The following is a 223,491-nucleotide window of genomic DNA, read 5'->3' on the forward strand; positions in this document are numbered from 1 at the left end:
GGACCGGGAGGCGTGCTGTAAATGCGCAATGCTCCTGAAAACATAGCTGTCAGCGCCAACGGGATCAGCGCCAGCATCGGAAAACACCCCATATTGCACGGCATCACGCTGCACCTGGCGGCGGGCCGCTGGACCAGCATCGTCGGCCCCAACGGCGCGGGCAAGTCCACGCTGCTGCGGGCCCTGGCGGGCCTGCTGCCTTGCACGGGCAGCGTGCAGTTGCTGGGCCGCCCGCTGGCCGCCTGGCACCGCAGCGACCGGGCGCGGGCCCTGTCGTGGCTGGGGCAGAACGAGGTGGCCGCCGACGACCTGCTGGTGTACGACGTGGCCATGCTGGGCCGCCTGCCGCACCAGCCCTGGCTGTCTCCTCCCAGCGAGGCCGACCACGCCGCCGTCGAGCAGGCCCTGCGCGCCACGCAGGCCTGGGACTGGCGCCACCGCGCGCTCTCGCAGCTCTCCGGCGGCGAGCGCCAGCGCGTGCTGCTGGCCCGCGCGCTGGCCGTGCAGGCGCAGGTGCTGTTGATGGACGAGCCTCTGGCCAACCTGGACCCGCCCCACCAGACCGACTGGCTGCTGCTGGTGCGCGAGCTGGTGGCCCAAGGCAAGACGGTGGTCAGCGTGCTGCACGAAGTCTCGTTTGCGCTGCAGGCGGATGATGTGGCTATCGTTGCAGCTGGCCGCCTGCGCCATCATGGCTCCACCCAGGACACCCACACCCACCGCGCGCTGGAGCAGGTGTTTGACGACCGCATTGCCATCCACCCGGTGGAGGGCCAGTGGCTGGCCTTGCCCCGTTTGCTGCCCCGCCGCACCCCGGCGGAGCAATGACCTCTGATTGAAAGACACGCTATGCAGATCGAAGCCGCCCCCACCGAAAAACGCTACGAGAAGGCCGAAGGCGAACGCCGGGGCCTCATCATCGTCAACACCGGCGACGGCAAGGGCAAAAGCACAGCCGCCTTTGGCCTGGCGCTGCGCGCCCATGGCCGGGGCAAGGCCGTGAAGATTTTCCAGTTCATGAAGGTGCCCACCGCGCGCTTTGGCGAGCACCGCATGTTCGAGCAGATCGGCCTGCCCATCGAGGGCCTGGGTGATGGCTTCAGCTGGAAGAGCAAGGACCTGGAGCACTCGGCCCAGCTCGCGCGCGACGGCTGGGAAAAGGCGCGCGCCGCCATCCTGTCGGGCGAGCATTTTCTGGTGGTGCTGGACGAGATCACCTATCCGCTGATCTACGGCTGGCTGCCGCTCGACGGCGTGCTGCAGACGCTGCGCGAGCGGCCCCGAGACGTGCACGTGTGCCTCACCGGCCGCCGCTGCCCGCCCGAGATCATCGAGCTGGCCGATACCGTGACCGAGATGCAGATGGTCAAGCACGCGTTCAAGGCAGGCATTCCTGCGCAGCGCGGCATTGAAGACTAGGGCCCGGCCCTCGTGTCCACCCCCTGGCTTTTCCTGCTGATGCCCACCTGGGCCTGGCCCGCTGCGGCCGTGGGCCTGGGCGTGCCGTTGCTGGCGCTGGCCATCGACTGGTGGCTGGGTGAGCCGCCAGCGCGCTGGCATCCGGTGGTGTGGATGGGCTCGGCCTTGCACCGGGGGGGCGAGTGGGTGGCCCCGCTACAGCCTGTGGCACGGGACTTTCGGCGTTTTTGGCTGGGGGCGCTAGTGTGGATTGCCCTGGCTGCTATTGTTTTGATAGTTTCCTGGTGGCTGCAGCATGCGGCCTTGATGCTGCTGGCCTGGCTGGCTGTGGTGATACTGGCGTTTTTGCTCAAGCCCCTGCTGGCCTGGCGCATGCTGCACGACGAGGTGCTGGCGGTGGAGGTAGCGCTGGGCCAGTCACTGCCCGCCGGGCGCGCGCAACTGGCGCGCTTGGTGAGCCGGGACGTGAGCGCACTCACCGCCGTGCAGGTGCGCGAGTCGGCCATCGAGTCGCTGGCCGAGAACCTCAACGACTCGGTGGTGGCGCCGCTGTTCTGGTTTGCGCTGCTGGGCCTGCCCGGCGCTGCGCTGTACCGCTTTGCAAATACGGCCGATGCCATGTGGGGCTACCCCGGCATGCGCAGCGGGCGCTACTGGCAATGGGCGGGCAAGTGGGCGGCGCGGGCGGACGATGTGCTGTCGTGGGTGCCTGCGCGCATCACCGCCTTGTTGCTGGCCGTGGTGGCCAAGGGCCTGCCGTTTTCTGCCCTGGCCCGCCAGGCGCGCAAGACGCCATCCCCCAACAGCGGCTGGCCCATGGCGGCCATGGCGCTGGCGTTGAATGTGCGCCTGGCCAAGCCCGGTGTGTACACGCTGCACAGCAAGGGCCGCAGGGCGGGGCCGCTGGATACGCGGCGCGCTGCGCGTCTGGGCACGCAGGTGGTGCTGGCCATGGTGCCGGTGGTGGCGGCCTTGCAGCTTTTGGTGTTGGTGGTGGTTGCCTGGGTGCACACATGACGTCTCCCCGTTGTTCCTCCGCACCTGTGCATGGCGGCCCCGACGCTGCGGGCGTCCCTCTGTTTGATTTCTCGACCAACAGCAATGCCTGCGGGCCATGTCCCGAGGCGCTGCACGCCGTGCAGGCGGCCGACGCGACGCGTTACCCCGACCCGGCCTACACGGCGCTGCGCGAGGCCCTGGGCGCCTTCCACGGCGTAGACCCCGGCCGCATCGTGCTGGCGGCCAGTGCCAGCGAGTTCATCCACCGCATCACCGCGCTGGCCGCGCAGCAGGGCTCCGTGAAGGTGGTCGTGCCACCTCACAGCTATGGCGACTACGCCCAGGCCGCGCAGGTGCGTGGGCTGGAGGTGCTGAGGGGCGATCGGTCGGCTGCAGGTTTGCAGTGGTCTTGCGAGCCCTCTAGTCCTTTGGGCCTGACAGATCCAGCTTTGCACGCCTGGCGGCAGGGGGACGCGGACGCTGCCTGGCGTGTGCTCGACTGCGCGTATGTCCCCCTTCGGCTGGACCCTGAGGGCACATGGACGGGCGCGCCGTCGCGGCGCACGCCCTCGGCCTGCTGGCAGCTCTGGACCCCTAACAAGGCCCTGGGGCTCACCGGCGTGCGCGCCGCCTATGCGATTGCTCCATCGGACTGCGAGGAGCAGGCGCGTGCGCTCACAGCCCTGGCGCCATCCTGGCCCGTGGGTGCCCATGGCGTGGCCCTGCTGCAGGCGTGGATGCAAGCCAGCGTGCAGCAATGGCTGGTGCACAGCCTGCGCACTCTGGGCGATTGGAAGGCGCGCCAGCAGACGCTGTGCACCGACCTGGGCTGGGCTGTGCACGCGGGCAGCCTGGCCAACTACTTCTGCGCGCAGCCCGCCACCACCACACTGCAAAGCAACCTGGCGGCGCTGCGCGCCAGCGGCATCAAGCTGCGCGATGCGGCGTCGTTCGGCCTGCCCGGCACCGTGCGCCTGGGGGTGCTGGCGCCCGCCGCACAAGATGCGCTGCGGGCTGCATGGCGGGCACTGCCGGGTCGTACCATCCCGCATTCCATCGGATCGAGGGAGACCTTGTGAGAACCATCACCGTCAACCGCTACGTCACGCCGCTGCGCGAAGGGGGCTCCATGCCCGCCATCGTCGAGGGCGACGACCTCGGCACCTACGTGCTCAAGTTTCGTGGCGCAGGGCAGGGCGTGCGCGCACTGCTGGCCGAGATCATTGGGGGCGGCATCGCCCGTGCGCTGGGCCTGCCCGTGCCCGAGATCGTGCTGGCCCAGCTCGACCCTGCCTTGGCGCAGACCGAGCCCGACCCCGAGATCCAGGACCTGGTGCGCGCCAGCGGCGGCCTGAACGTGGGGCTGGATTACCTCTCGGGCGCGCTCAATTTCGACCCGGCGGTGGATGTGGTGTCCGATGACTTTGCGTCGCGCCTGGTGTGGTTCGACGCGCTGGTGGGCAATGTGGACCGCACTGCGCGCAATACCAATCTGCTGATGTGGCACCGCCAGCCCTGGCTCATTGACCATGGCGCGGCGCTGACCTTTCACCATGCGTGGAATGGCACCGTGGCCCAGCCCGCGAAACCCTTTGCACCGATTGCCGACCATGTGCTGCTGGCCCGGGCCACGCAGCTCGCGCAGGTGGATGCGGAGCTGGCCGCACGCCTCACGCCCGAGGTAGTGGCCGGCATCCTGGCCGAGGTGCCCGACGAGTTTCTGTTGCTGGCCGGCGCCGACCACGAAGAAGGCCTGCTGACCGCCGCCGCCACCCACCGCCAGGCCTATGTGGACTACTTCTGTGCCCGCCTGGCCGGGCGCGCCACCTGGGTGAATGCACTGAAGGAGGCCGTCGATGCACGCGCCTGAGGTGTACGACTACGCCATCGTGCGCGTGGTGCCGCGCGTGGAACGCGAAGAGTTCATCAACGCGGGCGTGATCCTGTCGTGCCAGCGCACCGGCTTTTTGCAGGCTGCCATCGCGCTGGATGAAGCGCGCCTGCTGGCCATGGACCCGCACGCCGATATTGACACCGTGCGCCGCCACCTGACCGCCATCGTGGCCATCTGTGCGGGCGACGAAGCCTGTGGCCCCATTGCCCGCCTGCCGTACCGCCAGCGCTTTCACTGGCTCACCGCCAAACGCAGCGCCATCATCCAGACCTCGCCCGTGCACACCGGCCGCTGCACCGATGCGGCCGCCGCACTTGAACACATCATGGACCGCATGGTCCGCCCATTGCCTTGACTGAAAACTTTGCTCCCCAATTGGCCCGTTGTGTGATGGTGCTGGGCACCACCAGCGGCGCCGGCAAAAGCTGGCTCACCACGGCGCTGTGCCGCTACTACAGCAACCAGGGGCTGAAGGTTGCGCCGTTCAAGGCGCAGAACATGAGCAACAACGCGCGTGTGGTGTCGGGCCCTGCGGGTGTGATGGGGGAAATCGGCAGCGCCCAGTATTTCCAGGCCCTGGCTGCGCGTGCCGAGCCTGAGGTGCGCATGAACCCGCTGCTGCTCAAGCCCGAGGCCGACACGCACAGCCAGGTCGTGCTGATGGGGCAGGTGAGTGCCGAGCTCACGGCCATGCCCTGGCGCGGCCGCAGCGATAAGGTGTGGCCGCAGATCGCTGCAGCGCTGGATGCACTGCGTGCCGAGAACGACGTGGTGGTGATCGAGGGCGCCGGTTCGCCCGCCGAAATCAACCTGCACGCCAGCGACATCGTGAACATGCGCGTGGCCCGCCATGCCGATGCGCGCTGCCTGCTGGTGACCGACATCGACCGGGGCGGCGCGTTCGCCCACCTGTACGGCACCTGGGCACTGTTGCCCGAGGATGAGCGGGCGCTGATCCATGGCTTTGTGCTTAACAAGTTTCGCGGCGATGCCAGCCTGCTGTCGCCTGCGCCGCAGATGCTGCAGGACCTCACGGGTGTGCCCACCGTGGCCACCATCCCCATGCAATGGCGCCACGGCCTGCCCGAGGAGGACGGCGTGTTTGATGACCGCACGTTGTCAGCGGGCGCGGTGCACACCACCGTGGCTGTCATCGCCTACCCGCGCATCAGCAACCTCGACGAGTTCCAGCCGCTCAAGAACGTGCCCGGCGTGCGCCTGCTGTGGGCGCGCAGCCCGGCCGACCTGGCGGGCCTCAAGCCCACCGACTGGGTGGTGCTGCCGGGCTCCAAGTCCACCGCTGCCGACCTGGCCTGGCTGCGCGCGCAAGGGCTGGACCAGGCCATTGCCCATCACGCGGGGCAGGGCGGCACGGTGCTGGGCGTGTGTGGCGGCCTGCAGATGCTGGGCGAGGCGTTGATTGACATCGCAGGCATCGACGGCAATGCGCCGGGCCTGGGCCTGCTGCCGCTGGTCACCACCTTCGAGGTTGCCAAGACTGTGCAACGCACCCAGGCGCAGTTTGGTGAGGTGTTGGGGGCCTGGGCTGCGCTGGCGGGTGTGTCCGCCACGGGCTACGAAATCCACCACGGCCAGACCGCTCAGCACCCCGCCATGGCTGCCAAGGGCGATGTGGCGCGCGAGGTCATCCCTGGCATCGCCTGGCAGAACCCGGCGGGCAATGTGCTGGGCGTGTACCTGCACGGCTTGTTTGAGGATGCTGCGGTGCTGCACGCGCTGTTTGGCGCGCAGGTGCCCACGCTGGACAGTGTTTTTGACGGACTCGCAGGCTTCCTGGGCAACAGCTTCACACCGGGCGTGCTGGATGCGCTGGTAGCGCCTTAGCGTGCCGGATACCGTGGCGCCATTCAGCCCCTCACACCCGTTCGCAGTGGCAGGCGAGGGTGGTGTACGGAAAGCGCACGGTGTCCTGCCCGCGCAGCGCGGGGTGTCGGGCTATCAAAGCCTCGATCTGAGCACGCACCGCAGCGCGTTCAGCATCTGGCAGGGCCGCGATGAAACTGATCGACATGAATCGGTCCACGATGACCTGCTGGGGTGGCCCCACATGCTCGTGGGTCAGCCGGGTCTCGACCAATGGGCCGAAACCGGGGTGTGGAAAGGGTTTGCGCCAGTCGCCCTTGTAGAAGCGCGGGGCATCGCCTTCGTAGGGCGTGATGATGGTGGTGAGCTCGGCCACCCAGTCCACCGACTCATCGCGCACGTTCCACACCAGTCCCAGCTTGCCGCCCGGCCGCAGCACGCGGTGGAATTCGTCCAGGGCTTCGCGGGTGGCAAACCAGTGGAAGGCCTGTGCACAGACCACGGCATCCAGCGTGCCGGACGGCAGTGGAATGGCCTGCGCCGTGCCCGCCACGGCGCGCACCGTGGGCAGTTGCAGGGCTTCGATCTTGGCGCGCATGGCGTCCACGGGCTCCACGCCCACCACCGTGGCCCCGGTGGTCGCAAGCAGGGTGGTGAACTTGCCAGTACCCGCACCCACATCGGCCACCTCGCGGCCGGGGCCCAGGCCCAAGGCCTGGGCCAGCCAGGCCGACAGCGCCGCCGGGTAGTCCGGCCTGCCGCGCGCGTAGGCCTGTGCCTCTTTTTCAAAACCTTGCTGTGCCGCTTTGTGCACGGCGTTCTTTGTGTTTTCCATCACCATGACCTCACCTTTCGTACTTCCATCCGTTGCTGACCTGCATGATGCCGCGTTGGCCAACCGCCTGCAGCACGTCATTGACCACAAGACCAAGCCCCTGGGCTCGCTGGGCTTGCTGGAGCGCCTGGCGCTGCGCCTGGGCGTGATCCTCGGCACCGAATCCCCCGTGCTGCATGCCCCCCAGATGCTGGTGTGCGCGGGCGACCATGGCCTGGCCGCGCGGGGGGTGTCGGCCTTCCCCAGCGATGTGACCTGGCAGATGGTGGAGAACTTTCTGGCGGGTGGCGCGGCCGTGAGCGTGCTGGCCCGCCAGCATGGCCTGGGCCTCACGGTGGTGGACTGTGGCGTGGCCAAGCCCATCGCTGCGCGCGATGCGGCGCCCGGCCAGCCCCGCTTGTTGCTGCGCAAGGTGGCACCCGGCACGCAGGACGCCTCCGTCGGCCCCGCCATGAGCGCCGAGCAATGTGTCCAGGCGCTGGCCAACGGCGTGGAGGTGGTGCGTGGGCTGCCGGGTAACGCCTTGCTGCTGGGCGAGATGGGCATTGCCAACACCTCGGTGGCATCGCTGCTGCTGGCGCGCCTGGCAGGGCTGCCGCTGGCCGAGGTGACGGGCGCGGGTACCGGGCTGGACGCTGTGGGCATCGAACGCAAGCGCGCCGTGCTGCAGCAGGCGCTGGACGCCAATGCCAGTGCCACCAGCCCGCTGGATGCTCTGGCCGCCTTGGGCGGCTACGAGGTCGCCACGCTGGTGGGCGCGGTGCTGCAGGCAGCGGCTGAGCGGCGCGTGATTGTGGTGGACGGCTTCATCACCAGCGCGGCCGTGCTGGTGGCCAGCCGCATCGCGCCGCAGGTGCTGCAGCGCTGTGTGTTTGCTCACCGCTCGGGCGAACGGGGCCATCGCCTGATGCTGGAGCAGATGCAGGCCGAGCCTCTGCTGGACCTGGGCTTGCGCCTGGGCGAGGGCTCGGGCGCGGCGCTGGCCTGGCCGTTGCTGCAATCGGCCTGTGCCGTGCTGCGCGAGATGGCAAGTTTTGAATCGGCTGGCGTGGCCACGCAGACGGCCTGAGCCTCCTCCGTACTGGAAGAGGTTTCAGCCCACCACAGTGCGGTTGCGGCCTTCTTCCTTGGCTCGGTACAGCGCGGCGTCGGCGCGGGACAGCATGGCGTCCAGCGTTTCGTGCGAGCCGGTCCAGCTGGTCAGCCCAATGCTCACCTTGCAGTCCAGCGGGTGTCCGGAGGCCAGCGTGGCGTGGATGCGCTGGGCCACACCCAGGGCCGCTTGCGTGTCGGCTCCCGGCAGCAGCACCATAAATTCCTCGCCCCCATAGCGACCCAGGCGGTCGGGGCGGCGCAGCACCTGGCGGGTGCGCTCGGCAAAGTGCACCAGCACCGCATCGCCATGCTGGTGGCCGCGTGTGTCGTTCACGGCTTTGAAGTTGTCCAGGTCCACCATCATGATGGACGGCCCGTTGCCGTAGCGCTGTGCGCGCTCCAGCTCGTCCTCGCAGCGCTGCAGCAAGGCACGGCGATTCAGGGCCTGGGTCAGCGAGTCGTAGGTGGCCAGGTGTTCCAGCTCAGTGCGCAGGCGGTCCGTGGCCATCAGCACCGCGCCAATGGACAACATGAGCACGGTGAGCGCATAGGCGCCGATGTACAGGGTCTGGAACAGCGATGGCTCCATCAGGTCATTGCCTGCATGCCCAGCCAGAATAGATCCCAGCCGCATCCCCAGTACCAGCATGTGCAGGCCCAGCATCACCTCCACCAGCCGCACCGGGAAGTTGCGCCCCCCGTGGCGCAGCATGAAGCGCAGTTGCGCGGCGTACAACACGCCCATCACCACGGTGAAAAACCCCACCCGCACCGCATAGTTGGGCCACCCGTAGGTCAGCCAGGCAAACACCACCGTGGTGCCGGCCATCACCCAGTTCCAGGTGCGCCAAGTGGCGGGCTGGCCCATGAACTGCCGCGTGCCCATGTAATAGGTGACCGAGCCCAGCACCAGCAGCTGGTTGGCCAGCACCAGACCCAGCCAGTCAGGGATGGCGCCGCGCGCGCCAAACAGCACGGTGGACAGCAGCCACAGCAGCGGCGCCGCTGCCCAGCCCCCCACACCGCGAATGCTGGGCGGGTAGTGCCGCCGCATGAACAGCAGCACCATGGCCATGACGGCAGACATGAAGCCCGCCAAGGCGATCATGGAGCGCGGGTCGAGGTTCGTCATGCGGCAGGCAGGAGAAGGGGGAGGAACGCGCTGACGTAAGAAATTGTTTCAGATGCGAGGCCAGTATAGCCACGCACCTGAAAGGTAAAGCGCTGTTTCGGTGCATGGTTTGCCCGGGGTGGAGTTGGGGGCAGGACGGGTGTGGGCCGGTATGGGGCGGCAATCTGCGCCGTGTTGGTGCATTTTGTATGCAAAGTGAATAAAACATTGTGTACAAAGTTGGCATGGGCTTTGCGTAGGGCGTACCCCATGCAAAGCACCCACCCAGCGCCTACCCCCGCCGCCATCGAAATCATCGCGCTCACCAAGCGCTATGCCAGCGGCAAGCCTGCCGTGGATGCCATCAACCTGCGCATCGCCAGTGGCAGCTACTGCTGCCTGCTGGGGCCTTCGGGCTGCGGCAAGAGCACCACCTTGCGCATGATTGCGGGGCACGAGTCGGTGACCAGCGGCGACATCCTGCTGGAGAACCGCAACATCACCGACCTGCCCGCCGCCGCACGTGGCACGGCGATGATGTTCCAGAGCTTTGCGCTGTTCCCGCACCTGTCGGCACTCGATAACGTGGCCTTCAGCCTCAAGATGAAAGGCGTGGCCAAGGCCGAGCGCCAGGCCAAGGCGCGCGACCTGCTGGAGCGCGTGGCCCTGGGCCATCTGGCCGAACGCAAACCGGCAGAACTCTCAGGCGGGCAGCAGCAGCGCGTGGCGCTGGCACGGGCCCTCATCACCCAGCCGCGCGTGCTGCTGCTGGATGAGCCACTGTCCGCCCTCGACCCCTTCCTGCGCATCCAGATGCGTGCCGAGCTGCGCCGCTGGCAAAAGGAGCTGGGCCTGACCTTCATCCATGTCACCCACAGCCAGGAAGAAGCCATGGCCCTGGCCGACACCATGGTGGTGATGAACCACGGCGTGATCGAGCAGGTGGGCAGCCCACACGAGGTCTACAACCGGCCCGCCAGCGAGTTTGTGGCGCGCTTCATGGGTGGCCACAACGTGATCGACACGCCCGAGGGCAAGGTGGGTGTGCGCACCGACCACCTGCAGATCGCCCCCGCCCAGGCCGAGCTGCCGTGGGGCGCCCAGCGCATGCTGGCCGTGGTGACCGATGTGGAGTACCAGGGCACCTATGTGCTGGTGGGCCTGCAAAAGCAGGGCGTGGCCCTGTCGGCCAACGCCACGGCAGCCTATTCGGTCATGGTGTCTGAAGCCGCCTTTGCTGCGCAGCCCTACCAGGTGGGGCAGGGCGTGCAACTGCACTGGACGCCGGAGCAGGCGCATCCGCTGTCGTCCACGCAGGCCGTCGCCGCCTGATCGCACCGATCTTCCGCTTTCATTGATTCATCGTTTCCCCGTTCCCTGTCCGCAACCCAAGGAGTTTTCCCATGTCCGATGCTTCCCGTGCTGATTCCCCTGTCGTTGTCTCCGATGCCACTGGAGTGGCGCGCCGCTCGTTGCTCAAGGGCACGGCGGGCATCTTGGCCGCAGGCATGTTCCCGGCCGTGCATGCGCAAGAGAAGATCGTGCTGCGCTACCTGGGCACGGCGGTGAACCAGGACAAGGCGATTGCCGAGAAATTCAAGGCCGACACCGGCATCGAGATCCAGTACGTGGCCGTGACCACGGACGACGTGACCAAGCGCGCCGTCACCGCGCCCAACAGCTTTGATCTGATCGACACCGAGTACTTCTCGCTCAAGAAGATCGTGCCCACGGGCAACCTGAAGGGCATTGACACCAAGCGCATCAAGAACGCCGACAAGATCACCACGCTGTTCACCACCGGCATGGTGGCGGGCAAGGCCGTGGGCGACCAGGGCACCGCCCCCAAGAAGGTGATCTACCTGGAAGGCGAAAAGTCCAAGAAGTTTGCGACTGCGCCCACGCAGTTCATGAGCCTGATCCCCACGGTGTACAACGCCGACACGCTGGGCATCCGCCCCGATTTGATCAAGCGCCCCATCAACTCCTGGGCCGAGCTGCTGAACGCCGAGTTCAAGGGCAAGGCCGCCATCCTGAACATCCCCAGCATCGGCATCATGGACGCTGCGATGGTTGTGGAAGCCATGGGCATCTACAAGTACCCCGATAAGGGCAACATGACCAAGAAGGAGATCGATCTCACGATCAAGACCCTGATTGAAGCCAAGAAGCAGGGCCAGTTCCGTGCGCTTTGGAAGGACTTCAACGAGTCGGTGAACCTGATGGCCTCGGGCGAAGTGGTGATCCAGTCGATGTGGAGCCCTGCTGTGACGGCCGTGCGCACCAAGGGCATCGCCTGCAACTTCCAGCCCCTGAAGGAAGGCTACCGCGCCTGGGCTGCAGGCTTTGGCCTGCCTGCCACGCTCTCCGGCCGCAAGCTCGATGGAGCTTATGAGTTCATCAACTGGTTCCTAGACGGCTGGGCCGGTGCCTACCTGAACCGCCAGGGCTACTACAGCGCCGTGCTGGAGACAGCCAAGGCCAAGATGGAAGCCTACGAGTGGGCCTACTGGATGGAAGGCAAGCCCGCTACGCAAGACATCAAGAGCCCGAACGGCGACGTGTTGGCCAAGGCCGGTGCGGTGCGCGACGGCGGCAGCTACGAGTCGCGCATGGGCGGCATTGCCTGCTGGAACGCGATCATGGATGAGAACAACTACATGGTCCAGAAATGGAATGAGTTTGTAGCTGCATAGGGAGTGCACCCCCTGAGGCGGTTTGCGCCTTCACCCCTCTCTCGAACCGCTGCGCGATTCGGGAGGGGGACGCCCCCGGTGCGGCGGGGCGGCCCTTGCACGGGGGCACTGGTCTTCGGCCGCGCCAGTTTCGACGACCGTCGTCCGATGCGATGGATATCTGATTTGCAAACACCATGAGCACGACCACCACACCATCTCTACTCGCTGCAGCCATCCCCGGCCGCAGCATTGCCGCCTGGTGGCAGGCAGCGCCGTTCACGCTGGTGTTTGCGCTGTTCTTCATCATTCCGCTGGCGTTGATCGTGATGGTCAGCTTTTGGGATTTCAACGACTACGAGCTGCTGCCCGGGTTCACGTTCAAGAACTACGTGTCGATTTTTGCGGGCTGTGGCGACGTATCAGACGGGCTGTGCGTCACGCTCAAGACGTATTACTCCACGCTCAAGTTCAGCGTGCTGGTGTGGCTCATCACGCTGGTGATTGGCTTCACCGTGGCCTACTTTTTGGCCTTCCATGTGCGCTCGTCCGGCATGCAGACGCTGCTGTTCGTGCTGTGCACCATTCCGTTCTGGACGTCGAACGTGATCCGCATGATCTCGTGGGTGCCGCTGCTGGGTCGCAACGGTTTGGTCAACCAGACGCTGATGGGCATGAACCTGATCGAGACGCCCATCGAGTGGCTGCTTTTCTCGGACTTCTCGGTGGTGCTCGCGTTTGTGCACCTCTACACCATGTTCATGATCGTGCCCATCTTCAACAGCATGATGCGCATCGACCGCAGCCTGATCGAAGCCGCCAGCGACAGCGGCGCAAGCGGCTGGCAGACGCTGTGGAACGTGATCGTGCCGCTGTCGCGCACCGGCATCATCATCGGCTCCATCTTTGTGCTCACCATCGTGATGGGCGACTTCGTGACCATCGGCGTGATGGGCGGGCAGCAGATTGCGTCCGTGGGCAAGATCATTCAGGTGCAGACGTCGTACCTGCAGTTCCCGCTCGCGGCGGCCAATGCCGTGATCTTGCTGGCCGTGGTGCTCATGATCATCTGGGGCCTCACACGGCTCGTCGATATTCGCAAGGAGCTGTGAGATGAAAGTCCGTGAAGCCCGCCCCGCCAGCTTCTGGCCCCTGGCCATCGTCTTTGCGCTGTTCGTGCTGTTCATGTACGGGCCCATGTTCGTCATCTTCATCCTGAGCTTTCAGGGGCCGGAAGGGGGGCTCACCTTTCCGATGCGCGGCGTGTCGCTGCACTGGTTTGCCAAGCTGGCCGAAGGGTTGGGCGTGGTGGACATTGGCGCGGCGCTGTGGCGCTCGCTGGGCCTGGGCGTGGCGGTGATGCTGTGCACGGTGGTGCTGTCGGTGCTGGCCGGGCTGGCGTTTCGCAAGCGGCTGGCGGGTGGCAACACGCTGTTCTTCATCGTCGTGGCCAGCCTCATCATGCCGTCCATCATTGTGTCGTTGGGCATCGGGCTGGAGTTCCGGCTCATCGACAACGGCGTCAAAGCCGTGCTCGAATGGTTGGGTATGGAAAGCGCGCTTGAGGGCTACGGCACGTCGCTCGGCCTGTTCACCTCGGCCCTGGGCGCGCACCTCACATGGACGCTGCCCTTTGGCCTGCTCATCATGTTTGCGGTGTTCAACCGCTTCAACCCCGCCTACGAAGAAGCTGCGCGCGACCTGGGTGCCACGCCCTGGCAGGGGTTCAGGCATGTGGTGCTGCCGCTGATTGCACCCTCAGTCGTGGGTATTGGCATGTTCGGCTTCACGCTGAGCTGGGACGAAATCGCCCGCACCTCGCAAGCCATTGGCGATGTGAATACGCTGCCGCTGGAGCTGCAAGGGCTGACCAGTACCGTGACCACGCCGTCCATCTACGCGCTGGGCACCGTCACCACCGTAGTGTCGTTCGCAGTGATGGGCGTGACGCTGCTGCTGGTGTGGGCACTGGGCCGCAGGCGCAAGGGCCGTTCGGGTTAAAAACGGCACCCTTATGACGACCACCCTCCCCAAGCCCCGGCGCACGCGCGCTGCGGTTACCGAACCGCCCGTGCAGCCCGACACGACCGGCCAGCTCAGCGACAACGACATGTACGACCGCATGGTCTCGGCCATCCTCGACCACCGGCTGCCGCCCGGCACCAAGCTGGTGGAGGACAAGCTGGCGGCTGCCTTCGGTGTCTCGCGCACCCGCGTGCGCCCCGTGCTGGTGCGGCTGGCCAATGAGCAGGTCGTCACGCTCACGCCCAACCGGGGTGCCTCCATCGCCCAGCCCACACCGCAAGAGGCGCTGGAGGTGTTCGAGGCCCGCCGCCTGCTGGAGCCGCGCCTGGTGGAGCTTTTCATCGCCAACGCCACCGATGGCGACATCGCTGCCCTGCGCACCTGCATCGACGACGAGGAGGCCGCCCGCGCCAGCGGCGACATGCGCCGTGCCATCCGCCTCTCGGGCGACTTTCACCTGCACATTGCGCAGGCCGCAGGGCACCAGACCTTGGGGCGCATTCTGCGCGAGCTGGTGTCGCGCACCTCGCTCATCCTCATGACCTACAGCCCCAGCCACGCCCAAACCCGCGAAGAGGCCACGGCCTGCGGCTGCCGCGAGCACCGGGCGCTGATCGACGCCATTCGCCTGCGCGATGCGCGCGAGGCGCCCCGGCTGATGCTGGCCCACCTAGCGCGCATCGAATCGCAGCTGGAGTTCACGCCGCCTGCGGCGGAGGCTCCTGATTTGGCACAGTTGCTCGGCGGGGCCTGACTCGCTTTCCAAAGCCTTCCTTCATGCGCCAACTGCTCGTCATCAACCCCAACATGTCGGCCCATGTCAGTGCCTTGCTACAGCGGCATGTGCAAGGGGCTGCGGGCTCGCATGTGGCGGTGCGTACCGCCACGGCCCGCTTTGGCGCCCCGTACATCGCGTGTGAGGCGAGCTATGCCGTGGCAGCCCACGCCGCGCTCGATGTGTGGGCGCATGAGATCGCACAGCCGCAGCCCGCGCCCGACGCGGTGCTGATCGGCTGCTTTGGTGACCCCGGCCTGATGGCGCTGCGCGAGAGCAGCCCCGTGCCCGTCACCGGCCTGGCCGAAGCGTCATTCATCGAGGCCGCGCGCCACGGGCGTTTTGCCATCGTCACCGGCGGCGAGCGTTGGGGTCCCATGCTGCAGCGCCTGGCCCAGGCGCTGGGCCACGCCCACGCACTGGCAGGTATTCACACCGTGGCCCCCACCGGCGCGCAACTGGCGGCTGACCCCGAAGCAGCCCGTGCCTTGCTGGCCCAGGCCTGCCGCGACGTGGTGCGCCAGATGGGCGTGCAGGCCGTCATTCTGGGCGGCGCCGGTCTGGCAGGCATGGCTACCGCCGTGCAGCCCCAGGTGTCGGTACCCGTGATTGACAGCGTGGTGGCAGGCGCCACCTGGGCGCTGCGCGCGCACCCCGTGCCGCCGGAGCGCAAGGTGGCTGGGTTTGATGTGGCGTGGGCGGGGGTGTCGCGGGAGATGGCGACTTTGGGGCTGGCAGGGGTGGTTTGACTGCGCCCAGGGGGAAGTTTAATATTACGTTTGTAATTACTTGAATGCATGCCATGCACACCCTCAAACTCACCCAGGTCGGTAACTCCGTCGGCGCTATTTTTCCGAAGGAACTGTTGGCGCGATTGCAGTTGGAGAAAGGCGATGAGCTGTATGTGACGGAGTCGCCCGACGGCTTGCGCATCACGACGCATAACCCTGAATTTGAAGCCCAGATGCGCGTGGCGCGCGAGATCATGAAAGAGCGCCGCGCTGTCTTGCACGAGCTGGCCAAATGAGCCAGTGGGTCTGGCTGGACCGTGCCGTCATCGTCGCCATCCATGAAATGCAATTGGCTGAGCACGGTGGCGGTGTGGGTGTACGGGACGCTGGTTTGCTCGATTCAGCATTGGGCAAACCACTGCATCTGAGCCACTACGGAGAGCCTCCGCCAGATGTTGCGGCGCTAGCGGCCTCTTATGGATACGGCATCTCGCGCAACCATCCGTTCGTCGATGGCAACAAGCGCACGGGCTTTGTAGCCGCAGAGCTTTTTTTGCGCCTGAATGGTTGGGCGCTCACTGCCGATGACGCGTCGTGTGTGCTGACCATGCTCGCCGTTGCCGCAAGCGACATCACCGAAGAGGCGTTTGCCGCCTGGCTGCGGGAGCACGCCGTAGCCCGTTGAGTGAAATTAGAAGCTTTTTTGGGCTCTGCCGCCTATCCAGAAAGCGCTATAAGCTATAAAAATAATAGCAAAATACTGTGCCTGCTGACTCAGGGCGCCAGCGTCTTCGGCTTGTATTCGCAATACTCGCTCACCACACATTCCCAGCAGCGCGGCTTGCTCGCCTGGCACACATAGCGGCCCAGCAGGATGAGCCAATGGTGCGAATCCACCGCATAGGCGGCGGGCACGCGCTTCATCAGTTGCAGCTCCACCGCCAGCGGGTTTTTGCCGGGCGCCAGGCCCGTGCGGTTGCTCACGCGAAAGATGTGCGTGTCCACCGCCATCGTGGGCTGGCCAAAGGCCACGTTCAGCACCACATTGGCCGTCTTGCGGCCCACCCCGGGCAGGGCCTCCAGCGCTTCGCGCGTGCGGGGCACCTGGCTGCCGTGCTGCTCCACCAGGATGCGGCAGGTTTCCATCAGGTTCTTGGCCTTGGTGCGGTACAGGCCTATGGTCTTGATGTAACCCTCCAGCCCCGCCAGACCCAGGTCCAGGATGGCCTGGGGCGTGCCTGCGACTGGGAACAGCTTGCGCGTGGCCTTGTTCACGCCCACATCGGTGGCCTGGGCCGACAGCAGCACCGCGGCCAGCAGCTCGAACGGCGTGGTGTATTCCAGCTCCGTATTGGGCATGGGGTTGGCCGCTTTGAGGGTGGCGAAGAAGGGCTCGATCTGGGCGGTTTTCATCATCATCGTTGGCGGGGTGGGGCGGAGGGCTTGCTTTTTTTGGCGGGCGTGGCCGGTGGCGCATTGTCCCGCAGCTGCGCCTGCAAAAACTCCAGGAACATGCGCACGGCAGCGGGCAGGGTGCGGCCGCTCAGGGTCTGCAGCTCGGCAGCGCGGGCGCTCATGCCGGGCTCTCGGATCTGGGCGGCGTGCAGCTCGCCGCGCTGCACCCGGTCGCGCACCGTCACCTCGCCCGAGATGGACAGGCCCCCGCCATGCAGCACAAAGTGCATCAGCGTCTCGAAGTGGTTGCACACCAGGGCGGGCTCGAAGACCAGGCCCCGCTGGCTGCAGCCGATGTCGAACAGCTGGCGCACGGTGTTGTCGCGCTCGGGCAGGGCGATGGGATAGGCGTGCATCTGCGCCAGCGTGACGGAGTGCAATCGCGCCAGCGCGTGGTCGGGCCGCATGATGGCGATGACGGGTGCGGCCTGACGGTGCTGCACCGTGATGTCCCGTTCGGCCGAGCGGCTGTAGGTCAGGCCAATGTCTGCATCGCCGTTGAGCACCGCCACGGTCACAGCTGCCGGGCTGGCCACGCGCAGGTGGAACTGGATGCCGGGGTACTGCAGGCGGAACTGCGCCATCACGCGCGGCAGGAACTCGATGGCGAAACCCGCAGAGCTGCAGATGCGCACCAGCCCCGTGCGCAGGCCCTGCAGCGCCTGGATGTCGGAGACCACGCGGTCGGCCTCCAGCGCGCCCCGCCGCGCATGGGCAGCCAGCAGCTCGCCCGCTGCGCTGGGCGCCATGCCGCGCGGCCGCCGGTCAAACAGCGGCACGCCCAGCAGGTCTTCGAGGGCGGCGACTTGGCGGCTCACGGCCGAGGGCGACACATTGAGGCGCGTGGCGGCCTCGCTGACCGAGCCGCTGCGCACTACCTCCAGAAAGTAGCGCAGTGCCGTGTCCTGCAAGCGGCTGGAAAGCATGGGGGGCCTTTCGGAGTGTGGATTGCATAAAACGCAAAGATAACCCCAGAAATCGTTGATTGTCGAAACGCAGCGAGCTGCTTATGCTGACTTGCAAATGACACATTCACCGGCCTCAGCCTCCATGCCTTCCGCAAACAGCGTCACCCCGGGTGGCACCCCCAGCCACATCGTGGACTACACGGCCACCGGCCTGTCGCGCGCCATCCATGCGCGGGAGGTCTCCTGCACCGAGGTGCTGGACGCCTACCTGGCCCAGGTGGACCGGCTCAACCCCGTGGTGAATGCATTGGTGGCGATGGCGGACCGCAACGCCCTGCGCACGCAGGCGTCAGAGCGCGATGCGCAACTGGCACGCGGCGAGAGCCTGGGCCCGCTGCATGGCTTTCCGCAGGCGCCCAAGGACATCATGCCCGCTGCGGGCATGGTCACCACGCGGGGTTCACCCATCTTTGCGGGACAGGTCTCGGCCACGGATGCGGTGGTGTTCGAGCGGATGCGCGCAGGCGGTGCACTGTTCATCGGCCGCAGCAACTCTCCGGAGTTTGGCCTGGGCGGCCACACCTACAACCCGGTGTATGGCACCACACGCAATGCCCACAACCCGGCCGTGTCGGCGGGCGGCAGCAGTGGCGGCGCAGCGGTGGCCGTGGCGCTGCACATGCTGCCCGTGGCGGATGGCTCGGACATGATGGGATCGCTGCGCACGCCAGCGGCTTTCAACAACGTGTATGGGCTGCGTACCTCGTTCGGCCTGGTGCCGCACGGGCCGACGGAAGAAGTGTTCTTCCAGCAGTTCAGCGTGGCCGGGCCCATGGCCCGCAACATCCCGGACCTGGCGCTGCTGCTGTCGGTGCAGGCGGGTTTTGATGCGCGCCTGCCGCTCACGCGGCGCCATGAGGACGTGGCCCTGCTGGGCCAGCCGCTGGAGCGTGATTGGCGCGGCGCCCGCATTGGCTGGCTGGGTGACCTGGGCGGCCATTTGCCCACCGAGCCTGGCGTGTTGGCCACCTGCGAGCAGGCGCTGGAACACTTCCGCACGGTGGGTTGCACCGTGGAATCTGTGGTGCCCGCATTCAATCTGGAACAGCTGTGGAACGCATGGATCGACTTGCGCAGCTTCAGCGTGGCAGGGGCCAATGCGGCCTTGTATCGCAACCCGGCCACGCATGCGCTGCTAAAGCCCGAGGCGGTGTGGGAGATCGAGCGTGGCATGCGCCTGACGGCTCTGCAGGTGTACGACGCGGCCCGCGTGCGCAGCGCGTGGTACCAGGTACTGCGCGGCCTGTTCGAGCAGTTCGATTTTCTGGTGTTGCCCGCTGCCCAGGTGTTCCCCTTCGATGCCGGGCTGGACTGGCCCTATGAGGTGGGCGGCCGCACCATGGACACCTACCACCGCTGGATGGAGGCCGTGGTGCCCGCCACCATGGCCGGCCTGCCCGCGCTGGCAGCCCCCGCAGGCTTCGGCTCCGGCGGCCAGCCTGCGGGTCTGCAGATCATCGGCCCAGCGCAGTCTGACGCCACCGTGCTGCAGATCGGCCACGCCTACGACCAAGCCAGTGGGTATGCGCGTCAGCGCAGTCCCTTGCGGGACTGATCGGGGTCTGGCCGCTCGCCGTTCCGTCCCACACCGTTAACCCCCTCGCTTTTGTCAACGTGCTTTCTGGAGAGCTTCACCATGCTGCGTTCCCGCTTCGTATCAAGTCTTCTGCTCAGCGCCCTGGTGCTGGGCGCGCCCGGCATGTCGCAGGCACAGACTTACCCTGACCGGCCCATCAAGCTGGTCGTGCCTTTTGCCCCGGGTGGAGCCACCGACATCCTGGGGCGTTTGCTGGCCACGGCCCTGGGGGAGCGCCTGGGGCAGCCCATGGTGGTCGAGAACCGGCCCGGCGCGGGCACCGTGGTGGCGGCGTCCATGGTGGCTAAGGCGCCCGCTGACGGGTACACGCTGCTGCTCGGGTCCAACACCACGCTCACCATGAACCCGGCCATCCGCACGAACCTGCCGTACGACCCCCTCAAGAGCTTCACGCCCCTGGCCCTGGTGGCCGACATGGGGCTGCTGCTGGTGGCCCACAACGACACCCCGGGGCAGTCGCTCAAGGACATCGTGGCCCAGGCCAAGGCCGCGCCGGACAAGTTCTCGTACGGCTCCTATGGCACGGGCTCGTCGGTGCACTTTGGCGCCGAGATGCTCAAGACCACTGCAGGTTTTCCGATGATGCACGTGCCTTTCAACGGCAGCTCGCCCAGTCTCACGGCGCTGATGGGCGGGCAGGTGCAACTGGCGGTGGACACCGTGGTGGCGTCCACCCCGCTCATCAAGTCCGGCAAGATCAAGGCGATTGCCGCACTCAGCCCGCAGCGTCTGGCCCTGCTGCCCAATGTGCCCACGGTGGCCGAGAGCGGCTACCCCGGCTTTGACATGGGATCGTGGTTTGCCTTCGTAGGCCCGGCGGGCCTGCCCGCACCCGTGCAGAAAAAGCTGGAAAAGGCCCTGGCCGAGACCATGGCCTCGGCGGAGTTCAAGAAGAAGATGGTGGACATCGGCCTGACGCCGCTGGGCGGCAATGGCGATGCGCTGCGCGCACGCATTGAACGCGAGCTGCCGCTGATGCGTGCCGTGGCGGCGCGGGCGGATATCCGGGTGGATTGACGGTTGGCGCTGCTACCGACCATCTGGCCCCGCAGCGCCAACACACAAGTCTCAGCCAGCCCGCTTGATCGGAATGCACAGCCAGCACGGAAAACGCCCCGTGGCCGCGTCCACCGCAAAGTCTTCGTCGTAGATCTCCAGCGCGGCGCGGGGCTCCCACTCCCAGCCGTCGGGGATCTGGCCCGGCGCGCCCATCTGGGCCCAGGCGGCGGCGATCTCGGGTCCCGTGCCCACAAAGTGCATGCAAGCGTAGTCGCCGCCTTCGTAGTCCATCACCTGCACATCGGGTCCGGTGCGCAGGCCCACGCCAATCTGCACTGCTGCGTCATAGCGGCACCGCTCGGGTGGCGTGCAGGCCGGGTCGTCGTGGCTGAAGCCGTAGAACTTGGGGCGCGGATCATTCAAGCGGTTGGCGGCGCACCAGCTGCCAAAGCGCTCCCACAACTCGGTCAGGCCCGGGTGGCCGTAGGCGCCGGTGTGGCGCATGGTGGCAAGGCGCATGCGGGGCAGGGTGCGGATGGTCAGGGTCATGGCGGGCGGGGCTATGGCGGTGGAGGGAAAACCCAGTTTAGAGCCTGTCGGACGGACACCGCATGAATCCTGCGTCGCAATTGGCGACAATGCACGGTTTGTTGCCAACCACTTCTGTCCACGCCATGCAATTTGCCGACCGCCTGAACAACGTAGAAACCTCCGCCATCCGCGAGCTTTTCAAGCTGCTGGGCAAGCCCGGCATCATCAGCTTTGCAGGCGGATTCCCCGACAGCGCGATGTTCGACGTGGAAGGCATCCGCGCCGCCAGCAATGCCGCCCTGGCCGAAGAACCTGGCGCAGCACTGCAGTACGGCGCCACCGAGGGCTACAACCCGCTGCGCGAGCAACTGGCCGCCTTCATGACCAGCAAGGGCGCCAAGGATGTGGCTGCCGACAACCTCATCGTCACCACCGGCAGCCAGCAGGCACTGGACCTGCTGGGCAAGACGCTCATCAGCCCCGGCGACAAGGTGATCGTGGAAGGCCCCACGTTCCTTGCCACCATCCAGTGCTTTCGCCTGTACGGCGCCGAACTCATCAGCGCGCCCATCGATGGCAACGGCGTGAAGACCGACGAGCTGGAAAAGCTCATCGCTGAGCACAAGCCGAAATTCGTTTACCTGATCCCCACCTTTGGCAACCCCAGCGGCGCCATGCTGAGCCTGGAGCGCCGCAAGGCCGTGCTGGAGATGGCCGTCAAGCACAACACCTTGATCGTCGAAGACGACCCCTACGGCGACCTGTACTTTGGCGATGCGCCACCCCCCAGCCTGCTGAACCTGTCGGCCACTGTGCCCGGCAGCCGAGAGCTGCTGGTGCACTGCGGCAGCTTGAGCAAGGTGCTCTCGCCCGGCCTGCGCGTGGGCTGGATGATTGCCCCGGCCGAGTTGCTGGGCAAGGCCACCATGTGCAAGCAGTTCAGCGATGCACACACCAGCACCTTTGCGCAGGCCACGGCCGCGCAGTACCTCAAGGCCGGCCGCATGCCTGGCACGCTGGCCCATGTGCGCAAGGTGTACGCCGAGCGCGCCCAGGCCATGGGCGATGCGCTGCGCAAGGAGCTGGGCGACGCCATCGAATTTGTGCAGCCCCAGGGCGGCCTGTTCGTGTGGGCGCGCCTCACGGGTGCAGGCGGCAAGGTGGCCGACGGCAATGTGCTGGCCAAGCGCGCGATTGAAAAGGGTGTGGCCTTTGTGCCCGGCGCGCCGTTCTTCTGCGCCAACCCGGACCACGCCACCTTCCGCCTGTCGTTTGCCACGGCCGATGTGGACAAGATCCGCGAAGGCGTAGCGCGCCTGGGCCAGGCGATCTGACGCCTCCATGTCCGACACCAACGATCTCGCCAACGTTCTCCAGCGTCTCGAAAGCCTGGAGATCAAGGCCAGCTTTACCGAAGACCTGCTGGACCAGCTGAACATGACCATCTACCAGCAGCAGCAATTGATCGATCGGTTGACGCACGAGGTCATCCAGCTGCGCCAGCAGGCGCCCGAAGGTGGCTCGAACGGCCCGCGCAACCTGCGCGACGAGCTGCCGCCGCATTACTGATCGGATCGCTCGGTCTACGCCCTGACGGACCGCCACGCTGCGTCCGCCAGCTCTGCGCGGTACGTGGTGGGCGAGGGCAGGCCGCCCTGGCCTGCATTGCCTGACAGCCACGCCCTGCAATAGCTCTGCACCGGCCCCATCACCAGCGACGGCATCAGCTCGCACGGCAGGTTGCGCAGCGCGCCCGATTGGCGGTGGGGCTCGAACCAGGCCACCAGGGCCTGGTTGCGGCGCCGCGCTGCCTCGGCCAGGTCTGGCGTGCGCGGGCCGGCGGCCACGGCGCCCCGCGCTTGGAACAGAAAGCGCGCCCGCTCGGGCTGCGCCACCACCCAGTCCAGATAGCCTGTGACCAGGGCCTGTACACCCGCCTCCACGCCCTGGGCGGCATCCAGCTGCGCCTGCACGCTGCGCGACTGGTCGTGATAGATCTCGAAGAACAACGCCGCCACGATGCCGTCGCGGTTGCCAAAGTGGTGATAAATGCTGCCTACGCTGGCCCCGCAGCGCGCGCGCACGCCGTCGATGGTGACCGCGTCCACGCCGCCTTCGGCCGCGCACGCTAGGGCGGCGTTCAGGATGTCCTGGCGGCGGTCGGTAGGGGCTTCGGCAGGGGATGAAGTGGGGGGCGGGGAATTGCGGCTTGCCATGGAATGGGATTCTAGAATAAAGTTCTAGAAAAACCTTCTAGTCCACGACCCTCCCATGCATTCCTCTCCTCCCATGGCCCCTCCTGCCGCCCCTGCAGCCGCTGCCTCCATGCCCGGCGCCGCCTTGTACCCGCACCTGCTCGCCCCCCTCGACTTGGGGTTCACCACCCTCAAGAACCGCGTGCTGATGGGTTCCATGCACACGGGGCTGGAGGACGGGCGTGACCTCTCGCGCATGGCGGCGTACTTCCGCGAGCGGGCTGAGGGTGACGTGGGCTTGATCGTGACGGGTGGCTTCGCACCGAATATCGCGGGCTGGGCCAAGCCGTTTGCAGGCACGCTGGCAACGTCTGGCGCGGCCAAGCGCCACCGCGTGGTGACCGAGGCCGTGCATGCAGCGGGCGGCAAGATCGCGCTGCAGATCCTGCACACGGGCCGTTACGCCTACCACCCGCTGGCCGTGGCGCCCTCGCGGCTGCAGTCGCCGATTTCGCCGTTCACGCCGTTCGCGCTGTCGGCACGGGGGGTGGAGCGCCAGATCCGCGCGTTCGTGAACTGCGCCGTGAAGGCGCGCGAGGCCGGGTACGACGGCGTGGAGGTGATGGGCTCCGAGGGTTATTTCATCAACCAGTTTCTGTCGCAGGCCACCAACCTGCGGCGCGATGAATGGGGCGGTGACTACAGCCACCGCATGCGCCTGCCGGTCGAGATCATCGGCCGCATGCGCGAGGCCGTTGGCAAGGACTTCATCATCATCTACCGCCTGTCGATGATCGACCTGGTGCCCGGCGGCAGCGCGTGGGACGAGATCGTCACCCTGGGCAGGGCCGTGGCCACGGGCGGCGCCAACATCGTCAACACCGGCATCGGCTGGCACGAGGCGCGGGTGCCTACCATTGCCACCAGCGTGCCCCGCGCAGCGTTTGCGTGGGTCACGCAGAAGATGAAGGCCGAGTTCGCGGCCGCAGGCATCACCACACCGCTGGTCACGTCCAACCGCATCAACACGCCCGAGGTGGCCGAGCAGGTGCTGGCCGATGGCTGCGCCGACATGGTGTCCATGGCGCGGCCGCTGCTGGCCGATGCCGCGTTTGTGAAGAAGGCTGCGCAGGGCCGGGCCGACCGCATCAACACCTGCATCGCCTGCAATCAGGCCTGCCTGGATCATGTGTTCCAGAACAAGACCAGCAGTTGCCTGGTCAACCCGCGTGCTTGCCATGAGACCGAGCTGGTGTACCGCCCGGTGTCGTCGCGCAAGCGTGTGGCCGTGGTCGGCGCTGGGCCCGCAGGCCTGACGGCCGCCACCGTGGCCGCCGAGCGGGGGCACGAAGTGCATCTGTTTGACGCCGCGCCCGCCATCGGCGGCCAGCTCAACATGGCCAAGGTGATTCCGGGCAAGGAAGAGTTCCATGAAATGCTGCGTTACCTGGCCACGCGCGTGGAAGACACAGGCGTGTTGCTCCACCTGAACCGCAAGGTCGCAGCCGCCGACCTGGCGGGCTTTGACGAGGTCATCGTCGCGACTGGCGTGGAGCCGCGCGACCCGAAGATCCCCGGCCAGGACCTCCCCAAGGTGCTGAGCTACATCGACGTGTTGCGCCATGGCAAGCCGGTGGGCGAGCGCGTGGCCATCATCGGTGCGGGCGGCATTGGCTTTGACGTGGCCGAATTCTTGACGCATGGTGAGCATCCCTCTACTACGCTCGACCTGCCCGCCTGGAAGGCCGAGTGGGGCATCACCGACCCGGCCGAGGCGCGCGGTGGCCTGGCCACCAGCGGCCCGCGCGTGACGCCCCCTGCACGGCAGGTGACGCTGCTGCAGCGCAAGAAGGGCAAGCTGGGCGGCGGCCTCGGCAAGACCACAGGCTGGATCCACCGCACCGTGCTGAAGATGAAAGCGGTGGAGATGGTGGGCGGCGTGAACTACGAGCGCATTGCCGACGAAGGGCTGCTGGTGTCGTACGGCGAGAAGCGCGAAGACCCGACCTGGATTCCCTGCGACACCGTGGTGCTGTGCGCGGGCCAGGTGCCCTTGCGCAGCCTGGCGCAGGACCTGGAGGCCCAGGGCCGCAAGCCCCACCTCATCGGCGGTGCGCTGGAGGCGGGTGAGCTGGACGCCAAACGCGCCATCGACCAGGCGGCGCGGCTCGCGGCCCGGCTGTAGGTCGGTGCATGGATCGCCTGCGGGGACTCACAGGGCCTCACAGGGCCTGTCAGGCGCGTTGTTGAGGTTGTTTTGGCCGGTAGCGGTAGTGATTCATGCCTGAGTAGCTATTGTTTTGATAGTGAGTGCAAGGCATAGACTGCCGAGATAGGCCACCGCCGCTGTGCGCGCGCAGCCCCTCAGGCGGTCAGATGCAAGGCGTTGAACACCCGCAGCGCCGCCCACGCGTCGTTGGCGGCGTAGACCAGCTGGGCCTCGCTCAGCCGGGCGTTGGCCCAGTTGGAGGTGGCGGCCTTTTTAGACTTGATGAAACGCCGGTTGAACAGCACGGCCACGGCCCCTTTCACGCCCATGTCCTTGCGGTAGCCGTGTTGGCGGAACACGGTGTTCAGCTCCAGCACATCGGCGGGCTGCACGCCCAGCTTGTGCTGGATGCGCTTGGTGTCGTCGCCCAGCCCAAAGCCTGCCTTGGTCACACCGCGCAAGGCCAGCAGCTCGGCCACACGCGCGCGGCAGCCGGGGTCGTGCAGCTGGAACACCCAGGCCCGCTCCAGTGTGGCCAGTTGCACGATGTGCGGGCCGTCCGACGCCTCGCCCTGCACAAAGGTGGGTTTGGATTCGGTGTCAAAACCCCAGGCGCTCGCACCGGCCAGCGCATCGCAAGCCTGGTCGGCCTGGGCAGGTGTGGAGACGAGGGCGATGCGGTCCAGGCCCAGGCGTTCAAAGGGCTCCAGCAGCGCGATCTGGTCTTTGTCGGGTGTGGGGCGCTGGGCGGTGCGCGCAGAGGGGTGGCGGGGCGTGGAGGGCGGCTGGCGCCGCGAAGGGGGAGAGTCCGTCATGCGGGCCATTGTGCCGTGCAGATGGTCCTTCAGCGTTTGCCGGTTTTGCGCAAGCGGGGCGCCTCTGCCATCTGCGCCAGGGCCTGTACACAGGCCGCCACCGACTGGGCCTGCCGTCCTGCCAGCCAGCCCGCGCCAAACCAGGCGTTCGGCTCGCCCGACTCTGCCAGTTCGCGGTACAGCGCGGCGGCCACGCGCTCGTCGTTCAGGCGGCCCAGGGCCGACAGCGCAGGCTGCAGGCTTTCCAGAAACCGGGTGCTGTGCGCATCCAGTGCGGGCGCCACAAACTCGGTGAGGTAGCGCAGGCGTTTGAGCCGTTTGCGCAGCCGGTGCTGTGCCTGCGGGGTGCGCGTGGCAAAACCCCGTGCGCCTTTTTGCACCTGGGCATGCATTGCGCGCAGGCGCTGCTGCAGCAGGCGGCGCGTGGCACGGGCGTCCAGGCCTGCTGGAGCGCTGCCCGTGGCATCCAGCCCTGGGGTGGTAAAGGCCATCAGATGCACCAGCGTTTCTTGAAAGGCCGCATCGCGCACGATGTGTTGTGCAGCCTGGGCCTCCAGCCCGGTAGCGTCGTCCGGGTGGGTGGACAGGGGCGGCGCTCCGGCATCGCGCAGTTCGGCATCGATGCGCTGCACCACCTGGCTGCGGTCCCGCAGGTGGCCGAGCTGCTGGAACACATGGACCAGGGGCGGCTCCCAGGCGGGGTCCAGGTGGCCCGGGGCCAGCGGCGCCAGCTCGCGCAGGGCGGTGCGCAGGCGGCGGATGCCGATGCGCAACTGGTGCAGCTGCTCTTCATCGTTGGACCCTTCAGCCAGGTCGCTGGCGGGGCCCAGGATCTGCTGCAGGCACTGCGCCACCACGGCGCGCTGCAGGGCCAGCCCGGCGGGCAGTTGCTGGTACAGGGGGGAAGGGGACCGGGCCTTGCGGGGCGAACTGCTATCGGGTGCGGCCAGCAGGCGCTCGCCCCGTTCGGCCTTGGACACGGTGCTCAGATACAGTCCATGCCGTGTGGCCCACTGCGCGGCGAGCGCTGCCAGGCCCGTCACGGGCCCGGCCTTGAGCTCCAGCTCCAGCTCGCAAATGGGGGCTTCGGCCTGCCGCGCTGTGCCCCGGTGGGCCACCACCCGGCCGGTGTCCAGCGCCAGCTCGACCACGGTTCCCTGGCGGGTGATGTCGCGGGTCAGCCGGTCCATCTCGGTGCCATAGGTCTCGACGAGGGGGCTGCCTGCGGCTTGCAGCGCCTGCTGCAACCGCGCGCCCGCCACGGTGCCACTGTGCAACTGGGGTTGGGGCTCGGGCGCGGTGCCTTCGGTGGCGGGGCCGCGTGCGACGTTGTGCTCCTGCCGGTCCAGCGGGCCATCGCCCAGCGCCTTGACGGTTTGCACCCACTGGTCGCCCTCACGCCGCAGGCGAAACGCAATGCCGCGTGACGCCAGTGCACCGTCGGGTGTGTCGAAGTAGCGGGCCTCCATGCGGATAGCGGTACACCGGCCCCGGCGCAATGCCGCTTGCACAGCGGCCAGGCGCTCGGGCGGGATGCAGAACTTGAATTCGATTTCCATGATGGCAGCATTATCCTGTGATATTCCCTTCACAAAGCGATGCCGGATCAAGATGGTGCGCTGGTTATCTGTGAATAATCAATGATTCGCGTGAAAGCGGATTTATTGCGATGAGCGATTGAAAGACGATATCAAGCTCATGCCCAACGGTTTTCCCTGATTATCTCGGATGGAGGTAATGATTTTGAAAGCCGACGCCTGAACCCGGTCGGGCAGGCGGACAAAATTATTCTCTTGTACCAAGGTGTCGCCATTGAGGAACGACCACAGAATGAACCGCAGGGCCTGGGCCGTCTGGTCGGGGTTCTGCGTGACCTTGGGGAACACCACAAACGTGCCCATGGTGATGGGCCACACCGATTTGCCGGGCCGCTGCGTCAAAGTGCTGTTGAAAACCCCGGTGGCCGACCAATCGCTGTTGGCCAGTGCTGCCTTGAAGGCATCGATGGAGGGTTTGACGTAAATGCCGTCGGCATTTTTCATCTGCACGGTGGTCAGGCCGTATTCGGCCACGTAGCCGTGGTCCACATATCCGATGGCGCCCACCGTGTCGCGCACGCCCTTGGCCACTCCGTCGCTGCCTTTGAAGGCCAGCACCCCTGCAGGCCAGGCAATGCTGGTTTTGGCGCCGTAAGTTTTTTTCCATTGCGGGCTCACCTTGCCCAGGTAGTCCGCAAAGTTGTAGGTGGTGCCTGAACCATCGGCACGCACCACCACCTTGATCGGCAGGTCGGGCAGGGGCAGATCGGAGTTCAGTGCGGCGATGTCGGCCGCATTCCAGCGGGTGATCTCACCCATGAAGATGCGGCTGAGCACCTCGCCCGTCAGGCGCAGCTGGGCGTTGGGCACCTTGGGCAGGTTGACGATGGGGCTGATGCCGGTGATGGCCACGGGCAGCGCCAGCAGGCCATGCTCCAGCAGGTCCTTCTCGGCGGGGTACACGTCGGTCGCACCAAAGCCGACGGCTTGTTGCTGGATCTTTTTCATGCCCGCGCTGGACCCCACCGGGTCGTAGTCCACCACGCTGCCAGTCGCCTTGGCATAGGCCTTGGCCCAGCTGCGGTAGATGGGCGCTGCCGCCGAAGAGCCTGCGCCCGTCACGGTCTGCGCGCTGGCCAGCCCCGCCTGCACAAGGGCCATGGTTGCCAGCAGAAGAAAGTAAATATATTTCATGTGTTTTATGTAATGGTTTTTATGAATAACGATATGCCACGCACTATTTCCGGTGCAATGAAAGTCGTTGCACTTTCATGGAGCGGGTAAGCCGCTTGCGGTGCCGATCCTAGCAAAATGACAGCGATTTGAAGCATTGGCCTGCACGGTCCAGGTTTCTCGCTCCGTCATTAATCTGTCATTTGAAACAATTAGTATCTTTCGCATTCCGCCGGGAATTCGCTGCAGGCAACGGGTGGGCGTTCTCCAGCGGGCCACACGCGTTTGCTCTCACAAGGCGGCGACGCCTTGGTGGACCTTCACGAAAGATTCAGATGCTTCAAAAAATGAAAATTGGTACCCGGCTGGCGCTGGCGTTTGCCGTGCTGTTGTTGCTGATCTCGGCCCTGGCGGCGGGGGGCATCAGCGGGGCCAAGCGGTTGACCGAGCGCAGCGCAGCCCTGTACGGCGACCGCACCGTGCCGATGGGCGTGCTGGCCGAGATCAGCCACCTGACGCAGCGCAACCGCGTGCTGGTCATGGACATGCTGATGGACCCTGGCACCAGCAACCTGGAAGCCAGCCACGCGGCCCTGACCGCCAATGTCGAGCGCATCCAGACCCTGTGGAAGGACTACGCCGCCAAACCTCTGGCGGCGGAGGAACAGGCCCTGGCGCAGGCCTTTGCCGATGCCAATGCCACCTATCTGGACAAGGGCCTGATCCCGGCGTCGGCCGCGCTGGTGGCCGGCAAGTACGACGACGGTTCGGAGCTGTACATCACCCAGATCCGTCCCAACGCGCTCAAGGTGCAGGACGCCATCGAGCGGTTGGTTGCCCTGCAGATCAACGTGGCCGCGGCAGAGTTTGCCGGGGCCCGCGCCATGAGCGACACCATCCACTGGTGGATGCTGGCCGCCACGGCCCTGGCACTACTGGCGGGCGCGGCGATGGCCTGGGTCATCACCCGCTCCATCTCGCGCCCGCTGCGCCAGGCCGTGGTGCTGGCACGCACCGTGGCGGGGGGCGACCTGACGGCGCAGATTGAGGTGCGCGGCAATGACGAGACCGCCGAGCTGCTAGGTGCCCTGCGCGAGATGAACCACCAGCTGGTGCGCGTGATCACCGAGGTGCGCGCCAGCACCGAGACGGTAGCGCACGAGGCCGTGGTGATGGCGGGCGGCACCGAAGACCTGGCACGCCGCACCGAGGTGCAGGCGTCCAACCTGCAGGAGACGGCCGCGTCGATGGAGCAGCTGACCATCACGGTGCAGCACAACACCGACAATGCCCAGCGTGCCACCGCTCTGGCGCAAGAGGCGAGCAGCGTGGCCAACGAAGGCGGCAGCGTGATGCGCGACGTGATCGCCACCATGCAGGAGATCAAGACCCAGTCGCAAAAGATCACGGACATCATCAAGGTGATCGACGACATCGCCTTCCAGACCAACCTGCTCGCGTTGAATGCGGCGGTGGAGGCTGCGCGTGCTGGTGAACAAGGCCGGGGCTTTGCCGTGGTGGCGGGCGAGGTGCGGGGCCTGTCGCAACGCAGCAGCATGGCGGCCCGGGAGATTCGCGGCCTGATCTCGGCCAGCGTGCAGGGCGTGGAGCGCGGGTCCACGCTGGTGGGCCAGGCGGGTGAACGCGTGGCCAACACCGTGCACCATGTGAACCAGGTGGTCTCGCTCATCACCGCCATCAAGGAGGCGGGGCAAGAGCAGGCCCGCGGCATTGCCCAGATCGGCGAGGCCGTGCGCCAGCTGGACGCGGCCACGCAACAGAACGCGGCACTGGTGGACGACAACTCGTCCGCCTCGACGGGCATGAAGAACCAGGTCAAGCGTCTGCTGGAGGTGATTCACCAGTTCCGCCTGGCGCCCGATATGCCTCTGTCGGCTGGGGATGCGCCCCTGCTCGCAGCCTCAGGTGTGCCTGCTGCGGCGGCCTTGGAGGGCCGAGGGGGCAGCCGGGCGCAACTGGCCATTTCGGCCCGCTAGCCTGTCGGCGGCGAGGCTTCGGTGATCGCATGGCCGTGCCGTCAATGACCGAGACATTGCCACCCACTCCGCGAGGCGCCGCGCCATGAACCGCACCGACGTATTGATCGCGATTGCCGAGGTGGCGCGCAGCGGTGGCGCGACCGCGCCCGAAGACGCCATTTCGCAGCTGGCGATGATCATTGACGATCTGGAGTTGTCCTGCAGCGGCTCGGAGCAGGTGATGGAGATGCTGCTGCGCATTGCCGCCTGCCTGTGGAACCTGCAGCAGGAACGCATGCGCCTTTGAATACTGGCCTCGGGATTCGGCGGCGCCCTGATCCGTCGCCGCTCAGGGCGACTGAAGCGCTCACTCTCCCAGCGTTTCGAGCGAAGCCACCTGGTTGCGTCCCCGGTGCTTGGCCAGGTACAGCGCCTGGTCGGCGCGGTCGAGCATGTCACGCAGGCTCCGGTCGCTCTGGCGGAAGGTGCTCACACCCAGGCTGGTGGTCACACGGTAGCTGTGGCCTGCATCGTCCGTCAGCTCCAGCGCGCGAATGCTGTGCAGCATGCGCGTGGCAACCTCCAGGCCCTCAGCCAATGTAGTCACCGGCAGCAGCACGCCAAACTCTTCGCCGCCCAGCCGGCCCACGGCATCGCTGGCGCGCAACTGGCCCTTGATGGCCTGCGCAAACGCCATCAGCGCACGGTCGCCCTCCAGGTGGCCAAAACGGTCGTTGATGGTCTTGAAGTGGTCCAGGTCCAGCATCAGCAAGGTCAGGGGCTCGCCGTTGCTCCGTGAATGGGCATAGGCCGACTCAGCACATTCCAGAAACGCGCGGCGGTTGGCAATGCCCGTCAGCATGTCGGTGGTGGCCAGGCGCTGCAGTTCGCGCTCCAGGTTCTTGCGCTGCGTCACGTCGCGGTAAATGCCCTCGACCCCCGCAAAATTGCCGGCATAGTCGTACAGCGCGTGGCTGCTGATGGAGATGTCGATCACCGTGCCATCGCGCCGCACCATCTGGCCCGGAAAGTCCGACACCTCGCCGTGCTCCATGATTGCAGCCTTGAACGCGTCGCGGTCCTTGCTCTGGGGGTAGTACGACTCGGCGGTGCGGCCTTCGATTTCATGCGGTTCGTAGCCGAGCACGCGGCGCACGCCAGGGCCCACATGCTGCACGATGCCCTGCGCGTCGGTGCGGTAGTACACGTCCTGCATGTTGTCGAACAGGCGCCGGAAGTTCTGCTCGCTCTCGCGCAACTGGGCCTCGATCTCGCTCTGGTGCGTCATGTCCATGCCGCACATGAGCACGGCGGGCGCACCGTCCCATTCAATGGCCACGCTGCTGATCAGCACCATGCGCAGGTTACCCCGCTCGGTGCGGATGCGGAACTCGGACGACTTGTTGGGCCGTCCGGCCTGCTCGGGCACTGCCACCTGCTGGATGCGGTTGGTGGAGCGCACCTGGTCGAGGGGGTGCACAAAATCGCCGGACAGCCGCCCGATCAGGCTGTCGATGCTGGGCGCCTCCAGCAGCTCCATGCTGGCGGCGTTGGCAAAGCGGATGGCACCCTCTTGTGTGACAAGCACAGCCGCTGGCAACAGGTGCAGCAGGCGCAGGTCGTGGTTCATGGGCTGGTGGGTAACCAAAAGTAATGCACCATTGTGGCACCGGTAACAGGCGCCATCAAAGATCATCTGTCGCAGGCGGTACTATCGCCCATGAGAAAAACTTTCCAACTCCACGTTGAAGGCAAGAACCGCGACCGCGTTCTGGATGCCGTCAAACACGAAATCCGCAAATACATCAAGCGCGAACGGCGCCGCGACCTGCCGGAAGGTGCCGACTTCTGGGACTTTGACTGCCGGTTTGGCCGCACCAAAGAAGACGCCGCTGTGGCGCATCTGTCGGCCTTGACCGGCTTGATCAACGGCGTGGCGGCCGAGGGTGGCGCCCAGTTCTATGTGGAAATTCTGGCCAAACCCGGCAAACGCACGCCACGGCCCGCAGGGCAGGCGCCGCAGGGCGGGGCCGATGACTTGGGCGGGGACGAAGAAGACGGCGTTTAAACCCGGGCCCTGGGTGTGTACCACGCGTGCCCACTCTGTATCCCGACACTGCAGGCCCCTTCAGGGGCCTTTTTTCTGGTCGGCTGGGGTTTGAGCGGCTTGCGCTGCGGCGGCCGCGCGCAGCTTGTCCTTTTTGCTGGGGCGCTTGCCCTTGATGCCACCGGTGCCTTGAGGATCTGCGGGGGATGCGAGCTGGGGCGTTTCGGTCGGCTCAAAGCCTGCGATCTGCTCGCGCGGAATGGTGAGGTGCTGGCGCTTTTCGATCAGCCGGAAATGCGCCTCGGCATCGGCCGTCACAAAGCTCACGGCCATGCCGCTTTCGCCCGCCCGGCCGGTGCGTCCGATGCGGTGCACATAGTCCACGGCAGAGCGGGGCAGGTCGTAGTTCACCACGGCGGGCAGTTGTGCAATGTCGATGCCGCGCGCGGCCAGATCGGTGGTGACCACCACCTGCCAGCGCTCGTCCTTGAACTCCTGCAGCACCTGGTTGCGCGCGCCCTGGCTCAGCCCGCCGTGGAACGGCGTGGCGTAGATGCCCGCCTTGTACAGCTTTTCCGCCACATGCTCGGCAGCGTACTGCGTGGCCACAAACACCAGCACGCGCGACCAGTTGTGCTCCTTGACCAGATGGCGCAGCAGCTGGGTGCGGCGGCTGGCGTCCACCGCAATGGCGCGTTGTTCGATGGCGGGCTCGTTGCCCGGGGTGTGAGGCACTTCCACCCGCACGGGGTTCTGCAGAAGGCCATCGGCCAGCGCCTGCACGGCAGCGGGAAAGGTGGCCGAGAAGAACAGGTTTTGCCGCCGGGCAGGCAACAGCGCCAGCACGCACTGCAGTTCCTCGGCAAAGCCCAGGTCCAGCAGCCGGTCGGCTTCGTCCAGCACCAAGTGCGCCACGGCCGACAGGCGCAACGCGTTGTGGTCCGCCAGGTCCAGCAGGCGCCCCGGCGTGGCCACCACAATGTCGGCACCGCCGCGCAGGCCCAGCATCTGCGGGTTGATGGATACGCCGCCAAACACGATGGCGATCTTGAGTGGTTGCTGCAGGTGCTGCGCCAGGCTGCGCAGCACTTCGCCCACCTGCGCGGCCAGTTCACGCGTCGGTACCAGCACCAGGGCACGCACCCGGCGCGGCCCGCCGGTGGCGCTGAGCTGCAGATGCTGCAGCAAGGGCAGTGCGAAGGCCGCCGTTTTGCCCGACCCCGTCTGCGCCGCACCCATCAGGTCTACCCCTTGCAGGATGGCCGGAATGGCGCCCGCCTGAATGGGCGTGGGCGCCACAAAGCCCGCCTGGGTGGCAGCGTGGACAAGGGCGGGGGAGAGACCGAGGGAAGCAAAAGACATGGAAAGGCGCTGGAGAGGCGTTAAAAGGGGGCACGCAACGCAGCGCAGACAAAGCAGTGATGGCCCGCATTGTCGCCGCAGTTGCCCGATGCGCCCTACCTACGAGCTTGCAATGCATGCGTTGCACCTTCCGGGTTGCAGGGAATGCGAGTGCCCTTTCTCTGCGTTGGGCAACCGATAATCGGGCCGCCTCGTTTTTCGTTGACAGTTTTCCCGGACCCGAACCCCATGGCTTTGCCCCTAGATACCTCTGCCATCACCCACGGCATCCAGCTGGCGGTGGCGCCCGTGTTCTTGCTCACTGCGGTGTCCGGCATGATCGGTGCGGTGGCCGGCCGACTGGCCCGCATCATCGACCGGGCGCGTGTGGTGGAAGACCGCGCGCGCGTCAACACCGAACCCGAATTCCTGGCCCGTGCCTACAAAGAGCTGGGCGACTTGCGCTTGCGCGGGCGGCTGGCCAACGGCTGCATTGCGCTGCTGACGTTCTGTGCCTTCCTGATCGGCACGACCATCATCCTGCTGTTCCTGGGCGAAACCACGGACTTCCAGTCCAGCCGCCTCGCGGTGGGCGGGTTTCTGGCGGGCGTTGCCTGCTTTTTGCTGGCGCTGGTGTGTTTTCTGACCGAGACGCTGCTGGCCACGCGCCTGCTCGACTTTCACATGCTGCAGCAAGAGGTGGAGGGGAAGAAGCCATGAAGTCTTTTGCCGATCTGGGCGGCCTGGTGTATTCCACCGAGTCAGGCCGCATGTGCCCCGCCTGCCGGCAGCCGGTGGCGCAGTGCGTGTGTAAGCAGAACAAACCGCTGCCCACGGGCGACGGCATCGTGCGCGTATCGCGCGAGACCAAAGGGCGCGGCGGCAAGGCGGTCACCTTGGTCAAGGGCGTGTTGGTGGACGAGGCCACGCTGGAGCAGCTGGGCAAGCAGCTCAAGACCGCGTGTGGCAGCGGCGGCACGGTGAAGGACGGCGTGATCGAGGTGCAGGGCGATCATGTGGAGCGTGTGATGGCCGCGCTGCAGAAGCTGGGCCACAAGGTCAAGCGCGCGGGCGGCTGAGCGGGGCAGGGCAATGGACGCAGAGAAACTGCAGCGCCTGGTCACCACCGAGATGCCGTACGGCAAGCACAAAGGCACCCTGCTGGCCGACCTGCCGGGCAATTACCTCAACTGGTTTGCGCGCGAAGGGTTTCCCAAGGGCGAGCTGGGCCAGTTGCTGGCGCTGATGCACGAGATCGATCACAACGGGCTGTCGGACCTGCTGCGGCCCTTGCGTGGGCGTTGATTCTTCCCCAGTGCCTGCGCCGCATCGGGCGCTGGCCACAGGCCGCTGGAGCGCCACAGCATGGTGATGATCATGGCCAAGGCAATCAGCAGCGGGCGCATCACGCCCGCATCCAGCAGCCCGTGTGTTGCAGTCTGCAGGGGGCCCACCACATAGCGCAGCAGCTCTGGCAGCGCTGCGAGCAGCACGGATCCCAGGACCACCCCGGGGATATGCCCCATGCCGCCAAACACCACCATCGCGACGATGAGCACGGACTCCTGCAGGCTGAAGGCCTCGGGGGACACAAAGCCCTGAAAAGCCGCAAACATGGCGCCAGTCACTCCGCCAAAGCTGGCGCCCACGCCGAAGGCCAGCAGCTTGAGGTTGCGGGTATTGATGCCCATGGACCGCGCTGCGGTTTCGTCGTCGCGGATAGCCATCCATGCGCGGCCGATGCGGGAGTGCTGAAGGCGCTGGCAGACAATGATGGTGAGCGTCACGAGCGCCAGGAACAGGTAGTAGTACAGCGTGACCGACGCCACCTCATGGCCCGCCACCACCAAGGGGCGGCCCAGGTCCACCCCCAGGACGTGCACCGGGTCAATCAAGCCCAGACCCTGGGCGCCCTGGGTGATGTTGACGGGGTGGCTCATGTTGATGACCAGCAGGCGCACGATTTCGCCAAAACCCAAGGTGACCACAGCCAGGTAGTCCCCCCGCAGCTTGAGGGTAGGGGCTCCCAGCAGCATGCCGAGGAGGGCCGCGCACGCAGCGCCCAGCGGGATGGTCACCCACCATGGGGCGTGCAACCCCTCAGGGAACAGCGCAGCGATCCATGCAAAGTGATCGGTGAGGTGGGGTGAGGTCAGCAGGGCAAACAGGTAGGCCCCCAGTGCGTAGAAGGCCACATACCCCAGGTCCAGCAGGCCCGCATAACCCACCACCACATTCAGGCCCAGTGCCAGCATCACATACAGCAGGCTGATGTCGGCAACGCGCACCCAGTGGTGGCCGAAGGGTTGCAGTACCAGGGGCAGCAGGAGCACTGCGAGGACCAGGCCTGCTTGCGTGCTACGCCGTTCGAAGATCGTGCTCATGGGTGGTGCCGTGGCTGGGGCGGTGGATGGATCGCTGCATGAAGCGCCAGTGGCTGTGCAGTGCCAGCGGCACCTCGGTGCCTTCGTAGGCCGCGCAGTCGGTGTAGCCGTGGGCTTCGTACAGGCGATGTGCTGCCTGCATGAAAAGGGCGGTGTCCAGGCACATGCGGGTGTAGCCCGCCTGACAGGCATCTGCGTACAGCTTGCGCAGGGCCGACGAGCCGAGATGCAGCCCCCGGTAGGCGGGGCGCACGTACAGGCGCTTGACTTCAACGGTGCCTGCGCCCAAGGGCCGCAGCCCACACATGCCTGCGGCTTCGCCATCCACCGCGATCAGGTAGTACACGCTGCTTGGCAGGTTGTCGGTCTGGGACGCCTTCAATCCGGGCAGGTCCTCCAATGGCAGCGACAAGCCATCACGCGGGTCGAGGGCTGGAAAGCACCGGGCTATTTCGCCGTGCACCCAGCGCAGATATTCAGCCTGCAAACCCATCAGCGACTTTCGGATTTCGCATGCACTGGCGGAGTCGGCGCGAAGGAATGACGGGTTCGGCATGGCGTCGATGTGTGGAAATACAAGAAGGTTAGACTGGATCGAATCAGCCAAAAAGGGGCTTTCATTCCTTTTATTGCGGAATAAATAGATGGAATCAGCCGTACTCACGTACTCAACCGGAGAAGAACGCAGATGGACAAGCTCAGTGGCATGTTGGCCTTCGTGAAAACGGCAGAGCTGGGCAGCTTTGTGGCCGCCGGACGGGCGCTGGAGATATCGGCGTCCGCCGTGGGCAAGGGCGTGGCGCGGCTGGAGCAGGAGGTGGGTGTGCGCCTATTGCAGCGCAGCACCCGGCGCATCCAGCTCACGGCAGAGGGGCGCCTGTTCCATGAGCGCTGCCGACGCGTGCTGGACGACCTGGATGACGCGCAGGCCATGTTGTCGCTCTCGCGGGAGACGCCAAGGGGAAAGTTGCGGGTGAGTGCGCCCATCGTGGGTTATCACTTCCTGATCCCGTTGGTGCAGGAGTTTCTGGCGCTCTACCCCGAGGTGGAGCTGGACATCACGTTCAGCGACCGTGCGATCGACCTGATCGACGAAGGCATTGATGTGGCGATTCGCAGTGGCGACCTGCGCGATTCACGCCTGGTGTCGCGGCCCTTGCAGACCTTTCGGCTGCTGCTGTGTGCTGCGCCCAGCTACCTGGAGCGCCATGGCACTCCGGCTGAACTGCGTGAGCTGGCGCAGCACGCGTGCGTGCGCTTTCGCCACCCGGATTCCGGCAAGCTGCTTGACTGGCCGTGGCGTGAGGACCTGGCCGGTGACGAGCCACGCCTTCGCACGGTGCTGGCCTGCAACAACATCGAAGCCGTTCTGGGGGCTACCCTGCGGGGGATCGGTATTGCCTGCATGCCCGACTTTCTGGTGCGCGATGCCCTGGCAGAGGGGCGGCTGGTGAGCGTGCTGGAGCCGCATCTGGGCCCGGCCCGCCAGTTCCGGGCGCTGTGGCCCTCCAGCCGCCATCTGTCGCCCAAGGTGCGCGTGTGGGTGGATCACCTGGGCGCGCAGTTGTCCAGCCCGCCATAATCGCGGCCATACCAACAACCACACCGAGGGAATGCACATGAAGGGCAATATCGCTGCGATCGTTCTGGTCGTACTGGGCGTGTTTTTTCTGCTGACCAACCTGGGACTGATCAGCATCAGCCTGCGCGAGCTGCTGCGCGTGTGGTGGCCGGTGGCGCTGATTGCGGTGGGCGTAGCGCTGTTCTTCACGCCGGGCAACAAGAGCAAATAATCCGGGGAGGGCGCGGACCCTGCTGGCGCGCGAGGCGCCAGTCCTCAGCCCTGCTGGGCCCCTTCGCTGCCGCGGGCTTGGGCGCCGTGCCCGCCATGCTCCTCGCGGCGCTGCACAAAACCAGGGTCGTTGCCAAAGTAGCCCCGGAACAGGTTGCGTGCAATCCCATGGGCCGCCACCTGCAAGTCGCGCGCCACCTCGGGCGCAAACAGGCGGCTGGTGTGCTGTTGCCACAGCCCTACCCAAGCCGCAAAGTGGGCAGGGGTGACGCCCTCCAGCGCCATGTGTTTGCCGAAGACATCGCCCTTGAAGCTGCGGGTGCCCAGCGCGACGGTGCTCCAGAAGTCCACCAGCCGCTGCAGATGGGCGTCCCACTGGCCGTGCAGGGCCTTTTCAAACACCGGGCCCAACAGCGGGTCGCGCCGCACATCCCCATAAAAGCCGTGCACCAGCTGCGTGATGCTCTCCACGCTGGGGGCGATCTGGCTGGCGGGCTGTGTGCGGATGGCTTCGTCGGTCATGGCGGCAGTGTGCCCGCTCACTGGCAACTGCAGGCTGACGTGGCACAAGCCTGGGCGGGAGCAGCGCTGGCTTCGAACCGCGGAAACAGCACGTTGTTTTCCAGGTGGATGTGGTTGATGAGGTCGTCGCCCAGCTGGGCAATGCCTGCGTAGAGCGCTCGCCAGGTGTTGCATGCGCCTTGGGGGGGCGTGGCGTCATTCGTCAGCGCGTTGAGCTTGTCCAGCGCTTCGCCATGGTCCACGTGTTCGGCGCGCATCATGCCGATGGGTTGGCCCACAAAGGGGTTGCCGCCGTTCTTGAGCATGGGGAACAGCACCTGTTCTTCCTTGAGCATGTGCGACAGCAGCTCTTCGTGCATGGCCTCCAGGTGGTCGGCCAGGCCGACCGGCACCTGCGGGTGGTCGCGGTGCACAGCCTCCACGCGGCGGGCCATGCGGATCAGCTCAGGCAATTGCTGGCGGTGCACCTCGTGGTAGCGCGCCAGGATGTGGTCGATGAGCGCGCTGGGCGACGCTGCCTCGGGCACGGCGTCGCTGCGCTGCAGGGCCGCCAGTTCGGCCAGCACGGCGTCGGCGTCCAGCCCCTTGTCGGCAGCCGCCTTGGCCAGACTCACCTGGCCGCCGCAGCAAAAGTCCAGCTTGAGGCGCCGAAACACTGCCGTGGCGCCCGGCAACTGCACGGCGATCTGGCCGATCTGCTGCTCGGCGCTCAGTGGCAGCGGGGTGGTGGAGGCTGTGGCGTGCAGGGTGTCGATGCGGGCGTTCATGGTGGTCCTTTAAAGATTCATATAGTGTGAATATTTTAGCGAATAAAATTCAGGCTGTATGCATCTTTTTGATTGATCTGCGGCAAACCCATGCGACTGACCCAATGGACCGACTACACGCTGCGCGTGCTGATGTACTGCGCTGCCACCGAGGGGCGGGCGCAGCCCGTCACCATCACGGAGGTGGCCGAGGGCTACGGCATCTCGCGCAGCCACCTGATGAAGATCGTGCAGCAGCTGTCGGCCCAGGGCCTGCTGGAGACCACGCGCGGGCGGGGCGGTGGCATGCGGCTGATGGTGCCGGCCTCGTCCATCCACATTGGCGCAGTGGTGCGTGCCACCGAGACGGACTTCAACCTGGTGGAGTGTTTTGACCCCGCCTCCAACCAGTGCCGCCTGAGCAGCCACTGTCGGCTGAAAGGGGTGCTGGGCCAGGCCATGCAGGCCTATCTGGCGGTGCTGGATGGCGTGACGCTGGCGGACCTAGTGGCGCCCACGTCACCGCAGGGTGTGGCGCTGCAGGCCACGGTGGCGGCCCCGCGTCCAGGCAGTGCCCGCCGCAAGGCCGTGTTGGTGCCCGGATTGCCCGATGCACCTGGTTTTGAATAAGAACGGCGTGATGCGCTAGTGCTACATGCCTGGATAGCTATCAAATTAATAGTGTCCCGTTGCGCCCTGTAAGTATTGAGGCGCCACGCTGCTCAGCGCAGCACTTCGAGCAGGCGGTCCAGCCCGCCCTGGTTGATGGCCACCTTGGCCTGTGCACGCACGGCGGGCTTGGCGTGGTAGGCCACGGACAGGCCGGCAACGCCCATCATGGGCAGGTCGTTGGCGCCATCGCCCACGGCAATCGCCTGCTGCGGCGAAATGCCCATCAGCGAGGCCACTTCCAGCAGCGTGCGGCGCTTTTCGGCTCCGTCGCAGATGTCGCCCCAGGCCTGGTCCACCATGCGGCCCGTCAGCTGGCCGTTCTGCACTTCCAGCATGTTGGAGCGCGCAAAGTCGATGCCCAGGCCCGCCTTCACGCGGTCGGCAAAGAAGGTGAAGCCGCCCGAGACCAGCAACGTGGTCAGGCCTGCGGCCTTGGCGGCGGTGATCAGCTCTTTGGCGCCGGGATTGAAGCGCAGGCGCTCAGTGAACACCTGCTCCATGTGCTGCACCGTCACGCCCTTGAGCAGGGCCACGCGCTGGCGCAGGCTCTCCTTGTAGTCGGTGATCACGCCCTGCATGGCTGCCTCGGTGATGGCGGCCACCTCGGCCTTGCGGCCGGCGGCATCGGCGATCTCGTCCACGCACTCGATGTTGATGAGGGTGGAGTCCATGTCAAAAGCGATGAGCTTGTAGGCAGACAGGGACAGCGGAGGCTCGATGCCCTGGATGACGAGGCCAGGGGCGAATTCGGTAGCGTGGGTCATGGCAGAAAAAGGGGAACAAGTGCGGGGTAAGAACCCGCAATGGTATCCCTGGCGGGCTGCTGTTCCGGCCGTGCCCGCCGCGCTTCGCGCAAAGGCTCTCGTCAGATCCCTTGCCTCAGCGCGGATGCGGCAGGTTCTGGCTACCGCCTTTGAGCGCCTTGGCGGCCGGATTGGGCTGGGGCGGCTCGTTCATCTTGACCAGGAACATGCGCACAAAAAATGCGGCCATGCAGATCATGAACCCGATGCCGATGATGCTCATCAGGCCGTAGTCGGTAGAAAACAGATCGTTCAGCAGCTTCATGGAGACCCTCCTTGTTGTCGTGGTGTTCACCACTATCCGGCGGTCCATGCGGCGGCTGCTTGTGCTGTGTCAAAGACTGGGGCGTGCGGGCCAGATGCAGGTCAAACCATGGCGGGATAGCGGCCGGTGCCTTCGGGCCAGGGCGTGAGCACTTCAAACCCGTCGGCCGTCACGGCCACCATGTGTTCCCACTGGGCAGAGAGCGAGCGGTCGCGGGTGACTACGGTCCAGCCGTCGGCCAGCTCCTGCGTGTCGCGCTTGCCGGCGTTGATCATGGGCTCGATGGTGAAGACCATGCCTTCCTCCAGCCGCAGGCCCTGGCCGCGCTGCCCGTAGTGCAGCACCTGGGGCTCGTCGTGGTAGATCTGCCCGATGCCGTGGCCGCAGTATTCGCGCACCACGCTGAACCGCTCGCGGTGGGCCACGCTCTGTATGGCATGGCCCACATCGCCCAGCGTGGCGCCGGGACGCACCTGGGCAATGCCCGCGCACATGGCTTCGTAGGTGGTGTCCACCAGTCGGCGCGCCAGCGGGCTGGGCTCGCCCACAAAGTACATGCGGCTGGTGTCACCAAACCAGCCGTCCTTGACGATGGCCACGTCGATGTTGATGATGTCGCCCGACTTGAGCACTTGGCCGGGCGACGGAATGCCGTGGCAGATCACGTGGTTGACCGAGGTGCACACCGTTTTGGGATACCCCAGGTAGCCCACGTTGGCGGGGGTGACCTGCAGTTCGTTCACGATGTAGTCGTGGCAGAGCCGGTCCAGTGCCTCGGTGCTGACGCCGGGCTGCACGTGCGGCGTGATCATGTGCAGCACGCGGGCGGCCAGGCGGCCGGCCTCACGCGCCTGGGCGATTTCTGCGGGGGAGCGCAGGGTGACGCGGGACGACTTCATTGAACGCGCCGCCCGCTGTGGCCCGGCTTGGCGGCCACGGAGGCCGCCACCGTGTCCAGATCGAAGCCCCCGGCCTGTTCGGCGCGGATCAGCAGCTGGCAGATGTCGCTGTGGTCGAGGTTGGGATGCAGCTCGGCCAGCATGCCGATGCGCATCCAGTGTTCTGCCTGTGCGTTGATGGAGCGAGACAGGGCGTTGCTGGCAACGCGCAGGTTCTCGTGCATTTGGTCTGAAATTTTGACAATACCCATGCAGCGAATTGTATGCGAAACATATATGTTTCGTATCGCTTCGTGTCTGCAGTCCCTGTGGTGCGCGTTGGCAACACTGCGCTGATGCCCGCCAGCGCTAGTGCGGCGGCCGCTTCAGATAGAGCTGGTCCGACCAGGTGGCCAGCCACTCGGGCTTGAAGGCCACGAAGATGGCGGCGAGCATGCCCGTCACAAACCCGTCGCCCCAGGCCATGAGCCAGCGGGCCACCAGCGACAGCTCGTTGCCCACACCGGGCAACAGGTGCCCGGTCCATTGCGAGAGCACACCGGCGGCAAACACGCAGGCCACGGTGCCCAAAAACGCGCGGCCCAGCACGTACACAAATGGCTGGGTGCCCACCCAGCGCCGCAGCAGTGCGCCCAGCGCCAGCGCCAGCGTGGCGGGCACCACACCCAGCCAGATGGCGGCGCCCAGCGCGTCGGCCCAGTCCAGGGCGGGTGAAAGCAGGCCTGCAATCGCGCCCACCGCCAGCAGCACGGGGATGGCCAGCGGCCAGCCCAGTATTAGCACCACCAGGCACGCGCCCGACCACTGCAGTTGCAGCGGCATGGCGTGCAGGGTGGGCAGGGCCCACAGCCAGGGCAGAAACACCAGCGTTGCGAGCAACGGCGTCCACAGCGGGGACGCCGCACCGTGGGACTCATGCACCAGCGGCTTGCGGCTGGCCAGCAGTCGCCAGGGCCGCGTGGCCACTGCGGCCGTTAGCGCCACCAGCGCAAGGAGAGACTCCAGCCACATTGTTTGCTTCTCTTTTGATAGCTGTCAGCGCATGATTCACTAGCGCTTGCAGCCTCTTTGGCTTGTAAAACGCTATGCAGCCACCACGGGTTGCCCCAGGCTGCGCAGAATGTCCCGCACCATCTGCGCGCGGTCCTTGGGCTCTTTCAGTTCGCGCTCGATGCGCAGCTTCTCGTTGCCCGCCAGCTTGATGTGCTTGTTCTTCTGAATCAGTTCAATGATGCGCATCGGGTCGATGGGCGGCTGGGGCTTGAAGGTGATGTTGATCACGCCCGGCGCCGCGTCCACCTTCACCACACCATACGGCTGGCTCAGCACACGCAGGCGGTGCACGTCGATCAGTGTCTGCGCCTGCGGCGGCAGCTTGCCAAAGCGGTCCACGATCTCTTCGAGCAGGCCGTCGATCTGGTCGGGCGTCTTGGCCGTGGCGAGCTTTTTGTAGAACGACAGGCGCAGGTGCACGTCGCCGCAGTAGTCGTCGGGCAGCAGGGCGGGGGCGTGCAGGTTGATGTCGGTGGTGACGGACAGGGGCGAGAGCAGGTCGGGCTCCTTGCCCGCCTTGAGCGCCTTGACGGCCTCGTTCAGCATCTCGTTGTAGAGCTGGAAGCCCACTTCGAGCATGTTGCCGCTCTGGTTCTCGCCCAGCACTTCGCCCGCGCCGCGGATCTCCAGGTCGTGCATGGCCAGGTAGAAGCCGCTGCCGAGTTCCTCCATCTGCTGGATCGCTTCAAGCCGCTGCTGCGCCTGCTTGGTGAGGCCTTCCACGTCGGGCACCATCAGGTAGGCGTACGCCTGGTGGTGGCTGCGGCCCACGCGTCCGCGCAGCTGGTGCAGCTGCGCCAGACCGAACTTGTCGGCGCGGCTCATGATGATGGTGTTGGCCGTGGGCACGTCGATGCCGGTTTCGATGATGGTCGAGCACAGCAGGATGTTGAAGCGCTGGGCCACGAAGTCGCGCATCACGCGTTCGAGCTCGCGCTCGGGCATCTGGCCGTGGGCCACGGCAATGCGGGCCTCGGGCAAGATTTCTTCGAGCTTCTGGCGGCGGTTCTCGATGGTCTCCACCTCGTTGTGCAGGAAGTAGACCTGCCCGCCGCGCTTCAATTCGCGCAGCACCGCCTCGCGGATCACGCCCGTGCCCTCGTTGCGCACAAAGGTCTTGATCGCCAGGCGGCGCTGCGGGGCGGTGGCGATGACCGAGAGATCGCGCAGCCCCTCCAGCGCCATGCCCAGCGTGCGCGGGATGGGCGTGGCCGTGAGTGTCAGCACGTCCACCTCGGCGCGCAGGGCCTTCATCTGCTCCTTGTGGCGCACGCCAAAGCGGTGCTCCTCGTCGATGATGAGCAGACCCAGGTTGTGGAACTTGGTGGATTCCGACAGCAGCTTGTGTGTGCCCACCACGATGTCCACCGTGCCGTCGCCAATGCCCTTGATGGCGGCGGTGATCTCCTTGCCCGAACGGAAGCGTGAGACTTCGGCCACCTTCACCGGCCATTTGCTGAAGCGGTCCACCAACGTCTGGTAGTGCTGCTCGGCCAGTAGCGTGGTGGGCGCAAGGAAGGCCACCTGCTTGCCTCCCGTGACGGCCACGAAGGCCGCACGCAGGGCGACCTCGGTCTTGCCAAAGCCCACGTCGCCGCAGACCAGGCGGTCCATGGGGCGGGGACTGATCATGTCCTGAATGACGGCGTGGATGGCCGCGTTCTGGTCGGCCGTTTCTTCAAAGCCAAAGTCGTTGGCAAAGGTCTCGTAGTCCTGCGGGCTGTAGCGGAAGGCGTGGCCTTCGCGCGCAGCGCGGCGGGCGTAGATGTTGAGCAGCTCGGCAGCGCTGTCGCGCACCTGCTCGGCGGCCTTGCGCTTGGCTTTTTCCCACTGGCCGCTGCCCAGCTTGTGCAGCGGCGCCTCGTCGGCGCTCACACCGGTGTATCGGCTGATGAGCTGCAGCTGGCTCACCGGCACATACAGCACGGCCTTGTCGGCGTATTCGAGGTGCAAGAACTCCTGCATGGCGGGCGTGCCGTCGGGGTTCTTGTTGCCCACGTCCATGTTGATCAGGCCCCGGTAGCGGCCAATGCCGTGCTGGCTGTGCACCACGGGGTCGCCCAGGGTCAGCTCGGCCAGGTCCTTGATCAGCGCCTCGACATCGCTCACCTGCTCCTGCTTCTTGCGGCGGCGCGTGGTGGGGCCTGCGGCAAACAGCTCGGTCTCGGTGACGAAGTCGATACCGTCTTCGATCCAGCTGAAGCCCACGGTAAGGCCGGCGGTGGCAATGCCCACCTTCTCGTCGGCGGTGCCCTGGAACTCGGCCAGCGAGTCGAAAGCCGGAGGGTTCACCCCGCTGGCGCGCAGAAAGTCGAGCAGGCTCTCGCGCCGCCCATCGCTCTCAGCCAGCAGCAGCACGCGGTGTTGCGTGTTGCGGATGTGGGCGTGCAGCCGGGCCAGCGGGTCTTCGGCACCACGCACCACCGACAGGTCGCCCAGCTTCTGGAAGTGCGGGTTGTCGGCAATGTCCTCCACGCCGGGGCGGATGGACAGCTGGGCATGCTCCTTGGCGCGCGTGTAGAACTGGTCGGCCGACAGGAACAGCGCCTCGGGTGGTAGCACTGGCCGTTCGGGGTCACCCTGCACCAGGCGGAAGCGGTCCTTGGTGTCCTGCCAGAAGCGCTGGAAGGCGGGTTCCAGGTCGCCGTGCAGCACCACGGTGGCTTCACCACCCAGGTAGTCGAACACGGTGGCCGTATCGTCAAAGAACAGCGGCAGGTAGTACTCGATGCCCGCCGTGGCCACGCCTGCGCCCATGTCTTTATAGATGCGGCTCTTGGTCGGGTCGCCCTCCAGCATTTCGCGCCAGCGGCTGCGGAATTTCGCGCGCGCCTCGTCGTCCATGGGGAATTCGCGGCCGGGCAGCAGGCGCACCTCGGGCACGGGGTACAAGCTGCGCTGGCTGTCGGGGTCAAAGGTGCGGATGCTGTCGATCTCGTCGTCGAACAGATCCACGCGGAAGGGCACGAGCGAGCCCATGGGGAACAGGTCGATCAGCCCGCCGCGCACGGCATATTCGCCAGGGCTCACGACCTGAGATACATGCGAGTAACCGGCCAGCGTGAGCTGGGCCTTGAACTTGGCCTCGTCGAGCTTTTGTTTGACCTTGAAGTGGAAGGTATAGCCCGCCAGGAAGGACGGCGGGGCAAGGCGGTACAGCGCCGTGGTGGCGGGCACCAGCACCACATCGGCCTCACCCTGCGAGATGCGCCACAGCGTGGCCAGCCGCTCGCTGATCAGGTCCTGGTGCGGGCTGAACGTGTCGTAGGGCAGCGTTTCCCAGTCGGGGAACAGCGCGCAGCGCAGGCCGGGCGCAAAAAAGGCCATCTCGTCGATGAGCCGCTGCGCGTCGGTGGCATCGGCCGTGACGATGGCGGTGGTACGGTCGGCGGCCTTGTCGCGTTCGGCCAGGCGGGCCAGCAGCAGGGAGTCGGCACTGCCCACGGGGCGGGGCAGGGCAAAGCGTTTTCCGGGGGAGAGTTTGGGGAGTTCCATGCGGACGGTGTCGTCAGTGGGCCCGCCGCATCCCCAGGGGCGCGAAACACGCACGGGTTGGATCGGGGGCAACGGGAGATTTTAGAATGAGCGCTCCATGACTGCTTCCCTTCTGCACCCCTCGCTCACCCCCTTGTCGGCCCAAGGGCGTTTTTGGGCGCTGGTGCCCTGCGCAGGGGTGGGGTCACGGGCTGTGCCGGCAGGTGCAGGCAGCCCCCCTCCAGCACAGCTCGTGCAGGCATCGACCGTGGCGGCGTTCTCGCCTGCCGCAGCGCTGTCTGCCAGCGCTCCTGCGGCGGCGGGCCCGCTGCCCAAGCAATATCACCTGGTGGCAGGCCATCCGATGGTGCTGCACACACTGGCTGCCTTTGCCGGTGTCGGGCGCCTGCTGGGCACGCTGGTGGCTGTGGCACCGGGAGATCGCTTTCTGGATGCCCATGCCCACCCCGCATTTTTTGTGGTCGAGTGTGGTGGCCCCACGCGTGCCGACACGGTGCTGGGCGGCCTCAAGGCGTTGCTGGAGCGCGGCGCGCAGCCTGGCGACTGGGTGCTGGTGCATGACGCTGCGCGCTGCCTGGTGACCTCGGAGCAGATCGATGCGCTAATCGACCAGTGCGCGGGCGACAGTGTGGGCGGGCTGCTGGCGCACAAGCTGGCCGACACGCTCAAGACCTCCATCGACGGCCCGGGCGGTGTGCGCGTGGCTTCTACTGTGGACCGCAGCGACAAGTGGCTGGCGCAGACGCCCCAGATGTTCCGCATCGGCCCGCTGATGGAGGCGATTGATAAGGTGGGCTCCAACGTGACCGATGAAGCCAGCGCCATGGAGGCGATGGGGTTTCACCCCCGGCTGGTGCCCGGCGGGGCACAGAATTTCAAGGTCACCTACCCGGACGACTTTGCGCTGGCGGCTGCCGTGCTGGCCCAGCGGGCGCACGGCACCACGCTGGAGCGTTTTGGGGGCGAGCGGGGGCAGGTGAACACGGCCCCCGGCAAGAAGAATCTTTTTTAAAGCCCATCGCACAAGGGCTGCTGGCATCACCGGTCTGCTGCCAACGTTGCGCGGCTTGGGAGTCTGACGGACTGCACCGGCGACCCAACACTCAAACAATCACAAAGACAAAGGCAAGCAGATGAATTTCAGGATTGGAGAAGGCTGGGATGTGCATGCCTTGGTGCCCGGCCGCCGGTTGGTGATTGGCGGGGTGGAGATTGCCCACCCCACGGGCCTGCTGGGCCACTCGGACGCCGACGTGCTGCTGCACGCCATCACCGATGCCTTGCTGGGGGCCGCAGCGTTGGGGGACATTGGCAGTCACTTTCCCGACACCGACGCTGCGTTTCGCGGCGCCGACTCCGGCGTGCTGCTGGCCGAGGCGGCACGGCGGGTGCGCGCCGTGGGCTTTGAGATCGGCAACATCGACAGCACGGTCGTCGCCCAGGCCCCGCGCCTGGCGGCGCACATCCCCGGCATGCGGGCCGCGATCGCCCGGGCGTTGGGCGTGGCCGAGGGCCAGGTCAATGTGAAGGCCAAGACGGCCGAGCGCCTGGGCCCGGTGGGGCAGGGCTTGGCCATGGAGGCACGGGCCATCGCGCTGGTGTACCGGGCATAACCCCGCCTTTTGCCACGGGGCCTGCAGCGCTCAGCTGCTGCCGCGCTCCACGATGGAAAAGCCGATGTCCACCACGGGCTGGGCGACTGCTTTGCCTTCGGCCCGGTCGGCAATCCATCCGGCAGCCGTCTGCCCCATGCGCGTGCCGTCAATGCGCACCGTGGAAAGGGCCGGAGTGACCGTTTCGGCAAAGTCGATGTCGCCAAATCCCACCACCGCGAGTTGCTGTGGTACCAAGATGCCGCGTGCCCTGGCTTCGGTCAGCACGCCCAGGGCCAGCATGTCCGAGCTGCAGAACACGGCGTCGATATCGGGAACGTCGGCCAACAGGGCAGCCAGCCCGGCACGGCCATCTGCGTGGGTGGTGGGCGATTTACCCAGTCGAACGGCGGGCGGGCGCAGACCCAGGCGTGCAGCGGCGTCGGCAAAACCCTGAGCGCGCCGCGCGGCACGCTCATCACCACCGCTCAGCAGAGCCAGCCGTCGCCGTCCCCTGGCGAACAGGTGCTCGCACACGGCGGCGCCGAGCGCTTCATGGCGCAGGCCGACGAGCATGTCGATGGGGGTGTCGGTGAAGTCCCAGGTTTCAACCACCGGAATGCCCGAGGCCATCAGCAAGCGCCGTCCTTCGGGCGAATGCATGACCCCCGTGAGCACGATCCCATCGGGCCGCCGGCCTACGATGGCGCGCAGCAGCGCGTCTTCGCGGGAGCGTGCATAGCCCACCTGGCCCACCATGACCTGAAAGCCGCGCAGTTCCAGCGCATCGGTGAGGGCCTGCACCATTTCACCGAACAAGGGCCCTGTGAGCGTGGGCACCAGGGCCGTCACCACATGGCTTCGCGCCGAGCGCAAACCACCTGCTACCAGGTTGGGCACGTAGCCCAGGGCCGACACGGCCTCCTGAACCCGTGCTCTTGTCCGTTCAGACACCTGCTGCGGCGTGTTGATGGCGCGTGACACGGTAATCATCGACACGCCCGCCCGTTCGGCCACCTCGCGCAGCGTGACCGCCGAGCGGTCGCGACCGGAGGGCGGGGCGGGGCGGGCCGGATCAGGAGCGTGCATGGGGTGGAGTCTAAGCGCGCGTGACTTGGGGCTGACAACGCCCGCGCGCCTGTGTGACGGCACGTCTAAAAAATTCGAAGAAATAAGGGTTTTTACTGTGTTGTCTGATGATGTTAACGTTAACATTCTCGTAATTCGCAAGAATTTACAGTTATCGAGTCGAATTTTTGCGACTTGTATGACCTGTTGAGACGCCGCAACCAACGCCCGCTATTCACCATGACCCCTCAAGAACTCAAAACCATCATGGGCTCCGGCCTGCTCTCGTTCCCCATCACGGACTTCGACGAGCAAGGCAACTTCCGCCCCAAGACCTACATCGAGCGCCTGGAGTGGCTCTCCCCCTATGGCGCCAGCGCCCTGTTTGCCGCCGGTGGCACCGGCGAGTACTTCTCGCTCTCGGGCCCCGAATACAGCGAGGTCATCAAGACGGTCGTGGAGACCTGCCGGGGCAAGGTGCCGATCATTGCCGGCGCCGGTGGCCCCACCCGCACGGCCATTGCCCACGCGCAGGAGGCCGAGCGTTTGGGTGCCCACGGCATCCTGCTGCTGCCGCATTACCTGACCGAGGCGGGTCAGGAAGGCCTGATCGCCCATGTGGAGCAGGTCTGCAAGAGCGTGAAGTTCGGTGTGATCGTCTACAACCGTGATCGCACCAAGCTCACGGCCGAGTCCCTGGCCATCCTGGCCGAGCGTTGTCCGAACCTGGTGGGGTTCAAGGATGGTGTGGGCAACATCGAGACCATGTCGTCCATCTACATGAAGCTGGGGGACCGTTTCTCGTACCTGGGCGGCCTGCCCACGGCGGAGGTGTATGCGGCGGCCTACAAGGCGCTGGGCACGCCGGTGTATTCGTCGGCGGTGTTCAACTTCATCCCCAAGACGGCGATGGAGTTCTACCAGGCGGTGGCGGCGGACGACACGGCCACGCAGCACCGGCTGCTCAAGTCGTTCTTCATGCCGTACCTAGCCATCCGCAACCGGGTGGAGGGCTATGGGGTGTCGATCATCAAGGCGGGGGCACGCATCGTGGGCCATGACGGTGGGCCGGTGCGGGCGCCGCTGGTGGACCTCAAGCCCAGCGAGATGGAAGAGCTCAAGGCGCTGATTGACAAGTTGGGGCCGCAATGAGCGCGGCCTGTTGATTCCTTCCCCTCCCCATCCACACCCAAGGCCCCGCAGAGGGCCTGCCATCACTACTTTCGGAGACACCCTCATGTTCGTTGCCAAGAAACTGTTGCTTGTTGCTGCCGCTTGCGGCCTTGCCTTTGCCGCATCTGCGCAGACCGCCGCGCCAGCTGCTGCCACCTGGCCCGATAAACCCGTGACCATCGTCGTACCGTTCCCGGCCGGCGGTTCCACCGACATGGTGGCCCGCGCCATGGCCCTCCACATGGGCGACAAGTTGGGCCAGAACTTCGTGGTGGACAACCGCCCGGGTGCCACGGGCACACTGGGCGCGGGCATGGTCAAGCGCGCGCCAGCCGATGGCTACACGCTGCTGGTGTCGTCGCTGGGGGCCTTTGTCGTGGCGCCGCACTTGCTCAAGAGCGTGCCATACGACGCCCTCAAGGACTTTGACTACATCACCGTGCCGGTACAAGCGCCCAACGTGCTGGTCGCAGCCCCCGGACAGAAGGCGCGCACCGTGAAGGAGGTGATCGCCCAGCTCAAGGCCAACCCGGGCAAGGTGAGTTTTGCCAGCTCGGGCAACGGCTCGTCAGACCACCTTTCTGCCGAAGTGTTCTGGCAGCAGAGTGGCACCGAAGGCCTGCACATTCCCTACAAGGGTGGCGCACCCGCCATCAACGACCTGCTGGGCGGGCAGGTGGAGTTCTCGTTCCAGAACGTGAACGCCGTGTTGCAGCATATCCGTGCGGGCAAGCTGCACGCCATCGCTGTGACGGGCGACAAGCGCAGCCCTGTGCTGCCGGATGTACCCACGCTGGCCGAAGCGGGCGTGGCCGGTGCTGAGGTGTACTCCTGGCAGGGCATGGCCGCACCCAAGGGCCTGCCGCCTGCACTCAAGAAGAAGCTCGCTGACGCCGCCATCGCAGCCATCAACGACCCTGCCGTGAAAAAGCGCATGCTGGACCAGGGCCTGGAGATTGTCGGCAGCACGCCCGAAGCCTTCACCGCCTACCAAGCGCGCGAATTCGCCCGTTGGAAGACCGTGATCGAGACCCGAAAAATCACCGCTGATTGAGCCCTGCCACGAGGCGCCGGGCGCGCCTCATCCTCGTTTTCTGACCACCATGACCAACTCTTCCAATCCATTTGCCACCAGCACCCCCGTTATCACCGAGCTGCGCGTGGTGCCTGTGGCGGGCCACGACAGCATGCTCATGAACCTGAGCGGCGCGCACGGTCCATTCTTCACGCGCAACCTGCTCATCCTGCGTGACAGCGCGGGCAACACAGGCGTGGGCGAAGTACCCGGCGGCGAGAAGATCCGCCAGACCATCGAAGATGCGCGACCGCTCATCGTGGGCCAGCCCGTGGGTCACCACAACGCCGTGCTCAATGCCATGCGCGCCCAGTTTGCCGACCGCGATGCGGGCGGGCGCGGCCTGCAGACCTTTGACCTTCGCACCACCATCCATGCCGTGACGGCGGTGGAGTCGGCCTTTCTCGATCTGCTGGGCCAGCACCTGGGCGTGCCCGTGGCCGCGCTGCTGGGCGACGGCGTGCAGCGCACATCGGTGCAAATGCTGGGCTACCTGTTCTATGTGGGCGACCGTGCAAAGACCGATCTGGCCTACCGCACCGAGCCCGGCGCCGACAACGACTGGTTCCGCCTGCGCAACGAAAAGGCCATGACGGCTGACGGCATCGTGCGCCTGGCCGAGGCCGCTTACCAGCGTTATGGCTTTGCTGACTTCAAGCTCAAGGGCGGCGTGCTGCGTGGCGAGGAAGAGGTCGAGGCCATCCGCGCGCTGCACGAGCGCTTCCCTGAAGCGCGCGTGACGCTGGACCCCAATGGCGGCTGGCTGTTGAAAGACGCCATCCGCCTCACGCGCGACCTGCACGGTGTGATGGCTTATGCCGAAGACCCCTGCGGCGCAGAAGGCGTGTTCTCGGGCCGCGAGGTGATGGCCGAGTTCCGCCGCGCCACCGGCCTGCCCACCGCCACCAACATGGTGGCCACCGACTGGCGCGAAATGGCGCACAGCCTGGCGCTGCAGTCGGTGGATATTCCGCTGGCAGACCCGCATTTCTGGACCATGGCCGGATCAGTGCGTGTGGCGCAGATGTGCCAGGCCTTCGGCCTGACCTGGGGCTCGCACTCCAACAACCATTTCGATGTTTCTCTGGCCATGTTCACCCACGTGGGCGCCGCTGCCCCGGGCCGCGTGACCGCGATCGACACGCACTGGATCTGGCAGGACGGCGAGCGCCTGACGAAGCAGCCGTTCCAGATCAGGAATGGTTTCATTGACCTGCCCGAGAAGCCCGGTCTCGGGGTAGAGCTGGACATGGACGAGGTTGAGCGCGCCCACCGCCTGTACCTGCAGCACGGCCTGGGCGCACGCGACGACGCGATTGCGATGCAGTACCTGATCCCCGGCTGGAAGTTCAACAACAAGTCACCTTGCATGGTGCGCTGAGGCGGTTCAAAAACACAAAGCCCTCCAGTGGAGGGCTTTGTGTTGGTGGCAGGGCAGGGGATCAGGCCATCCGGTCTTCCGCCCGTCGCCGGGGCAGCTGGCGCTTGACGGATGGGCGCTGCAGGCGCTGCTTGGGGTCCACGCCCTCGGGCAAGCTGGTGGCGCGCTGCAGTTGCAGGTGGGCCACCAGGCCGCCGGTGCTGGAGTTGGCCAGCGCAAAAATGCCGCCCATGCGCTGCACCGTCTTGTCCACAATCGACAGCCCCAGGCCTGCACCTGCCGCTGCCGTGCGCGCCGAGTCGCCCCGGAAGAACGGCTTGGTGAGGTTGGACAGCTGCTCAGGCGGCACGCCAGCGCCGTGGTCGCGCAACTTGATCAGCACCCAGTTTTCGCGGCTCTTGGCGGCGATGTCCACGTTGGTGATGCCCGTGTCCTCGTTCTTGCCGTAGCGCCGGGCGTTTTCCAGCAGGTTGGAGATCACACGGGCCAATTCCACCTCGTCTGCCAGCACGTTCAGGTCCTCAGGCACCGCCATGGTGATCTGCAGCTCGCGGTGGTCCTGCACCGCGTACACACACGACGACACCACCGCATGCAGGTTCACCGGGGTCAGCGTGACGTGGTCGGGCCGTGCGTAGTCCAGAAACTTGTCGATGGTGGCGTCTAGCTGCACGATGTCGGCCACCATGTGCTCGCGGGCCACTTCGTCGGTCACGCTCATCTCGGTTTCCAGCCGCAGGCGCGCCAGCGGCGTGCGCAGGTCGTGTGAAATGCCTGCCAGCATCACGGCGCGGTCCTGTTCCAACTTGGCCAGCTTTTGGGCCATGCGGTTGAAGCCGATGTTCACCTCGCGGATTTCGCTGGTCACCACTTCTTCGTCGAGGTGGCTGGCGGCAAAGTCTCCGTCTTTGACGCGGTTGGCCGCATAGGACAGCTGCTTGAGCGGGCGGTTGATCAGCCGCGCAATGGCCGCGGCACCGGCCAGCGACAGCGCGGCGGCCGTGATCAGCCAGATCAGCCAGGTGCGTCCCCCTGCCGGGCTGAAGCGCGAGCGGTCCATCAGCAGCCAGTTGGGGTCGCCGTTGATGTTGAAGCCGACCCACAGGCCGTTTTCCCCGTTCACGCTTTGCGCCACGATGGTGTCCGGGCCCAGGCGCATGGTCAGCTCGTCGGTCAGGCGGTTGCCCAGGGCCGTCGGATCGAGCAGTGCGTACTTGTCCTTGGGCTCGCGCGGCAGGATGCGCACCCCCTCCTGGTCGGCCATGGTCTTGATCAGCGATACGCGCGCGATGGCGTCAGAGTGCACCAGCGCGGCGCGGCTCAGGTTGACCAGCGATGCAATCTGCTGTGCGGTCTGCAGCGTGCGCGGTTCAAACTCCAGCGCGCGCAGGGTTTGCAGCCACGCCAGGATGCTGCCCACCAGCAGCAGGGCCAGCAGAAAAAACGTGCGCCAGAAAAGGTTCAGACCGACGCGCGCACGCTGTTCCCGCGCCCGCCGAATGGCCTCCAGCGGGGCAGGGCTGGTGGCGTCGGAGGGGGCGGTGACAGACTTGCGGGACGAAGATCTTGGCTTGCCCTCAGTGTTGGCCATGAACTATCAGCTCGTTCCGTCCGGCACAAACACGTAGCCCACGCCCCATACGGTCTGGATGTAGCGGGGCGCTGCGGCGTCCACTTCCACCAGCTTGCGCAGGCGAGAGACCTGCACGTCCAGGCTGCGGTCGAAGGGTTCGAACTCGCGGCCGCGGGCCAGCAGAGCCAGCTTTTCGCGCGACAGAGGCTGGCGCGGGTGGCGCACCAGGGCCTTGAGCATGGCGAACTCGCCGGTGGTCAGCGGCAGTTCTTCGCCATTGCGCTGCAGTGCGCGCGTGCCCAGATCGAAGGTGAAGGGACCAAAGGTGACGACTTCGTTGTCGCCCGAGGGGGCGCCCGGGGCTTCCTGGGCGGGGCGGCGGCGCAGCACGGCGTGGATTCGGGCGAGCAACTCGCGCGGGTTGAAAGGCTTGCCCAGGTAATCGTCGGCGCCCACTTCCAGACCCACGATGCGGTCCACGTCCTCGCCTTTGGCAGTGAGCATGATGATGGGGGTGCGGTCGTTGGCGGCACGCAGGCGGCGGCAGATCGACAAACCGTCTTCGCCGGGCATCATCAGGTCCAGCACGATGATGTCCACCGTCTCGCGCAGCAGCAGGCGGTTGAGGGCCTTGCCGTCTTCGGCAACCATGACTTCAAAACCCTCTTGGGTGAGGTAGCGGCGCAGCAGGTCGCGGATGCGGGCGTCGTCGTCCACTACCAGAACTTTGTCGGTGCGATTGGGTGTTGTGGCCATGTTGATCTCAAGTCCAATTTGTAACAGAGCCAATTCTGACCAGTTGGAACGCCGAAGTTCGGGTTTGGAGGCCGGGTTTGACCAACTGTTACAAGTTTTGCCCAGCTTCGCACCTCGTGCGACATGGCTTTGTCAAGGGCGTAGCGCACTGCGGTTAAGGTGGTGCCCCGCACCCCTGGCAACTGGGGCGTGCACCAATGACAAGGACCGAGTGATTATGAAAAACACTACCAAATTGATAGCTGCCAGTGCATTGATCGCCTGCGCAAGCGCCGCTTTTGCCCAAAATACACCGGCCCCTGAGCTGCGCAATGTGGTGCAGCTGTCGGCCACGGGCACGGTGGAGGTGCAGCAAGACCTGCTGGTGCTCAACCTTGCCACCAGCAAAGAGGCCGCCGACGCCGCTACCGTGCAAACCCAACTCAAGCAGGCGCTGGATGCTGCACTGACCGAGGCCAAGCGCAATGCGCAGCCCGGTCAGCTGGACGTGCGCACCGGTCCGTTCGGGCTGATCCCGCGCTACGGCAAGGACGGCAAGATCAACGGCTGGCAGGGGCGGGCCGAACTGGTGCTGGAGGGGCGTGACTTTGCACGCATCACGGCCACTGCCGGCAAGATCCAGACCCTGGCGATCAGCCAGGTGGCGTTTGGGCTGTCGCGCGAAGCCCGCGCCAAGGTGGAATCCGAGGCACAGACCCAGGCCATCGAGCAGTTCAAGGCCCGGGCCGCCGAGCTGGCCAAGGGCTTTGGATTTGCCAACTACAGCCTGCGCGAAGTGGCCGTGAACAGCAACGAAATGTCGCCCGGCCCCCGGCCCCGCATGATGGCCGCCGAGGCCAAGGTGGCGTCGTTCTCGGACTCTGCCGTGCCGGTCGAAGCGGGCAAGGCCCAGGTCACGGTGAACGTGTCGGGCTCAGTGCAGATGCGCTGAGGGCACTCGGGCCGCTGATTTGCCCTGTTTGAGGTGAAATGGCTGCAAGCGCTAGTGAAATAAGCGCTGTCAGCTATCAAAAGCAGAGCGATTGCTCGGCACCGGCTTACTGAGCAGCCCAGCCGCCGTCCATGTTCCACGCCACGCCACGCACGTTGTTGGCAGCGGGGGAGCAGAAGAACACGGCCAGCTCGCCCAGCTCCTCGGGCGTGGTGAACTGCATCGAAGGCTCCTTCTCGCCCAGCAGCAGCTTCTTGGCTTCTTCATTGGAGATGCCGTGTTCGGCGGCCTTGGCGTCCACCTGCTTTTGCACCAGTGGCGTCAGCACCCAGCCTGGGCAGATGGCGTTGCAGGTCACGCCGGTGGTGGCGTTTTCCAGCGCAGTGACCTTGGTCAGGCCCACGATGCCGTGCTTGGCGGCCACATAGGCGGACTTCTGGGCCGATCCCACCAGGCCGTGCACCGACGCCACATTGATGATGCGGCCCCAGTTGGCGCTCTTCATCGCGGGCAGGGCCAGGCGCGAGGTGTGGAAGGCACTGGTCAGGTTGATGGCGATGATGGAGTCCCAGCGTTCGACGGGAAAGTTCTCCACATTGGCTACGTGCTGGATGCCTGCGTTGTTGATCAGGATGTCCACGCGGCCAAACTGGCTGGCGCTGTACTTCATCATGTCTTCGATGTCGGCCACACGGCTCATGTCGGCGCCGTGGTAAGCCACCTGGGCGCCCGCAGCCTCGCCGGCCGCCAGCACCTCGGCACGGGGGCCATCCACATCGCCAAAGCCGTTGAGCACGATGTTGGCACCCTGGCGCGCCAGGGCCTTGGCGATGCCAAGACCAATGCCGCTGGTGGAGCCGGTGACGAGGGCAGTTTTGCCTTTCAGCATGGGAGTCTCTCCGAATGAATTACGATGCGACGACAAGAAAAAGTCGGCACTCAGGGGCAAGCGATGGGTGCCAACGACCACAGCATTATCGAGCGCTGCCCCCCGGATTTCGCACCCATGATTGAACCTACGCTGAACTACGTACTGTGCCCAGGCCCCGCGGCCTCGCCGGAGACTCCAGACCGCGCACCCGCTCCCGCACAGCAGCACCGCATGGCGTATTGGGAGTGGAACGCCACCGGCAACCCGGCGCACCCGCACGTCATCGTCTGCGTGCACGGCCTGTCGCGCCAGGGGCGCGATTTTGATACCTTGGCCCGCGTGCTGAGCCAGCATGCACGGGTGATCTGCCCCGACGTGGTGGGCCGGGGACGCAGTGACTGGCTGGCCGACCCCATGGGCTACCAGATTCCCCAATACGCGGCGGACATGCTGGCATTGCTGGCGCAGTTGCACCAGCAAGCCCCCATCACCACGCTGGACTGGGTGGGCACGAGCATGGGCGGGCTCATCGGCATGGGCATCACCGGCCAGCCCGCTCTGCCCTTGCCGGTGCCTGTGCGCCGGCTGGTGCTGAACGATGTGGGGCCTGTCATCCAGTGGCAGGCGCTGCAGCGCATCGGACAGTATCTGGGGCAGCCCGCGCGGTTTGCATCGCTGCAGCAGGCGGCCGATGCAATGTGGGCCATCTCCACCAGCTTTGGCCCCCACACGCCCGCCCAGTGGCTGGATCTGTCGCGCGCCATGGTGCGCGAGCTGCCGCAGTCCGCCGGAGGCGGCCTCGCGCTGCACTATGACCCGGCGATTGCCGTGCCGTTCAAGACGTTGACGCAGGAGGCTGCGGCGGCGGGCGAGGCGGCGCTGTGGCAGCTGTATGACCACATCACGGCCCAGACGTTGCTGTTGCGCGGTGCGCAGTCCGACCTGCTCTCGCGCGATACGGCGCAGGCCATGGCGCAGCGCGGGCCCCATGCCCGTGTGGTGGAGTTTGAAGGCGTGGGCCACGCGCCCACGCTGGTGGCTGCTGACCAAGTCGCCGCAGTCGCGGAGTTCCTGCTGGCGGCAGAAGGTACTGTGGCCGGATGAAAACCAACCCTCCTGCGCCAGCGTCTCTCACCCCCCAGACCGACGCTGTCCCTCAGCTCATCGCCGCCACGGCGCACACCCTGCCAGAGCAGGTGAACGCACTGGCGCGTGCGCGCGCGTTTGCCGAACCGTTGATGGCGGGCGAAACGCTCGACTCCGGCGAGAACACGCTGGCCCACGCCGATGCGGTGGCCGCGATCCTCAAGGGCATTGGCGGCTCCGAAGCCATGCAGGCGGCCAGCTATCTGGTGCATGCCTGCATCCACCTGAACAAACCCGAAGAAGTCATCGCCAAGGCGTTTGGCGCCAACTTTGCCGCGTTGGCGGTGGAGACCACCAAGCTGATGCGCGTGCAGCAACAGGCCCGCGCGGCCGCGCCGCTGGACGACCCGGCCGTGCAGACAGAGAACGTGCGCAAGATGCTGCTGGCGTTCTCGCGCGACCTGCGTGTGGTGATGCTGCGGCTGGCCTCGCGCTTGCAAACGCTGCGCTTTCACGCGGCCAGCAAGCGCCCTGTGTCGCCCAGTCTGGCGCGCGAGTCGCTGCAGGTGTTTGCGCCGCTGGCCAACCGGCTGGGCATCTGGCAGGTGAAGTGGGAGTTGGAGGACCTGTCCTTCCGCTTTCTGGAGCCCGACACCTACAAGGAGGTGGCCCGCCTGCTCGACGAAAAGCGCGGCGAGCGTGAGGTCTACATGGAGCAGCTGCGCGCGCGGCTCGAATCCGATTTGCGCGCCCGCAGCATCAGCGCCACGGTCGCGGGCCGGCCCAAGCACATCTACAGCATCGTCAAGAAGATGCGTGGCAAGTCGCTCAACTTCGACCAGGTGTTCGACATCCGCGCGCTGCGCGTGGTGGTGCCCACAGTGAAGGACTGCTACGCCGCTCTGAGCTGGGTGCACGAGCAGTTCAAGCCCATCGTCGAGGAGTTTGACGACTACATCGCCAAGCCCAAGCCCAACGGCTACCAGTCACTGCACACCATCGTGCGGGACGACAACGGCAAGCCGATCGAGATCCAGATCCGCACCCAGGCCATGCACGAACACGCCGAGCATGGCGTGGCAGCGCACTGGGCCTACAAGGAGGCCGGTGCCAAAGGCTATGCGGGGGTGTCCGCGACGGGTGAGTACGACGCCAAGATCGCCGTGCTGCGCCAGCTGCTGGCGTGGGAGCGGGACTTGGCGGGCGCGTTGCCCAACCGGGGCCTGTTCGAGGACCGCATCTACGTGCTGACCCCCGATGCGGCCGTGGTGGAGCTGCCTCAGGGCGCCACCCCGGTGGACTTTGCCTACTCGGTGCACACCAGCCTGGGCCACCGTTGCCGGGGGGCCAAGGTCGATGGCGTGATGGTGCCGCTCAACACGCCGCTGCAGAACGGGCAGACGGTGGAAATCTCCACCGTCAAGGAAGGGCGCCCCTCGCGCGACTGGCTCAATGCTGAGCTGGGCTATCTCACCAGCAACCGCGCCAAGGCCAAGGTGCGCGCCTGGTTCAACGCCCAGGCCACGCACGAGACCATTGCCCGGGGGCGTGAGGCGGTCGAGAAGCTGCTGCAGCGCGAGGGCAAAACTGCCGTCAAGCTCGATGACCTGGCGGTGCAGCTGGGCTTCAAGTCGGCCGATGCACTGTTTGAAGTGGTGGGCAAGGACGAGTTTTCGCTGCGCAACATCGAAACGGTGCTGCGCCCGCCCGAGCCCGTGCTGCAGCCCGACGACTACCTGCTGCTCAAGAAAACCCGCACCAACGATTCGGCCCCCAAGGGCGGTGTGCTGGTGGTGGGCATCGACTCGTTGATGACGCAACTGGCCAAGTGCTGCAAGCCCGCGCCGCCAGACACCATCCGCGGCTTTGTCACGCGCGGCAAGGGGGTGAGCGTGCACCGTGCCGACTGCAGCAACTTCCGTGAGATGGCGGCACGCAATGCCGAACGCGTGATCGATGTGGAGTGGGGAGCGCCCAAGCCTTCGGCATCGACCGCGGTGTACCCGGTGGACGTGGCGGTGGAAGCCGCCGACCGCCAGGGCCTGTTGCGCGATATCTCGGAAGTGTTTGCGCGCGAAAAAACCAATGTGATCGGCGTGCAGACCCAGTCCGTCAAAGGCACGGCCTGGATGACTTTCACGGTGGAAGTGTCGGACTCGGGCCGCCTGAACAAGGTGCTGGGCATTGTGGCGGGGGTGCAGGGCGTCCGTTCTGCCCGCCGGCGTTGATGTGATGCGCTCGCGGGCTTGCCTGTGAGCCCGCTCCCCGCGCATTGTGTGATTTGTAGCGCGTCGAGCCCGAAAGGCTGTTTTTTATGGCTATAATCGTGGTCTTGATAACGACAGGCGCGTAGCTCAGCTGGTTAGAGCACCACCTTGACATGGTGGGGGTCGTTGGTTCGAGTCCAATCGCGCCTACCAAGTTTTCTCTGAAAGAAACCAGCTTTCAGTCTTAAAAAACTTGGAGTAGCACCGCAGCCGGTGTTCACGCAGCAAGCCACCGCAAGGTGGCTTTTTCGTTTCTGCTCCTAGCTTCTTGCGCCCTGGGCTTTTGTGGGGGCACGGAGCGCAAAAGGCTGCACGTCATACGGTGCCTTGCGCATCAGTCGCCCACGCGACACATTGGTGCCCGACATCATCAGGGTATTCCTTTGCCGCGGCCGCGCAGCAGTCTCCCTAGAATGTGCTGCACTGCAATACATGGGTTTTGAGCCCGAGGAGTTCGTTGTGTCCGAACCGAAAAGCGCTGCGTCCAAATCGACCCAGCGTGTCATCAAGAAGTACCCCAATCGCCGTCTGTACGACACAGACACCTCCACCTACATCACGCTGGCCGAGGTCCGCCAGCTGGTGATGGACCACCAGAACGTGGTGGTGCGCGACGCCAAGACGGGCGAAGACCTCACGCGCAGCATCCTGCTGCAGATCATTCTGGAAGAAGAGGCGGGCGGCGCCCCGATGTTCACCGAGGCGGTGTTGGCCAACATCATCCGCTTCTATGGCCATGCCATGCAGGGGTTCATGGGCGCGTATCTGGAGAAGAATGTCCAGGCCTTTACCGATGTGCAGGCCAAGCTGGCCGAACAGTCGCAAAGCGTGACGCCCGAAATGTGGTCGCAATTCATGAGTCTGCAGTCGCCCATGCTCAAAGGCATGATGGGCAACTATGTCGAGCAATCGCAGACCATGCTGGCCCAGATGCAGGAGCAGATGCAAAAGCAGACGGAGCAGATGCTGGGAGCATTTGGCATCAAGCGCTGACCCTCTGAGCCGCCGACCCGCAGGGGCAATCTTTCCGGGGTCGCCGCCGCGATTTCACGGGTGCCCCGCCCACGCTCCGACGGTGGCCAGCAGGGAACTGAATGGATCACCTTACCGGCCTTGCGCGGGAACTGGGACAATACGGGGCTATGAGCGAAGCAATTGCCCCCACCAAAACACCCAAAGTCGGATTCGTCAGCCTGGGCTGCCCCAAGGCTTTGACTGATTCCGAACTGATCCTCACGCAATTGAGCGCCGAGGGTTACGAAACTTCCAAGACTTTCCAGGGCGCGGACCTGGTCATCGTCAACACCTGCGGCTTCATTGACGATGCCGTGAAAGAAAGCCTGGACACCATTGGTGAAGCCCTGGCCGAGAACGGCAAGGTCATCGTGACGGGCTGCCTGGGCGCCCGCACCGGTGACGATGGCGGCAACATGGTGCGGCAGATGCACCCCAGCGTGTTGGCCGTGACGGGCCCGCATGCGACGCAAGAAGTGATGGACGCCGTCCACCTGAACCTGCCCAAGCCGCACGATCCGTTTGTGGATTTGGTGCCGGGCGGCTTTGGTGTGGCGGGCATCAAGCTCACGCCCAAGCACTACGCCTACCTCAAGATCAGCGAGGGCTGCAATCACCGCTGCACCTTCTGCATCATTCCCTCCATGCGCGGCGACCTGGTATCGCGCCCCATTGGCGATGTGCTCAGCGAGGCCAAGGCCTTGTTCGAGGGCGGCGTGAAGGAGCTGCTGGTCATCAGCCAGGACACCTCGGCCTATGGCGTGGATGTGAAGTACCGCACCGGCTTCTGGGACGGCAAGCCCGTCAAGACCCGCATGCTGGAGCTGGTGCAGACGCTGGGCGAGATTGCTGAGCCCTACGGCGCCTGGGTGCGCCTGCACTATGTGTACCCGTACCCTAGCGTGGACGAAGTGATCCCGCTCATGGCTACGGGCAAGGTGCTGCCGTACCTGGATGTGCCCTTTCAGCACAGCCACCCGGACGTGCTCAAGCGCATGAAGCGCCCCGCCAGCGGCGAGCGCAACCTGGAGCGCATCCAGCGCTGGCGCGAGGCCTGCCCCGAACTGGTCATCCGCAGCACCTTCATTGCGGGTTTTCCGGGCGAGACCGAGGAAGAGTTCCAGCACCTGCTGGACTTTGTGCGTGAGGCGCAGATCGACCGTGCCGGCTGCTTTGCCTACAGCGACGTGAACGGCGCCGCTGCCAATGAGCTGCCGGGTATGCTGCCCATGGAAGTGCGCGAAGAGCGCCGCGCCCGCTTCATGGCGGTGGCTGAAGAAGTCTCGATTGCCAAGCTGCAGCGCCGCGTTGGCGCGACCATGCAGGTGCTGGTGGACCATGCGCCTGCCATGGGCAAGAAGGGTGGCCGAGGTCGCAGCTACGCCGATGCGCCCGAGATCGATGGCGTGGTCCACCTGCTGCCGCCCGAAAAGATCAGCAAGCAGCTCAAGGTGGGCGAGTTCACCAAGGCGCGCGTCGTGGGCACGCAAGGGCACGACTTGGTCGCCGTGCCGGTGTGACGGTGCTGTAGGGGCTGAATGCTACTTTTTTGATAGCTTGAGGCGCTTGTACGTCAGGCGCCTGGATCCAAAAATGACCCATAAAAAAGGCTTCCCGAGGGAAGCCTTTTTTGTGGCTGGGGCAGAAGGAGCCTCAGACGCGCTTGCGGTATTCGCCGGTACGCGTGTCGATTTCGATCTTGTCGCCCTGGTTCACGAACAGGGGCACGGCCACTTCGAAGCCGGTAGCGATCTTGGCGGGCTTGAGCACCTTGCCGGACGTGTCGCCCTTGACGGCAGGTTCCGTCCAGGTGATTTCACGTTCGATGCTGGTAGGCAGTTCCACGGAGATGGCCTTGCCGTCGTAGAACACCACTTCCAGGGCCATGCCGTCTTCCAGGTAGTTCAGCGAGTCGCCCATGTTTTCGGCTTCCACTTCGTACTGGTTGTACTCGGTGTCCATGCACACGTACATGGGGTCGGCGAAGTAGGAGTAGGTGCACTCCTTCTTGTCCAGGATCACGTTGTCGATCTTGTCGTCGGCCTTGAACACGACTTCGGTGCCGAAGTTGCCGATCAGGCTCTTGAGCTTCATGCGCACGGTGGCTGCACCGCGGCCGCCGCGGGCGTATTCGGTCTTCAGGACCACCATGGGGTCCTTGCCGTGCATGATGACGTTGCCGGCGCGGATTTCTTGAGCGATTTTCATAGCAAGTTGCTTGGGTTGGGGCCGCTCAACGCGCGGGCTGGCAAACCGCCTGGTTTGCGCGCCGGTGCATGTTCTGCGGCGAAAGTGCGCAGGGCGTGGGCACTGACATGCCGCGCCTGATTTGCGCAAAGCCTCGGATTTTACCGTTTTTCGGCGACAAAGCCCAAAAGTTGCGCCACAAGGTTGTCCTGCGTCAGCAGGCGCACACGGGCTGCGCGGGTGCAGGCGGTCCACTCGGCCAGGGTGTCGTCATCGGGCCATTGCAGGGGCGCGGCGTCCAGCCCGTTCCAGGTGGCATGGAATCGCCGCAGCGACTCTGGTGCCTGCAGCCAGTCCAGAAACGCCCAGAGCTTGTCGTGGTGGGCGTTGTCGTGCTGCGGATAGATGTGCCACACAAAGGCCTGGCCCGCCCACAGTGCGCGCACCAGGGAGTCCTCGCCCCGCACGGCGTTGAAGTCGCAGGCCCACAGCATCTCGTCAAACGCTGGCTGGGGCCGGTGGGGCAGGTAAGACAAGGACAGCTGCCCTCGCTGTTCATGCTGGAGTGGTGCCGTCGCGCTGTTCACGGGTTCGGCCAAGGCAGCCCGCACTGCGGCGGCCGGGCGGCCGGGCGTGACCAATAGCTGGGTGGGCCGCTGCGCGCACTGCTGCAGCAGGTCGGCCAGCGCGGCAGGCTCGTAACAGAACAGCGACACCCAGCGCGTGCCCGACGCTTCGTCCCCCGCCCCGAACAGCGCCCGGTGCTCTGCACGCCAGGCGCTGCGGTCAAACGCCTCACGCTGTTCCATCAAATGGGGCTCGCGCAGCAGGCCGCCGGTGCCGGTGGTAAAGCCGGGGTAGAAAAACCAGCGCGTCCACCCCGACGCCGGGCCCGACAGGATGGGCGAAGGCAAGCGGTGGGTGCGCTCCACGTAAGCCTCTGCAGACAGGTACTCTAGGTTGATCCAGACCGGTTTGGGACGTTTTTTCCCAGAAGCGCTAGTAGAAATTGCGCTATACGCTATGAATTCAGGAGCGATATCGCAGCCGAACGCCTCCACCATCACGTCGGGGGGCGGCTCGTGCGGGCCCGGCGGAGGCGCGCCCCATGGGCGTACTTCCACGCCAGGGCTTCTTGCAGGGGCCATCCATTCCAGCGCCGAGGCGTCGTCTACCCACAAGCGCACGCGGTGCCCCAGGCCCACCAGCTGCGCCACCAGGCGCCAGCACACGCCAATGTCGCCAAAGTTGTCGATCACGCGGCAGAACACATCCCATTGCAGGGCAGGGAGGGGGCGGGGCATGGTCATGAGGCGGAATTCGGTGGTTGCGCGCGCAGGTGGTCCACCAGCAGCCGCGCCACGCTGGAGAGGGATTCTTCCGAGCGCACGCACAGCACCAGCTGCCGGTGCGCCCAGGGCTCGTTCAGCGTGACCACGCGGATGGGCTGCGAGCCCTTGTACAGCGCGGCGCTGCCACGCGGCATCACGCCCACGCCCAGGCCGGCGGCCACCATCAGGCACAGCGCGTCGTAGCTGGTGACCTGCATGCGCAGGCGCAGCGGCAAGCCGGCTTCGGAGGCCGCGCGGGTCAGCTGGTTGTTGATGGCGCTGCCCGGGTGTGCGCCCACAAAGTCGTAGGGCAGGGCGTCGGCCAGGCGGGCCGACTTGCGCCGTGCCAGCGCATGGCCCGTGGGCACCACCAGCACCAGCTCGTCGGTGCGGTAGGGCAGTTGCACCACGCGGTCGCCGTACTGGCCCTGGTTGAGGATGCCCACATCAGCCGCGTTCTCGGCCACCGACTGGGCGATGGCCGTGCTGATCTGCTCCTGCAGCCGCACGTCCACCTGCGGATGTAGCGCCATGAAACTCTGCAACTGCGCGGGCAAAAACTGGGTAATGGCCGAGATGTTGGCCACCACCCGCACATGGCCGCGCACGCCCGCGCCGTAGTCGCGCATTTGGCTGGCAATGCCGTCCAGATCGTTGAGCACACCACGCGCCAGGTTCAGCAGCGCATAGGCGGCAGCCGTGGGCTCGGTGCCCTTGTTGCTGCGGGTGAACAGCGCCACACGCAGCGCGTCTTCCAGGTCGGCCAGGCGACGGCTCACGGCCGATGCGGCGATGTGCTCGCGCGCGGCGGCGGCGGCGATGGTGCTTTCTTCCATCACGGCCACAAACAGGCGCAGGGAGACGGGGTCGAGTTTCATGGGGGCCTGATGGTAACAAGCGCAGCCACTGCCATGCCGGTTTGCGATGGCATCTTGTTGCTTGAGCGATTTACGGCCCCGCGGGCCCTGCGCATCATTCGCCCCGAGCCACCCCGGCATGGGGCTGGCCGCAGGAGACAACCCCACCCATGGATTCCATTGCTTCCCCCGCCGCACTGCAAGGCGTGCGCGTCATCGAAATGGGCCAGCTCATTGCCGGGCCGTTCTGCGGCAAGACGCTGGGCGAGTTTGGCGCCGACGTGATCAAAATCGAAGCGCCCGAGACCGGCGACCCCCTGCGCAACTGGCGCCTGATCAAGGAAGGCACCTCCGTCTGGTGGCAAGTGCAGTCGCGCAACAAGCGCTCGGTGGCGCTGGACCTGCGCCAGAAGGAAGGCCAGGACATTGCCCGCCAGCTGATTGCCGAGGCCGATGTGCTGGTCGAGAACTTCCGCCCCGGCACGCTCGAAGGCTGGGGCATGTCGCCCGAAGAACTGCACGCGCTCAACCCCGGCCTCGTGATGCTGCGCATCTCCGGCTACGGCCAGACGGGGCCCTATCGCGATCTGCCCGGTTTTGGCGCCATCGGCGAGGCCATGGGCGGCCTGCGGCACCTGACGGGCGAGCCCGGCCGCGTGCCCGTGCGGGTGGGCGTGTCGATTGGCGACACGCTGGCGGCGCTGCACGGCACCATCGGCGTGCTCACGGCGCTGTACCACCGCAAGGTCAACGGCGGCAAAGGCCAGGTGATTGATGTGGCGCTGCACGAGGCGGTGTTCAACGTGATGGAAAGCCTGATCCCCGAATACAGCGCCTTTGGCGCCGTGCGCGAGGCGGCGGGCAGTGCGCTGCCAGGCATTGCCCCCAGCAATGCCTACCCTTGCCAAGACGGCTGGGTGCTGGTGGCGGGCAATGGCGACAGCATTTTCAAGCGCCTGATGGACGCAATTGGCAGGCCCGATCTGGGCGCCGCACCCGATCTGGCCAACAACACCGGCCGCGTCGCGCGTGTGGAGGAAATCGACGCGGCGATTGGCGCCTGGAGCGTGCAGCGCACCGTGCAGCAGGTGCTGGACGCGTTGGGCGCTGCCCGCGTGCCTGCAGGCAAGGTCTACACCGCCAAGGACATTGCCGAAGACCCGCACTACCGCGCCCGCGACATGCTGCTGACCCAGCAGACGCGTGACGGCTACAGCGTGGAAGTGCCGGGCATCGTGCCCAAACTCTCGGCCACGCCGGGCACCATCCGCAGCAGCGCGCCGCACCTGGGCGATGACACCGATGCGGTGCTGGCAGAAATGGGGCTCACTGCCGAGCAGATTGCGTTGCTGCGCAGCAAAGGAGTCGTGCAATGAACGCACCCAGCACCGTTTGGCAAGGCGCAAACCGTCGCATCCACATTCAGGAGGTAGGGCTGCGCGACGGCCTGCAAATGGAAAAGGCCTTCGTGCCCACCGAAGACAAGATTGCGCTGTGCAATGCGCTGTCTGCAGCCGGGCTGTCCAAGATCGAGGTGACTTCGTTCACATCGCCTACCGCCATCCCCGCGCTGAAAGACGCCGAGATGGTGATGCGCGAGATCACGCGCCGCCCTGGCACGGTCTACACCGCGCTGGTGCCCAACCTGCGCGGGGCCGAGCGCGCCATCGAGTCGCGCACGGACGAACTGAATCTGGTCATGTCCGTCAGCGCCACCCACAACCTGGCCAATCTGCGCATGACGCAGGAACAGTCGTTCGCTGCGCTGGCGCAGGTGGTGGCCCTGGCGCAGGGCGCCAACGTGGCGGTGAATGTGTCGCTGTCGTGCGTGTTCGGTTGTCCCATGGAAGGGGATGTGGCACAGGCCGATGTGTTTGGCTGGGTGCAGCGTTTTGTGGATCTGGGCGTGCGCGGCATCACGCTGTGCGACACCACCGGCATGGCCTACCCCACGCAGGTGCACCAGCTCACGGCGGCAGCCCGCGCGCGCTGGCCGGGGGTGGAGTTCACCCTGCATTTCCACAACACGCGCGGCATGGGCCTGGCCAATGTGCTGGCGGCCATCGACGCGGGTGCTGACCGGTTTGATGCGTCGCTGGGTGGCCTGGGCGGTTGCCCCTATGCGCCGGGCGCCAGCGGCAATGTGTGCAGCGAAGAGATCGTGCATGCGCTGGCGCTGATGGGCTATGACACGGGCGTGGACTTGGCCCGGCTGGTGGCCGCTGCGCAGCAATTGCCTGCGTTCATTGGCCACGACATTCCGAGCCAGATCGCCAAGGCGGGCCCGCGTTTGACGCTGCACCCGGTGCCTGCCGATTTCGACGCCATCCGCGAAAGAGCGCTGTCCCGCTGAACGCGGGCACGCCTGCATTCCCCATCACAACAGGAGACAAAACCATGACCTTCCCCACTCTGTCGCGCCGCCTCTTCACCGCTGCTGTGTTGTGCTCTGCCGCCTTTGCGGCAGACGCGCAGGACAAATACCCCTCCAAACCCATCACCGTGGTCGTGCCCCAGGCCGCAGGCGGTGCTAACGACGCCATTGCGCGTGTGGTGGCGCAAAAGCTGGGTGAGCAACTGGGCCAGAGCGTGATCGTGGAGAACCGCCCTGGCGCGGGCGGCACGCTGGCGACCGGCGCCACGGCCCGAGCTCGCAACGACGGCTATACGCTGCTGCTCACGGCTGACAGCGCCCACGTGATTGGTCCCGCGCTCTACAAGAACCCCGGCTTTGATCCCGTGAAGGACTTTGCCCCCGTGGCACCCGTGGCGACTGCGGGCTATGTGCTGGTGGCACACCCATCCTTCCCCGCCAATACCGTGGCCGAAATGGTGGCCTTGGCCAAGGCCAACCCCGGCAAGTATTCGATTGCCTCGGCGGGCAATGGCACGCTGAACCATCTGATTGGCGAAATGCTGCAAAAGGCCGCAGGCATCCAGCTGCAGCATATTCCCTACAAGGGCTCCGCTGCTGCAGCCACCGACGTGGTGGGCGGGCAGGTGCCGCTGTCGGTGCAAAGCCTCCCGTCGGCCATTGCGTTCATCAAGGCGGGCAAGCTCAAGGTGCTGGGCGTGGTCAATGAAAAGCGCGTGGCCGCGCTGCCCGATGCCCCCACGATTGGCGAAACCATCAAGGGCTTTGGCCAGGCGCCCTGGTACGCGCTCTTTGCCCCGGCGGGCACGCCCGCGCCCATCGTCGCGCAACTGCAGGCCGAGGTGGCGCGCGCGCTGGAGCACAAGGATGTGGTCGAGAAACTGGCCACCGTGGGTTGTGAGCCCTTCAAGGGAACTGCAGCGCAACTGGCGGCGCTGGTGCAGTCCGACCTGCCCAAGTGGAGCCGCGTGGTCAAGGACACGGGTGCCACGGTCGATTGACCGCGCATTTTTCTGGGCACCCAACGGTTCCTCGCTTTTCAGATTTTTGACAACAACGACAACGGAGACATCGCTTTCATGAAAACCACCCGCAAGCAGTTCACCACCCTGGCCCTCGCCGCATTGGCCACAGGCTTTATCGGCCACGCAGCGGCGCAGGGCGCTTATCCTTCGAAAAACGTCACCCTGGTGGTGCCCACCGCCGCCGGCGGCACCACCGACCTGTCGGCCCGCATGCTGGCGCAGGCCCTGGCGCCGGTGCTGGGCCAGTCGGTCATCGCAGACAACAAGGGCGGGGGCAACGGCAACATTGCGGCCAGCGCCGTCAAGCGGGCCGAGGCCGATGGCTACACGCTGCTGATGCAGTACTCGGGCTACCACGTCATCTCGCCCCATATCACCAAACAAAAGCAGTGGGAGCAGAGCGACTTCCAGCCCGTGGCCAATGTGATCTCGGCCCCGCAGATCATTGTGGTGCGGGCCGACCTGCCGGTGAAGACGCTGCCCGAGCTGATCGCCTACGCCAAGGCCAACCCCGGCAAGCTCAACTACGCCTCGTCGGGCAATGGCTCGCTGCAACACGTCACGGGTGCCATGCTGGAGCAGCAGGGCGGCATCAAGATGGTCCACGTGCCCTACAAGGGCACGGGCCCTGCGCTGCAGGACCTGCTGGGCGGCCAGGTGGACCTGACCTTTGGGACAGCGCCGCCCTTCATGCCCCACATCGCCAGCGGCAAGCTGCGCGTGCTGGCCGTGACGGGCAAGCAGCGCCTGCCCAGCCTGCCCGATGTGCCGACCACGGCCGAAGCGGGCTACCCCAAGGTCGATGCCACCTCGTGGTTTGCGGTGTTTGCCCCGGCGGCCGTACCCAAGGCCGTGGTGGACAAGCTCACGGCCGATATCCGCACCGTGGTGCAGAACCCAGCCTTCCAGCAGAAGGCGCAAGAGCAGGGCGCCACGGCCGACTACCAGACCCCGGCACAACTGGGCGATAAGGTGAAGGCCGATCTGGCCAACTGGGCGCAGGTGGTGAAGACCTCGAAGATCGAGGCGGAGTGATCGGGGTGCAGAGGTTTTGATCAAAATGGCTTCTAGCGCTTGTTAGATAAGCGCTGGCAGCTATTTATTTGATAGTGAATGGGCAAGGCCGTGCCCGAGGCCACAATACGCGCCATGTCCCATTCCGAAGAACTCCTGGCGCAGGTGGCTGCGCTGCCCGCGCTGCCGGGCGTGTACCGCTATTTCGACGCGCAGGATGCGCTGCTGTACGTGGGCAAGGCGCTCAACCTCAAGCGCCGGGTGTCCAGCTATTTCCAGAAGAACCATGGTGGCACCCGCATCGGCCACATGGTCAGCAAGATCGTGCGCATGGAGACCACCGTGGTGCGCTCCGAGGCCGAGGCGCTGCTGCTGGAAAACAACCTCATCAAGACGTTGAACCCCAAGTTCAACATCCTGTTCCGCGACGACAAGAGCTACCCCTATCTCAAGATCACCGGCACGCCGGGCGCCCACACGCGGGGCGATGCGCCGGGGCAGGTGTTTCCGCGCATGGCGTACTACCGGGGCGCGGTCGATAAAAAGCACCGCTACTTCGGCCCGTACCCCAGCGCCTGGGCCGTCAAGGAAACCATCCAGCTGCTGCAAAAGGTCTTCCGGCTGCGCACCTGCGAAGACACCGTGTTTGCCAACCGCACGCGGCCCTGCCTGCTGTACCAGATCAAGCGCTGCACCGGGCCCTGTGTGGACCTGATTTCGCCGGAGGCCTATGCCGCCGACGTGCAGCATGCTGAGGCGCTGCTGCGCGGCGAAACGCAGGAGCTGCTGCAGGCGCTGGAGGTGCGCATGATGGCGCACTCTGACAAGCTCGAATTCGAGCAGGCGGCCGAGGTGCGCAATCAGATCCAGGCGCTGTCGCGCGTGCTGCACCAGCAGTCCATCGAGACGGTGGATGACAAGGATGTGGACATCCTGGCGGTGCGCGTGCAAGGTGGCCGCGCCTGCGTGAACCTGGCCATGGTGCGCGGTGGCCGCCACCTGGGCGACCGGCCGTACTTTCCGGTGCACGTCGAGGACGCTGCGGCGGTGTTCGAAGAAGAGGGTGGGGACGGTGCGGATGAAACGGTGGCCACCCCGTCTCGCCCGGTTCGCCCCGTGGAGGCCCTGGTACTCGAAGCCTTCATTGCCCAGCACTACATTGGCGTGCCCGTGCCACCGTTGCTGGTGACCAGTGTGCCGGTGGACAAGGCCTTGCTGGACGCGCTGACCGAACAAAGTGGCTTGCGCGTGAACGCTATCCACCAGCCACGCGAACAGCGCCGCGCGTGGCTGGACATGGCGCAGAAAAACGCCGACCTGCAACTGGCCCGCCTGCTGGCCGAGGAGGGCTCGCAGCAGGCCCGCACCCGCGCGCTGGCCGAGGCGCTCGATCTGCCCCCCGAAGACCTGGACCAGCTCACCATCGAGTGTTTCGACATCTCGCACACGGCAGGCGAATCCACCCAGGCATCGTGTGTGGTGTTTCACCACCACAAGATGCAGAGCAGCGAGTACCGCCGCTACAAGATCGAGGGCATCACCGGCGGCGATGACTACGCCGCCATGCGCCAGGTGCTCACACGCCGCTACAGCAAGGTGGTGGAGGCGCAGCGTGAGGAGGGGGGCATTGACTTTGCCGCACCCGACGCGGAAGCTGGGGCGCCCACCCGCAAAGGGGCTGCGCGTCTGCCCGACCTGGTGCTCATCGACGGTGGCAAGGGCCAGGTGGGCGTGGCGCGCGAGGTGTTCACTGCGCTGGGGCTCGACCTGACCCGCATCGTGGGCGTGGAGAAGGGCGAAGGCCGCAAGGTGGGGCTGGAAGAACTGGTCTTTGCCGATGGGCGTGAGAAGGTCTACCTGGGCAAGGACTCGGCCGCGCTCATGCTGGTGGCCCAGATCCGCGACGAGGCGCACCGCTTTGCCATCACCGGCATGCGCGCTGCGCGCGCCAAGGTGCGTGTGGGCGGTGGGCAGCTCGAAGAAATTGCGGGCGTCGGCCCCAAGAAGCGCGCGCGGCTGCTGCAGCGGTTTGGCGGGGTGCGCGGCGTGGCAGCGGCCAGTGTCGAGGACCTGGCGACCGTCGATGGCATCTCGCGCGAGTTGGCAGAAGAAATTTACAAGGCCCTGAGATAGGCACCGCACCGTTCCACGGCCGCGCCGTGACACAATCGCCGCCATGTTCTGGACTATCCCCACCTTGATGACCTGGACGCGCATCGTCGCGATACCTTTGATCGTGGGGGTGTTCTACGCGCCGCTGGAGCCCGCCACGCGCAACCTCATCGCGACGGTGATGTTCATCGTGTTTGCCGCCACGGACTGGCTGGACGGCTACCTGGCCCGCAAGCTCAACCAGACCTCGTCGTTTGGCGCGTTCCTGGACCCGGTGGCCGACAAGTTTTTGGTCTGTGCATCGCTGCTGGTGCTGGTGCATCTGCAACGTGCCGATGTGTTCGTGGCGCTCATCATCATCGGCCGTGAGATTGCGATCTCGGCCCTGCGCGAATGGATGGCGCAGATCGGCGCGAGCAAGAGCGTGGCCGTGCACATGATCGGCAAGGTGAAGACCACGGTGCAGATGCTGGCCATCCCCTTCCTGCTGTACGACGGGCGCCTGTTCGGCGTGATCGACACGGGCGTGTGGGGTACCTGGCTCATCTGGGCTTCGGCGGTGCTCACGGTCTGGTCGATGGTGTACTACCTGCAGAAGGCGTTGCCCGAGATCCGTGCGCGCGTCAAATAATTTTCAAGTCTTTGAGGCCTGAGGCGCTTGTTAGAAAAGCGCAGGCAGCTATATTTTCAGGAGCATCTGAATGGCGAAGCATCGCATTGCAGTCATTGCCGGTGATGGCATTGGCAAAGAGGTCATGCCAGAGGGGCTGCGTGTGCTGGACGAGGCTGCGCGCAAATTTGGCATCGACCTGCACTTCGACCACTTCGACTTTTCGAGCTGGGACTACTACGAAAAGCACGGCAAGATGCTGCCCGACAACTGGAAGGACCAGATCGGCGGCCACGAGGCCATCTACTTCGGCGCCGTGGGATGGCCCGAGAAGATCGCCGACCACGTCTCGCTCTGGGGTTCGCTGCTGCTATTCCGCCGCGAGTTCGACCAATACATCAACCTGCGCCCCGCGCGCCTCATGCCCGGCGTGATCGCCCCCGTGGTGCGCCGCGACGGCAGCCCGCGCCTGCCCGGCGAGATCGACATGCTGATCGTGCGTGAGAACACCGAGGGCGAATACTCCAGCATCGGCGGCCGCATGTACGAAGGCACGCCGCGCGAGATCGTGATGCAGGAGACGGTGATGTCGCGCCACGGCGTGGACCGCGTGGTCAAGTTCGCGTTTGAACTGGCCCAGTCGCGCCCCAAGAAGCACCTGACCAGCGCCACCAAGTCCAACGGCATCGCCATCACCATGCCCTACTGGGACGAGCGCGTGGCCGAGATGGCCAAGGCCTATCCCGATGTGAAGGTGGACAAGTTCCACATCGACATCCTCACGGCCCACTTCGTGCAGCGCCCCGACTTCTTTGATGTGGTGGTGGCCAGCAACCTGTTTGGCGACATCCTTTCCGACCTGGGACCGGCCTGCACAGGCACCATCGGCATCGCGCCCAGCGCCAACCTCAACCCCACACGCACCATGCCGTCGCTGTTCGAGCCCGTGCACGGCTCGGCGCCTGACATCGCAGGCAAGGGCATCGCCAACCCCATCGGGCAGATCTGGTGCGGCGCCATGATGTTGGACTTCCTGGGGTACTGCGCTGCGCACGACGCTGTGCGGGCCGCGATTGAGGCCGTTTTGCAACCCGGTAGTGGTGCTCCTCGCACCCCTGATCTGGGCGGCACGGGCAGCACGCAGGATGTGGGCAAAGCCATCGCGCAGGCGCTCGCAGCCCGTTGAGTACGGCTGGCTGCGGGGTGTCAATACGGAATGCTGCCCATACGGCGTGTTTGAGACAAAAACGCCCGCCAAGCCCTGTCGCAGCGTGAAATACGACTAGAATTCAAAACATCGCTGACGCAAAACAGCGTGTTGTATTGACACTCTGAAACTCGATGGCTTTAATCTGATGCAGCAGCCACTGCTGTGTATGCCAGTCATTCCCCCGCTTGTTCTCCACCAGCCCCCGGCTGTGCTTGCAAGCGTGTGAAGACCAGATATCCGCGAGACATTCCGTTAACTCTTTTCCGAGAGGCTTCTTGTGAACAAAACCGAATTGATTGAGCACATCGCTACCAACGCCGACATCTCCAAGGCCGCTGCTGCGCGTGCCCTGGAATCCACGATCGAGGCCGTCAAGAAGACTCTCAAGAAGGGCGGTACCGTGTCGCTCGTCGGTTTCGGTACTTTCGCCGTGGGCAAGCGTGCTGCCCGCACCGGTCGCAATCCCCGCACTGGCGCTACGATTAAAATCAAAGCTGCTAAAGTTCCAAAGTTCCGTCCTGGCAAGGCATTGAAAGACGCCTTGAACTGAGGATCAGTTTAGGTAGGGTCCTTAGCTCAGTTGGTAGAGCGGCTCCTTTACACGGAGTAGGTCGGCGGTTCGAGACCGTCAGGACCCACCACCACCGAACAAAGGCGAACGCAAGTTCGCCTTTTGTTTTTTGTCTTCTGAAAGATCGACCATGTTTGAATCCATCCGCAAGCACTCCAAGATCGTGATGATCTTCTTGTTCTTGCTGATCATTCCTTCGTTTGTGCTGGTAGGCATCGACCGCAACTATTTCTCTGAAAAGAGTCCCGTAGTGGCCCGTGTCGATGGCAACAACATCAACCAGACGGACTGGGACAATGCCCATCGCATGGAGACCGACCGCATTCGTGCCCAGTCTCCCTCGGTCGATCCCAAGTTGCTGGACTCTCCCAGTGCCCGCTATGCCACGCTGGAGCGCTTGGTGCGTGACCGAGTGCTGGCAGCTGCGGCGCAAAAGATGCACCTTGTGACCAGCGATGCCCGTCTGGCCCGCAGCCTGCAGGAAATCCCTGCGATTGCAGGGCTCAAGCGCCCGGACGGCACGCTCGATGCTGACGCCTACCGCGCCCTGGTGGCCGCGCAAGGCCTGACACCCGAAGGGTTTGAAGCTAATGTGCGCCGCGACATCTCGGTGAACCAGGTGATGGGTGGTGTGATGAGCACTGCATTTGGTACCGATGCCCAGGTCAAGCTCGCGCTCGACGCTTTGTACGAGCGCCGCGAGATCCAGGTTGCGCGCTTCAATGCCACCGACTTCGCCAGCAAGGTCACCCCCACGGATGCGGACCTGGAGGCTTACTACAAAGCCCATCCTGCCCAGTTCCAGCAACTGGAACAGGCAGCCATCGAGTACGTGGTGCTCGATCTCGACAGCGTGCGTGCTTCCATCACCCTGGGTGAAGACGACCTGCGCACCTACTACAAAGAGAACGTGGCTCGCATGACGGCGAAGGAAGAGCGCCGAGCCAGCCACGTTCTGGTGAATGCTCCCAAGGATGCATCCGCTGCAGACCGCGAGAAGGCCAAGGCCCGTGCTACCGAGTTGCTCGCCCAGGTTCGCAAGGCGCCAGGCACCTTTGCCGAAGTCGCGAAGAAGTCCTCTGACGACAAGGGCTCTGCCACTGCGGGCGGCGACCTGAATTTCTTTGCCCGGGGTGCCATGGTCAAGCCCTTCGAAGAGGCTGCTTTTGCGCTGAAGAAAGGCGAAATCAGCGACCTGGTGGAGACCGAGTTTGGGTACCACATCATCCAGCTCACCGATATCAAGACACCTCGTCAGCCCACGTTTGAAGAACTGCGCCCCACCATGGAGGCAGAGCTCAAACAGCAGCAGGCGCAGCGCAAGTTTGCCGAGGTGGCAGAAGCCTTCACCAACGGTGTGTATGAGCAGGCGGACAGCCTCCAGCCCGTGGCGGACAAGCTCAAGCTGAAGATCCAGACGGCCAAGGGCGTGACCCGGACCCCTGCCGCAGGTGCCAAGGGCCCGCTGGCCAATGCCAAGTTCCTCGAAGCGCTTTTCGCCACCGACTCGCTGCAGAACAAGCGCAACACCGAGGCGGTGGAAGTGGGCCCCAGCCAGATGGCTGCTGGCCGTGTGACCGCGTACACCCCTGCGCTGACGCTGCCGTATGACGAAGTGAAGGCCCGTGTCCGCACCTTGTATGTGGCTGAGAAATCTGCCGAACTCGCACGCAAGGAAGGCGAGGCCAAGCTTGCCGCATGGAAGGCCGCACCGTCTTCTGCCACTGGCCTGGCTGCAGCGACCGAGGTCTCTCGTGAACAAACCCAGAACCTGCCGCGCGCCCTCATCGACGCCGCGCTGCGAGCCCCCGCCGAGACACTTCCCGGCTGGACGGGCGTGGATTTGGGGACTGCCGGTTACGCCGTGGTCAAGGTCAACCGCGTGGTGCCACGCCAGGCGCCGGACGCGCAGCGTGCGCAGCAGGAGCGCCAACAATACGTGCAGTGGTTGGCCACGGCCGAAGGGCTGGCTTACTATGAATTGCTCAAGCAGCGCTTCAAGGTGCAGATCAAGGCGCCGCGCCCTGAGGCTGTGACGGCAGTCACAGCAGAAAATTAAGCAATTTGATGTCCGGGGGCAAAATCCCGGGCTATAATACAAAGCTACGGTGGCTGTAGCTCAGTTGGTAGAGTCCAGGATTGTGATTCCTGTTGTCGTGGGTTCGAGCCCCATCAGCCACCCCAAAACAGCAAAGCGCTGCAACAGAAATGTTGCAGCGCTTTTTGCTTTGGGGCTCAGGTTGTTGTCGTGCGCTTATCTATTTGCAGCCTCGCGGACTAAATAGGTTTTCTCCATCAATAACCCAGCCTTCAGCGCACCACAGTCCCGCACGGCGCATACTGCGTGCTTAACCTTTCGGGAGTTTCTGATGAGCCTTGTGATTCGCGACGCGTCGCCCAGTGAAAAACGCGGCAACGCCATGTCTGCGGCCTTGGCCAAAGAGCAACTTCAATACGCGGTGCAGATCGTGCGCGACGTGTTGCCGCAGAGCGCTGGCGATGCGGCATTGATTGGTGCCGTGGTGCAGGCCATTGCCATGAATTACGCTGCTGTGCCGCAGCCCAATCGTTAGGGTTGGGGCTGTACGCGACGAGGTGCTTGATCCACATCCGTCATCCAGCGGACGCGGGCATTGCCCGGCCGTTCCACGCTCGTCAGAACGGCTTGATTGGTACGCAAGAGAGCTTGAAAGCTGCCAGCCAAGAGGCTGGCCTGCCCGGAGGGACTCGAACCCCCGACCTATAGCTTAGAAGGCTATTGCTCTATCCAGTTGAGCTACGGGCAGATGGATGTGGTCGGTTGTGTGGCCGACCGGCTTGCGGAGTGTCCGCAACTGCTTGGCGCAGGGCGCTAATCATACCCGCCCTGACCGGTGCTCCTGGCGCTGCCGCCGGGGCGATTTTGCTGCCGGGACGGTGATGCGGTTATAACCGGGTCATCCCCCCGTTTTGCCTGCCCTCTGGAGCATTTGCCCATGCCACACAGCGTCACGCTGATCCACACCATTGCTGCCGCCTTGGGCTTAGCGCTGGTGCTGGGCTTTCTGGCCGCCCGTTTGCGGCTGCCAGCCCTGGTGGGGTATTTGCTGGCGGGGGTGGCCATCGGCCCGTTCACTCCTGGTTTTGTTGCCGATGCAGCCTTGGCCAGCCAGTTGGCGGAGATCGGCGTGATGCTGCTGATGTTTGGCGTAGGGCTGCATTTTTCTTGGGGCGACCTTCTGGCGGTGCGCAAGATTGCCGTGCCGGGCGCCGTGGTGCAGATGATGGTGGCGACGTCGCTCGGTATGGCATTGGCCCTGTGGTGGGGCTGGGGCATGGGGGGGGCTCTGGTGTTTGGTTTGGCGCTGTCGGTGGCCAGCACGGTGGTGCTGCTGCGTGCGCTGGAGACGCTGGGGATTCTGGACAGCTACACCGGACGCATTGCGGTGGGGTGGCTGGTGGTGGAGGACCTGGCCATGGTGCTGGTGCTGGTGCTGCTACCACCGCTGGGGGGGTGGCTGGGAGGCGGCACCGGGGCCGACCTGGATGCCGCGCAGCTCTGGCGCACGCTGGGGTGGACGCTGCTGCAGGTGGGCGGGTTTGTGGCGCTGATGCTATTGGTGGGGCGCAGGTTGTTTCCTTGGCTGTTATGGCAGGTGGCACGCACCGGGTCGCGTGAACTGTTCACGCTGTGTGTGGTGGCCGCGGCGGTGGGCATTGCGTTCGGCTCGGCAGCACTGTTTGGCGTGTCATTTGCGCTTGGGGCCTTCTTTGCAGGCATGGTGATGCGGGAGTCAGAGTTCAGCCACCGTGCTGCGCACGAATCACTGCCGCTGCGCGATGCATTTGCCGTGCTTTTTTTCGTGTCCGTCGGCATGCTGTTCAACCCGGCGGTCTTGTGGGAGCGTCCGCTGCAGGTGCTGGCGGTGGTTGCCATCATCATGCTGGGCAAGACCGTGGCCGCAGCGGGTCTGGTGCTGGCGTTCCGTTATCCGCTCAACACGGCGCTCACTGTGTCGGCCAGTCTGGCGCAGATCGGGGAGTTCTCATTCATTCTGGTCGCACTGGGATCTTCATTGGGCCTGCTGCCGCCGGAGGGGGCCAGTCTGGTGCTGGCGGGCGCCTTGTTCTCCATGGCGCTCAACCCGTTGTTGTTCCGTGCCATTGCACCGTTGCAAGACTGGCTGCGTGCCCGGTCCGCGTGGGCCAGACGGCTGGAGCAGCGTGATGATCCCCTGGCCGAGTTACCCACGACCACCGATTCACGCTATCTCGCGCGGCAGGTTGTGCTGGTTGGTTACGGCCGGGTGGGGCGGCGCGTGGCGGCGACTCTGGCGGCCAACGATATTCCGTTTGTGGTGGCCGAGCAGAACCGGGAACTGGTGGAGGCCTTGCGTGCCGATGGCGTGGCCGCAGTGTTTGGCGACGCGGTGGAGCCCGCAGTGCTGATCCAGGCGCACATCGCGCGGGCCGCGATGCTGGTGGTGGCCACCCCCGACGCATTGCAGGTGCGCCAGATGATCGAGACCGCGCAGACTTTGAACCCGGGTGTGGACATTGTGGTGCGCAGCCACAATGAGGACGAGGCCCAGCGGCTGGTGCAGGAATGCAGCCACGCCCAGGTGTTCCTTGCAGAAGATGCCTTGGCGCAGGCCATGACCCGCCACGTGCTGGAGCGTGCCCGGGAGCGTCAGTCCCGCGCCACGCGACCTGCGCCACTGCACGGACCGGCATGATATGAGCCAAATCTGCCGGTTGCGCTAGAAGAATATGCCTAAGCAGCTATTTGATTGATAGCAAATTGATGGCGGCACTCAAGGGGGCAGCGTAGCTTCCGGACGGCGTCTTCACGGAGTGCCCCATCTACCCCCGCCTGGGTGACAAGCCCCGGCATCACGCCGCCAGAGGCCTGCCTCACGGCGAGGGTCAATCCGTTTCTTCAAACACCAGAGAGGGCACAGCCATCACGCGTGCGCTCTGGCCCAGCTCCTGGATCAGATGGTTGGCAAAGTAGCTGTTTTGCGTGTCGGGCTCCAGCGCAGCCACGGCCAGGTTCGCACGCGGCTGATTCAGCGGCACATAGAAGCTGCCAGCGGGCGCGTCGATGGCGCTGCGCAGTGTGGACACCTGCACGCGAACGATGTCGCCGCTGCCAGCAATGGTGCCGATCACGTCCTGGCGGTTGCCGGCTTCGCGCGTGGTTTCGCGGTAGCTCTCGGCCAGCACGGAGCCAGGCTCTGCCACCCGCATGACCTGGATGCCCAGTTGGCGCAGACGTTCCACGGCCGCACTGGCGTCCGCCGACAGCCAGTAGCCGCAGGGCCGTGCACGCACCTTGGTGTTGCGCAGCGTCAGCGATGAGTTCCAGTCCACACGAATACTGCGGTCTGCGCCGGTCTCGGGGTCCAGAAAATCCAGGTCGCGCTGGGTGGGTGTGGCCTCGGCCTCGATGACCACCTGGTCACGGCAGGCCAGGGCACTCACGTCGCGGGCCACGAACGAGCGCACCTGCTCCAGGTTGGCGGCGCGTTCTGCGGTGGTGCGCAGGGCGCTGGTGATGGCGGTGACCTGCGCATGCACGCGGCGCTGGATGTGCATGCGGCCAATGCCCACACCCCGGGTCTCGATCAGCAGGCTGACCGTGTTTTTCAGGCCGTGGACGTTGCGCCCCGTGTCGGGCTGGGTGCCGCCCATGGAGATGCGCTTGTCCTGCAGGTTGGTCGAGGTGGTGTAGTACCAGTCACTCGTCAGGCCCTGGGCCTTGAGGGCGGCCACCATGGGCTGGTGAAACCACTCCTGCGACGCCTTGGTGAGGAACTCGGGGTAGTTGGCGGTGGTGGTGTATTGCAGCAGCGCGTCGTAGCGCTGGATGGCGTTGAACTTCTGCAGATAGCGGCCCACCACGGTGTATTCGTGGGCGTCCACGACGAGGATGGGGCGGTAGTCGTTGATGACCTGCGCCAAGGCGCGGGCTTCGGGGGTATTGAGCAACAGGTGGTCGCGGTTCATGTCCACGCCGTTGGCAGTAACGCGCGTGCCCACCTCGGCGCCATCCGGGTTGGCGCGGGGCACCACCACCACGTTGATGCGGTCCAGCAGCGGTTCAAGCAGGCCCTGGGCCAGCTCGCGGCTGATGACCAACAGGGCTTCACTGCCGGCGGGTTCGTCGCCATGCTGCTGCCCAATCAGTACGACGGTGGGGCGGCCGCTCTTGTCCAGGCTGGCAGGGTCTGTGCCGGCGGCACGGGTGACCAGCAGGCCCTGTATGGGCTCGCCGCGCTGCGAGGTGCCGATCTGCAGCAGCTGGGTGCGCGTGCCGCTACGGGGCGCACTGTCGCTCAGGCTGCGCAGCCATTGGCCCACCTCGGCATTGGTCGTGAAGGCCCTGCGGTCGGCCCCCAGACCGGGGGTGCTGTAGACCACTGACGGGTTGGGGAACCGCGCGGCCACTGCATCGCCATAGGGCGGCGCCATGGGCGCTTCGTCGCGCACCAGAAGCGGTGCGGATTGGGGCAGGGGGCTGGCCACCACGGCGGCGCGCGGTGGCGGCACCTGCGCGGGTGTCTGTTGTCCCAGCGGCGCGGGGACCACGGTGCCTTGCTGGACGCGCGGCAGGGGCGCAGGGGCGCTGCGCTGCTGGGCCGTTGGCGTGGAGGGCCAGGGCGGCAGCGGGGTGCTGCCGCAGGCTGTCAGCAGCAGCGCTGCCAGCGTGGCCGGAGCGGCCCAGCGCGTGATCCGTGGTTCAGGGCGTGAAAGCGGGGTGGCATCGGCGCGGCCGCGCTGGAATGTGTGCTGGGTCATGGTGTGGGCTGCCAGAGAGAGCCCCGAATCTGGGGCGAGTAGGGCGCTTTGTACGTGGATGTTACCTGCGCGCACCCGACTCTCCTTGTCAGCGTACATCCCGTTGCAAACGCATGGCGGCTTGGGCTGTCGCGGTGATCAGCGAGGGATGTTGCTGGGTGCAGTGGCGTCAGTGGGCGAAGGGGATGCGCTCTGGATCGGAGGCGAACTGGGCAGCTTCAGCCGCAACAGGGCGCGCACAAAGCCGTGGTCCGAGCGCGTGCGGTCGCGCCCTTCATGCAGGTGGTCATTGAAATAATCCACCCGGCGCACATCACCCACGCTATTGCGCCCGTTGGGCAGGAACTCCTCGCTGACAAGGATCTGATCCAGCACATAGGGGGCACCCTGGTGGATGTGGGAGTAGGCCACGTCCTTTTTCAAAGCGAAATCTCCTTGCAGGTCGTACGCATTGAACAGTGCCACATCGCGGGCCGTCCGGTCGTAGGCAATGTCGGTGGTGGCGCAGATCAGCTGCGTGGTAACGCTGTCGGGGGTGTCATTGAAGTCGCCCAGGACCACCAGGGGCACGCTGGTGCGGTGCAGCAGGTCGATCACCAGGCAACGCAGGGCCATGGCCTCGGCGCCACGCATGATCAGTGAGCGCAGTGAGGCCAGTGCGACCACCTTGCGGTCGTCCCGGTCCTCGGTGGGCTGGCCCAGGGCATCCTGCAGAAACTTGGGGCGCTTCGATTTGAGGTGGGCGGTGAGGACGTTGAGGGTCTGGCCATGCTTCATCCGCAAGGTGGCCACAAGGGGCGGACGCTCAAAGCGCGTGTGTTGGCCAATGCCGGGCACGTCCACCTGAAAACCCGGGGGGAAGTCGGCGAAGGACTGCACAGCCTCGACCTTGAGTCGGGTGGCCAGGCCCACCCGAGGTGTGCCCTGCGCACCTTGCTGGGTGTCGTTGTTCTCGGCTCCAGGTACGGCGACGAAGTCGTAGCGCATGCCGCCCCGCCCCAGTGCTCCCTTGAAAGCCGCATCGTCCCAGACCTCCTGCACGGCCAGCACGTCGGCGTTCAGTGCCCGAAAGCGCTCCCCCAGCCAAGTGATCTTGCGCTCAAACTCGGTCTGGCTGTACGGGTCCTGGTTCTCGTAGAACAGGCGACCCGGGTTGGCCAGGTTGAGCACATTGCAGGTGGCCACCATCAGGGTGTCCAGCGGTTGGGGGAATTCGGTGGGGCGCATGGAGGGCGGGCAGCGTCGTTGTGGTCACAGGGCTGCAGCCGCCTGTCAGCGAGGCTGCAGCGCACGGCCGGACAGCACTTGCAGGCCGGGCCGGCCCGACTGTACGGCATGGACCAGCGCCCGGGCCACATCGGCGCCCGGGCGGGCGCGGTAGTTGGCGGGCAGGAGGGGGTTCAGCCACTGAAACAGCTTGAGTGACAGCGATTCGGCGGGCCTGTGGGCCTGCTGCAGCGCCCGGCGCTCGCCCATGAGCAGGGAGGGGCGCGCGATGACCAATGTCTCGAAACCCAGCTGCTGCAGGTCGCGCTCTACCTCGCCTTTGACGCGGTTGTAAAAAATGCGCGACTGCGCGTTGGCACCCATGGCGGTGACAACTCCGCAACGGGTCGCGCCGGCCGCACGCGCAGCGCGGGCCGTGGCCATCACGGCGTCATAGTCCACCGCGCGGAACGCGCTTTGGCTGCCTGCTGCAGCCATGGTGGTGCCCAGGGTGATGTAGACGTCATCCGCTGGCGGCAAAGCAGGCATCGCCGCAAAATCCACCGCATGCAGTTGCAGGCGGGGATGGGCGAGCGCGGGGGCTCGCCGCCCCTTGGCATGCAGCACATGAACTGTGGTGCCCGAGGTCTCGGGCGCGCCCGCTGCGGGGGCGGAAGGCGCCTTGCGTGACTCAGCGGTTAAAAGAGCCGCGAGGACCGCCTGGCCCACGAGACCCGTTGCCCCGGCCACCACCGCCACCCGCGCCCGATCCGCCGCCATAGCCACCACCTCCAGAGTTGCGATACCCACCGCCACCACCACGGCGACCGCGTTCAGCCATGCTGTCCACGCTGGTGCGCATGGGGTCGGGCTGACCGCCCGCACCATGGCCCGAGCTGCGATGGCCTGGGTTGCTGTGACCCAGGTGGGTGCCCAGGTGCGCATTGGCGCGGGGGGGTTGTGCGTCATCGTAGCGATGGCCGCCACCGCCCTCTGGGCGTGGGCCCCGGCTGCGTGCTGGTGCCTGGGATGCGCCGTCACGCGGGCCGCCGCGACCACCGCCTTGTCCGCCACGGCCGCCGCCGGCCGGGCCCTGGGCGTTGCGGGGCGCGCCGCCGCCGGAGCGGCCACCGCCGCCATTGCCAGCACGAGGGCCGCGCTCGCCGCCGCCACCCTGGCCGCCGCCTTGGCTGGCCTTGTTGGTGCGGATGCGTTCCATCATTTCGGTACGGGCGGCCTTGGCGGCAGCCTGCATCACGTCGCGGCTCGGGGGCTTGCCTGCGCCGCCCCAGATGGTCTGGCGGCCCATGGCAATGGGCTCGGCCTTTTCGCCGGGTTCGGGCCCAAAACCTTCAATGACTTGCACGGGGATCTGCTGCTTGGTGAAGCGCTCGATGTCCATCATGAAGCCTTCTTCGTCCATGCAGACCAGGCTCACGGCCTCGCCGGTAGCGCCAGCACGGCCCGTGCGGCCAATGCGGTGCACGTAGTCTTCAGGGACGTTGGGGATTTCGTAGTTGACGACGTGCGGCAGGTCATCGATATCGATGCCGCGCGCAGCGATATCGGTGGCCACCAGGGCGCGGATCTCGCCGCTCTTGAAGCCTGCCAAGGCCTGCGTGCGGGCGCTCTGGCTCTTGTTGCCGTGCAGTGCCATCGCCTGCACACCGTTCTTGGTCAGGAACTCGGCCACGTTGTTGGCGCCGAACTTGGTGCGCGTGAACACCAGCACCTGGCTCCAGTTGTGTTGCTGGATGATGTGCAGCAGCACCTGCTTTTTCTTGCCGCGGCCCACGGGGTGAATCACCTGCGAGATGCGCTGCACCGTGGTGTTGCGCGGGGTGACCTGAATGCTCTGGGGGTTCTTGAGCAGGGTGTTGGCCAACTCGCGGATCTCATCGCTGAAAGTGGCCGAGAACAGCAGACTTTGCTTGTCCTTGGGCACCAGGGCCAACACCTTCTTCACATCGTGGATGAAACCCATGTCCAGCATGCGGTCGGCTTCGTCCAGCACCAGCACTTCTACCGTGGACAGGTCCAGAAAGCCCTGTTGCTGCAGGTCCAGCAGCCGGCCGGGGGTGGCCACCAGGATGTCCACGCCACGCTTGATGCGGTCGATCTGCGGGTTCATGCCCACGCCGCCGAAGACCACCGTGGAGTTGATGTCCAGGTACTTGCCGTATTCGCGCACAGATTCTTCGACCTGGGCGGCGAGTTCGCGGGTGGGCGTCAGCACCAGGGCGCGGATGCCCTTGCCGCCAAACTTGTTCTTGGGTGCAGTGCCTTGCGAGAGGCGGTGCAGCATGGGCAGGGTGAACGCGGCGGTCTTGCCGGTGCCAGTCTGCGCGCCGGCCAGAAGGTCGTGGCCTTCCAGAACAGCGGGAATGGCCTGGGCCTGAATGGGCGTGGGGGTTTCATAGCCCGTTTCGTGCACGGCCTTCAGGATGGCAGGAGCCAGGTTCAGTTCGTCAAATGTCATGTCATTGGATGCGCCCGTCCGGGGCGCTGGGTATCCGCCTGTCGTGCAACCGGGAGGTTGCCGAGCCAGTCTCAGGCTGATGAGGTTCAGGATTGGGAGCCCGGAAGCGTGGCTTCCTTCGTCCCCAGCAGTGTGCTGATGTGGCGGGCAACTGGAGCCCACAACGGGGGTATTGTCGCATGGACCGATAATCCAAGGTTTGAGAGCGCGTTCGGCGTCCTTTTGGATTGCTCCAAATGGTCCTCCAAACACGCTCGGATGCAGACTTCCTGCCCACTTTCGCAAGCTAGAACCCTCCATGGCCCAATACGTTTATTCGATGAATCGCGTCTCCAAGACCGTGCCGCCCAAGCGGCAGATCTTGAAGGATATCTCCCTGAGCTTTTTCCCGGGCGCCAAGATCGGCGTGCTGGGCCTGAACGGCTCGGGCAAATCCACGCTGCTGAAGATCATGGCGGGCGTGGACAAGGAGATCGAGGGCGAGGCCATCCCGATGCCGGGCATCAAGATCGGCTACCTGCCCCAGGAGCCGCAGCTCAACAACGAGCACACGGTGCGCGAAAGCGTGGAAGAGGCCATGGGCGAAGTGTTTGCCGCCAAGGCCAAGCTCGAAGAGGTGTATGCCGCCTACGCCGAGCCCGATGCCGACTTTGACGCCCTCGCTGCGGAGCAGGCGCGCCTGGAAGCCATCATCGCCACGGCCGGTACGGACTCCGAGCACCAGCTCGAAATCGCGGCCGACGCACTGCGTCTGCCCCCGTGGGATGCCAAGGTCGGCCTGCTGTCGGGGGGCGAAAAGCGCCGCATCGCACTGTGCCGCCTGCTGCTGTCCAAGCCCGACATGCTGCTGCTGGACGAGCCCACCAACCACTTGGACGCCGAGTCCGTGGACTGGCTGGAGCAGTTTCTGCACCGTTTCCCCGGCACCGTGGTGGCTATCACCCACGATCGCTACTTCCTGGACAACGCCGCCGAGTGGATTCTGGAACTGGACCGGGGCTACGGCATCCCCTACAAGGGCAACTACAGCACCTGGCTGGACCAGAAGCAGGCCCGCCTGGAGTCCGAGCAAAAGGGCGAAGAGGCCCGTGCCAAGGCCCTGAAAAAGGAACTGGAGTGGGTGCGCCAGAACGCCAAGGGCCGCCAGGCCAAGAGCAAGGCGCGTATCGCACGTTTCGAAGAACTGAGCGACTACGAATACCAAAAGCGCAACGAAACGCAGGAAATCTTCATTCCTGTGGCCGAGCGCCTGGGCACGCAGGTCATCGAGTTCAAGAACGTCACCAAGTCATTTGGCGACCGCGTGCTCATCGACAACCTGTCCATGAACATTCCGGCCGGCGCCATCGTCGGCATCATTGGCCCCAATGGCGCCGGTAAGTCGACCCTGTTCAAGCTCATCGCGGGCCGCGAACAGCCGGACAGCGGCGAGGTCGTGATCGGCTCGACCGTGAAGATGGCCTTTGTGGACCAGCACCGTGATGCCCTGTCGGACGACAAGACCGTGTGGGAAGACATCTCCGGCGGCCTGGATATGATCAATATCGGCAAGTTCACCATGGCCAGCCGTGCCTACGCTGGGCGCTTCAACTTCAACGGCGGCGACCAGCAAAAGAAGGTGGGCATGCTGTCGGGCGGTGAGCGCGGCCGACTGCACCTGGCCAAGACGCTGATCGCAGGCGGCAACGTGCTGCTGCTGGACGAACCCTCGAACGACCTGGACGTGGAAACGCTGCGCGCGCTGGAAGACGCTTTGCTTGAATACGCGGGCACAGTGTTGGTTATCAGCCACGATCGCTGGTTCCTGGACCGTATTGCCACGCACATCCTGGCCGCCGAAGGTGATAGCCAGTGGACGTTCTTTGACGGCAATTACCAGGAGTACGAGGCCGACAAGAAGAAGCGACTCGGTGAAGAGGGTGCGAAGCCCAAGCGGATGCGTTTCAAGGCCCTCAAATAAAGGCCGAGGTCAAGTAGGATTGCATCTGGAAACCTCTTGCCCGATTCCTCCCTCCCACCATGTCCCTGCCCGCATCGCGTCTGAGAACCGTTTTCCGCGCCTGCGTCGTCAACGCCGTTCGCGGGGGCGAGGCCCTGATGGGGCAGCTCGTCAAGGTCACCCAGAGTGCCTTGACCAGTGAGGAATCGGGTAGCCGCAACATCCAGCAGCGCAATTTGCTCAGCGATGCGCTGCGCCTGCTCAACGAGCATGAAGCAGCGCTGGTCAAGGGCTATCCCATGGCCCTGCTCGAAATCTTTGCCGAAGGCCCTGCGGTCGCCAAGGGGCGCAGTTCGGCCGACGATACCGGCATGGACTTTGGCGAGCTTTCGCTCATGGACGAAAGCGAGATGCAGGCCCAGGTGGAGCTATCCAAGGCCCAACAGTCTGCACTCCATGCCACGGACGCCGTGCTGGCAGAACTCAACACCCTGGTGAGCGCTGCGCAAGGTTTGCGCAGTGTGCAGCCTGAACGCAATCCGCTAAGGCCCGAGAGCTACATCCGCGCGCTGCAGCAGGTGGTGGGTGAGACCGGCGTTTCCGCAGAGGTCCGCCAGCTGTGGATGCAGCACATGCGCGACCTGCTGGGCAAACTGCTGGCCGAGGAATACAAAAAAACCGCCCAGAGCTTGCGCGAGCATGGCGTGCAGCCGGTGGGCTATGCGGTGCTCGGCACGCCTTCGGGCGGCGGACGCGGCGCAGGCCCCGGCACCGGTTACGGCGGGTCTGGCTACGGTGGCCCCGGCACGGGGTACGGGGGCGGTTATTCGGGCTACGGCCCTTCGATGAATGCGCCCATGGGCGACTATGGCAACACCGGCTACGGGCGTGGCATGGGCCCCAGCACGGGCTGGAGCGGCGAGTCGCAGCAAGGTGCCATGGTGCCCATGCCTGTGGATGCTGCCGAAGAGGCGCTGCTCACCGTCGGCATCCTGCGTCAGATGCTGGCGGGGGGCGATCCCTTTGCCCCTCCTCCGGTCTATGGAGCCGTGCCGGCTCAGGCGGTGGTGGTGCCCAGCGGTGCGGGTCAGCCGGGTTGGGTGGACCCCCGTGCGGGAGCCGTCAGCGCCCAGTCATCGCTGGCCGGGGGCTACTACCCGTCGGGTGCGGCTGCTGAAGCGATTGAAGACATGGCCCAGCTGGAGCGGCTGGTGGGCCGACTGGCCGGGGGCGGCACAGTCAGCCAGCCCGGGTCCTTGCCCGTGCCTTTGGCCGGCTGGCGGGGGCCTGGCGTGGCACCGGTGGTCTATGCCGCCGTGCCCATGGAGGCCGCAACCCAGTCCACCGCCATGGCGGTGGAGGTGGTGGGGCGCATGATGGCCAACATCGCGCAGGACGCCCGCTTGTTGCCTCCCGTGCAGCAGGCGGTCAAGAGCCTGGAGCCCGCGCTCAAGCAACTGGTGCACCACGACGGACGGTTTTTTACCGACAGCAATCACCCTGCACGCCGCCTGCTCGACGAGCTGACGCAACGCAGCCTGGCATTCACTGCAGAGACGGAGCCTGGTTTCAGTCGTTTCATGCGGCTGGTGACGGAGGCGGTGGGCCACCTGTCCGCCCATGAGGTCAAGGATGCGGGGCCCTTTGACACTGTGCTCAAGGCGCTGCAGTCGGCCTGGGACACCCAGGAACAAAAGATCAAGGCCCATCAGGAGGCCGAACAGAAAGCCAAATTGCAGGCCGAGCAGCGCGAATTGCTGGCCGAGAAGATCGCAGCCGATATTCGCAAACTGCCCGATGTGGACAAAGTGCCGTCGGACGTGCTGGATTTTGCGGCGGGCCCCTGGGCTGACGTGGTGGCGCTGGCGCAGGTGATGCGCGGTGACGATAGCCAGGACGATGACCCCAGCGGTTACCTGGCGCTGGTCCCGGTGCTGCTGTGGACGGCGCAGCCGGACCTTACCCGCCAGGAGACGGACCGCCTCAACGAGGCCATCCCTGGCCTGCTGGCCAAACTGCGCAAAGGGCTCAAGACCATCAACTACCCAGCGGTGCAGACCAGTGCTTTCTTGCAGCGGCTGGTGGCGTTGCACCAGGCTGCTTTTGAAAAGCCGGCGCCTGCTGCCCCCGCACCGGCTCCTGCGGTAGAGCCCGAAGCGGCCTCCGAGGTGGCAGAACTGGCTGAGCCGCCCGAGGCGTCCGCTGCTGCTCCTGCCCCGCAGGACAGCGCCCAGGCTCCGCTGGACACCCCTGACCCTTATGCTGACTTTGTCATCGGGGCGTGGGTGGAACTGGTGACCAATGGCCGGGTGGTGCGCACCCAGCTTACGTGGGCCAGCCCGCATGGCACCCTGTTTTTGTTCACTGCGCCCGATGCCAGCACCCAGTCCATGACCCGCCGCATGCGAGACAAGCTGGCGGCTGAAGGCTCGCTGCGCGTGGTACCGGCCCAGCTGCCCAAACCCGGCAAGCCTGCGGCCCGCGCTTCGGGCGTTGCAGAGACGGGTGGAGCAGACCGCAAGTCTTCCGAAGGCCGTACGGGCTCCAGCTCCAGAATGGCGCCCCTGTCCAAGTCCGCGCCCCTGGCCCCGGCCTCGGGTGCCAAGACCCCCAAGAATCGCTGAGCGGAAAGACACCTGCGCTGCGGGCGGCGCTTGGAGTGCTGCCAGCGGCCTCGCGCCACTGGCCAATGAAGCCTGGGTCAATGCCCAGTTCCTGCTGCGCTTCCTGTTCCCTTCATGCTGTTTTCAGTCATCCCCTCGCCCGGGGTGCTGTGGTCGGTCGATCCGCCAGCCCCCTCCGACGCGCGCAGCAGCTTTTTGCGCACCAGGTGGATGTGGTTGCGCAGGGCATACAGCTCGTCCGCATACGACAACGGCACGCTCACCTTTTCGGCCTGGGCTTCCAGGTTGTCCAGGGTGCGCAGCAGGGTTGCAGGGTCGCTCTTGCCCATCTCCAGGTCATTCTCGATTTCGCGCAGGCGGCCATACCAGCGGAACACCCGCGACCGCACCCGGAACTGGTAAAGCGGCGGGACGATGCGCGACAGCGGCAGCATGATGGCCAGCAAGATGCCCAGCACCAGCCACATGCGCTCGATCAGGTTGGCCAGCCAGAACGGCAGGTAGCGTTGCAGCATGGGCACCGGCTCGTTCATGGCCCGGTCGCCCTCCTTGGCAATCGGCAGCTCGCTACCGCGCGTGTTGGGGAACTCACGCGCACGGTTGAACCAGCCTGCGCCACTGTGCAGCTTTTGGGCGTTCTGGGCAAACAGGGTGAGCAGGGCGGGGTGTGTACCGTCGCGCGCCAGCAGGGACGTGGTGGTGGCCACAAGCCGGACATCGCGCTGGGGCACGTTGGCTGCAAGGTCCACCACGCCGCGTGGCAGCGTCACGGGGGTGAGAAACGGAAACCGCCTCGCGTAGGCCTCGTGCTGCGCAAAATCCAGCAGCTGCACGCCGGGTGTCTGCAGCAGCATCTGCACCATCAGCGATTCGGGCGCCGAGGCAAATACCAGGGCATCGAGCCGGCCGGAGAGGAACTCGACTGTGGCAGGCGTTTGCTCCAGCCTCGACAGCTTGACCGACCCTGGCTCTACCTTGTTGGCCTGCAACAGGCGCTCAATCAGCGTGGGAACGCCGCTGCCCTCCGATCCCACATTGACCCGCCAGCCGCGCAGCTGCCTCAGGCTGTCGAGCCGAGGGGCGTTGTGCATGCGCTCTGCTGCGTCGGTGCGGTAGAACAGCCACAGCGGCTCCACAAACAGGCTGCCCAGGGACACGAGGTTGTCCGGGTCATCGGGCTGCAGTTCGGCCGTACCGCCCTGCACAAAGGCCACATCAGCCTGGCCGTCCCGCAGCAGCTGCAGGTTGTGCGACGAGCCCTCGCTGGGCAGCAGTACCACATCAATCCCGTCGACAGCCAGTGCCTTCTGGTAGCGCTTGCCAAACTCTTCATAGGCACTTTGGGCGGGGCCGGTGGCCAGGGTCACCGTCTTGGGGGGATTGGGGTTGAGCCACCAATAGGCCAGCACCAGCAGCCCGACCGCCAGGAAGGCGAAGGGGCCCGCCGACACAATCAGATCGCGCAGGGTGAGAAAGGTGTTGCGAAAGGCCTGGGGCATGGGGGATGGACCAACGGAGCGAAAACAGGGCGAAAGTGGCGCTTGGGCCAACCGGGATAACCCGCCAGCGCAACAGGGTCGTTCCGGAGCTCTGTCGCGCAATCAGCAAGCCGGTGGATTATCCGGGCAGGAGCCATAGCGCCGCGTATCAGCACTTGTCTTCACGCTTCACGCCCCGGGAGTCGCTCCGGCTTGGATTGGCGGGAGCGGTGAAATCGTCGGCGCAGCCTTCTACTGCGGCAAGCGCCTGCGCTGGCGCTCGTAGGCCATGCATTCCTGCAGCGAGAGCAAATCGTTCTGGTCCACATCTGCCGCTTCGAAGTAGGCCATGCGGGCCTGCACCACCTCGGTGAACGACAGCTTTCCGTCCCCATCCTTGTCGGCTGCTGCCAGCCGCCTCAGCTGGCCTTTGCCGATGCGGGGCAACTGGCTGAGGTGGGAGAGATGGACGTAGCCCTCTGCATCGGGCCCCAGGCTGTGCCAGCCCTGCACGATGTCCTGGTGAAACTCGTCCAGCGACACGTTGCCGTCGTGGTTGAGATCAGCTGCCGAGCAGATGGCTTGCAGCCGGTGGGTGAGGGTTGAGGTCACCGGTTTGTGGGCCTTTGCTGGGCGGGGTGGCGTGGTGGGTGACGATACCGCCGTGTCGGCTGCGTTGGCTGTGTGGGCCGCCAGTGCCAGCAAGAGGGAGCAGGCGCTTGCAGAGATCCGTTGCAGATTCTTTTGCATGAGGGCTCCTTACCACCACCAGCGTTGGCTGGGGCTGCGGTTGCAGGGCCACACCATCGTGTGCGCCCCAGGGAGTATCTGGCCGGCATCCACATCCAGGCATTTGCTGGTGAGCTGGCTCACGATCTGCCCACCCCGGGTGAACCAGCTCTGGCTGCGCGAGCCCGAGCAGGACCACAGCACCACCCGGGCGCCATCCCGTGGGTCGCCACGGTCCACATCGACGCACAGGTCGCGTACGCGGATCTCGCCGCCGCGCCCCACTGCAAAACGCTGGGATGCCGTACCGTTGCATTCGTACACCTGCAGGGTGGTGCCAGGCTGGAACTTGCCACCCCGCACATCGAGGCACAGGCGGCCGTCCACGCGGATCTCGCGCCCCCAGTCGCCACCCTGGCCGGGGTAGCCCGGGTACTCGGGGCGCCGGTCGTCGTCGTGACGGTTGTGGTTGGCCAACAGGGCAATGCCTGCAATCGCGGCCACGGCCGCTACCGCCGCCCCGGCATTGGAGCCGCTGTTGTTGCCAGAGGCATAGGTCCGCGTAATCTTGAAGCGACCGCCGCAACCACCGTTGGTCCACAGCTCGCGGTTGGTCAGGTCATAGCCCCAGGTGCGGTTGAAGCGGCACGCTCCCTGGGTTTGTTCCACCAGGTCCACCTGGGTCACATCGTCCGCCAGGCGGTAGGAGGTGTAGCCGCCGCTGGACTGCAAATCCACCAGCTGGTCCTGCGCCAGTGCGGGCGGCGTGCCCACGAGCAAGGGCAGGCACAGCAGCCATGCACGGCTCTGAAACGAATGGTCTCTCATGGGTTGACTCTCCTTGTTCCGATCCGGGGCCATGGGGATAGGGTGGGGTGGCCGGGCCCAACCTTTGGGCACATCCCACCCGCTGCATCATAGGACGGCCAGCCCCCCTCATGATGGGGTGTCGGCAGCGCCACAACAACGCGAGCGGTAGAAATGCCGCTGGAGTGGCGGTACCTGTTACGGCATGATGGGGATGTGCCGGGGCAGACCGTCATCTGCCTGTGTTTTCCCCCATCCACCGCCGTGCTCGATGAAACGCTTCTATGTCGTTGCCTCCATCCCACTGCTGTTGGCGGCGCTGATCCCCATAGCAGCATCCCTGTGGGTGGCTCATCGCAAGGCCAAGGATGACCAGATCGCTTACCTGACCTCGTTGGCCGATGAGGTGCTGCGGCGCGGGGTGGCCTCGCGCCAGCAACTGGTGGCTGCGCTCAACGATCTGGACGGCGATCCGCACCCCGCGTGCAGCCAGGCCAGCCTTACCCGCATGCAGCAGCTGGTGGGTACCTCGTTCTATCTGCAAGGCATGGGGTCGGTGAAGGACGGGCTTTGGTCTGCAGCACCCTCACGGCGGGCCATGAAGTGGTGCCGCTCACCGGTAACCACATGGTCACGTCGACGGGCATCTCCAGCTGGATTGGCGCCCGCTTGCCCTTTGCCCCGGAGCAGCCTTTCAACATCTACGCGCGCAACGGCCATGCGGTGATCATTCACCCGGGCATCGTCATCGACATGCCTGTGCTGCATGCAGATGTGGCGTTGGGGCTTCTGATCAGCACGCCAAAAGCCCTGATCCGCTCCAAGGGGCCGCTGGACACCCAGTGGCTGGATCTCTACACGCCCGATGTGAACAGCGTGGTGCAAAGCGAAACCCACTACATCGTCTTCCGGGTGTCGAAGGACAACAACATCGCGGCAGTTGCGGCGGCTCCCAAGGCGTTGGCCCACGAAGGGCTGAAGACCCAGGCACTGATCCTGGCACCCTTGGGGCTGTTCGCCAGTGCCCTGTTTGCGCTGGGGGTGGCGGTGCTCACCCTGTGGCAGCTGTCGCCGCGCGTCCGGCTGCGGGCGGCCTTGCGACGGCGCGAATTTTTTGTGCTCTACCAGCCCATCGTGGACCTGCAAACAGGCCAGTGGGTGGGGGCCGAGGCGCTGCTGCGCTGGCGTCGCCGCAATGGCACCCTGGTGCCACCCGATGAATTCATTGCCGAGACCGAGAAGGCCGGGGTGATTGCGCACATCACGCGGTACGTGATCGACATGGTGCTGGCGGACCTGCCCGAGATGCTGAAGGCCCGCCCGGGTTTTCATGTGAGTCTGAACCTGTCGCCCCAGGACCTGGTGGCCGATGGGCCCGTGCAGTACCTGCAGCGGCGCTTCAGCGACATGGAGTTTCCGGCAGGCGCACTGATGCTGGAAGTCACCGAACGGGGGCTGGTGGACATCGAAGCCGCGCGCCCCGCGCTGCAGGCGGCGCGGCAGATCGGTGCGTCCATTGCGCTGGATGACTTCGGTACGGGTTACTCCAGCCTGTCCATGCTGGAGTCCATTGACATCGACACCCTCAAGATCGACCGTATCTTCATCGCCAGCATCGGTGCACAGGCCGCCATCAGCCCGGTGACCACCCACATCATCGAAATGGCCCACACCCTTCAACTGGCGCTGATTGCCGAGGGCGTCGAGACGCAGGACCAGGTGGACTTTCTGATCGCACGGGGTGTGCGCCAGGCCCAGGGCTGGAAGTTTGCCCGCGCCATGCCCCTGGGGGATCTGCTGGCCGGGCTGCGCGCAAGCGGCCGTGCCACCCCGGCGGATGCAGCGGGGATGTAGCCGGGGTACAGCCGGGATATTTCCGGGTCACAGCGCTTTGCAAGCTTGGGCTACTTGCAGAATACGGGGCATGCACATTGCACTGCTCACGTCAGCCCAGCACGAGTCCCTGGTAGACCTATTGTGCGAACTCCATGCTTACTATCGCGCGCCCGACGACCCGCAGCCAGCACCCGCGCGCGAACAAATCCGGGTCCATCTGCGGGAGCGGCTGCTGTCCGAGACCTCACCGCTGCGCCTGGTGGTGGCGGTGCGTGCAGACGGCCGGGCGGTTGGCCTGGCCGCCATCGTGCTGCAGCACTCCCTGGTGGACCCACACCCGCACAGCAGCGGGCAATGCCAGGTGAAAGAGCTCTATGTGGGTGAGCAGGCCCGCAACGCGGGTGTGGGGCACGCGCTCATGGCATGGGTCGCACGCTATGCGCTGGAGCAGGGTTGCGCCCGCATGGACTGGAATGTGAAGGCCGGTAACCACCGCGGGCGGGCGTTTTATGAGGGGCTGGGCGCGACCCGGGTGGCTGACCGACTCAGCTACCGGCTGGAGCGTGAGGGCATGGACAAGCTGGTGGACGCGACGGACACAGCCCGTTGAATCTCCCCAGGGCGTTGCTCGCGGCAGGGCGACCGCGCAGGCGTCTGGCGAACCTTATCGCATCGCCCCCATGTGGTGGGCAGCTTATCGGCCCAGTTCCGCCGCCGATGGCAGGTACAAGCCCTCCGCCGTGGTGATGGCCCGGGCCGCCCGCGCAGCGCGCGCGGTGGCGATGGCCGTGGCCTCGGCCGCCATGGTGGCCAACACCATCATGCCCAGGCTCTTGCCGCTGCGGCCTGTGCCCAGGCTGAAGAGGGTGTCGCCGTCGGACATGGTGTGCACGGGGTTGATGCTGCGTGCCAGCCCGTCGTGCGCGGCCACGGCCAGGCGGTGGGCCTGCACCTTGGTGATGACCGCATCGGTGGCCACCACGCCGATGGTGGTGTTGGTGCCCGCCAGCAGGGGCTGGGGCGGGTCGCCGCGCAGCAGGGCGCGGCGTGTGTCGCGCAGGCGCAGGCCGTCGTCGGTGCGGGCTCCGGCAATGACTTGTGCCGTGTCCGGGTCGATCACGTCGCCCAGCGCATTGCAGGCGATGAGCGCGCCCACTGTGACCCCGTCCACGGTGACCGAGGCGGTGCCGATGCCGCCCTTCATGGCGCGCTGGATGCCGAAGATCTTGCCCAGCGCCGCGCCGGTGCCCGCGCCCACGTTGCCTTCGGCCGGGTCGGCGGTGGAGGCTGCCTCGCACGCCGCGTAGCCCGCTGCCGCATCGGGGCGGATGCGCATGTCGCCCACCAGCAGATCGAACAGCACGGCGGCAGGCACGATGGGCAGGCGGCCCACGGCCACGTCAAAGCCCACGCCGCGCTCTTCGAGCCAGCGCACGGCGCCGGTGGCGGCGTCCAGCCCCCAAGCGCTGCCGCCCGCGAGCATGATGGCGTGCACTTTGTCCACCAGGTTGGAGGGGTGGAGCAAATCCGTCTCGCGCGTGCCGGGGGCGGCACCCCGCACATCCACTCCGGCCACGGCGCCCTCGCGGGTGATGATGACGGTGCAGCCCGTGGGGCGACGGGTTTCGGTGAAGTGGCCGACCTCGATGCCTGCCACGCGGGTGATGCTGCCAGCGTCGCCAGCCAGTGTGTTGGAGGAACTCATGGCCGTTGATTATGGTGCCCATGCGCCGTCCGACAGTTGTGCAGCATCAGGGCCCTGGCGCTGTGCGTGGAGCCGCTTCAGGGCGCTTTCTCGATCCGCTGAACGTGGTAGGCGCCACTGATCTGCTCGGCCCGAAAACGCACCTTGTCGCCGGGCTTCAGATCGCCCACCACGCTGGCGTCGGCCACGCGGAACACCATGGTCATGGGCGGCATCTCCAGGTTCTTGATCTCGCCGTGCTTGAGGGTGAGGCGCAGGGTGCGCGGGTCCCAGCGGGTGATTTCACCTTCGCTCAGCTCCGCCTGGGGCGCGGTCGATGCGGCGGCTGCGGGGGGGTGGCTGCTGTGGCTGTCTGCGGCGGCCGCTGCGAGGGCTTGGGCCAGGGCGGGCCCTGTGCCTAAGACGAGCAGGCTGGCAGCCAGCGGGATGCAGAAGAGGTGCTTTTTCATGTCGATGCCTTTTTGTTGTAGCTGTTGAACACGCGTGTGTTGCCGTCGTGCGCTACCAGCAGAACGTCGTACGGGTCGCGTCGGTCGCCATACACGGCGCCGTCCATGCCGGGCGATCCCACGGGCATGCCGGGCACGGCCAGGCCCAGGGCCTTGGGCTTTTGCTGCAGCAGCTTGCGCACGTCGCTGGCGGGCACATGGCCTTCCACCAGGTAGCCGCCCACCAGCGCGGTGTGGCATGAGCCCAGCTTTTGCGGCAGGCCCAGGCGGGCGCGCACGGCGTTGTTGCCGGTGGCGTGCACCTTCACCGCAAAGCCGTTGGCTTGCATGTGGTCCGCCCAGTCCTGACAGCAGCCGCAGTTGGGGTCTTTCCACACTTCCAGCGGCGTGGGTGTGCTGTTGGCGGCGCGGGACTCACCCGGCAGCAAAGCGACGGCCAAACCCGCGCCCAGCAGGGGCAGGGTGGCGGCGAGCCATTGGCGGCGGGGCGGGCTGGCGGGGGCGTGTGTGGAACGGTGGCGTGGGAGGGTCATGGTGTTTCTCCTGGCGTTAGGGGTTGCGGGGGAGCACGGTGATGGTGCCGGTCATGCCCGCCTGGTAGTGGCCGGGGATGAGGCAGGCAAAGTCAAAGCTGCCTGCGCGGTTGAAGTGCCACACGATGTCGCCCTTCTTGCCCGCCGCCACATGGGCCATGTAGGGCTCGTCGTGCTCCATCCCGGGGTGTTTTTTCATCAGCTCAGCGTGCTGGTCCAGCTCGGCCTTGGTGCCGATCACGATCTCGTGCAGCACCTTGCCTTGGTTCTCGGCACGCAGCCGCACGGTGTCGCCCTCGCGCACCTCGATGTGGCGGGGGCTGAACCGCATGTCGTCACCCATGCGCACGGTGATCGTGCGGCGCACCTGCTGGGCTTCGCCTGCAATGCCCCAGTCCTTTTGCTCTTTGACCACGGGGGCTGTGGCGGTACGGTGGGGCATGTTTTCATGCCCATAGGCAGAAAAAGTGCCGAATGCGCTAGTGCATATTGCCCAGGTAGCTATGAATTTGATAGTGTTCATGGTGATTGGTAGCGTCAATGTTGGTGGCCGCTGGCAGCTGGCTTGCGCGCATTGGCGGCGCCCGGGGCCGTACCCGGGGTGTCGGTACGTGCAGGGCGGGGCGTGGCAGCTGGCGCGCCTTGCCATTCAAAGGCCTGGGTGCCGCGTGGCTGCCTGTAGTCGCCGGGGTCGGCGTAGCTGCCTGCGGGCTGATCGGCACGCACCTTGAGGGTGGTGAACATGCCGCCCATCTCCAGCGGGCCGAAGGGCCCGGTGCCGGTCATCATCGGGAAGGTGTTGTCGGGCAGCGGCATCTCCATGGCGCCCATGTCGGCCATGCCGCGCTCGCCCATCACCATGTAGTCGGGCACGATCTTCTGGATCTTGCCGACCAGGCCCCGGTGGTCCACGCCGATCATGGTGGGCACGGCGTGCCCCATGGCGCCCATGGTGTGGTGGCTCTTGTGGCAGTGCAGGGCCCAGTCTCCCGGCTCGTCGGCAATGAACTCCACCTGCCGCATCTGGCCCACGGCCACGTCGGTGGTCACCTCCGGCCAGCGCGCGCTCTTGGGCACGGGGCCGCCGTCGGTGCCGGTCACTTCAAACTCGTGCCCGTGCAGGTGGATGGGGTGGTTGGTCATGGTGAGGTTGCCCACCCGGATGCGCACCCGGTCGCCCTGCCGCGCCACCAGCGGGCTGATGGCGGGGAACACCCGGCTGTTCCAGCACCAGATGTTGTGGTCCAGCATGGTGTTGACCTTGGGGGTCATGCTGCCGGGCTCCACGTCGAAGGCGTTGAGCAGAAAGGCGTAGTCGCGCTGGACCTTGGCGATCTGCGGGTGACTGCCCTTGGGGTGGGTGATCCACAGGCCCATCATGCCCATGGCCATCTGCACCATCTCGTCGGCATGCGGGTGGTACATGAAGGTGCCGGGGCGGCGCGCCACGAACTCATACACAAAGGTCTTGCCCGGCTGGATGGCGGGCTGGGTGAGTCCACCCACGCCGTCCATGCCATTGGGCAGGCGCTGGCCGTGCCAGTGGATGGTGGTGTGCTCGGGCAGGCGGTTGGTGACGAAGATGCGCACGCGGTCACCTTCGACCACCTCGATGGTCGGCCCGGGGCTCTGGCCGTTGTAGCCCCACATGTTGACCATGAAGCCGGGCGCTACTTCGCGCACCACGGGTTCGGCCACCAGATGGAACTCCTTGACGCCCGCATTCATGCGCCAGGGGGCGGTCCAGCCGTTCAGGGTGACCACGGGGTTGTAGGGCCGGCCCGTGGGCGGGTGCAGCGGCGGCGCGGTGTCTGCGCTGGACTGCATTGCGGGCTCGGGCAGCGCGGCCAGGGCCACGCGGCTGACGGAGGCTGCAGCCACGGCCGTGGCGGCGCCAGAAAAGAAATTGCGGCGGTTCATGTCAATGGCCTTGTGGGGTGGTGGAGGCTGCGGCGCCGGATGTGAGGCCCTGCAGGGCACCGGGCGAGGTACCCGTCAGCGCCAATTGCAGGTCGGTCTCGGCCAGCCAGAAGTCGCGCTGCGCTTCGATAGCGTTGGCCACGGCCTGCGTGCTGTTGCGTGCTTCAGCCAGCATGTCCCACACGCTGGCCAGCATGCCGTTGTAGCGCAGCGTGGTTTCGTCGCTGATGAGCTGGCGCAGGGGCACGACCTCCGCCTGCTGTTGGCGCGCCAGGTCCAGGGCGGTGCGGTAGGTGAGCCAGGCGGCACGCACCTCGCTGCGGGCGCGCACGGCGGTGTCTTGCAGCTGGGCGGCGCTTTGCTCCACCTCGGCCTGGGCGCGGGTACGGGCTGCGCCGCCCCAGTCGAACAGGGGCAGGGGCAGTTCGATCTCCCAGCCGCGCTTGATGTCGCTGCTGCCGGTGGCGCGCTCGGTTGCGGTGTTGCGGCTGTAGGCCAGTCCGATGTCGCCAAACACGGCGCTAGCGCGGCTCCAGCCCTGGCGCACTGCCTGTGTGTCGAGCTGGCGGCGCGCGGCCTGCACATCCAGCCGCTCGCGCAGGGCGGTGGCTTCGATACCGTCTGCGGGCAAGGCGGTGGCGGGCAGAGGAGGCAGCTGCGGTGCCAGCTGGTATTGCGCCTGCGCCCCCCACACACCCAGGCGGCGGTTCAGGTCCTCGCGGGCGGTGGCGGCCGCCAGCCGGGCGCGGGCGCGCTGGCTGTTGGCCTCGTGCAGCACGGCTTGCTCGCGGGCCTGCTGCAGGCGGCTCCAGTTGCCTACCTGCGCCATGCGGCGCGCCAGCTCGGCTCCTACCTCGGCGGCTTCGACCATGCGGTCGTGCGTGGCAGCCACCTGCTCGGCCGCCACGGCGCGCAGCCAGGCACGGCGGGTGTCTGCGGCCAGTTGCACCACGTCCTGCGCGGCTTGCAGCGTGGCGATCTGCAGGCGCTCGGCCTCGCGCTGGGTGCGCCAGGGCAGGGTGATGAGGTCCATCAGGCCAAAGGCCAGGGTGCGTTCGATCTCACGCTCCTGGCTGTTGGTGAAGCGCCCCAGGGTCAGGTGCGGGTTGGGCAGCGAGATGGCCTGCACCCGCTCGGCATCGGCCACGCCCAGTGCGGCCAGCCGGGCTTGCAGGCCGGGGTTGTTGAGCAGGGCAATGCGCACGGCGGCGTCTTGTGTCAGGGGCTGGGCAAGCCAGCCGTCGATGGACTGCTGGGCCTTTGCGCGGGCGCTCGGGTCCATGGCGGGCAAGGCCGCCTGCGCCACACCGGCGGTACGGCCCGCGGTGAGGGCTGCGACATCACTGCGCAGGCCGTCGGGCGACACGCTGGCACAGCCCGCCAGCAGGGTGGCGGCAGCCAGCACGGAAAGGCGGTGGGTGCTGATCATGGCTTGCCCTTCTGTTCGGGGTGGTGGGCGGGGTGGGCACTCCCTGCGCTGCCGTGGTGCATCTCATGGGGTTTGCCAGGCGGCTTTCCATGGGGCATGCCGTGTTGCATGCCCTGGTGGTGTGGCATGGGGGCCGCTGCGGAGGCTGCGGAGGCTGCGGGCGCGGGGGGCGGTGCGGAACCGCGCTGCGCCTCCCAGGCCACGATGTCCGCATGGCCGCGCGGGAACGCGCCCACGGCCTCGTGTGCCTGGCGCCAGGCCTGGGGACTGGGCAAGGCGTCCACCAGCGGGGGCTGCGGTGGCATGGCCGTGTAGGGCAAGGGGGCCGTGGGCGCATCGGCGCGGGTGGCGTCGGGTGAAGCTGGGCCCTGGGCTTGCGCCAGCAAGGGCGACAACAGGGCGAGGCAAGCCAGTCGCATGGGCCACGATGGCCCGGGCGACGGCGAGGAGAGAAAAATGGCGGGGGCGCGCATGGCGATCTCCGGACAACGAGCGAAAAAACACGGCGCTGCCGCCCGACGAGACCCGTGGTTCGGGGGCAGTCAGGCAATGGCAGACGCACTTCGGGCGTCGGAGATCAGGCGATGGGTGGTTTGATGGCCAGCGCTGCGGGGGCGCTGTCAAACTGCGCGGAGGCCAGGGGCAGCAGGGCTCCGGCGGGCAGGGGGGCGGGGGTCAGTGATGCGGGCAGGCCCAGCATGGCCGAATGGCAGATTTCGCAGGCCGAGCAACTGGCGCTGTGGTGGTCGTGGTTGCTGTGAGCCGGGCAGCCTGCGCCGTGGTCCTGGCACGCTGCAGAGGGGCTGGCTGTGTGGTCGATGGCGGGCTCGGAGGCCGGGCCATGATGGTGGGCGTGGGCATCGGCGGGTGCCAAGTCCTCGGCCTGGGCAAGGGTTGCGGAATGATCGTGGACATGGCTGTGGTCGTGGCCCATGCCTTCCGCTGTGGGCGGATGGACCACCGTGTGCTGCGCCGGGCCTGCGGGCAGCAGCGGCGCCACAATGCCCGCCGCCATGGCCGTGCCTGTCAGACCCCGAAGGACCAGCACCACCATCAGCAGGAAGAAAAAGCCGCGACGCATCCTTCAATGATACGGCGGGGCGGCCCAAGGTTCCACAGGCACGCCCATTTCTGGCCCGGCGCGCCGGGGCAACCGGTCAAGGACCGTGAGGGCAAACCCGCGCAAATCGTGCATGCCTTTTTGGAACATGGGCAGTACCATGTGATGAAACACCTCGGTTTCCGCCTGTTCATTTTTTCGCAGGTCCCGGCCAATGTGTTTCCAAGCGTCTTTCTCTTGCACAGAAAGGTCGGTATGCCCCCATGGGTCGCTGGAATGTGGAGCACCTTGTCCGCGCGGATTCGCTGGCTGGTGCTGTGGGCCACGCTGCCGGCGGTGCTGCTGGTGGTGTATCAGGCGCGGACCCACCGCACAGACGCGATCGCTGCCGCCGAAGAGCGCGCGCTGCAGACCCTGCAGTCGGTGGCCGGCACGCAGCAAAGGCTGATCCAGAACACCCGCCAGTTTCTGCAGCAGCTGGCCGCCATGCCGCAGGTGCACGACCCCGCCGCCCCCCAGTGCGGGCGCTACCTGGCCGAAGTGTTGTCGCTCAACACCACCTACGTCAACATTGGTGTGCCTCGGGCGGATGGCGAGCTGCTGTGCAATGCGCGGCCGCTGAAGGCGCCCGTCAATGTGGCCAACCGCCCGTATTTTCAGCAGACGATCTCGGGGCGGGACTTTGCGGTGGGCAGCTTCCAGGTGGACCGCGCCGCCCAGGTGGCCAGTGTCAACTTTGCCTACCCGGTGATTCCACCGGGCACGCAAGACGTGGTGGGAGCCGCCGTGGCGGTGGTGTCGCTCGAGTGGTGGAGCCTGCGGCTTACCGACCTGGGGCTGCCGGACGGCGCGGTGGCCCGCGTGTCCGACCCCGACGGCCGCGTGCTGGCGCGCTACCCGCCCGATGCCAGCGAGCTGGGGGCTCCGTTTGCCGATGGCGAGTTCCGCGCCCTGGTGCTGCAGACCCCGCAGGGCCAGCGCCAGCGCGCGCGCGCGGATGGCACCCCTGAGCTGGTGGTGTTCCAGCCACTCATCGAGGCGGGCGGGAAGCCCGTGGCCACCATGAGCCTGGCCGTGCCGCTGGACAACCTGTACGCCACAGCCAACCGCCGCATGTGGACCGAGATGGCGTTCTTGCTGGGTGGCCTGGTGCTGTCCTTTGCCGTGGCGCAGGTGGGGGTGCGGCGCGGCGTGATGCGGCCCCTGCGGCGCCTGCTGCACGCCACGGACGAGTTGGCCGAGGGGCGCTATGTGTCGCGCGTGCCCGCCACAGGCCTGCAGGAGCTGACCGAGCTGGGCCGCCGGTTTGACCGCATGGCGCTGACCCGCCAGAAAGCCGAGGCCGAACTGCGCCAGAGTGAGGAAAACCTGGCCATCACGCTGCACTCCATCGGCGATGGCGTGATCGCCACCGATGCGCAGGGCCGCATCACCCGCATGAACGCTGTGGCCGAGCGCCTGACGGGCTGGCCCCTGGCGCAGGCCACGGGGCAGCCCTTGTCCGAGGTGTTTCGCATCGTCAACACCGGCACCCGCGAGCCGCAGATAGACCCGGTGCAGCTGGTGATGGACCGGGGCCAGGTGGTGGCATTGAGCAACCACACCACCTTGCTGGCCCGGCATGGCGCCGAGTACCACATTGCCGACAGCGCCGCCCCCATTCGCAACGCGCAGGGACAGATCGTGGGCGTGGTGCTGGTGTTCAGCGACGTGAGCGAGTCCTACCGGGTGCGCCGCAAGCTGGAGGACAACGAGGCGCGGTTTCGCACCCTCACAGCGCTGTCGTCCGACTGGTACTGGGAGCAGGACGCGCAGTTTCGCCTCACGCATGTCGAGGGCCGGGCCGATGACCGGCTGGTGCAGGAGGCCGCGCTGCACATGGGCAAGACGCGCTGGGAGCTGGCCGCACCGGGCATGAGCGATGCGCTGTGGGAAGAACACCGCGCGCTGCTGGAGCGCCACCAGGAGTTCCGCGACTTCGAGTTCGAGCGCCGCGACCAGCAGGGCTGCTCGTACTGGGTGTCCATCAGCGGCACGCCCGTGTTTGATGACGACGGTGTGTTTTGCGGCTACCGGGGTGTGGGTAAGGACATCTCGGCCCGCAAGCGCGACGAGAACGAGCTGCGCATTGCAGCCATTGCGTTCGAGTCGCAAGAGGGCATGATCGTCACCGACGCGGACACGCTCATCCTGCGCACCAACCGTGCGTTCAGCCGCATCACCGGCTACAGCGCCGACGAGGTGGTGGGCCGCAGCACCAGCCTGCTGGCCTCGGGCCACCATGACAAGGCGTTTTTTGATGCCATGTGGGCCAGCCTGGCCAGCACCGGCGAGTGGAAGGGCGAGCTGTGGAACCGCTGCAAGAGCGGTGAGGTGAACCTGCACTTCATGGCCATCACCGCCGTCACGGACCAGCACAGGGTACTGACGCACTACGTGGCCACCCTCAGCGACATCACCCAGCGCGCGGCGGCGGCGCGGGAGATTGAGCACCTGGCGTTCTACGACCCGCTCACCCACCTGCCCAACCGCCGCCTGATGATGGACCGCCTGCAACAGGCGTTTGCCACCAGTGCGCGCGCGGGCCTGCAAGGGGCTCTGCTGTGCCTGGACCTCGACCACTTCAAGACCCTGAACGACACCCTGGGCCACGACATGGGCGACGTGCTGCTGCAGCAGGTGGCCCAGCGGCTCACGGCCTGCGTGCGAGAGGGCGACACCGTGGCGCGGCTGGGCGGCGACGAGTTTCTGGTGCTGCTGGAAGACCTGGGCGCCCTTGCCACCGACGCGGCCGAGCAGGCGCAGGCGGTGGGCGAGAAGATTCTGGCCGCGCTCAACCAGCCCTACCAGCTCGCATCGCACCATGTGCACAGCACTACCAGTGTGGGCGCCGTGCTGTTCAGCGGCCAGGGGCAGACGGTGGAAGATGTGGTCAAGCACGCCGACCTGGCCATGTATGCCGCCAAGACCGCAGGGCGCAACGGCATCCGCTTTTTTGACCCGCGCATGCAGGCCGCTGTCACGGCCCGCGCGGCGCTGGAGAACGACCTGCGCACGGCGCTGGAACAGGGCCAGTTCACGCTGCACTACCAGGTGCAGGTAGGCTGCGGCAAGCATGTGGTGGGGGCCGAGGTGCTGATCCGCTGGAACCACCCGACGCGTGGCATGGTGCCGCCGTTCGAGTTCATCCCGCTGGCCGAAGAGACCGGGCTGATCCTGCCCATCGGCCTGTGGGTGCTGCAGACGGCCTGCACCCAGCTGCGCCGCTGGCAGGACGACCCGGCCACCGCCCACCTGCAACTGGCGGTGAACGTGAGCGCCCGCCAGTTCCGCCAGGCCGACTTCATGGAGCAGGTGGTGGCCGTGCTGCGCCAGACCGGGGCGCGGCCCGACCGCCTGAAGCTGGAGCTGACGGAGAGCCTGGCGCTGGACAATGTGGATGACACCATCGCCAAGATGAACGCGCTGCGCGCGCTGGGCCTGCGCTTTTCGATGGACGACTTTGGCACCGGCCAGTCGTCGCTGTCGTACCTCACGCGGTTGCCGCTGGACCAGCTCAAGATCGACCAGAGCTTTGTGCGCAACATCGGCATCCAGCACACCGACGCACTCATCGTGCAGACCATCATCGGCATGGCGCAGAGTCTGGGCATCGACGTGATTGCCGAGGGGGTGGAGACCGAGGCGCAGCGCGCGTTTCTGGAGCGCCACGGCTGCACGCTGTGGCAGGGCTACCTGTTCAGCCGCCCGGTGCCCATCGAGGCGCTGGAGCAGCGGCTGCACAGTGGGCTGGGCTGGCAGGTGTCGTCGTAGTACTACACCGCCCTAAACCGCCATATAGCGGCCCGGCCGGTGGTTCATGGCCAGCACCAGGTTGAGTGCCACGGCGCCCGCAATGGACCAGGCCACGCGCAGGGGATCTACCGTCCATAGCGCCAGCAGCACGATGACGCAGTCCACAGCCATCTGCACCTTGCCCGCGCGCCAGCCGTAGCGGTCCTGCAGGTACAGCGCGGCAATGCCCACGCCACCCAGGCTGCAGCGATGGCGGAACAGCACGAGGAAGCCCGTTCCCGTGATCAGCCCGCCCGCAATGGCCGCGTACAGCGGCTGCAGTTGCGCAAATTGCAGGAACTGCGACTGCAGCTCAGTCAGCAGCGACAGCAGCAGCACCGCGATGAAGGTCTTGACCGTGAACGCCCGGCCCAGCTTGCGCAGCGCCAGCCAGTAAAACGGCAGGTTGAGCACAAAGAAGATCTTGCCAAAGCCGATGCCCGTGGCGTAGTGCAGCAAAAACGCCAGCCCCGCCGTGCCACCTGTGAGCAACCCCGCGCTGGTGAAAAACGCCACCCCCACCGAGATGAGCAACACCCCGGTGAAGATGGCCACGGCGTCTTCCGTCAGGCTGTGGGGCACGACCAGTGGGGCAGGGGTTGCGGGGGCGGCAGGGGCGCGGGAGGGCATGGGCAAAAAGCAAAAGGAATGACGGCTGTGCCCGTAGCCCCCGGGGCAGAGGGCGGCGCACAGGTTGTGGATTGGACCATGCAAGCCCCATGCCGGGCTTGTCGTGCGTCAAATTCCGGGTGCCCGGTGGCGGCACTGCCCGTTGGTTGTTTACTCCTGATTTGATAGCTGCTAGCGCATGCAGATCAAGCGCTATCGCCAGTTTTTGGCAAAGACGGGGTGGTCTGCAGGCACACAGCTGCCATCGCCCCGTCAATCAGCCGCGTGATGTGCAGCTGCGGCGCCATGGGCGCCAAGGCACTCACCCGTGCCCGCCCCGTGTTGCCAATGGGCAGCCGCGCCAGCGCATGGCCCAGCGGCACCAGGGCCAGCCGCAGCACCTGTCCACCGGCCTCGCGCAGGTCGCGCAACTGCAGGGCATAGCGGAGCATGGCCGTGTGCGACCGCCAATGCAGGGACAGCGTGGTCTGCCCCAGCACATGCGCGGCCTCCAGCCAGCGCCAGCGGGTGGTGGGTTGTGCGCTGGCATCGCGCGCAAACGCGGCCAACAGGTGGTCGAACGCGCGCTGCGTGTGCAAGGGGTCAGCCAAGGGCTCTGCCGCGTGGCGCGCCGCCAGTTGGCGCCAGCGCCGTTGTCGGTGCCGGTAGAACAGCTGGGCAAACGCCGCGCTCAGGGGCGTCATCAGCCAGGGCAGAGGGCGTGCGACCACCTCGATGTCGTCGGTGTAGAGCGTGCGGCCGTCTGGCAGCGGCTGCAGCGTGATGCGGTGGTCCCAGCGCTGCATCAGCGTGCCCTCGCCGTTGTCGCGCAGCGTGGGCCATGCGCCGTCCTGCGCGGCGGGCTCGATGGAGATGCGCACGGTTTGCAAACCCATGGGCAGCAACCCCAGCAGCCACATCTGCAACGGCAGATCCCCGGGAGACCAGTGGCTGGGCCAGGGCGCGCCGCCGGGGCGCGTGAACCGCACCAGGGGCGCCGTGATGTGGCGGAACACGGCGGTGCTTTGCAGTTGCGCAGCCACCCATTCGGGCGGTGCATGGAGCGGGGTGGACAGGCGTACGCGCATGGATCAGTGCCCGTGGGCTGCGGGGGCGCCTGCGGTGCTGGCAAGCTCTTGCCGTGCGTGGCGGATCACGCTCCAGCCGCCGCTGATGGCCAGGCCCGCCATGACGGCGGCCACCACCAGATCGGGCCAGGCCGTGCCCGTGCCCAGCACTCCCAGCGCAGCGGCCATCACGGCCAGGTTGCCCAGCGCGTCGTTGCGGGTGCACAGCCACACGCCGCGCATGTTGGCATCGCCCTCGCGCCAGGCGTAGAGCAGGGCGGCCACCCCCAGGTTGGCCGCCAGCGCCAGCAGGCCCACGCCACCCATGGTGAAGGGCTCGGGCGGCACCCCTTGCCACACCCCCCACGCCACCCGGCCGATCACGAACACGCCAAAGGCCAGCATGCTAGCCCCCTTGAGCAGCGCGGCACGTGCCCGCCAGGTCAGCGCCATGGCGAGCACCCACAGCGACAGGCCGTAGTTGGCCGCATCGCCCAGAAAGTCGATGGCGTCGGCCAGCAGCGAAGCCGAGCCCGACTGGGTGCCCGCGCCCAGTTCCACCACAAACATGGCGGCGTTGACGATGAGCGCAATCCACAGAATGCGGCGGTAGCGCGGGTCTGCGCTGGCGGGGGCGTCGTGACTGTGGCTGGGCGCGCCGTGGTCGTGGTGGCCGTGATGGCAATGGGCGGACATGGTGTTTTCTCCTGGCAGTTTTGGAAAGCGATGGCATCATTGGAAACCTTGAAGTCACTTGAAGGTCAAGCCCATGGACCCCAACGCCGCACAGTTCCGCATTGGCGAGGCCGCCCAGCAGTCCGGCGTGTCGGCCGCCAACATCCGGTATTACGAAAAAGAGGGGCTGCTGCCGCCCGGCGCGCGCGGCGACAACAGCTACCGCCCGTACAGCAGCGCCGACGTGCACCAGCTGCGTTTCATCCGCCTGTGCCGCGCCATGGACATGTCGCTGGACGAGGTCAGGACCCTGCTGGCGCTGGACTGGGACAGCAAGACGGACTGCCATGCCGCCTGCGACACGCTGGATGCACACCTGGTGCATGTGCGCACCCGCCTGGCCGAGCTGCAGGCGCTGGAGGCCGACCTGCAGGCGCTGCGCAGCCGCTGCGATGGCGCGGACGCCACCTGCCACATCATTGAAGCGCTGCATGCGCGGGCCGACGCGCAGCCTGTGGGTGCCGCCGCCATGCCCAGCCAGGGCAAACGGCATGTGTGAGCAGTTGTTGTGCGGCGTGGCTCTGTAGGGGCTATTTGCTACTCAATTTATAGCTGCTAAGGCATATTCTTCTAGCGCTACCGCCCGAAAATGGCCCAAATATCTCCAGAAGCCTGCCATCGGCTGCCCTGGCGCATGCCCCCGCTATGATCCGCCCATGATCTCGCGCCTTCCCGGCCTCTCCCTGCCCGAACGTGTGTGGAACACGGCGCGGCGCTGGGCGGTGGCCTGGTGGCGCATCCTGTACCTGGGCGCGGTGGTGCTGGTGCTGGTGTTGTCGCCGTCCAGCTACGGCAAGGGCACGCGCCGCGCACTGGCCCGGCACCTGTATCTGGACACGGCGCCGGTGCTGCTGGGCTTTACGGTGCTGGCCGCGCTCATCAGCCTGGTGCTCACACGCATCGTGGTGGTCACGGCGCTGAGCTACGGCCTGTCGCGCTACGCGCTGGAGATGGTGATCCGCGTGCTGGTGCTGGAGCTGATCCCGCTCACGGCAGCCTTGTTTGTGGCCATGCGCTGCACCATCCCCAACGGCTCGCAGCTGGCGCACTTGCGGCTCACCGGCCGGTTCGAGGCGCTGCGCCGACAGGGCTCCGACCCGGTGCGCATCGAGCTGCTGCCCCGCGTGATTGCCGGAGTGTTTGCCTGCGTCACGCTGGCTGCGCTCAGTTGCGTGGTGGCGCTGGTGCTGGCGTACCTGGGGGTGTATGGCTTCAACACCGCGGGCCTGTCCAGCTACACGCGCATGTTCGGCCAGGTGTTTTCGCCCAGCGTGACCATGGTGTTTGTGCTCAAGACCCTGTTCTTCAGCCTGGCCGTGGCGCTCATTCCCATGGCGGCTGGCTTGTATGACAGCGGCGAGCGCACGCAGCCCGACTCGGAACTGGGCGGCCTGGCCCGCATGTTTGCGGTGCTGCTGCTGATCGAGGTGGCCTCGCTCATGGGCAACTACTACTGACGGCCTGCGCCAGATGCACCCACCCGCACAACCCTACGACATGAACGACCATCCTCGCAAACCATCGCATGACCCCGCTGCGACTTCCGCAGGGGCGGATATTCCGCCGGTCGAGACCCTGCGCCCGGTGGCCTATCTGGAACTCAAGGCTGCAGCGCTGCTGCTGTTCACCCTGGCGCTCATCGTGGGCTCGGGCCTTTACCTGCTGTATGCACGGGGCGCTTTTGAGCCCACACAGACGCTGGTGCTGACGGCCGATGACTCCGAAGGCGTGGTGGTGGGCATGGACATGACCTTCTCGGGCTTTCCCATTGGCCGCGTGCGGCGCATCGAGCTGGCCGAATCGGGCAATGCCCGCATCCTGGTGGACGTACCCCGTAAGGATGCGCACTGGCTGCGCGAGTCCAGCGTGTTCACGCTCGTGCGCGGCCTGGTGGGGGGCACCAACATCCGGGCGTACTCCGGCATCCTGACCGACCCCGCGCTGCCCGATGGCGCCGTGCGGCCCGTGTTGCGCGGCGACGCTACGGCGGAGATCCCGCAGCTCATGGCCACGGCACGCGAGCTGCTGACCAACCTGAACGCCCTGACGTCGCCCGACGCCGCGCTGGGCAGCACCCTGACCAACGTCAAGGCCCTCACCGAGCGGCTCAATGGGCCTGGCGGCGCCCTGGGCGTGCTGATGGGCAACGAAGCGGACGCAAAAAAGATCGTGGCCACGCTGGAACGCACCAATGCGCTGCTGGCGCGCCTGGACGGCATGGCCGCCCGCGCTGACAAGCAGGTGTTTGGCAGCGAGGGCAACAAGGACGCGCTGGTGCCCGAGGTGCGCGCCACCGTGGCCCAGCTCAACGGCTTGCTGACCGACACCCGCACCAGCCTGAAGAAGGTGGATGCGGTACTGGTGGAGGCCCAGGCCATCGGTGCCAATGCCCGCGAGGCCACCACCGACCTGGGTGCGCTGCGTGCCGAGGTGGAAAGCAACCTGCGCAAGGTGGAAAGCTTGGTCAACGAGATCAACCGCAAATGGCCCTTTGCACGCGACACGGAGCTGAAGCTGCCATGAACCCCTCTGCTGTACCTCGTTTGCGGGCTGCGTTGCGGCTTCTGTCCATCGGCTGCGCCTTCGCGTTGGCTGCGTGTTCCAGCCAACCCCCGGTGCCCGACTGGCAGATGAACGCCCAGGGTGCGGCTCAGAAGGCCATCGAGGCCTACTTGTCTGGCAATGCGCGCGTGGAAAAGCTCGAATGGGACCGCGCTCGCGCCGAAGTGGCGCGCACGGGCCGCCCCGATCTGCTCGCCCGCCTGGAGCTGATGCGCTGTGCGGCCCAGGTGGCGAGTCTGGTCACTGAACCCTGCGAGCGTTTTGAGGCCTTGCGGGCCGATGCCGCAGCGCCCGAGCAGGCCTACGCCGACTATCTGGCGGGCCGCGTTCAAGCCGGTCAGGTGGCTCTGTTGCCACCCGCACAGCGTGCCGTCGCTACGGCGGGCAACGCTACCAGCTTGGCGGGCATTGCCGACCCTCTTTCACGCCTGGTGGCGGCGGGTGTCTTGTTGCAGACAGGGAAGGCCAGCCCCGCAGTCATCGCCACAGCCACCGAGACTGCGTCGGCACAGGGCTGGCGCAGGCCGCTGATGGCGTGGTTGCTGCTACAGGTGCAACGGGCTGAAGCCGCTGGAGACGCTGCTGCAGCCGACGCCTTGCGCCGCCGCGTGAGGGTGGTGGAGCAGTCGGCGGGCTTGCCCCGTTAGCCAGTCACGCAACGCGGGGGCGATGGGTAAGGCATTGGATACCGGAAGCGAGGCGCCATCAAAGTGGCTGCTTCAACAGACGCGCTCGCAGTGACTTTGGGCCAGTAGCAGGGCTCTGGTCGCCGCTGGTAGCCGCTTCTATCAACGCAGGCGGGCCTGCAATTGGGTCTCGATGTCGTCCCGCTCCATGGCGAACTGCTGGGGGCTGATTTCGTTGGACTCCAGCTTGCGGGCTACCGACAGCAGCAGCACGGTGTTTTCAAGGCGAGTGTCCTGTTGCAGCGAGGGGGGCAGGGCGGTCAGGCGGTCAAAGCTTTGCTTGTACAGCTCGCTCCAACTCATGGCACCCGCCTGGGCCTGGGCCCTGGCACCGTCATACCAGCGCGAGAACTCGTCCAGGGCGTTGTCGCGGGGGCTGGAGCAGCCCGCCACCGCGGCCAGCAGCACCATCGAGCCCCAGAATTTTGGGTAGTGATTCAAGGAAAAACGGTTTGCAGAGATGCGAAAACGTGTGGTCACGATCGTCCTCCATTCCAGAATGCCACCGAAAACTCCCGGTGTGCAGCGCCGAATGGTACTCCGATGCTATGCTTTTTGCTACTGTGTTGCTCTTTGGACCCACACACGCTGCAGTGCAGCGCCAACGATGCCGGCTCGTTCTGGCGCTCAGTGGTCGAGAAAGCTGGTGGACAAGATCTGATCCAGCCCCGTCAGCCCGTTCGACATCGAGTCCACAGACTGCACAGCCACGTCCGGCATCAACAACGACACCGCCGCCAGCACTGCCAGCACCACGGTGCCGATGAACGCGACCAGCGCGCGCGCTCCCGGCGGTAAGGAATGGCGTTTCATGATGAAGTCCTTTTCAGCAAAAAGGGGTGAGGGGCCGCAATGACCTCCCAGTGCAACCTCAATGGCCGCTGGCTAGGATTTCAGCAAAGTGCCGCAGTTCCGCGTGTAAGACAAGTGCGATACCGGGTGTCTATGGGCAACTGTTACGGGCTGTTGCCTTTACAAAGAATCCAGAAACCTTCTGCTCCGCCCAACCTGGGGAATTTGCGGTGAAGAGGCCCGCTCACCGGCGGCTGGAGCGCACTGTGGACCTGCTGCGAGTGAGGCCATTGGAGCAACCCACTCGTGTCCTCCCCGCCGGATAGGGTTCAAGGCTTTGGCGCCTGAATCCACGCGGTAATTTGTCCAATCGCTTCCTGCTCCATGCCGATGAATCCATGCCAGTGCTGCGCCGCGCACTCGTCTCCCACCGGGTTGGAACCGCCATCCACCACCATCAGCTTTTTGACGGGCGCCCGCGTCAGCCCTTCGAGGATGGCAGGCGTGTCGCTGGCCTGGCAGTGTTTGCAGCCGTCCCTGGCGTGGTGGTAGACCAGCACCGGCAGCTCGATGGCTTGCAGGTTTTGTGCGGGCACCGCGCCCGGTGTGCTTCGGCGCACGATGCTGGAGGTCAGCACCAGCCCTGCAATCACCGGGTCTTTGACATGAACGGCCATGGCTGTCGCGGACACCGTGCCTCGGCTGGTGCCCACCACCCACACCGGCAGGTCGCTTTGGCGCTTCACAAGTTCCAGCACTTTGGCGATGTCGGTCATGTGCGCCGCACCTGTGCGTTCGGTCCAGCCCAGCTCCATGTCGCTGGGCCGTCCAAAGATCGCCACGTTGTATCCATGCGCTATGAAATACGGCGCAGACCGGACGAGAAAGTTGCCACCGGTGGCGCGGCCATCCTCCACCTTGCCGAACCCGCCCGCGCCGCCTGGAAAAAGAAGTACCGTGGCCTTGGCTTTCGGCGCAGCCTCCCAAAACAGCGTGTGGGTCACTCCTTCGCGGGTGGGCACTTTGAACAGCGTCCCTTCGGCCCACGCTGGCACCATCAGGGTTGCCAACCCCCAGCAGATACCGAAGAACTTCCAACGCATCAGCATGTGCAGACCTCCAGGGGTTTCATTGACAGCACATCAACCGGAGCGCCCCGTGGGCAAGGTTCAGCGGGTAGCCGTGGCACACAAAGCCACTGTGCGCAAGAAAGGCTCGCCAGACAACAAAAAACCCAAGTGACCGGAATCACTTGGGTTGATATATGGCGGAGAGGGCGGGATTCGAACCCGCGGTGGGGATTAGCCCACACACGCTTTCCAGGCGTGCGACTTAAACCGCTCATCCACCTCTCCGAAGCCCTCGATTATAGCCACAGGATTGGGGCATTCCGATCAGAGGTCGGTATCGCCTGAAATTTTCCGCTGACCGATGCGCCGTCAGCCTGCCTTTTGGGATGTCTGCACCATCTTCATGGCCGAGCCGATCAGCGCCGACACCTCGGTCATGTTGCTGGGTACGATGAGGGTGGTGGTGGCGTCCGACGCGACCTGGCTGTAGGCATCCACGGCTCTTTCGGCCACCTTGAGCTGCACGGCCTGTTCGCCGCCGGGCTGGCGGATGGCGGCAGCCACGCGCTCGATGGCCTGGGCGTTGGCCTCGGCCACGGCCTTGATGGATTCGGCCTCGCCCTGGGCCTTGTTGATGACCGCCTGTTTTTCGCCCTCGGAGCGGGCAATGAAGGCCTCACGCTCGCCCGTGGCGATGTTGATCTGCTCCTGGCGGCGGCCTTCAGATGCGGCGATCAGTGCGCGCTTTTCACGCTCCGCAGTGATCTGGGCCTGCATGGCGTGCAGGATTTCCTTGGGTGGCGTCAGGTCCTTGATCTCGTAGCGCAGCACCTTCACACCCCAGTTCAGCGCGGCTTCGTCGATGGCCTGCACCACCTGCGCGTTGATGATGTCGCGCTCCTCAAAGGTTTTGTCCAGCTCCAGCTTGCCGATGACCGAGCGCAGCGAGGTCTGCGCCAGCTGAGTCACGGCCATGATGTAGTTGCTCGACCCGTAGCTGGCGCGCATCGGGTCTGTGACCTGAAAGTACAGGATGCCGTCCACCTGCAGCTGCGTGTTGTCACGGGTGATGCACACCTGGCTGGGCACATCGAGCGGGATTTCCTTCAGGCTGTGCTTGTAGGCGACCTTGTCCACGAAGGGGATCAGAAAGTTCAGGCCCGGGGTCAGCGTGCCCGCGTATTTGCCCAGGCGTTCTTTCACCCAGGCATTTTGCTGGGGTACGACCTTGACCGAGCGGGCGATGAAGATCACGGCAATGATCAGGAGGACGATGGCAATTTCCATGAGAAGCCTTTCTTGGAGGTTCGGTAAAGGATCTGCGGTGTTTACAGCGGGTCCACCAGCAGGCGGTTGCCCACCAGTTCGGCGACCCGGTGCATGCCGGTCGAGGGGGTGACCCCGGGGCGGTGGATGGCCGTCCATTGGGCGCCCCGGTACTTCACGGTGGTGGTGCCGTCGGGGCTCCAGCTCTCGATGAGGATGGTTTCGCCCACATCCATGTTCACGCTGCGGTCCGCGCGTGCCGACGGGTCGCCAGGTCGCTTTTTGCGTACCAGGTAGCAGGCCACGACAGCCCCGCCGCCCACGATAGCGGCCGACACTATCTGCAGCGCGGATGCCAGGCCCAGATGGGCGGCCAGGGCGGCGGCTACCAGCCCTAGAGCCACCATGAGCAGATAGAACGTACCGGTCAGCAGCTCTGCCACGACCACGGCCCCCGCTGCCAGCCACCAGATGGTGGATGCCTCCATGTCGAACCTCCTCGTGTGGTTGTGTTTGTTGCACCACATTCTGGGTCAAAAGAATGGCAGTTCAAAGGCGCGTCAACGTTATTCCTTACACTTCGCGCCTATTTCGTTTTTTGGCCGGGCAGGCCACGGCTCCCTGGAGGCTGCGCATGAAGTTTCGCTTTCCCATCATCATCATCGATGAAGACTACCGTTCCGAGAACACCTCGGGGCTTGGCATTCGTGCGCTCGCGCAGGCCATCGAGGCCGAGGGCTTCGAAGTGGTTGGTGTCACCAGCTATGGCGATCTGTCGCAGTTTGCCCAGCAACAAAGCCGTGCCAGTGCGTTCATTCTGTCCATCGACGATGAAGAGTTCACGGTGGGCGAGGGGCTGGACCCCATCGTGCTGAGCCTGCGCAACTTCATTGGCGAAGTGCGCCGCAAGAACGCCGATGTGCCCATCTATGTGCATGGTGAGACCAAGACCAGCCGCCACCTGCCCAACGACATCCTGCGCGAGCTGCACGGCTTCATCCACATGTTCGAGGACACCCCCGAATTTGTGGCGCGCCACATCATTCGCGAAGCCAAGAGCTACCTCGAAAGTGTGCAGCCCCCGTTCTTCAAGGCGCTGCTGGACTACGCCGAAGACGGCTCGTACAGCTGGCACTGCCCCGGCCACTCGGGCGGCGTGGCCTTCTTGAAAAGCCCCGTGGGTCAGATGTACCACCAGTTCTATGGCGAAAACATGCTGCGCGCCGACGTGTGCAACGCGGTGGAAGAACTGGGCCAGCTGCTGGACCACAACGGCGCCATTGGGGAATCGGAGCGCAATGCGGCACGCATCTTCAATGCCGACCACTGCTTCTTCGTGACCAACGGCACGTCCACGTCCAACAAGATGGTGTGGCACCACACCGTGGCCCCTGGCGACGTGGTGGTGGTGGACCGCAACTGCCACAAGTCCATCCTGCACAGCATCATCATGACCGGCGCCATCCCGGTGTTCATGAAGCCCACGCGCAACCATTTCGGCATCATCGGTCCGATTCCGCAAAGCGAGTTCGAGCCCAAGGCCATCGAGGCCAAGATCAAGGCCAACCCCTTGCTCAAGGGCGTGGACGCCAAGAAGGTCAAGCCACGCGTGCTGACCCTCACGCAATCGACCTATGACGGTGTTCTGTACAACACCGAGACCATCAAGGGCATGCTCGACGGCTATGTCGACAACCTGCACTTTGACGAGGCCTGGCTGCCGCACGCCGCGTTCCACCCGTTCTATGGCAGCTACCACGCCATGGGCAAGAAGCGCACGCGCCCCAAGCATTCCGTGACCTACGCCACGCAGTCCATCCACAAGCTGCTGGCCGGCATCAGCCAGGCATCGCATGTGCTGGTGCAGGACTCGCAGACCACCAAGCTCGACCGCCACCTGTTCAACGAGGCGTACCTGATGCACACCAGCACCAGCCCTCAGTACAGCATCATCGCCAGCTGCGATGTGGCCGCCGCCATGATGGAGCCGCCCGGTGGCACCGCGCTGGTAGAAGAAAGCATCCTGGAGGCGCTGGACTTCCGCCGCGCCATGCGCCAGGTGGAGGAAGAGTTCGGAAAGAACGACTGGTGGTTCAAGGTCTGGGGCCCTGAAAAGCTCACCGACGAAGGTATTGGCCGGGCGGAAGACTGGATCATCCGCAGCGACAGCAAGAGCAAGAAGGGCAGCAAGTGGCACGGCTTCGGCCAGCTGGCCGACGGCTTCAACATGCTGGACCCGATCAAGTCCACCATCGTCACGCCTGGCCTGAGTCTGGACGGCAAGTTCGACAAGACCGGTATCCCTGCGTCCATCGTGACCAAGTACCTCGCCGAGCACGGCGTGGTGGTGGAGAAGACGGGCCTGTACAGCTTCTTCATCATGTTCACCATCGGCATCACCAAGGGCCGCTGGAACACGCTGCTGACGGCGCTGCAGCAGTTCAAGGACGACTACGAGAAGAACCAGCCCATGTGGCGCATCCTTCCCGAGTTCTGCCAGCAGCACAAGCGCTACGAGCGCATGGGCCTCAAGGACCTGTGCCAGCACGTACATGAGATGTACGCCAAGTACGACATTGCACGCCTGACCACCGAGATGTATCTGTCGGACCTTACGCCCGCCATGAAGCCCTCGGATGCCTACGCGCACATCGCACACCGCACGACCGAGCGCGTGGAGATCGACCACCTGGAAGGCCGCATCACTGTGGGCCTGGTCACGCCGTACCCGCCGGGCATTCCGCTGCTGATTCCGGGCGAAGTGTTCAACAAGAAGATCGTGGATTACCTCAAGTTTGCGCGGGAATTCGCCAAGCTGTGCCCCGGCTTTGAGACCGACATCCACGGTCTGGTGGAAGTGGAAGACGAGAACGGCCAGGTGCGCTATTACGCCGACTGCGTGGCAGAACAAGGCAAGCCCGGCAAGAACCCCAAGCCTCTGGCAACTGCCAAGAACCTGGTGCAGGTGGGCGACGACGGCCCGTACGGACGCAACGTGTAAGCGCCTGTCTTGGCGCAGGTGCATCGGTGCACCTGCCCTTCAATAATCGCTCCCCCGGCTTGGCTGGCGGAGCGATTTTTTATGCGCTTGAATCCGTTGTGGTGTTGGGGGCGTATTGACTATCAGCCGCGTGATTCTCATGCGGTGACTGTCTTCACAACCCCCTCAGGAGATCTTCATGACCCTTCGATTCAACGCCCGCCTTGCCTCCATCGCTCTGACGGCTGCCATGGCAGCTGCCGCAATGCCTGCCATGGCGCAGGTCATGGTGGGCGGCGCGCCCATGCTGGCCAGCAAGGACATCATCGACAACGCCGTGAACTCCAAGGACCACACCACCCTGGTGGCTGCGGTCAAGGCGGCGGGCCTGGTGGAGACGCTCAAGGGCCCCGGTCCGTTCACGGTGTTTGCGCCCACCAATGCGGCATTTGCCGCACTGCCCGCCGGCACGGTGGACACGCTGCTCAAGCCCGAAAGCAAGCCCACGCTGACCAAGGTGCTCACCTACCACGTGGTCGCCGGCAAGTACGACGCTGCCGCGCTGTCGAAGATGATTGCCGATGGCAAAGGCATGGCCAGCCTCAAGACGGTGGCGGGCGGAACACTCACCGCCAAGGCCAGCGGCAATGCCGTCATGGTGACGGACGAAAAGGGCGGTACGGCGACGGTGACGATTGCCGACGTGTACCAGTCCAACGGTGTGATCCACGTGGTGGACAAGGTGTTGTTGCCCAACTGATTGCGCAACGGATGGGGGCGAGGCGGCATGCGCTGCCGCGCTCAGCTCGCGTATCGCCACCTCGTCGAAATCAGCTCGGGTTTGCGGTGGCCCCGTCAGCGGGTGGGCGGCATGTCGTCTCGCACCCGCACAAAACTCGCGAAGCGTGGCACGCCGCTGTCGTGGGTGCCTCTGAAGCGGTAGGTCACCCAGCTGCCCACTGGCGGCGGGTGGTCGCGCTCCGCGTCGGTCAACCCTGCGCCCAGCCGAAACCGCTGGCCCGAAGGCATCTCCACCACCAGGGCGCCCAGCCGCCCGGCGTGGCGGCCCTGGCCGGGCAGATGGGCGACCACTTTGGCCTCGGTGTCTTCGTGGGTCTTGACCTTGATGAGGTCGTCACTGCGCCCTGCGCGGTACCTTGATGCGCCGCGGTGCAGCATCAGCCCCTCGCCACCCGCACGCACGGTGCGCAGCAGCAGCTTTTGCAACGCGGCGTCGCTGGCCACACGCTGCTGGGGCACCGCCTGCACCCATGGCTGGTTCAGCGATTCCACGAGTTGGTTCAGTGCGGGCAGGCGCTGGTCAAACGTGCCGCCGTGCGCGGGCAGGTCAAACACCATGAATCGCATCTCGCGCCAGGCGGCATCGTCCGGCTGCAGCTGGCGTACGGTGGACTGGCCGTGGCTGAACCGGCCGCGTCCTGCCCACAGCTCGCCGTCCATGGGCGTGTCGGGCCAGCCGGCGGTAAACCATGCCGGGGCCGCCACGGTCTCTCCACCCCGCGTGCGCAGCGTGTGGCCGTCCCAATAGCCGCGCACGCCATCGTATTTTTCGCTCACCCAGTAGTCCGCGAGGCGCATGCCGGGGCGGTACACGTTGGCCAGCAACAGGGCGGGTGCGTCGGCGGCACAGGCCTGGGGGGTGGTCAGTGCAGCCAGGGGCGCGAGGCCCAGCCAAGCCAGGCAGTGTCGGCGGAGCATGATGGAGTTGCTATTAAAAAAATAGCTTCTAGCGCATGTTCTATAAGCGCTAGAAGCCTGTTTCGTGCAAAAAAGGCTGTGAGCCCTCTGCGTGGATTACACCTGGTCGGCGCTCAGGCCTGCGGTCTGGCTGAAGCCGCCGTCTACATAGGTGATCTCGGCCGTCATGCCCGATGCCAGGTCCGACAGCAGGAAGGCTGCCACATTGCCCACGTCTTCAATCGTCACATTGCGGCGCAGGGGCGAGGCGTCGGCCACACGGCTCAGCAGCTTGCCAAAGTCCTTGATGCCGCTGGCAGCCAGGGTCTTGATGGGGCCTGCGCTGATGCCGTTGGCACGGATGCTGCGGCCGTCTTCGGTGCGGCCCACGGCCTCGGCCAGGTAGCGCACGCTGGCCTCCAGGCTGGCCTTGGCCAGGCCCATGGTGTTGTAGTTGGGGATGGAGCGCAGCGCGCCCAGGTAGCTCAGGGTCAGCAGCGACGATTTGTCGTTCAGGTAGGGCAGGGCCGCCTTGGCCATGGCCGGGAAGCTGTAGGCGCTGATGTCGTGCGCAATGCGGAAGCCTTCGCGGCTCAGGCCGTCCAGAAAGTTGCCCGCAATGGCCTCGCGCGGTGCAAAGCCGATGCTGTGCACAAAGCCGTCAAACTTCGGCCAGGTCTGCGACAGGTCCGCAAACATGCGCGCTATCTGCTCGTCGCTGGCCACGTCGCAGTCAAACACCAGCTGGGAGTTGAACTCGGCCGCAAAGTCGGTGATGCGGTCCTTGAAGCGCTCGCCCACGTAGCTGAACGCCAGCTCGGCACCTTGCTCGTGGCAGGCTTTGGCAATGCCGTAGGCGATGGAGCGGTTGGACAGCACGCCCGTGATGAGCAGCTTCTTGCCGGTCAGAAAACCCATGTGAAATCTCCTTGTGGAATAGCGGAATGCAGGCTTGGCGCCCGGTGCATGTGGATATGCGGCTTTGGCTGCAAGCCCCTGCGAACGTAGTGCAGAATTGTCGCATGCGGTTTTGGCTGGCTTTGTTGCTGATGGGGAGTGCTGTTCCAGCGTGGGCAGCGCATGCGTATGCCTTGTGGGGCGCGCCGCGCTATCCGGCGGGCTTTGCGCATTTCGACTATGTGAATCCCGAGGCCCCCAAGGGCGGTGAGTTGCGGCTGGTGAGCAACCTGCGCACGTCCACCTTTGACAAGTACAACCCGTTCACCATCAAGGGCAACGCACCGGCCTACCTGTCGTCGCTGATGTTCGACTCGCTGCTCGTGGGCTCCATGGACGAGACCGCAACCGGCTATGGCCTGCTGGCCGAGGACGTGGAAGTCGCCCCCGATGGACTGTCGGCCACCTTCCGGTTGCGGCCCGAGGCGCGCTTTCACAACGGTAAACCGGTGCTGGCCCAGGACGTGAAGCACAGCTACGAAACGCTGGTGGGCCCCTTCACCTCACCCTCTTACAAGACCTTGCTGATCGAAGTGGCGGGCGTGGATGTGATCAACGACCGCACCGTGCGCTACCGCTTCAAGCAACCCAACCGCGAGCTTCCCATCACCGTGGGTGGCTTGCCGGTGTTCAGCCGCGAATGGGGTGTGGAAAACGGCAAGGCCAAGCCCTTTGACCAGGTGGTGATGGATATCCCCATCGGCAGCGGCCCTTACAAGATCGGGCCCGTGCGGTTTGGCAAGGACATCACCTACGTGCGCGACCCCCAGTACTGGGCGCGCGACCTCAACGTGCGCAAGGGCACGGCCAACTTCGACCGCATCCTGGTCAAGATCTACAAGGACAACACCGCGCGTCTGGAGGCCCTGAAAGCGGGCGAGTTCGACCTGATGCGGTTCTTCAGCGCGGGCGATTGGGCCCGCCGCGTCACGGGCAAGAAGTTCGACACCGGCGAGCTGGTCAAGGGCGAGTTCAAGCACAAGCTGCCGTCGGGCTTTCAGAGCTATGTGCTCAACACCCGCCGCCCGCTGCTGCAGGACGCGCGGGTGCGGGAGGCCCTGGGCCTGGCGATGGACTATGAGTGGATGAACCGCCAGATGTTCTACGGCGCCTACCAGCGTGTGAACGGCCTGTTTGGTAACACCGCCTGCGAAACCAAGGGCAGCCCGTCGCCCGAAGAGCTTGCGCTGATGGACCCCTACCGCAAGGACATTCCTGCGGCCGCCTTCGGTCCCATGACCGTGCCCCCGCGCACCGACGGCGATTCGTCACTGCGGGCCAACCTGCGCCGGGCGCAGGCCCTGCTCAAAGAGGCGGGCTGGGAGGTGCGCGATGGCGCCCTGCGCAACGCGAAGGGCGAGGCCATGGTGCTGGAGTACATGGACAGCAACGAAGGCGGCGTGCGCACCATCACCCCCTGGATCCGCAATCTCGAAAAGATCGGCGTCACGCTGCGCTTCCGCTCGGTGGACTTTGCGCTGTACCAGCAGCGCCTCCAGAAGTTCGACTTTGACATCACCACGATTGCCTTCCAGGGCACCAACAACCCCGGCCAGGAGTTTGCCGATATGTTCGGCAGCCAGGCCGCCGACACGGAAGACTCCGGCAACTTCGCGGGTGTCAAGAACCCGGCGGTGGACGCCATGATCAAGGCCATGACCTCTGCCAAAACCGAGGCGCAACTGCTGCCTGCCTGCCATGCGCTGGAGCGCATCATTGCGCACAGCCATTACCTGATTCCGCAGTGGACGGCCGGCACCCATCGCATGGCGTACAACGCCTGGCGCCTGGCCAAGCCCGTCACGGTGCCACCGTACTCCAGCGGTGAAAGCTGGGTCATCGACATCTGGTGGGCACGCATTCCACCGCAGACCGCGCCCGACAAGAAATAACCACCCGCCAGCCCACCCATGTTTGCCTACATCCTCAAACGCGTGTTGCTGATGCTGCCCACCCTGCTGGGCGTGTTGCTGCTGACCTTTGTGGTGATCCAGTTCGTGCCGGGCGGCCCCGTGGAGCAGTACATGGCCGAGGCCAAGGCTGGCGTGGGCGGTGGCGGTGCCGAAGGCGGTGGCCTGAGCTACCGGGGCGCTCAGGGCGTGGACCCCAAGCGGCTGGAGCAGATCAAGGCCCTGTACGGCTTTGACAAACCAGCGCATGAACGCTTCATCCAGATGCTGGGCCAGTTCGCGCGTTTTGATCTGGGCAAGAGTTTTTTTCAGAACAAGGACGTGTGGCAACTGGTGGCAGAGAAGCTGCCGGTTTCCATCAGCCTGGGCCTCTGGACCTTCTTCATCAGCTACCTCGTCGCCGTGCCGCTGGGCGTGGCCAAGGCGGTGCGTGCCGGGTCGCGGTTTGACCTGGTGACCACGCTGCTCATCTTGCTGGGCTACGCCATCCCCGGCTTTGTGCTGGGCGTGGCGCTCTTGGTGATCTTTGGCGGGCAACTGCAGTGGTTTCCGCTGCGGGGGCTCACGTCGGCCAATTGGGACGAACTGAGCTGGGGCGCGCGCATCGTGGACTACCTGTGGCACATCACGCTGCCCGTCACAGCCATGGTGCTGGGCAGTTTTGCCGTCACCGCGATGCTGACCAAGAACGCCCTCCTCGAAGAGATCCGCAAGCAGTACGTGCTCACCGCCCGCGCCAAGGGACTGAGCGAGCGGCAGGTGCTGTGGAAGCATGTGTTCCGCAATGCGCTCATTCCCATCATCACCGGGTTTCCCGCTGCCTTCATCGGTGCGTTCTTTGCGGGCTCGCTGCTCATCGAAACCCTGTTCTCGCTCGATGGCCTGGGCCTGCTCAGCTACGAGAGCGTGATCCGCCGCGACTACCCGGTGGTGCTGGGCACGCTGTATTTGTTCACGCTGATCGGGCTGGTCACCAAGCTCATCAGCGACCTTTGTTATGTGTGGGTGGACCCGCGCGTGAAGTTTGACTAGCCCGAACGCACCGATGGCCCCGATGAGTCCTGCTGCTACCCCCATTTCACTCTCCCCGTCCCGCCGTGCCTGGCTGCGCTTCAAGCGCAACCGCCTGGGGTACTGGAGCCTGCTGATCTTCTGCGCCCTGGTGCTGGTGAGCCTGTGCGCCGAGCTGGTCAGCAATGACAAGCCGCTCATCGTGCGCTACGAGGGGCAGACCTACTTCCCTCTGTTCAAGGACTACCCCGAGAAGACTTTCGGCGGCGACTTCGAAACCCCCACCGACTACCTGGACCCTTTCATCCAGCAGCGGCTGAGCACCGGCAGCAACTGGGCGCTTTACACCCTCAACCGCTACGGCCCCAACACGCTCAACTACTTTGCCAAGGCTCCCAACCCCTCGGCCCCCACGGGCGACAACTGGCTGGGTACGGACGATCGGGGGCGCGATCTGCTGGCACAGCTGCTGTACGGCTTTCGGGTGAGCGTGCTGTTTGGCCTGGCGCTCACCACCACGGGCGTGCTGCTGGGCGTTATCACAGGGGCCATCCAGGGCTTTTTTGGCGGCAAGACCGACCTGGCGTTCCAGCGATTTATCGAGATCTGGGGCTCCATGCCCGAGCTGTACCTGCTCATCATCTTCAGCGCGGTGTTTGCGCCCAGCATTGCGCTGCTGCTCATCTTGCTGAGCCTGTTTGGCTGGATGGGCCTCTCGGACTATGTGCGTGCTGAGTTCCTTCGCAACCGCCAGCTCGATTACGTGAAGGCAGCCCGTGCGCTGGGCGTGAGCAACAGCCAGATCATCTGGCGCCACATCCTGCCCAACAGCCTCACGCCCGTGGTCACGTTCCTGCCGTTTCGCATGAGCGGCGCGATTCTGGCGCTGACCTCGCTCGATTTTCTCGGCTTGGGGGTGCCACCGGGCACGCCCTCGCTGGGGGAACTACTGAGCCAGGGCAAGAACAGCATTGATGCGTGGTGGATCTCGCTGTCCACCTTCGGCGTGCTGGTGGTCACTCTGTTGCTGCTGACCTTCATGGGGGATGCGCTGCGCGATGCGCTGGACCCCAGAAAGGCGGATCTGTGACCATGACGGCATCGGCCATGAAACCCGCGCTGCTCGAAGTCCACGACCTGCATGTGCGTTTTGGCGCCAAAGAGGTGGTGCGCGGCGTCAACTTCTCGTTGGCCGCGGGCGAAAAGCTGGCGCTGGTGGGCGAGTCAGGCTCGGGCAAAACCATCACCGCGTTGAGCCTGCTCCGGCTGGCGGGCAATGCCGCTATCACCGGCCAGGCCCTGCTGCAGGGGCGGGGCGACCTGCTGGCGATGACAGAGCGCGAGATGCGCGGCGTGCGCGGGGGCGACATCGCCATGGTGTTCCAGGAGCCCATGACCGCGCTCAACCCGCTGATGACAATTGGCCAGCAGATCGCCGAGATCCTGCTGCTCAAGAAAGGCCTCACCGGTGCCCAGTGCGCGCAGGCCGCCATCGATCTGCTGGCGCAAACCGGCATCCCAGAGCCCGCGCGTCGCGCCAACAGCTTTCCGCACCAGCTCAGCGGCGGCCAGCGCCAGCGCGCCATGATTGCCATGGCTCTGGCCAGCAGCCCCAAGTTGCTACTGGCCGACGAGCCCACCACCGCGCTCGACGTGACCCTGCGCGGCCAGATCCTGGACTTGCTGAGCGACCTGCAGCGCCAGACCGGCATGGCGGTGCTGCTGATCACGCACGACCTGAATCTGGTGCGCCGCTTTGCCGACCGCGTGGCGGTGATGGAGCAGGGTGTGCTGGTAGAGCAGGGGCCTGTGGCCGAGGTCTTCGGCGCGCCCCAGCATGCCTACACCCGCCGTCTGATCGCCAGCCAGCCACGCCGCGATGTGATCGAGGCCGACCCGCCCGCAGGCACCGCGCCCGTGGTGCGGACGCAAGACCTGCGCGTGGTCTACCCCACGCCGCTGCCGGGCATCAAGGGCTGGTTCAAAAAAGGCGAGTTTGTGGCGGTGCAGGGCGCCACCTTGCAATTGCTGCCTGGACGAACGCTGGGCGTGGTGGGCGAATCCGGCTCGGGCAAGTCCACGCTGGCCCAGGCCATCCTGGGGCTGTTGCCCTCGACGGGGCAACTGCAGGTGGGCGGGCAGGCGTGGCAGCAGCCCGCCATGCGCAACACGCCCACCAACGAGCAGCTTCGCCGCCGGGTGCAGGTGGTGTTTCAGGACCCGTTCTCGTCCCTGTCCCCTCGCCTCACTGTCGAAGAGATCGTGGGCGAGGGCCTGAAGGTGCATGAGCCCGCACTAACCGTGGCCGAACGCCGCGCGCGTGTGGAGGCCGTGCTGGCCGAAGTGGGTCTGGCCGAGGCCCAATACCCGCGCCTGCTGGAGCGCTACCCGCATGAATTTTCCGGCGGTCAACGCCAGCGCCTCGCCGTGGCACGCGCCCTCATCGTGCAGCCGCAGGTGCTGGTGCTTGACGAGCCCACGAGCGCGCTCGATGTAACCATCCAGCAGCAGGTGCTGGGCCTGCTGCAGCGCCTACAAAAAGAAAAGGGCCTGAGCTACATGCTCATCACTCACGACGTGGACGTGATCCGCGCCATGGCGCACGATGTGCTGGTCATGAAGGACGGCGTGGTGCTCGAAAGCGGCAGCGTGACGGAAGTGCTGGATGCGCCGCAGCATCCCTACACCCAACGCCTGGTGGCAGCCGCCACAGTGCCTGGTGGATAGTTTTTGGGCTCTATGGGCTACAGGCGCTAGTGGAATATGCGCCGGCTGCTATCGAATTTGAATGGTTGCGTACGTGTCGCGTGGCCCAGTTTGGTGACTGCACCCCGCAGGGGGCCATGTCCCTTTTCCTGCGTACGGTGATCAGGTTCTGACCGCTGGGCGCCGCGCATGTTGCTCCACGCCGGGCTGGGCCCAAACGAGCTTGCGCACATCCACGCCCAGGGCCTGCGCCCGCTCCATCAGGTGCTCGCGCACATGCCAGGGTAGGGTGGGTGTGCGGGACAGCACCCACACATACTCGGTGCTGGAGCCCACCACCAGGGCCCACTGGTAGTTTTCGTCGAGCGCCACCACGTTGTAGCCGCCGTAAAACGGCCCGAAGAACGACACCTTGAGCGCTGCGCGGTCAGGGCTGTCCACAAACTCGGCGCGGCCCTCCGCTTCCTTCCACTGCTTGCGCACCGGGTCATAGCCCCGGTTCACCACCTTGATGGTGTTGTCTGCATTGCGGCTGTAAGTGGCGGTGGCCTGCGTCAGGCCGCGTTCAAACGAGTTTTCGATGCGGGCCACCTCGTGCCATTGCCCTGTGTAGCGGTCCACGTCAAAGCCCGTGACGGGCTGCACGCCTTCGGGTGTGCGCGGTGTGGAGCAGGCCGACAACATCATCATTCCCATCAATGCGGCTGCACCCACGACCCAGGGCCAGGGGGAGCGGCGGGGCGTGGTGCGGATGGCGTGCATGGCGGTTTCTCCTGAGGGCTGTTGTTGTGGGGAGGGGCGCTGGCTGCAGCGCTTGCCTGGCACCCGACTGTAGGTACGGCGCCTGATGCACGGTGTAGGAAGGCGCTGGCGCGTGGTGTCGGCGGCGCGGCGCCTGGGGTGTCGCCCTGGGCGTTGGTCACGCCCGCTTGACCGCGTGCTTTGTGCGCCTGGGTTGTGCGGAGATTGGCGACGGGGGTAGAGTGCGGTGGGGCTTCGGGCCCTCCCTGGGCGGCTGTGTTGCATCGCCCGTACCGTGTGGCCGACCTGCGATCAAGGAGCCTTGTGAACCATCCCTTTTCGTCCCCCAAGCTTGCCTTGTCCCCTTGGACCGACGCCGCTGTGCCCCCTGCCGGTTCGATCACGCCAACACCGGTGGCGAACGTGCTGGCCGACGACCCCGCTGTGCACAGCTATCAGCAGGCGCAGCGCAACGCTGCGCCGGGTACGTGGAGCAGTGGCCTGCACTTGGGGGTCGAGCAGGTGACTTGGGCCGCCGGCATCGACACCCCTGAGCCCGCCGTGAGGCTGTGCCTGCCGCTGGGCGGTGCACACACGGCGCGGCAGTTCTTTCGGGGCACCATACCGACCCCGCTGGAGCTGGAGAACGCGATTGCTGCGGTGGAGGATGAAGTCCACATCGCGCACCGCCAACTGCGGGGTTTGCTGCCGCCAGGGCAAGTGTGGGCTCCATGGTCTGCTGATGTGGCGCTGCACGATTTGGCCACGTTGGCAAGCGTGCCGCCCGGGCCGCATCGGGTGCTGACGCTTGACGCGATGGAGCGCTTGTTCAACCGCCTGGTAGCCGTGTCCGAAGGCCGCCCCGCCGCGCAGGAAGGCTTGCCAGACGATCCTGCCTTTGCCGGCACGCTGCTTGTGTTGCGAGAGTTGATGCACCACCTGCCATTCGCGTCCCTGGTGTTGGTGGACGGCACCACCGGGGCATGAAACCAGCCCGAAGAGTCAGCGGCCTGCGCTGGTGCCGCCCCATGTCGCAGCGCGCACCTGGCGCAAGCGGTTGTTGAACTGGCCGAGCCAGTCCTCGTCTTCTTCCAGCCCAACGCGGTAGTTACTTGGCTGCCGCCTTGGCGGCTTGTGCCTTCTGCGTCTTGTTGTAGACCTCCATCACGGTGGAGAAGTCACGCTCGAAATTGATGGTCAAGAAGGTGTCGTTTCCTGGCAGCAGCTGCCGCAGCTTGGGCGAAAAGCTGTAGCTGAAGGAGCATTTCTTCACCCGCGCCTGCAGGTCGTGCGAGACATCCTTGCCCATTGTCCAGGTCTCGGTCATGAAGGGTGGGCTCTCCCACAGCGTGCGGATGCTGGAGCCTTTCACGTCGCCCTTCACCACCATGCGCTGGTACAGGTCGCTGGCCACGGCCGCCGCGGGGTAGAAGCCATGCATCACGCCCGTGACCGAGCGCTCATGGCCGTTGGAGAACACCACTTCGTAGTTCTGGTCTGGCACCAGCCCGATGGCAGGGAACAGTGCGCGCGGCGCCAGGTTGCCCGAGTTGGACGTAGGCGTGGTGTGCGCAATCTTCTTGCCCACCAGGTCCTGCGGCTTGGTGAAAGGGCTGTCCACGCGTGCGATGAGGATCAGCTTGTACGAATTGCGTTGCCCGCTGGCCTTGTTGCCCGGCACGCCGAACGGCGCGGGCTGGCCTGCGGCCACCAGTTGCGGCACCAGGCCGGGGTTGACCTGGGCCAGCTGGGCCTTGCCAGAAACCAGGCTGTCGATGAGTTCCTTTTCGGCCAGCACGTCGATGTTGGTGCTTTTGTCCAGCGACTCGCCCTGCTGGTTCTGCAAGTCGATGTTGCCGCAGCGCGCCAGGTGGTTGAAGTAGTCGCCCCACAGCAGCATGGTCTCGGCCTTGGCATAGGTCTTGGGCATGGCCACCACCAGCTTTTCACGCGGGCTGTTGGCGAACTGGTTGGCGGCTTGCGCAGCGGCAGCAGGCTTGGCAGGGGTGGCACGGTCCGTCTGCGCAGCGACTGGGCTCAGGGTCAGTGCAGCGCCAGACAGCAGTGCATACAAGCGGGTATCGAATCGCATGGTTAAGGTCCCTCCGGTGTGTTGCTTTGGATCGGGTCGAGCCCGAGGGCCGAGAGTATGCAGGCGCTTTGGATAATGATCGGGCACCCATGCGACTGTGCGGGCTCTCGGCAAAGCCGCCAAGGCACTGGACGGTTTGTCAACCGGCCGTCTAGTGCGCTGGACAAGGCCGCGAGGGACAGGCGTGGCAACGCCCGACACAATGCCTGCACGCCATCACGCAACACCCTCCAAACGTTCACCACCGTTCCAGTCTCATGTCGCAAAACACCCTCACGCTGCAGCTGTTCTTTGAAGACCCGATCAAGCTCAAGACCTGCCAGTTGGTCTACCAGTACCTGTGCGCAGACAACACCGACCAGGCCCAGCGCTGGGCCGACAAGCTGGGTGCACCTAGCCTGGAGGCCTTGTGGGATGGGGAATGGTTCAACCAGTCGGTCACTGCAGCGCCATCGCACCTGGTGCTGCAATTTGATACCGGCACCAGTGACGACCTGCCTTTGCTGCAGATCGAAACCCTGTTCAGCCACGGCCTGCGGGCGGCGGTGCTGGAGGTCTTCTACGACCAGGTGGGCGAAACCGAACGCATGCACTTCGATCAGGGCCGCTGGGTGTCGCGCCAGGCATTCATGGACGCCAACCCGCAGTGGCGCGCGGTGGTTGAGCCTGTGCCACAGGTCGGCGAGGGCGGCGAAGACGGCGATGCCGATGACCGCTACGCTTGCTCCAAAGACCCGGCCAAGCCGCTGGCTGTGGCCAAGCTGCGCCAGCAGGAAGAAAAGCGCAAGCGTGAGGCCCGTGAGGCGGCTGAGGCGTTTGTCGAAATGGCGCGGGCCATGGGCAAAAGCGGCAAATCACCCGTGCAGGGGCTGATGGCTGTGCTGCTGTTGCGGGCCGGGTTCAAAGGGCTGGTGCACGCGGTGGTCTTCACGGTGGTCACCGTGTTGCTGTTCAAGGGCTTTTGGCTGTGGATGGGCCTGGGGCTGGTGCTGGCCGTGGCGCTGCCGCTGTACTACATGGCCACTGAACACAAAGCGCTGCGTGGGGACGACGGAGACGATGACGTCGAAAAGCCCGGCGACGATGGCCCCGCCACGGTGATGGCAGCGCAGTAAAAGCATCTGAGGAGAAGAACAACATGCTGACGCAAATCGAATGGTGGGGCGGGGTGATTTTTGTGCTAGGGGCGCTGACCTACCGCATGGTCATGGGGGCGCTGGAGCGGCCGGTGGATGGATTCCCTTGGTACCGGCTCATGATGCACGTGTTCTTTCTGGCCCCGGCTGCGTTGCTGGCGGGCTACTTCTACCCGCTCACGCAGCCCGCGCTGCAATACGGCTACCTGGCGCTGCTGGCCGTCTCGCTGCTGGTGGTGGCCGTGATGCTGGTGCAGGAGATGACCGGCGACTCGGGCGAGGGCCAAGAAGAGGGGCGCAGCAAGGAGCCCTTGAAAGAGGGCGCGACAGCCAAGGCCGACGATACAGACGAGTACGAAGAGCCCGGCTGGCTGATGTCGGTGGTCGGTGCCATCGTGCTGTACAGCCCGGTGCTCACGGCCTGTGGCCTCGCCAGCTACAAGGCCTGGCCCATGGTGCAGCGCCTGGCATAGTGCATCCGCAGTGCGCAGTGGGATGGCGGTGGTCTGGCAAGGCTGACAATGCCTGCCCACCATCCCCAGTTTTTCGCTGCCCTTGGTTTTGGCTCGGTGTACCCGCCTTCGTTAGTCCACAACTCCATGTCCCCCGATTCCTTTGCCGATCTTCTGTCGGTCTACATGCGCCGCATTCGCGCCAGCGCCTCGGGCGTGGCCACCGAAATTGGCCTGAGCCGCGAGGCCGTCAACAACTGGCGCAACGGCATCTCGGTGCCCAACCCCCGCTCGCGCGACAAGCTGGTGGCCTGTACCCGCTACCTGCGCCTGACCGAGAGCGAGGCCAACCGCCTGCTCAGCGCCGCAGGGTTCGCGCCCGAGTTCCCGCTGCAAGCCGAGTCCACTGGCGCGCAGCCGTTTGCTGCATTCCAGGACAAGGTGTTTGCGCAACTGGCCCAGGCGGTGCCATACCCCATCTCGCTGCTGCTGTCGCCCGCGCACTGGGGGCAGCCACCGTTCCGGCACGAGCTGCTGCAGCGCGCCCGCGCGCAGTACGGCGAGGGCTCGGTGCTGCACATCCAGCCGCCCTACAGCGTGAGCACCGTGCTCGCCGAATACTTCGCCGCCATCGGCCGCCAGTGCGGGCTTGGCGATGTGGCGTCGGACTACGAGTTTGAATCCGCGCTGGAGCGCCGCCTGCTGGCGGGCGAGCGCATCTTCTGCCTGGTCAGCCGCTTTGAGCAGGGCACACCTGCACTGCGCGAAACCCTGGCCGGCATCCTGCGCAGCCTGAGCGAAATGCACAGCGGCCGCCTGCACCTGCTGCTGTGCGGCGGGCAGGCGCTGGCCGACCTCAAATACCGCAGCGGCGACCTGTCGCTGCTCAACATCGCCCAAGTGCACCACTGGCCCGACCCGTCGCTGGCCGACCTGATGCAACTGGCCCGCCACCGCTGGCCCGAGCAGCCCTGGTCCGAGCCGGTGGTGGCTGCATTGCAGGCCCTGAGCGGCGGCCACCCCGCGCTGTTTGAAGAAGGCCTGCAATGGCTGGTGGACCACCCCGGCGCGGGCGCCAGCCTGCACAAAGGCCAGCCCGCCTTCAGCGCCCTGCGCACCCACCTGGCCAGCAGCCCGCGCCTGTGGCAAACGTTCCTGCCGCTGGCGCAGGTGCCAGCCAGCCGGGCCCGCCTGCAGCAGTTGCTGGGCGCGGACGACCTGGGCCGCGCGCGGCCCTACCTGCAGGACGATGACCTGCGCAGCCTGTTCTGGGGCAACCTCATTCTTGCGCGCGGCACGGGCGATGCAGCGCGGCTGCACTGGCGCAGCCCCACGGTGCGTGAAGCGGGCTGGATGGTGCTGGATTCATGCTCGGCCGACTGACGCCCTGGCTGTCCCGGCCCGTGGTGCGCGCCGTGGTCATTGCGCTGGTCACGCTGTTTGTGGCCAGCGCCGTGTTCCTGCCCCAGCACAACCCGGCCACGCGGGGTCGGTTCATGGCGGCGATGAATGTGGGGCCGCTGTGGGGTGAGCTGGTGCAGTGGCGCGTGGCCATGGTCAACGCCCGTAACGAGCTGGATGCCTGGCCTACCGACATTCAGAAGTACGCGCCGCCCATTGCCAACCCGCAGCTGCGCGTCACGTCCCCGCGCCCCAACGTGCTGCAGGCCGACATTGCCCACAACCCTGAATTTGGCAAGCTGGCGGGCACGCAGGTGGTGGTGGAACTGCAGCCCGGCACCCACACCTGGACCTGCCGCCCCGGCAACCCGCCCATCCCGCAGGGCTACCTGCCCATCAACTGCCAGCAAGGCAGCACCGACGACTTCGAGCCCGCCAAGCCGGTGCCAGACGCCGACCCCTTTGGCTGGATGCGCTCGCTCATCACATGGTGTGCGGTCATCTTTGGCGTGGGTGCCGTGCTGTGGGTGATGCGCCACCCGCTCATCGGTGCAGGCCAGCTGCGCCCCGCGCGCCTGCGCCGCACACCGCTGGCCCGCCTGCCGCAGATCGACCGGCTGCTGCGCTGGCTGCGGCGGCTGGAACCCACGTTGCAGGCCGCCGACATTCGCCTGGTGGACTGGCGCCGCGCCGTGGCCTGCGCCCAGGCCACGGGCAGCGAGCGCGCCCCGGCCCTGGCCCGCGCGCTGGCCGAACGCGTGTCCGCCCGCTGCCAGCCCAGCACCGACTGGGCGCTGCCCGGTGCGGTGTTTGAATGGTCGTTCCCGCCCGACCTGCCCGTGTCGCTGGACCGCTGCCTGGTCTTTGTGCCCACCCCCGGCATCGACGAAGCCACCGTGCTGCGCCAGCTGCGCGCCGTGCAAACCGGCAGCGACGTGCTGCTGATCCTGAGCGATCACAGCGTGGACACCCCCTGGCCCCTGCTGCATGCCCACACCCAAGACCGTGCCAACCTGCATGTGATGGCCGACAGCGCCAGCCAGACCGAATGGCTGATCGGCGGCGACGCCCTGCAGGTGCTGCTGCGCCTGCTGGCCGCGCAACTGCGCATCACGCGCATATCGCCCTACCAGACGCGCGGCGGCGTCACGCGCGAAGGCGCCTTCTTTGGCCGCGCGCAACTGCTGGCCCGCGTCATCAACCGCGAGCCCGCCAACTACCTGGTGGTGGGCGGGCGCCAGCTGGGCAAAAGCAGCCTGCTCAAGGCCGTGCAGCGCCGCATGGCGGGCCACCCGCACACCGTGTGCCATTACGTCTCGCTGCGCGACCACCGCCTGGCACCGCGCATGGCGCTGCAGTTTGGACTGGCGGCCGACACACCGCTCGAAGCCATCGTGGACCACCTACAGGCGCAGTACCAGGGCAAGCGCCTGGTGCTGCTCATCGACGAGGCCGACCTGTTCTTCCGCGACGAATCGGTCAACGGCTACGTGCAGCTGTCCACCCTGCGCGCACTCAGCGAAGAGGGCCGCTGCTGGTTCATGCTCGCGGGCTTCTGGGATTTGTACGCCACCGCCGTGCTCGACTACCAAAGCCCGCTGCGCAACTTTGGCGAGGTGCTGACCATCGGCGGCCTGGAGCGCGATGCCTGCCGCGAACTGGCCACCGAGCCGCTGCGCAAGCTGCGCCTGGGCTTTGACAACGAGCACCTGGTGAGCCGCCTGGTGGACGCCAGCGGCCAGCGCGCCAACCTGGTCGCCATCCTGTGCCAGGAATGCCTGGAGGCGCTGGCGCCCGGCGAACGCGTGATCGAAAAGCGCCACCTCGACCAGGCCCTGGCCTCGCAGGCCGTGCAAGACGCGTTGGCGGGCTGGGGCCGCCTCAGCCATGACGAAGCCGCCTGCCGCCTCGACCGCATCGTTGTTTACCACACGGCCCAGGTGGGACAGTCCAGCCTGGTCACGCTGGCCCAGCTGCTGCAAAGCCATGGCATCGCAGGCGACGCACAGGCCCTGCGCTTGTCGCTGGCGCGCCTGCAACTGGCCTATGTGCTGCGCAAACACGAGGCGGGCGAATACCGCTTTGCCATCCCGCTGCTGCAGGACCAGTTTGAACCGGCGGAGGTGGAACTGCTGTTGCACCAGGAGCTGGCCGTGCTGGCGCGTGACCGTGATCCGGGTTGAGCCACGCAGGGGCACTGCGGAGCCATTGCTGCAAAATTTTGATTCGGATAACCGCTAGGCGCTTATCCAATATGCCCTTCCAGCTATTGAATAGATAGCGAATGGCCGTCTGTCTCAAGGCCGCTGCGCCATCACCAGCGCATACAGCGCCTGCGCCGCCACCGACAGGCTCTCGTCCCGCCGCCGTACCAGATAGATCTGTCGCGTCAGCCCCGGCAGCGACAGCGGCCGTGTGACCAGCCCCGGCTGGTCAAAGTGGAACAGCGTGAGCGCCGGTACCACGCTGATGCCCAGCCCCGCGCGCACCATGCCCATCACGGTGGCGAGCTGCTCCACCTCCATCAGCGTGTGCATGGCCTGCGGGTGCAGGGCGGCCTCCAGGTACTGGCGCACGCTGCTGGTGCGCGCCAGGTGGATGAAGGGCCAGGCGGCCAGGTCCTGCGCGGTGATGGCCTTGCGCCTGCGCGCCAGCGGGTGGTCGGCTGGGCACACCAGATAGAAGTTGTCGCTGCAAAACGGCTCGGCTTGCAGCGCGGGCGTGTCGGCGCGGATGGCGGCCAGTGCAAGGTCGGCATGGCCGCTGGCCACGCGGTCGATGCAGGGCTCGGACAGCACATCGGCAATGTCGATCTCGATGCCCGGGTGCGCCGTGCGGTACTGCGCCAGCACACCGGGCAGCCAGCCCGCCGCCAGTGACGGCAGCAGCGCCACGGCCACACGCCCGCGCTGCAGTGTGGCGGCACTGCGCACGGCGGCCAGGGCGCTGGTGATTTCGGCACGGATGCGGCGGGCCGACTCCAGAAAGTTCTGCCCCTCGGGCGTGAGGTCCACATGCCGCGTGCTGCGGTCGAACAGGCGCAGGCCCAGGTCGTCCTCCAGCGCGCGGATGAGGGCGCTGAACGCGGGCTGCGACAGGTGGCACAACGTGGCGGCGCGCGTGAAGCTGCGCTGCTCGGCCAGCGCGAGGAAGGCATCGAGCTGGCGGCTGGAGAGGTGGGGGGCGCTCATGCGGGGCTGGTGTGATTCATCTGTTTTTCAGATGGATTCATCGTAACAATCGATTTCAAAGAATACCGCAGCCTGCCTACAGTGGGCGCAGGAGACAACGATTCCATGGCGAACAACGCTGACAAAAAACTGCTGGTGGGCTGCGCCGCCGGCTTTTCGGGCGACCGCACTGACGCGGCCCTGCCTGTGGTGCAGGCGCTCATCGCCAGCGGCCAGCCTGCGGTGCTCATCTTCGAGACCCTGGCCGAGCGCACGCTGGCCCTGGCCCAGCTGGCGCGCCGCACTGACCTCGATGCTGGATATGAGCCGCTGCTGGTGGACCTGCTGCGCCCCGTACTGGCGCAGTGCCTGGCGCACGGTGTGCGCATCGTCAGCAACTTTGGCGCGGCCAACCCGCACGGTGCCGCGCGCCGCATCCACTCGCTGGCGGCCGAGCTGGGCCTGGCCCGTCCGCGCATTGCCGTGCTGCAGGGCGACGACCTGAGCGGCCCCGAACACCGCGCGCTGCTGCAGGGCGCGCTGGGCAGCGCCATGCCCGCCGAGCCCATCGTCAGCGCCAACGCCTACATCGGCGCACAGGCGATTGCCGACGCGCTGCGCGCAGGCGCCGATATCGTGGTGTGTGGCCGTGTGGCCGACCCCTCGCTGGTGCTGGGCCCCGCGCTGGCGCACTACGGGTGGGCATTGGACGACTGGGACCGGCTGGCCCGCGCCACCATGGCCGGGCATCTGCTGGAATGCGGCGCCCAGGTTACGGGCGGCTACTTTGCCGACCCTGGCTACAAGGATGTGACGGGCCTGGCGCAACTGGGCTACCCCATCGCCGAGATCGACGCCGACGGCCACTGCACCATCACCAAGCCACCCGGCACGGGCGGCTGCATCACCGAGCGCACGGTAAAGGAACAACTGCTTTACGAGCTGCACGACCCGGCGGCCTACCTCACGCCCGATGTGGTGGCCGACATCACCACCGCCCGCGTGATCGCGGTGGGCGCTGACGCGGTGCGGCTGGAGGGCGTGCAGGGCCACGCGCGGCCCGCCACGCTCAAGGTCAACGTGTGTTTTGAATCGGGCTGGTTTGCCGAGGGCGAAATCTCCTACGCCGGCCCGCGCGCTGAGGCCCGTGCCCGACTGGCGGGCGAGGTGCTGCGCGAGCGCTTGCACGGCCTGGGCCCGTTGCGCATCGACCTGATTGGCGTGACCAGCATCTTTGGCGACGACACCAGCCGCTGGCTGGATGCCCCCCACAACGATGGCAATGACGCCCGTGACGTGCGCCTGCGTGTGGCCCTGCAGCACCGCGACCACGCCAGCGCCCAGCGCTTGGTGCGCGAGGTGACCGCTCTCTACACCTGTGGCCCCGCAGGCGGCGGCGGCGTGCGCACTGCCATGCGGCCGCGCCTGGGCACGGTGTCGTGCCTGGTGCCGCGCGATGCGGTGGCCGTGCGTTTTGAGATGGTGGATTGAGGAGGACACACACCATGACAACCACTATCACCGTCCCTCTCTACCGCCTGGCCCACAGCCGCACCGGCGACAAAGGCAACCGCTCCAACATCAGCGTCATCGCCTGGCATCCCGCGCTGTGGGATGTGCTGGTCGAACAAGTCACCGAGGCCGCCGTGGCACAGCAGTTTGCGCAGCGCCGCCCGCGCCAGGTCACGCGCTACCTGCTGCCCCAGTTGCAGGCCATGAACATCGTGCTGGACGATGTGCTCGACGGCGGCGTGAACGACTCGCTCAACCTCGACAGCCATGGCAAGGCGCTGAGCTACCTGCTGCTCGATATGCCTGTCACCGTGCCCGCACACCTGGCAACGCACTTTGGCGGCCCTTCCGTGTAGCACCGTTTTTCTTTTCTATCCATACCAACACCAGGAGACAACATGACCCCTTCATCCCCCCGCCGCGCTCTGCTCGCCACTGCCGCCGCACTGGCGCTGGGCGCATTGCACGCCCCAGCAGCCTTGGCCCAGGCGGCCGGTGCCTACCCGGCCAAGGCCATCACCTTTGTCGTGCCCTTTGCCGCAGGCAGCGCCACCGACCAGCTGGCGCGCGCGCTGGGCCAGTCCATCACCAACGACACCAAGCAGCCCGTGGTCATCGACAACAAGGCGGGCGCCAGCGGCATGATCGCCGCGTCGGCCGTGGCCAAGGCTGCGGCTGATGGCTACAGCGTGCTCATCACCACCAACACCACACACGCCGCCAACGAGCACCTGTACAAAAAGCTCTCGTACGACCCGGTGAAGGACTTTGCACCCGTCACCGGCCTGGGCAAGGGCGGGCAGGTGCTCGTGGTCAACGCCAGCGCGCCGTACAAGAACGTGGGCGAGCTGCTGGCTTTTGCCAAGAAGAACCCCGGCAAGCTCAGCTTTGGCAGCGGCAGCTCATCGAGCCGCATGGCGGGCGAGATGCTCAAGCAGCTGGCGGGCGTGGACATCCTGCATGTGCCCTACAAGAGCAACCCGCTGGCCATCACCGACCTGCTGGGCGGGCAGATCGATTTGATGATCACCGACACCTCCACCGGCGTGCCGCAGGTCAAGGCGGGCAAGCTGCGTGCGCTGGGCTACTCCACGCAAAAGCGCAGCACTCAGCTGCCCGACGTGCCCACCATCGACGAAGCCGGTGTGAAGGGCTACGACATGGGCTACTGGTTTGCGGCCTACGTGCCGGCCAACACTCCCGCACCGGTGGTGGCGCGCCTGAACGAGCTGCTGACCGCCGCCACCAAGAGCGCTGCGGCCAAGAGCTTCTATTACAACGCCGGCTCCGAAGCCTGGACCACCATGCCCGATGAACTCGCCAAGTTCCAGGCCGCCGAAACCCAGAAGTGGGGCAAGGTGATCAAGGCCGCTGGTATCGAGGCGGAGTGAGCTGCGGGCCCAACACCAGTGGGGGCAACTCCTGTTGAACCGGGCCGTGTTCTTACTTTTGCCAGGGGTGGGGGAGATTTCTAGCCAAAATGGCCGGATGCGCTAGAACAACATGCCTGAGTAGCTATCAAAAGCGTAGTGACTGTGTGTGGCCTGGCCAGCCACCTTCACCAAGGCACCCCCGCAAACCGCGCCACCAAAAAATCCAGCAAGGCCCGCACCGCAGGCGACAAGTGCCTGCGCGACGGGTACAGCGCATAGATCGTCATCACCGGCAAGTCCCACTGTGGCAGCACGGCCTGCAGCTCGCCGCTGTTCAGGTAGGGGTTGACCAGATAGGTTGGCTGCATCGCAATGCCGCCGCCTGCCAGCGCTGCGCGCATCAGCGTGGTGGCCTCGTTGGCGCTGAAATGGCCGCTCACGCCCACGCGTTCCACCACCTCGCCCTGCGTCAGCTGCCACACGCTTTTGCCAAAGTTGGCATAGCTCAGGCACCGGTGCTGCGCCAGGTCGGCGGGTTGCTGCGGCACGCCGTGCGTGGCCAGGTAGGCGGGTGATGCCACCAGCGCCGAATCACACCGCGCCAGCGGCCGGCCGATGAGCAGCGGGTCGGGCTCGGCGCTGATGCGGATGGCCAGGTCGATGCGCTTTTCGACAAGGTTCAGCGAGCCCTCGCTCGCGTCCAGGTCGATCTTGAGTTGCGGGTGTTGCGCCAGAAAGTCTGCAATCGCCGCGCCCATCTGCGCAAACGCAAATGACACGCTGCAGGTCAGCCGCAGCTGGCCGCGCAATGCGCCCTCGGTGGTCGTGGCTGTTTCTTCTTCGAGGTCTTGCGACAGCGCCAGCATCTGCTGGCAGCGGCGCAGCGCATGTTCGCCCGCGTCGGTCAGCGTCACGCTGCGGGTGGTGCGCTGCAGCAGCCGCGCCTGCAGCCACTGCTCCATCTCGCCCACGTAGCGCGTGACCATGGCACGCGACATCTCCAGTTTGTCGGCCGTGGCGCTGAAGCTGCCGCTGGTGGCGACTTCGGCAAACACATGCATGGCGGTCAGGCGGTCCATAACGTGAAAGTTTTGGGGTTATTTGATCGATTGGTGAAACAAATATGCACGAATTATCGGGTTTATTGGATCGATTGGCGCAAATAAACTTCATTTCGTCATCGAACCAACTGCTCAAAGCACCGGAGAAACCACCATGTTCCGCACCACCCTCATCGCCACCAATCTTGCCGTTGCCTTCACAGGCGCCCAGGCCGCCCAGCCGCTGCAGGTCAAGGTCTACAACGCCGACGGCAACAGCTTCAACGTCAACTCCACGCTGGTCTATGGCGAGAAAGAAGCCATGGTGATCGACGCAGGCTTCACCCGTGCCGATGCGCTGCGCATTGCCGCCAACGTGCTCGACACCGGCAAAGAGCTCAAGACCATCTACGTGAGCCAGGCCGACCCTGACTACTACTTTGGCGTCGAGACGCTGAAAGAAATTTTCACCAAAGCCGACGTGGTGACCACGCCCGCCGTGCTGGAGAAGATCAACGCCAAGCTGGCTGGCAAGCTCGCCTTCTGGGGCCCCAAGATGGGCGCCAACGCACCGCGCACGCCCGTGCTACCCAAGGCGATTGCCGGCAACACGCTGAGCGTGGACGGCCAGACGGTGGAGATCCGTGGCACCACTGGCCCGCTGGCGCACCGCCCGTATGCATGGATCCCGTCCATCAAGGCCATCGTGGGCAACATTGGCGTGGTGGGCACCAACACCCATGTGTGGACGGCCGACACGCAAACCGTGGCCGAGCGCAGCGCCTGGGTGGCCCAGCTCGACGAAATGGCCGCCCTGCAGCCCACCGTGGTGGTGCCCGGCCACATGCCCGCCGGTGGCGCGCTGGATGCCGCCAACATCAGCTACACCAAGGGCTACCTGCAAGCGTTTGAGAAGAACGCCGCCGCCACCAAGACCAGCGCCGAACTCATCGACGCGATGAAGAAGGCCTACCCCGCAGCGCCCATGGGCCTGTCGCTGGACATCGGCGCCAAGGTGAACAAGGGCGAGATGAAGTGGTGAGATGACGTGCTGAAAGCTGTCAAAGCAAGTTGTTGAAAGGAACCAGACCGTGACCACGCACCCGCTCCAACAAGTCCTGCAGCACCTGCACGCCGGGCGCTGGAATGCGGCGCACGATCTGGTGCAGCACGACGGCTCCATGCTCGGCGCCTGGCTGCACGGCATCCTGCACCTGCAAGAGGGCGACCTGGAAGACGCCGAAAACTGGTACGACCGCGCCGCCCGTCATTTCCGCAGCCGGGGCACGCTGGCCGAAGAAATCGCAGCGTTTGAGGCCGCACTGGCCGCACACCTTACCCAGCTTGCCCAGGCTGCACCCGCAGCGGCACCGGCCGCCGCAACACCGCCTGATCCTGAAGATTCTGAAGAGAGACCCTGATCCATGCCCCCCACGCCCACCGTCACCGTGACGTACCTGTTCGACCCCCTGTGCGGCTGGTGCTACGCCGCCGCACCCGTGCTGGCCCGCTTGCAAGCCACGCCCGGCGTGCAGGTGGTGCTGGCACCCACGGGCTTGTTTGCAGGCGCAGGCGCCCGGCCCATGGACGCGCAATTTGCCGCCTACGCATGGGCCAACGACCAGCGCATCGCGCAGCTCACCGGCCAGCCGTTCAGCCCGGCCTATCGCGAGCAGGTGCTGGGCCAGCCGGCTGGGCGTTTTGACTCGGGCCCTGCCACGCTGGCCCTCACCGCCGTGGCGCAGACCGAGCCCGCGCGTGAGCTGGAGGCACTGCACGCCTTCCAACGCGCACGGTATGTGGACGGGCGCGACACCACGGCGCCCACCGTGCTGGCCGATGTGCTGAGCGCCCTGGGCCTGCATGCAGCCGCAGAGTTGGTGCGCGAGCCCACCGATGCCCTGCGCGCCGCCATGCTGCAGCGCGTGGCCGCCGCCCGCGCCGACATGCAAGCCCTGGGAGCACAAGGCGTGCCACAACTGGCAGTCGGCGACGCCGCCACCGGCCGCCGCCGTGTGCTGGGCAGCCAGGCCCTGCACGGCAACTTCGACGCATTGCTGCAGCAGGTGGCCCAGGCCTGAGCGCCGCGGTTGGCACGGCGCGGCCCGGGCTGCACCGTTGCCCGCACTGCAAATCGCAGCCAGGCCTGCGCCATGTCTTCAAGCCCCGTGGTCCGCCACGGGCACCCACACCACGGTGTGGTTCGCGCACTCCACTTCGTCCGGTGGCTGCCACAGGTCACTGGCCAGCTCAAAGATGTGCGGCGGCACCACCATCGAAAACGTTGCGCCCTGTTCAGCATTGCGCCGCAACACACGCGCGCGCCGCACCTCGCGCGGGGCGTCCAGCACATACACCACCATGGCATCGGCCCATGGCCCCATGCGGGCGTAAAACGCATCGCGCTGGTGCTGCTGGATCAGGCCCACCTCCAGCACCACATCGCCACCCGCGTTCAGCACGGCCTCGGCCGTCTTCCAGATCTGCGCCAAGCAACGCAGCGTGCGTGGCACATACCAGGCCATGGCGTCTGCCGCATCGGGCCGGTCGGCCGAAAACAGTGTGGCCATCCAGTCGTCCAGGTTCAGCGGCACGGCGCTGTGCAGCTGCACCAGCTGGCGCACAAAGGTGGACTTGCCCGCACCCACGGGCCCGATGACCAGATGGATGCGCGGGGAGGGGGCGGTGGCACCTGCGGGGGCCGTGTGTGTGGAAGTGGCGTGCATCAAAAAGAGCTCCAGAAATGCAAAAAGCCCTCTCTGCAAGCAGGGAGAGCCTTCAATGCGATGGACCAAAAAGAAAAGCCCTCAACGGTGGTGGAGGGCTTTGCGGATCGCTCAGGCCCCAAGGGGCCGGACGCGATAGGGCAGTGTAGGTGCCCGCTGCGGGCTGCGTCAACCGTTGGTCCGTGTGCCCTGTGTTGAGTCCCCCAGTCGCACCCTGCGCGCACCCGGAAAGCTGGGTCACGCCCCAAACACGAGCGCCTGGTGCGCCCCCACGCCCGCCAGCACGCCTTCGGCCGATGCCAGCGTGGCGTTGTGCCGCATCAGCGTCAGGTCGCCAGCGGCATACACGCCGGGCACCATGGTCATCTTGTTCGCGTCGGTGCGGAGGTACGGGCCCATAGGCCCATCGTCGAACGCGCAGCCCAGTTGCTCGGCCAGCGGGCTGGCGGGGCGGGTGGTGGCTGCCACATACAGCGCATCCAGCGGTACCACGCGCGCATCACCGCCACCGGTGGCCTGCAGGCGCACACCCTGCAGCACCTGGCCCGGGCCTTCCAGCGCGGCGATGGGCGCGGGCTCGATGGTGATGCCCAGCGCCAGCAGCCGCTCGCGCTCGGCGGTCTCCAGCGTGGTGTCGCCGTTCAGGAAGAGGGTGGTCGGGCCCCAGTCGGCAATCAGCTGCGCATGCATGGCCGAGCCTGTCGAGTGGTACAGCACGCCCAGCCGCTGGCCCGCAAATTCATACCCATGGCAATACGGGCAGTGCAGCACCGATGCGCCCCAGCGCTTGCGCAGGCCTGCAATCTCGGGCAAGCCATCCTGCACGCCAAACGCCAGCACCAGCTTGTGCGCCTCCATGTGCGTGCCATCGTCCAGCACCACTTCAAACCCGTTCTCTGGTGACCCGGCGCGTTGCTGCGCCCTGGCCGACACCACCGTGCCCTGCACAAAAACCACCGTGGGATAGGCCGCCAGCTTGCGCCGCGCCTGCTGGATCATCGCCAGCGGCGGCTCGCCGTCTTGCCCGAAGAAGCCGTGCGACGCTGCCGCAAACCGGTTGCGCGGCTGGCCTGCGTCCACCACGCACACTCGCCGCCGGGCTCGCGCCAGCTGCATTGCGGCCGACAGGCCGGCAAAGCTGCCGCCTATCACGATCACCTCATACGCCTGGGTGGTTGTCATTGCTGCTGTCGCCATGCTCAATCTCCTTGTGACCGTGGCACCCGGCCACCATGCGTTCATGAAACTCGGCCGACAGCTGCGCCAGCGTCACCGCACCCAGCCGCGCCAGCAGCGCCTCTTCGGCCGCCTGGTAGGCGTCGGTCAGCGCGCGGTTCACTGCTTGTTCGACGACGCAGCCGGGGCTCTCCACGCGGTTGCCCACCGCCAGCAGCGTGGGCGCGCCCAGCGCCTCGTAGATGTCGCGCAGCGTGATATCGGTGAGCGGGCACGACAGCACCCACCCCCCGCCATGCCCCTTGGCCGATGTGACAAAGCCCGCGTAGCGCAGCCCCGCCATCAGGCGGCGCACCACCACCGGGTTGGTCTGCATGGCCTGCGCCATCGCCTCAGACGTGGCGGGCCCCTCCATCTCTGCCATGTGCAGCAGCGCGTGGAGAACATTGGAAAGTCGGCTATCTCGTTTCATGCAACATTAAAAGTTGCGTGATGGTAGCATGTGCTGAAAAGCCGCGCTTGGCGTACAGGTTGCTATTAATTGAGTAGCTGCTACCGCATATTGCATAGCGCTTGCTGCCTATTTGATTCAAAACATGCGTCCATGGGCGCCACGCCCCAGTGGGGCTCGCCCGCCAGTACCACCGTCACACCGCCCACACCATGCCCCATTCCAACACCCCATCTGCCTTCACCGACCCCGCCGCCGTCGCCCGCTATGCCGAAGGCCCGCGCCGCAACGTACCCGGCTACGACAGCCTGCTGCGCATGTCGCGCATCCTGCTGGCCGAGCGCGTGCCCGACCATGGCCGCGTGCTGGTGGTGGGCGCTGGCGGCGGGCTCGAGCTGGAAGACATGGCGCTGGCGCACCCCGGCTGGCGCTTCGACGGCGTGGACCCGAGCCAGCCCATGCTGGACTTGGCGGCGCAGCGGTTGCAAAGTGCTGGCGTGTCAGACAACCGCGTGGCGCTGCACTGCGGCTATGTGCAAAGCGCACCGGATGGGCCGTTTGACGGCGCTACGTGTCTGCTGACTTTTCACTTTGTGCCGCGCGAGGAGCGCGTGCCCATGCTGGTGGAGATCCTGCGGCGGCTCAAGCCCGGGGCGCCGCTGGTGGTGGCGCATCTGAGCGTGGCGGATGGTGCTGGCCCCGGTGGCGATGGCGGGGCAGGGGAGCGCGACCTATGGCTGTCACGCTACGCCGCGTTTCAGGTGGCGTCCGGCGTGTCGCCGGAGCATGCGGCCAGGGCGCGGTACAAGGTGGCTGCAGAGCTGGCAGTACTGACGCCGGAGGAGGATGAGGCTGTTTTGCGCGAGGCGGGGTTTGGCGATGTGCGGATGTTTTACATGGGCTTTGCGTTCAGGGGTTGGGTGGCATCGGCCTTGTAGCGGCTGCTGAACGAAAGGGGATCGTGGCCCAGGCGCTGGAGCGTGCGGGCTTGGCGGATTGGATTCCCGAAGGCGAAGGCAAGTGGTCCCTGCCCATCCAGTTCTTGCCCGACGATGCCGGTTGGGTGGAACTGATGCGCCTGTCGCCCGGAACGCGGCTGGGCCTGCACCGGCACACGGGCGAAGTGCACGCCCTGACGCTGGCAGGCGAGCGCCGCTTGAACGACGGCCGCGTGGTACGGCCGGGCGACTACATTCATGAGCCCGCTGGGAATGTGGACTGGGGGGAGGGCACGGGTACCTAGCCGCTGCCGGTATATGTGGTGTTAAGGGCCGCGTGGGATACGTGGCCGCTTGATCTTTGTCAGAGAAGCGCGGAAAGCTCTGCCCCGCTGGGCAGGCTGTGCAAGCACTTGGCCAGCTTTTATATAAACATAACGGCTGTCTCACCAACACAGGATCAAACAAAAAACTCCTTTCGTTGCGCCGGAGTTATGAACCTTTCTTCGATGGATGTTTTCAATGGTTGAGGTAGCGCGTGCCAGGCATCTGCATATACGCAAATCAGAATGTCATTGAGATATTCTGCGACCTCATACACTGCCGCAGCGCAATCAATGCATTGGTCTGCATTTTTAACCAATTCATGCAATTCGCCTAAAGCGGGTAAAACATGTTCGCTTTGTAGATGAATGTGTGCGGATAGAAGCTTATACGGATCTTCTTCTTTGCGTTTTTTAATTTGGCTTAGTATTCCCCAGCGTTTCCCAAATTTTTGATAATGAGTGCCTATGTAGGTAATGAGCTCGGTTTTTAGTTTGAATCCATTTCCTGTCGCGTTGACATGTTCCCATTCCACGGCGTGATCTTTGAAATAAAGCCATGAAAGAATTAAGTCTATTTCGCAGCGAAGTGCTAGGATGGATGGACGCATTAACCCTAAAGCCAAGCAAGCGTCTACCTCCCGAAGAGAGCTTTTGGCGGATAGCAAAAGGCAGTCGGCGGATTGTGTTAGGCAATATTTTTCTAGATAATCAAGCCAATGCAAAAGTAGCAATGCATTTTTCTCAACAAGAATTGAGATTCTCTCCCCCGAGGTTGCGGAAAATGCACTTACCGCATCCGCGAGCTTAATAATTTCAGCCTGATGTGAAAGTGGCACAGAGGGCGGCGTCATTTCAATCGCCAATCTGAAGGTCTGGTGTGCACATATTTGTTACGGATGACTGTTGCAATATGTAGTAGTTCGCTCTCGGTGACTTGGAAAAGCAGACGATTAATCCATGCTTCAAATCCCTTTTTGGAATCTCGCGGAATTTCAATCCACGGAACACGAGATTTTATTTCTTGTGCTAAGAGTTCCATTGCAAAAGTCTTAGGTAGACGGGCTTCATCGATTAGTAGGCTACTGATTTTTTTGGGAACATTCGATGTGGCACTAAGGTGCAATGGTGCGTCTTCTAATTCGGGGGAATTTTCGGGAAATTCTTCAATTAATTTTTTTGCAAATTTTACTGCGTTAACAAATTGATGAGTTTCGACATTTTTTAATTGCAGTGCAAGCGCTTCGATTTCTTTTGTTGAAAGATTTGTTGCTGCCAAAAGCATATATAGGCGCTTGAGTAAATTAGCGTTCATAGTCCAAGAGCCTTTCCAAGTTCATCCACGATTTTTGTGATTTGCGGGGTGACGCGCCAACTTTGTTTTTTATCGGTGGCAAAACCGGTATAGCCCTGCGAGGCCTCAAGAAGCTTCGAAACTTGCAGCGTTGCTGCCATGGTGGCCGCTCCAAATTTTGGATCGCTTCGAAGGGTATTCTCGACGATTGGATCATAGCCGTGAGTTTTTACCCCATTTAGCAGTACGATCAGTTTTGGTTTGGGGTTTATTGCTGGCAAATCCGATATAAATTGATCTAATAGTTTAAGTCCAAGTAACGAGTATCTGTCCGGTCTTACAGGTACAAGCACATGCGTAGCCGCCTCTAATGCGCAGGTTGTCATGAAAGAACTGCTGGGGTTGCAGTCGATACAAACCACATCCTTTTCCTGCCTTGCATTGCTTACAAATTGCATGAACCTTTGCTTCGCCGAGTCGAGCACTTTTGGATCAGTTATCAATGCGTATTTGACAATGTCAAAATCGCCAGGCACGAAAGAAAGATTAATACTTGTGTTATTGGATATTTGCCGTAATTTCACCGCAACATCGTCAAGTTTTGGAATGATCTCTTTGCTTGCGCTGGTTTTGAAAATTGATGGAGAAGAATGATCTTCCATTACGGATAGAACAGTCTTTTTTGCAGCTTTTAACTTTTCGTAGTCTGCTTGTGTTGTTATTGTCTGAGTGAGGTTGAATTGTGGATCAAAATCAAGCAAGACCGTAGATTTCAGCAAGTGTCGATACAAGTGACGAAAGACATGCGCAGAAATGGTCGTTTTTCCGACCCCTCCCTTCATGTTGAGTACGGACACCACCACTCCACTCTTCTTAACAGCTGACTTCGTCATTGCATTCCTCTCCTTTTTGCAGAAAACACCGTCGCACAACGAAAGCCTATGTTGGCGGCGTTTCCAATGGGCGTTGCTAATGGTAGTAGTGTGACTCATAGGAGCGAGGCAATGTCAACGAACCTTCAATAGGTACAAGTCCGGCGTTCGACAGCTGAAGTGATACGTGTGAACGTGGGGTAAGACATCGCGCGCGCCAATGCATGAATTTGTTTCGCCGAAAATTGGTCAAAGTTCAGTCTTGCCCGGCCAAAGTAGACCGCATAGCATCCCTGTCAAGCACCCACCCCCATGAGGTGCTGCACAAAAACATGACAGGAGACAAGCCTTGCCATCCACCCGCTGGAGTCACTGCGGCACCGAAGACCTGGACGTCTTGCAGACCATCTTCTGGTCTGCCGGCGCGTCGCGCAATGCGCTGGCGCAGCGCCTGGCCTATTCCAAGAGCAAGGCCAACGCCATGGTGGCGGCGTTGCTGGATGAAGGCCTGCTCGACGAGGTGGGCCTGCAGGAATCCTCCGGCGGCCGGCGAGCCGAAACCCTGCGTTTGAGCGAAACACTGGGCGTGGTGATTGGCGCCGACCTGGGTGCGACCAGCATGCAGGTCGCAGTGATGCGCCCCGACATGACGGTGCTGGCGCGGCACCGCGAGCCGATTGATGTGCGCCAGGGGCCGGGCGTGATCCTGGCGCGGGTGCGGGGGCTGATGCGCGAGTTGCTGGCGCGTTGCGGGCTGGCGCCCAACCAGGTGATTGCCATTGGCATGGGCGTGCCGGGGCCGGTGGATTTTGAAAGCGGGCAGCTCGTCAACCCGCCGCTGATGCCCGACTGGGACGGCTTTTCCATCCGCGACTACCTGCGCGAGGCGTTTGCCGCGCCGGTGTTTGTGGACAACGACGTGAACTTGATGGCGCTGGGCGAGATGTACCGGCTGCAGCGCAATCTGCCCAACTTTCTGGTCATCAAGGTGGGCACGGGTATTGGCTGCGGCATCGTGTGCCACGGACAGGTGTACCGGGGCGCCAATGGCTCGGCGGGCGATGTGGGCCACATCTGTGTGGACCAGCACGGCCCGCGCTGCCACTGCGGCAACCAGGGCTGTGTGGAGGCCATGGCCGCAGCGCCCGCCATGGCACGCATGGCCACCGAGGCCGCGCAGCGTGGCGAAAGCGCGCTGCTGGCCGAGCGGCTGCAAAGCACGGGCACGCTGACCATTGAAGACGTGGCCCAGGCCAGCCGGGCGGGCGATGTGGCGGCCAACGCCATCATCCAGCGCGCGGGCAGCCTGGTGGGGCAGATGCTGGCGTCCATCGTCAACTTCTTCAACCCGTCGCATGTGTTCATTGCGGGGCGGGTGACGGACATGGGGCCGCTGTTCCTGGCGTCGGTGCGGCAAAGCGTGTACCACCGGTCGCTGGCGCTTTCTACGCGGCATCTGGAGATTCAATACGCGCCGCTGGCCGACGATGCCGGTGTGGTGGGCGCGGGCGTGCTGGCGATGCAGGAGAGCCTGTCGCGCGCGGGCTCGGTGACGGGTGCGGGCGTTGGTGTGGGGGCGGTGCGATGAGCGTAGCCATCGAGTTCCGCAACGTCACCAAAGAGTTTGGCCCCGTGCGCGTGCTGCACGGCGTGGGCTTTGCGCTGCAGCCGGGCCGGGTGTACGGCCTGCTGGGCGAGAACGGCGCGGGCAAGTCCACGCTGATGAAGATTCTGGCGGGGTACGAGAGCCCCACCACCGGTGAGGTGGTGGTGGACGGCGCGGTGCGCGCCCCGGGTGGCGGCTCGCGCGCGGCCGAGGCGCAGGGCATTGTGCTCATCCACCAGGAGTTCAACCTGGCGGACGACCTGACGATTGCGCAGAACATCTTTTTGGGCCATGAGATCAAGAGGGGCCCCTTCCTCGACGACAAGGCGATGCGCGAGAAGACGCGCGCTGCTTTGGCACAGGTGGGTTTGCCGCTGGACCCCGACACGCGGGTGCGCAAGCTCATCGTGGCCGAAAAGCAGCTGGTGGAGATTGCCCGCGCGCTGGCCCGCAATGCGCGCCTGCTCATCATGGACGAGCCCACCGCTACGCTGACCCCGGGCGAGACGGAGCGCCTGTTTGCGCTGATGGCCGGGCTCAAGGCCGCGGGCGTGACCATCATCTACATATCGCACAAGCTCGACGAGGTGGAGCGCACCACCGACGAGGTGGTGGTGATGCGCGACGGCCTGCTGGTGGCGCGCGAGCCCACGGCCAGCGTGACGCGGCGGCAGATGGCCAACCTGATGGTGGGCCGCGAGCTGGCGGATTTGTTCCCGCCCAAGCTGCCTGCGCCTGCGGGTGGAGAGCCCGCCATTAAGGTGCGCGGCCTCACGGTGCCGGGCTGGGCCGAGGACGTGAGTTTTGACGTGCGGCGCGGCGAGATTCTGGGCTTTGCCGGGCTGGTGGGCGCTGGCCGCACGGAGTTGTTCGAAGGCCTGCTGGGCCTGCGCCCGCGCTCGGCCGGCACGGTGGAGCTGGCGGGCAAGCCGGTGAATTTGAAAAGCCCGCGCGATGCGGCGCGCCACGGCCTCACGTATTTGAGCGAAGACCGCAAGGGCAAGGGCCTGCACGTGCACTTCAGCCTGCGGCCCAACCTGACGCTGATGGCGCTGGAGCGCTATGCCAAGCCCTGGCTCGACCCGGCGGCCGAGCAGGCTGCGCTGCGCGATGCGGTGCAGGAGTTCGGCATCCGCACCGGGTCGCTCGATGTGCGCGCGTCGTCGCTGTCGGGCGGCAACCAGCAAAAGCTGGCGCTGGCCAAGGTGCTGCACCCCGGCCCCAGCGTGGTGGTGTTGGACGAGCCCACGCGCGGCGTGGACGTGGGCGCCAAGCGCGAGATTTATCACCTGGTGCAGCGCCTGGCAGAGCAGGGGCTGGCGGTGATCGTGATTTCTTCCGAACTGATGGAGCTGATCGGCCTGTGCCACCGCGTGGCGGTGATGCGGGCAGGGCGGCTGCAGACCACGCTGCAAGAACCCCATTTGACCGAAGAGGAGTTGATAGCCCATGCCACAGGTACCCGCTGAAAACGCATCCACCGCAGCGGTTGCCGCAGCACCCGCACCACCCGTGGTACCCGGTGCAGGCCGCCACGGCGGTGCCACGGCCTGGTGGGGCAAGCTGCACGGGCTGGGCCCGGTCATCGGGCTGGTGCTGCTGTGCATTGCGGGCACGCTGCTCAATAGCAATTTCGCCACCTACGACAACGTGATGAACGTGCTCACGCGCACGGCCTTCATCGGCATCATCGCGGTGGGCATGTGCTTTGTGATCATCTCGGGCGGCATCGATTTGTCGGTGGGGTCGATGGCGGCGCTGATTGCGGGCTCGGTCATCCTGTTCATGAACGCCATGGCGCCCGTGCTGGGCTCGCCCATGGCGGCCGTGGTGGTGGGCATGCTGCTGGCGGTGGTGCTGGGCGCGGTGTTCGGGCTGGTGCACGGCCTGCTCATCACCAAGGGGCGCATCGAGCCCTTCATCGTGACGCTGGGCACGCTGGGCATCTTCCGTGCGTACCTCACGTACTTCTCCAACGGCGGGGCCATCACGCTGGAGAACGATCTGTCGGACATCTACAGCCCCGTGTACTACGCCAACCTGCTGGGTGTGCCCATCCCCGTGTGGATCTTTCTGCTGGTGGCTGTCATCGGCGGCGTGATCCTGAACCGCACGGCCTATGGACGCTATGTGCAGGCCATCGGCTCTAACGAGCAGGTGGCGCAGTACGCGGCGGTGGATGTGCACAAGATCAAGATCCTCACTTACATGCTGCTCGGCGTGTGCGTGGGCATCGCCACGCTGCTGTACGTGCCGCGCCTGGGGTCCGCATCGCCCACCACGGGGCTGCTGTGGGAGCTGGAGGCGATCGCTGCGGTGATCGTGGGCGGCACGGTGTTGAAGGGCGGGGCGGGCAGCATCACCGGCACGGTGGTGGGCGCCATCCTGCTCTCGGTCATCAGCAACATCCTCAACCTCACCAGCATCATCAGTGTGTACCTGAATGCAGCGGTGCAGGGCTTTGTGATCATTGCCGTCGCCTTCATGCAAAGGGGCAAGCGGTGATGGATCTTCGGTTTTCTCGGTAAGTCGTTTGACTTTCGTGTTCCCCAGCCGGCCAGCTTCCATGGCCATATTCCAAAGCAACAGGAGACAACGCATGAACAGCCAACTTTCTTTCACCCGCCGCCTGGCCCTCTCGGCCGTGGGCGCCGCCGCCTTGGCATTGGCCGCCCCCGCCATGGCGCAGGCCAACAAAACGGTGGTGGGCGTGGCCATTCCGTCGGCCACGCACGGCTTCACGGGCGGCATCGTGTACTGGGCCAACCAGGCCAAGAAGGACCTGGAGAAGGCCCACCCCGGCCTGCAGGTGATCGTCAAGACGGCAGGTGGCGCGCCCGAGCAGGCCAACCAATTGCAAGACCTGGTGACGGTGAACAAGATCAATGCGCTGGTGATCTTCCCGTTCGAATCCGCCGCGCTGACCAAGCCCGTAGCCCAGGTCAAGGCCAAGGGCGTGTACGTGACGGTGGTGGACCGGGGCCTGACCGACACCAGCGCGCAGGACGCATATGTGGCCGGTGACAACACGGCGTTTGGCAAGATTCCGGCCGAGTACATCGCCAAGGCGCTGGGCGGTAAGGGCAACGTGGTGGCCATGCGCGGCATTGCGACCACGCTGGACAACGAGCGCATGGACGCGTTCAACAGCGTGCTGAAGAACCACCCCGGCATCAAGCTGCTGGATGCCAAATACGCCAACTGGAACCGCGACGACGCCTTCAAGGTGATGCAGGACTACCTGACCCGCTTCCCACAGATCGACGCGGTGTGGGCCGCCGATGACGACATGGCCGTGGGCGTGCTCAAGGCCATCGAGCAGGCCAAGCGCAAGGACATCAAGCTGGTGTTTGGCGGCGCAGGTGCCAAGGGCATGATCAAGACGCTGATGGACGGCAGCAACCCGCTCATCCAGGCCAATGTGTCGTACAGCCCCAAGTTCATCTACGACTCGATCAAGCTCACGGCCGAGGCGCGTATCAAGGGCGAGAAGCTGCCCGCCAATACCATCATTCCGTCGGTGCTGATCACCAAGGAAACGGCGAAGGACTTCTACTTCCCGGACTCTCCATTCTGATGGTTTTTCTGAACCAAATAGGCAGCTAGCGCCTATTCATAAAGCGCAAGCAGCTATTGAAAAGATAGCTGCTTGCCGCTTGTACATCCGCAACCACACGCCCCTTGGAGCCGCCATGCCAAGACCCGTCACCCTCTTCACCGGCCAGTGGGCCGACCTGCCTTTGGCGCAACTCGCGCCCCTGGCCAAAAGCATGGGCTACGACGGCCTGGAGCTGGCCTGCTGGGGCGACCATTTCAACGTGCAGGAGGCGCTGTCGTCGCCCCAGTACGTCAAGGACAAACATGCACTGCTGGCCCAGCACGGCCTGCAGTGTTTTGCCATCGGCAACCACCTGGTGGGGCAGGCCGTGTGCGATTTGATCGACGAGCGCCACCAATCCATCCTGCCGCCCCATGTGTGGGGCGATGGCGAGCCCGAAGGCGTGCGCCAGCGCGCGGCGGCCGAGCTGGCCAACACGGCGCGTGCTGCCGCGAAGTTTGGTGTGAAGACGGTGACGGGCTTCACCGGCTCGTCGGTGTGGCATTCGATCTATGCCTTCCCGCCCACCACGCAGGAATACTGGGACAAGGGCTTTGCCGATTTTGCGAAGCGCTTTGGCCCCATCCTGGATGTGTTCGAGCAGCACGACATCAACTTTGCACTCGAAGTGCACCCCACCGAGATCGCTTTTGACATCGCCTCGGCCGAGCGCGCGATTGCGGCGGTGGGCGGCAACAAGCGCTTTGGCTTCAACTACGACCCGAGCCACCTGGCCTACCAGGGCGTGGACTACATCAAGTTCATCCGCCAGTTTGGCCATCGCATCTACAACGCCCACATGAAGGACGTGTGGTGGGGCAAGGGCGACGGCACCGTGGGCGTGTTTGGCGGGCACACCAGCTTTGGCGATGCGCGGCGCCACTGGGACTTTCGCAGCGTGGGGCGCGGGATGATCGATTTCGAATCCCTCATCGTTGCGCTGAACGACATCGGCTACCAGGGCCCTCTCTCGGTGGAGTGGGAAGACAGCCGCATGGACCGCGTGCACGGCGCCACCGAGAGTGCTGCGTTCTGCAAGCGGCTGGATTTCAAGCCCGCCGCCGGTGCGTTCGACGCCGTGTTTGCGCGCGACAAGCAGGCCTAGCCGCTGCCCAGTTTTCAAACCCATAACAACAAACAACACACCGCGAGCAAAGGCGTTTCGTATGTCCAGTCCCCAAAAGCTCCGCTACGCCATGGTGGGCGGCGGCCATGGCGCCTTCATCGGCGCGGTGCACCGCAAGGCGATGGCGCTCGACGGCCAGTTTGAACTGGTGGCGGGTGCGCTCTCGTCATCGCCCGAGCGGGCGCGCGCATCCGGCGCCGAGCTGGGCCTGGCGGACGAGCGCAACCACGGCAGCTGGCAGGACCTGCTGGCAGACGAACTGCGCCGCCCGGCGCATGAGCGCATCGACTTGGTAAGCATCGTCACCCCCAACCATGTGCACCACCCAGTGGCGTTGGCGTTTGTGCAGGCGGGCTTCCATGTGGTGTGCGACAAGCCGCTGGTGCACACCCGCGCGCAGGCCGACGAGCTGGTGGCCGCCGTGAATAAGGCGGGCACCGTGTTTGGCGTCACGTACAACTACACCGGCTACCCGATGGTGCGTGAGGCGCGCCACCTGGTGCACAGCGGTGTGCTGGGCCAGCTCCGCAAGATCACCGTCGAATACAACCAGGGCTGGCTGGCCACAGCAGTGGAAGAGGGCGGCGCCAACAAGCAGGCCGACTGGCGGCTGGACCCGGCGCGCAGCGGCAGCGCAGGAACCCTGGGGGACATCGGATCACACGCCGAAAACCTGGCCGCCACCGTCACCGGCCAGCACCCCGCCTGGGTGTGTGCCGACCTCACCACCTTTGGCGCCGGGCGGCGGCTGGACGACGACGCCCAGCTGCTGCTGCGCTACGACAGCGGCGCACGCGGCTTCATCGTGGCATCGCAAGTGGCAGCGGGGCTGGAGAACGACCTGCGCCTGCAGGTGTCCGGCACGCTGGGCACCATCACCTGGCGGCAGGAAGAACCCAACCAGCTCATCCACTCCCCCGTGGACGGCCCGCGCCGCATCCTCACGCGCGGCTCACCGTGGCTCAGCCCGGCCGCGCTGCATGCCGGGCGCATTCCAGCGGGCCACCCCGAGGCCTTCATCGAAGCCTTTGCCAACGTCTACCTGGGCGTGGCCGCAGACATCCGCGCACGGCAGGCAGGCACGGCAGCCGACCCGCTGCATGCTGACTACCCGCGTGTTGAGGACGGTGCGCGCGGCGTTCGATTCATCGAACGCGTAGTGGCCTCTGCGGCCAGCGAGCAGAAGTGGACGGCGGTGGGTTGAGCAACGCTGACGTCACACCGCATAGGATCTTCTGCATCTGCGATCAAAGAGATGAAGCAGTGTTGAGAAGGGGCGCAACGCGCATACGCCCCTGGTTTGTTATGCCGGTGGTTTATACCCACACACATGCCTTGCAGCTGCACCCTGCGAGGGTTGGGTAGCCGCGACCATCTCCGCCCCGACCTTTGGCGGGAGGTTCTGCGCTCGCTAAATGTTGCTCACTTTGCGGAGCCTTTCCACCTGCCTGTCCGTGTGAGGTTGGCGCAGACGCCAAGCCTGTTGGCAAGTTCTGAATTCCCTGGATTTTTTGGTCAGGAAAACCCTGAACTTTTCGATAGCTATGAGCTATTGAAAAGTATGACTAATTGTTTGTTTTTGTTGCTGTTGTGTCACTAATACATACGCACTATGGCTATGCGAGGGCACTTGCGCGATGCTTGCGCACCATCTTCTGAAGTTGGTGGTTAGACAAAGAATGGCTGTAAGCCATTGATTCATATCAAAAAAATAGATGGATGGGATGCGGGTCGGATGCCACTAAGCAAGCGTTTCCAGCAGTGCCGCGAGGCGGCTGAAGGATGCGAAACGCGTAGTTCGCTGACGCCAATTTTTAATTGTTTACTTTCGTTACGTTTAGTAATCTCCGCGCTCACTCTTCTTTCAACGCCTGAGGAAATCATGCGATCACTTTTCTCCGTCCTGCCTGCTCGGCGCGCACACTGTTCTCCCGGTTCCCGAGCGACGCAGGGTGGTTTTACCCTGGTGGAATTGGCTGTTGTGTTGGCCGTCATCGGCTTGATCATCGGCGCCGTGGCCATCGGCAAGGATGTGCAGCGCAATGCCGAGTACACGAAGATCAAGAACAAGTTCATTGACCAGTGGGAGCAGGCGTACAACCAGTACTACCAGCGCACCGGCGTGGTGGTGGGCGATAGCCAGACGGCGCCCCGCATCATGGTCAACGGTGCCGCTTATGTGGCGACCGGCAATAACCCGACTTCTGGCGGGAACATGGCAACGCTAGTTGCGGCCGGTGCAGAGCCAGCACCCGTTTGCGCGCGCAATCCGGAAGCTGGTGTTATGCGCTCCAACAACCCATTTACTGCAAATGTCAATGACCTCCGTGCGTACATGACCCGGGCAGGCATTCGCATGCCCCCAGGGCGTGCCGAGGGCCAGGAAGACGTCTACGTCTACACCGATACGAATGGCTCTCCTCAGGAGGTTCAAGTGTGTTTCCAGTGGAACCGCCCTACCTCGCCGGAAGGGGCTGGCAACGTGATGGTCATCTCGGGGCTGACTCCTGATCTCGCTCGAATGCTGGATCAAATGATCGATGGCAAGCCCGATGCGCAAGAAGGCCGTTTCCGATTGAGGGGTGTGGCCAACGGAACGCCCAATGGACCAGGGGTGGAGTGGTCTGCCAATAACACCTACGGGCGTGGAGCGGGTGCTACCACCGCCGCCGGCGCGGGCAACACTCGGGACGAAGAGCAGGTCATCACCCTGACCGCCATCTACAAGATGAACCAGTAATCAGGGCGAGGGATACAACATCATGAAATACGTATTCAAGAACATGACGCTTCGGCCGCGTTCAGTGGGACAGCAGGGTTTTACTTTGGTTGAGCTGGCCGTCGTTCTGGCTGTCATCGGTCTCATCATCGGCGCCGTGGCCATCGGCAAGGATGTGCAGCGCAATGCCGAGTACACCAAGATCAAGAACAAGTTCATTGACCAGTGGGAGCAGGCCTACAACCAGTACTACCAGCGCACTGGCGTGGTACTGGGAGATAGCCAGACAGCGCCCCAGAACATGGTCAACGGCGAGCGATATCTGGCCGGTGGTACACGTTCTGGGCGCAATATGACTGGTGTCACGCCACCAAACGCCATTTGCCGTGCTGCGCGAGGGCAGGGCATGACGCGAGGATTCACCGCTGGTACGGATCCTGACCTGCGTGCCCTGATGACGCGTGCCGGTATCCGCATGCCTCCCGGCCGTGCGGAAGGTCTGGAAGACCGCTATGTCTATCTAGACACCAATGGCAACCCACAAGAAGTCCAGGTGTGCTTCCAGTGGAACGTGCCGCTCGGTAATGGCTCTGCCGCGAATGCAGTGGGTGATGGCATGGGCAACGTAATGGTCATCACCGGCCTGACGCCTGACCTGGCACGCGCGCTGGATCAAATGATCGACGGCAAGCCTGATGAACGCGAAGGCCGTTTCCGTCGCCAGGGCGTGCTGAACAACGCTGGTGGCACCAATCCCAATGCGCCGGGGCAGGAGTGGCAAGCCTCCAACCGTGACCAGATCGGCACGACCAATGATCGTGCTTTTGACGAAGACCAGATCGCCATCGTCACGGCCATCTACCGCATGAATCAGTGATGTGGCGTGAGCCCTTCCACCATTGACTCTTTAAACAACTTATTTCCCTCGTCGGAGGTTTCAATGAAAAAGATGCACTCGTTTCGTGGGCTGGGCCGTAAGGTCCAGCAAGGTTTCACTTTGGTCGAACTGGCCATCGTGCTGGCAGTCATCGGCCTGATCATCGGTGCTGTAGCTATTGCCAAGGATGTTCAGCGCAATGCCGAATATCAGAAGGCCGTCAACAAGTTTGCCTATCAGTGGAAGATGGCCTACGACCAGTACTACCAGCGGACGGGTGTGGTGGTGGGCGACTGCCAGCAAGCGCCGACTTACATGGTGGATGGCACGGAAACTTCGATCAACGGTGGCAATGCCTGTACCCGCGCGGGCTCCATGAATGTTCCAGGCATTCCAGCCAGTTTCACGGACCGCGGCCGCAAAATTTGCTCCGGTCAAGGTTATGCAGCCAACACGGTGGGTGCTGGCGATGCCACGCTAGCCACCGCAAACCTGCGTGAACTGATGACTCGTGCCGGTGTGCGTATGCCCCCTGGCCGCGGTGAAGGTCACGAAGATCGCTTCCTGTACATCGACTCCAATGGCAACCCTGCGGAGCTTCAAGTGTGCTTCCAGTTCAACGATGCTGGCGTTGCCAGCGGCGCAGGGAACGTCATGGTGATTCGCGGCTTGACGCCTGATTTGGCGCGCTTCATGGATCAGGTGATTGATGGCAAGCCGGATTCCCGCGAAGGTCGTTTCCGTATCCAAGGTCGTCCGCAGCAGACTGCAGCCAACCAAGCCAATGCGCCCGGCAATCAGTGGGAAGCCAACAACACGCAGGGCGTTGCCATCAACGTGGGTAGCGGTAACAGCACGCAGATGAACAACAGCGATGCTCGTGCGGCTGTGGACAACACTTCGGGCAGCGCTGCAGGCACTACGACGGGCCGCACGTTTGACGAAGACCAGGTCATCTTGCTGACCGCCCACTGGATCATGGAGCAGTAATTGAACGGCACCCGTACGCTCAAGCTGGCCTGTCTGGCGCTGGCCACTGCCCTGCTGGGCGGTGGAGCCTGGCTGGCGCAACGCGGTCTCAAGCAACTGGCTTGGGAGCGCCAGCAATTCGCGCAGTTGCAGCAGGGGCTCGAAAGCGCCCGCAGTCTTGTGCCTGAAGTGCAGCGGCGCGAGCAACTGGTGCGTTCTATCAAAGACGTTTCGCAACAGGTGGAGCGCATGGGCTTTGACCCGTCGCAGTGGGGCGAACGCCGGCTGCGCCGTGCCGTAGCCCCGGCGACGCGGGTCGAGGCAGCTCAGTTCCTGGGCGAACTGGGTCGGGGCGGAGCAGGGCAGATTTTTGTTGCGGACGTGTTCGAGATCGGCACGGTGTCGCCGGAAGCCAGCCTGTTCCAACCCCCGCTGCCGGGCGACCAAGGGCTTTTGCTGGGCGTCACGGGCACGCTGCACTTTCAGACGGCGTCTGTTTCTTCATCGCCGAAGGTGACTCCATGAGTGCAGAACATGTGTATCGCGTAGCCAGTTCCGGCTGGTTGCACTGCCACGGGCATCAGGTTGAAGAGGTTCCTGCATGGCCGCGCTTGACCCATAGTGCGCTGGTGGTGCTCGACATGGACGACGTCTACACCGACGTCTGGCGTTTCGAAGGCAAGACGGAATACGCCGCCGCGCTGGTTGAAAAGCGTGTGCGGACGCAGGGGCTGGTCGAAGGCGCCGCCCACGTGGTGGTGCACCGGCTGGTCAAGCTGCCGGGCGGCTTTCAAGTGTTCTTTTCGGCGATTTCGCTGGACTTGTGGCAGCGTTGCACTCAGTGGGCCAAGGAGCAGGACGATCATTGTCTGGTCATGATGGCGGGTGGCCTGCTGTGTGACGGCGTGGCTTCTGGCGGTGCGCGCATCGTGCTGACGCAACGGCGGCTGATGTGCTTCGTGCAATCGGAAGAGGGCATGGTCTTTGGCTCTACCCAGGCATTGGGGTCTGGGCCATCTGCCATGGCGAGTGCGGCCCAGGTACTGACGAGCAATCACAGTGCGTTGTTGACGCGGCTGGGCGCTGAGGCCGTTGAGTGGGGCACGCTGTGGTCCACGCAGCCCGCCGATGTGGACACCTGCCTTGCTGCGGTACGCAGCGTGGCGGGTGGTGCACCAGTGGTCATGCACGCGCAGGAGATGACGCTGGCTTCCGAGCGGGTACACACCGTCATGCCTGCGTTGGCACGTAAGGCGGCAGGCCGCCATGCCCTGAATCCAGGTCTGGAGCGGGTGGCATGGCGTGCAGAACGCTGGGTGGCTCCGATCACGGTGGTGACGGCGCTCGTCGGCATCGTTCTGGCCATCGTGGGCATGCTGGTCGGGCAACTGGCGGATCAGCAGCGCAATGCGGGCATGAACCAGCGCGCCGAGCTGGAGACACTGCAAAGCCGAATCCAGGCGGTGTCGTCGGTCGAGGCTCCGCAGAAGCTGTTGCCGGTGGCTGAGTTCTCTCGCACGCTGGATGAAGGTGCGCGCCATGATCCAGTGGCGTTCATGGCCGTGTTGAAAGCTGCGTCGAACAAAGACATTCGGATTCAGCGCGTCCGCCTGGAAACCACAAACTCTTTGGGCGGTGCGCAACCGAGCAAAAAGGCCTTCCGTGTAGACGGCGTGGTGGCAGCTGGTGCCTCGGCTTCCGTGACGCGTTGGGTTTCGCAGATGTCTGCGGCTGGCTGGACGCTCCGGGCGGTGGACCCCACCTTCACGCTGCCAGGTTCTTTCTCGTATGAGCTGGTGGCCAATGCAGCAGCACCAGGAAATGTGAAACCATGAAATACGCGGCTTTACTTCTCAATGGGCTTGCCATTCTTTTGCTCGGCTGGGGGCTGTATGGCGTTTTTCAGCTCACTCAGGCGCGCACTCCTTCGATGCGTCCCATGACTGTGGAGCTGGCGCCCTTGCCAACTGCTTTGCGGACGGATCAGGAGCGCGTTACCGAAGCTTTTGGCGCAATGTCCCGCATCCAGGCGCAGACGACGACGGCTGGGACTGATCCGCAGCGTCTGATCGCGTTGCCAGTGCCTGGCAGCGATGTGGTGGGCAGCGTGCAGATGCCGCGCCGTTCCCTGTCATTGCATCTGGATGATCTGGCATCGGAGCGGCAGTCGGTGGTGATCGACGGCCAGTTGGCCCGTCAGGGTGCACGGCTGGAGGGTGGTGGACGCGTCGTGCAGGTACGCCCCAGCGAGGCAGTGGTCACGGAGCGGCTGGGTCGCCAGACGCTGACGCTGCCCCAGGGCGATTTGCGGGTGGGCACGCTGCGCTGGCCCGACGGATCGCTGGCAAGCATCAATACCCAGGAATTCCGCTCGGGCCTACCGGGTGGACAACCCGGCCCCATCAAGAGCTTGCCATGACCACGAAGGCCTGCAGACAGCACACAGACTGCGTCGAGCACTGTTCGATGAGTGCATCGCGTTGTGGGTACCTGTTGGCTTCTCCTCATGACCATTTCAAGAAATCACGCTAGTAGCGCCAAGGACAGCGATATGAACAATCCTCCGTTTTTCAAGCCATTGGCGCTGGTATGTGCCGCCCTGGTGCTGGCTGGTTGCGCCAGCCCTTCGCCCCGTAGCGCTGCCAGCCTTCCGCCGCCAGACACCAGCGCGGCAGACCAGATGCGCGAGCACGCTGCGCAGGAGGCCCAGCGCTTGCTGGTGCATCAGCAGATGTTGCTGACCGAAATCAACAAGACGGCTGCGGCACCGGTCATTGCTCCAGTGGCTCCGGTGTTCGATCCCCTGGAAGGCAAGCTGATCAACGTGGCCATGTCCCGCGCCAGCATCAGCCAGATCCTGAGTGCATTTGCCGACGCAGGAAATCTGAACCTGATCGTTGATCCCAATGTGCTGAAGGGCGGTCAATTGGCAGATATGCACTTGCGCCAAGTGACATTGCGCGAAGGCTTCAATGAAGTGCTGCGTACTTACGACGTGGCTGGCGAGTTCCGTGGCAACACGCTGCGGGTCAATCTGACCGAGGAAAAGTTCTTCTCGCTGAACTTTCTCAACACCAAGACCAGCATCCAGATGGGCTCTGGCGGTAATGTCTTCGGCAGTACCAATTCGGGTGGTGGAGGCGGAAGCGGCAGTGGCAGCAGCGGTGGCGGCGGTTCGGGCGCCCAGCAGGGCAGCCTGACCATGTCTGGCTCTGGCGGCGGTAGCACGGACCCGTACCAGGAAATCGAGACAGCGCTGAAGTCGGTACTGGGCGACGCCAACCAGGACCGCCTGGCCCAGCAGCAAATGCAGCAGCAGAACCTGACCATGACGACGCCGGGTTCTTCTTCTCCCTGGATTGGAAGCGGTGCCAACCCTACACGTCCAGCCCAGTTGCCACAGGCACCTTTGGCCACCATGACCGAGGACAGTGGCTTCACGCTGAACAAGATGACCGGCACGCTGTATGTGAAGGCCCGGCCCTCCAAGATGAGGGCGGTCGAAAAGATGCTGGCCCAGGTGCACAAGGTGCTTGGCAAGCAGGTGTATGTCGAGGCGCAGCTGATCGACGTACAACTGTCTGATAACTTCGAGTTCGGCGTGGACTGGACGTCTTTGCGCAGCCGTCTGGCGGCCGGGTTTGGCTCGTCGCCCATGCAACTGGGTGGCAGTTCGGGCACGCTGCCAAATGCCGCCACTGGCTATCCTTCGCGGGCCATTTCCATTCCTGCAGCGCTGATCGGTAGCGTGGCCGGGCCTGCGCTGGGCGTTTCCTACCAGGGCAGCAACTACGGCATCGTGATCAACGCGCTGCGTTCGTTTGGCAATCTCAAGGTCTTGTCCAACCCCAACGTGCAGGTACGCAATGGCACCCCTGCGTTGCTGTCGGTGGGCACTAGTTCGCGGTACGTTTCTCAGTCCGCATCGACGCAGACTGTGCCGGGCGGTGGAGCTTCCACCACCTCGTCCAGCGTACAGACCGACACGGTGTTCTCCGGCGTCATGGTGGGCGTGCTGCCCATGGTGCGTGATGATGGTCGCATCGAGCTGCTGCTGAACCCCATGCAGAGCGATGTGGACCCTGCAAGCCTGCAGTTGGTCTCGGTAGGGGGCGATAACCTGGTCTCCCTGCCCAAGGTGAGCTACAAGGGGCTGACCACGACCTTGAACGTGGGTGATGGTGACGTGGTGGTGGTTGGGGGGTTGATCGACCAGCGCAGTTCCAACAATGATCGCGGCGCACCCGGTGTCTCCGACGTGCCGTTGCTGGGCAAGTTGTTCGGTAACGAAAACAAGGTGCACGGAAGCCGTGAACTGGTGATCGTCTTGCGGGTGCGCGTGCTATGAGCCTCATCCACGACGCGCTGAAATCCATGGATGCGCCTCAAGATTCCAAGCCTGCCATGGCAAGGGCTTCCAAGGCGGCGGTGCGTGGCCGTCCTGCATGGCTGGATGCCATGCTGGCTTTTGCCGTCGTATTAGGGGCGGGGATTCTGGGATGGTTTGTCTGGCAGACCCAGATGAAGCCCAAGGCTCTGCCGCCGCCGATGGCTGCTGCGCCAAACCCGGTTCCTGCTCCAGCGCCGGCACCGGTGGCGGTCACTTCGCCGGTTGCTGAAACGGCTGCGCCTGCTGCAGCCCCCGCATCTACGATGGCTGCTGCGCCTGCACCAGCAGTCCCTGCGCCTGCAGCCATGCCAGCTCCCGCTGTCGCTGCGGCGGCTCCTGCGCCTGCGCCTGCACCAGTGCAGTCACCGACTCCCGCTCCGGCAGTTGCTGTGGAGCCTGCGGCCCCCAAAACGGTTTTGGCGGCTGGTCCGCGCGGCGAGACCGTTGCGCCTGCAGCCGCTGCTGTGAATCGCAGCAGTACGACGCGACAGGCGCGTGGTGTCACTCGCTCCACAACGGCGGCTGCGCCGGCTGTGGCTCCAGCCCCTGCCGTGGATGATGCACCCGTAGAGCTGCGCTTCGCCCGTTTCGTCGCTGCCATGAAAGAGTCGCGGACTGCCGATGCCGAGCGTGAATTGGCTGCGTTGAAGGAGCGTCTGCCCGCGGGGTCCTTGGGACTCGTGCGCGCTCAAGCCTGGTTTGACCTGCGCGCAGGCCGCGATGCCGCAGCGGCAGATGGTTATCGCACCATCCTTGAGCGACTGCCTGGTGACGAAGAGGCTGCCATCAACTTGGCCAGCATCCAGTCGCGCCAGCAAAAGACGGAAGAAGCGCGCGCAACCCTTGATGCCGCATCGCGACTGCAACCAGATTCGGCTGCGCTGCGGGCTGCATTGGCCCAGTTCACACCCGCTGCACGCCAATGACGGCCAATTCCATCTATGCCACGCTGGGGTTGTCGCGCAATCCGTTTCCGCCGACACCGGATGCGGGTTCGTACTTCTTCACGCCGCGGCTGGAGGAGGATTTCGCGGAGATCGTGCATTGCATTGAGGCGCGTAAGGGCTTTGTTCTCCTCACCGGAGAAGTGGGGCTGGGCAAGAGCACTCTGGTGCGGCGCCTGCTGGACACCCTCAGTGGCAAGAACTGCCACTCGGCGCTGATCCTGAACACGTTTTTGCAAGACAGCGCCCTGTTGTCCGCCATACAGTCAGACTTCGGTTTGCCGCCTTCGGACTCCGTGGAGCAGGGACTGGCGCGACTCACAGAGTTCCTGATCGCGGGGCACCAAGCAGGCGAGATCAGCTTGCTGGTGATCGATGATGCGCAAAACCTCAGTGTGGAATCGCTGGAGCTGGTGCGGTTGTTGTGCAATTTGGAGACCGGCCAGGAAAAACTGTTGCAGATCCTGCTGGTCGGACAGCCTGAGTTGGAGGAGACCCTGGCGACGCCAGAGTTGCGTCAGCTCAAGAGTCGCATCATCAAACACGCTCGCCTGTCGGGTCTGCAAAAGGATGAAGTCACGCGTTATTTCGACTTTCGTGTGAATGCTGCGGGCGCAGAGGGGCGCCTTTCCATCGAACCTGCAGCAGCGGACGTTTTGCACCGCGCCACGCAGGGAAACCTGCGACGCATTCACTTGGTGCTGGACCGTTGTCTGTACGGTTTGGCGAGTACCAGGGCATCTGTGGTGACGGAATCCCTGGTTCAGCGTGCGGTGGCCGATTTGCCCGCGCTGGGCGACGAAGCTGCGGCGATTGCCAAGGTAACTGGCGGCACTCGTGGCCGCAAAGCCTGGGTGCTTGCTGGCTTGCTGGCGGGCACCACAGCAACCGTTGCCTTGGCCAGCTGGGGGTTGGCCACCCAACCCGGCGAGCATGTGGCGCCAGCCGCCGCGGTGGCGGCAGCCCCTACCCCTGAGGCAGTCCAGCCGACGGCGTCGGGCGCTGCGTCGGCGGTTCCGCCCAATGACAGCTCTGCGGTCGCCTTAGTGGCAGCTGCACCGACATCCAAGCCGCAGCCTTCGGCGGGGGTATCCGGGCGTGAAGCGTGCGAAAGCCAGCTCAAGGCGGCGGCTGCTGCTGACGAGGTCGTGCACGTTTACCGTCTGCCTGATGGCATGGGGGACACCCTGAAACCATCGACTCGCCTGTGCCGCTTCAATGTGGACAAGGAGTCCTGGGTCGCATGGCTGGGGCGCAACAACACGCGCAACATCGAGGCCGCTGAACAGGTCACGCGCAAGGTGCAGGGCAAGCTCAAGAGCATGGGCCTACTGGACAAGCGTGAGCCGGACGACGGTTTTTTTGGTTCGAAGACTGGAGAGGCGTTCGCCCGCTTTCAACTGCAGCAGGGTCTGCCGCCCACTGGCAAACCCGACGAACTGACCTTCTTAATTCTGGAGCATCAGGATGCATCCCCCCGCTGAATCATTGCTAGAGGCCTCGGGCCAGTTGCAGCCCGCAGGCCCTACGGCCGAGGATCGCCTGGCGGTGCTGCGTGACAAGAGTCCTTCCCTGGGCGCTGCCTTGGTCAATGCTGGCCTTGTGTCTGCAGTCGCCATCGACTACGTGTTGCAAAAGCAGAAGATCGAGAAGGTGCCCATGGGCAACCTTTTGGTGGAGCTGGGTTTCGCAAGTGCCAATGAGGTCGCGCGTCAACTCGCTGGCCAGCGCGGGCTGCGCTTTGTCAACGCCGACGAAATGCCGGAGCCCGATACAGCGGTTGCGGGCATCTTCAACCGATCGCTGTGCCTGACGTACGGTTTCCTGCCCGTGCGGGAAAACGACGAAGGTCTGATCGAGGTGGTGCTGGGCGACGCGCAGCCGGACACTGTGACCGAGCTTGTTCAGCGCAAGCTGGGCAAGGGTTGCCATTTCTTTCAGGGAGAGTTCGACAGCGTTGCGCAGGCCATCCAGCAGCACTATTACTTTGCCGAGCACCCGCCTGCACGTCTGATCGAGAGCGAGGTCCGCAAGCTCGAAGCCGACGTGGACCGTGCCTACAGCCCTGCGCGCTTGTTGGAGCACATGCTTCACCTGGCTGTGCGCGAACGCGCGACGGATATTCACCTGGCGCCCACGGCGCGCAGCCGTTCGGTGTTGTTGCGGGTGGACGGGGTTTTGCGTCCTGTGTTTGCGCTCTCGCCGGCCTTGGACCGTCTGGTGGTCTACGTAAAGCTGCAGGCTGACATGGATGCCAGCGAGCAGCGCTTGCCCCAGGACGGGAGCTTTACCGCACAGGTGATGGAGCACAACTTCACTATCCGTGTCTCCACCTTGATCTCGGAATTTGGCGAGCGCATGGTGCTGCGCTTGCTGCCCGAGCGCAGCAACCTCGACAGGTTGGCGGACCTAGGGTTCCTGGAGGAGGACGTGGCCGTCATGGCCAAGGCGTTTTCGCGTCCTCACGGACTCATCTTGATCACGGGCCCTACTGGCTCAGGCAAGAGCACAACGCTGCATGCCGCGCTGCGCATGCAGCCCTTGATTGAGCGCAATGTGTTGACCGTGGAGGACCCGGTGGAATACCGCGTCCCTGTCGCCTGCCAGACCGAAGTGAACCGCCGTGCGGGCTATGAGTTCGCCAATGCCATGCGGCACTTTCTGCGGCATGACCCCGACATCATCCTGGTGGGAGAAATCCGGGACTCGGAGACCGCGCGTGCAGCGTTGGACGCTTCCTCTACAGGTCACCTGGTGTTGTCTACCTTGCACGTGGGCAGCATTTTCGGAGTAATGCCTCGCCTCAAGCTCTTGGGGGTGGACACCGAAACGATCGCCGAAAACCTGGTGGCAGTGATCAACCAGCGCCTCGTGCGCCGCATCTGCCCGCATTGCGCCAAGCCACGTCTTGCGACTGACGATGAGCGCCGCTGGCTGGGGCAGGGCGCCGCGGGCGAAATGCTGCAGGTGTTCCATGGCGCCGGCTGTCACCATTGCCGCGACACAGGGTATCTGGGTCGCCTGCCGGTGTACGAAATGCTGGTGGTCAACCGGGATCTGGCGGATGCCATCGCCTCAGATGCCACGCGGGCCGAAATGCGCCAGCGCGCGCTGGCAGCAGGCATGCGACCCATTTTGACGTTGGCGCGGCACCGTGTGTTGGCAGGTGAGACCACGATGGAGGAAATCCTCCGCACCGTGGGCGAGGACTGAGCCGCTTTGGCGGAAGCATTGCATGGCCAATCTCAACACTTATTACTACCGCGTACTTCTGCCCCACGGGGGGGTGCGTTCGGGTCTGTTGCGCCTGGCAGTCAAGCGCGACTTGTCTGCTCGCCTGCGGCTGGAGGCCGACACTGACGGCACGGTGATCAGTCTCTGGCGTTTTCCTGCATGGCTGGCAGTGGTGGCCGATGCGCTTTTGCACCTGTTCCGAAAGCAGGTGCGGGGCGAGGACCTTGCAGGCTTCCTTCGCGACCTGGGTCTCATGATGCGCGCGGGTGTTCCCGCACTCGATGCGCTGACCACCCTGGTGGAAGAAAGCCACAGCGTGGGCAATCCGGCCATGGCGTCTGTTGCTCGCAATATGCTGGACGACCTGAACGCGGGTGTGGGCATGACCGAAGCTTTCAATCGGCACCCCAACGTGTTTCCCGAGACCGTGCGCAACCTGATCTCCATCGGGGACCAGACAGGTACTCTGGACCGCATGCTGGGCGAAGCCGCCGAGCACGTCGAGCGCATGATCAACATCCGGCGTGACATCAAGACTGCGCTGATCTATCCGGCGTTTGTGTTCGCCTCCATCATCGGCGTCGCCATCTTCTGGATCTACTACGTAGTGCCCAACATGGCGCGCCTGTTCAAGCAGCTGCAGGCGAAACTGCCGCCCATCACTGAAGGGCTGGTGGCGTTTGCTAACTTGCTGTCCACCCATCTGCCCTGGGTGCTGCTGGTCACTGTCATCGTTGTGTCTATCGGCGTCATTGCGTTCAGACGGTCCGAGCGCTTCCAGCTTGCCACCTATACCCTGATGCACCGGTTGCCGATTGCTCGTACGTTGCTCGTGTCCTCCGGCATGGCGCATATCACAGAGCACCTCTCGATCTTGGTGCGTGCGGGGGTGGACATGGTGTCCAGCCTGCGCGTTCTGGGGCGTGCCACCAAGAACCGCTATTACCGTACCCGACTCATCCACGTGGCGGAATCGGTTTCGCGTGGAGAGTCCGTGTCTTCATCCATGCGGCGCGTGGGTGGCTTTCCCGCGATGGCAGTTCGCATGATCTCTGTGGGGGAAGAGTCCGGCAGCCTGGATCAGCAACTCTCACACCTTGCGGCGGACTATCGCAAGCGCCTGGAGGTGTTGGTGAAATCGCTCGCGGAAATCCTCAAGCCTCTGATCATTCTGGTTGCAGGCGGCTTGTTTCTTTTCCTGATCGTTGCGCTGTTGTTGCCTGTGTACGACTTGGTGCGGCAGTCGGTCACTCAAAGCATGGGTGGCTGAATATGGGTGGCGTTGTGATGTTCTCCCCTTGTCGTAGCCAGCGAGATGCACGGTTGGGTGGTTTTTCGGACGCAATGGTGCGCTTTGCGCTCAATCATTGCAGTCCGTTGACATTGGCGGGGTGGCCATGAAAAGGCCTGTGTTGATTGGTGGCGGATTGGCCATCTTGGTCTTGGTTGTCGTGTTCTTCGCAGGCTGGGTTGCGGGGGGGCGAGACGGCTCTGTGGCGGCGAGATCTGCACTACCGGCGACCACCGTCGTGCCGGCCCGGTCGGAGCCGCAGGGCTCGGCCGGCAATGTGCAGAGCTCTACGAGTGCGCAGCCTTCGTCTATTGCGCCCCAGATTGGCGGGACGCAGACACCCGCTACTGTGACTGCGATCACGTCTGATGAACGCCGTAAGCGTTTGGCCCAAGTGCGCTCTGACATTTCGGCCTTGATGGCCAACGGAGCACTCGGTTCACCAGAAAAAGCCCTCGCACTCATCAACGAGTTGGAACAACTGTCTCAGGGGAGTGCCGATCCACGCTATTTCCAGACGCTTCGCAACATGCTGGAAAGCACAGCCAAGGTCCAAGGGCTTAGCGCAGAGTTGCAGAAGATTTCGGGAAGCTCAAAGCCCGAGGACATTGCGCGCCGACAAGAGATACTGAGTCAGTTGCAGCAGCTCAGCACGCGCATCAGTGCGGAGGCCGCTGATCTGCAATCCGGTGCTCGGCGCGCAGCCAACGCAGGGAAGTCGTGATGACTGAGGCGCGATTGCAGTTGCTTGAAGGGCGTGCTCGCAAAGCGCAGGCAGGCTTGTCCATGATTGAGCTGTCCGTCGCGTTGGTCGTGGCGGGGCTTTTGTCCTGGGCCTCCTTCAGCGCTTACGAGACTGTCTCCCAGCAGCAGCAAATCGAGAGAGGCCGGGCCCAGGCGCAACAGCTGCAGTCGATATTGCGTGCCTTCGCGTTGCGCAATGGGCGGCTGCCATGTCCTGACACAAGCGCAGTCGCAACCGGGTACGAATCGCTCACTGCGGGTGCGTGTTCGAGCGGAAACCAGCTGGGGTGGTTTCCCTACGTGAGCCTTGGGCTTGAAATTCCTACCCAGGAGCTTCGAGCGCGTTACGCCGTATTTCGCGCCGCGAACGCCGATGTTTTACAGGATGCAGATCTGGCCGTCTCCAAGGAGCGCACCGGTGATTCCGTCGGCGAGGCCAATTATCTGGATGTCACGGACTTGATTGCGGCGCTGGTCAATGCATCAGCTCTTCCTTTGTCGACTGCACGGGCCTACCTGACGGGAGATGGGGGGGCGGCCGGGGCCATTGATTGCGCCTCAAACGCTGTCATGTCTGCCGCCTATTGGGTAGTTGTGCCATTGCAAGACCGGGACAACGATGGCAGTCGCTTGGATCCCCCCCACACGATGACCAGCCTCTGCGCCGCGAGCCCGTCCGCGCCGTTGAGGTTTGCCTCCGATGACGTGGTCGTCGCTGAGTCACCCGCGCAGTTGGCTGGCTGGTTGCGTGCAAGTCTGCCGTAGCTGAATTCGGGACCGATAACTCATGTTCATGTTGACACTTGCCTTTGATCAGCTTGTGCGGAAGTCCTCGCGGAGTGTTTCGGGCTCAGCCGCAAGCATTGTGGAGGCGCAGGCGGAGTACCTCAGGTTAAATGGTGCGCCTCGGGGCGGTGCCGAGAGCTTCAGGCTCTTCGGGGCTCATTCACGCGGTTTTGGGATGGTGCAGGTCTTGCTCCTCATCGCCGTTCTGGCGGGCCTCGCCACCATGGGCTACTTGCAATGGCGTGAGCGATCAGCAGTGGATTCTTCACGCCAGGAGCGGCAAGCGCTCTCGCAAGCGGACCGCGCCATTGTTACCTTTGCCACGGTCATGCGGCGACTGCCCTGTCCTGACACCAACCGTGACGGTATTGAGGACTGTGGTGCCGCAGACCAGAAAGGCTGGTTGCCTTCCGTGTCGCTGCGGCTGGCTGGTGCAGACCCAGGTGTGGATGTGGGGCAGTTGCGCTACCTGGTCCAACGAGGCGGAGGAAAAAATGACCTGACCGTATTGGATGACGCCTGGAGACCATTGGAATATGACACCACCGGCAAGACTTACGCCACCATGCGTGAGACCACCGCGACGGGTGGGGAATACCAGGCAGACATCCTCACGTTGACGGATATCTGTCAACGGCTTGAGGATGGGCGCACGACCGCTTACACCCCCGGCATGGCCGAGGTGAGGTCGTCGCCGGTTCGCACCACGGCGTATGCACTCGTTCACCCGGGTAACGATGACGCAGACGGCGACGGATCGCTCTTCGATGGGGCGAATGCATCCGCCGACAGTGCCGTGGAAGATCCTACCCTTCGGCCTTTGCTGTCCCGGTACAACGACATTGTGCTGGAGCGTTCCTATACGAGTCTTCTGGCCGGGTTGCACTGTGCTCCCCTGATCGACTCCATCAATACTGTGGCTTTGGCGCATGACGTTGTTTTGCAGGTTGATGACCTGAAGACCGGAAACATCGCAGCCGCAAAACAAGCCATCGTTTTTGCCGCGCTGGGCGCAGCAATCACTGCGGCGGATATGACAGGCACGATTCTGGGCGGAATCGCAGACGCAGGCAACGCGGCCGTAGAGTGGGCGCTCTGTGCTGCAACTTTGGGGCTGGCGGTAAACGCCTGCGCTGCCGCTCCGCAACATACCGCAGCTGTGGCGCTCACCGGCGGTGTGTTGTACGCCAATGGCGTCTCCGTGGGACTGAACGTCGTGGCCGCCATCATGGCCGGTAATGCGCTGGCGCTGGCCGATAGTTCGGTGGATTCGTCCACTCTCACATGCCCATCCACTGATTACACGCAGGCACTTGACGCAGCCAAGAAAGAGTCCGACGACGCAGTGGCTGCCCGCGATGCACTCATTACAAAGATCAATAACAAGACCAATGAGCTGAATACGGCCAACGTGGCGCGCACCAATGCCATCAACAATCTGGTGGCGCAGGTGCGTGCCGGTGGCACCAGCACGAGCATTGACTCTCGCATACAGCCGGTTTTGGATGCGGCAACCAATTGGGAATCCAGCTCGTTCTCCCTGAGTGCGGCCACACAGCGGCGCGACAACTACCAGACGGCGGTAACGCAGTGGACCAATCAAGTCGCGACCTATGCCGACATGCTGGCCAACCGGACCACGCTGATTACTCAGCTCAATGCGGACATCGCTGCACTGGATGCGCAAATCGCAGCCACCACTGATCCCGCAGTGAAGGCTACGCTACAGAAGCAAAGGCTGGAGAAGACTTCGCAGCTCACGCTTCTGAACGACCCAGTCGCACTGCAAGGTGAATATGACAAGGCGGTTACCGAACGGAACAACGCGCAAGCCAATCTCAACGCTGCGCAGGCCGATCTGTCGGCAGCTCAGGCAAGCGTTGGATCGGCTCAAACCAGTTTCCAAACGGCCTACTCCAACCTGCGCAACGCAGGGCGCTACACCATTTTTGTGGGGGCGGTGGCCGCTGCGACTGGCTGTACCACCACGGCCAGCGGTGTGTGCCAAACAGGGGATATTGTGACCTCTGGCGGTATCCAGGGGGCCTTGGTGGATCTCTTCGGCGGTTCGTCGGTCACTCCTGATCCGGATGCCAAGTACCTGAAGCCCATCAAGCTGCAGAGGGAGCTCAATGCCCTTCAGAGCCAGTTGGGCGAGGCCAACAAACGAGTGACTGATGCACAAAATATATACAACCAACTCAAGACCCAGGCTGACAATCCGCCTCCTTGCAACATCACCGGAAAGGGCGTGACACCCATGCCCCCGAGTGCTGCGTTGGACATCCTGATCAAGGTGGACCAGAAGGGGGGCACGCGATGAAGCGGTCCCTGCGTCAAGCGAATGGTTTCTCCATGGTCGAGCTGGCGGTGGTTCTTGCGATTGTTGGAATCATTGGCATCTTTGTGTGGCGCTGGGTGGTGTCCACCCGTGAACCTATGCAGAGACCCGCGATGCTGCGGCAACTGGGTGAGGCCCAAGCCGCTGTCGAGGGCTTTGTACTTGCTCACCACCGATTGCCCTGTCCGGCGGCTAATTCCGGTGGTAGCGAAGCCTGTGGTGATCCCACCGCCGTGCGACTGCCCTGGAAGAGCCTGGGCCTGAGCAGCACCTTTGGGCAACTTCACTACGGTGTCAATCGGGGTGGAGGCGTGGATCTTGCTGTTGCGCCGCCAGCGGCCGTGTCTCCAGACCTGAATATCGATTTCACGGGCATGCCGGTGATACCGACATACCCCACGTTCTCCCCGCCTATCGCGGCGTCGTCTACCGTAACCGCAGCCGCTGCTCGCGCAACGGCTGCCATCACGGCTGCCAGCGCGCGCCGTGTGGTGGCGAATGGACTGGATTGGTGCCATCGACTCCGTCGGTTTGCTGCAAATCCGGCAGCCGCTGGCATTCTGAGCGCCGGCAATGTGTCCGACAGCATGCCTGTAGCCTACATCTTGGTACACCCGGGGGAGAACAACCAGTTTGACGGGAACAACGCAGTGGGGGCAAGCGCCACCTGGCGGTTCGACTTCCCAGGGCGCGCGCAAGACGCAAACTTTGACGACTTGACCGTCGCTGTAGGAGCGTCTGATCTGGATGCGCGCATTGGATGCGTGGGACGGCTGAGTGAAATGCAAGCTACGGCACAGGGCGCTTATGCGGCGTACGACAGTGCGCGCGTGATGCAGGAATATTGGTCGCTGCGTGTGTTCGACATCACGGCGGCTGAGTCTGCTGTGCAGTCGGCCGAGTCAGGCGTCGCTACAGCGGCCCTGGCCTTGGCTGTGGCCACCGCCAGCGGCGTGATCAGCATTGCGTCGGCGGCCAATTCGGAGGGCGTCACTGCTTTTGTCGTGGGGATTGCTGCAGCCAATCTGGCGGTGGCAATTGCCCAAACCGTGTATGCAGCCAAGGCTTTGGACGACGCAAAGGCAGCGTTGCAGGTCGCCAAAGAAAAGCAAGCGGCCACTGATGCCTACGCTGCCAAGGTGTATGACACGTTTACGCAGGCTCTCACCAGTGCCACGAAGCTGGATGTGAAGGGACTTAACCCATGAAGCGCAGCATGCAAGGGTTCACCCTCGTCGAGATTTCGGTCATTCTGCTCGCGCTGGGATTGATATTGCCCGGTGCCATTGTTTTTTGGCAGCTTTCGGAACGCCAACGCGTCACCACTGTCCAGGTGGATGTTCAGCAGCAAACACGCGATGCTCTGGTGGGTTATCTGCACTCGAACTATCGCCTTCCTTGCCCCGCTGCAGACACATCCGGTGTGGAGTTCTGCACCGAGGGGGGGGGCTTGCGCCAAGTGGGCTTCGTTCCGTGGCGTACGCTGGGTCTTCCCCGGCCTGAGGCAGGCGCTTTGCGCTATGGCGTCTACCGTGAACCATCCGCTACCTCGCATGAGGACAGAGATCTAGCCAGTGCTGTCGACCGCATGAATCCATTGCGCGTGCGGACCCCCAACCCCAAGCCACAGAACCAGGATGCGCCCAACGATAAAGCGCCCCCAATCCCATCGGTTTCCACGGTCCAGCTGGGGATGACCCAATCGGGCAACGATGCGGCGCCTCTGAACACCGCGTGCAACGCAGCCGATAGCCCGCCTTGCCCGCTGGGGGTTGCGAGGGCAGTCAACCTGGTGGATGTCTGTCTGGCACTTAACACCGCCAATGACGCGTTGATTGCGCCCGCAGGGCGGTTGGGGGCGAAGATGCTGGGAACTCGGCGCTCGGTAGCCTTTGCACTGGCTGCCCCGGGCATGTTGGATGCAGACGGCGACGGTAAGGCGTTCGACGGCGCGAATGCCACCGCCAGTTCGGCAGATCCTACTTTCGAGGCACCAGGCACCGTTGCGACCAGCTCCTATGACGACTCTGTGGTTGCACCCAGCCATGCTGAACTCTTTGGCGAACTGCACTGTGGTGCTGCTTTGTCGGCCATATCGCATGCGCATTTCAACGCAGCAACCGGTGCGTTTGTCATGGAGCGGGCTTTGTACGACTACCGTGACCAGTTGTTCGTGGCCGTCAAACTGGCAGAAGCTAACGAGGCAGCCGCTTTTGCAGGGGTAGCTGGTGCTGCGGCAGGTGTTTTGAGTGCAGCCAAAGAGATGGTGTCAGCCACAGCGGACACCACGATGAGCGCCGGCGCACGGGCTGTACAAATCGGACTGGCAGCTGCTGGCATCGTGGCAGCCGCCGTGGGCGCTGGCTTGTCGGTGGTGACGACGGGGCTGGCAACAGCCGCACTGATCGAAGCCAAGCAGGTGCACTCAGACTTTGCTACGCGAACCACTGCCATGACGGAACTCGCCATCTCTATCAACAACAACACGCTGAAGGCGGATGCCATTGGCTATTGAGACCCTTCGGTCAAAGAGCGACACACCATGACAACAAAACCAACGAACTATGGGGCTATGCCTGTGAGGCGGCAGCGCGGCTTTTCGCTTCTTGAATTGAGCATTGCGCTCGTCGTGATTGGCCTCGTACTGGGTGCTGTGGCGGTTGGACGGGACTTGCAGCGGTCTGCTGCCAACCAGCGTCTGTCCACCGACTTTATCCAGGGGTGGCAGTTGGCCTATGAGGCATTCTTCAACGGTGTGGGCTACCCCCCAGGGGACAACCCCACCAATCCCACCGGCCGAGTCAATGGCAACAGTGCCACGCCGGGCTCGGAGTTGTGTGGCGACGCGATGATCAACGCCTTTCTGGCTGCTGGTATCCGGTTGCCAGCGGGCCGCACAGAGGGACAGCAGGACCGTTATGTGTACCTCGACAGCAATGGGAACCCGCAGGAAGCACGTGTCTGTTTCCAAAGCGTGGACTGGGCGGAGCCCGGCGTTACTGTCGGCACCTATGTAACGCGGCCCCGCAATGTCATGGTGATTCGTGGCACAACGTTCTCGTTGGCGGCTTCATTGGACCAGCAGATTGATGGCAACAGCGATGCAAGGTTTGGTCGTCTTCGCGATATTTCGTTTGCGAACGACGTCACGGCCAATACGCCAGGGAAAATCTGGCCAATTGATGATCGCATGGCCTTTGGCAGCACCACACCAACGTCACTGGATGAGTCGCAAGTAGCCATCACCACTGCACTGTTCAAGATGATGCGTTGACTGATTGCCAAGCCATCGCTGGCTTGGTGCGACATTCGCGCCTCTACGAGGTCCGACGAGGGCCTGCTAATGCAGGCCTTCCTCGATCAATGAATCAGATGCCCGCCAACTGAAACCGCTGGTCAAAATTCATCTTTCCCAGCACGCGCAGCGCCGCGTTGCGGGTGGCGTTGTCCACCTTGCTGATGTCCAGGCTGTAGCGCTTGGCGGTGGAGACCACATCCACACACTTGTGACCCCATTGCACCGCCACGAGCAGGGCGGGGCGCTGGCCTGCCTCGGCGCCGACTGATACGCCGCGCTGCTCGGGCCGCAGCATGAATTCGAGGTGGGGGGTGCGCACCAGGGTGAGGCGGTCAGCACCTTGCGGGCCCAGGGCGAACGAGACCACCCAGTCGTCTTCGTCTTCCACCATCACAAACGGAACATGCTGGGGTGCGGCCATGGTGCTGGGCGTTGGGGTTATGGGGCGGGGCGGGTGGGCCGCCGTGGTGCATTGCCCGGGGTGCGGGCGGGCGCCAGTATGCCGCTGCAAGCGCCGTGCCTGCTGCGGGAGAACCCGAGGTTGGGCCTTTCCAACGCGTTGTGTGCGTGTCAGCCTGGTGCAAGGCTGGCGCGGTGCCTTGTGGGATAGGCCATGCGGTAGATGGGAGGCCAGGGGCTGCGCACCGGGTGTGGATGCCAGGGTTTTGCTAAAAATGGCTCCAAGCGCCAGTGTTGCATACCTTGGTTGCTATTGTTTTGATAGTTGTTTGGGCACTTTCGCGCTCTCTGGTAAGGCGGTCGCCAAGCCCGTGGCCAGTTGGCCCACGGTGGCCAGGGCGGCCTCCAGCCGCCCCTGCGCCGGATGCCCGTAGTTGATGCGCACGCAGTGCGCAAACCGCTGATCGGCCGAGAAGATCTGCCCCGGTGCCAGGCTGATGCCCTGCTGCAGTGCCAGGCGGTGCAGCTCCAGCGCGTTCACCTGGGGAGGCAGTTCCACCCATAAAAAGTACCCGCCCTCGGGCCGCGACACGCGCGTGCCGGGCGGGAAGTGCTGGGCCACCGCAGCCAGAGCAATCGCCTGCTGTTGTTCCAGGCTGCGGCGCAGGGCGCGCAGGTGCCGGTCGTAGCCCCCCTGGGCCAGGTATTCGGACAGCGCCTGCTGCGACGGCGTGGCGGCCGATAGCGTGGTCATCAGCTTGAGCCGCTGCACCGCTGTGGCTTGGCGGCCCGCTGCCACCCAGCCCACGCGGTAGCCGGGTGCCAGGCTTTTGCTGAATGAACTGCAGTGCATCACCAGCCCCTCGGTATCAAACGCCTTGGCCGGGGGCGGGCGCTGGGGGCCAAAGTGCAGTTCGCCATAGACATCGTCTTCGATCAGCGGCACACCGTGGCGCGCCAGCAGGGCGACCAGTTCGCGCTTTTTGCACTCGGGCATTAGGCTGCCCAGGGGATTCTGAAAGCTAGGCATGAGCCAACAGGCCTTGATGGGCTGGTGGGGCTTGTGCGAGGACTGGCGCTCCAGCGCCTCAGCCAGCGCTGCCAGGTCGATGCCGTCGCGCGGGTGGGTGGCGATTTCCAGCGCCTGCAGGTTCAGCCGCTCCAGCGCCTGCAGCGCGGCGTAGAAGGTGGGCGATTCGACCACCACCACGTCGCCCGGCTGGGTGACGGCTTCCAGGCAGAGGTTGAGCGCCTCCATGGCGCCGTTGGTGATGATGATTTCTTCCACGTCCACCGCCATGCCGTGCACGCCGTAGCGCAGCGCAATCTGCTGGCGCAGGCGTTCGTCGCCGGGTGGCAGGCTCTGCACGATGTTCCACGGATCGAGCTTGCGCATGCCGCTGGCAAGGCACCGCGCCAGGCGCTCCAGCGGAAACAGCTCCAGCCCCGGGAATGCCGAGCCCAGCGGCACCAGGTCGCGGTCGCGCGCCAGGCCCAGCACCTCGAACACCAGGTCGCTGATGGCCACCTCTTTGGAGGTGGCGGTGGGTTGGGAGGGTTGGGGCTCGGCCGGGCGGACCTCTGCCGTGCCGGGGACCCGGGCGCTGACGTAGTAGCCCGAGCGCGGGCGCGCATGGATCAGGCCCTGGGCCTCCAGCAGGTAGTACGCCTCGAACACAGTGGACGGGCTGATGCCCCGCGTGCGGCTGGCCTCGCGCACCGAGGGCACGCGGTCACCCGGGCGCAGCGCGCCGCTGTGGATGAGCTGGGCGATGGCGTCAGCGTGGCGTTCGTAGCGCTTCATGGGCGGGGCGGGATTGATGCAGGGCAAACTGATCTGTATTTTTAACTCGAAACTGAATCTGTACTGTTTTTGTGGTCGGGCGTAGAGTGGCGGACTGTGTGGGCCCACGCCCACCGACTGTTTCCCCAAAGATAAAAAGCCATGATCGATTGCCTGCGCAGCCTGCTGCGCCCCGTTGTCTGCCTGCCTTCGGCCGCTGCCGTGCTGGCGCTGGCCTTGAGCGCTGGTGCTGTGGCCCAGACGGCGCCCTCCAACACCGCCTCTGCAGCGCCCGTGGCCACCGCATCCACGGCGGCCACGGTGCCCGCGTCGTCCATGGCGTCGCGCGTGCAGGCCTGCACCGCCTGCCATGGCAAAGAAGGCCGCGCCACGCCCGATGGCTACTTTCCGCGCATTGCGGGCAAGCCGGCTGGGTACTTGGCCAACCAACTGCTCAACTTCCGCGACGGGCGGCGCAGTTACCCGCAGATGGGGTACCTGACCGAACACCTGACGGATGACTACCTGCGCGAGATGGCCGAGTACTTTGCTGCGCTCGACCTTCCTTACCCGCCCCCACCGCCACCCCAGGCGCCGCCCGCCGTGCTGGAGCAAGGCCGCAGACTGGTGCAGGTGGGCGATGCGGCCCGCAACATCCCGGCCTGCGTGGCCTGCCACGGCGCGGCCATGACGGGCGTGGTGCCGTCCATCCCCGGCCTGCTCGGCCTGCCGCGTGACTACCTCAACAGCCAGCTGGGTGCCTGGAAGACCGGCCAGCGCCGCGCGCATCTGCCCGACTGCATGGCCGACATTGCGCGCCAGCTCACGCCTGACGATGTGAGCGCTGTCTCGGCCTGGCTGGCCGCGCAGCCGGTGGCAGCAGGGGGCAAGCCGGCCCGCACGTTGCCTGCCACCATGCCTGCCCGCTGCGGCGGTGTGGCCGAAGTACCCGTGGCCGCTGCGGCTGCACGTTGAGAAGGGATGCACCGATGAAACGCATCCTCTGGACCCTGTCTTCCGTGCTGGCGGCGCTGGGTATTGCCGCTGCCGTGCTGATCACCCTGAACCTGCGTGGCGAAGAGCCTCTGCCCGCCACCGAGACGCTGCAATCCACGCCTGCGCTGGTGCAGCGCGGCGAATACCTGGCCCGCATTGGCAACTGCATGGCCTGCCATACGACCCAGGGCGGCGCGCCGTTTGCGGGCGGGCGGGGCATCGAGACGCCGTTTGGCGTGGTGCACAGCTCCAACCTCACGCCCGACAGGGCGCAAGGCATTGGCAGCTGGAGCTCGGCCGAGTTCTGGCGCGCCATGCACCACGGCCGCAGCAAGGACGGGCGGCTGCTGTACCCGGCGTTTCCGTACCCCAACTACACGCAGGTGACGCGCGAGGATTCGGACGCCATCTTTGCCTATCTGCAAAGCCTGCCGGCTGCGCCAGACGCCAACCGCGCCCATGCGCTGCGTTTTCCGTACAACACGCAGGCGGCATTGGCGGTATGGCGTGCGCTGTTTTTTGCGCCCGGAGCGCCCGCCGCCGAACCCACGCAGACGGCCGAATACAACCGGGGCGCCTATTTGGTCAACGGCCTGGGCCACTGCACCGCCTGCCACACACCCCGCAATGCACTGGGCGCCACGTCGGACGCCAAGGCCTTTACTGGTGGTTTGATCCCGGTGCAGAACTGGTATGCCCCGGCGCTCAATGCGGTGCACGAGGCGGGCGTGAAGGAGTGGCGCACCGACGATGTGGTGGCGCTGCTCAAGACCGGTGTGGCCCCGCAGGGCTCCGTGCTGGGCCCGATGGCCGAGGTGGTGTTCCGCAGCACGCAGTACCTCAGCGACGCCGATGCGCGCGCGATGGCCGTCTACCTGCAAGCCCTGCCGCAGCAGGATCACAAGGCGCCCACCAGCGTGGCCCTGCCGCCCGCCAGCGCGATGGCGCGGGGCGGCAAGGTGTACGAGCAGCAGTGCGCCCAGTGCCACGGCGACCGGGGGCAGGGCGAGCCCGGCGCGTTCCCGGCGCTGGCGGGCAACCGTGCCGTGACCCTGGCCGACCCGACCAACCTGGTGCGTGTGGTGCTGCAGGGCGGCTACCTGCCCGCCACAGCCGGCAACCCGCGTCCGCATGGCATGCCGCCGTTTCAGCAGACCCTGTCGGACGAAGAAGTGGCGGCGGTGACCACGTTTGTGCGCAACAGCTGGGGCAACCAGGCGCCGGGTGTGGGTACCATCGAGGTCTATCGCGCGCGCGAGCGGCGCGGCATGTAGCGCCAGGCCCCGGGGCCAGCGCCCGCCGCCCCGCAGCGCGGCCCTCCAGGAGCCCTTTTGATGTCCAGTCCCGCCGCACTGCCTGAACCCACCCCCACGAGCCAGGGGGGCGCCACGCCTAGCGGCTGGTGGGCCGTGTGCCTGTGCGCGGCGTGGTGTGGCACCTGCGGCATCTACCGCCCCTTGTTCGACGAATTGGCCCGTGCGCACCCGGACGTGCGGTTTGAATGGGTGGACATTGAAGACGAGTCCGATCTGGTCGGGGACCTGGACGTGGAAACCTTTCCCACCCTGCTGATTGCCGACGGCGAGCGGGCCCTGTTCCTGGGGCCGCTGTTGCCGCAGGCGCCGGTGCTGACACGGTTGTTGATCAGCCTGCAGGGGGCGGCGCCCGGTGGTGCTGGCGTTGGGGGCGATGCCCAGGGCGTTTTTGACAGGGTGCGTACTGCACGCGGCGGCTAGTGGGCAGTCTTGCGGCCTGGTAGCGGTCGTTGCCGTAACTCCGCTCATTGCTTGAATGCTCTTTATTTGATAGCTGATGGCGCATGATCCACTAGCGCTACAGCCACTTTTTGCTCGAAATCCGTGTCCACACCCCGCCCACCCTGGTTCCCGCTCAATTCACTGCAGGCCCAGTGCGACAAGGGCGCGTGGGAGCGGGGCATGGAACTGTACCGCCAGGCCGACGTGGTGCGCGTGGGTATTCGGCAGCCAGCCGAGGGGCGCTGGGCCCTGGCGGGCGAAGTGCAGGGCAGCTTGCCCCACCCGTACGAGGTGTCGGTGCAACTGGTGCTTGCGCCCAACGGCCAGGTCAAGCAATGGTCGGGCGACTGCAGTTGCCCCGTGGGGGCTGATTGCAAACACGCCGTGGCCCTGACCCTGGAGGCCGCGCACCGCGACCCGGCGCAGGGCCCGTCGTCCACGCGGGCTGCCGATGCGCTCCAGGCCATGCAGGAGCGCAAGGAAGCCCTGGCCCGCGCCGAGGCCGAGGCCCGCCTGCTGCACTGGCTGCAGGAGTGGGACCGGGCCCTGGGCGTTGCGGTGCTGCAGGAGCCGGTCGCACGGCCGGGGCGGCCCGAGTGTTATCTCTATCTGGTCTCCACCGTAGGGCGGGCGCGCACCACAGTGCCGCAGCTGCAGTTGGAGGCCGTGGTGTCGTACCCCAAACTCACGGGCGGCTGGGCCAAGCCGCAGCAGATCCGCACCCAGCCGGCACCTGGCCAGGCCGTGTACGACCGCGCCAGCGATGCCGACCGCCAGGTGCTGCAGCTGCTGCGCGCCATGCCCCGCAGCGTGGGCTACTACTCGGCTTACAGCGTCGCGCCCATCGGGGTGCTGGAGGGCGCGGTGGGCCTGCTGGCGCTGGAGCAGGCAGCGGCCACGGGCCGCCTGTTTGTGGATGCGGGTGGGTCCACCGTGGGTGCGCCTTTGCGATGGGGCGACCCGCTGCCGATCACGTGGGCATGGCAGGCGTCCACGCCTGCGCAAGGCATCGAGGCTGTGTGGGGGTTACAGGCACGGCTGCCGGGCGACACCGCCATGCTGTGCGACAACCACCCGCCGCTGTACTTGGACGCCGTCCAGGGCGTTTGCGGCCCGGTGCACGCCGAGGGCCTGAGCCCTGCGCAGGTGGCCATGCTGCTCAAGGCGCCTGCGCTTACTGCTGCCGCCCTGCAAAAGCACCATGCCGACGTGGTGCGCCGCATTGGCGGCGTGTTGCCGTTGCCTCCGGCGCTGGGACCGCTCACGCAGGTGCGGGGGGTAAAGCCCCTGGCGCGCTTGCATTTGGCACCGTCGCCTGCCGACAGGGTGGCCGAAATGGGGCTCATCACCGCGCAGTTGCGGTTTGACTACCAGGGCCATGTGGGCTGGTGGGCTGGGCAGGATCTGGCGGTGCTGGTGCCCGGTGCCGACGGCGGCCAGGTGCTGCTGCAGCGCGATGCGGTGGCTGAACGCCATGCCGTCGAGCGCCTGGAGGGGCTGGGCCTTCTGGCCACGGACGACGGCCTGTTTGGCATCCCCGGCGAGCGCCCGCAGGACGACTGGATGCATTGGGCGGACGACGGCTTTGCTGCGCTGCGCGACGCGGGGTTGGATGTCACGCTGGACCCGGCGCTGCATGGCTGGGTGCAGCACGCCGACTGGCTGGAGGTGGCGCTGCAGCCTGCGGGTGACGATGTGGCCACATCGCCCTGGTTTGCGCTGTCGTTGGGCATGGAGATCAATGGCGTGCGCCACAACATCCTGCGCTGGCTGCCCGACCTGATTGCTGCCGCCGCGGCCCAGCCGCTGGACCCCGCGACGGGCCTGCCCCAGCTGCCTGCGCATGTCTACATGGCCTCGTTGACCGGCCCTGGTTTTGTACGCCTGCCCACCGACGCGCTGCGGCCCTGGATGGCCGCGCTGCTCGATCTGGCGGGCGACCGCGCGCGCGACTTCAACGCGGACAGCCTGAAGCTCTCGCGCCTGGACGCGCTGCGCACCAGTGCTGCGCTGGGCGAGGGCGCGGTGTGGCAGGGCGCCGCTGCCTTGCGCGACAAGGTGGCCCAGCTGCGGGGCGCCAGCGCCTTGCCCGAGGTGCCGCTGCCCGCCAGCGTGCGGGCCACGCTGCGCCCGTACCAGCAGCAAGGCCTGAACTGGCTGCAGTTTTTGCGGGCCCATGGTCTGGCCGGTGTGCTGGCCGACGACATGGGCCTAGGCAAAACGCTGCAGACCCTAGCGCACATCCAGGTCGAAAAAGATGCCGGACGACTGACCGCCCCCGCCCTGGTGATCGCCCCCGTGAGCCTGATGGGCAACTGGCAGCGCGAGGCCGCGCGCTTTTGCCCGGGCCTGCGGTGCTTGGTGCTGCATGGCGCGGGTCGGCACGAAGTGGCCGACGAAGTCACCGCGCACGACCTGGTCATCGCGCCGTACTCGCTGCTGCAGCGCGACCGAGACCGCTGGCTGGCGCACCCATGGCACCTGGTGGTGCTGGACGAAGCCCAGAACATCAAGAACGCCAGCAGCCAGGCCGCGCAGGTGGTGGGCGAGCTGCAGGCGCGCCATAGGCTGTGCCTGTCGGGCACGCCCATGGAAAACCATCTGGGCGAGATCTGGAGCCTGTTCCACTTCTTGATGCCGGGGTTTCTGGGTAGCGCGACGCGCTTCAAGGGAGTGTTTCGCACCCCCATCGAAAAGCAGGGCGACAGCGCGCGCATGGCGCAACTGCGGGCGTGCATCACGCCCTTCATGCTGCGGCGGACCAAGGCCCTGGTGGCGGGTGAGCTGCCACCCAAGGTGGAATCGGTCATGCCCGTGGAGCTGACGGGCGCGCAGGCCGACCTGTACGAAACCATCCGCCTGGGCATGGAAAAGACCGTGCGCGAGGCATTGCAGTCCAAGGGGCTGGCGCAATCGCAGATCACGATCCTGGACGCGCTGCTAAAGCTGCGGCAGGTGTGCTGCCACCCGCAGCTAGTGCCGCTGCAGGCTGCTGCCAAGGTCAAGACGTCGGCCAAGCTGGACCACTTGATGGCACTGCTGCCCGAAATGCTGGCCGAGGGGCGGCGCGTTTTGGTGTTCTCGCAGTTCACCAGCATGCTCACGCTGATCGAGGCGGAATTGAAGGCGCGCAACCTGCCCTGGGTCAAGCTCACGGGGCAGAGCGTCAAGCGCGACGCGATCATCGAGCAGTTCACCAGCGGGCAGGTGCCCCTGTTTCTCATCAGCCTGAAAGCGGGCGGGGTGGGGCTGAATCTGCCGCAAGCCGACACCGTGATCCATTTCGACCCCTGGTGGAACCCGGCGGTAGAGGGCCAAGCCACCGATCGCGCCCACCGCATCGGCCAGACGCAAAGCTTGTGGGTGGTCAAGCTGGTGGCGCAGGGCACGATTGAAGAAAAGATTCTGGCGCTGCAGGAGCGCAAAGCCGAGCTGGCAGACAGCCTGTACAGCGGTGCGGCTGCCCGCAAGGAGCCGCTCTTCACCGAAACCGATCTGACAGAGCTGTTGCAGCCGCTATCAGTGTCATAGCTGGTAGCGCATGTTGGACAAGCGCAAGACGCTGATTTGGTGCGCTGCGGCCCCGCAGGCCGCATGAACACTGGCTGGGGCCGGTTGACAACAGTTTTCCGAACCCGTGCCTTTGCAAATCAACAGTTTGCGCGCTACAATACGACTCTCACGACCAAACGGGCGGGTACCAACCGCCCGTTTTTTTTGGTCGAACGCTTTTGGAGCTCGAAGCTGTCGGGGAAGAGTCTCCGGGGGTTATCGGGTTTTTTGTTTTTCCGGGATTGAACTGAGCACGTGGCACTACAGCAAGTCGTTGAACAAATTGTGACGGGACTGGGATATGACCTGGTGGAGATCGAGCGCTCTGCCGGCGGCCTGTTGCGCGTCACCATCGACTTGCCCTGGGAGCCGCCAGCCGCTGATGCCCCCCAGCCCGTGATCGAGCAATTCGTGACGGTCGAGGATTGCGAGAAGGTCACCCGCCAGCTGCAGTTTGCGCTGGAGGTCGATGGCGTCGAATACAAGCGCCTCGAAGTGTCGTCCCCCGGTATCGACCGGCCCTTGCGCCACGAGCAAGACTTCGTCCGCTTCGAAGGTTCGGTCATCGACATCACCCTGAAGGCGCCCATTGGCGCCGCAGCAGCGGGAGGACAAGTCAATGCCACCCGCAAGAAATTTCGCGGCACGCTGGAGCGGGCCGAGGCTGGTGGCTGGCAGATCGTCTGGAGCGACGAGCCGCCGGTCAAGCCAGGTCAAAGAGTCAGCAAGAAACGCGTGCCCGCCCCTTTGCAGGCCATGGGCTTCACCCTGGATGAATGCCGGGATGTGCGCCTGGCGCCCATCGTGGACTTCAAGGGGCGCGCAGGCAAGGCCGGGGCAGCACCTGCCTGATTTGCTGCTGAAAATTGTGGGGTGGGTGGTCGCTGCGCGCAGCCCCCGCCCTCGGGTGATTGAAACAGGAGAGTCGTCGCATGAATCGCGAATTGTTGATGTTGGTTGAGGCCATTTCGCGCGAGAAGAACGTGGAGCGTGATGTGGTCTTGGGCGCCGTGGAGTCGGCCCTGGCCCAGGCTACCAAGAAGCTGTACCAGGGCGAGGTGGACATTCGCGTGTCGATTGATCGCGACAGCGGCAATTACGAGACTTTCCGCCGCTGGCTGGTGGTGCCCGACGACGCCGGTCTGCAAAACCCCGAAGCCGAAGAGCTGCTGATGGATGCCAAAGAGCGCATCCCGGACATCGAGGTGGGTGAATACATCGAAGAGGGCGTCGAGTCCGTGCCCATCGGCCGCATCGGCGCCATGGCCGCCAAGCAGGTCATCCTGCAGAAGATCCGCGATGCAGAGCGCGAAATGCTGCTGAATGACTTCATGTCGCGCGGCGAAAAGATTTTCACCGGCACCGTCAAGCGCATGGACAAGGGCGACATCATCGTCGAATCCGGCCGTGTGGAAGGCCGCCTGCGCCGCAGCGAAATGATCCCCAAGGAAAACCTGCGCAGCGGCGACCGCGTGCGGGCCATGATCATGGAAGTGGACCTGACCCTGCGTGGCGCGCCCATCATTCTGTCGCGCTCGGCACCCGAGTTCATGATCGAACTCTTCCGCAATGAAGTGCCCGAGATCGAGCAAGGTCTGCTGGAGATCAAGTCCTGCGCCCGTGACCCCGGCTCGCGCGCCAAGATCGCCGTGCTGAGCCACGACAAGCGTGTGGATCCCATCGGCACCTGCGTCGGCGTGCGCGGCACCCGCGTGAACGCGGTGACCAACGAACTCGCTGGCGAACGCGTGGACATCGTGCTGTGGTCTGAAGATCCGGCCCAGTTCGTGATTGGCGCACTGGCTCCGGCCAATGTGTCCTCCATCGTGGTCGATGAAGAAAAGCATGCCATGGACGTGGTCGTGGACGAGGAAAACCTTGCCATCGCCATCGGCCGTGGGGGTCAGAACGTGCGCCTGGCGTCCGACCTGACCGGCTGGAAGATCAACATCATGGACGCCGCCGAAAGCGCGCAAAAGCAGGCCAACGAGACTGATACGGCCCGCAAGCTGTTCATGGAAAAGCTGGATGTGGACGAGGAAATCGCCGACATCCTGATCTCCGAAGGCTTCAACAGCCTGGAAGAAGTGGCCTATGTGCCGCTGCAGGAAATGCTGGAGATCGAAAGCTTCGACGAAGACACCGTGAACGAGCTGCGCGCCCGCGCCAAGGATGCGCTGCTCACCATGGAAATCGCCCGTGAGGAAAGCGTGGAAGAGGTCTCCCAGGACCTGCGCGATCTCGAAGGCCTCACCCCCGAGCTGATTGCCAAGTTGGCCGAGGGCGGTGTGCACACACGTGACGACCTGGCCGACCTGGCCATCGATGAACTGACCGACCTGACCGGACAGTCTGCAGAAGAAGCCAAAGCCTTGATCATGAAGGCGCGCGAACACTGGTTCGCGGGGCAAGAGTAAAGGTCAGGGAGGCACGAACCACATATGTCCAGTAACACTGTCGCCGAGTTCGCCACCGAACTCAAAAAATCGCCTGAAACCCTGCTCGATCAGCTCAAGGCTGCGGGCGTGGGCAAGGCTGCTCCCTCCGACGCCCTGACCGAGTCGGACAAGCAAAAGCTGCTGGCTTACCTGCAGGCCAGCCATGGCACGGCTTCGGCCGACCGCAAGAAGATCACGCTGGTCAAGAAGTCCACCAGCGAGATCAAGCAGGCCGATGCAACGGGCAAGGCCCGCACCATCCAGGTGGAAGTGCGCAAGAAGCGCACGTTCATCCAGCGCGACGAAGGCGCAGAGGCCACGGCCGAGTCCCAGGCCGCGGCTGCGGTGGAAGAGCCCGCCGTGTCGAGCGAAGACCTCGAACTCTCCCGCCGTGAGGAAGAAGCCCGCCGCCAGGCCGAGCTGATCCGTCGCCAGGAAGCTGAGCTGGCCGAGAAGCGCGCAGAGCGCGAAGCCCGCGAAAAACGCGAGCGCGAAGCCGAAGAGCGCGCTGCCGCCTATGCCGCCCAAGAAGCTGAAAAGAAGGCCCAGGCCTCGGCTGTGAAGCAGGAAGCCACGCGTGAGCAGGCGGCCGAAGCTGCTGCGCGCGCCGCCGCCCAGACGGAAGCCCGCGAAAAGGCCCAGGCAGAAGCCAAGGCCCGCGCGGACGAAGAGTCTGCCCGTGCCCGCGATCTGGAAGAGCGCCGCCGCAAGGCCCTGGCCGAGGCAGAAGCCATTCGCGCCATGATGGCCACGCCCAAGAAGGCGGTCATGGTGGCCAAGAAGCCCGAGGAACCCAAGCCAGCAGCCAAGCCTGCTGCCGTGGGCGACGCCAAGAAGGGCACGCTGCACAAGCCCGCCGTTGGTACCGGTGGTGCGCGTACGGCAGCGGCTGCCCCCGCAGCTGCAGGCGCTCCCGGCGCTGGCAAGGAAGTCAAGTCGGCCAAGCTGTCGTCCAGCTGGGCCAACGACACGGCCAAGAAGAAAGAAATCAAGACCCGCGGCGACAGCAGCGGTGGTGTGGGTCGTAACAACTGGCGTGGTGGCCCCCGTGGCCGTCGTGGTGACAACCGCGACCAACGCGATGACCACCAGAACGCAGCCCCGGCAGAAGCCCGCATCATTGAAGTGCATGTGCCTGAAACCATCACGGTGGCAGAGCTGGCACACAAGATGTCGATCAAGGCCTCTGAAGTCATCAAGGCCCTGATGAAGATGGGCCAGATGGTCACCATCAACCAGCCGCTGGACCAGGACACCGCCATGATCGTGGTGGAGGAAATGGGCCACAAGGCGGTGGTGGCGGCGCTGGACGATCCAGAAGCCTTCACCGACGACGATGCAGGTCAAAAAGACGCCGAGCTGCTGCCACGCGCGCCGGTCGTTACCGTCATGGGCCACGTGGACCACGGCAAGACCTCGCTGCTGGACTACATCCGCCGCGCCAAAGTTGCTGCAGGCGAAGCCGGCGGCATCACGCAGCACATTGGTGCCTACCACGTGGAAACGCCACGCGGCATGGTGTCGTTCCTCGATACCCCTGGTCACGAGGCCTTCACGGCCATGCGTGCCCGTGGTGCCCAGGCCACCGACATCGTGATTCTGGTGGTGGCTGCCGACGACGGCGTCATGCCCCAGACCAAGGAAGCCATCAAGCACGCCAAGGCGGCCAAGGTGCCGATCGTGGTGGCCATCACCAAGGCGGACAAGCCCGATGCCAACCCCGACCGCGTCAAGCAAGAGCTGGTGGTGGAAGAGGTGGTGCCTGAAGAGTACGGTGGCGATTCGCCCTTTGTGGCCGTGTCGTCCAAGACCGGCATGGGCATCGACGACCTGCTGGAGCAGGTCCTGCTGCAGGCCGAAGTGCTGGAACTGAAGGCGCCGGTCGAAGCCATGGCCAAGGGCCTGGTGATCGAAGCCCAGCTGGACAAGGGCCGCGGCCCGGTGGCCACGGTGCTGGTGCAGTCCGGTACGCTGAAGGTGGGCGATGTGGTGCTGGCTGGCCAGACCTCTGGCCGCGTGCGCGCCATGCTGGACGAAAACGGCAAGCCCGCCAAGACGGCGGGTCCCTCCATTCCGGTGGAAATCCAGGGTCTGTCCGACGTGCCCCAGGCGGGTGACGAGTTCATGGTGCTCAGCGATGAGCGCCGTGCTCGCGAGATCGCGACCTACCGCGCTGGCAAGTTCCGCAACACCAAGCTGGCTAAGCAACAGGCTGCCAAGCTGGAAAACGTGTTCAACGAGATGACGGCGGGCGAGGTGCAGACCCTGCCCATCATCATCAAGGCGGACGTGCAGGGCTCGCAGGAAGCGCTGGCAGCATCGCTGCTCAAGCTGTCCACCGACGAGATCCGCGTACAGCTGGTCTATGCCGGCGTGGGCGGTATCAGCGAGTCCGACGTGAACCTGGCGATTGCTTCCAAGGCCATCGTGATCGGCTTCAACGTGCGTGCCGATGCCGGTGCGCGCAAGCTGGCCGAGTCGAGCGATGTGAACCTGCACTACTACAACATCATTTACGACGCCGTGGATGAGTTGAAGGCCGCCATGTCCGGCATGCTGGCTCCCGAGCAGCGCGAAGAAGCCCTGGGTACCGCCGAGATCCGCACGGTGTTCGTGGCTTCCAAGATCGGTACGGTGGCGGGTTCGTACGTCACCTCCGGCCAGGTCACGCGCAACTGCAAGTTCCGCCTGCTGCGCGACAACGTGGTTATTTACACCGGCGAAGTCGAGTCTGTGCGCCGCCTCAAGGACGATGTCAAGGAAGTCAAGGAAGGCTTCGAGTGCGGTATCAAGCTGCGCAACTACAACGACATCAAAGAGGGCGACCAGCTGGAGTTCTTCGAGATCAAGGAAATCGCGCGGACGCTGTAAGGCGAACGGGATACCAGCGACAACATGGCTGCGAAGAAATCATCCGCCCCCAACCGCGCCTTCAAGGTGGCCGACCAGATCCAGCGCGATCTGACGGAACTGATCGCGCGCGAGTTGAAAGACCCGCGCGTGGGCATGGTGACGCTGCAGGGCGTGGAGGTCACCCCCGACTACGCCCATGCCAAGGTGTTCTTCAGCCTGTTGACGGGTGACCCGGTGGAAACCCAGGCAGCCCTCAACCAGGCTGCCGGGTTCCTGCGCAACGGCTTGTTCAAGCGTTTGCACATCCATACCGTGCCTACGCTGCATTTCGTGTTCGACCGCACCTCCGAGCGTGCGGCCGACATGAACGCCTTGATCGCCAAGGCGGTGTCTTCGCGCGCGAAAGAGGACTAGTCCATGCACGCGCCACGCACCAGGGTGCAGCGGCGCCCTGTGCATGGGGTGTTGCTGCTCGACAAACCGCTCGGCCTTTCGAGCAATGACGCCTTGCAAAAGGCGAAATGGCTGCTGCGCGCCGAGAAAGCGGGCCATACCGGCACGCTCGATCCCCTCGCGACGGGCGTATTGCCGCTGTGCTTTGGCGCGGCCACCAAGTTCAGCCAGCTGCAGCTGGATGCTCCCAAGACCTATGAAGCCGTGGCGCTGCTGGGTGCCACGACGACCACTGGCGATGCCGAGGGCGATGTGGTCGAGCGGCGTGAAGTGCTGCCCGAGCAGGTGACGCCAGAGCGCCTGGCCGCCGTCCAGCAGCAGTTCACCGGCCCCATTCGCCAGGTGCCTCCGATGCACAGTGCGCTCAAGAAAGACGGCAAGGCGCTGTACGAGTACGCACGCGCCGGTGTCACGGTGGAGCGTGAAGCGCGCGATGTGGTGATCCACGCACTCAAGCTCACGCTGGTGCAGACAGATCAGGCGCAACCAGCTATCAAAATGATAGTGACCTGCAGCAAGGGCACCTACATCCGCACGCTGGGTGAAGACATCGGCGCCGCACTGGGCTGCGGTGCGCACCTCACCTTTCTGCGCCGCATCGATACCGGCGGGCTGGGGGTGGAGCGCTGCGTCACGCTGGCGCAGCTGGAGGCCATGCCCGAGGCTGAGCGCCTGGCCAGCCTGGAGGCGCCCGAGTCGCTGCTGGCACAACACATGCGTGTCACGCTGGACGGTGAGAATGCAGCCCGATTCCTGTCGGGCGTGCGTCGCCGTGGCAACTGGCCCGATGCCAGTGCCGTGGCGGTGTTTGGCGAGAATCCTCCGGCGCTGCTGGGGGTGGGCCACATCGTGGGCGGGGAGCTGGTGCCGGACAGGCTCCTGAGTCCGCTGGAAATTCAACAAATTTTGGAAGGCATGCCGCACCCTCAAGCCAGCGGCGCATTGGAAAAACTATGACGACGAAACAAATCCGCAACATCGCGATCATCGCCCACGTTGACCACGGCAAAACCACCATGGTTGACCAGCTGCTGCGCCAGTCCGGCACCTTCGCCGACCACGAAAAGGTCGTCGACACCGTGATGGACAACAACGCGATCGAAAAAGAGCGCGGCATCACCATCCTGGCCAAGAACTGCGCCGTGAGCTGGAAGGGTACGCACATCAACATCGTGGACACTCCCGGCCACGCGGACTTCGGCGGCGAAGTGGAACGTGCCCTGTCCATGGTCGACAGCGTGGTGCTGCTGATCGACGCGCAAGAAGGCCCCATGCCCCAGACGCGTTTCGTGACCAAGAAGGCCCTGGCCCTGGGCCTGCGCCCCATCCTGGTGGTGAACAAGGTGGACAAGCCCGGTGCCAACCCCGACAAGGTCGTGAACGCTGCGTTCGACCTGTTCGACAAGCTGGGTGCAACCGACGAGCAGCTCGACTTCCCTGTCGTGTACGCCTCGGGCATCAATGGCTGGTCGTCGCTGGAAGAAGGCGCCCCGGGCGAGCAGTGGGGCCCCGACATGTCGGCCCTGTTCGACACCATCCTCAAGCACGTGCCACCGAACTCCGGCAACCCTGACGCCCCCCTGCAACTGCAGATCTCGGCACTGGACTTCTCCAGCTTCGTGGGCCGCATCGGTGTGGGCCGCATCAGCCAAGGCACGCTCAAGCCCGCACAGGACGTGCTGGTCATGGAAGGCCCCGATGGCAAGACCACGAAGGGCCGCGTGAACCAGGTGCTGACCTTCCAGGGTCTGGACCGCATGCAGACTCCCCTGGCAGGCCCGGGCGACATCGTGCTGATCAACGGCATTGAAGACATCGGCATCGGCGTGACCGTGACCGACCCTGCCAACCCCGCGCCGCTGCCCATGCTGAAGGTGGACGAGCCTACGTTGACCATGAACTTCTGCGTGAACACCTCGCCCCTGGCCGGCCGTGAAGGCAAGTTCGTGACCAGCCGCCAGATCTGGGACCGCCTGCAAAAGGAACTGCAGCACAACGTGGCACTGCGCGTGAAGGAAACCGACGAAGAAGGCGTGTTCGAAGTGATGGGCCGCGGCGAACTGCACCTGACCATCCTGCTGGAAAACATGCGCCGTGAAGGCTACGAACTGGCCGTGTCCAAGCCCCGCGTGGTGTTCAAGGACATCGACGGCGTCAAGCACGAGCCTATCGAGCTGGTAACGGCCGACATCGAAGAAGGCCACCAGGGCGGTGTGATGCAAGCCCTGGGCGAGCGCAAGGGCGAGCTGGTGAACATGGAGTCCGACGGCCGTGGCCGCGTGCGCCTGGAATACCGCATCCCGGCCCGTGGCCTGATCGGTTTCACCAACGAATTCCTGAACCTGACGCGCGGTTCGGGCCTCATCAGCAACATCTTCGACAGCTACGAGCCGCACAAGGGCGATATCGGCGGTCGCAAGAACGGCGTGCTGATCTCCATGGACGACGGTGAAATCTTCACCTACGCCCTGGGCAAGCTGGACGACCGTGGCCGCATGTTCGTGAAGGCCAACGACCCTGTGTACGAAGGCATGATCGTCGGCATCCACAGCCGAGACAACGACCTGGTGGTGAACGCCACGCGCACCAAGCAGCTGACCAACTTCCGCGTATCCGGCAAGGAAGACGCGATCAAGATCACGCCCCCGATCGACCTGACGCTGGAATACGGCGTGGAATTCATCGAGGACGACGAACTGGTCGAGATCACGCCCAAGTCCGTGCGCCTGCGCAAGCGCCACCTGACCGAAAACGAGCGCAAGCGCGCTGCCCGTTCCTGATGGATCGGCGGGTCGGTCCGTCGATGGATCGATAGACTGACCGTTTCCGACAAGGGCCACTGCAGCGCAGTGGCCTTTTTTCCGTCTGCAAGTTGGAACCCATGTTGACACTCACACATTCCCGCGCCGTGGTGCTGATGGTGGCTGTGACCCTGATGTGGTCCATCGCCGGTGTGGTCACGCGCCACCTGGAGCACGCGGCGAGCTTTGAGGTGACTTTCTGGCGCAGCTTTTTCACGCTGCTGGCGCTGCTGGTCATCCTGCCCATGCTGCAGGGCAGGGCGGTGTTTGCCTCCATGCGCCATGGCGGGCGGGCGTTGTGGATCTCCGGCGTGTGCTGGAGCGTGATGTTCACGGCCTTCATGGTGGCGCTGGTGCTGATGCCGGTGGCCAATGTGCTGGTGACCATGTCGGTGGGCCCCTTGCTCACGGCGCTGTTTGCACGGGTGTTCATCGGCCACCATATCGCTCCCCGCACCTGGGCGGCCATTGCTGTGGCAGGGCTGGGCATTGGCTGGATGTACGGTTCGCAAATGGCGGGCCTGCCACTGCTGGGCACCCTGGTGGCCCTGTGCGTACCGGTGGCAGCGGCGGTGAACTGGACGGTGGTGCAGCACTCGCAGCGCCATGGCCATGCGGTGGATCTGGTGCCGGCGGTGCTGGTGGGGGCGGTGATCTCGGTGGTGGCCACCCTGCCGCTGGCGTTGCCGTTTCAGGCATCTTTTTACGACCTGGGGCTGCTGGCCCTGCTGGGCGTGGTGCAATTGGCGATTCCCTGCGTGCTGGCGGTGCGCTGCGGCAGGGTGCTCAAGGCGCCCGAAATGGCGCTGCTGGGTTTGCTGGAAGTGATTTTCGGCATCCTGCTGGCATGGCTGGGTGCGGGCGAGAAGCCTGCGCCTGCCGTGCTGACCGGAGGCGCACTGGTCATCGGTGCGCTGGTTTTCAATGAACTGTTGGGTTGGAAGGAACAAAAATGACGGAGACGGTTGTGTCTGAAGTGTTGAGCGAGGTGCGTGGCCAGGTGGGCTTCATCACCCTGAATCGCCCACGGGCGCTCAATGCCCTGTCGCTGGGCATGGTGCGTGACCTGATGGGCATCCTGCTGGCATGGCAGAACGATGCGCGGGTGCTGGCGGTGGCCATTCGTGGCAGCAACAAGGAAGGCCCGTTTGGGGCTTTCTGCGCGGGCGGCGATATCCGCTTTCTGCACCAGGCAGGCAGCCAGGGCAACCCGCTGATCGAGGATTTCTTCACCGAGGAATACGCGCTCAACCACCTGATCCACAACTACGCCAAGCCCTACATCGCCTTCATGGACGGCATCGTGATGGGCGGCGGCATGGGCATCAGCCAGGGCGCCGCCCTGCGTGTGGTGACCGAACGCACCAAGATGGCCATGCCAGAGACCGCGATTGGCCTGTTCCCGGACGTAGGTGGTGGGTACTTTCTGAGCCGTTGCCCCGGCCGGGTGGGCGAGTGGCTGGCCCTGACGGGCGACACCATCGGCGCAGGCGATGCCATTGCCTACCAGCTGGCCGATGGCTGCATGCCGTCAGACCGGCAGGTGGCGGTGTGGGACGCTCTGGCCACACAAAGCTTTGCAGATGGCGCGGCTATCAAGGCCTATGTTGCTTCTCAATTTGTAGCAGCTCAGGCAAGCGGTTCTAGCGCTCAGACTGATATTGACCAATATTTTGCGCTGCCGACCGTTGGCGAGATCGTGCAGGGGCTTGAAGCGGCTGACAGCGACTGGGCGCGTGCCACGGCCGCCACGCTGCGCAAGCGTTCGCCACTGATGCTGCATGTGGTGCTGGAACAAATCCGCCGCGCCCGCACTATGGGCCTGGCCGACGACCTGCGCATGGAGCGCGACATGGTGCGCCACTGCTTCTTCCTGCGCCCGGGGCAAAGCGAGACCGTCGAAGGCATCCGCGCCCTGGCTGTAGACAAGGACCATGCGCCCCGCTGGAATCCCGGCCGCATTGAAGACGTGACGCCGGACATGGTCACTCCGTTCTTTGCCAGCCCCTGGCCTGTGCACGCCCATCCGCTGGCCCATCTGGCCTGACCGGCGAAGGCTGTAGTCGGGCGTTTGGGTTGCGCACCAAGCGGCTGTTCAAGACCTCCTAGGGCGAACGCATCGGTGATCGCGGGCCGGGAGGCCTGCGATCTGCCTGCCATGACGGCTGCGATGTTCCCGCTTTTATGGGTTCAATTGCTGGTACACGGCGGTGGCCAGGGCCAGCAGATCGGGCCGCGAGAGCTGCCCGCTCAGCGCATAGCCAAAGCCCCCATCTGTCCAGTAAAAGCCGGGTACAGGGCCTTCCTGCGTAAACTGGAACGCGGTAGCGGGGGCCGCCGCCAGCGTCGATTCCCTGCTTTGTGGCGCGCCGCCTTTGTTTTCGCCCGCAGGGCGGGGCGAGGACGGCGCCAGAGCGCCCAGGTACAGCGTGATGCGCTGGCCGGCGCCATTCTGGTACATGAACTGCGCGCGCACGCCCGTGTCGCCCGGCAGCAAGCGGCCACCCACCAGTTCATAGCCTTGCGCACCGAGCGCGGGGACTTTGAGGGGACGGTCCAGGCGCTTGGACAGCCATTGCACCAGGTGGTCTTGCTGGGCGGCAGTGACCTCTACCGGGTGCCGTACCTCGGGTTGGTACACCGCGTGGGCCACCGAGGCCTGTTGTGCAAAGCGCTGTGCCGGTTCGGCAGCCACCAGCGTGGTGCCCTGGCCCGCAGCAATGGTTTGACCGGACATCCCGGCGGGCCAATGGCTGCGCCCCGTCCAGCCCAGCACAAAGGCCAGCAACACGGATGCAGCCATTCCACCCCAGCGCCACCATTGCGCGTATTGCTCGCGTCGGTCGGTGGCACGCTGCGCTGCGGCCAGCAGGGCGTCGGGCACGGGGGCTTGGAGCAGGTCCTGGTGCAGGGCCTGCAGACGCTGCCGCTGCGTCTGCCAGTGGGCCAGCGTGGCCTGGGCCTCCTCATCGTCCCGCAGTTGCTCGCGCAGCGCCTCGGCCTGCGCAGGGGTCAACTGGCCGTCCACAAGGGCGTGCCAGGCGCTGGTTTCTTCAGCGCGCGGTGGAGGGGCAGGGTGCTTGGGGTCCATGGCGGGGGATCGGGTCTGGGGGCTATTTGAGGCGACGCAGCACCGGCGTGGTACTGCCCGCAGCCATCACGGTGTTTGGTTGGGTGGCGGCTGTAGGGCCTGACGCGGGTTCACGGTCCATGAGCACCCGCAGGCGCGTGCGGGCCCGCGACAGGCGTGACATGACGGTGCCCACCGGAATGCCCAGGATGCGTGCCGTGTCTTCGTAGCCCATGTCCTCCATCGCCACCAACAGCAGCACGGCCCGCTGGTCGGCGGGCAGGCGCTGGAGACAGCGCTCCAGGTCCAGCGCATCGTCCGACCGGGGCGGCGTGCCGGGCAGCTGGTCTTGAACTTCGTCGATGTCCAGGGTTTGCATCGGGGGCAATGCGCGGCGCTGGTTGAGGTACAGGTTGTGCATCAGGGTGAACAACCATGCGCGCAGGTCGCTTCCGGTGCGCCACAGCAGCCATTTGCTGCAGGCCCTCTCCAGCGTGTCCTGCACCAGGTCATCGGCCGCCCAGGCATCGCCTGTCAGCACCCGCGCGTAGCGGCGCAGGGCGGGCAGCTGTTCGATAACCTGGGAGCGGTTCATTCCGCGCGAAGCCTGGGGTGCGCTGACCGGTTTGTTATGGCCGCGCGGTGCGCCAGACCTGGTTCACTCCGTCGCCCGTCTTGTCCCCGGGCTTGGCGTCCTTGGCCCAGTAATACAGCGGTTTGCCCTTGTAGGCCAGCTGGGTCTTGCCATCGTCGCGGGTGATCACGCTGTAGTCAGCGCCCGGGGCCTTGCTGGCCATCAGTGGCGGCCAGTTGGTGGCGCAGGGGCCGTTGCACACCGATTTGCCGCTGCCGGCCACATCGCGGTCAAACGTGTAAAGGGTCATGCCGTTTGTGCCGACCAACACGCCGTCCATGGTCTTCACGGGCGAGGTGTCCATGGCGGCGCAGCCAGCCAGAGCAACGGCTGCGACGAGGGTGGTCATCGAGATCAGTTTCTTCATGGGTTTCTCCAGAGGGTGGTGCAGGCAAAGGCGAATGCTGCCTTGCACCGGGACAAACACATGGACGCTGCGGTTTATTCCACAGCATCGCAAAAAAATCTCAAGGTCCGGTCTGGGTACGCACAGACCCCATCGTGCAGCAGACTCAGCGGCTGCGGCTCTTCATGGCGCGTTCCACTTCGCGCTTGCCCTCGCGGTCCTTGATGGTGTCGCGCTTGTCGTGCTCGGCCTTGCCCTTGGCCAGCGCGATTTCGCACTTCACGAAGCCGTTCTTCCAGTGCAGATTGATGGGCACCAGGGTGTAGCCCTTTTGCTCGACCTTGCCAATCAGCCGTTTGATGTCATCCTTCTTGAGCAGCAGCTTTTTGGTGCGCGCCGATTCCGGGTTGACGTGGGTGGACGCTGTCTTGAGCGGGTGGATCAGGCAGCCGAGCAGAAACAGTTCGCCATCGCGGATCAGCACATAGCCATCGGTCAGCTGCACCTTGCCCTCGCGCAGCGCCTTGACCTCCCAGCCGTGCAGCACCATGCCCGCCTCGTGGCGCTCCTCAAAGAAGTAGTTGTAGGCCGCTTTCTTGTTTTCGGCAATGCGGGATGTGGGATCGGGTTTTTTGGCCATGTAGTTCAGATGCGGCGCCCTGCGGGAGATAAAAGGCCTCCCTACATACAATTGTGGCCGTTCAGAGACCCGTGATTCTAGTTTCCCTGGCCGCCTTTCCCTTCTGAAAGCCGCGCGCCCATTGCCTGCATGAAAACCGTCCACAAGTCCGTCCTCATTTGGTACAGCCCCGAAGAGATGTTTTCCCTGGTCACCGGGGTGGAGCACTACCCGCAGTTCCTGCCTTGGTGCGACCACGCTGCGGTGCTGGAGCAGACCAGCGAGGGCATGACCGCTGAGGTGGGCATTGCGTTCAGCGGCATTCGCCAGACCTTTGTCACGCGCAACACGCACGAGGCGGGCAAGCGTGTGCAGATGCATCTGGTGAAAGGACCGTTTTCACGGCTGGACGGAGATTGGCACTTTCATCCCGTGGGGGACGGCACGCAGCGTGCGTGCAAGGTGGAGCTGCTGCTGAACTACGGGTTTGACAGCGCTGCGTTGGCCGCGCTGGTGGGGCCGGTGTTCGATCGCATCGCGGGCAGCATGGTCGATGCCTTCGTCAAGCGCGCGGAACAGGTCTATGGCTGAGAAAGGCCCCGGCGCCCCGGCGACCCTCGCCATCTCCGTGGTCGTCTGCCTAGCGCCGCGCGAGGTGCGGGAATGGGTGCTGGATTTGCCGGTGGGCGCTACCGTGGCGGATGCCCTGCGCGCCAGCTGTGGGGTGGAGGCGGGTGATGAGCCGTCGGTTGGCATCTGGGGCCGTGCCGCCAGCCTAGATGCGGTGCTGCAGCCCCTGGACCGTGTGGAAATCTACCGCCCGTTGAAGGTGGACCCCAAGGTGGCCCGCCGGGAGCGTTTTGCCCGCCAAGGCGCGCGCACCACCGGGCTGTTTGCGCGGCGCCGGCCCGGGGGCAAGTCGGGCTACTGAATCTCACGTGCTGGGCGGCGGGGGAGGCCGAAGCAGCACGTCACTCAGAACTCAGCGTACGCAGTCGCTTGCGACGATCTCGTCGATGCGCTTGGCCTCTGCCGCGCGGGCGGGGCCATCCAGGAAGATTTTTTCGCCCTGGGCATTGGCTTGGGTGATGGGCTTGCCTGCGTCGAACGCTGCTTTGGCCGCACGTGCGCGGGTGCAGTTTTCGGCTTTGGCCTTGGCGATCTTTTCGTCTTCGGCCTTTTTCTTGGCGGCTTCCGCGGCCTCAGCCTGGGCCTTCTTTTCTTCCAGCTCCTTGTCCTTGCCCGCGCCGGCAGCGCTGGCTGCGGCCTTGGGCGCTGCTGCCACGGCAGGGGCTGCATCGGAGGCTGCGGGTGCGGCAGGGGTCGCTGCACGTGCCGGACGGTTGCCGCCTGGCTGCTTCAGGATGCTTTTTTCAGGAATGTCGGGTGGCGGGGGGCGGTCGCTGAAGACCTTGCGACCGTCTTTGTCTGTCCACTGCCATTGCGCCGCCGCGCCCATGGCCCAGGTGCAGGCCACGGCCAGCAGGAGAAGCTTGTGCATTTTCATTCGGACAAGTTTATCCATGTGATTCCCCCCCCGCCAGTGCGTTGGAGATGGGTGGGCGCGTTTTCGCCACATGCGGCGCGGGTACAATCCGTTTTTTGGAGCTTTCTCATGCGCCTTCTTGGAAAAGCGCTCACCTTCGACGATGTGTTGCTGGTGCCAGCGTACTCCCAGGTCCTGCCCAAGGACACGTCCCTCGCGACGAAACTCTCCCGCAATATCCAGCTGAACCTGCCGCTCGTGTCCGCCGCCATGGACACCGTGACCGAAGCGCGCCTGGCCATTGCCATTGCCCAGGAGGGCGGCATTGGCATCGTGCACAAGAACCTCACGGCGCAAGAGCAGGCCGCCCACGTGGCCAAGGTCAAGCGTTACGAGTCCGGCGTGCTGCGCGATCCGGTGGTCATCACCCCCGAGCACACGGTGCTGCAGGTGCTGCAGTTGTCCGAACAGCTGGGCATTTCGGGCTTCCCCGTGTGCGACGGTGGCAAGGTGGTCGGTATCGTCACGGGCCGCGACCTGCGCTTTGAGACCCGCTACGACGTCAAGGTCCACCAGATCATGACCCCGCGTGAGAAGCTCATCACGGTCAACGAAAAAGAGGGCACCACGCCTGCACAGGCCAAGGCGCTGCTCAACAAGCACAAGCTCGAACGCATCCTGGTTGTGAACGACGCCTTTGAACTCAAGGGCCTGATCACGGTGAAGGACATCACCAAGCAAACCAGCTTCCCCAACGCGGCGCGCGACGCCGCTGGCCGCCTGCGTGTGGGCGCCGCGGTGGGCGTGGGCGAGGGCACCGAAGAACGCGTCGAAGCGCTGGTCAAGGCCGGCGTAGACGCCATCGTGGTGGACACGGCCCACGGCCACAGCAAGGGCGTGATCGACCGCGTACGGTGGGTCAAGCAGAACTATCCGCAAGTGGACGTGATCGGCGGCAACATTGCCACCGGTGCCGCTGCGCTGGCACTGGTTGAGGCCGGTGCTGATGCCGTCAAGGTCGGCATCGGCCCAGGCTCCATCTGTACCACCCGCATCGTGGCCGGCGTGGGCGTGCCCCAGATCATGGCCATCGACAACGTGGCCACGGCACTCAAGGGCACGGGCGTGCCGCTGATCGCCGACGGCGGCATCCGCTACAGCGGTGACATCGCCAAGGCCCTGGCCGCTGGCGCTGGCACCGTGATGATGGGCGGCATGTTTGCTGGCACCGAAGAAGCGCCCGGCGAAGTCATCCTGTTCCAGGGCCGCAGCTACAAGAGCTACCGCGGCATGGGCTCCATTGGCGCCATGCAGCAGGGCAGCGCGGACCGCTACTTCCAGGAATCGAGCACGGGCAACCCCAATGCCGACAAGCTCGTGCCCGAGGGCATCGAAGGCCGCGTACCGTACAAAGGCTCCATGGTCAGCATCGTCTACCAGATGGCGGGCGGCGTGCGTGCCTCCATGGGCTACTGCGGTTGCGCCACCATTGAAGAGATGAACAACAAGGCCGAGTTCGTCGAGATCACGACCGCCGGTATCCGCGAAAGCCACGTGCACGACGTGCAGATCACCAAGGAAGCGCCGAACTATCGCGCTGACTGATCGTTGTTGATCCAATCTGGCCTGATTGAAAAAATCTGGTCAGACTGATATAGTCTGGTCTGAATTCACCATTCAGGCCAGATTTTTTTATTTATGCAGTCCGTTGGCATCTACGAAGCCAAAAGCAGGTTCTCTGCCTTGATCGAACTGGTCGAGCAGGGCGAGGAAGTGCGCATCACCCGTCACGGCAAAGAGGTAGTACGCATGCTGCCGGTGCGCCGCCGCCCAGTGATTTCTGACGAACAGATTGCGCGCGAACTGGGCCAGATGGACGCGTTGCATGCCAGCATTCAACCCGCAGGGGCAACGACGGTGGACGGCTTGCGCCGTGCAGGGCGGAGCACTGCATGACCGCTTTCGTGCTTGATGCCTCGGTCACTGCCGCCTGGTTGTTGCCGGACGCGGCCAGCGAACACACCCGCCGCCTGTACGCCCTGATCCGCCGCGATGAGGTCGAGCCGCAGGCGCCCAACCTCTGGCACTGGGAGTGCCACAACATACTGGCCACCGGTGTGAACAGCGGGCGCATTCCAGCCGCTTCCGTCGAAGGCCTGTGGGGCGTGCTCGAAGCAATTCGGCACCGCGTTGAATTGCACGAACTGGCCCCTGCCCAGCACAAGGCCGTGCTCGACGTGGCATTGGAAACCGGTCTGCCCACCTTTGATGCTGCGTACCTGTGGCTGGCCCGTTCGCTGCGCCTGCCTTTGGCCACCTTTGATTCTCACCAGATCGCTGCCGCCCAGCGCAGCGGCGTCCCGCTTCTCGATCTCTCCAGCCTCTGACGGACCACCACCATGCAACACCAGAAAATCCTCATCCTCGATTTCGGCTCGCAAGTCACCCAGCTCATCGCCCGCCGCGTGCGCGAGGCCCATGTGTACTGCGAAGTGCACCCCTGCGACGTGACCGACGAATGGATCCGTGACTACGCCAAGGACGGCTCGCTCAAGGGCGTGATCCTGTCGGGCAGCCACGCCAGCGTGTACGAGGTGGACGACAAGGCACCCAATGCAGTGTTCGAGCTGGGCATCCCTGTGCTGGGCATCTGCTACGGCATGCAGACCATGGCCCAGCAGCTGGGGGGCAAGGTGGAAGGCTCCAACACCCGCGAATTTGGCTACGCCGAAGTGCGCGCGCACGGCCACACCGAGCTGCTCAAGGGCATTGAAGACTTCGCCACCCCCGAAGGCCACGGCATGCTCAAGGTGTGGATGAGCCACGGCGACAAGGTCACGGCGCTGCCGCCGGGCTTCAAGGTGATGTGTTCCACACCGTCGTGCCCCATTGCCGGCATGGCTGACGAAAGCCGCCATTACTATGCCGTGCAGTTCCACCCCGAAGTCACGCACACCGTGCAGGGCCGCGCCTTGCTGGAGCGTTTTGTGCTGGGTATCTGCGGCACCCGTGCCGATTGGGTCATGGGCGACTACATCGAAGAAGCTGTGCAGAAGATCCGCGAACAGGTGGGCGATGAGGAAGTGATCCTCGGCCTGTCGGGTGGTGTGGACTCGTCCGTCGCGGCAGCTCTGATCCACCGCGCCATTGGCGACCAGCTCACCTGCGTGTTTGTGGACCACGGCCTGCTGCGCCTGAACGAGGGCGACATGGTCATGGACATGTTCGAAGGCAAGCTGCACGCCAAGGTCATCCGCGTGGACGCGAGCGATTTGTTCCTGGGCAAGCTCGCCGGAGTGAGCGAACCCGAACAAAAGCGCAAGATCATCGGCGGTCTGTTTGTGGATGTGTTCAAGGCCGAAGCAGCCAAGCTCAAGGCCGGCACCGGCGGCCATAAGGGTGCCACCTTTTTGGCCCAGGGCACGATCTACCCTGACGTCATCGAAAGCGGCGGCGCCAAGAGCAAGAAGGCCGTCACCATCAAGAGTCACCACAACGTGGGCGGCCTGCCCGAGCAGCTGGGCCTGAAGCTCCTGGAGCCCCTGCGCGATTTGTTCAAGGACGAAGTGCGTGAACTGGGCGTGGCCCTGGGCCTGCCGCCCGACATGGTCTACCGCCACCCCTTCCCCGGCCCCGGCCTGGGCGTGCGTATCCTGGGGGAGGTGAAGAAGGAATACGCCGACCTGCTGCGCCGTGCCGACGCGATCTTCATCGAAGAGCTGCGCAACTTTGTGGACGAAGCCACCGGCAAGACCTGGTACGACCTCACCAGCCAGGCCTTCACCGTGTTCCTGCCCGTCAAGAGCGTGGGCGTGATGGGCGACGGCCGCACCTACGACTACGTGGTGGCCCTGCGCGCCGTGCAGACCAGCGACTTTATGACGGCCGACTGGGCCGAGCTGCCTTACGCGCTGCTCAAGAAGGTGTCGGGCCGCATCATCAACGAAGTGCGTGGCATCAACCGCGTGACGTATGACGTGAGCAGCAAGCCACCAGCGACGATTGAGTGGGAGTAAGTGGGGGTAAATTAAAATACTGTTTATTTAAACAGCATTGGCGCACAATGCGACGGATCTTCCGGAGCTTTGTGTGCCATGTCCCAGCTTCACGATCTCTACTATTTTCTCTTCCCCACGCCGCTTGCCGCCGAGACGGCCAAGGAGTTGCTGCGGTGCCTCCAAGGACCCCGTGGGGCGGGCAGAGGCGGGCCCATGTCCTTGGATCGGCTGCATATCACGCTCCATTACCTGGGGCGCTTCCTGAGCAGCATCCCCCGAGAGGTAATCGACTTGGCGCTGGCGGCGGGTAGCGCCATGGACTACGAACCGTTTGGGGTCCGCCTCGACGTGCTGCAGTCCCGGGGCGGCTTTGAGAAGGGGGCTTTCGGCACGGTCGAGCTGGCGCCACAAGCGGGCGCCGCGCGTGAATTGCGAGGATTTCAACATGCGCTTGGCAACACGATGCGCCGCATGGGGTTTGCAGAGATTCAGAGCCGCAGCCATTTCAACCCGCACATGACTTTGCACTACAAGCACGAACGCATTGACCGGATGGTGGTCGCTCCCGTGGCGTGGACCGTGACGCAGTTTGCCTTGGTAGACAGCCTCTACGGCCTGGGCAGGCATGATGTGCTCGCGCGCTGGACCTTGAAGGCACGGCAACAGGTCTTTCTTGACTGGTGACCTTGCGAAGCAAGCGGATACCCATGTGGACTTGCTGTGCTGCATCGTGGTGCGGAAGCTTCCGCAGCTACCATCCTCTGAGGTCATTGGCTCTCTCATTTCTTCATGACGACATTTCACGATTTCTGGTCAGGTTGTGGTTTCCAAACGCTGGATCGCGATGCCCGTGGCTGGCTGCCCCCCACCGACGGATACCTGCGTTGGCTGCTGGCCCGACCAGAGCTGGCGCTGGTGCCAGAGTCATGCGCTGCTGAGATCGCACTGCATGAATCGCTGAAGGAGTCACCCGCGCGGGCGGTCGCCTCGGCGGAGCTGGCTGCTTTGCAGGACGACGACGCCCGCGAGAACTACACCGTGTTCCTGCGCTTCCGCGATGGCCTGCTGGCCACCGGCACGCTGGAGGCTTATTACCTGCAGCTCATGCGCAGTGGCGCGGTGAACGTGCCCGCCGTGTTCATCGACGCCGTGGTGCAGGCCCTGTTGCGCAATGTGCTGGATGACTGCAACGATGCCTTTGAAGCCCGCGCCGCGGAGATGCTGTTTCGGCCCCAGCGCATCACATTGCAAGACGGGCAAATGCTGGCAGGCGACCGGGATACGCTCGACATGCTCAATGAGACGGCGGGCCTGGGCGAGGTGGGGCGCTTGCTGCTGCAGAGCGGCGCACTGCAGCCCACGGCGCAGGTCAAGGTGCTGTCGGCCGACAATGCGGGGCAATATTGGCAGGAGAGCGATCGCCACCACTTTCTGCTCGACCTGACCCACGAGCTGACGCAGGACCTGAGCCATGGCCTGACCTTCAAGATGACCCGTGCACGATCTGGCCTGAAAGCCCTGGCCCGTGTGCTGGAGCGCTGGGTGGCTCATCTGCTGGGCGTGCAGGTGCAGATCGAGCCAGTGCACCAGGTCACCGACAGCGCGTGGCGCTGGCATGTGGGGTTGGATGTGGAGTCCACTGCCATCCTCAACGACCTGTACCAGGACCGCCCGGTGGAGGCCGAGCGCATGCAGCGCCTGGTGAGCCTGTTCACGCTGACGTTTGCCAACCCGGCCGAGATGCGGGCCGACGTGGCGGGCAAGCCGGTGTACTTGGGGCTGGCGACCAACGCCGAGGGCGTGGTGCGCATCAAGCCGCAGAACCTGTTGCTTAATCTGCCGTTGGCACCGGCATCTTGATTGCTATTGAATTTATAGCTGCTAGCGCATGATTAACAGGCGCTAGCAGCCCATTTGATTCAAAAATGCTTTCCTCGGTTGGTAGCCTGGCAACTGGCCCTCATCCAATCGTCATAAGGCTTGCGTTTCCGCCAGCTGCTGCTGTGTTCACGCTCAGCGTACGTTCGATCAGCAGGCGCTCCAATGGGATATCGGTGGCGCCGGGCTGCAGCGCAGTCACGCCCACGATAGGCCCGGGCCGGCGGGCGAGGGCGGCGCACACCGTCTGCAGGGATTCGGCGTCGCCATGGTGCAGCACGGCGTCCAGTGCCATGGTGTCATCGCTCAGTGCGTTGTCTTGCAGCATGACCTGGGCCTGCACATGCGTGGGCAGCTTCGCGCGCAGCCCTGCATGGGCGTGGGGCCATAGGGCGGTGCCCCCGCTGGCGAGCACGGCTGCCGTCTGCACCAGGAGGTCGTCCGCGCTTTGCGCCATGCACAGCACGCGGGCGCGGGGGGCCAGGGTGTAGACATTGCGCTCGCCGGTGGGGCCGGGCAGGGCGCGGGCGGTGCCGCTCTGCGTTTCTTGCGCAAAACGCTGGCAGTGGCCCGCCAGGGCCAGGTTGCTCTGGTGATGCGCCCATTGCTGCAAGGTGCCCAGCGGGGCCAGCTGACGCTCGCGCTGCTCGGTATCGGGCGGGCTGGTGCGGTCGCCCTCGGCAAAGGTGCGCGCCAGTGCATTGGCCGGGCGCTGCGACAGCAGGCGCAACAGGTACAGCGGCCCGCCGGCCTTGGGGCCCGTGCCCGACAGGCCTTCGCCACCAAAGGGCTGTACGCCCACGACGGCGCCGACCATGTTGCGGTTCACGTACACGTTGCCGGCATGGGCGCGGTTGACCACACGGGCAATGGTTTCGTCGATACGGGTGTGCACGCCTTGTGTGAGGCCGTAGCCGGTGGCGTTGATCTGGTCGAGCAACTGGTCCAGGTCGTTGCGCGCGTAGCGCACCAGGTGCAGCACGGGGCCGAAGACTTCTCGCTGCAACTCGCCGATGTGGTTCAGTTCGATCAGGGTAGGGGGTACAAAAGTGCCCGGTGCGCTGACGGCAGAAACGTGATTCGGGTGCTGGAACACACGGTGGCCTTGGGCCTTGAATTTTTCGATGTGCTGGGTGATGCCTGCTTGCGCCTCGGCATCAATGACGGGGCCCACGTCCACGCGCAACTCGGCGGGGTTGCCCACGCGCAGTTCGCCCATGGCGCCCTGCAGCATCTCGACCACGCGGTCGGCAGCTTCTTCCTGCACGCACAGCACGCGCAGGGCGGAGCAGCGCTGGCCAGCGCTGTCAAAGGCGGACGACACCGCATCGCCCACCACCTGTTCCACCAGGGCGGATGAGTCCACGATCATCGCATTCTGCCCACCCGTTTCGGCAATCAGCGGGATGGGGCGGTCTGCGGCATCCAGGCGCCCGGCCACCGTGCGCTGCAGGATGCGCGCGACTTCGGTGGAGCCGGTGAACATCACGCCCATCACGCGCTCATCGCCAATCAAACGTGCGCCCACGGTTTCGCCCTGGCCAGGCAGCAACTGCACGGCGGCGCGGGGCACACCGGCCTGCCACAGCAGGCGCACGGCCTCGGCGGCGATCAGCGGGGTTTGCTCTGCGGGCTTGGCCAGCACGGGGTTGCCTGCGGCCAGGGCGGCGGCGACCTGGCCCATGAAGATGGCGAGCGGGAAATTCCAGGGGCTGATGCAGGCCACGGGGCCCAGCGGGATGTGGGTGGTGTTGTCGAAGGTGCTTTGCACCTGCGCGGCGTAGTAGCGCAAAAAGTCCACGGCTTCGCGCACTTCCGCCACGGCGTTGCTGGCGCTCTTGCCGGCTTCGCGCATCAGCAGGCCCAGCAGGGGCTGCATGCGCGCTTCCAGCAGATCGGCGGTGCGCAGCAGGGCGGCGGCGCGCTCGGCGGGTGGCGTGGCGGCCCAGGGGGCTGCGGCGGACTGGGCGTGGGCCAGGGCCTGGTCTACGTCGGCGGTGGTGGCTTCTTGCACCTGGCCCACCACGTCGTGGTGGTCGGCGGGGTTGCGCACGGGCTGGGTGGGGCCTGTGGGCACATCAGCGGCCAGCAGGGGCGCTGCCGTCCAGGCGTGGCTAGCGGTGGCTTGCAGCGTGGCGGCCAGCTCGGTCAGCGTGTATTCGTTCGACAAATCCAGCCCGCGTGAATTGCTGCGGTGGACTCCGTACAGCGCCGCTGGCAGGGGGATGCGCGGGTGGGGCAGGCCGGCAGTGCCTTCGGTGGCGGCTTGTTGATCCACTACCTGCACGGGGCTTTTCACCAGCTCATCCAGCGCAATGGTTTCGTCGGCAATGCGGTTCACAAACGAGGTGTTGGCGCCGTTCTCCAGCAGGCGGCGAACCAGGTAGGCCAGCAGGGTTTCGTGCGTGCCCACGGGGGCGTAGATGCGGCAGGGGCGGCCGAGTTTGCCTGCGGTGACGGCGCCCACCACCTGCTCGTACAGCGGCTCGCCCATGCCGTGCAGGCACTGGAACTCATACTGCCCCGCGTAGTAGTTGCTGCCCGCCAGTTGGTAGATGGTGGCCACTGTCTCGGCGTTATGCGTGGCGAACTGGGGGTACACGGCCTCGGGTGCTGCCAGCAGTTTCTTGGCGCAGGCGATGTAAGAAATGTCGGTGTGCACCTTGCGGGTGTAGACGGGGTAGTCCGTGAGGCCATCAACCTGGGCGCGCTTGATCTCGCTGTCCCAGTACGCGCCTTTGACCAGGCGCACCATCAGGCGGCGCTGGGTGCGGCGGGCCAAGTCCACCACGTAGTCGATGACGAAGGGGCAGCGCTTTTGGTAGGCCTGGATGACGAAGCCAATGCCGTTCCAGCCCGCCAGCGTGGGCTCGTGGCACAGGCGCTCCAGCAGGTCCAGCGACAGCTCCAGCCGGTCGGTCTCTTCGGCGTCGATGTTCAGGCCAATGTCGTACTGCTTGGCCAGCATCGTCAGGCGCAACACCAGCGGGTACAGCTCGTCCATCACCCGGCCAAACTGCGCGCGGCTGTAGCGCGGGTGCAGGGCCGAGAGCTTGATGGAGATGCCCGGGCCTTCGTAAATGCCGCGCCCGGCCGAGGCCTTGCCAATCGCGTGGATGGCCTGCTCGTACGACGCGTAGTAGCGCTTGGCATCTTCGCTGGTCAGCGCGGCCTCGCCCAGCATGTCGTACGAGTAGCGAAAGCCCTCGGCCTCCATCGTGCGGGCGTTGCGCAGGGCTTCGTCGATCGTTTCGCCAGTCACGAACTGCTCACCCATCATGCGCATGGCCATGTCCACGCCCTTGCGGATCAGTGGCTCGCCGCCCTTGCCAATGAGGCGGCTGAGTGAGCTACCCAGGCTGTTTTCGCTGTGCGTGGCCACCAGCTTGCCGGTAATCAGCAGGCCCCAGGTGGCGGCGTTGACGAAGAGCGACGGGCTCTTGCCCAGGTGGGCATCCCACTGGCCGTTGCTGATCTTGTCGCGGATGAGCGCGTCGCGCGTGGCCTTGTCGGGAATGCGCAGTAGCGCCTCGGCCAGGCACATCAGCGCCACGCCTTCTTGCGACGACAGCGAAAACTCTTGCAGCAAGCCCTGCACGATGCCCGCGCGCCCGGCGCTGGCCTTGCGTTCACGCAGCGCCTTGGCGATTCGCAGCGCCAGTTGCTCGGCCGCTGCGGCTTGATCGGCAGGCAGGCGGGCCTGGGCCAGCAGCGGGGCCAGGGCCTCGGGCTCGGGGCGGCGATAGGCAGCAGTGATCGCGGCGCGCAGCGGGTTGCTCAGCGGCGTGCGGGGCGCGAAGTCTGCAAACAGGGCGGAGGACTGCGTCATGGCGTTGTCTTTCGGTGGTTTGGAGGGCCAAACAAAGGGTTGGGCGCGTTACTGGCGATGATCCTTGGGTTGTTGATGAATAAATGTTCGAAAATGGTGGGTCGGGTAGAATAAATCTCTAATGAATATGCAAACAGAACCCGATCTGGACCGCATTGACCGCAAGATCCTGTCAATCCTGCAGGAGGACGGCCGCATCGCCAACCTCAAACTGGCCGAGGCGGTGGCCTTGTCGCCCACGGCGGTGCTGGCGCGGGTGCAGCGCCTCACGCGCGACGGCTTCATCCTGGGCTACGAGGCGCGGCTCAACCCGCTCAAGCTGGGCGCGGGCATGCTGGTGTTTGTGGAGGTGCTGCTGGACCGCACCACGCCCAACGTGTTCGACCAGTTCAAGGCGGCGGTGCAGGTGCACCCCGAGATCATGGAATGCCACATGGTGGCGGGCGGGTTCGACTACCTGCTGAAAACCCGGTCCGCCGACATGAACGCCTACCGCGTGTTTGCGGGCAATGTGCTGTGGCAGCTGCCAGGAGTGCGCGAGACGCGGACCTATGCGGTGATGGAAGAGGTCAAGCACACCAACCACCTGTACCTGCGCTGACCGCACACGGTGCGCGTACACCCACCGGATTGGCGGTGCTGGCAGAAGCCCGCATAATTCCCTGCAGATTTGCTTGCATGAGGAGCCACACCATGACGACCGCTTTTCCCTATGCCGCCGCAGCCCTGGTGGCAGCCCTGTTCAGCCAGACGGCCACTGCATCCTGCTACGTCGTCTATGGCCCCGACAAGGACATCGTGTACCGCGCGCCTGAGCCGCCGGTGGACATGTCGCGGCAGATTCACGAAACCCTGCCCCTGGTGGCGCCAGGCTCGACCTTGGTGTTTTCTCCCGACAACTTTGGCTGCGAGCTCACCATCAATAAGCTGCCACTGACAGCTGTGTCCGCGCCCGGTGGAATGCGGCCTGCGCGCGCTGATCGTGGCTGACAGGGGCTGATTGGGCCTGACATGGGCAGTTCGCCCGGGTGCGGCCAGCGGGCATGCCGCGCCTGAGACAATCGGGGGATGAGCGCACCGAAAGAACTATCCCCCTCGTTTGAACCCACCGAGCAGAACGCTCAAGACAACCTGCCCGAAGGCTGGCTGCATGTGCAGTCCATGGACCTCGACGCCCAGGGCGTGGCCCGCAAGCCCGACGGCAAGGTGGTCTTCATCGATGGTGCCCTGCCATTCGAGCTGGTCACCGCCAACACCCACCGCAAAAAGAACAACTGGGAGCAGGCCAGCCTGGTGGCGATCCACCGCGAATCGTCCCAGCGCGTGCGGCCGGATTGCCCCCACTTTGGCCTGCACGCAGGCGCCTGCGGCGGCTGCAAGATGCAGCATCTGCACGTTGGTGCCCAAGTGGCCGTCAAGCAGCGGGTGCTGGAGGACAACCTCTGGCACTTGGGCAAGGTGAAGGCCGAGACCATGCTGCGTCCCATCGAAGGGCCGGCCTGGGGCTACCGCTACCGTGCCCGCCTTGCCGTGCGCCACGTGATCAAGAAGGGGCAGGTGCTGGTGGGCTTTCATGAGCGCAAGAGCCGGTACATCGCCGACATGCAGACCTGCAAGATCCTGCCGCCGCATGTCGATGCCATGCTGATGCCCCTGCGCGCCCTGATTGCCAGCCTGGACGCCCGCGACACCTGCCCGCAGATCGAACTGGCCTGTGGCGACACCGTGACCGCGCTGGTATTGCGCCACCTGGAGCCGCTCTCCGCCGAGGACATCGCCCGGCTGCGTGCCTTTGGCGCAGAACACCACGTGCAATGGTGGTTGCAGCCCAAGGGCCCGGACACGGTGAAGCTGCTGGACGAGGGCGGCGAGCCGCTGTCGTACGCGCTGCCTGACTTTGGCATCACCATGCCTTTCAAGCCCACCGACTTCACCCAGGTGAACCCGCACATCAACCGCGTGCTGGTGAGCCGCGCGCTGCGCCTGCTGGACGTGCAGCCGCACGAGCGCGTGATCGACTGGTTCTGCGGCCTGGGCAACTTCACGCTGCCGCTGGCCACGCAGGCGCGCGAGGTGCTGGGCATTGAGGGCAGCGAGGCCCTGGTGGCCCGCTCGCGTGAGAACTATGCACTGAATCAGGCCCAGGCGCCGGACCACAAAGCGCTGGCAGCTACGGATTTTGTAGCGCGCAATCTGTTCGAGATGACGCCCGAGATGCTGGTGGCCGACGGCGCTGCCGACAAGTGGCTGGTGGACCCGCCGCGCGAAGGGGCGTTTGCGCTGGCCAAGGCGCTGGCGGACATCGAGCAGGCCCGCATTGGCGCTGAGGGCGCTGGCCCGTTGCCTGCAGGGGCCGAGGGCTGGACACCCCCTAAGCGCATTGTGTACGTGAGCTGCAACCCCGCCACCCTGGCGCGCGACGCGGGGCTGCTGGTCCATCTGGCCGGCTACCGATGCACGGCGGCGGGCATGATCAACATGTTCCCGCACACGGCCCATGTGGAGAGCATGGCGGTGTTCGAGCGGGTCTGAGTCCGGTTGCCAGAAAGAGGCTTCAGGAAGGGGAGTGCGCAGCCCTCGTCCCGTGGCCTTAACTCCCCCGCGCAATATCAGCTGCGGTTGCGGCTGGCTGCGGGGTCGCGGGGTTCGGTTTCGATGTCGGGCGCGCGTTCGCTGCGTTCTGGCTTTTCCACCTTGCCCAGCACCGAGGGCGTGCCCTCGATCTTGTTCTCCCGCATGTAGGCGTCCATGTCCTTCCAGCCTGCAAACACCGAGGCCTTGGACGCCTTGGGGTTGAGGGTGTAGCAGTCTTCCAGCCCCCGCAGCGCGTGGCGGCAGGCACCGCCAATGGCCTTGGCCTCGGCATCGCGTTGCGCCACGCGCGGATCAGGGCCCAGGCCCGGGATCTTGTCGCAGCCGGCAAGCAGCAACAGGCCCGCCAGAACCATCAGGCGCAATGCGGTGGAGGGGCTTTGTGGACACATGTACTTGCATTATCGGCACACTGGCCGCGCTATTGAGGCTTGATCTTGGTGCTTGGCCCACAAAAAAGGCTCCCGAGGGAGCCTTTTGATGGACGTCAGGGACGACTGGCAGGGCTCAGTCGCGCTCGCCACCCATGATGCCCAGCAGGGCCAGCAGGCTCTGGAACACGTTGAAGATGTCCAGGTACAGGGCTAGCGTGGCGCTGATGTAGTTGGTTTCGCCGCCGTCCAGGATCTGCTTCAGGTCATACAGCATGTAGGCGCTGAAGATGCCAATCGCCAGCATCGAGATCACCATCATGCCCACGCCCGAGCCCACGAACACATTGATGATGCCGCCCACCATGAGCACCAGGGCGCCTACCATCAGCCACTTGCCCATGCCCGACAGGTCACGCTTGATGACGCTGGCCAGGCTGGCCATCACGAAGAACACACCGGCCGTGCCGGCAAAGGCCGTCATGATGAGGTCGGTGCCGTTCTTGAAGCCTAGCACCATGCCGATCATGCGCGACAGCATCAGGCCCATGAAGAACGTGAAGGCCAGCAGCACTGGCACGCCAGCGGCCGAGCGCTTGGTCTTTTCGATGGCGAACATGAAGCCGAACGCGCCGCCCAGGAACACGATCAGGCCCAGGCCGCCGGTCAGCGAACGGGTGATGCCGGTGGCCACGCCAATCCAGGCGCCCAGCACCGTGGGGATCATGCTCAGGGCGAGCAGCCAGTAAGTATTGCGAAGCACCTTGTGGCGCTCTTCCTGCGAGATGCCATAGCCCGCAGAGTGGCCCAGGGTGGTGACTTGGTCATTCATCTTGTGTCTCTCCTTGTTGGCCTGCACGACGCAGACGAGGGAAATTTTAGGGTGAGAGCGTTTTTTGCCACCCAAAAACCGCACCCGGTCACCTACTTTTGGTAAGGATACTTTCACCCTGGCTGGGTGCAACGGCGCGGAGGATGCCGGTATGCTCGGCTCTCTGTGTGTGTCGGGCGGCCTGTGGCGCCTGGCTTCCTCCCCATCTTTCGGATCTCTCCATGAAAACCAAACACGAACTCGAACTGGCCGACGTCAAGGCCGTGGCCGCCGCCGCTGAAGCCGAAGCCCTCAAGAACAACTGGGCCGTGACCATCGCCATCGTGGACGATGGCGGCCACCTGCTGTGGCTGCAGCGTCTGGATGGCGCAGCGGCCGTGTCGTCGCACATCGCGCCTTCCAAGGCCCGCACGGCCGCTCTGGGCCGTCGCGAAAGCAAGGTCTACGAGGACGTGATCAACGGCGGCCGCACCTCGTTCCTGAGCGCGCCCACCATTGACGGCCTGCTCGAAGGCGGCGTGCCAATCATGAAGGACGGCCAGTGCCTGGGCGCCGTGGGTGTGAGCGGCGTGAAGTCCACCGAAGATGCGCAGATCGCCCGCGCGGGCATCGCAGCCCTGGGCCTCTGATTCGGTTGCACTCCCAGCAGGGATTGCATTTGCTCCTAATTTGATAGCAGCAAGCGCATATTCCACTGGCGCATGGCGCCGAAAAGGCTTCAAAACCCTGTGGGAGCATAAAAAAACCGGCCTGTGGGCCGGTTTTTTATTGGCGGGGTCGGGGGCAGAAAAAAAGCCTGGCTACGCGGGCGCAAACCCGTTGGCTGGCAAAAACGACCCTTTCGAGCTTGTTGCAAGCCCGGGAGTCGCCCCACGATGAAACTATTTGGTCAGGATGAGCTTGCCCAGCTTGGTGGCCTGCAGCCGGTACACCGAGCCGTTGTGGCTGATGGCGACGGTCTTGTGGCCTTGCAGCAGCACGCTGCTGTCCAGCGCGGCGGTGGCGCCCTGCGCGCCGGAGGACGATGCCTCGCCAGATGCCGGGGCGCCCGCCGGGTCGGCAGACGCAATGCGGCGGAGCGGGGCGGAAGTCAGTGAGGCTTGCATGGAGGTTTCCTGGGTCATTGCAGTGCGTTTTGTTAATGATAACGATTCGCAATTACAAGTCAAGCGAACTGTGTGTTTCTTTTTGTTCCTGCGCCCGACCTGCATCAGGCGCAAGACCGGGGCTTTGGGCGCTGCGAGCGCCGCGTACGCAGGCGATGAGCCCGCTGCAAAAGCCCAACCTCTTTGCCGCCCGCCAGCGCGTCCCTCATGGGTAGGCTGGCAGGACGCGCAGCACGCGCAGGGGGCTGCAGCTAGCTGTCGCCTTGGCTTTACTGTCCCTGTGGGTCCGTCACAAACCCGATCTTGCGCACGCCGGCGCGCTGCGCGGCAGCCATGGCCTGGGCCACGAATTCGTAGCGCACGTTCTTGTCGCCACGGATGTGCAGGTCCGGCTGGGGCTCCTTGGCGGCCTCGGCCTGCAGGCGGGGGAAGAGTTCTTCTTCGGACACCTGCGATTCGTTCCAGAAGAACTTGCCATCAGCCGACACCGACAGGCGCACGGTCTCGGGCTTGACGTTCTCGGGCTGGTTGGTGGCGCGGGGCAGATCCACATTCACCGCGTGTTTCATCACCGGCACGGTGATGATGAAGATGATGAGCAGCACCAGCATGACGTCCACTAAGGGCGTCATGTTGATCTCGTTCATCACATCATCGGTGTCGTCTTGGGTTCCAAAGGCCATGGCTTAGCTGCCTTTCTTCATGGGCAGCACCTTGCCGGGCTCGCCAGCGTTCACGCGGGCGCCGGTCACAAAGTAGGCGTGCAGGTCATGGGCAAAGCTGTTCAGGCCATTCAGGATGGACTTGTTGCCGCGCACCAGCGCGTTGTAGCCCAGCACCGCCGGGATGGCCACGGCCAGACCCAAGGCGGTCATGATCAGCGCCTCGCCGATGGGGCCGGCCACCTTGTCGATGGTGGACTGGCCCGAGGTGCCGATGGCCAGCAGCGCATGGTAGATGCCCCACACGGTGCCGAACAGGCCAATGAACGGGGCGGTGGAGCCCACCGACGCCAGGATGGCCAGGCCCGAGGACAGGCGGGCAGTGAACTCGTCGATGCAGTTGCGCAGGCAGCGGGTCACCCAGTCGCTCACGTCCAGGCTGTCGTGCAGGTGGGCCTTGGTGTTGCGGTGGTGGGCGGTGGCTTCACGGCCTTCCAGCGCCAGGTGGCGGAAGGGGTTGGTCGGGTCGGCGCCCAGCTTGGTCAGGCCAGCGGCAAAGTCTTCGCTATGCCAGAAGTCCTGGGCGGCGCGGGCGTGTTTCTTGAACTTGATGATGTCCAGCGCCTTGATGAGGATGACGATCCACGAGGCCAGCGACATGGCCAGCAGCAGGATGGCGACGGCGCGGGTGACAAAGTCACCCTGGATCCAGACGTTGGCGATGCCGAATTGCGATTCCATGAAAACTCCCTGAGCGGTGATTGGTTTATTCGAGAACAAAGTTGACGGGGACAAGGTTCCACATGGCCTCAGGCACGCCGTTGCGTTTGCCGGGCACAAAGCGCCAGCGCATCACGGCGTCCTGGGCCTGGCGGTCCAGCCGGTCAAAGCCGCTGGACTTGTTGACCTCGACCTTCTGCGGCACGCCGTCGGTGCCGATGAGCACCCGCAGCACCACCTTGCCTTGCTCGCCCATGCGTTTGCTGATGGCGGGGTAGCTGGGCTTGGGGTTGTTGAGATAGGCCGCGTCGCTGGACGGCAGCTCGATCTTGGGCGGTGCAGGGGGTGCCGGTGGCGCAGGCGCGGGGGCCGGGGGCGCCACGGGGGCCTCGATGGGCGGCGCGGGTGGCTGGGGTGTGGTGATGCCCGTGGGGGCATTGGGCGCCGGCGTAGGGTCAGCAATCGCCACCGGCATCGGGGCCGGGCGGGGCGCGGCCTTGGGGGCGGGCTTGGGCGGTGGAGGAGGGGCCGGTGGCGGTGGGGTGACCTTGGGCGGGGCGGGCGGTGCGATGAATTCGCTGAGCAGCTCGGCCGGCACGATCACTTCGGCCGCCTTGCGCACCAGGCCGGATTGCAGGGCCCAGATGCCGGCCACGTGCAGCGCCAAAACGGACCCGACGATCACGGTGTTGCGGCTCACACCACCGGGGGAGGCAAAACGATCAGGGTGAGACATAAAACGAAAGGAAAGGCAGCGCCGACCCCAAGCATAGGGCCGACGTTGCCGGGTAAACCCGGATTATTTGCGAAAGATCCACCAGGCCGATCCTGCGACCAGGATCAGGCTGCCTGCGAGGGTTGAGAGGAGTTCCATGACTTGCTTTCCAGAATGGAGCTGGCAAGCTGGATCGCCTGTGGCGCCGCGTCGTTGCGCAAGGCGGCTACCGGTTGCGAAGCACTGCACTGCGCCACCACGTCGCGGGCGCAGCTTTCGCAGCATCCGCATTGGGTAGCCACGCCCAGTTCGAACTGGATCTCATCGAAGCTCATGCCGGCACGGGCATGGCGGGCAATCTCACGGTCCGAAACCCGGCGGCAAACACAGACGATCATGGCGGCAGGCAGTGTGGCTGGCTGTTGAAAGGATGATTGAGATTATAAATACGAATCTATCGCATTTGCAATAAATCATTCCTGCCGACAGGGGGAAGGTGACACCTGCCTCTGGCAGGTTGCTGATACCCCGGGCTCAGTCTCTGCCCGATGGGGCTCCGTCCTGCCCCTCCAGCAGTGCAGGCGTGGCCTCTGCCAGGGTGGCGCAGCCGGTCAGTGCCATGGCGACCTCCAGCTCGTCGCGCAACAGGCGCAGCACATGGGCCACGCCCGCCGCCCCCGCATTGGCCAGGCCCCACACGGCAGGGCGGCCCACCAGCACGGCCGATGCGCCCAGTGCCATGGCCTTGAGCACGTCGGTGCCGCGCCGGATGCCGCCGTCCACCAGCACCGGCACCGCGCCGCCCACGGCCTGCACCACACGGGGCAGGGCAGTGGCGGTGGCCGGAGCCGTGTCCAGCGTGCGCCCGCCGTGGTTGGACACGATGAGGCCCGCCGCGCCCACCGACACGGCCTGGCGCGCGTCGGCGGGGTGCAGCACGCCCTTGAGCAGTACGGGCAGCCGTGTGATGGACTGCAGCCACGCGATGTCGTCCCAGGTGGGGGCATGGTGCAGCAGTCCGTCGAACAAGGCGCTCTGGCCGGGGTTCAACGGCGGGGAGGCAGGTGTCTGCAAACCTGCCAGGTTGACGGGACCCACGCCGGACGGCAGCCGAAAGCCCGCGCGCCGCTCCCGGTCGCGCACGCCGCTGGTGGGGGCGTCCACCGTGAGCACCAGGGCTTCGTAGCCGGCGGCTTCGGCACGCTGCACCAGCGCCTGGGTGAAGCCCCGGTCCGGCTGCAGGTACAGCTGAAACCACAGCGGGCCGCGCCCCGGGTCGGGCAGCACGGCCTGGGCCACGCTCTCCACCGACACGCTGGCCTGGGTGCTGAGCACCACGCCCGCGCCCAGCGCTGCTGCGGCGTAGGCCAGGGCCAGTTCGCCATCGGGGTGCGCCATGCGCTGGAAGGCCACGGGTGCGAGCAGGATGGGGTGCGCCAGCGTGCGGCCCAGCAGAGGCACGCGGGTGTGCCCACCCGCCAGCGGCCGCAGCACGCGGGGCCACAGGGACAGGGCGTCCCAGGCCGTGCGGTTGGCGCGCAGGCTGATCTCGTCGGCCGCGCCGCCGCTGAAGTAGGCCCAGGCGTTGTCGTCCAGCTGCGTGCGCGCGTGCTGCTCGTGGTCGGCCAGGGTGACCAGGCCCGAGGGGATGGTGTGCCGTGCAGGAATTTGGGTCATACAAACAAAAATAGCACCAAGCGCTAGTGGATCATGCGCTGGGTGCTATCAAAATAGTAGTTTTTTGGGGCGTCTCATACCCCCGGTAGCTGCGGTGGGGTAGGAGCTTGCGGTTCACACATCGGCCCACATGCGCAGCAGGTTGTGATACGTGCCCGACAGTGCGATGGCCGACGGGTCGGTGTCGCCGTGGGTCTGGCGCAGCTTGAGCAGGGCCATGTCCATGTCGAACAGCAACTGGCGCTGTTCCAGTCTGCGCACCATGCTCTCCACCCAGAAGAAGCTGCTCACGCGGTGGCCGCGCGTGACCGGTGCGACCTGGTGCACAGTGCTGCTGGGGTACAGGATCATGTCGCCCGCAGGCAGCTTGATGCGCTTCTCGCCCAGGGCTTCTGCAATCACCAGCTCTCCGCCCTCATAGTCCTCGGGCGGGGTGAGGAACAGCGTGCACGACAGGTCGCTGCGCACCCAGCAGTTGTCGGCGCGCGAGTGCATGACGGCGCTGTCCACGTGGTTGCCATAGTAGTTGGCGCCATCACCGTACTTGTTGAACAGCGGGTTGTAGATGCGGCGCGGCAGAGCCGCCGAAAAGAAGAGGGCGTTGCGATTCAACGCGGCCTTGACCAGGCCCTGGAGCTGGGCAGACAGCTCGCTGGCTTGCGCCAGCTGCAGGTTGTTTTTCTGGTGCACCGCCTGGCCGCCCGCGCTGCGGGCGCCGTCCACCCAGGGCGCGTCGGCTGCCCAGAGCTTTTGCCGGAAGAACGCGACCTCGTCGGCGGTGAGAACGTCTTGGATGTGCAGGAACATGGAGCCATTGTGAACCGGCCCCGGGTGGTGCCGGGGCCGGTTCATTCGAGGGACTTCAGAGGTGCGTCAGAAGCGTGTCTTCAGAGTCAGCTGCACGGCACGGGGTGCGCCGGGCGTGTAGAAGCCGCGGTACAGGCCTTCGGCATACGTGCGGTCGAACAGGTTGCTCACGTTCAGCTTCAGCGAGGTCTTGTCGTCAAACGCGTACTCGGCCATGGCGTCCATCACCGCAAAGCCGCTGGCGTACACGGCGCGCGAGCCTTCGGGGTTCTGCTTGGCGCGGTACGTCAGGCCGGCGCCCACACGCAGCTTGGACGTGACGGCGTAGGTGCTCCACACGCTGCCGCTGTGCTTGGGCGTGAGGCCGGGGCGGTCGCCCTGCACCTGTGCGCCGCCGCCGTTGGAGGCCAGCACCACGTTGCTCTTGTCGATCTTGGCCGACGGGATCCAGGTGTGGTTGAAGAACAGTTCCCACTTCGGCGTCAGGCGGCCCGCCAGGTTGAACTCCATGCCGGTGGCGTGGCGCTTGCCCGAGAGCAGTTCCTGCGCAGCAGCGGTGTCGGGGTCGGTGTTGCGTTCGTTGTACTTCTGGCTGTAGAAGGCGGCCACACCCAGCAGGGCGCGGCGCTCGAACAGCTCAAACTTGCCGCCGACTTCGATGTTGCGGCTCTTTTCTGGATCGGTGTTGGCGGTGCGTGCCGTGGTGGCACCGGGATTGCCAAACTGGTAGGTGTCGCCCGAGGTGTTGTACGAAGTGCCGTACGACACGTAGTACGAGGTCAGCTCATCAGGCTGGAAGATCAAGCCCATGCGGGGGCTGAACAGGCTGTCGGAGCGCGAGTTGCTCAGGTTGCCAGCGGCGTTGTGGTACGCGGCGCGGAAGTTGTCGTAGCGCAGGCCGCCGACGAGCTTGAGCGTGTCGGTCAGCGAGACCGTGTCCTGGAAGTACAGGCCCAGGTTGCGCGATGTGAAGGTGTTCCACTGCACCGGCGCACGGCCGTCGGCCACCCAGGCGCCGTCGTTGGGCGTGCCCACGGTGGTGGTGGGGCGGGTGGTGGTGTTGGCGTAGTTCTGGTTGCGCTTGGCGTCGTCGTCGTAATAGTCCACGCCGGTCAGCACCGCGTGCTTCTTGCCACCCCAGGTGTAGGTGTTGTTGTAGTCGCTTTGCACTTGTAGCACGTTGCTTTCGCCCACGCGGCCCTTGGAGCCACGGGTCAGCACGGTGCTGCTGTTGATCTGGTCGAGCGTGATGGCGCTGTTCTGGAAGCCGATGGTGCTGGCCAGCAGGTCGCGCTCGTACTTGCCGTAGCGCAGGCGCGTGGTCAGCTCGCCGTTGTCGTCAAAGCGGTGGATGTGGCCCAGCGTGACGTATTGCGAGGTGGTGTCGTTGTGGTCGCTGGCCAGACCATAGTACTTGCCGGCTTCCAGCGGCATGTTGATCTTGCCGTCGGCCGAGAGGCGCCAGGGGTGGTTGTAGAGCGGGCGGCCCTTGGATTCGAGGTAGTACAGGCCGATGGAGAACTCATCGCGCGTGCCGATGCCCCAGGCAAACGTGGGCGCAATGCCGCGCTTGTCCTGCTTGGCGCCGTAGTTGTCGTACTCCTGCACCATGGCGTTCAGGCGGAAGGCCGCGTTCTCGCCCGTCACCCAGTTGAAGTCGCCCGTGGCGCGGTGGTACTTGCCGGTGCCCAGCGTGTAGCCGGCTTCGTGCTGGTCGATCAGCAGCGGGTACTTGTTCACCTGGTTGACCACACCGCCGGTCGAGCCCTTGCCAAACAGCATGGAGGCCGAGCCCTTGAGCACTTCGATGCGGTCGTTGTTGAAGGTGTCGCGCTCGATCAGCGGGGCGTCCTTCATGCCGTCCACGTAGATGTCGCCCGCAAGGCCCAGCGAGAAGCCGCGCAGGCGCACATCTTCTTCACCGGTCTCGCCGGACTGGAAGGTCACGCCCGCGGTGGTGCGCAGCACTTCGCGGAAGTCGTCCTGGTTGCGGTCGTTCATCAGCTTTTCGGTGAACACCGTCACGGACTGGGGAATGTCCTTGATGTCCTGCTTGCCCTTGCCCACGGTGGTCTTCTTGATGAGCAGGGTGTCCTTGCCCTGGACTTCGGCGGTTTCCTTCACCGTCACGGTGGACAGGGTGGTTTCTGGCGTGTTGGTCTGCGCCATGGCGCCCATCGAGGCGGCCAGCATCAGCGCGCCCAGTGGCAGCAGGGCCTTGTCGGACGATGCGGCTTGCAAGGGCACAGCAGCGGGAGAAACAACAAATGCGGGAGAAGAACGCAGCATGCCGCTGCGGCGCTGGGCGCGAGATTTAGCCAAGAGGGCCTCCGTCAATAGGGGTGTGCAGGTGGCGCGCAGGGGCACCAAGAGCAGGCGAGAGGCAGTGGCTAGATCAACATGGCTGTGCGTCGTCGTGCAGCTTTATGTTACATCAAATGCGGGTCATTCTCATTTGCATTGATGCGGGCGCGCCACACTTCGACAGGGTGTGGGCGTAAAAAAACCGGCAGAGCCGGTTCTTTTACGGGTGCGACGCGGGTCGCAAAGCGCCAGGGCTTACTTGACGTGCTTGCCGATCAGGCCAGCCAGTTCAAACATGGAGACCTGTGGCTTGCCGAACAGCTCCTTGAGCTTGGCGTCGGCGTTGATGTTGCGCTTGTTGGTGGCGTCCTGCAGGTTGTTGGCCTTGATGTAGACCCACAGCTTGCTGATGATCTCCGTGCGCGGCAGAGGAGCCGAGCCCACCACAGCGGCCAGCGCGGGGCTGGGCGTGAGCGCCTTCATGAAAGCGGCGTTAGGGGTCCGCTTCTTGGCGGGTGCAGCGGCCTTCTTGGCTGCTGGGGCTGTGGTTGCCGGAGCTTTTTTTGCAGTTGCCATGTTGGGTTGTCCTTGTTGGGAATAAATTTTTACCAGCGAAAACGACGCTTTCCCACTGGCAGGCCGATGCTAATGGGAAAAAAACGCGTTTCCAAGGGAGAAACGGCTTTTTTTGCCTCGATTTGTAGCGGTGGCGCCGCGCAGCGTGCAGCAATTCGCCGCAGGGCCGCGCCAGCCTTGACAAAAGCCCATGGCTGGGTGGCCTGGCCTGGGCCTGAGTGGAGCCGTGGCTGTCAGGGCTTGTATTGCGCAGACAATCTTGGCTTGGCCCGTTTCACTGACCCACTCTTTGAAAGATTTTGTCCCTATGTCCGCAGCTTTTAACCCTCCCTTCTCCACCTGCGATTTCTGCGATGTGCACAAGGCCGATGTGAGCGGTGCGTTCCGCGTCTTGCCGCCTGTTTTCCAGAGCTATGGCGGCAAGCCGGTGTTTGCGGGCCCGGTTACCACGGTCAAATGCCACGAAGACAACTCCCTGGTCAAAGCCGCCGTGGAGTCGCCGGGCGAGGGCCGCGTGCTGGTGGTGGATGGCGGGGGCTCGCTGCGCCGCGCGCTGGTGGGTGGCAACTTGGCGGCCGCTGCGGCGCGCAATGGCTGGGCGGGCCTGGTGGTGGACGGCTGCGTGCGCGACGTGGCCGAACTGAACGCCGCTGCCGTGGGCATCCGGGCGCTGGCGCTGATGCCGCTGCCCACCGAGCGCCGGGGCGAAGGCCAGCGCGATGTGGCGGTGCTGATCCAGGGCGTGTGGGTGCGGCCCGGCGACTGGCTGTATGCCGATGCCGACGGCATCGTGGTCAGCGCGCAGGCGTTGACTACTTGACGGTTGGTGTGCAGGTCAGGATTGGTCGGGGCGGTCGCCCCGACCCACGCGCAGTGCTGCGCGCGAGGGCAGGGTGGCCAGCAGCACGCTGGTCAGGGCGATGGCAAAGGCAACTAGTTGCATGCCCGTTAACGCCTCACCCAAAAACAGCACGCCCACCAGCGCCGCACTCACCGGCAGCATGACCGAGAAGACGCCGCCCTGCGCAGCGGGCACGGCCTTGAGCCCGGTCATCCACAGCCACACCGTCCACATGCAGGCGGCCAGCGCGTAAAACAACAGCAATACCCAGGTGCCCCAGCCCACCGAGGCAAACGGAAAGTCCAGCGTCAGGTACAGGCCAAATGGCGTCGTCAGCACAAAGCCCCACAGGTTGATGAGCGAGGTGATGCGCTTGGGTCCCAGGCTGCCGGTGAGCTTCTTGCCGATCACGGTGTAGGCGGCCTCGCAAACCACGGCCCCCAGCAGCAGCATCTGGCCCCACCAGGCGTGGTTTGCAGTGTTTTTGGCTCCAAGCGCTGGTTCGATATGCGCTGTGTGCTCTGGTTTTGATAGTGAAAACAGGGCGATGCCCACTACTGCGCAAAGCACGGCCATCCAGGTGCGGGGCGCCACCCGCTCGCCCAAAAATGCCCAGCCCATTAACGCCACAGCCGCAGGAATGGCCGCCATGGTGACGCCTGCCGAAACCGCATCGGTCAGGCTCACGCCGTAGATCATGCAGATGGTGAACAGAAAGTTGCCCAGAAAGGACTCCAGGAACAGCAGCCGTTTCGTCTCTGGTGTCAGTGGCGGCTCGTTGGCGGGCTTCTTGAGCCAGTGCAGCATGGCGATGCCCCCGATGCCAAAGCGCATCCAGGCCAGCAAGAGCACGGGCAGCACGGCCGCGAGCGGTTTGGAGAGCGCCACATAACTGCCCACCAGCGACATGCTGAGGGCCAAGCATAGATAGGCGAAAGGGCGGCTGGGCGGAGGCGTATTCACTAGACTGGGACGCTGTTCAAACAAAAAAGACTGCGCATCATGCCCGAGCCTTCTTCGCCAGTTGCCGCCCCACGCCATGTGTTTGTGTACGGCACCTTGCGCCGCGGCGGGTCGAACGACATCACGCGCTTGTCGCCTGCGCCGCGCTGGGTGGGGTTTGCGCAAGTTGCAGGGATGCTGTTCCACCTGGGGGCTTACCCCGGCATGACCCTGGGCGGCGACTGGCCGGTGCATGGCGAGGTGTACGCCATCGAGCCCGCGCTGGAGAGCATTCTGGATGCCATCGAAGGACTGGGCGGGGATCACCCGACCGATGAGTACCGCAAGCGCGAAATTGTGGTGACGGTGGAGGGCCAAGCGCTGTCTTGTCTGGTGTACGAGATCCATCCCCGATATGCACAGGGCGCACGCTGGATCGAGCACGGTGACTGGCTCCGGGCAGTTGGCGCTACATCGGTGTGAATTCTCACAATACGAAAGTTAAATTTCTTGATGTGGAATGCGATAGATGTTGCATTGCCGCAATTTTTCTCGATATGAGAAATCAATTTCTGTATTGAGAAATCACGTGTTTAAGTGGTTGTTTCAAAAGAAGAAAATTTATCTCTTCTATAAGACATAAGAGCTTGCGCAAGTCTTATAGAAGACTTAAAGTTGTCTTCAAGGGCGGCACACAGCAGCCCGGCGTTTTCAACCAACCCCTGGAGTGATCTCATGCCCCAATCCCTCAACGAACAACTGAGCCGCGAACAGCAAATTGCCGCCCTGGAAAAAGACTGGGCGACCAACCCCCGCTGGAAGGGCGTGAAGCGTGGTTACTCCGCAGCCGACGTGGTGCGCCTGCGTGGCTCGCTGCCCATCGAGCACACGCTGGCCAAGCGCGGCGCTGAAAAGCTCTGGGACAAGATCAACGGCGGCGCCAAGAAGGGCTACGTCAATGCTTTCGGCGCTATCTCTGCCGGCCAAGCCATGCAACAAGCCAAGGCTGGCCTCGAAGCCGTGTACCTGTCGGGCTGGCAAGTGGCCGCCGATGGCAACACCAGCGAAACCATGTACCCCGACCAGTCGCTGTACGCGTACGACTCTGTGCCCACCATGGTCCGCCGCATCAACAACACCTTCAAGCGCGCTGACGAAATCCAGTGGGGCCGTGGCATCAACCCCGGCGACAAGGAATTCATCGACTACTTCTTGCCCATCGTGGCCGACGCAGAAGCTGGCTTTGGCGGCGTGCTGAACGCCTTCGAGCTGATGAAGAACATGATCGCTGCAGGCGCAGCGGGCGTGCACTTTGAAGACCAACTGGCTGCCGTGAAGAAGTGCGGCCACATGGGTGGCAAGGTGCTGGTGCCTACGCAAGAAGCCTGCGAAAAGCTGATTGCTGCACGCTTTGCTGCTGACGTGATGGGCGTGTCCACCATCGTGCTGGCCCGTACCGACGCCGAAGCCGCCAACCTGATTACGTCCGACCACGACGCCAACGACAAGCCTTTCCTGACCGGCGAGCGCACGCAAGAAGGCTTCTACCGCGTGAAGAACGGTCTGGAACAAGCCATCAGCCGTGGCGTTGCCTACGCCCCCTACGCCGACCTGGTGTGGTGCGAAACCGGCGTGCCAGACATCGGCTTTGCCCGTGAGTTTGCACAAGCCGTGCACGCTGCCTGCCCTGGCAAGCTGCTGTCGTACAACTGCTCGCCATCGTTCAACTGGAAGAAGAACCTCAACGACAAGCAGATCGCTTCGTTCCAGGAAGACCTGTCGGCTCTGGGTTACAAGTACCAGTTCATCACGCTGGCCGGCATCCACATCAACTGGTTCAACACGTTCCAGTTCGCCCATGCATACGCCCAAGGCGAAGGCATGAAGCACTACACCGAAATGGTGCAAGAGCCAGAATTCGCAGCACGCGAAAAGGGCTACACCTTCGTGTCGCACCAACAAGAAGTGGGCGCAGGTTACTTCGACGACGTGACCACCGTGATCCAGGGCGGCTCGTCCTCCGTGAAGGCCCTGACGG

General features: G+C 65.0%; 214 protein-coding genes and 5 tRNA genes (2 of these 219 cut by a window edge). 134 read left to right on the forward strand and 85 right to left on the reverse strand.

Annotated elements, in window-relative coordinates:
• The 8 genes in view from DNK89_RS17450 to DNK89_RS17485 are tightly spaced (at most 39 nt apart) and all read left to right on the forward strand, a layout consistent with a single transcriptional unit that may run on beyond the window.
• A protein-coding gene (locus tag DNK89_RS17450; protein WP_110961322.1) for an iron ABC transporter permease crosses the window boundary here: on the forward strand, positions 1-21 show its 3' end. Its footprint begins 1,062 nt before the window's first position; 21 of the gene's 1,083 nt are visible here — the last part of the coding sequence; its start codon lies off the left edge, out of view; the stop codon is at positions 19-21.
• Complete coding sequence (locus DNK89_RS17455) at positions 22-828, forward strand: ABC transporter ATP-binding protein (protein WP_110961130.1); 807 nt, start codon at positions 22-24, stop codon at positions 826-828.
• A gap of 21 nt (positions 829-849) precedes the next feature.
• Positions 850-1,419, forward strand: a complete 570-nt coding sequence (gene cobO / locus DNK89_RS17460) for a cob(I)yrinic acid a,c-diamide adenosyltransferase (protein WP_015014792.1) — start codon at positions 850-852, stop codon at positions 1,417-1,419.
• Positions 1,420-1,458: 39 nt separating this feature from the next.
• Complete coding sequence (cbiB, locus tag DNK89_RS17465; protein ID WP_110961323.1) at positions 1,459-2,436, forward strand: adenosylcobinamide-phosphate synthase CbiB; 978 nt, start codon at positions 1,459-1,461, stop codon at positions 2,434-2,436.
• Complete coding sequence (locus DNK89_RS17470; RefSeq protein ID WP_238990848.1) at positions 2,433-3,497, forward strand: aminotransferase class I/II-fold pyridoxal phosphate-dependent enzyme; 1,065 nt, start codon at positions 2,433-2,435, stop codon at positions 3,495-3,497. The genes cbiB and DNK89_RS17470 overlap by 4 nt, the downstream gene beginning before the upstream one ends.
• Positions 3,494-4,288: a HipA family kinase gene (locus DNK89_RS17475; RefSeq protein ID WP_110961132.1), complete on the forward strand. Its 795-nt coding sequence runs from the start codon at positions 3,494-3,496 to the stop codon at positions 4,286-4,288. The genes DNK89_RS17470 and DNK89_RS17475 overlap by 4 nt, the downstream gene beginning before the upstream one ends.
• Positions 4,275-4,667, forward strand: coding sequence for a DUF3037 domain-containing protein (locus DNK89_RS17480; RefSeq protein WP_110961133.1), 393 nt, complete (start codon positions 4,275-4,277; stop codon positions 4,665-4,667). The genes DNK89_RS17475 and DNK89_RS17480 overlap by 14 nt, the downstream gene beginning before the upstream one ends.
• A 35-nt stretch (positions 4,668-4,702) precedes the next feature.
• Positions 4,703-6,157 (forward strand): cobyric acid synthase, encoded by a 1,455-nt coding sequence (locus DNK89_RS17485; protein WP_110961134.1) that lies wholly within the window; start codon positions 4,703-4,705, stop codon positions 6,155-6,157.
• A 31-nt stretch (positions 6,158-6,188) separates the two neighbouring features.
• Here the strand turns inward: DNK89_RS17485 and DNK89_RS17490 are convergent, their stop codons facing one another.
• Entirely contained in the window at positions 6,189-6,977 is a 789-nt protein-coding gene (locus tag DNK89_RS17490) for a class I SAM-dependent methyltransferase (RefSeq protein WP_110961135.1), read from the reverse strand.
• Here DNK89_RS17490 and cobT point away from each other — a divergent pair.
• Positions 6,976-8,040: a nicotinate-nucleotide--dimethylbenzimidazole phosphoribosyltransferase gene (gene cobT, locus DNK89_RS17495; RefSeq protein ID WP_110961136.1), complete on the forward strand. Its 1,065-nt coding sequence runs from the start codon at positions 6,976-6,978 to the stop codon at positions 8,038-8,040. The genes DNK89_RS17490 and cobT overlap by 2 nt on opposite strands.
• A gap of 24 nt (positions 8,041-8,064) precedes the next feature.
• Here cobT and DNK89_RS17500 read toward each other — a convergent pair whose 3' ends face one another.
• Entirely contained in the window at positions 8,065-9,198 is a 1,134-nt protein-coding gene (locus tag DNK89_RS17500) for a GGDEF domain-containing protein (protein WP_238990849.1), read from the reverse strand.
• A 249-nt stretch (positions 9,199-9,447) separates the two neighbouring features.
• On the opposite strand from DNK89_RS17500, the gene DNK89_RS17505 reads away from it, so the two are divergent.
• From DNK89_RS17505 to DNK89_RS17540, 8 genes are all read left to right on the forward strand, one after another.
• Positions 9,448-10,509: an ABC transporter ATP-binding protein gene (locus DNK89_RS17505; RefSeq protein ID WP_110961137.1), complete on the forward strand. Its 1,062-nt coding sequence runs from the start codon at positions 9,448-9,450 to the stop codon at positions 10,507-10,509.
• A 71-nt stretch (positions 10,510-10,580) separates the two neighbouring features.
• Positions 10,581-11,873: a PotD/PotF family extracellular solute-binding protein gene (locus DNK89_RS17510; protein ID WP_110961138.1), complete on the forward strand. Its 1,293-nt coding sequence runs from the start codon at positions 10,581-10,583 to the stop codon at positions 11,871-11,873.
• Positions 11,874-12,049: 176 nt separating this feature from the next.
• The gene (locus DNK89_RS17515; protein WP_110961139.1) at positions 12,050-12,964 is read left to right on the forward strand and encodes an ABC transporter permease; all 915 of its coding nucleotides are present in this window, start codon (positions 12,050-12,052) and stop codon (positions 12,962-12,964) included.
• 1 nt (position 12,965) lies between these two features.
• On the forward strand, positions 12,966-13,853 hold the full coding sequence (locus DNK89_RS17520; RefSeq protein WP_110961140.1) for an ABC transporter permease: 888 nt from the start codon (positions 12,966-12,968) through the stop codon (positions 13,851-13,853).
• Between the two features lie 13 nt (positions 13,854-13,866).
• Positions 13,867-14,631: a GntR family transcriptional regulator gene (locus DNK89_RS17525; RefSeq protein ID WP_110961141.1), complete on the forward strand. Its 765-nt coding sequence runs from the start codon at positions 13,867-13,869 to the stop codon at positions 14,629-14,631.
• Positions 14,632-14,654: 23 nt separating this feature from the next.
• Positions 14,655-15,401, forward strand: a complete 747-nt coding sequence (locus DNK89_RS17530) for an aspartate/glutamate racemase family protein (protein WP_110961142.1) — start codon at positions 14,655-14,657, stop codon at positions 15,399-15,401.
• Between the two features lie 53 nt (positions 15,402-15,454).
• Entirely contained in the window at positions 15,455-15,679 is a 225-nt protein-coding gene (locus DNK89_RS17535) for an AbrB/MazE/SpoVT family DNA-binding domain-containing protein (protein ID WP_056169497.1), read from the forward strand.
• Positions 15,676-16,068 (forward strand): type II toxin-antitoxin system death-on-curing family toxin, encoded by a 393-nt coding sequence (locus DNK89_RS17540; RefSeq protein ID WP_110961143.1) that lies wholly within the window; start codon positions 15,676-15,678, stop codon positions 16,066-16,068. Before DNK89_RS17535 ends, DNK89_RS17540 begins: the two co-directional genes overlap by 4 nt.
• An 89-nt stretch (positions 16,069-16,157) precedes the next feature.
• Here the strand turns inward: DNK89_RS17540 and nth are convergent, their stop codons facing one another.
• Entirely contained in the window at positions 16,158-16,796 is a 639-nt protein-coding gene (gene nth / locus DNK89_RS17545; protein WP_110961325.1) for an endonuclease III, read from the reverse strand.
• Between the two features lie 2 nt (positions 16,797-16,798).
• Positions 16,799-17,764: a LysR family transcriptional regulator gene (locus tag DNK89_RS17550; RefSeq protein WP_110961144.1), complete on the reverse strand. Its 966-nt coding sequence runs from the start codon at positions 17,762-17,764 to the stop codon at positions 16,799-16,801.
• Positions 17,765-17,888: 124 nt separating this feature from the next.
• Here DNK89_RS17550 and DNK89_RS17555 point away from each other — a divergent pair, with 124 nt between their 5' ends.
• Both DNK89_RS17555 and DNK89_RS17560 read left to right on the forward strand, forming a co-directional pair.
• The gene (locus tag DNK89_RS17555) at positions 17,889-19,361 is read left to right on the forward strand and encodes an amidase (RefSeq protein ID WP_110961145.1); all 1,473 of its coding nucleotides are present in this window, start codon (positions 17,889-17,891) and stop codon (positions 19,359-19,361) included.
• 81 nt (positions 19,362-19,442) lie between these two features.
• Positions 19,443-20,420 (forward strand): tripartite tricarboxylate transporter substrate binding protein, encoded by a 978-nt coding sequence (locus DNK89_RS17560; RefSeq protein ID WP_110961146.1) that lies wholly within the window; start codon positions 19,443-19,445, stop codon positions 20,418-20,420.
• Between the two features lie 51 nt (positions 20,421-20,471).
• Here DNK89_RS17560 and DNK89_RS17565 read toward each other — a convergent pair whose 3' ends face one another.
• Positions 20,472-20,951: a GyrI-like domain-containing protein gene (locus tag DNK89_RS17565; protein ID WP_110961147.1), complete on the reverse strand. Its 480-nt coding sequence runs from the start codon at positions 20,949-20,951 to the stop codon at positions 20,472-20,474.
• A 125-nt stretch (positions 20,952-21,076) separates the two neighbouring features.
• On the opposite strand from DNK89_RS17565, the gene DNK89_RS17570 reads away from it, so the two are divergent.
• Together DNK89_RS17570 and DNK89_RS17575 are read left to right on the forward strand one after the other, a co-directional pair.
• Entirely contained in the window at positions 21,077-22,267 is a 1,191-nt protein-coding gene (locus DNK89_RS17570; RefSeq protein WP_110961148.1) for a PLP-dependent aminotransferase family protein, read from the forward strand.
• Between the two features lie 7 nt (positions 22,268-22,274).
• Positions 22,275-22,502, forward strand: coding sequence for a SlyX family protein (locus tag DNK89_RS17575; RefSeq protein ID WP_008906148.1), 228 nt, complete (start codon positions 22,275-22,277; stop codon positions 22,500-22,502).
• Positions 22,503-22,516: 14 nt separating this feature from the next.
• Here the strand turns inward: DNK89_RS17575 and DNK89_RS17580 are convergent, their stop codons facing one another.
• Positions 22,517-23,149, reverse strand: coding sequence for a TetR/AcrR family transcriptional regulator (locus DNK89_RS17580; RefSeq protein ID WP_110961149.1), 633 nt, complete (start codon positions 23,147-23,149; stop codon positions 22,517-22,519).
• Between the two features lie 109 nt (positions 23,150-23,258).
• Between DNK89_RS17580 and DNK89_RS17585 the strand changes: the two genes are divergently transcribed.
• On the forward strand, positions 23,259-25,313 hold the full coding sequence (locus DNK89_RS17585) for an NADPH-dependent 2,4-dienoyl-CoA reductase (RefSeq protein ID WP_110961326.1): 2,055 nt from the start codon (positions 23,259-23,261) through the stop codon (positions 25,311-25,313).
• A 179-nt stretch (positions 25,314-25,492) separates the two neighbouring features.
• On the opposite strand, the gene DNK89_RS17590 is transcribed toward DNK89_RS17585, so the two are convergent.
• The 3 genes from DNK89_RS17590 to pstS all read right to left on the reverse strand — a co-directional run bounded on the left by DNK89_RS17590 (position 25,493) and on the right by pstS (position 28,851).
• Entirely contained in the window at positions 25,493-26,161 is a 669-nt protein-coding gene (locus DNK89_RS17590) for a 3'-5' exonuclease (protein WP_110961150.1), read from the reverse strand.
• Positions 26,162-26,181: 20 nt separating this feature from the next.
• Entirely contained in the window at positions 26,182-27,711 is a 1,530-nt protein-coding gene (locus tag DNK89_RS17595; RefSeq protein WP_110961151.1) for a CYTH and CHAD domain-containing protein, read from the reverse strand.
• 102 nt (positions 27,712-27,813) lie between these two features.
• On the reverse strand, positions 27,814-28,851 hold the full coding sequence (gene pstS / locus DNK89_RS17600; protein WP_238990850.1) for a phosphate ABC transporter substrate-binding protein PstS: 1,038 nt from the start codon (positions 28,849-28,851) through the stop codon (positions 27,814-27,816).
• 359 nt (positions 28,852-29,210) lie between these two features.
• Between pstS and DNK89_RS17605 the strand changes: the two genes are divergently transcribed.
• Together DNK89_RS17605 and DNK89_RS17610 are read left to right on the forward strand one after the other, a co-directional pair.
• Positions 29,211-30,860: a methyl-accepting chemotaxis protein gene (locus DNK89_RS17605; protein ID WP_238990851.1), complete on the forward strand. Its 1,650-nt coding sequence runs from the start codon at positions 29,211-29,213 to the stop codon at positions 30,858-30,860.
• 85 nt (positions 30,861-30,945) lie between these two features.
• Entirely contained in the window at positions 30,946-31,149 is a 204-nt protein-coding gene (locus tag DNK89_RS17610) for a hypothetical protein (RefSeq protein ID WP_043566660.1), read from the forward strand.
• A 60-nt stretch (positions 31,150-31,209) separates the two neighbouring features.
• Here the strand turns inward: DNK89_RS17610 and DNK89_RS17615 are convergent, their stop codons facing one another.
• On the reverse strand, positions 31,210-32,472 hold the full coding sequence (locus DNK89_RS17615) for a sensor domain-containing diguanylate cyclase (protein WP_110961154.1): 1,263 nt from the start codon (positions 32,470-32,472) through the stop codon (positions 31,210-31,212).
• Between the two features lie 90 nt (positions 32,473-32,562).
• On the opposite strand from DNK89_RS17615, the gene DNK89_RS17620 reads away from it, so the two are divergent.
• Positions 32,563-32,910 carry a DUF6172 family protein gene (locus tag DNK89_RS17620; protein ID WP_060987484.1) on the forward strand — a complete coding sequence of 116 codons (348 nt, stop codon included), beginning with the start codon at positions 32,563-32,565 and terminating at the stop codon, positions 32,908-32,910.
• A gap of 60 nt (positions 32,911-32,970) precedes the next feature.
• On the opposite strand, the gene DNK89_RS17625 is transcribed toward DNK89_RS17620, so the two are convergent.
• Positions 32,971-34,251 (reverse strand): DEAD/DEAH box helicase, encoded by a 1,281-nt coding sequence (locus tag DNK89_RS17625; protein ID WP_110961155.1) that lies wholly within the window; start codon positions 34,249-34,251, stop codon positions 32,971-32,973.
• Between the two features lie 228 nt (positions 34,252-34,479).
• Here DNK89_RS17625 and DNK89_RS17630 point away from each other — a divergent pair, with 228 nt between their 5' ends.
• The 3 genes from DNK89_RS17630 to DNK89_RS17640 are packed head-to-tail and all read left to right on the forward strand — an operon-like array spanning position 34,480 to position 35,535.
• Positions 34,480-34,950 carry a DUF2721 domain-containing protein gene (locus DNK89_RS17630; protein ID WP_015014759.1) on the forward strand — a complete coding sequence of 157 codons (471 nt, stop codon included), beginning with the start codon at positions 34,480-34,482 and terminating at the stop codon, positions 34,948-34,950.
• Positions 34,947-35,309 (forward strand): translation initiation factor Sui1, encoded by a 363-nt coding sequence (locus DNK89_RS17635; RefSeq protein WP_110961156.1) that lies wholly within the window; start codon positions 34,947-34,949, stop codon positions 35,307-35,309. Before DNK89_RS17630 ends, DNK89_RS17635 begins: the two co-directional genes overlap by 4 nt.
• A gap of 13 nt (positions 35,310-35,322) precedes the next feature.
• On the forward strand, positions 35,323-35,535 hold the full coding sequence (locus DNK89_RS17640) for a DUF3820 family protein (protein ID WP_015014757.1): 213 nt from the start codon (positions 35,323-35,325) through the stop codon (positions 35,533-35,535).
• On the opposite strand, the gene DNK89_RS17645 is transcribed toward DNK89_RS17640, so the two are convergent.
• Both DNK89_RS17645 and DNK89_RS17650 read right to left on the reverse strand, forming a co-directional pair.
• Complete coding sequence (locus DNK89_RS17645; RefSeq protein WP_110961157.1) at positions 35,490-36,614, reverse strand: branched-chain amino acid ABC transporter permease; 1,125 nt, start codon at positions 36,612-36,614, stop codon at positions 35,490-35,492. The two genes, DNK89_RS17640 and DNK89_RS17645, sit on opposite strands and share 46 nt — an antisense overlap.
• Positions 36,589-37,170, reverse strand: coding sequence for a GNAT family N-acetyltransferase (locus DNK89_RS17650; RefSeq protein WP_110961158.1), 582 nt, complete (start codon positions 37,168-37,170; stop codon positions 36,589-36,591). The genes DNK89_RS17645 and DNK89_RS17650 overlap by 26 nt, the downstream gene beginning before the upstream one ends.
• 132 nt (positions 37,171-37,302) lie before the next feature.
• Between DNK89_RS17650 and DNK89_RS17655 the strand changes: the two genes are divergently transcribed.
• The gene (locus tag DNK89_RS17655; RefSeq protein ID WP_110961159.1) at positions 37,303-38,196 is read left to right on the forward strand and encodes a LysR family transcriptional regulator; all 894 of its coding nucleotides are present in this window, start codon (positions 37,303-37,305) and stop codon (positions 38,194-38,196) included.
• A gap of 37 nt (positions 38,197-38,233) precedes the next feature.
• Complete coding sequence (locus DNK89_RS24590; RefSeq protein ID WP_015014756.1) at positions 38,234-38,407, forward strand: LiaI-LiaF-like domain-containing protein; 174 nt, start codon at positions 38,234-38,236, stop codon at positions 38,405-38,407.
• 44 nt (positions 38,408-38,451) lie between these two features.
• On the opposite strand, the gene DNK89_RS17660 is transcribed toward DNK89_RS24590, so the two are convergent.
• Positions 38,452-38,928, reverse strand: coding sequence for a group III truncated hemoglobin (locus tag DNK89_RS17660; RefSeq protein ID WP_110961160.1), 477 nt, complete (start codon positions 38,926-38,928; stop codon positions 38,452-38,454).
• 17 nt (positions 38,929-38,945) lie between these two features.
• Complete coding sequence (gene ytfE, locus DNK89_RS17665; RefSeq protein WP_203422355.1) at positions 38,946-39,695, reverse strand: iron-sulfur cluster repair protein YtfE; 750 nt, start codon at positions 39,693-39,695, stop codon at positions 38,946-38,948.
• 90 nt (positions 39,696-39,785) lie between these two features.
• Here ytfE and DNK89_RS17670 point away from each other — a divergent pair, with 90 nt between their 5' ends.
• Positions 39,786-40,304, forward strand: a complete 519-nt coding sequence (locus DNK89_RS17670; RefSeq protein WP_110961328.1) for an Rrf2 family transcriptional regulator — start codon at positions 39,786-39,788, stop codon at positions 40,302-40,304.
• Between the two features lie 92 nt (positions 40,305-40,396).
• Here the strand turns inward: DNK89_RS17670 and serB are convergent, their stop codons facing one another.
• The 6 genes from serB to mfd form a co-directional block, all read right to left on the reverse strand.
• Positions 40,397-41,110 (reverse strand): phosphoserine phosphatase SerB, encoded by a 714-nt coding sequence (serB, locus tag DNK89_RS17675; protein ID WP_110961161.1) that lies wholly within the window; start codon positions 41,108-41,110, stop codon positions 40,397-40,399.
• A gap of 115 nt (positions 41,111-41,225) precedes the next feature.
• Positions 41,226-41,414 carry a DUF3149 domain-containing protein gene (locus tag DNK89_RS17680; RefSeq protein WP_015014751.1) on the reverse strand — a complete coding sequence of 63 codons (189 nt, stop codon included), beginning with the start codon at positions 41,412-41,414 and terminating at the stop codon, positions 41,226-41,228.
• 101 nt (positions 41,415-41,515) lie between these two features.
• Complete coding sequence (gene map / locus DNK89_RS17685) at positions 41,516-42,313, reverse strand: type I methionyl aminopeptidase (RefSeq protein ID WP_110961162.1); 798 nt, start codon at positions 42,311-42,313, stop codon at positions 41,516-41,518.
• The gene (locus DNK89_RS17690; RefSeq protein WP_015014749.1) at positions 42,310-42,564 is read right to left on the reverse strand and encodes a ParD-like family protein; all 255 of its coding nucleotides are present in this window, start codon (positions 42,562-42,564) and stop codon (positions 42,310-42,312) included. The genes map and DNK89_RS17690 overlap by 4 nt, the downstream gene beginning before the upstream one ends.
• 97 nt (positions 42,565-42,661) lie before the next feature.
• Positions 42,662-43,324 (reverse strand): hypothetical protein, encoded by a 663-nt coding sequence (locus DNK89_RS17695; protein ID WP_110961163.1) that lies wholly within the window; start codon positions 43,322-43,324, stop codon positions 42,662-42,664.
• A gap of 72 nt (positions 43,325-43,396) precedes the next feature.
• The gene (gene mfd, locus DNK89_RS17700) at positions 43,397-46,861 is read right to left on the reverse strand and encodes a transcription-repair coupling factor (protein WP_110961164.1); all 3,465 of its coding nucleotides are present in this window, start codon (positions 46,859-46,861) and stop codon (positions 43,397-43,399) included.
• Positions 46,862-46,958: 97 nt separating this feature from the next.
• Here mfd and DNK89_RS17705 point away from each other — a divergent pair, with 97 nt between their 5' ends.
• Positions 46,959-47,873, forward strand: a complete 915-nt coding sequence (locus DNK89_RS17705; protein ID WP_110961165.1) for a 2-C-methyl-D-erythritol 4-phosphate cytidylyltransferase — start codon at positions 46,959-46,961, stop codon at positions 47,871-47,873.
• Between the two features lie 121 nt (positions 47,874-47,994).
• On the forward strand, positions 47,995-48,474 hold the full coding sequence (gene ispF / locus DNK89_RS17710) for a 2-C-methyl-D-erythritol 2,4-cyclodiphosphate synthase (RefSeq protein WP_110961166.1): 480 nt from the start codon (positions 47,995-47,997) through the stop codon (positions 48,472-48,474).
• A 30-nt stretch (positions 48,475-48,504) separates the two neighbouring features.
• On the opposite strand, the gene DNK89_RS17715 is transcribed toward ispF, so the two are convergent.
• Positions 48,505-49,542 carry a LacI family DNA-binding transcriptional regulator gene (locus DNK89_RS17715; RefSeq protein ID WP_110961167.1) on the reverse strand — a complete coding sequence of 346 codons (1,038 nt, stop codon included), beginning with the start codon at positions 49,540-49,542 and terminating at the stop codon, positions 48,505-48,507.
• Between the two features lie 219 nt (positions 49,543-49,761).
• Between DNK89_RS17715 and kdgD the strand changes: the two genes are divergently transcribed.
• The 3 genes from kdgD to gudD all read left to right on the forward strand — a co-directional run bounded on the left by kdgD (position 49,762) and on the right by gudD (position 53,150).
• A complete protein-coding gene (kdgD, locus tag DNK89_RS17720; protein WP_110961168.1) occupies positions 49,762-50,673 on the forward strand; it encodes a 5-dehydro-4-deoxyglucarate dehydratase in 912 nt (303 codons plus the stop codon).
• An 85-nt stretch (positions 50,674-50,758) separates the two neighbouring features.
• Positions 50,759-51,748 (forward strand): tripartite tricarboxylate transporter substrate binding protein, encoded by a 990-nt coding sequence (locus DNK89_RS17725; RefSeq protein ID WP_056746655.1) that lies wholly within the window; start codon positions 50,759-50,761, stop codon positions 51,746-51,748.
• A 49-nt stretch (positions 51,749-51,797) separates the two neighbouring features.
• Complete coding sequence (gudD, locus tag DNK89_RS17730; RefSeq protein ID WP_110961169.1) at positions 51,798-53,150, forward strand: glucarate dehydratase; 1,353 nt, start codon at positions 51,798-51,800, stop codon at positions 53,148-53,150.
• A gap of 61 nt (positions 53,151-53,211) precedes the next feature.
• Here the strand turns inward: gudD and DNK89_RS17735 are convergent, their stop codons facing one another.
• Complete coding sequence (locus tag DNK89_RS17735) at positions 53,212-54,741, reverse strand: sensor histidine kinase (RefSeq protein WP_056064216.1); 1,530 nt, start codon at positions 54,739-54,741, stop codon at positions 53,212-53,214.
• 6 nt (positions 54,742-54,747) lie between these two features.
• Positions 54,748-55,479, reverse strand: coding sequence for a two-component system response regulator OmpR (gene ompR / locus DNK89_RS17740; RefSeq protein WP_015014739.1), 732 nt, complete (start codon positions 55,477-55,479; stop codon positions 54,748-54,750).
• Positions 55,480-55,696: 217 nt separating this feature from the next.
• On the opposite strand from ompR, the gene DNK89_RS17745 reads away from it, so the two are divergent.
• A complete protein-coding gene (locus DNK89_RS17745) occupies positions 55,697-56,410 on the forward strand; it encodes an SIMPL domain-containing protein (RefSeq protein WP_110961170.1) in 714 nt (237 codons plus the stop codon).
• Positions 56,411-56,516: 106 nt separating this feature from the next.
• Here DNK89_RS17745 and DNK89_RS17750 read toward each other — a convergent pair whose 3' ends face one another.
• Positions 56,517-57,299 (reverse strand): 3-hydroxybutyrate dehydrogenase, encoded by a 783-nt coding sequence (locus tag DNK89_RS17750; protein WP_056064213.1) that lies wholly within the window; start codon positions 57,297-57,299, stop codon positions 56,517-56,519.
• 117 nt (positions 57,300-57,416) lie between these two features.
• On the opposite strand from DNK89_RS17750, the gene DNK89_RS17755 reads away from it, so the two are divergent.
• The 5 genes from DNK89_RS17755 to rimO all read left to right on the forward strand — a co-directional run bounded on the left by DNK89_RS17755 (position 57,417) and on the right by rimO (position 63,168).
• On the forward strand, positions 57,417-58,385 hold the full coding sequence (locus DNK89_RS17755; RefSeq protein ID WP_110961330.1) for an alpha/beta fold hydrolase: 969 nt from the start codon (positions 57,417-57,419) through the stop codon (positions 58,383-58,385).
• Complete coding sequence (locus DNK89_RS17760; protein WP_015014735.1) at positions 58,382-60,595, forward strand: bifunctional (p)ppGpp synthetase/guanosine-3',5'-bis(diphosphate) 3'-pyrophosphohydrolase; 2,214 nt, start codon at positions 58,382-58,384, stop codon at positions 60,593-60,595. The genes DNK89_RS17755 and DNK89_RS17760 overlap by 4 nt, the downstream gene beginning before the upstream one ends.
• A gap of 115 nt (positions 60,596-60,710) precedes the next feature.
• Positions 60,711-60,787 (forward strand) — tRNA-Val (locus DNK89_RS17765).
• 279 nt (positions 60,788-61,066) lie between these two features.
• Positions 61,067-61,627, forward strand: coding sequence for a polyhydroxyalkanoate synthesis repressor PhaR (gene phaR / locus DNK89_RS17770; RefSeq protein WP_015014734.1), 561 nt, complete (start codon positions 61,067-61,069; stop codon positions 61,625-61,627).
• 149 nt (positions 61,628-61,776) lie between these two features.
• Positions 61,777-63,168: a 30S ribosomal protein S12 methylthiotransferase RimO gene (rimO, locus tag DNK89_RS17775; protein WP_110961171.1), complete on the forward strand. Its 1,392-nt coding sequence runs from the start codon at positions 61,777-61,779 to the stop codon at positions 63,166-63,168.
• Between the two features lie 133 nt (positions 63,169-63,301).
• On the opposite strand, the gene efp is transcribed toward rimO, so the two are convergent.
• The 3 genes from efp to DNK89_RS17790 all read right to left on the reverse strand — a co-directional run bounded on the left by efp (position 63,302) and on the right by DNK89_RS17790 (position 66,044).
• Positions 63,302-63,856, reverse strand: a complete 555-nt coding sequence (gene efp, locus DNK89_RS17780; RefSeq protein ID WP_015014732.1) for an elongation factor P — start codon at positions 63,854-63,856, stop codon at positions 63,302-63,304.
• A gap of 140 nt (positions 63,857-63,996) precedes the next feature.
• The gene (gene earP / locus DNK89_RS17785; protein ID WP_110961331.1) at positions 63,997-65,139 is read right to left on the reverse strand and encodes an elongation factor P maturation arginine rhamnosyltransferase EarP; all 1,143 of its coding nucleotides are present in this window, start codon (positions 65,137-65,139) and stop codon (positions 63,997-63,999) included.
• 2 nt (positions 65,140-65,141) lie between these two features.
• Entirely contained in the window at positions 65,142-66,044 is a 903-nt protein-coding gene (locus DNK89_RS17790) for a LysR family transcriptional regulator (protein WP_110961172.1), read from the reverse strand.
• Positions 66,045-66,193: 149 nt separating this feature from the next.
• Between DNK89_RS17790 and DNK89_RS17795 the strand changes: the two genes are divergently transcribed.
• From DNK89_RS17795 to DNK89_RS17850, 12 genes are all read left to right on the forward strand, one after another.
• Positions 66,194-67,399: a CaiB/BaiF CoA-transferase family protein gene (locus DNK89_RS17795; RefSeq protein ID WP_110961173.1), complete on the forward strand. Its 1,206-nt coding sequence runs from the start codon at positions 66,194-66,196 to the stop codon at positions 67,397-67,399.
• Positions 67,396-68,376, forward strand: coding sequence for a hydroxymethylglutaryl-CoA lyase (locus DNK89_RS17800; RefSeq protein ID WP_110961174.1), 981 nt, complete (start codon positions 67,396-67,398; stop codon positions 68,374-68,376). The genes DNK89_RS17795 and DNK89_RS17800 overlap by 4 nt, the downstream gene beginning before the upstream one ends.
• Before the next feature lie 44 nt (positions 68,377-68,420).
• Complete coding sequence (locus DNK89_RS17805; protein WP_110961175.1) at positions 68,421-69,398, forward strand: tripartite tricarboxylate transporter substrate binding protein; 978 nt, start codon at positions 68,421-68,423, stop codon at positions 69,396-69,398.
• 78 nt (positions 69,399-69,476) lie between these two features.
• Positions 69,477-70,457 carry a tripartite tricarboxylate transporter substrate binding protein gene (locus DNK89_RS17810; RefSeq protein WP_015014724.1) on the forward strand — a complete coding sequence of 327 codons (981 nt, stop codon included), beginning with the start codon at positions 69,477-69,479 and terminating at the stop codon, positions 70,455-70,457.
• A 114-nt stretch (positions 70,458-70,571) separates the two neighbouring features.
• Positions 70,572-72,569 (forward strand): excinuclease ABC subunit UvrC, encoded by a 1,998-nt coding sequence (uvrC, locus tag DNK89_RS17815; RefSeq protein WP_110961332.1) that lies wholly within the window; start codon positions 70,572-70,574, stop codon positions 72,567-72,569.
• Positions 72,570-72,612: 43 nt separating this feature from the next.
• Positions 72,613-73,179 carry a CDP-diacylglycerol--glycerol-3-phosphate 3-phosphatidyltransferase gene (pgsA, locus tag DNK89_RS17820; protein WP_015014722.1) on the forward strand — a complete coding sequence of 189 codons (567 nt, stop codon included), beginning with the start codon at positions 72,613-72,615 and terminating at the stop codon, positions 73,177-73,179.
• Between the two features lie 70 nt (positions 73,180-73,249).
• Complete coding sequence (locus DNK89_RS17825; RefSeq protein ID WP_110961176.1) at positions 73,250-74,344, forward strand: tartrate dehydrogenase; 1,095 nt, start codon at positions 73,250-73,252, stop codon at positions 74,342-74,344.
• A 301-nt stretch (positions 74,345-74,645) separates the two neighbouring features.
• Positions 74,646-74,918: an HU family DNA-binding protein gene (locus DNK89_RS17830; RefSeq protein WP_008906675.1), complete on the forward strand. Its 273-nt coding sequence runs from the start codon at positions 74,646-74,648 to the stop codon at positions 74,916-74,918.
• Positions 74,919-74,933: 15 nt separating this feature from the next.
• Positions 74,934-75,009 (forward strand) — tRNA-Val (locus DNK89_RS17835).
• Positions 75,010-75,069: 60 nt separating this feature from the next.
• Positions 75,070-76,998, forward strand: coding sequence for a SurA N-terminal domain-containing protein (locus DNK89_RS17840; protein ID WP_110961177.1), 1,929 nt, complete (start codon positions 75,070-75,072; stop codon positions 76,996-76,998).
• A 49-nt stretch (positions 76,999-77,047) separates the two neighbouring features.
• Positions 77,048-77,123: transfer RNA gene (locus DNK89_RS17845), tRNA-His, on the forward strand.
• 185 nt (positions 77,124-77,308) lie between these two features.
• The gene (locus tag DNK89_RS17850) at positions 77,309-77,512 is read left to right on the forward strand and encodes a hypothetical protein (RefSeq protein ID WP_056064167.1); all 204 of its coding nucleotides are present in this window, start codon (positions 77,309-77,311) and stop codon (positions 77,510-77,512) included.
• Between the two features lie 136 nt (positions 77,513-77,648).
• Here DNK89_RS17850 and DNK89_RS17855 read toward each other — a convergent pair.
• Positions 77,649-77,725 (reverse strand) — tRNA-Arg (locus DNK89_RS17855).
• A 189-nt stretch (positions 77,726-77,914) separates the two neighbouring features.
• On the opposite strand from DNK89_RS17855, the gene ybaL reads away from it, so the two are divergent.
• The gene (ybaL, locus tag DNK89_RS17860) at positions 77,915-79,654 is read left to right on the forward strand and encodes a YbaL family putative K(+) efflux transporter (protein WP_110961178.1); all 1,740 of its coding nucleotides are present in this window, start codon (positions 77,915-77,917) and stop codon (positions 79,652-79,654) included.
• A 190-nt stretch (positions 79,655-79,844) separates the two neighbouring features.
• Here ybaL and DNK89_RS17865 read toward each other — a convergent pair whose 3' ends face one another.
• The 4 genes from DNK89_RS17865 to DNK89_RS17880 all read right to left on the reverse strand — a co-directional run bounded on the left by DNK89_RS17865 (position 79,845) and on the right by DNK89_RS17880 (position 85,404).
• Positions 79,845-81,719 carry a M14 family metallopeptidase gene (locus tag DNK89_RS17865; RefSeq protein ID WP_110961179.1) on the reverse strand — a complete coding sequence of 625 codons (1,875 nt, stop codon included), beginning with the start codon at positions 81,717-81,719 and terminating at the stop codon, positions 79,845-79,847.
• 138 nt (positions 81,720-81,857) lie between these two features.
• The gene (locus DNK89_RS17870) at positions 81,858-82,946 is read right to left on the reverse strand and encodes an endonuclease/exonuclease/phosphatase family protein (RefSeq protein WP_110961180.1); all 1,089 of its coding nucleotides are present in this window, start codon (positions 82,944-82,946) and stop codon (positions 81,858-81,860) included.
• A gap of 45 nt (positions 82,947-82,991) precedes the next feature.
• Positions 82,992-83,474, reverse strand: a complete 483-nt coding sequence (locus DNK89_RS17875; RefSeq protein ID WP_370220933.1) for a nucleoside-diphosphate sugar epimerase — start codon at positions 83,472-83,474, stop codon at positions 82,992-82,994.
• Between the two features lie 142 nt (positions 83,475-83,616).
• Complete coding sequence (locus tag DNK89_RS17880; protein WP_110961182.1) at positions 83,617-85,404, reverse strand: DEAD/DEAH box helicase; 1,788 nt, start codon at positions 85,402-85,404, stop codon at positions 83,617-83,619.
• Between the two features lie 298 nt (positions 85,405-85,702).
• On the opposite strand from DNK89_RS17880, the gene ettA reads away from it, so the two are divergent.
• Positions 85,703-87,364 carry an energy-dependent translational throttle protein EttA gene (gene ettA / locus DNK89_RS17885; protein ID WP_015014713.1) on the forward strand — a complete coding sequence of 554 codons (1,662 nt, stop codon included), beginning with the start codon at positions 85,703-85,705 and terminating at the stop codon, positions 87,362-87,364.
• 59 nt (positions 87,365-87,423) lie between these two features.
• A complete protein-coding gene (locus tag DNK89_RS17890) occupies positions 87,424-89,967 on the forward strand; it encodes a DUF1631 family protein (RefSeq protein WP_110961183.1) in 2,544 nt (847 codons plus the stop codon).
• A gap of 77 nt (positions 89,968-90,044) precedes the next feature.
• Here DNK89_RS17890 and DNK89_RS17895 read toward each other — a convergent pair whose 3' ends face one another.
• The 3 genes from DNK89_RS17895 to DNK89_RS17905 form a co-directional block, all read right to left on the reverse strand.
• Positions 90,045-91,466, reverse strand: a complete 1,422-nt coding sequence (locus DNK89_RS17895; protein WP_110961184.1) for a TAXI family TRAP transporter solute-binding subunit — start codon at positions 91,464-91,466, stop codon at positions 90,045-90,047.
• Positions 91,467-91,697: 231 nt separating this feature from the next.
• Positions 91,698-92,195: an EF-hand domain-containing protein gene (locus tag DNK89_RS17900; protein WP_110961185.1), complete on the reverse strand. Its 498-nt coding sequence runs from the start codon at positions 92,193-92,195 to the stop codon at positions 91,698-91,700.
• Between the two features lie 9 nt (positions 92,196-92,204).
• The gene (locus DNK89_RS17905; RefSeq protein WP_110961186.1) at positions 92,205-93,002 is read right to left on the reverse strand and encodes a lectin; all 798 of its coding nucleotides are present in this window, start codon (positions 93,000-93,002) and stop codon (positions 92,205-92,207) included.
• Between the two features lie 250 nt (positions 93,003-93,252).
• On the opposite strand from DNK89_RS17905, the gene DNK89_RS24800 reads away from it, so the two are divergent.
• The 3 genes from DNK89_RS24800 to DNK89_RS17915 all read left to right on the forward strand — a co-directional run bounded on the left by DNK89_RS24800 (position 93,253) and on the right by DNK89_RS17915 (position 95,427).
• On the forward strand, positions 93,253-93,708 hold the full coding sequence (locus tag DNK89_RS24800; RefSeq protein ID WP_238990852.1) for a hypothetical protein: 456 nt from the start codon (positions 93,253-93,255) through the stop codon (positions 93,706-93,708).
• Positions 93,609-94,835 (forward strand): EAL domain-containing protein, encoded by a 1,227-nt coding sequence (locus DNK89_RS17910; RefSeq protein ID WP_238990853.1) that lies wholly within the window; start codon positions 93,609-93,611, stop codon positions 94,833-94,835. Before DNK89_RS24800 ends, DNK89_RS17910 begins: the two co-directional genes overlap by 100 nt.
• A gap of 70 nt (positions 94,836-94,905) precedes the next feature.
• Complete coding sequence (locus tag DNK89_RS17915) at positions 94,906-95,427, forward strand: GNAT family N-acetyltransferase (RefSeq protein WP_238990854.1); 522 nt, start codon at positions 94,906-94,908, stop codon at positions 95,425-95,427.
• Between the two features lie 84 nt (positions 95,428-95,511).
• On the opposite strand, the gene DNK89_RS17920 is transcribed toward DNK89_RS17915, so the two are convergent.
• The 8 genes from DNK89_RS17920 to DNK89_RS17955 all read right to left on the reverse strand — a co-directional run bounded on the left by DNK89_RS17920 (position 95,512) and on the right by DNK89_RS17955 (position 101,934).
• Positions 95,512-96,522, reverse strand: coding sequence for a P1 family peptidase (locus DNK89_RS17920; protein WP_110961188.1), 1,011 nt, complete (start codon positions 96,520-96,522; stop codon positions 95,512-95,514).
• Between the two features lie 77 nt (positions 96,523-96,599).
• Positions 96,600-96,971, reverse strand: a complete 372-nt coding sequence (locus DNK89_RS17925; RefSeq protein WP_110961189.1) for a copper-binding protein — start codon at positions 96,969-96,971, stop codon at positions 96,600-96,602.
• Positions 96,968-97,504, reverse strand: coding sequence for a DUF411 domain-containing protein (locus tag DNK89_RS17930; protein WP_110961190.1), 537 nt, complete (start codon positions 97,502-97,504; stop codon positions 96,968-96,970). Before DNK89_RS17930 ends, DNK89_RS17925 begins: the two co-directional genes overlap by 4 nt.
• A 16-nt stretch (positions 97,505-97,520) precedes the next feature.
• Entirely contained in the window at positions 97,521-98,027 is a 507-nt protein-coding gene (locus tag DNK89_RS17935; RefSeq protein ID WP_110961191.1) for a plastocyanin/azurin family copper-binding protein, read from the reverse strand.
• Positions 98,028-98,041: 14 nt separating this feature from the next.
• On the reverse strand, positions 98,042-99,424 hold the full coding sequence (locus tag DNK89_RS17940; RefSeq protein ID WP_110961192.1) for a multicopper oxidase family protein: 1,383 nt from the start codon (positions 99,422-99,424) through the stop codon (positions 98,042-98,044).
• A gap of 1 nt (position 99,425) precedes the next feature.
• Positions 99,426-100,853 carry a TolC family protein gene (locus tag DNK89_RS17945; protein ID WP_110961193.1) on the reverse strand — a complete coding sequence of 476 codons (1,428 nt, stop codon included), beginning with the start codon at positions 100,851-100,853 and terminating at the stop codon, positions 99,426-99,428.
• Positions 100,850-101,326 carry a hypothetical protein gene (locus tag DNK89_RS17950; RefSeq protein WP_203422357.1) on the reverse strand — a complete coding sequence of 159 codons (477 nt, stop codon included), beginning with the start codon at positions 101,324-101,326 and terminating at the stop codon, positions 100,850-100,852. The genes DNK89_RS17945 and DNK89_RS17950 overlap by 4 nt, the downstream gene beginning before the upstream one ends.
• 104 nt (positions 101,327-101,430) lie before the next feature.
• A complete protein-coding gene (locus tag DNK89_RS17955; RefSeq protein ID WP_110961194.1) occupies positions 101,431-101,934 on the reverse strand; it encodes a hypothetical protein in 504 nt (167 codons plus the stop codon).
• A gap of 234 nt (positions 101,935-102,168) precedes the next feature.
• Here DNK89_RS17955 and DNK89_RS17960 point away from each other — a divergent pair, with 234 nt between their 5' ends.
• Positions 102,169-105,726, forward strand: a complete 3,558-nt coding sequence (locus DNK89_RS17960; RefSeq protein WP_238990855.1) for an EAL domain-containing protein — start codon at positions 102,169-102,171, stop codon at positions 105,724-105,726.
• Positions 105,727-105,738: 12 nt separating this feature from the next.
• Here DNK89_RS17960 and DNK89_RS17965 read toward each other — a convergent pair whose 3' ends face one another.
• From DNK89_RS17965 to DNK89_RS17975, 3 genes are all read right to left on the reverse strand, one after another.
• Positions 105,739-106,377, reverse strand: coding sequence for a YitT family protein (locus tag DNK89_RS17965; RefSeq protein WP_110961196.1), 639 nt, complete (start codon positions 106,375-106,377; stop codon positions 105,739-105,741).
• 185 nt (positions 106,378-106,562) lie between these two features.
• Positions 106,563-107,444 carry a DUF3703 domain-containing protein gene (locus DNK89_RS24805; RefSeq protein WP_238990856.1) on the reverse strand — a complete coding sequence of 294 codons (882 nt, stop codon included), beginning with the start codon at positions 107,442-107,444 and terminating at the stop codon, positions 106,563-106,565.
• Positions 107,445-107,447: 3 nt separating this feature from the next.
• Positions 107,448-108,119, reverse strand: coding sequence for a cation transporter (locus DNK89_RS17975; protein ID WP_203422359.1), 672 nt, complete (start codon positions 108,117-108,119; stop codon positions 107,448-107,450).
• A gap of 73 nt (positions 108,120-108,192) precedes the next feature.
• Between DNK89_RS17975 and DNK89_RS17980 the strand changes: the two genes are divergently transcribed.
• The 4 genes from DNK89_RS17980 to DNK89_RS17995 all read left to right on the forward strand — a co-directional run bounded on the left by DNK89_RS17980 (position 108,193) and on the right by DNK89_RS17995 (position 111,367).
• Positions 108,193-108,657, forward strand: a complete 465-nt coding sequence (locus tag DNK89_RS17980) for a Cd(II)/Pb(II)-responsive transcriptional regulator (protein WP_110961335.1) — start codon at positions 108,193-108,195, stop codon at positions 108,655-108,657.
• 157 nt (positions 108,658-108,814) lie between these two features.
• Complete coding sequence (locus DNK89_RS17985) at positions 108,815-109,615, forward strand: ABC transporter permease (protein ID WP_110961197.1); 801 nt, start codon at positions 108,815-108,817, stop codon at positions 109,613-109,615.
• A gap of 40 nt (positions 109,616-109,655) precedes the next feature.
• Positions 109,656-110,681 carry an MlaD family protein gene (locus DNK89_RS17990; protein WP_238990857.1) on the forward strand — a complete coding sequence of 342 codons (1,026 nt, stop codon included), beginning with the start codon at positions 109,656-109,658 and terminating at the stop codon, positions 110,679-110,681.
• Positions 110,678-111,367 carry a hypothetical protein gene (locus DNK89_RS17995; RefSeq protein ID WP_238990858.1) on the forward strand — a complete coding sequence of 230 codons (690 nt, stop codon included), beginning with the start codon at positions 110,678-110,680 and terminating at the stop codon, positions 111,365-111,367. The genes DNK89_RS17990 and DNK89_RS17995 overlap by 4 nt, the downstream gene beginning before the upstream one ends.
• Before the next feature lie 141 nt (positions 111,368-111,508).
• On the opposite strand, the gene DNK89_RS18000 is transcribed toward DNK89_RS17995, so the two are convergent.
• The 6 genes from DNK89_RS18000 to DNK89_RS18025 form a co-directional block, all read right to left on the reverse strand.
• Positions 111,509-111,847, reverse strand: coding sequence for a hypothetical protein (locus DNK89_RS18000; protein ID WP_238990859.1), 339 nt, complete (start codon positions 111,845-111,847; stop codon positions 111,509-111,511).
• Between the two features lie 186 nt (positions 111,848-112,033).
• Positions 112,034-112,219 carry a hypothetical protein gene (locus tag DNK89_RS18005; protein WP_015014689.1) on the reverse strand — a complete coding sequence of 62 codons (186 nt, stop codon included), beginning with the start codon at positions 112,217-112,219 and terminating at the stop codon, positions 112,034-112,036.
• A 308-nt stretch (positions 112,220-112,527) separates the two neighbouring features.
• Complete coding sequence (locus DNK89_RS18010) at positions 112,528-113,307, reverse strand: alpha/beta hydrolase (RefSeq protein ID WP_238990860.1); 780 nt, start codon at positions 113,305-113,307, stop codon at positions 112,528-112,530.
• 156 nt (positions 113,308-113,463) lie between these two features.
• Positions 113,464-113,553, reverse strand: a tRNA-Ser gene (locus tag DNK89_RS18015).
• Between the two features lie 84 nt (positions 113,554-113,637).
• Positions 113,638-114,555, reverse strand: coding sequence for an SPFH domain-containing protein (locus tag DNK89_RS18020; protein ID WP_015014685.1), 918 nt, complete (start codon positions 114,553-114,555; stop codon positions 113,638-113,640).
• Positions 114,556-114,596: 41 nt separating this feature from the next.
• Positions 114,597-115,022: an NfeD family protein gene (locus DNK89_RS18025; protein ID WP_015014684.1), complete on the reverse strand. Its 426-nt coding sequence runs from the start codon at positions 115,020-115,022 to the stop codon at positions 114,597-114,599.
• Between the two features lie 146 nt (positions 115,023-115,168).
• On the opposite strand from DNK89_RS18025, the gene DNK89_RS18030 reads away from it, so the two are divergent.
• Positions 115,169-117,535 carry an arginine/lysine/ornithine decarboxylase gene (locus DNK89_RS18030; RefSeq protein ID WP_110961200.1) on the forward strand — a complete coding sequence of 789 codons (2,367 nt, stop codon included), beginning with the start codon at positions 115,169-115,171 and terminating at the stop codon, positions 117,533-117,535.
• 178 nt (positions 117,536-117,713) lie between these two features.
• Positions 117,714-118,274: a fasciclin domain-containing protein gene (locus DNK89_RS18035; protein WP_110961201.1), complete on the forward strand. Its 561-nt coding sequence runs from the start codon at positions 117,714-117,716 to the stop codon at positions 118,272-118,274.
• Positions 118,275-118,369: 95 nt separating this feature from the next.
• On the opposite strand, the gene DNK89_RS18040 is transcribed toward DNK89_RS18035, so the two are convergent.
• Both DNK89_RS18040 and fabI read right to left on the reverse strand, forming a co-directional pair.
• Complete coding sequence (locus DNK89_RS18040) at positions 118,370-119,233, reverse strand: DNA ligase (RefSeq protein ID WP_110961202.1); 864 nt, start codon at positions 119,231-119,233, stop codon at positions 118,370-118,372.
• Positions 119,234-119,329: 96 nt separating this feature from the next.
• A complete protein-coding gene (gene fabI, locus DNK89_RS18045) occupies positions 119,330-120,130 on the reverse strand; it encodes an enoyl-ACP reductase FabI (RefSeq protein WP_056064037.1) in 801 nt (266 codons plus the stop codon).
• A gap of 104 nt (positions 120,131-120,234) precedes the next feature.
• On the opposite strand from fabI, the gene DNK89_RS18050 reads away from it, so the two are divergent.
• Genes DNK89_RS18050 through DNK89_RS18065 form a run of 4 tightly spaced genes read left to right on the forward strand, consistent with a single transcriptional unit; the run spans position 120,235 to position 125,817 of the window.
• On the forward strand, positions 120,235-122,061 hold the full coding sequence (locus DNK89_RS18050) for an extracellular solute-binding protein (RefSeq protein WP_110961203.1): 1,827 nt from the start codon (positions 120,235-120,237) through the stop codon (positions 122,059-122,061).
• A gap of 18 nt (positions 122,062-122,079) precedes the next feature.
• Positions 122,080-123,111 (forward strand): microcin C ABC transporter permease YejB, encoded by a 1,032-nt coding sequence (locus tag DNK89_RS18055; protein ID WP_110961204.1) that lies wholly within the window; start codon positions 122,080-122,082, stop codon positions 123,109-123,111.
• A 13-nt stretch (positions 123,112-123,124) separates the two neighbouring features.
• Positions 123,125-124,180, forward strand: a complete 1,056-nt coding sequence (locus DNK89_RS18060) for an ABC transporter permease (RefSeq protein ID WP_015014677.1) — start codon at positions 123,125-123,127, stop codon at positions 124,178-124,180.
• A 2-nt stretch (positions 124,181-124,182) separates the two neighbouring features.
• Positions 124,183-125,817: an ABC transporter ATP-binding protein gene (locus DNK89_RS18065; protein ID WP_110961205.1), complete on the forward strand. Its 1,635-nt coding sequence runs from the start codon at positions 124,183-124,185 to the stop codon at positions 125,815-125,817.
• A 141-nt stretch (positions 125,818-125,958) separates the two neighbouring features.
• On the opposite strand, the gene DNK89_RS18070 is transcribed toward DNK89_RS18065, so the two are convergent.
• Positions 125,959-126,558 (reverse strand): lipocalin family protein, encoded by a 600-nt coding sequence (locus DNK89_RS18070; protein ID WP_110961206.1) that lies wholly within the window; start codon positions 126,556-126,558, stop codon positions 125,959-125,961.
• 303 nt (positions 126,559-126,861) lie between these two features.
• On the opposite strand from DNK89_RS18070, the gene DNK89_RS18075 reads away from it, so the two are divergent.
• Positions 126,862-127,524, forward strand: coding sequence for a hypothetical protein (locus DNK89_RS18075; RefSeq protein WP_238990861.1), 663 nt, complete (start codon positions 126,862-126,864; stop codon positions 127,522-127,524).
• Positions 127,525-127,645: 121 nt separating this feature from the next.
• Here DNK89_RS18075 and DNK89_RS18080 read toward each other — a convergent pair whose 3' ends face one another.
• The gene (locus tag DNK89_RS18080; RefSeq protein ID WP_110961207.1) at positions 127,646-128,629 is read right to left on the reverse strand and encodes a PhnD/SsuA/transferrin family substrate-binding protein; all 984 of its coding nucleotides are present in this window, start codon (positions 128,627-128,629) and stop codon (positions 127,646-127,648) included.
• A gap of 257 nt (positions 128,630-128,886) precedes the next feature.
• Here DNK89_RS18080 and DNK89_RS18085 point away from each other — a divergent pair, with 257 nt between their 5' ends.
• The 4 genes from DNK89_RS18085 (at position 128,887) to DNK89_RS18100 (ending at position 133,801) form a co-directional block, all read left to right on the forward strand.
• Entirely contained in the window at positions 128,887-129,744 is an 858-nt protein-coding gene (locus DNK89_RS18085) for a hypothetical protein (RefSeq protein WP_110961208.1), read from the forward strand.
• Between the two features lie 23 nt (positions 129,745-129,767).
• Positions 129,768-130,238 (forward strand): hypothetical protein, encoded by a 471-nt coding sequence (locus DNK89_RS18090; protein ID WP_110961209.1) that lies wholly within the window; start codon positions 129,768-129,770, stop codon positions 130,236-130,238.
• Positions 130,239-130,364: 126 nt separating this feature from the next.
• Positions 130,365-131,600 carry a hypothetical protein gene (locus tag DNK89_RS18095; RefSeq protein WP_110961339.1) on the forward strand — a complete coding sequence of 412 codons (1,236 nt, stop codon included), beginning with the start codon at positions 130,365-130,367 and terminating at the stop codon, positions 131,598-131,600.
• Complete coding sequence (locus DNK89_RS18100) at positions 131,585-133,801, forward strand: ATP-binding protein (RefSeq protein ID WP_110961210.1); 2,217 nt, start codon at positions 131,585-131,587, stop codon at positions 133,799-133,801. Before DNK89_RS18095 ends, DNK89_RS18100 begins: the two co-directional genes overlap by 16 nt.
• A gap of 114 nt (positions 133,802-133,915) precedes the next feature.
• Here DNK89_RS18100 and DNK89_RS18105 read toward each other — a convergent pair whose 3' ends face one another.
• Positions 133,916-134,809 carry a LysR family transcriptional regulator gene (locus DNK89_RS18105; RefSeq protein ID WP_110961211.1) on the reverse strand — a complete coding sequence of 298 codons (894 nt, stop codon included), beginning with the start codon at positions 134,807-134,809 and terminating at the stop codon, positions 133,916-133,918.
• A gap of 105 nt (positions 134,810-134,914) precedes the next feature.
• Here DNK89_RS18105 and DNK89_RS18110 point away from each other — a divergent pair, with 105 nt between their 5' ends.
• The 3 genes from DNK89_RS18110 to DNK89_RS18120 are packed head-to-tail and all read left to right on the forward strand — an operon-like array spanning position 134,915 to position 137,691.
• Positions 134,915-136,279 carry an acyclic terpene utilization AtuA family protein gene (locus tag DNK89_RS18110; protein WP_110961212.1) on the forward strand — a complete coding sequence of 455 codons (1,365 nt, stop codon included), beginning with the start codon at positions 134,915-134,917 and terminating at the stop codon, positions 136,277-136,279.
• Between the two features lie 14 nt (positions 136,280-136,293).
• Positions 136,294-136,656, forward strand: a complete 363-nt coding sequence (locus tag DNK89_RS18115) for a hypothetical protein (protein ID WP_110961213.1) — start codon at positions 136,294-136,296, stop codon at positions 136,654-136,656.
• 42 nt (positions 136,657-136,698) lie between these two features.
• Positions 136,699-137,691, forward strand: a complete 993-nt coding sequence (locus DNK89_RS18120) for a tripartite tricarboxylate transporter substrate binding protein (protein ID WP_110961214.1) — start codon at positions 136,699-136,701, stop codon at positions 137,689-137,691.
• Positions 137,692-137,858: 167 nt separating this feature from the next.
• Here DNK89_RS18120 and DNK89_RS18125 read toward each other — a convergent pair whose 3' ends face one another.
• On the reverse strand, positions 137,859-138,752 hold the full coding sequence (locus DNK89_RS18125) for a LysR family transcriptional regulator (protein ID WP_110961215.1): 894 nt from the start codon (positions 138,750-138,752) through the stop codon (positions 137,859-137,861).
• Between the two features lie 136 nt (positions 138,753-138,888).
• On the opposite strand from DNK89_RS18125, the gene DNK89_RS18130 reads away from it, so the two are divergent.
• The 3 genes from DNK89_RS18130 to DNK89_RS18140 are packed head-to-tail and all read left to right on the forward strand — an operon-like array spanning position 138,889 to position 140,794.
• Positions 138,889-139,755 (forward strand): MBL fold metallo-hydrolase, encoded by an 867-nt coding sequence (locus tag DNK89_RS18130; RefSeq protein ID WP_110961216.1) that lies wholly within the window; start codon positions 138,889-138,891, stop codon positions 139,753-139,755.
• Positions 139,756-139,804: 49 nt separating this feature from the next.
• Entirely contained in the window at positions 139,805-140,134 is a 330-nt protein-coding gene (locus DNK89_RS18135; RefSeq protein ID WP_238990862.1) for a hypothetical protein, read from the forward strand.
• Positions 140,135-140,137: 3 nt separating this feature from the next.
• Positions 140,138-140,794: a DsbA family protein gene (locus tag DNK89_RS18140; RefSeq protein ID WP_110961217.1), complete on the forward strand. Its 657-nt coding sequence runs from the start codon at positions 140,138-140,140 to the stop codon at positions 140,792-140,794.
• Between the two features lie 78 nt (positions 140,795-140,872).
• On the opposite strand, the gene DNK89_RS18145 is transcribed toward DNK89_RS18140, so the two are convergent.
• The 3 genes from DNK89_RS18145 to DNK89_RS18155 all read right to left on the reverse strand — a co-directional run bounded on the left by DNK89_RS18145 (position 140,873) and on the right by DNK89_RS18155 (position 143,087).
• Positions 140,873-141,439 (reverse strand): ATP-binding protein, encoded by a 567-nt coding sequence (locus tag DNK89_RS18145; RefSeq protein ID WP_238990863.1) that lies wholly within the window; start codon positions 141,437-141,439, stop codon positions 140,873-140,875.
• Positions 141,440-141,676: 237 nt separating this feature from the next.
• Positions 141,677-142,636, reverse strand: coding sequence for an NAD(P)/FAD-dependent oxidoreductase (locus DNK89_RS18150; RefSeq protein ID WP_238990864.1), 960 nt, complete (start codon positions 142,634-142,636; stop codon positions 141,677-141,679).
• Positions 142,599-143,087 (reverse strand): Rrf2 family transcriptional regulator, encoded by a 489-nt coding sequence (locus tag DNK89_RS18155; protein ID WP_110961220.1) that lies wholly within the window; start codon positions 143,085-143,087, stop codon positions 142,599-142,601. The genes DNK89_RS18150 and DNK89_RS18155 overlap by 38 nt, the downstream gene beginning before the upstream one ends.
• Before the next feature lie 191 nt (positions 143,088-143,278).
• Here DNK89_RS18155 and DNK89_RS18160 point away from each other — a divergent pair, with 191 nt between their 5' ends.
• Together DNK89_RS18160 and DNK89_RS18165 are read left to right on the forward strand one after the other, a co-directional pair.
• A complete protein-coding gene (locus tag DNK89_RS18160) occupies positions 143,279-144,004 on the forward strand; it encodes a class I SAM-dependent methyltransferase (RefSeq protein WP_110961340.1) in 726 nt (241 codons plus the stop codon).
• Between the two features lie 23 nt (positions 144,005-144,027).
• Entirely contained in the window at positions 144,028-144,309 is a 282-nt protein-coding gene (locus DNK89_RS18165) for a cupin domain-containing protein (protein ID WP_110961221.1), read from the forward strand.
• A gap of 155 nt (positions 144,310-144,464) precedes the next feature.
• Here the strand turns inward: DNK89_RS18165 and DNK89_RS24300 are convergent, their stop codons facing one another.
• The 3 genes from DNK89_RS24300 to DNK89_RS18170 are packed head-to-tail and all read right to left on the reverse strand — an operon-like array spanning position 144,465 to position 146,514.
• Positions 144,465-145,181, reverse strand: coding sequence for a hypothetical protein (locus tag DNK89_RS24300; RefSeq protein WP_153064295.1), 717 nt, complete (start codon positions 145,179-145,181; stop codon positions 144,465-144,467).
• A complete protein-coding gene (locus tag DNK89_RS24305) occupies positions 145,178-145,642 on the reverse strand; it encodes a hypothetical protein (protein ID WP_153064296.1) in 465 nt (154 codons plus the stop codon). The genes DNK89_RS24300 and DNK89_RS24305 overlap by 4 nt, the downstream gene beginning before the upstream one ends.
• On the reverse strand, positions 145,639-146,514 hold the full coding sequence (locus tag DNK89_RS18170) for a ParA family protein (RefSeq protein WP_161958950.1): 876 nt from the start codon (positions 146,512-146,514) through the stop codon (positions 145,639-145,641). The genes DNK89_RS24305 and DNK89_RS18170 overlap by 4 nt, the downstream gene beginning before the upstream one ends.
• Before the next feature lie 328 nt (positions 146,515-146,842).
• Here DNK89_RS18170 and DNK89_RS18175 point away from each other — a divergent pair, with 328 nt between their 5' ends.
• From DNK89_RS18175 to DNK89_RS18285, 23 genes are all read left to right on the forward strand, one after another.
• Positions 146,843-148,081 (forward strand): ROK family transcriptional regulator, encoded by a 1,239-nt coding sequence (locus DNK89_RS18175; protein ID WP_370220934.1) that lies wholly within the window; start codon positions 146,843-146,845, stop codon positions 148,079-148,081.
• On the forward strand, positions 148,078-149,568 hold the full coding sequence (locus DNK89_RS18180) for a sugar ABC transporter ATP-binding protein (protein WP_110961223.1): 1,491 nt from the start codon (positions 148,078-148,080) through the stop codon (positions 149,566-149,568). The genes DNK89_RS18175 and DNK89_RS18180 overlap by 4 nt, the downstream gene beginning before the upstream one ends.
• A complete protein-coding gene (locus DNK89_RS18185; protein WP_203422361.1) occupies positions 149,549-150,604 on the forward strand; it encodes an ABC transporter permease in 1,056 nt (351 codons plus the stop codon). The genes DNK89_RS18180 and DNK89_RS18185 overlap by 20 nt, the downstream gene beginning before the upstream one ends.
• 94 nt (positions 150,605-150,698) lie before the next feature.
• On the forward strand, positions 150,699-151,676 hold the full coding sequence (locus DNK89_RS18190) for a substrate-binding domain-containing protein (protein WP_110961224.1): 978 nt from the start codon (positions 150,699-150,701) through the stop codon (positions 151,674-151,676).
• 115 nt (positions 151,677-151,791) lie between these two features.
• Complete coding sequence (locus DNK89_RS18195; RefSeq protein ID WP_110961343.1) at positions 151,792-152,802, forward strand: sugar phosphate isomerase/epimerase; 1,011 nt, start codon at positions 151,792-151,794, stop codon at positions 152,800-152,802.
• A gap of 61 nt (positions 152,803-152,863) precedes the next feature.
• Positions 152,864-154,027 carry a Gfo/Idh/MocA family protein gene (locus DNK89_RS18200; RefSeq protein WP_110961225.1) on the forward strand — a complete coding sequence of 388 codons (1,164 nt, stop codon included), beginning with the start codon at positions 152,864-152,866 and terminating at the stop codon, positions 154,025-154,027.
• Positions 154,028-154,705: 678 nt separating this feature from the next.
• Complete coding sequence (locus DNK89_RS18205) at positions 154,706-155,563, forward strand: type II secretion system protein (RefSeq protein WP_110961226.1); 858 nt, start codon at positions 154,706-154,708, stop codon at positions 155,561-155,563.
• A 22-nt stretch (positions 155,564-155,585) separates the two neighbouring features.
• Positions 155,586-156,419: a type II secretion system protein gene (locus tag DNK89_RS18210; RefSeq protein ID WP_110961227.1), complete on the forward strand. Its 834-nt coding sequence runs from the start codon at positions 155,586-155,588 to the stop codon at positions 156,417-156,419.
• A 63-nt stretch (positions 156,420-156,482) separates the two neighbouring features.
• A complete protein-coding gene (locus tag DNK89_RS18215; protein WP_110961228.1) occupies positions 156,483-157,409 on the forward strand; it encodes a type II secretion system protein in 927 nt (308 codons plus the stop codon).
• Entirely contained in the window at positions 157,410-157,913 is a 504-nt protein-coding gene (locus DNK89_RS18220; protein WP_110961229.1) for a hypothetical protein, read from the forward strand.
• Between the two features lie 11 nt (positions 157,914-157,924).
• On the forward strand, positions 157,925-159,223 hold the full coding sequence (locus DNK89_RS18225; RefSeq protein ID WP_238990865.1) for a hypothetical protein: 1,299 nt from the start codon (positions 157,925-157,927) through the stop codon (positions 159,221-159,223).
• Positions 159,220-159,807, forward strand: coding sequence for a hypothetical protein (locus tag DNK89_RS18230; RefSeq protein WP_110961231.1), 588 nt, complete (start codon positions 159,220-159,222; stop codon positions 159,805-159,807). The genes DNK89_RS18225 and DNK89_RS18230 overlap by 4 nt, the downstream gene beginning before the upstream one ends.
• A 132-nt stretch (positions 159,808-159,939) precedes the next feature.
• Complete coding sequence (gene mshL, locus DNK89_RS18235; protein ID WP_110961232.1) at positions 159,940-161,736, forward strand: pilus (MSHA type) biogenesis protein MshL; 1,797 nt, start codon at positions 159,940-159,942, stop codon at positions 161,734-161,736.
• A 593-nt stretch (positions 161,737-162,329) separates the two neighbouring features.
• The gene (locus DNK89_RS24415; RefSeq protein WP_161958951.1) at positions 162,330-162,704 is read left to right on the forward strand and encodes a tetratricopeptide repeat protein; all 375 of its coding nucleotides are present in this window, start codon (positions 162,330-162,332) and stop codon (positions 162,702-162,704) included.
• Positions 162,701-164,206 (forward strand): ExeA family protein, encoded by a 1,506-nt coding sequence (locus DNK89_RS18245; protein ID WP_110961234.1) that lies wholly within the window; start codon positions 162,701-162,703, stop codon positions 164,204-164,206. The genes DNK89_RS24415 and DNK89_RS18245 overlap by 4 nt, the downstream gene beginning before the upstream one ends.
• Positions 164,190-165,935, forward strand: a complete 1,746-nt coding sequence (locus DNK89_RS18250) for a GspE/PulE family protein (RefSeq protein WP_110961235.1) — start codon at positions 164,190-164,192, stop codon at positions 165,933-165,935. Before DNK89_RS18245 ends, DNK89_RS18250 begins: the two co-directional genes overlap by 17 nt.
• A 22-nt stretch (positions 165,936-165,957) precedes the next feature.
• Positions 165,958-167,226, forward strand: coding sequence for a type II secretion system F family protein (locus DNK89_RS18255; RefSeq protein ID WP_110961236.1), 1,269 nt, complete (start codon positions 165,958-165,960; stop codon positions 167,224-167,226).
• Positions 167,227-167,353: 127 nt separating this feature from the next.
• Positions 167,354-167,971 (forward strand): hypothetical protein, encoded by a 618-nt coding sequence (locus DNK89_RS24420; RefSeq protein ID WP_161958952.1) that lies wholly within the window; start codon positions 167,354-167,356, stop codon positions 167,969-167,971.
• Positions 167,971-168,756, forward strand: a complete 786-nt coding sequence (locus DNK89_RS18265) for a type II secretion system protein (protein WP_110961238.1) — start codon at positions 167,971-167,973, stop codon at positions 168,754-168,756. Before DNK89_RS24420 ends, DNK89_RS18265 begins: the two co-directional genes overlap by 1 nt.
• Before the next feature lie 28 nt (positions 168,757-168,784).
• Positions 168,785-171,100, forward strand: a complete 2,316-nt coding sequence (locus DNK89_RS18270; protein ID WP_238990866.1) for a hypothetical protein — start codon at positions 168,785-168,787, stop codon at positions 171,098-171,100.
• Positions 171,097-172,326 carry a type II secretion system protein gene (locus DNK89_RS18275; RefSeq protein ID WP_110961239.1) on the forward strand — a complete coding sequence of 410 codons (1,230 nt, stop codon included), beginning with the start codon at positions 171,097-171,099 and terminating at the stop codon, positions 172,324-172,326. The genes DNK89_RS18270 and DNK89_RS18275 overlap by 4 nt, the downstream gene beginning before the upstream one ends.
• The gene (locus tag DNK89_RS18280) at positions 172,323-173,633 is read left to right on the forward strand and encodes a type II secretion system protein (RefSeq protein ID WP_110961240.1); all 1,311 of its coding nucleotides are present in this window, start codon (positions 172,323-172,325) and stop codon (positions 173,631-173,633) included. Before DNK89_RS18275 ends, DNK89_RS18280 begins: the two co-directional genes overlap by 4 nt.
• 27 nt (positions 173,634-173,660) lie before the next feature.
• Positions 173,661-174,392: a type II secretion system protein gene (locus DNK89_RS18285; protein ID WP_110961241.1), complete on the forward strand. Its 732-nt coding sequence runs from the start codon at positions 173,661-173,663 to the stop codon at positions 174,390-174,392.
• A 94-nt stretch (positions 174,393-174,486) separates the two neighbouring features.
• Here the strand turns inward: DNK89_RS18285 and DNK89_RS18290 are convergent, their stop codons facing one another.
• Positions 174,487-174,837 (reverse strand): hypothetical protein, encoded by a 351-nt coding sequence (locus DNK89_RS18290; RefSeq protein ID WP_110961242.1) that lies wholly within the window; start codon positions 174,835-174,837, stop codon positions 174,487-174,489.
• Positions 174,838-175,125: 288 nt separating this feature from the next.
• Complete coding sequence (locus DNK89_RS18295) at positions 175,126-176,619, reverse strand: PLP-dependent aminotransferase family protein (protein WP_110961243.1); 1,494 nt, start codon at positions 176,617-176,619, stop codon at positions 175,126-175,128.
• Between the two features lie 141 nt (positions 176,620-176,760).
• On the opposite strand from DNK89_RS18295, the gene DNK89_RS18300 reads away from it, so the two are divergent.
• The 12 genes from DNK89_RS18300 to DNK89_RS18355 all read left to right on the forward strand — a co-directional run bounded on the left by DNK89_RS18300 (position 176,761) and on the right by DNK89_RS18355 (position 193,495).
• Positions 176,761-177,573, forward strand: a complete 813-nt coding sequence (locus DNK89_RS18300; protein ID WP_110961244.1) for a c-type cytochrome — start codon at positions 176,761-176,763, stop codon at positions 177,571-177,573.
• A gap of 14 nt (positions 177,574-177,587) precedes the next feature.
• A complete protein-coding gene (locus DNK89_RS18305) occupies positions 177,588-178,868 on the forward strand; it encodes a c-type cytochrome (RefSeq protein ID WP_110961245.1) in 1,281 nt (426 codons plus the stop codon).
• Positions 178,869-178,928: 60 nt separating this feature from the next.
• On the forward strand, positions 178,929-179,330 hold the full coding sequence (locus tag DNK89_RS18310) for a thioredoxin family protein (protein WP_110961246.1): 402 nt from the start codon (positions 178,929-178,931) through the stop codon (positions 179,328-179,330).
• Positions 179,331-179,453: 123 nt separating this feature from the next.
• Entirely contained in the window at positions 179,454-182,882 is a 3,429-nt protein-coding gene (locus DNK89_RS18315) for an SNF2-related protein (RefSeq protein ID WP_370220935.1), read from the forward strand.
• Between the two features lie 276 nt (positions 182,883-183,158).
• Entirely contained in the window at positions 183,159-183,755 is a 597-nt protein-coding gene (gene rimP / locus DNK89_RS18320; RefSeq protein WP_110961248.1) for a ribosome maturation factor RimP, read from the forward strand.
• Between the two features lie 80 nt (positions 183,756-183,835).
• Positions 183,836-185,320: a transcription termination factor NusA gene (gene nusA, locus DNK89_RS18325; protein WP_015014652.1), complete on the forward strand. Its 1,485-nt coding sequence runs from the start codon at positions 183,836-183,838 to the stop codon at positions 185,318-185,320.
• A gap of 24 nt (positions 185,321-185,344) precedes the next feature.
• Positions 185,345-188,212: a translation initiation factor IF-2 gene (gene infB, locus DNK89_RS18330; RefSeq protein WP_110961249.1), complete on the forward strand. Its 2,868-nt coding sequence runs from the start codon at positions 185,345-185,347 to the stop codon at positions 188,210-188,212.
• A 24-nt stretch (positions 188,213-188,236) separates the two neighbouring features.
• Positions 188,237-188,608 carry a 30S ribosome-binding factor RbfA gene (rbfA, locus tag DNK89_RS18335; RefSeq protein ID WP_044400872.1) on the forward strand — a complete coding sequence of 124 codons (372 nt, stop codon included), beginning with the start codon at positions 188,237-188,239 and terminating at the stop codon, positions 188,606-188,608.
• A 3-nt stretch (positions 188,609-188,611) separates the two neighbouring features.
• Positions 188,612-189,604: a tRNA pseudouridine(55) synthase TruB gene (gene truB, locus DNK89_RS18340; RefSeq protein ID WP_110961250.1), complete on the forward strand. Its 993-nt coding sequence runs from the start codon at positions 188,612-188,614 to the stop codon at positions 189,602-189,604.
• On the forward strand, positions 189,601-191,427 hold the full coding sequence (typA, locus tag DNK89_RS18345) for a translational GTPase TypA (RefSeq protein WP_015014649.1): 1,827 nt from the start codon (positions 189,601-189,603) through the stop codon (positions 191,425-191,427). Before truB ends, typA begins: the two co-directional genes overlap by 4 nt.
• A gap of 101 nt (positions 191,428-191,528) precedes the next feature.
• Complete coding sequence (locus tag DNK89_RS18350) at positions 191,529-192,404, forward strand: DMT family transporter (protein WP_110961251.1); 876 nt, start codon at positions 191,529-191,531, stop codon at positions 192,402-192,404.
• Positions 192,401-193,495 carry an enoyl-CoA hydratase/isomerase family protein gene (locus DNK89_RS18355; RefSeq protein ID WP_110961252.1) on the forward strand — a complete coding sequence of 365 codons (1,095 nt, stop codon included), beginning with the start codon at positions 192,401-192,403 and terminating at the stop codon, positions 193,493-193,495. The genes DNK89_RS18350 and DNK89_RS18355 overlap by 4 nt, the downstream gene beginning before the upstream one ends.
• A gap of 135 nt (positions 193,496-193,630) precedes the next feature.
• On the opposite strand, the gene DNK89_RS18360 is transcribed toward DNK89_RS18355, so the two are convergent.
• From DNK89_RS18360 to smpB, 4 genes are all read right to left on the reverse strand, one after another.
• Positions 193,631-194,539: an anti-sigma factor gene (locus tag DNK89_RS18360; protein WP_110961253.1), complete on the reverse strand. Its 909-nt coding sequence runs from the start codon at positions 194,537-194,539 to the stop codon at positions 193,631-193,633.
• A 22-nt stretch (positions 194,540-194,561) separates the two neighbouring features.
• A complete protein-coding gene (locus DNK89_RS18365; protein ID WP_110961254.1) occupies positions 194,562-195,113 on the reverse strand; it encodes an RNA polymerase sigma factor in 552 nt (183 codons plus the stop codon).
• A gap of 34 nt (positions 195,114-195,147) precedes the next feature.
• The gene (locus tag DNK89_RS18370; protein WP_203422363.1) at positions 195,148-195,519 is read right to left on the reverse strand and encodes a hypothetical protein; all 372 of its coding nucleotides are present in this window, start codon (positions 195,517-195,519) and stop codon (positions 195,148-195,150) included.
• A 145-nt stretch (positions 195,520-195,664) separates the two neighbouring features.
• A complete protein-coding gene (gene smpB, locus DNK89_RS18375) occupies positions 195,665-196,138 on the reverse strand; it encodes an SsrA-binding protein SmpB (RefSeq protein ID WP_110961255.1) in 474 nt (157 codons plus the stop codon).
• Positions 196,139-196,267: 129 nt separating this feature from the next.
• Here smpB and DNK89_RS18380 point away from each other — a divergent pair, with 129 nt between their 5' ends.
• Together DNK89_RS18380 and DNK89_RS18385 are read left to right on the forward strand one after the other, a co-directional pair.
• Complete coding sequence (locus DNK89_RS18380) at positions 196,268-196,708, forward strand: type II toxin-antitoxin system RatA family toxin (RefSeq protein ID WP_015014642.1); 441 nt, start codon at positions 196,268-196,270, stop codon at positions 196,706-196,708.
• Positions 196,701-197,048 carry an RnfH family protein gene (locus DNK89_RS18385; RefSeq protein WP_110961256.1) on the forward strand — a complete coding sequence of 116 codons (348 nt, stop codon included), beginning with the start codon at positions 196,701-196,703 and terminating at the stop codon, positions 197,046-197,048. Before DNK89_RS18380 ends, DNK89_RS18385 begins: the two co-directional genes overlap by 8 nt.
• A 51-nt stretch (positions 197,049-197,099) precedes the next feature.
• Here the strand turns inward: DNK89_RS18385 and DNK89_RS18390 are convergent, their stop codons facing one another.
• Complete coding sequence (locus tag DNK89_RS18390) at positions 197,100-197,624, reverse strand: DUF4124 domain-containing protein (protein ID WP_110961257.1); 525 nt, start codon at positions 197,622-197,624, stop codon at positions 197,100-197,102.
• A 108-nt stretch (positions 197,625-197,732) separates the two neighbouring features.
• Here DNK89_RS18390 and guaB point away from each other — a divergent pair, with 108 nt between their 5' ends.
• From guaB to DNK89_RS18420, 6 genes are all read left to right on the forward strand, one after another.
• Positions 197,733-199,208, forward strand: a complete 1,476-nt coding sequence (gene guaB / locus DNK89_RS18395) for an IMP dehydrogenase (RefSeq protein WP_015014639.1) — start codon at positions 197,733-197,735, stop codon at positions 199,206-199,208.
• A gap of 93 nt (positions 199,209-199,301) precedes the next feature.
• The gene (locus tag DNK89_RS18400; RefSeq protein ID WP_110961258.1) at positions 199,302-199,559 is read left to right on the forward strand and encodes a type II toxin-antitoxin system Phd/YefM family antitoxin; all 258 of its coding nucleotides are present in this window, start codon (positions 199,302-199,304) and stop codon (positions 199,557-199,559) included.
• Entirely contained in the window at positions 199,556-199,990 is a 435-nt protein-coding gene (locus tag DNK89_RS18405) for a type II toxin-antitoxin system VapC family toxin (RefSeq protein ID WP_056063857.1), read from the forward strand. Before DNK89_RS18400 ends, DNK89_RS18405 begins: the two co-directional genes overlap by 4 nt.
• A 12-nt stretch (positions 199,991-200,002) precedes the next feature.
• Complete coding sequence (guaA, locus tag DNK89_RS18410) at positions 200,003-201,619, forward strand: glutamine-hydrolyzing GMP synthase (protein ID WP_060983846.1); 1,617 nt, start codon at positions 200,003-200,005, stop codon at positions 201,617-201,619.
• Between the two features lie 78 nt (positions 201,620-201,697).
• Positions 201,698-202,285: a 2'-5' RNA ligase family protein gene (locus DNK89_RS18415; protein WP_110961259.1), complete on the forward strand. Its 588-nt coding sequence runs from the start codon at positions 201,698-201,700 to the stop codon at positions 202,283-202,285.
• Positions 202,286-202,390: 105 nt separating this feature from the next.
• Entirely contained in the window at positions 202,391-203,461 is a 1,071-nt protein-coding gene (locus DNK89_RS18420; RefSeq protein WP_110961260.1) for a DUF6352 family protein, read from the forward strand.
• 100 nt (positions 203,462-203,561) lie between these two features.
• Here DNK89_RS18420 and putA read toward each other — a convergent pair whose 3' ends face one another.
• Complete coding sequence (gene putA / locus DNK89_RS18425; protein WP_110961261.1) at positions 203,562-207,308, reverse strand: trifunctional transcriptional regulator/proline dehydrogenase/L-glutamate gamma-semialdehyde dehydrogenase; 3,747 nt, start codon at positions 207,306-207,308, stop codon at positions 203,562-203,564.
• Positions 207,309-207,435: 127 nt separating this feature from the next.
• Here putA and DNK89_RS18430 point away from each other — a divergent pair, with 127 nt between their 5' ends.
• The 3 genes from DNK89_RS18430 (at position 207,436) to rlmD (ending at position 209,840) form a co-directional block, all read left to right on the forward strand.
• On the forward strand, positions 207,436-207,909 hold the full coding sequence (locus DNK89_RS18430; protein WP_015014569.1) for an Lrp/AsnC ligand binding domain-containing protein: 474 nt from the start codon (positions 207,436-207,438) through the stop codon (positions 207,907-207,909).
• Between the two features lie 92 nt (positions 207,910-208,001).
• Positions 208,002-208,298: a hypothetical protein gene (locus DNK89_RS18435; protein ID WP_110961262.1), complete on the forward strand. Its 297-nt coding sequence runs from the start codon at positions 208,002-208,004 to the stop codon at positions 208,296-208,298.
• Positions 208,299-208,376: 78 nt separating this feature from the next.
• Positions 208,377-209,840: a 23S rRNA (uracil(1939)-C(5))-methyltransferase RlmD gene (rlmD, locus tag DNK89_RS18440; RefSeq protein ID WP_110961263.1), complete on the forward strand. Its 1,464-nt coding sequence runs from the start codon at positions 208,377-208,379 to the stop codon at positions 209,838-209,840.
• Between the two features lie 77 nt (positions 209,841-209,917).
• On the opposite strand, the gene DNK89_RS18445 is transcribed toward rlmD, so the two are convergent.
• Together DNK89_RS18445 and DNK89_RS18450 are read right to left on the reverse strand one after the other, a co-directional pair.
• Positions 209,918-210,292: a hypothetical protein gene (locus tag DNK89_RS18445; protein WP_060985215.1), complete on the reverse strand. Its 375-nt coding sequence runs from the start codon at positions 210,290-210,292 to the stop codon at positions 209,918-209,920.
• 115 nt (positions 210,293-210,407) lie between these two features.
• A complete protein-coding gene (locus DNK89_RS18450) occupies positions 210,408-211,103 on the reverse strand; it encodes a Bax inhibitor-1/YccA family protein (RefSeq protein ID WP_015014565.1) in 696 nt (231 codons plus the stop codon).
• A 221-nt stretch (positions 211,104-211,324) separates the two neighbouring features.
• Between DNK89_RS18450 and DNK89_RS18455 the strand changes: the two genes are divergently transcribed.
• Positions 211,325-211,732 carry a heme-binding protein gene (locus DNK89_RS18455; RefSeq protein WP_015014564.1) on the forward strand — a complete coding sequence of 136 codons (408 nt, stop codon included), beginning with the start codon at positions 211,325-211,327 and terminating at the stop codon, positions 211,730-211,732.
• Positions 211,733-211,984: 252 nt separating this feature from the next.
• Here the strand turns inward: DNK89_RS18455 and hemP are convergent, their stop codons facing one another.
• From hemP to DNK89_RS18500, 9 genes are all read right to left on the reverse strand, one after another.
• Entirely contained in the window at positions 211,985-212,209 is a 225-nt protein-coding gene (hemP, locus tag DNK89_RS18460; protein ID WP_203422365.1) for a hemin uptake protein HemP, read from the reverse strand.
• Positions 212,210-212,478: 269 nt separating this feature from the next.
• Positions 212,479-212,892: a biopolymer transporter ExbD gene (locus tag DNK89_RS18465; protein ID WP_015014562.1), complete on the reverse strand. Its 414-nt coding sequence runs from the start codon at positions 212,890-212,892 to the stop codon at positions 212,479-212,481.
• Between the two features lie 3 nt (positions 212,893-212,895).
• A complete protein-coding gene (locus tag DNK89_RS18470; RefSeq protein WP_015014561.1) occupies positions 212,896-213,612 on the reverse strand; it encodes a MotA/TolQ/ExbB proton channel family protein in 717 nt (238 codons plus the stop codon).
• Positions 213,613-213,637: 25 nt separating this feature from the next.
• On the reverse strand, positions 213,638-214,327 hold the full coding sequence (locus tag DNK89_RS18475) for an energy transducer TonB (RefSeq protein WP_110961265.1): 690 nt from the start codon (positions 214,325-214,327) through the stop codon (positions 213,638-213,640).
• A 104-nt stretch (positions 214,328-214,431) separates the two neighbouring features.
• Complete coding sequence (locus DNK89_RS18480) at positions 214,432-214,704, reverse strand: bacterioferritin-associated ferredoxin (protein ID WP_015014559.1); 273 nt, start codon at positions 214,702-214,704, stop codon at positions 214,432-214,434.
• 136 nt (positions 214,705-214,840) lie between these two features.
• The gene (locus DNK89_RS18485; protein WP_110961266.1) at positions 214,841-215,983 is read right to left on the reverse strand and encodes an alpha-hydroxy acid oxidase; all 1,143 of its coding nucleotides are present in this window, start codon (positions 215,981-215,983) and stop codon (positions 214,841-214,843) included.
• 114 nt (positions 215,984-216,097) lie between these two features.
• Complete coding sequence (locus tag DNK89_RS18490; RefSeq protein WP_110961267.1) at positions 216,098-216,790, reverse strand: Fe2+-dependent dioxygenase; 693 nt, start codon at positions 216,788-216,790, stop codon at positions 216,098-216,100.
• Positions 216,791-216,856: 66 nt separating this feature from the next.
• On the reverse strand, positions 216,857-219,079 hold the full coding sequence (locus tag DNK89_RS18495) for a TonB-dependent siderophore receptor (RefSeq protein WP_110961268.1): 2,223 nt from the start codon (positions 219,077-219,079) through the stop codon (positions 216,857-216,859).
• A 270-nt stretch (positions 219,080-219,349) separates the two neighbouring features.
• Positions 219,350-219,670, reverse strand: a complete 321-nt coding sequence (locus DNK89_RS18500; RefSeq protein WP_015014555.1) for an SWIB/MDM2 domain-containing protein — start codon at positions 219,668-219,670, stop codon at positions 219,350-219,352.
• A gap of 307 nt (positions 219,671-219,977) precedes the next feature.
• Between DNK89_RS18500 and rraA the strand changes: the two genes are divergently transcribed.
• A complete protein-coding gene (gene rraA, locus DNK89_RS18505) occupies positions 219,978-220,490 on the forward strand; it encodes a ribonuclease E activity regulator RraA (RefSeq protein WP_060987579.1) in 513 nt (170 codons plus the stop codon).
• Between the two features lie 15 nt (positions 220,491-220,505).
• Here the strand turns inward: rraA and DNK89_RS18510 are convergent, their stop codons facing one another.
• The gene (locus DNK89_RS18510; RefSeq protein ID WP_238990874.1) at positions 220,506-221,420 is read right to left on the reverse strand and encodes a DMT family transporter; all 915 of its coding nucleotides are present in this window, start codon (positions 221,418-221,420) and stop codon (positions 220,506-220,508) included.
• Between the two features lie 93 nt (positions 221,421-221,513).
• Between DNK89_RS18510 and DNK89_RS18515 the strand changes: the two genes are divergently transcribed.
• Both DNK89_RS18515 and aceA read left to right on the forward strand, forming a co-directional pair.
• The gene (locus DNK89_RS18515) at positions 221,514-221,936 is read left to right on the forward strand and encodes a gamma-glutamylcyclotransferase (protein ID WP_110961270.1); all 423 of its coding nucleotides are present in this window, start codon (positions 221,514-221,516) and stop codon (positions 221,934-221,936) included.
• 252 nt (positions 221,937-222,188) lie between these two features.
• On the forward strand, positions 222,189-223,491 hold the 5' portion of the coding sequence (gene aceA, locus DNK89_RS18520; RefSeq protein ID WP_015014551.1) for an isocitrate lyase. 29 nt of this gene lie beyond the right edge of the window; 1,303 of the gene's 1,332 nt are visible here — the first part of the coding sequence; its start codon is at positions 222,189-222,191; the stop codon falls past the right edge of the window.

The sequence above is a fragment of the Acidovorax sp. ST3 genome, assembly GCF_003231145.1.
Lineage (GTDB): Bacteria > Pseudomonadota > Gammaproteobacteria > Burkholderiales > Burkholderiaceae_C > Acidovorax.

Bases quoted from the DNA above. Each gene is read 5' to 3' on its own strand.
- ybaL (WP_110961178.1), top strand. From the start codon at position 77,915: ATGCCACACAGCGTCACGCTGATCCACACCATTGCTGCCGCCTTGGGC.
- DNK89_RS18200 (WP_110961225.1), top strand. From the start codon at position 152,864: ATGTCCAGTCCCCAAAAGCTCCGCTACGCCATGGTGGGCGGCGGCCAT.
- DNK89_RS17525 (WP_110961141.1), top strand. From the start codon at position 13,867: ATGACGACCACCCTCCCCAAGCCCCGGCGCACGCGCGCTGCGGTTACC.
- DNK89_RS18365 (WP_110961254.1), bottom strand. From the start codon at position 195,113: ATGAACCGCTCCCAGGTTATCGAACAGCTGCCCGCCCTGCGCCGCTAC.
- DNK89_RS17895 (WP_110961184.1), bottom strand. From the start codon at position 91,466: ATGCCCCAGGCCTTTCGCAACACCTTTCTCACCCTGCGCGATCTGATT.
- DNK89_RS18020 (WP_015014685.1), bottom strand. From the start codon at position 114,555: ATGGAAATTGCCATCGTCCTCCTGATCATTGCCGTGATCTTCATCGCC.
- DNK89_RS18205 (WP_110961226.1), top strand. From the start codon at position 154,706: ATGCGATCACTTTTCTCCGTCCTGCCTGCTCGGCGCGCACACTGTTCT.
- ispF (WP_110961166.1), top strand. From the start codon at position 47,995: ATGAATTTCAGGATTGGAGAAGGCTGGGATGTGCATGCCTTGGTGCCC.
- DNK89_RS17760 (WP_015014735.1), top strand. From the start codon at position 58,382: ATGAAAACCAACCCTCCTGCGCCAGCGTCTCTCACCCCCCAGACCGAC.
- DNK89_RS17905 (WP_110961186.1), bottom strand. From the start codon at position 93,002: ATGAGAGACCATTCGTTTCAGAGCCGTGCATGGCTGCTGTGCCTGCCC.
- infB (WP_110961249.1), top strand. From the start codon at position 185,345: ATGTCCAGTAACACTGTCGCCGAGTTCGCCACCGAACTCAAAAAATCG.
- DNK89_RS17610 (WP_043566660.1), top strand. From the start codon at position 30,946: ATGAACCGCACCGACGTATTGATCGCGATTGCCGAGGTGGCGCGCAGC.
- DNK89_RS17535 (WP_056169497.1), top strand. From the start codon at position 15,455: ATGCACACCCTCAAACTCACCCAGGTCGGTAACTCCGTCGGCGCTATT.
- nth (WP_110961325.1), bottom strand. From the start codon at position 16,796: ATGAAAACCGCCCAGATCGAGCCCTTCTTCGCCACCCTCAAAGCGGCC.
- earP (WP_110961331.1), bottom strand. From the start codon at position 65,139: ATGCCCCGCCCCCTCCCTGCCCTGCAATGGGATGTGTTCTGCCGCGTG.
- DNK89_RS18160 (WP_110961340.1), top strand. From the start codon at position 143,279: ATGCCCCATTCCAACACCCCATCTGCCTTCACCGACCCCGCCGCCGTC.
- DNK89_RS17650 (WP_110961158.1), bottom strand. From the start codon at position 37,170: ATGCCGAACCCGTCATTCCTTCGCGCCGACTCCGCCAGTGCATGCGAA.
- DNK89_RS18080 (WP_110961207.1), bottom strand. From the start codon at position 128,629: ATGCGATTCGATACCCGCTTGTATGCACTGCTGTCTGGCGCTGCACTG.
- DNK89_RS17500 (WP_238990849.1), bottom strand. From the start codon at position 9,198: ATGACGAACCTCGACCCGCGCTCCATGATCGCCTTGGCGGGCTTCATG.
- DNK89_RS18005 (WP_015014689.1), bottom strand. From the start codon at position 112,219: ATGAAACGCCATTCCTTACCGCCGGGAGCGCGCGCGCTGGTCGCGTTC.
- DNK89_RS18265 (WP_110961238.1), top strand. From the start codon at position 167,971: ATGACTGAGGCGCGATTGCAGTTGCTTGAAGGGCGTGCTCGCAAAGCG.
- DNK89_RS18310 (WP_110961246.1), top strand. From the start codon at position 178,929: ATGTCCAGTCCCGCCGCACTGCCTGAACCCACCCCCACGAGCCAGGGG.
- DNK89_RS18405 (WP_056063857.1), top strand. From the start codon at position 199,556: ATGACCGCTTTCGTGCTTGATGCCTCGGTCACTGCCGCCTGGTTGTTG.
- DNK89_RS17985 (WP_110961197.1), top strand. From the start codon at position 108,815: ATGATCTCGCGCCTTCCCGGCCTCTCCCTGCCCGAACGTGTGTGGAAC.
- DNK89_RS17870 (WP_110961180.1), bottom strand. From the start codon at position 82,946: ATGCGCCCCACCGAATTCCCCCAACCGCTGGACACCCTGATGGTGGCC.
- DNK89_RS24805 (WP_238990856.1), bottom strand. From the start codon at position 107,444: ATGCGCGTACGCCTGTCCACCCCGCTCCATGCACCGCCCGAATGGGTG.
- smpB (WP_110961255.1), bottom strand. From the start codon at position 196,138: ATGGCCAAAAAACCCGATCCCACATCCCGCATTGCCGAAAACAAGAAA.
- DNK89_RS18495 (WP_110961268.1), bottom strand. From the start codon at position 219,079: ATGCTGCGTTCTTCTCCCGCATTTGTTGTTTCTCCCGCTGCTGTGCCC.
- DNK89_RS17680 (WP_015014751.1), bottom strand. From the start codon at position 41,414: ATGAAGCTGCTGAACGATCTGTTTTCTACCGACTACGGCCTGATGAGC.
- DNK89_RS18450 (WP_015014565.1), bottom strand. From the start codon at position 211,103: ATGAATGACCAAGTCACCACCCTGGGCCACTCTGCGGGCTATGGCATC.
- DNK89_RS18035 (WP_110961201.1), top strand. From the start codon at position 117,714: ATGACCCTTCGATTCAACGCCCGCCTTGCCTCCATCGCTCTGACGGCT.
- DNK89_RS18515 (WP_110961270.1), top strand. From the start codon at position 221,514: ATGCCCGAGCCTTCTTCGCCAGTTGCCGCCCCACGCCATGTGTTTGTG.
- DNK89_RS18100 (WP_110961210.1), top strand. From the start codon at position 131,585: ATGCTCGGCCGACTGACGCCCTGGCTGTCCCGGCCCGTGGTGCGCGCC.
- DNK89_RS17485 (WP_110961134.1), top strand. From the start codon at position 4,703: ATGGTGCTGGGCACCACCAGCGGCGCCGGCAAAAGCTGGCTCACCACG.
- DNK89_RS17945 (WP_110961193.1), bottom strand. From the start codon at position 100,853: ATGATCAGCACCCACCGCCTTTCCGTGCTGGCTGCCGCCACCCTGCTG.
- DNK89_RS17975 (WP_203422359.1), bottom strand. From the start codon at position 108,119: ATGTCCGCCCATTGCCATCACGGCCACCACGACCACGGCGCGCCCAGC.
- DNK89_RS18105 (WP_110961211.1), bottom strand. From the start codon at position 134,809: ATGAGCGCCCCCCACCTCTCCAGCCGCCAGCTCGATGCCTTCCTCGCG.
- DNK89_RS17965 (WP_110961196.1), bottom strand. From the start codon at position 106,377: ATGCCCTCCCGCGCCCCTGCCGCCCCCGCAACCCCTGCCCCACTGGTC.
- DNK89_RS17910 (WP_238990853.1), top strand. From the start codon at position 93,609: ATGGTCACGTCGACGGGCATCTCCAGCTGGATTGGCGCCCGCTTGCCC.
- DNK89_RS18370 (WP_203422363.1), bottom strand. From the start codon at position 195,519: ATGAAGAAACTGATCTCGATGACCACCCTCGTCGCAGCCGTTGCTCTG.
- putA (WP_110961261.1), bottom strand. From the start codon at position 207,308: ATGACGCAGTCCTCCGCCCTGTTTGCAGACTTCGCGCCCCGCACGCCG.
- DNK89_RS18010 (WP_238990860.1), bottom strand. From the start codon at position 113,307: ATGCTGATGCGTTGGAAGTTCTTCGGTATCTGCTGGGGGTTGGCAACC.
- DNK89_RS18500 (WP_015014555.1), bottom strand. From the start codon at position 219,670: ATGGCAACTGCAAAAAAAGCTCCGGCAACCACAGCCCCAGCAGCCAAG.
- ompR (WP_015014739.1), bottom strand. From the start codon at position 55,479: ATGGCCACAACACCCAATCGCACCGACAAAGTTCTGGTAGTGGACGAC.
- pstS (WP_238990850.1), bottom strand. From the start codon at position 28,851: ATGGCCCTTGTGCAGGCGGGGCTGGCCAGCGCGCAGACCGTGACGGGC.
- gudD (WP_110961169.1), top strand. From the start codon at position 51,798: ATGACCAACTCTTCCAATCCATTTGCCACCAGCACCCCCGTTATCACC.
- DNK89_RS17605 (WP_238990851.1), top strand. From the start codon at position 29,211: ATGAAAATTGGTACCCGGCTGGCGCTGGCGTTTGCCGTGCTGTTGTTG.
- DNK89_RS17745 (WP_110961170.1), top strand. From the start codon at position 55,697: ATGAAAAACACTACCAAATTGATAGCTGCCAGTGCATTGATCGCCTGC.
- DNK89_RS24590 (WP_015014756.1), top strand. From the start codon at position 38,234: ATGAAGGGCAATATCGCTGCGATCGTTCTGGTCGTACTGGGCGTGTTT.
- DNK89_RS17955 (WP_110961194.1), bottom strand. From the start codon at position 101,934: ATGCGTCGCGGCTTTTTCTTCCTGCTGATGGTGGTGCTGGTCCTTCGG.
- DNK89_RS17490 (WP_110961135.1), bottom strand. From the start codon at position 6,977: ATGGTGATGGAAAACACAAAGAACGCCGTGCACAAAGCGGCACAGCAA.
- DNK89_RS17530 (WP_110961142.1), top strand. From the start codon at position 14,655: ATGCGCCAACTGCTCGTCATCAACCCCAACATGTCGGCCCATGTCAGT.
- DNK89_RS17935 (WP_110961191.1), bottom strand. From the start codon at position 98,027: ATGAACACTATCAAATTCATAGCTACCTGGGCAATATGCACTAGCGCA.
- DNK89_RS24800 (WP_238990852.1), top strand. From the start codon at position 93,253: ATGAAACGCTTCTATGTCGTTGCCTCCATCCCACTGCTGTTGGCGGCG.
- DNK89_RS18090 (WP_110961209.1), top strand. From the start codon at position 129,768: ATGCTGACGCAAATCGAATGGTGGGGCGGGGTGATTTTTGTGCTAGGG.
- DNK89_RS17510 (WP_110961138.1), top strand. From the start codon at position 10,581: ATGTCCGATGCTTCCCGTGCTGATTCCCCTGTCGTTGTCTCCGATGCC.
- DNK89_RS24420 (WP_161958952.1), top strand. From the start codon at position 167,354: ATGAAAAGGCCTGTGTTGATTGGTGGCGGATTGGCCATCTTGGTCTTG.
- DNK89_RS17750 (WP_056064213.1), bottom strand. From the start codon at position 57,299: ATGCTGAAAGGCAAAACTGCCCTCGTCACCGGCTCCACCAGCGGCATT.
- DNK89_RS18430 (WP_015014569.1), top strand. From the start codon at position 207,436: ATGCAAACAGAACCCGATCTGGACCGCATTGACCGCAAGATCCTGTCA.
- DNK89_RS18295 (WP_110961243.1), bottom strand. From the start codon at position 176,619: ATGAAGCGCTACGAACGCCACGCTGACGCCATCGCCCAGCTCATCCAC.
- DNK89_RS17900 (WP_110961185.1), bottom strand. From the start codon at position 92,195: ATGCAAAAGAATCTGCAACGGATCTCTGCAAGCGCCTGCTCCCTCTTG.
- DNK89_RS17515 (WP_110961139.1), top strand. From the start codon at position 12,050: ATGAGCACGACCACCACACCATCTCTACTCGCTGCAGCCATCCCCGGC.
- rimO (WP_110961171.1), top strand. From the start codon at position 61,777: ATGAGCGAAGCAATTGCCCCCACCAAAACACCCAAAGTCGGATTCGTC.
- DNK89_RS18445 (WP_060985215.1), bottom strand. From the start codon at position 210,292: ATGTGTCCACAAAGCCCCTCCACCGCATTGCGCCTGATGGTTCTGGCG.
- DNK89_RS18115 (WP_110961213.1), top strand. From the start codon at position 136,294: ATGACAACCACTATCACCGTCCCTCTCTACCGCCTGGCCCACAGCCGC.
- DNK89_RS18025 (WP_015014684.1), bottom strand. From the start codon at position 115,022: ATGGAGGCATCCACCATCTGGTGGCTGGCAGCGGGGGCCGTGGTCGTG.
- DNK89_RS18055 (WP_110961204.1), top strand. From the start codon at position 122,080: ATGTTTGCCTACATCCTCAAACGCGTGTTGCTGATGCTGCCCACCCTG.
- mfd (WP_110961164.1), bottom strand. From the start codon at position 46,861: ATGGAACTCCCCAAACTCTCCCCCGGAAAACGCTTTGCCCTGCCCCGC.
- DNK89_RS17725 (WP_056746655.1), top strand. From the start codon at position 50,759: ATGTTCGTTGCCAAGAAACTGTTGCTTGTTGCTGCCGCTTGCGGCCTT.
- DNK89_RS18420 (WP_110961260.1), top strand. From the start codon at position 202,391: ATGACGACATTTCACGATTTCTGGTCAGGTTGTGGTTTCCAAACGCTG.
- DNK89_RS17920 (WP_110961188.1), bottom strand. From the start codon at position 96,522: ATGAGTTCCTCCAACACACTGGCTGGCGACGCTGGCAGCATCACCCGC.
- DNK89_RS17915 (WP_238990854.1), top strand. From the start codon at position 94,906: ATGCACATTGCACTGCTCACGTCAGCCCAGCACGAGTCCCTGGTAGAC.
- DNK89_RS18510 (WP_238990874.1), bottom strand. From the start codon at position 221,420: ATGTCGCTGGTGGGCAGTTATGTGGCGCTCTCCAAACCGCTCGCGGCC.
- DNK89_RS18085 (WP_110961208.1), top strand. From the start codon at position 128,887: ATGTCGCAAAACACCCTCACGCTGCAGCTGTTCTTTGAAGACCCGATC.
- DNK89_RS18415 (WP_110961259.1), top strand. From the start codon at position 201,698: ATGTCCCAGCTTCACGATCTCTACTATTTTCTCTTCCCCACGCCGCTT.
- DNK89_RS17695 (WP_110961163.1), bottom strand. From the start codon at position 43,324: ATGTGGCTGGAGTCTCTCCTTGCGCTGGTGGCGCTAACGGCCGCAGTG.
- phaR (WP_015014734.1), top strand. From the start codon at position 61,067: ATGGGTTTTGAGCCCGAGGAGTTCGTTGTGTCCGAACCGAAAAGCGCT.
- DNK89_RS17890 (WP_110961183.1), top strand. From the start codon at position 87,424: ATGTCCCTGCCCGCATCGCGTCTGAGAACCGTTTTCCGCGCCTGCGTC.
- DNK89_RS17995 (WP_238990858.1), top strand. From the start codon at position 110,678: ATGAACCCCTCTGCTGTACCTCGTTTGCGGGCTGCGTTGCGGCTTCTG.
- DNK89_RS18070 (WP_110961206.1), bottom strand. From the start codon at position 126,558: ATGCACGCCATCCGCACCACGCCCCGCCGCTCCCCCTGGCCCTGGGTC.
- DNK89_RS18380 (WP_015014642.1), top strand. From the start codon at position 196,268: ATGAAAACCGTCCACAAGTCCGTCCTCATTTGGTACAGCCCCGAAGAG.
- DNK89_RS18385 (WP_110961256.1), top strand. From the start codon at position 196,701: ATGGCTGAGAAAGGCCCCGGCGCCCCGGCGACCCTCGCCATCTCCGTG.
- DNK89_RS17660 (WP_110961160.1), bottom strand. From the start codon at position 38,928: ATGACCGACGAAGCCATCCGCACACAGCCCGCCAGCCAGATCGCCCCC.
- DNK89_RS17805 (WP_110961175.1), top strand. From the start codon at position 68,421: ATGACCTTCCCCACTCTGTCGCGCCGCCTCTTCACCGCTGCTGTGTTG.
- DNK89_RS17940 (WP_110961192.1), bottom strand. From the start codon at position 99,424: ATGAACCGCCGCAATTTCTTTTCTGGCGCCGCCACGGCCGTGGCTGCA.
- hemP (WP_203422365.1), bottom strand. From the start codon at position 212,209: ATGCAAGCCTCACTGACTTCCGCCCCGCTCCGCCGCATTGCGTCTGCC.
- DNK89_RS17645 (WP_110961157.1), bottom strand. From the start codon at position 36,614: ATGAGCACGATCTTCGAACGGCGTAGCACGCAAGCAGGCCTGGTCCTC.
- DNK89_RS18300 (WP_110961244.1), top strand. From the start codon at position 176,761: ATGATCGATTGCCTGCGCAGCCTGCTGCGCCCCGTTGTCTGCCTGCCT.
- truB (WP_110961250.1), top strand. From the start codon at position 188,612: ATGCACGCGCCACGCACCAGGGTGCAGCGGCGCCCTGTGCATGGGGTG.
- DNK89_RS18455 (WP_015014564.1), top strand. From the start codon at position 211,325: ATGAAAACCAAACACGAACTCGAACTGGCCGACGTCAAGGCCGTGGCC.
- DNK89_RS17560 (WP_110961146.1), top strand. From the start codon at position 19,443: ATGCTGCGTTCCCGCTTCGTATCAAGTCTTCTGCTCAGCGCCCTGGTG.
- DNK89_RS18350 (WP_110961251.1), top strand. From the start codon at position 191,529: ATGTTGACACTCACACATTCCCGCGCCGTGGTGCTGATGGTGGCTGTG.
- DNK89_RS17925 (WP_110961189.1), bottom strand. From the start codon at position 96,971: ATGAAAAAGCACCTCTTCTGCATCCCGCTGGCTGCCAGCCTGCTCGTC.
- DNK89_RS17585 (WP_110961326.1), top strand. From the start codon at position 23,259: ATGCCCGGCGCCGCCTTGTACCCGCACCTGCTCGCCCCCCTCGACTTG.
- DNK89_RS17800 (WP_110961174.1), top strand. From the start codon at position 67,396: ATGAACGCACCCAGCACCGTTTGGCAAGGCGCAAACCGTCGCATCCAC.
- DNK89_RS18465 (WP_015014562.1), bottom strand. From the start codon at position 212,892: ATGGCCTTTGGAACCCAAGACGACACCGATGATGTGATGAACGAGATC.
- DNK89_RS17455 (WP_110961130.1), top strand. From the start codon at position 22: ATGCGCAATGCTCCTGAAAACATAGCTGTCAGCGCCAACGGGATCAGC.
- efp (WP_015014732.1), bottom strand. From the start codon at position 63,856: ATGAAAATCGCTCAAGAAATCCGCGCCGGCAACGTCATCATGCACGGC.
- DNK89_RS18245 (WP_110961234.1), top strand. From the start codon at position 162,701: ATGACGGCCAATTCCATCTATGCCACGCTGGGGTTGTCGCGCAATCCG.
- DNK89_RS17810 (WP_015014724.1), top strand. From the start codon at position 69,477: ATGAAAACCACCCGCAAGCAGTTCACCACCCTGGCCCTCGCCGCATTG.
- DNK89_RS17865 (WP_110961179.1), bottom strand. From the start codon at position 81,719: ATGACCCAGCACACATTCCAGCGCGGCCGCGCCGATGCCACCCCGCTT.
- DNK89_RS17795 (WP_110961173.1), top strand. From the start codon at position 66,194: ATGGATTCCATTGCTTCCCCCGCCGCACTGCAAGGCGTGCGCGTCATC.
- rbfA (WP_044400872.1), top strand. From the start codon at position 188,237: ATGGCTGCGAAGAAATCATCCGCCCCCAACCGCGCCTTCAAGGTGGCC.
- DNK89_RS17640 (WP_015014757.1), top strand. From the start codon at position 35,323: ATGGACGCAGAGAAACTGCAGCGCCTGGTCACCACCGAGATGCCGTAC.
- DNK89_RS17595 (WP_110961151.1), bottom strand. From the start codon at position 27,711: ATGGAAATCGAATTCAAGTTCTGCATCCCGCCCGAGCGCCTGGCCGCT.
- DNK89_RS18040 (WP_110961202.1), bottom strand. From the start codon at position 119,233: ATGCTCCGCCGACACTGCCTGGCTTGGCTGGGCCTCGCGCCCCTGGCT.
- ytfE (WP_203422355.1), bottom strand. From the start codon at position 39,695: ATGAACGCCCGCATCGACACCCTGCACGCCACAGCCTCCACCACCCCG.
- DNK89_RS18475 (WP_110961265.1), bottom strand. From the start codon at position 214,327: ATGTCTCACCCTGATCGTTTTGCCTCCCCCGGTGGTGTGAGCCGCAAC.
- DNK89_RS17875 (WP_370220933.1), bottom strand. From the start codon at position 83,474: ATGCCTGCTTTGCCGCCAGCGGATGACGTCTACATCACCCTGGGCACC.
- mshL (WP_110961232.1), top strand. From the start codon at position 159,940: ATGAACAATCCTCCGTTTTTCAAGCCATTGGCGCTGGTATGTGCCGCC.
- DNK89_RS18250 (WP_110961235.1), top strand. From the start codon at position 164,190: ATGCATCCCCCCGCTGAATCATTGCTAGAGGCCTCGGGCCAGTTGCAG.
- DNK89_RS18480 (WP_015014559.1), bottom strand. From the start codon at position 214,704: ATGATCGTCTGTGTTTGCCGCCGGGTTTCGGACCGTGAGATTGCCCGC.
- DNK89_RS18490 (WP_110961267.1), bottom strand. From the start codon at position 216,790: ATGTTCCTGCACATCCAAGACGTTCTCACCGCCGACGAGGTCGCGTTC.
- DNK89_RS18155 (WP_110961220.1), bottom strand. From the start codon at position 143,087: ATGAAACGAGATAGCCGACTTTCCAATGTTCTCCACGCGCTGCTGCAC.
- fabI (WP_056064037.1), bottom strand. From the start codon at position 120,130: ATGGGTTTTCTGACCGGCAAGAAGCTGCTCATCACGGGCGTGCTGTCC.
- cbiB (WP_110961323.1), top strand. From the start codon at position 1,459: ATGCCCACCTGGGCCTGGCCCGCTGCGGCCGTGGGCCTGGGCGTGCCG.
- DNK89_RS17755 (WP_110961330.1), top strand. From the start codon at position 57,417: ATGATTGAACCTACGCTGAACTACGTACTGTGCCCAGGCCCCGCGGCC.
- DNK89_RS18210 (WP_110961227.1), top strand. From the start codon at position 155,586: ATGAAATACGTATTCAAGAACATGACGCTTCGGCCGCGTTCAGTGGGA.
- DNK89_RS17790 (WP_110961172.1), bottom strand. From the start codon at position 66,044: ATGAAACTCGACCCCGTCTCCCTGCGCCTGTTTGTGGCCGTGATGGAA.
- DNK89_RS18215 (WP_110961228.1), top strand. From the start codon at position 156,483: ATGAAAAAGATGCACTCGTTTCGTGGGCTGGGCCGTAAGGTCCAGCAA.
- cobO (WP_015014792.1), top strand. From the start codon at position 850: ATGCAGATCGAAGCCGCCCCCACCGAAAAACGCTACGAGAAGGCCGAA.
- DNK89_RS24300 (WP_153064295.1), bottom strand. From the start codon at position 145,181: ATGACGCCGCCCTCTGTGCCACTTTCACATCAGGCTGAAATTATTAAG.
- DNK89_RS18255 (WP_110961236.1), top strand. From the start codon at position 165,958: ATGGCCAATCTCAACACTTATTACTACCGCGTACTTCTGCCCCACGGG.
- DNK89_RS17670 (WP_110961328.1), top strand. From the start codon at position 39,786: ATGCGACTGACCCAATGGACCGACTACACGCTGCGCGTGCTGATGTAC.
- guaB (WP_015014639.1), top strand. From the start codon at position 197,733: ATGCGCCTTCTTGGAAAAGCGCTCACCTTCGACGATGTGTTGCTGGTG.
- DNK89_RS17715 (WP_110961167.1), bottom strand. From the start codon at position 49,542: ATGCACGCTCCTGATCCGGCCCGCCCCGCCCCGCCCTCCGGTCGCGAC.
- uvrC (WP_110961332.1), top strand. From the start codon at position 70,572: ATGTCCCATTCCGAAGAACTCCTGGCGCAGGTGGCTGCGCTGCCCGCG.
- DNK89_RS18270 (WP_238990866.1), top strand. From the start codon at position 168,785: ATGTTGACACTTGCCTTTGATCAGCTTGTGCGGAAGTCCTCGCGGAGT.
- rraA (WP_060987579.1), top strand. From the start codon at position 219,978: ATGTCCGCAGCTTTTAACCCTCCCTTCTCCACCTGCGATTTCTGCGAT.
- DNK89_RS18290 (WP_110961242.1), bottom strand. From the start codon at position 174,837: ATGGCCGCACCCCAGCATGTTCCGTTTGTGATGGTGGAAGACGAAGAC.
- DNK89_RS18110 (WP_110961212.1), top strand. From the start codon at position 134,915: ATGGCGAACAACGCTGACAAAAAACTGCTGGTGGGCTGCGCCGCCGGC.
- DNK89_RS17620 (WP_060987484.1), top strand. From the start codon at position 32,563: ATGAGAAAAACTTTCCAACTCCACGTTGAAGGCAAGAACCGCGACCGC.
- DNK89_RS18170 (WP_161958950.1), bottom strand. From the start codon at position 146,514: ATGACGAAGTCAGCTGTTAAGAAGAGTGGAGTGGTGGTGTCCGTACTC.
- DNK89_RS18050 (WP_110961203.1), top strand. From the start codon at position 120,235: ATGCGGTTTTGGCTGGCTTTGTTGCTGATGGGGAGTGCTGTTCCAGCG.
- DNK89_RS18280 (WP_110961240.1), top strand. From the start codon at position 172,323: ATGAAGCGCAGCATGCAAGGGTTCACCCTCGTCGAGATTTCGGTCATT.
- DNK89_RS18185 (WP_203422361.1), top strand. From the start codon at position 149,549: ATGCCACAGGTACCCGCTGAAAACGCATCCACCGCAGCGGTTGCCGCA.
- DNK89_RS17570 (WP_110961148.1), top strand. From the start codon at position 21,077: ATGCAATTTGCCGACCGCCTGAACAACGTAGAAACCTCCGCCATCCGC.
- DNK89_RS18130 (WP_110961216.1), top strand. From the start codon at position 138,889: ATGTTCCGCACCACCCTCATCGCCACCAATCTTGCCGTTGCCTTCACA.
- DNK89_RS17960 (WP_238990855.1), top strand. From the start codon at position 102,169: ATGCCCCCATGGGTCGCTGGAATGTGGAGCACCTTGTCCGCGCGGATT.
- DNK89_RS17520 (WP_110961140.1), top strand. From the start codon at position 12,966: ATGAAAGTCCGTGAAGCCCGCCCCGCCAGCTTCTGGCCCCTGGCCATC.
- DNK89_RS17630 (WP_015014759.1), top strand. From the start codon at position 34,480: ATGGCTTTGCCCCTAGATACCTCTGCCATCACCCACGGCATCCAGCTG.
- DNK89_RS17950 (WP_203422357.1), bottom strand. From the start codon at position 101,326: ATGCGCGCCCCCGCCATTTTTCTCTCCTCGCCGTCGCCCGGGCCATCG.
- DNK89_RS18150 (WP_238990864.1), bottom strand. From the start codon at position 142,636: ATGGCGACAGCAGCAATGACAACCACCCAGGCGTATGAGGTGATCGTG.
- DNK89_RS17735 (WP_056064216.1), bottom strand. From the start codon at position 54,741: ATGGCCAACACTGAGGGCAAGCCAAGATCTTCGTCCCGCAAGTCTGTC.
- map (WP_110961162.1), bottom strand. From the start codon at position 42,313: ATGAAGTCGTCCCGCGTCACCCTGCGCTCCCCCGCAGAAATCGCCCAG.
- ettA (WP_015014713.1), top strand. From the start codon at position 85,703: ATGGCCCAATACGTTTATTCGATGAATCGCGTCTCCAAGACCGTGCCG.
- DNK89_RS18180 (WP_110961223.1), top strand. From the start codon at position 148,078: ATGAGCGTAGCCATCGAGTTCCGCAACGTCACCAAAGAGTTTGGCCCC.
- DNK89_RS18125 (WP_110961215.1), bottom strand. From the start codon at position 138,752: ATGGACCGCCTGACCGCCATGCATGTGTTTGCCGAAGTCGCCACCAGC.
- DNK89_RS17555 (WP_110961145.1), top strand. From the start codon at position 17,889: ATGCCTTCCGCAAACAGCGTCACCCCGGGTGGCACCCCCAGCCACATC.
- DNK89_RS17540 (WP_110961143.1), top strand. From the start codon at position 15,676: ATGAGCCAGTGGGTCTGGCTGGACCGTGCCGTCATCGTCGCCATCCAT.
- DNK89_RS17615 (WP_110961154.1), bottom strand. From the start codon at position 32,472: ATGAACCACGACCTGCGCCTGCTGCACCTGTTGCCAGCGGCTGTGCTT.
- cobT (WP_110961136.1), top strand. From the start codon at position 6,976: ATGACCTCACCTTTCGTACTTCCATCCGTTGCTGACCTGCATGATGCC.
- DNK89_RS18230 (WP_110961231.1), top strand. From the start codon at position 159,220: ATGAAATACGCGGCTTTACTTCTCAATGGGCTTGCCATTCTTTTGCTC.
- DNK89_RS18435 (WP_110961262.1), top strand. From the start codon at position 208,002: ATGACGACCGCTTTTCCCTATGCCGCCGCAGCCCTGGTGGCAGCCCTG.
- DNK89_RS17470 (WP_238990848.1), top strand. From the start codon at position 2,433: ATGACGTCTCCCCGTTGTTCCTCCGCACCTGTGCATGGCGGCCCCGAC.
- DNK89_RS17930 (WP_110961190.1), bottom strand. From the start codon at position 97,504: ATGACCCTCCCACGCCACCGTTCCACACACGCCCCCGCCAGCCCGCCC.
- serB (WP_110961161.1), bottom strand. From the start codon at position 41,110: ATGACCCACGCTACCGAATTCGCCCCTGGCCTCGTCATCCAGGGCATC.
- DNK89_RS18065 (WP_110961205.1), top strand. From the start codon at position 124,183: ATGACGGCATCGGCCATGAAACCCGCGCTGCTCGAAGTCCACGACCTG.
- typA (WP_015014649.1), top strand. From the start codon at position 189,601: ATGACGACGAAACAAATCCGCAACATCGCGATCATCGCCCACGTTGAC.
- DNK89_RS18275 (WP_110961239.1), top strand. From the start codon at position 171,097: ATGAAGCGGTCCCTGCGTCAAGCGAATGGTTTCTCCATGGTCGAGCTG.
- DNK89_RS17550 (WP_110961144.1), bottom strand. From the start codon at position 17,764: ATGCTTTCCAGCCGCTTGCAGGACACGGCACTGCGCTACTTTCTGGAG.
- DNK89_RS18140 (WP_110961217.1), top strand. From the start codon at position 140,138: ATGCCCCCCACGCCCACCGTCACCGTGACGTACCTGTTCGACCCCCTG.
- DNK89_RS18195 (WP_110961343.1), top strand. From the start codon at position 151,792: ATGCCAAGACCCGTCACCCTCTTCACCGGCCAGTGGGCCGACCTGCCT.
- DNK89_RS17625 (WP_110961155.1), bottom strand. From the start codon at position 34,251: ATGTCTTTTGCTTCCCTCGGTCTCTCCCCCGCCCTTGTCCACGCTGCC.
- DNK89_RS18355 (WP_110961252.1), top strand. From the start codon at position 192,401: ATGACGGAGACGGTTGTGTCTGAAGTGTTGAGCGAGGTGCGTGGCCAG.
- DNK89_RS17990 (WP_238990857.1), top strand. From the start codon at position 109,656: ATGAACGACCATCCTCGCAAACCATCGCATGACCCCGCTGCGACTTCC.
- DNK89_RS18095 (WP_110961339.1), top strand. From the start codon at position 130,365: ATGTCCCCCGATTCCTTTGCCGATCTTCTGTCGGTCTACATGCGCCGC.
- DNK89_RS17825 (WP_110961176.1), top strand. From the start codon at position 73,250: ATGGCGAAGCATCGCATTGCAGTCATTGCCGGTGATGGCATTGGCAAA.
- DNK89_RS24305 (WP_153064296.1), bottom strand. From the start codon at position 145,642: ATGAACGCTAATTTACTCAAGCGCCTATATATGCTTTTGGCAGCAACA.
- DNK89_RS17840 (WP_110961177.1), top strand. From the start codon at position 75,070: ATGTTTGAATCCATCCGCAAGCACTCCAAGATCGTGATGATCTTCTTG.
- DNK89_RS18305 (WP_110961245.1), top strand. From the start codon at position 177,588: ATGAAACGCATCCTCTGGACCCTGTCTTCCGTGCTGGCGGCGCTGGGT.
- DNK89_RS18485 (WP_110961266.1), bottom strand. From the start codon at position 215,983: ATGACCCAAATTCCTGCACGGCACACCATCCCCTCGGGCCTGGTCACC.
- DNK89_RS17580 (WP_110961149.1), bottom strand. From the start codon at position 23,149: ATGGCAAGCCGCAATTCCCCGCCCCCCACTTCATCCCCTGCCGAAGCC.
- kdgD (WP_110961168.1), top strand. From the start codon at position 49,762: ATGACCCCTCAAGAACTCAAAACCATCATGGGCTCCGGCCTGCTCTCG.
- DNK89_RS18390 (WP_110961257.1), bottom strand. From the start codon at position 197,624: ATGAAAATGCACAAGCTTCTCCTGCTGGCCGTGGCCTGCACCTGGGCC.
- rlmD (WP_110961263.1), top strand. From the start codon at position 208,377: ATGAGCGCACCGAAAGAACTATCCCCCTCGTTTGAACCCACCGAGCAG.
- DNK89_RS18060 (WP_015014677.1), top strand. From the start codon at position 123,125: ATGGCCCCGATGAGTCCTGCTGCTACCCCCATTTCACTCTCCCCGTCC.
- DNK89_RS17635 (WP_110961156.1), top strand. From the start codon at position 34,947: ATGAAGTCTTTTGCCGATCTGGGCGGCCTGGTGTATTCCACCGAGTCA.
- DNK89_RS17880 (WP_110961182.1), bottom strand. From the start codon at position 85,404: ATGACATTTGACGAACTGAACCTGGCTCCTGCCATCCTGAAGGCCGTG.
- DNK89_RS18030 (WP_110961200.1), top strand. From the start codon at position 115,169: ATGAAGTTTCGCTTTCCCATCATCATCATCGATGAAGACTACCGTTCC.
- DNK89_RS17655 (WP_110961159.1), top strand. From the start codon at position 37,303: ATGGACAAGCTCAGTGGCATGTTGGCCTTCGTGAAAACGGCAGAGCTG.
- DNK89_RS17480 (WP_110961133.1), top strand. From the start codon at position 4,275: ATGCACGCGCCTGAGGTGTACGACTACGCCATCGTGCGCGTGGTGCCG.
- DNK89_RS17565 (WP_110961147.1), bottom strand. From the start codon at position 20,951: ATGACCCTGACCATCCGCACCCTGCCCCGCATGCGCCTTGCCACCATG.
- DNK89_RS18190 (WP_110961224.1), top strand. From the start codon at position 150,699: ATGAACAGCCAACTTTCTTTCACCCGCCGCCTGGCCCTCTCGGCCGTG.
- DNK89_RS17850 (WP_056064167.1), top strand. From the start codon at position 77,309: ATGAGCCTTGTGATTCGCGACGCGTCGCCCAGTGAAAAACGCGGCAAC.
- DNK89_RS17590 (WP_110961150.1), bottom strand. From the start codon at position 26,161: ATGGCCCGCATGACGGACTCTCCCCCTTCGCGGCGCCAGCCGCCCTCC.
- DNK89_RS18120 (WP_110961214.1), top strand. From the start codon at position 136,699: ATGACCCCTTCATCCCCCCGCCGCGCTCTGCTCGCCACTGCCGCCGCA.
- DNK89_RS18145 (WP_238990863.1), bottom strand. From the start codon at position 141,439: ATGCACGCCACTTCCACACACACGGCCCCCGCAGGTGCCACCGCCCCC.
- pgsA (WP_015014722.1), top strand. From the start codon at position 72,613: ATGTTCTGGACTATCCCCACCTTGATGACCTGGACGCGCATCGTCGCG.
- DNK89_RS18470 (WP_015014561.1), bottom strand. From the start codon at position 213,612: ATGGAATCGCAATTCGGCATCGCCAACGTCTGGATCCAGGGTGACTTT.
- DNK89_RS17505 (WP_110961137.1), top strand. From the start codon at position 9,448: ATGCAAAGCACCCACCCAGCGCCTACCCCCGCCGCCATCGAAATCATC.
- DNK89_RS17980 (WP_110961335.1), top strand. From the start codon at position 108,193: ATGGACCCCAACGCCGCACAGTTCCGCATTGGCGAGGCCGCCCAGCAG.
- DNK89_RS18285 (WP_110961241.1), top strand. From the start codon at position 173,661: ATGACAACAAAACCAACGAACTATGGGGCTATGCCTGTGAGGCGGCAG.
- DNK89_RS17690 (WP_015014749.1), bottom strand. From the start codon at position 42,564: ATGGGTATTGTCAAAATTTCAGACCAAATGCACGAGAACCTGCGCGTT.
- DNK89_RS18360 (WP_110961253.1), bottom strand. From the start codon at position 194,539: ATGGACCCCAAGCACCCTGCCCCTCCACCGCGCGCTGAAGAAACCAGC.
- guaA (WP_060983846.1), top strand. From the start codon at position 200,003: ATGCAACACCAGAAAATCCTCATCCTCGATTTCGGCTCGCAAGTCACC.
- nusA (WP_015014652.1), top strand. From the start codon at position 183,836: ATGAATCGCGAATTGTTGATGTTGGTTGAGGCCATTTCGCGCGAGAAG.
- DNK89_RS17705 (WP_110961165.1), top strand. From the start codon at position 46,959: ATGACTGCTTCCCTTCTGCACCCCTCGCTCACCCCCTTGTCGGCCCAA.
- DNK89_RS17575 (WP_008906148.1), top strand. From the start codon at position 22,275: ATGTCCGACACCAACGATCTCGCCAACGTTCTCCAGCGTCTCGAAAGC.
- DNK89_RS18400 (WP_110961258.1), top strand. From the start codon at position 199,302: ATGCAGTCCGTTGGCATCTACGAAGCCAAAAGCAGGTTCTCTGCCTTG.